The sequence below is a fragment of the Cryptosporangium aurantiacum genome, from assembly GCF_900143005.1.
Taxonomy (GTDB): domain Bacteria; phylum Actinomycetota; class Actinomycetes; order Mycobacteriales; family Cryptosporangiaceae; genus Cryptosporangium; species Cryptosporangium aurantiacum.
In genome coordinates, this window is record NZ_FRCS01000009.1 from 1 (window position 1) to 227266 (window position 227266).

The 227266-nt window shown below is 72.5% G+C and carries 211 protein-coding genes and 1 riboswitch (1 of these 212 cut by a window edge); of the genes, 111 read left to right on the forward strand and 100 right to left on the reverse strand.

The window, feature by feature from the left end:
• The coding region (locus BUB75_RS26905; RefSeq protein ID WP_178379989.1) for a DUF222 domain-containing protein at positions 1 to 1078 on the reverse strand (1078 nt) is incomplete at its 3' end.
• A 296-nt stretch (positions 1079 to 1374) separates the two neighbouring features.
• Positions 1375 to 1668, reverse strand: a complete 294-nt coding sequence (locus BUB75_RS26910) for a helix-turn-helix domain-containing protein (RefSeq protein WP_073260638.1) — start codon at positions 1666 to 1668, stop codon at positions 1375 to 1377.
• Positions 1669 to 1734: 66 nt separating this feature from the next.
• Between BUB75_RS26910 and map the strand changes: the two genes are divergently transcribed.
• Entirely contained in the window at positions 1735 to 2505 is a 771-nt protein-coding gene (gene map, locus BUB75_RS26915; protein ID WP_073260639.1) for a type I methionyl aminopeptidase, read from the forward strand.
• Positions 2502 to 2678, forward strand: coding sequence for a hypothetical protein (locus BUB75_RS46485; RefSeq protein WP_178379990.1), 177 nt, complete (start codon positions 2502 to 2504; stop codon positions 2676 to 2678). Before map ends, BUB75_RS46485 begins: the two co-directional genes overlap by 4 nt.
• A gap of 1 nt (position 2679) precedes the next feature.
• On the opposite strand, the gene BUB75_RS26920 is transcribed toward BUB75_RS46485, so the two are convergent.
• The 6 genes from BUB75_RS26920 to BUB75_RS26945 all read right to left on the reverse strand — a co-directional run bounded on the left by BUB75_RS26920 (position 2680) and on the right by BUB75_RS26945 (position 7841).
• Positions 2680 to 4188: a PepSY-associated TM helix domain-containing protein gene (locus BUB75_RS26920; protein WP_143175426.1), complete on the reverse strand. Its 1509-nt coding sequence runs from the start codon at positions 4186 to 4188 to the stop codon at positions 2680 to 2682.
• Positions 4189 to 4290: 102 nt separating this feature from the next.
• The gene (locus tag BUB75_RS26925) at positions 4291 to 4872 is read right to left on the reverse strand and encodes a hypothetical protein (RefSeq protein WP_143175427.1); all 582 of its coding nucleotides are present in this window, start codon (positions 4870 to 4872) and stop codon (positions 4291 to 4293) included.
• Positions 4869 to 5408 (reverse strand): copper resistance CopC family protein, encoded by a 540-nt coding sequence (locus BUB75_RS26930; protein WP_178379991.1) that lies wholly within the window; start codon positions 5406 to 5408, stop codon positions 4869 to 4871. The genes BUB75_RS26925 and BUB75_RS26930 overlap by 4 nt, the downstream gene beginning before the upstream one ends.
• Positions 5409 to 5410: 2 nt before the next feature.
• Positions 5411 to 6613: a Dyp-type peroxidase gene (locus BUB75_RS26935; protein ID WP_073260641.1), complete on the reverse strand. Its 1203-nt coding sequence runs from the start codon at positions 6611 to 6613 to the stop codon at positions 5411 to 5413.
• Positions 6610 to 7164 (reverse strand): copper chaperone PCu(A)C, encoded by a 555-nt coding sequence (locus tag BUB75_RS26940; protein ID WP_073260642.1) that lies wholly within the window; start codon positions 7162 to 7164, stop codon positions 6610 to 6612. The genes BUB75_RS26935 and BUB75_RS26940 overlap by 4 nt, the downstream gene beginning before the upstream one ends.
• Positions 7165 to 7277: 113 nt before the next feature.
• A complete protein-coding gene (locus tag BUB75_RS26945) occupies positions 7278 to 7841 on the reverse strand; it encodes a hypothetical protein (RefSeq protein ID WP_143175428.1) in 564 nt (187 codons plus the stop codon).
• A 72-nt stretch (positions 7842 to 7913) separates the two neighbouring features.
• Here BUB75_RS26945 and BUB75_RS26950 point away from each other — a divergent pair, with 72 nt between their 5' ends.
• Positions 7914 to 8399, forward strand: a complete 486-nt coding sequence (locus BUB75_RS26950) for a TetR/AcrR family transcriptional regulator (protein ID WP_084741791.1) — start codon at positions 7914 to 7916, stop codon at positions 8397 to 8399.
• Complete coding sequence (locus BUB75_RS48200; RefSeq protein ID WP_281248374.1) at positions 8396 to 8530, forward strand: hypothetical protein; 135 nt, start codon at positions 8396 to 8398, stop codon at positions 8528 to 8530. The genes BUB75_RS26950 and BUB75_RS48200 overlap by 4 nt, the downstream gene beginning before the upstream one ends.
• A 26-nt stretch (positions 8531 to 8556) precedes the next feature.
• Here BUB75_RS48200 and BUB75_RS26955 read toward each other — a convergent pair whose 3' ends face one another.
• The 3 genes from BUB75_RS26955 to BUB75_RS26965 form a co-directional block, all read right to left on the reverse strand.
• Complete coding sequence (locus tag BUB75_RS26955; protein WP_073260644.1) at positions 8557 to 9216, reverse strand: methionine ABC transporter permease; 660 nt, start codon at positions 9214 to 9216, stop codon at positions 8557 to 8559.
• Position 9217: 1 nt separating this feature from the next.
• Complete coding sequence (locus BUB75_RS26960) at positions 9218 to 10261, reverse strand: methionine ABC transporter ATP-binding protein (RefSeq protein ID WP_073260645.1); 1044 nt, start codon at positions 10259 to 10261, stop codon at positions 9218 to 9220.
• A gap of 62 nt (positions 10262 to 10323) precedes the next feature.
• Entirely contained in the window at positions 10324 to 11307 is a 984-nt protein-coding gene (locus BUB75_RS26965; protein WP_073260646.1) for a MetQ/NlpA family ABC transporter substrate-binding protein, read from the reverse strand.
• A gap of 411 nt (positions 11308 to 11718) precedes the next feature.
• Here BUB75_RS26965 and BUB75_RS26970 point away from each other — a divergent pair, with 411 nt between their 5' ends.
• Positions 11719 to 12534, forward strand: a complete 816-nt coding sequence (locus tag BUB75_RS26970; protein WP_073260647.1) for an MBL fold metallo-hydrolase — start codon at positions 11719 to 11721, stop codon at positions 12532 to 12534.
• A gap of 47 nt (positions 12535 to 12581) precedes the next feature.
• Here BUB75_RS26970 and BUB75_RS26975 read toward each other — a convergent pair whose 3' ends face one another.
• Positions 12582 to 13028, reverse strand: coding sequence for a MarR family winged helix-turn-helix transcriptional regulator (locus BUB75_RS26975; protein ID WP_178379992.1), 447 nt, complete (start codon positions 13026 to 13028; stop codon positions 12582 to 12584).
• Positions 13029 to 13079: 51 nt separating this feature from the next.
• Between BUB75_RS26975 and BUB75_RS26980 the strand changes: the two genes are divergently transcribed.
• A complete protein-coding gene (locus tag BUB75_RS26980) occupies positions 13080 to 13478 on the forward strand; it encodes a PPOX class F420-dependent oxidoreductase (RefSeq protein ID WP_073260649.1) in 399 nt (132 codons plus the stop codon).
• A gap of 3 nt (positions 13479 to 13481) precedes the next feature.
• On the opposite strand, the gene BUB75_RS26985 is transcribed toward BUB75_RS26980, so the two are convergent.
• Positions 13482 to 13910: a MerR family transcriptional regulator gene (locus BUB75_RS26985; RefSeq protein ID WP_073260650.1), complete on the reverse strand. Its 429-nt coding sequence runs from the start codon at positions 13908 to 13910 to the stop codon at positions 13482 to 13484.
• Positions 13911 to 13968: 58 nt separating this feature from the next.
• Here BUB75_RS26985 and BUB75_RS26990 point away from each other — a divergent pair, with 58 nt between their 5' ends.
• The gene (locus BUB75_RS26990) at positions 13969 to 14907 is read left to right on the forward strand and encodes an alpha/beta hydrolase (RefSeq protein WP_073260651.1); all 939 of its coding nucleotides are present in this window, start codon (positions 13969 to 13971) and stop codon (positions 14905 to 14907) included.
• 79 nt (positions 14908 to 14986) lie between these two features.
• Here BUB75_RS26990 and BUB75_RS26995 read toward each other — a convergent pair whose 3' ends face one another.
• The 5 genes from BUB75_RS26995 to BUB75_RS27015 all read right to left on the reverse strand — a co-directional run bounded on the left by BUB75_RS26995 (position 14987) and on the right by BUB75_RS27015 (position 19455).
• The gene (locus tag BUB75_RS26995; protein ID WP_073260652.1) at positions 14987 to 15853 is read right to left on the reverse strand and encodes an acyl-CoA thioesterase; all 867 of its coding nucleotides are present in this window, start codon (positions 15851 to 15853) and stop codon (positions 14987 to 14989) included.
• A 12-nt stretch (positions 15854 to 15865) separates the two neighbouring features.
• Positions 15866 to 16657 carry an SDR family oxidoreductase gene (locus BUB75_RS27000; protein ID WP_073260653.1) on the reverse strand — a complete coding sequence of 264 codons (792 nt, stop codon included), beginning with the start codon at positions 16655 to 16657 and terminating at the stop codon, positions 15866 to 15868.
• Positions 16657 to 17529, reverse strand: a complete 873-nt coding sequence (locus BUB75_RS27005) for an enoyl-CoA hydratase (RefSeq protein ID WP_073260654.1) — start codon at positions 17527 to 17529, stop codon at positions 16657 to 16659. Before BUB75_RS27005 ends, BUB75_RS27000 begins: the two co-directional genes overlap by 1 nt.
• The gene (locus tag BUB75_RS27010; RefSeq protein ID WP_073260946.1) at positions 17526 to 18722 is read right to left on the reverse strand and encodes an amidohydrolase family protein; all 1197 of its coding nucleotides are present in this window, start codon (positions 18720 to 18722) and stop codon (positions 17526 to 17528) included. The genes BUB75_RS27005 and BUB75_RS27010 overlap by 4 nt, the downstream gene beginning before the upstream one ends.
• Before the next feature lie 124 nt (positions 18723 to 18846).
• The gene (locus BUB75_RS27015; protein WP_143175429.1) at positions 18847 to 19455 is read right to left on the reverse strand and encodes a TetR/AcrR family transcriptional regulator; all 609 of its coding nucleotides are present in this window, start codon (positions 19453 to 19455) and stop codon (positions 18847 to 18849) included.
• 188 nt (positions 19456 to 19643) lie between these two features.
• On the opposite strand from BUB75_RS27015, the gene BUB75_RS27020 reads away from it, so the two are divergent.
• Positions 19644 to 21254, forward strand: coding sequence for a methyl-accepting chemotaxis protein (locus tag BUB75_RS27020; RefSeq protein WP_073260656.1), 1611 nt, complete (start codon positions 19644 to 19646; stop codon positions 21252 to 21254).
• Between the two features lie 4 nt (positions 21255 to 21258).
• On the opposite strand, the gene BUB75_RS27025 is transcribed toward BUB75_RS27020, so the two are convergent.
• A complete protein-coding gene (locus BUB75_RS27025; RefSeq protein ID WP_073260657.1) occupies positions 21259 to 22746 on the reverse strand; it encodes a PucR family transcriptional regulator in 1488 nt (495 codons plus the stop codon).
• 148 nt (positions 22747 to 22894) lie between these two features.
• On the opposite strand from BUB75_RS27025, the gene BUB75_RS27030 reads away from it, so the two are divergent.
• From BUB75_RS27030 to BUB75_RS27045, 4 genes are read left to right on the forward strand one after another with little or no spacing between them, the layout of a single operon-like run.
• The gene (locus BUB75_RS27030; RefSeq protein WP_073260658.1) at positions 22895 to 23656 is read left to right on the forward strand and encodes an SDR family NAD(P)-dependent oxidoreductase; all 762 of its coding nucleotides are present in this window, start codon (positions 22895 to 22897) and stop codon (positions 23654 to 23656) included.
• 28 nt (positions 23657 to 23684) lie between these two features.
• A complete protein-coding gene (locus tag BUB75_RS27035) occupies positions 23685 to 25172 on the forward strand; it encodes an aldehyde dehydrogenase family protein (protein WP_073260948.1) in 1488 nt (495 codons plus the stop codon).
• 48 nt (positions 25173 to 25220) lie between these two features.
• Positions 25221 to 26786, forward strand: a complete 1566-nt coding sequence (locus BUB75_RS27040; RefSeq protein ID WP_073260659.1) for an AMP-binding protein — start codon at positions 25221 to 25223, stop codon at positions 26784 to 26786.
• 42 nt (positions 26787 to 26828) lie between these two features.
• On the forward strand, positions 26829 to 28970 hold the full coding sequence (locus BUB75_RS27045) for an acyl-CoA dehydrogenase family protein (RefSeq protein ID WP_073260660.1): 2142 nt from the start codon (positions 26829 to 26831) through the stop codon (positions 28968 to 28970).
• 9 nt (positions 28971 to 28979) lie between these two features.
• On the opposite strand, the gene BUB75_RS27050 is transcribed toward BUB75_RS27045, so the two are convergent.
• Genes BUB75_RS27050 through BUB75_RS27060 form a run of 3 tightly spaced genes read right to left on the reverse strand, consistent with a single transcriptional unit; the run spans position 28980 to position 32199 of the window.
• Positions 28980 to 29762 (reverse strand): ABC transporter permease, encoded by a 783-nt coding sequence (locus BUB75_RS27050; protein WP_143175448.1) that lies wholly within the window; start codon positions 29760 to 29762, stop codon positions 28980 to 28982.
• Positions 29762 to 31252 carry an ABC transporter permease subunit gene (locus tag BUB75_RS27055; protein WP_073260661.1) on the reverse strand — a complete coding sequence of 497 codons (1491 nt, stop codon included), beginning with the start codon at positions 31250 to 31252 and terminating at the stop codon, positions 29762 to 29764. The genes BUB75_RS27050 and BUB75_RS27055 overlap by 1 nt, the downstream gene beginning before the upstream one ends.
• Positions 31249 to 32199: an ABC transporter ATP-binding protein gene (locus BUB75_RS27060; protein ID WP_073260662.1), complete on the reverse strand. Its 951-nt coding sequence runs from the start codon at positions 32197 to 32199 to the stop codon at positions 31249 to 31251. Before BUB75_RS27060 ends, BUB75_RS27055 begins: the two co-directional genes overlap by 4 nt.
• Before the next feature lie 142 nt (positions 32200 to 32341).
• On the opposite strand from BUB75_RS27060, the gene BUB75_RS27065 reads away from it, so the two are divergent.
• Together BUB75_RS27065 and BUB75_RS27070 are read left to right on the forward strand one after the other, a co-directional pair.
• Positions 32342 to 33463, forward strand: a complete 1122-nt coding sequence (locus tag BUB75_RS27065; protein WP_073260952.1) for a sensor histidine kinase — start codon at positions 32342 to 32344, stop codon at positions 33461 to 33463.
• Positions 33460 to 34125 carry a response regulator gene (locus tag BUB75_RS27070; RefSeq protein ID WP_084741792.1) on the forward strand — a complete coding sequence of 222 codons (666 nt, stop codon included), beginning with the start codon at positions 33460 to 33462 and terminating at the stop codon, positions 34123 to 34125. The genes BUB75_RS27065 and BUB75_RS27070 overlap by 4 nt, the downstream gene beginning before the upstream one ends.
• Here the strand turns inward: BUB75_RS27070 and BUB75_RS27075 are convergent.
• Positions 34106 to 35008, reverse strand: a complete 903-nt coding sequence (locus BUB75_RS27075) for an exonuclease/endonuclease/phosphatase family protein (protein WP_143175430.1) — start codon at positions 35006 to 35008, stop codon at positions 34106 to 34108. The genes BUB75_RS27070 and BUB75_RS27075 overlap by 20 nt on opposite strands.
• A 179-nt stretch (positions 35009 to 35187) precedes the next feature.
• On the opposite strand from BUB75_RS27075, the gene BUB75_RS27080 reads away from it, so the two are divergent.
• Positions 35188 to 35676, forward strand: a complete 489-nt coding sequence (locus BUB75_RS27080) for a VOC family protein (protein ID WP_073260665.1) — start codon at positions 35188 to 35190, stop codon at positions 35674 to 35676.
• Positions 35677 to 35689: 13 nt separating this feature from the next.
• Here the strand turns inward: BUB75_RS27080 and BUB75_RS27085 are convergent, their stop codons facing one another.
• Genes BUB75_RS27085 through BUB75_RS27095 form a run of 3 tightly spaced genes read right to left on the reverse strand, consistent with a single transcriptional unit; the run spans position 35690 to position 39218 of the window.
• Positions 35690 to 36856: a glycoside hydrolase family 1 protein gene (locus BUB75_RS27085; protein WP_073260666.1), complete on the reverse strand. Its 1167-nt coding sequence runs from the start codon at positions 36854 to 36856 to the stop codon at positions 35690 to 35692.
• Positions 36853 to 38274: a glycoside hydrolase family 43 protein gene (locus BUB75_RS27090; protein ID WP_073260667.1), complete on the reverse strand. Its 1422-nt coding sequence runs from the start codon at positions 38272 to 38274 to the stop codon at positions 36853 to 36855. Before BUB75_RS27090 ends, BUB75_RS27085 begins: the two co-directional genes overlap by 4 nt.
• Positions 38271 to 39218: an alpha/beta hydrolase gene (locus BUB75_RS27095; protein WP_073260668.1), complete on the reverse strand. Its 948-nt coding sequence runs from the start codon at positions 39216 to 39218 to the stop codon at positions 38271 to 38273. Before BUB75_RS27095 ends, BUB75_RS27090 begins: the two co-directional genes overlap by 4 nt.
• Before the next feature lie 287 nt (positions 39219 to 39505).
• Between BUB75_RS27095 and BUB75_RS27100 the strand changes: the two genes are divergently transcribed.
• From BUB75_RS27100 to BUB75_RS27175, 16 genes are all read left to right on the forward strand, one after another.
• Positions 39506 to 41056 (forward strand): ABC transporter substrate-binding protein, encoded by a 1551-nt coding sequence (locus BUB75_RS27100; protein WP_073260669.1) that lies wholly within the window; start codon positions 39506 to 39508, stop codon positions 41054 to 41056.
• Between the two features lie 156 nt (positions 41057 to 41212).
• Positions 41213 to 42154: an ABC transporter permease gene (locus BUB75_RS27105; RefSeq protein WP_073260670.1), complete on the forward strand. Its 942-nt coding sequence runs from the start codon at positions 41213 to 41215 to the stop codon at positions 42152 to 42154.
• Positions 42151 to 44220: a dipeptide/oligopeptide/nickel ABC transporter permease/ATP-binding protein gene (locus tag BUB75_RS27110; RefSeq protein ID WP_073260671.1), complete on the forward strand. Its 2070-nt coding sequence runs from the start codon at positions 42151 to 42153 to the stop codon at positions 44218 to 44220. Before BUB75_RS27105 ends, BUB75_RS27110 begins: the two co-directional genes overlap by 4 nt.
• A complete protein-coding gene (locus tag BUB75_RS27115) occupies positions 44217 to 45212 on the forward strand; it encodes an ABC transporter ATP-binding protein (RefSeq protein ID WP_073260672.1) in 996 nt (331 codons plus the stop codon). The genes BUB75_RS27110 and BUB75_RS27115 overlap by 4 nt, the downstream gene beginning before the upstream one ends.
• Positions 45209 to 45916, forward strand: coding sequence for a glycoside hydrolase family 3 protein (locus BUB75_RS27120; RefSeq protein WP_073260673.1), 708 nt, complete (start codon positions 45209 to 45211; stop codon positions 45914 to 45916). Before BUB75_RS27115 ends, BUB75_RS27120 begins: the two co-directional genes overlap by 4 nt.
• Positions 45913 to 48534, forward strand: a complete 2622-nt coding sequence (locus BUB75_RS27125; RefSeq protein WP_073260674.1) for a family 78 glycoside hydrolase catalytic domain — start codon at positions 45913 to 45915, stop codon at positions 48532 to 48534. Before BUB75_RS27120 ends, BUB75_RS27125 begins: the two co-directional genes overlap by 4 nt.
• Complete coding sequence (locus BUB75_RS27130; RefSeq protein ID WP_073260675.1) at positions 48531 to 51158, forward strand: glycoside hydrolase family 78 protein; 2628 nt, start codon at positions 48531 to 48533, stop codon at positions 51156 to 51158. Before BUB75_RS27125 ends, BUB75_RS27130 begins: the two co-directional genes overlap by 4 nt.
• Before the next feature lie 432 nt (positions 51159 to 51590).
• A complete protein-coding gene (locus BUB75_RS27135; protein WP_073260676.1) occupies positions 51591 to 52232 on the forward strand; it encodes a TMEM175 family protein in 642 nt (213 codons plus the stop codon).
• Positions 52225 to 52503 (forward strand): 2TM domain-containing protein, encoded by a 279-nt coding sequence (locus BUB75_RS27140; protein WP_073260677.1) that lies wholly within the window; start codon positions 52225 to 52227, stop codon positions 52501 to 52503. The genes BUB75_RS27135 and BUB75_RS27140 overlap by 8 nt, the downstream gene beginning before the upstream one ends.
• Before the next feature lie 3 nt (positions 52504 to 52506).
• Positions 52507 to 53088: a class I SAM-dependent methyltransferase gene (locus tag BUB75_RS27145; RefSeq protein WP_073260678.1), complete on the forward strand. Its 582-nt coding sequence runs from the start codon at positions 52507 to 52509 to the stop codon at positions 53086 to 53088.
• A gap of 2 nt (positions 53089 to 53090) precedes the next feature.
• Positions 53091 to 55559 (forward strand): 2Fe-2S iron-sulfur cluster-binding protein, encoded by a 2469-nt coding sequence (locus tag BUB75_RS27150; protein WP_073260679.1) that lies wholly within the window; start codon positions 53091 to 53093, stop codon positions 55557 to 55559.
• Entirely contained in the window at positions 55556 to 56236 is a 681-nt protein-coding gene (locus BUB75_RS27155; protein ID WP_073260680.1) for an alpha/beta fold hydrolase, read from the forward strand. Before BUB75_RS27150 ends, BUB75_RS27155 begins: the two co-directional genes overlap by 4 nt.
• Before the next feature lie 72 nt (positions 56237 to 56308).
• On the forward strand, positions 56309 to 59383 hold the full coding sequence (locus BUB75_RS27160; protein ID WP_073260681.1) for an ATP-binding protein: 3075 nt from the start codon (positions 56309 to 56311) through the stop codon (positions 59381 to 59383).
• Positions 59380 to 60540 carry an aminotransferase-like domain-containing protein gene (locus tag BUB75_RS27165; RefSeq protein WP_073260682.1) on the forward strand — a complete coding sequence of 387 codons (1161 nt, stop codon included), beginning with the start codon at positions 59380 to 59382 and terminating at the stop codon, positions 60538 to 60540. The genes BUB75_RS27160 and BUB75_RS27165 overlap by 4 nt, the downstream gene beginning before the upstream one ends.
• Positions 60537 to 61871 (forward strand): MFS transporter, encoded by a 1335-nt coding sequence (locus BUB75_RS27170; RefSeq protein ID WP_073260683.1) that lies wholly within the window; start codon positions 60537 to 60539, stop codon positions 61869 to 61871. Before BUB75_RS27165 ends, BUB75_RS27170 begins: the two co-directional genes overlap by 4 nt.
• Positions 61872 to 62180: 309 nt before the next feature.
• Positions 62181 to 62651: a hypothetical protein gene (locus BUB75_RS27175; RefSeq protein ID WP_073260684.1), complete on the forward strand. Its 471-nt coding sequence runs from the start codon at positions 62181 to 62183 to the stop codon at positions 62649 to 62651.
• A gap of 303 nt (positions 62652 to 62954) precedes the next feature.
• Here BUB75_RS27175 and BUB75_RS27180 read toward each other — a convergent pair whose 3' ends face one another.
• Together BUB75_RS27180 and tuf are read right to left on the reverse strand one after the other, a co-directional pair.
• Complete coding sequence (locus BUB75_RS27180; protein WP_073260685.1) at positions 62955 to 63158, reverse strand: cold-shock protein; 204 nt, start codon at positions 63156 to 63158, stop codon at positions 62955 to 62957.
• 220 nt (positions 63159 to 63378) lie between these two features.
• A complete protein-coding gene (gene tuf, locus BUB75_RS27185; RefSeq protein WP_073260686.1) occupies positions 63379 to 64569 on the reverse strand; it encodes an elongation factor Tu in 1191 nt (396 codons plus the stop codon).
• 333 nt (positions 64570 to 64902) lie between these two features.
• On the opposite strand from tuf, the gene BUB75_RS27190 reads away from it, so the two are divergent.
• Positions 64903 to 65853, forward strand: coding sequence for a GlxA family transcriptional regulator (locus BUB75_RS27190; RefSeq protein WP_073260687.1), 951 nt, complete (start codon positions 64903 to 64905; stop codon positions 65851 to 65853).
• Positions 65854 to 65925: 72 nt separating this feature from the next.
• Positions 65926 to 66921 carry a type I glyceraldehyde-3-phosphate dehydrogenase gene (gap, locus tag BUB75_RS27195; protein ID WP_073260688.1) on the forward strand — a complete coding sequence of 332 codons (996 nt, stop codon included), beginning with the start codon at positions 65926 to 65928 and terminating at the stop codon, positions 66919 to 66921.
• A gap of 3 nt (positions 66922 to 66924) precedes the next feature.
• Here gap and BUB75_RS27200 read toward each other — a convergent pair whose 3' ends face one another.
• Positions 66925 to 67512 carry a TetR/AcrR family transcriptional regulator gene (locus tag BUB75_RS27200; protein ID WP_073260689.1) on the reverse strand — a complete coding sequence of 196 codons (588 nt, stop codon included), beginning with the start codon at positions 67510 to 67512 and terminating at the stop codon, positions 66925 to 66927.
• Positions 67513 to 67579: 67 nt separating this feature from the next.
• On the opposite strand from BUB75_RS27200, the gene BUB75_RS27205 reads away from it, so the two are divergent.
• Together BUB75_RS27205 and BUB75_RS27210 are read left to right on the forward strand one after the other, a co-directional pair.
• Positions 67580 to 68449 (forward strand): bile acid:sodium symporter family protein, encoded by an 870-nt coding sequence (locus BUB75_RS27205; RefSeq protein ID WP_218617786.1) that lies wholly within the window; start codon positions 67580 to 67582, stop codon positions 68447 to 68449.
• Positions 68446 to 70689, forward strand: a complete 2244-nt coding sequence (locus BUB75_RS27210) for an arylsulfatase (RefSeq protein ID WP_073260690.1) — start codon at positions 68446 to 68448, stop codon at positions 70687 to 70689. Before BUB75_RS27205 ends, BUB75_RS27210 begins: the two co-directional genes overlap by 4 nt.
• Here BUB75_RS27210 and BUB75_RS27215 read toward each other — a convergent pair.
• From BUB75_RS27215 to BUB75_RS27235, 5 genes are read right to left on the reverse strand one after another with little or no spacing between them, the layout of a single operon-like run.
• Positions 70686 to 71840, reverse strand: a complete 1155-nt coding sequence (locus BUB75_RS27215) for a M20 metallopeptidase family protein (RefSeq protein WP_073260956.1) — start codon at positions 71838 to 71840, stop codon at positions 70686 to 70688. The two genes, BUB75_RS27210 and BUB75_RS27215, sit on opposite strands and share 4 nt — an antisense overlap.
• 32 nt (positions 71841 to 71872) lie before the next feature.
• A complete protein-coding gene (locus BUB75_RS27220; RefSeq protein ID WP_218617787.1) occupies positions 71873 to 72973 on the reverse strand; it encodes an amidohydrolase family protein in 1101 nt (366 codons plus the stop codon).
• Entirely contained in the window at positions 72970 to 74361 is a 1392-nt protein-coding gene (locus tag BUB75_RS27225; protein WP_073260692.1) for a type I glutamate--ammonia ligase, read from the reverse strand. The genes BUB75_RS27220 and BUB75_RS27225 overlap by 4 nt, the downstream gene beginning before the upstream one ends.
• Positions 74358 to 75827: an APC family permease gene (locus BUB75_RS27230; protein WP_073260958.1), complete on the reverse strand. Its 1470-nt coding sequence runs from the start codon at positions 75825 to 75827 to the stop codon at positions 74358 to 74360. The genes BUB75_RS27225 and BUB75_RS27230 overlap by 4 nt, the downstream gene beginning before the upstream one ends.
• Positions 75828 to 75837: 10 nt before the next feature.
• Positions 75838 to 77103: an MFS transporter gene (locus BUB75_RS27235; protein ID WP_073260693.1), complete on the reverse strand. Its 1266-nt coding sequence runs from the start codon at positions 77101 to 77103 to the stop codon at positions 75838 to 75840.
• Positions 77104 to 77193: 90 nt separating this feature from the next.
• On the opposite strand from BUB75_RS27235, the gene BUB75_RS27240 reads away from it, so the two are divergent.
• Positions 77194 to 77709: an Lrp/AsnC family transcriptional regulator gene (locus BUB75_RS27240; protein ID WP_218617788.1), complete on the forward strand. Its 516-nt coding sequence runs from the start codon at positions 77194 to 77196 to the stop codon at positions 77707 to 77709.
• Between the two features lie 89 nt (positions 77710 to 77798).
• Positions 77799 to 78743: an arsenite methyltransferase gene (gene arsM / locus BUB75_RS27245; protein WP_084741794.1), complete on the forward strand. Its 945-nt coding sequence runs from the start codon at positions 77799 to 77801 to the stop codon at positions 78741 to 78743.
• Positions 78744 to 78761: 18 nt separating this feature from the next.
• Here arsM and BUB75_RS27250 read toward each other — a convergent pair whose 3' ends face one another.
• Genes BUB75_RS27250 through BUB75_RS27260 form a run of 3 tightly spaced genes read right to left on the reverse strand, consistent with a single transcriptional unit; the run spans position 78762 to position 80357 of the window.
• Entirely contained in the window at positions 78762 to 79235 is a 474-nt protein-coding gene (locus tag BUB75_RS27250) for a YdeI/OmpD-associated family protein (RefSeq protein ID WP_084741795.1), read from the reverse strand.
• Between the two features lie 39 nt (positions 79236 to 79274).
• A complete protein-coding gene (locus BUB75_RS27255) occupies positions 79275 to 79676 on the reverse strand; it encodes an arsenate reductase ArsC (protein WP_073260694.1) in 402 nt (133 codons plus the stop codon).
• A 24-nt stretch (positions 79677 to 79700) separates the two neighbouring features.
• Positions 79701 to 80357 (reverse strand): arsenate reductase/protein-tyrosine-phosphatase family protein, encoded by a 657-nt coding sequence (locus BUB75_RS27260; protein ID WP_073260964.1) that lies wholly within the window; start codon positions 80355 to 80357, stop codon positions 79701 to 79703.
• 95 nt (positions 80358 to 80452) lie between these two features.
• On the opposite strand from BUB75_RS27260, the gene BUB75_RS27265 reads away from it, so the two are divergent.
• Complete coding sequence (locus BUB75_RS27265) at positions 80453 to 81190, forward strand: aquaporin (RefSeq protein ID WP_073260695.1); 738 nt, start codon at positions 80453 to 80455, stop codon at positions 81188 to 81190.
• Positions 81191 to 81255: 65 nt separating this feature from the next.
• Positions 81256 to 81624 (forward strand): ArsR/SmtB family transcription factor, encoded by a 369-nt coding sequence (locus tag BUB75_RS27270; protein WP_084741796.1) that lies wholly within the window; start codon positions 81256 to 81258, stop codon positions 81622 to 81624.
• A gap of 34 nt (positions 81625 to 81658) precedes the next feature.
• Here the strand turns inward: BUB75_RS27270 and BUB75_RS27275 are convergent, their stop codons facing one another.
• Both BUB75_RS27275 and BUB75_RS27280 read right to left on the reverse strand, forming a co-directional pair.
• Positions 81659 to 82405: a VOC family protein gene (locus BUB75_RS27275; RefSeq protein WP_073260696.1), complete on the reverse strand. Its 747-nt coding sequence runs from the start codon at positions 82403 to 82405 to the stop codon at positions 81659 to 81661.
• A gap of 83 nt (positions 82406 to 82488) precedes the next feature.
• On the reverse strand, positions 82489 to 83304 hold the full coding sequence (locus BUB75_RS27280; RefSeq protein WP_073260697.1) for an SAM-dependent methyltransferase: 816 nt from the start codon (positions 83302 to 83304) through the stop codon (positions 82489 to 82491).
• A gap of 174 nt (positions 83305 to 83478) precedes the next feature.
• On the opposite strand from BUB75_RS27280, the gene BUB75_RS27285 reads away from it, so the two are divergent.
• Genes BUB75_RS27285 through BUB75_RS27295 form a run of 3 tightly spaced genes read left to right on the forward strand, consistent with a single transcriptional unit; the run spans position 83479 to position 84965 of the window.
• Complete coding sequence (locus tag BUB75_RS27285; protein ID WP_073260698.1) at positions 83479 to 83790, forward strand: hypothetical protein; 312 nt, start codon at positions 83479 to 83481, stop codon at positions 83788 to 83790.
• Positions 83790 to 84371: a carboxymuconolactone decarboxylase family protein gene (locus BUB75_RS27290; RefSeq protein WP_073260699.1), complete on the forward strand. Its 582-nt coding sequence runs from the start codon at positions 83790 to 83792 to the stop codon at positions 84369 to 84371. Before BUB75_RS27285 ends, BUB75_RS27290 begins: the two co-directional genes overlap by 1 nt.
• Positions 84372 to 84380: 9 nt before the next feature.
• A complete protein-coding gene (locus tag BUB75_RS27295) occupies positions 84381 to 84965 on the forward strand; it encodes a DinB family protein (RefSeq protein ID WP_073260700.1) in 585 nt (194 codons plus the stop codon).
• A 10-nt stretch (positions 84966 to 84975) separates the two neighbouring features.
• Here the strand turns inward: BUB75_RS27295 and BUB75_RS27300 are convergent, their stop codons facing one another.
• Together BUB75_RS27300 and BUB75_RS27305 are read right to left on the reverse strand one after the other, a co-directional pair.
• Positions 84976 to 85731, reverse strand: coding sequence for an SDR family NAD(P)-dependent oxidoreductase (locus BUB75_RS27300; RefSeq protein ID WP_073260701.1), 756 nt, complete (start codon positions 85729 to 85731; stop codon positions 84976 to 84978).
• A gap of 69 nt (positions 85732 to 85800) precedes the next feature.
• Positions 85801 to 86784, reverse strand: a complete 984-nt coding sequence (locus tag BUB75_RS27305) for a hypothetical protein (RefSeq protein ID WP_073260702.1) — start codon at positions 86782 to 86784, stop codon at positions 85801 to 85803.
• 113 nt (positions 86785 to 86897) lie between these two features.
• On the opposite strand from BUB75_RS27305, the gene BUB75_RS27310 reads away from it, so the two are divergent.
• Together BUB75_RS27310 and BUB75_RS27315 are read left to right on the forward strand one after the other, a co-directional pair.
• Complete coding sequence (locus tag BUB75_RS27310) at positions 86898 to 87680, forward strand: hypothetical protein (protein ID WP_073260703.1); 783 nt, start codon at positions 86898 to 86900, stop codon at positions 87678 to 87680.
• 261 nt (positions 87681 to 87941) lie between these two features.
• Complete coding sequence (locus tag BUB75_RS27315) at positions 87942 to 88394, forward strand: hypothetical protein (RefSeq protein WP_143175431.1); 453 nt, start codon at positions 87942 to 87944, stop codon at positions 88392 to 88394.
• A gap of 6 nt (positions 88395 to 88400) precedes the next feature.
• On the opposite strand, the gene BUB75_RS27320 is transcribed toward BUB75_RS27315, so the two are convergent.
• From BUB75_RS27320 to BUB75_RS27330, 3 genes are all read right to left on the reverse strand, one after another.
• The gene (locus BUB75_RS27320; RefSeq protein ID WP_073260705.1) at positions 88401 to 89363 is read right to left on the reverse strand and encodes a PDR/VanB family oxidoreductase; all 963 of its coding nucleotides are present in this window, start codon (positions 89361 to 89363) and stop codon (positions 88401 to 88403) included.
• An 80-nt stretch (positions 89364 to 89443) separates the two neighbouring features.
• On the reverse strand, positions 89444 to 89626 hold the full coding sequence (locus BUB75_RS27325) for a hypothetical protein (protein ID WP_218617789.1): 183 nt from the start codon (positions 89624 to 89626) through the stop codon (positions 89444 to 89446).
• A gap of 92 nt (positions 89627 to 89718) precedes the next feature.
• Positions 89719 to 90786 carry an aromatic ring-hydroxylating oxygenase subunit alpha gene (locus BUB75_RS27330; RefSeq protein ID WP_073260707.1) on the reverse strand — a complete coding sequence of 356 codons (1068 nt, stop codon included), beginning with the start codon at positions 90784 to 90786 and terminating at the stop codon, positions 89719 to 89721.
• Positions 90787 to 90926: 140 nt separating this feature from the next.
• On the opposite strand from BUB75_RS27330, the gene fxlM reads away from it, so the two are divergent.
• Both fxlM and BUB75_RS27340 read left to right on the forward strand, forming a co-directional pair.
• Positions 90927 to 92150 (forward strand): methyltransferase, FxLD system, encoded by a 1224-nt coding sequence (gene fxlM / locus BUB75_RS27335; RefSeq protein WP_073260708.1) that lies wholly within the window; start codon positions 90927 to 90929, stop codon positions 92148 to 92150.
• A 104-nt stretch (positions 92151 to 92254) separates the two neighbouring features.
• The gene (locus BUB75_RS27340) at positions 92255 to 92743 is read left to right on the forward strand and encodes a ricin-type beta-trefoil lectin domain protein (RefSeq protein WP_073260709.1); all 489 of its coding nucleotides are present in this window, start codon (positions 92255 to 92257) and stop codon (positions 92741 to 92743) included.
• Between the two features lie 58 nt (positions 92744 to 92801).
• On the opposite strand, the gene BUB75_RS27345 is transcribed toward BUB75_RS27340, so the two are convergent.
• Genes BUB75_RS27345 through BUB75_RS27360 form a run of 4 tightly spaced genes read right to left on the reverse strand, consistent with a single transcriptional unit; the run spans position 92802 to position 96547 of the window.
• Positions 92802 to 93263 (reverse strand): MaoC family dehydratase, encoded by a 462-nt coding sequence (locus BUB75_RS27345; RefSeq protein ID WP_073260710.1) that lies wholly within the window; start codon positions 93261 to 93263, stop codon positions 92802 to 92804.
• Entirely contained in the window at positions 93260 to 94780 is a 1521-nt protein-coding gene (locus BUB75_RS27350) for an acyl-CoA synthetase (protein WP_073260711.1), read from the reverse strand. Before BUB75_RS27350 ends, BUB75_RS27345 begins: the two co-directional genes overlap by 4 nt.
• Complete coding sequence (locus BUB75_RS27355) at positions 94773 to 95642, reverse strand: amidohydrolase family protein (protein ID WP_073260712.1); 870 nt, start codon at positions 95640 to 95642, stop codon at positions 94773 to 94775. Before BUB75_RS27355 ends, BUB75_RS27350 begins: the two co-directional genes overlap by 8 nt.
• Positions 95639 to 96547 (reverse strand): SDR family oxidoreductase, encoded by a 909-nt coding sequence (locus tag BUB75_RS27360; protein ID WP_073260713.1) that lies wholly within the window; start codon positions 96545 to 96547, stop codon positions 95639 to 95641. Before BUB75_RS27360 ends, BUB75_RS27355 begins: the two co-directional genes overlap by 4 nt.
• 94 nt (positions 96548 to 96641) lie before the next feature.
• Between BUB75_RS27360 and BUB75_RS27365 the strand changes: the two genes are divergently transcribed.
• Genes BUB75_RS27365 through BUB75_RS27380 form a run of 4 tightly spaced genes read left to right on the forward strand, consistent with a single transcriptional unit; the run spans position 96642 to position 100059 of the window.
• On the forward strand, positions 96642 to 97082 hold the full coding sequence (locus BUB75_RS27365; protein ID WP_073260714.1) for a MarR family winged helix-turn-helix transcriptional regulator: 441 nt from the start codon (positions 96642 to 96644) through the stop codon (positions 97080 to 97082).
• Position 97083: 1 nt separating this feature from the next.
• The gene (locus BUB75_RS27370) at positions 97084 to 97842 is read left to right on the forward strand and encodes an IclR family transcriptional regulator (RefSeq protein WP_073260715.1); all 759 of its coding nucleotides are present in this window, start codon (positions 97084 to 97086) and stop codon (positions 97840 to 97842) included.
• A gap of 39 nt (positions 97843 to 97881) precedes the next feature.
• Entirely contained in the window at positions 97882 to 98859 is a 978-nt protein-coding gene (locus tag BUB75_RS27375; RefSeq protein WP_073260716.1) for a PDR/VanB family oxidoreductase, read from the forward strand.
• A gap of 9 nt (positions 98860 to 98868) precedes the next feature.
• Positions 98869 to 100059 (forward strand): cytochrome P450, encoded by a 1191-nt coding sequence (locus BUB75_RS27380; protein ID WP_073260717.1) that lies wholly within the window; start codon positions 98869 to 98871, stop codon positions 100057 to 100059.
• On the opposite strand, the gene BUB75_RS27385 is transcribed toward BUB75_RS27380, so the two are convergent.
• Genes BUB75_RS27385 through BUB75_RS27405 form a run of 5 tightly spaced genes read right to left on the reverse strand, consistent with a single transcriptional unit; the run spans position 100049 to position 104265 of the window.
• Positions 100049 to 100702: a phosphonatase-like hydrolase gene (locus BUB75_RS27385; RefSeq protein ID WP_073260718.1), complete on the reverse strand. Its 654-nt coding sequence runs from the start codon at positions 100700 to 100702 to the stop codon at positions 100049 to 100051. The genes BUB75_RS27380 and BUB75_RS27385 overlap by 11 nt on opposite strands.
• Positions 100699 to 101532, reverse strand: coding sequence for a phosphonate ABC transporter, permease protein PhnE (phnE, locus tag BUB75_RS27390; RefSeq protein ID WP_073260719.1), 834 nt, complete (start codon positions 101530 to 101532; stop codon positions 100699 to 100701). Before phnE ends, BUB75_RS27385 begins: the two co-directional genes overlap by 4 nt.
• The gene (locus tag BUB75_RS27395) at positions 101529 to 102230 is read right to left on the reverse strand and encodes a phosphonate ABC transporter ATP-binding protein (protein WP_073260720.1); all 702 of its coding nucleotides are present in this window, start codon (positions 102228 to 102230) and stop codon (positions 101529 to 101531) included. The genes phnE and BUB75_RS27395 overlap by 4 nt, the downstream gene beginning before the upstream one ends.
• The gene (locus BUB75_RS27400) at positions 102230 to 103138 is read right to left on the reverse strand and encodes a phosphate/phosphite/phosphonate ABC transporter substrate-binding protein (protein ID WP_073260721.1); all 909 of its coding nucleotides are present in this window, start codon (positions 103136 to 103138) and stop codon (positions 102230 to 102232) included. The genes BUB75_RS27395 and BUB75_RS27400 overlap by 1 nt, the downstream gene beginning before the upstream one ends.
• 23 nt (positions 103139 to 103161) lie before the next feature.
• A complete protein-coding gene (locus tag BUB75_RS27405) occupies positions 103162 to 104265 on the reverse strand; it encodes a TIGR03364 family FAD-dependent oxidoreductase (RefSeq protein ID WP_073260722.1) in 1104 nt (367 codons plus the stop codon).
• Positions 104266 to 104400: 135 nt separating this feature from the next.
• On the opposite strand from BUB75_RS27405, the gene BUB75_RS27410 reads away from it, so the two are divergent.
• Positions 104401 to 105141 (forward strand): GntR family transcriptional regulator, encoded by a 741-nt coding sequence (locus BUB75_RS27410; protein ID WP_073260723.1) that lies wholly within the window; start codon positions 104401 to 104403, stop codon positions 105139 to 105141.
• Positions 105142 to 105145: 4 nt separating this feature from the next.
• Here BUB75_RS27410 and BUB75_RS27415 read toward each other — a convergent pair whose 3' ends face one another.
• Positions 105146 to 106288 carry a zinc-binding dehydrogenase gene (locus tag BUB75_RS27415; RefSeq protein ID WP_073260724.1) on the reverse strand — a complete coding sequence of 381 codons (1143 nt, stop codon included), beginning with the start codon at positions 106286 to 106288 and terminating at the stop codon, positions 105146 to 105148.
• 162 nt (positions 106289 to 106450) lie between these two features.
• Between BUB75_RS27415 and BUB75_RS27420 the strand changes: the two genes are divergently transcribed.
• The 8 genes from BUB75_RS27420 to BUB75_RS27455 all read left to right on the forward strand — a co-directional run bounded on the left by BUB75_RS27420 (position 106451) and on the right by BUB75_RS27455 (position 113596).
• On the forward strand, positions 106451 to 107563 hold the full coding sequence (locus tag BUB75_RS27420; protein WP_073260725.1) for an NDMA-dependent alcohol dehydrogenase: 1113 nt from the start codon (positions 106451 to 106453) through the stop codon (positions 107561 to 107563).
• Positions 107564 to 107623: 60 nt separating this feature from the next.
• The gene (locus tag BUB75_RS27425; protein WP_178379993.1) at positions 107624 to 108064 is read left to right on the forward strand and encodes a universal stress protein; all 441 of its coding nucleotides are present in this window, start codon (positions 107624 to 107626) and stop codon (positions 108062 to 108064) included.
• A gap of 182 nt (positions 108065 to 108246) precedes the next feature.
• Positions 108247 to 108531: a hypothetical protein gene (locus BUB75_RS27430; protein WP_073260727.1), complete on the forward strand. Its 285-nt coding sequence runs from the start codon at positions 108247 to 108249 to the stop codon at positions 108529 to 108531.
• An 81-nt stretch (positions 108532 to 108612) separates the two neighbouring features.
• On the forward strand, positions 108613 to 108840 hold the full coding sequence (locus BUB75_RS27435) for a hypothetical protein (RefSeq protein ID WP_073260728.1): 228 nt from the start codon (positions 108613 to 108615) through the stop codon (positions 108838 to 108840).
• A complete protein-coding gene (locus tag BUB75_RS27440) occupies positions 108837 to 110354 on the forward strand; it encodes a multicopper oxidase family protein (RefSeq protein ID WP_073260729.1) in 1518 nt (505 codons plus the stop codon). Before BUB75_RS27435 ends, BUB75_RS27440 begins: the two co-directional genes overlap by 4 nt.
• 13 nt (positions 110355 to 110367) lie before the next feature.
• Positions 110368 to 111585 (forward strand): sensor histidine kinase, encoded by a 1218-nt coding sequence (locus tag BUB75_RS27445; RefSeq protein ID WP_073260730.1) that lies wholly within the window; start codon positions 110368 to 110370, stop codon positions 111583 to 111585.
• Entirely contained in the window at positions 111582 to 112244 is a 663-nt protein-coding gene (locus BUB75_RS27450; RefSeq protein WP_073260731.1) for a response regulator transcription factor, read from the forward strand. The genes BUB75_RS27445 and BUB75_RS27450 overlap by 4 nt, the downstream gene beginning before the upstream one ends.
• Before the next feature lie 65 nt (positions 112245 to 112309).
• Positions 112310 to 113596, forward strand: coding sequence for a protein kinase domain-containing protein (locus tag BUB75_RS27455; RefSeq protein ID WP_073260967.1), 1287 nt, complete (start codon positions 112310 to 112312; stop codon positions 113594 to 113596).
• Between the two features lie 10 nt (positions 113597 to 113606).
• Here BUB75_RS27455 and BUB75_RS27460 read toward each other — a convergent pair whose 3' ends face one another.
• Positions 113607 to 117152 carry a serine/threonine-protein kinase gene (locus BUB75_RS27460; protein WP_073260732.1) on the reverse strand — a complete coding sequence of 1182 codons (3546 nt, stop codon included), beginning with the start codon at positions 117150 to 117152 and terminating at the stop codon, positions 113607 to 113609.
• Between the two features lie 139 nt (positions 117153 to 117291).
• On the opposite strand from BUB75_RS27460, the gene BUB75_RS27465 reads away from it, so the two are divergent.
• The gene (locus BUB75_RS27465; RefSeq protein ID WP_073260733.1) at positions 117292 to 119016 is read left to right on the forward strand and encodes a cholesterol oxidase substrate-binding domain-containing protein; all 1725 of its coding nucleotides are present in this window, start codon (positions 117292 to 117294) and stop codon (positions 119014 to 119016) included.
• 33 nt (positions 119017 to 119049) lie between these two features.
• Here BUB75_RS27465 and BUB75_RS27470 read toward each other — a convergent pair whose 3' ends face one another.
• Complete coding sequence (locus BUB75_RS27470) at positions 119050 to 119580, reverse strand: hypothetical protein (RefSeq protein WP_073260734.1); 531 nt, start codon at positions 119578 to 119580, stop codon at positions 119050 to 119052.
• Positions 119581 to 119784: 204 nt separating this feature from the next.
• Between BUB75_RS27470 and BUB75_RS27475 the strand changes: the two genes are divergently transcribed.
• The 6 genes from BUB75_RS27475 (at position 119785) to BUB75_RS27500 (ending at position 125942) form a co-directional block, all read left to right on the forward strand.
• Positions 119785 to 121131, forward strand: a complete 1347-nt coding sequence (locus BUB75_RS27475; RefSeq protein ID WP_143175432.1) for a helix-turn-helix domain-containing protein — start codon at positions 119785 to 119787, stop codon at positions 121129 to 121131.
• 116 nt (positions 121132 to 121247) lie between these two features.
• Positions 121248 to 123572 carry a xanthine dehydrogenase family protein molybdopterin-binding subunit gene (locus tag BUB75_RS27480; protein ID WP_073260736.1) on the forward strand — a complete coding sequence of 775 codons (2325 nt, stop codon included), beginning with the start codon at positions 121248 to 121250 and terminating at the stop codon, positions 123570 to 123572.
• Positions 123569 to 124444: an FAD binding domain-containing protein gene (locus tag BUB75_RS27485; RefSeq protein WP_073260737.1), complete on the forward strand. Its 876-nt coding sequence runs from the start codon at positions 123569 to 123571 to the stop codon at positions 124442 to 124444. The genes BUB75_RS27480 and BUB75_RS27485 overlap by 4 nt, the downstream gene beginning before the upstream one ends.
• Complete coding sequence (locus tag BUB75_RS27490; RefSeq protein WP_073260738.1) at positions 124437 to 124910, forward strand: (2Fe-2S)-binding protein; 474 nt, start codon at positions 124437 to 124439, stop codon at positions 124908 to 124910. Before BUB75_RS27485 ends, BUB75_RS27490 begins: the two co-directional genes overlap by 8 nt.
• Positions 124907 to 125350: an SRPBCC family protein gene (locus BUB75_RS27495; protein ID WP_084741799.1), complete on the forward strand. Its 444-nt coding sequence runs from the start codon at positions 124907 to 124909 to the stop codon at positions 125348 to 125350. The genes BUB75_RS27490 and BUB75_RS27495 overlap by 4 nt, the downstream gene beginning before the upstream one ends.
• Before the next feature lies 1 nt (position 125351).
• Entirely contained in the window at positions 125352 to 125942 is a 591-nt protein-coding gene (locus tag BUB75_RS27500; RefSeq protein ID WP_073260739.1) for a TetR/AcrR family transcriptional regulator, read from the forward strand.
• Here the strand turns inward: BUB75_RS27500 and BUB75_RS27505 are convergent.
• Complete coding sequence (locus BUB75_RS27505) at positions 125902 to 126720, reverse strand: class I SAM-dependent methyltransferase (RefSeq protein ID WP_073260740.1); 819 nt, start codon at positions 126718 to 126720, stop codon at positions 125902 to 125904. The two genes, BUB75_RS27500 and BUB75_RS27505, sit on opposite strands and share 41 nt — an antisense overlap.
• Before the next feature lie 82 nt (positions 126721 to 126802).
• Here BUB75_RS27505 and BUB75_RS27510 point away from each other — a divergent pair, with 82 nt between their 5' ends.
• Together BUB75_RS27510 and BUB75_RS27515 are read left to right on the forward strand one after the other, a co-directional pair.
• Positions 126803 to 127186, forward strand: coding sequence for a helix-turn-helix domain-containing protein (locus BUB75_RS27510; protein WP_073260741.1), 384 nt, complete (start codon positions 126803 to 126805; stop codon positions 127184 to 127186).
• A 25-nt stretch (positions 127187 to 127211) separates the two neighbouring features.
• The gene (locus BUB75_RS27515) at positions 127212 to 128150 is read left to right on the forward strand and encodes an NADP-dependent oxidoreductase (protein ID WP_073260742.1); all 939 of its coding nucleotides are present in this window, start codon (positions 127212 to 127214) and stop codon (positions 128148 to 128150) included.
• Between the two features lie 91 nt (positions 128151 to 128241).
• Here BUB75_RS27515 and BUB75_RS27520 read toward each other — a convergent pair whose 3' ends face one another.
• Positions 128242 to 129210, reverse strand: a complete 969-nt coding sequence (locus tag BUB75_RS27520; RefSeq protein WP_073260743.1) for an alpha/beta hydrolase — start codon at positions 129208 to 129210, stop codon at positions 128242 to 128244.
• Between the two features lie 165 nt (positions 129211 to 129375).
• Here BUB75_RS27520 and BUB75_RS27525 point away from each other — a divergent pair, with 165 nt between their 5' ends.
• Both BUB75_RS27525 and BUB75_RS27530 read left to right on the forward strand, forming a co-directional pair.
• Positions 129376 to 132240, forward strand: coding sequence for a helix-turn-helix transcriptional regulator (locus BUB75_RS27525; protein WP_073260744.1), 2865 nt, complete (start codon positions 129376 to 129378; stop codon positions 132238 to 132240).
• 19 nt (positions 132241 to 132259) lie between these two features.
• The gene (locus BUB75_RS27530; protein WP_073260745.1) at positions 132260 to 135259 is read left to right on the forward strand and encodes a helix-turn-helix transcriptional regulator; all 3000 of its coding nucleotides are present in this window, start codon (positions 132260 to 132262) and stop codon (positions 135257 to 135259) included.
• A 22-nt stretch (positions 135260 to 135281) separates the two neighbouring features.
• On the opposite strand, the gene BUB75_RS27535 is transcribed toward BUB75_RS27530, so the two are convergent.
• The gene (locus BUB75_RS27535) at positions 135282 to 135821 is read right to left on the reverse strand and encodes a hypothetical protein (RefSeq protein WP_073260746.1); all 540 of its coding nucleotides are present in this window, start codon (positions 135819 to 135821) and stop codon (positions 135282 to 135284) included.
• A gap of 116 nt (positions 135822 to 135937) precedes the next feature.
• Between BUB75_RS27535 and gabT the strand changes: the two genes are divergently transcribed.
• Genes gabT through BUB75_RS27555 form a run of 4 tightly spaced genes read left to right on the forward strand, consistent with a single transcriptional unit; the run spans position 135938 to position 141004 of the window.
• On the forward strand, positions 135938 to 137263 hold the full coding sequence (gabT, locus tag BUB75_RS27540; RefSeq protein ID WP_073260747.1) for a 4-aminobutyrate--2-oxoglutarate transaminase: 1326 nt from the start codon (positions 135938 to 135940) through the stop codon (positions 137261 to 137263).
• 12 nt (positions 137264 to 137275) lie between these two features.
• On the forward strand, positions 137276 to 138436 hold the full coding sequence (locus BUB75_RS27545; RefSeq protein ID WP_073260748.1) for an acyl-CoA dehydrogenase family protein: 1161 nt from the start codon (positions 137276 to 137278) through the stop codon (positions 138434 to 138436).
• A 13-nt stretch (positions 138437 to 138449) separates the two neighbouring features.
• A complete protein-coding gene (locus tag BUB75_RS27550) occupies positions 138450 to 139886 on the forward strand; it encodes an aldehyde dehydrogenase family protein (protein WP_073260749.1) in 1437 nt (478 codons plus the stop codon).
• Positions 139883 to 141004 (forward strand): CaiB/BaiF CoA transferase family protein, encoded by a 1122-nt coding sequence (locus BUB75_RS27555; protein ID WP_073260750.1) that lies wholly within the window; start codon positions 139883 to 139885, stop codon positions 141002 to 141004. The genes BUB75_RS27550 and BUB75_RS27555 overlap by 4 nt, the downstream gene beginning before the upstream one ends.
• Positions 141005 to 141052: 48 nt before the next feature.
• Here the strand turns inward: BUB75_RS27555 and BUB75_RS27560 are convergent, their stop codons facing one another.
• Positions 141053 to 142186: an acyl-CoA dehydrogenase family protein gene (locus tag BUB75_RS27560; protein ID WP_073260751.1), complete on the reverse strand. Its 1134-nt coding sequence runs from the start codon at positions 142184 to 142186 to the stop codon at positions 141053 to 141055.
• 83 nt (positions 142187 to 142269) lie between these two features.
• On the opposite strand from BUB75_RS27560, the gene BUB75_RS27565 reads away from it, so the two are divergent.
• Positions 142270 to 143745, forward strand: coding sequence for an aldehyde dehydrogenase family protein (locus tag BUB75_RS27565; RefSeq protein WP_073260752.1), 1476 nt, complete (start codon positions 142270 to 142272; stop codon positions 143743 to 143745).
• Between the two features lie 4 nt (positions 143746 to 143749).
• Here the strand turns inward: BUB75_RS27565 and BUB75_RS27570 are convergent, their stop codons facing one another.
• Positions 143750 to 144445, reverse strand: coding sequence for a GntR family transcriptional regulator (locus tag BUB75_RS27570; protein WP_073260753.1), 696 nt, complete (start codon positions 144443 to 144445; stop codon positions 143750 to 143752).
• 58 nt (positions 144446 to 144503) lie between these two features.
• Here BUB75_RS27570 and BUB75_RS27575 point away from each other — a divergent pair, with 58 nt between their 5' ends.
• Both BUB75_RS27575 and lepB read left to right on the forward strand, forming a co-directional pair.
• A complete protein-coding gene (locus tag BUB75_RS27575) occupies positions 144504 to 145439 on the forward strand; it encodes an oxygenase MpaB family protein (RefSeq protein ID WP_218617792.1) in 936 nt (311 codons plus the stop codon).
• Positions 145436 to 146161, forward strand: coding sequence for a signal peptidase I (gene lepB / locus BUB75_RS27580; RefSeq protein ID WP_073260754.1), 726 nt, complete (start codon positions 145436 to 145438; stop codon positions 146159 to 146161). Before BUB75_RS27575 ends, lepB begins: the two co-directional genes overlap by 4 nt.
• On the opposite strand, the gene BUB75_RS27585 is transcribed toward lepB, so the two are convergent.
• From BUB75_RS27585 to BUB75_RS27605, 5 genes are all read right to left on the reverse strand, one after another.
• The gene (locus tag BUB75_RS27585; RefSeq protein ID WP_073260755.1) at positions 146097 to 147515 is read right to left on the reverse strand and encodes a DUF6114 domain-containing protein; all 1419 of its coding nucleotides are present in this window, start codon (positions 147513 to 147515) and stop codon (positions 146097 to 146099) included. The genes lepB and BUB75_RS27585 overlap by 65 nt on opposite strands.
• A 65-nt stretch (positions 147516 to 147580) precedes the next feature.
• Positions 147581 to 148201: a DUF6230 family protein gene (locus BUB75_RS27590; RefSeq protein ID WP_073260756.1), complete on the reverse strand. Its 621-nt coding sequence runs from the start codon at positions 148199 to 148201 to the stop codon at positions 147581 to 147583.
• 24 nt (positions 148202 to 148225) lie between these two features.
• Positions 148226 to 150052: an AMP-dependent synthetase/ligase gene (locus BUB75_RS27595; RefSeq protein WP_073260757.1), complete on the reverse strand. Its 1827-nt coding sequence runs from the start codon at positions 150050 to 150052 to the stop codon at positions 148226 to 148228.
• Between the two features lie 181 nt (positions 150053 to 150233).
• Positions 150234 to 151421, reverse strand: coding sequence for a TetR family transcriptional regulator (locus tag BUB75_RS27600; RefSeq protein WP_084741800.1), 1188 nt, complete (start codon positions 151419 to 151421; stop codon positions 150234 to 150236).
• 150 nt (positions 151422 to 151571) lie between these two features.
• On the reverse strand, positions 151572 to 152399 hold the full coding sequence (locus tag BUB75_RS27605) for an oxygenase MpaB family protein (RefSeq protein WP_073260759.1): 828 nt from the start codon (positions 152397 to 152399) through the stop codon (positions 151572 to 151574).
• 77 nt (positions 152400 to 152476) lie between these two features.
• On the opposite strand from BUB75_RS27605, the gene BUB75_RS27610 reads away from it, so the two are divergent.
• Positions 152477 to 153103, forward strand: a complete 627-nt coding sequence (locus tag BUB75_RS27610) for a TetR/AcrR family transcriptional regulator (protein ID WP_073260760.1) — start codon at positions 152477 to 152479, stop codon at positions 153101 to 153103.
• Between the two features lie 9 nt (positions 153104 to 153112).
• Here BUB75_RS27610 and BUB75_RS27615 read toward each other — a convergent pair whose 3' ends face one another.
• Positions 153113 to 154021: an aldo/keto reductase gene (locus tag BUB75_RS27615; RefSeq protein ID WP_084741830.1), complete on the reverse strand. Its 909-nt coding sequence runs from the start codon at positions 154019 to 154021 to the stop codon at positions 153113 to 153115.
• A gap of 105 nt (positions 154022 to 154126) precedes the next feature.
• Positions 154127 to 154708, reverse strand: coding sequence for a TetR/AcrR family transcriptional regulator (locus BUB75_RS27620; RefSeq protein ID WP_073260761.1), 582 nt, complete (start codon positions 154706 to 154708; stop codon positions 154127 to 154129).
• Between the two features lie 126 nt (positions 154709 to 154834).
• On the opposite strand from BUB75_RS27620, the gene mddA reads away from it, so the two are divergent.
• Together mddA and BUB75_RS27630 are read left to right on the forward strand one after the other, a co-directional pair.
• The gene (gene mddA / locus BUB75_RS27625) at positions 154835 to 155605 is read left to right on the forward strand and encodes a methanethiol S-methyltransferase (RefSeq protein ID WP_073260762.1); all 771 of its coding nucleotides are present in this window, start codon (positions 154835 to 154837) and stop codon (positions 155603 to 155605) included.
• Entirely contained in the window at positions 155602 to 157743 is a 2142-nt protein-coding gene (locus BUB75_RS27630; RefSeq protein WP_073260763.1) for an alpha/beta hydrolase, read from the forward strand. The genes mddA and BUB75_RS27630 overlap by 4 nt, the downstream gene beginning before the upstream one ends.
• Positions 157744 to 157747: 4 nt before the next feature.
• Here BUB75_RS27630 and BUB75_RS27635 read toward each other — a convergent pair whose 3' ends face one another.
• Positions 157748 to 158305 (reverse strand): carboxymuconolactone decarboxylase family protein, encoded by a 558-nt coding sequence (locus BUB75_RS27635; protein ID WP_073260973.1) that lies wholly within the window; start codon positions 158303 to 158305, stop codon positions 157748 to 157750.
• Positions 158306 to 158430: 125 nt separating this feature from the next.
• Here BUB75_RS27635 and BUB75_RS46490 point away from each other — a divergent pair, with 125 nt between their 5' ends.
• The 4 genes from BUB75_RS46490 (at position 158431) to BUB75_RS27655 (ending at position 164850) form a co-directional block, all read left to right on the forward strand.
• Positions 158431 to 161127, forward strand: a complete 2697-nt coding sequence (locus tag BUB75_RS46490; protein ID WP_073260764.1) for an ATP-binding protein — start codon at positions 158431 to 158433, stop codon at positions 161125 to 161127.
• 158 nt (positions 161128 to 161285) lie between these two features.
• Positions 161286 to 162779: a flavin-containing monooxygenase gene (locus BUB75_RS27645; RefSeq protein ID WP_073260765.1), complete on the forward strand. Its 1494-nt coding sequence runs from the start codon at positions 161286 to 161288 to the stop codon at positions 162777 to 162779.
• Positions 162776 to 163627, forward strand: a complete 852-nt coding sequence (locus tag BUB75_RS27650) for an SDR family NAD(P)-dependent oxidoreductase (protein WP_073260766.1) — start codon at positions 162776 to 162778, stop codon at positions 163625 to 163627. Before BUB75_RS27645 ends, BUB75_RS27650 begins: the two co-directional genes overlap by 4 nt.
• On the forward strand, positions 163594 to 164850 hold the full coding sequence (locus tag BUB75_RS27655; RefSeq protein ID WP_218617794.1) for a PucR family transcriptional regulator: 1257 nt from the start codon (positions 163594 to 163596) through the stop codon (positions 164848 to 164850). Before BUB75_RS27650 ends, BUB75_RS27655 begins: the two co-directional genes overlap by 34 nt.
• A 4-nt stretch (positions 164851 to 164854) precedes the next feature.
• Here the strand turns inward: BUB75_RS27655 and BUB75_RS27660 are convergent, their stop codons facing one another.
• The 6 genes from BUB75_RS27660 to BUB75_RS27685 all read right to left on the reverse strand — a co-directional run bounded on the left by BUB75_RS27660 (position 164855) and on the right by BUB75_RS27685 (position 170533).
• Positions 164855 to 165424, reverse strand: coding sequence for a DUF3455 domain-containing protein (locus BUB75_RS27660; RefSeq protein WP_073260767.1), 570 nt, complete (start codon positions 165422 to 165424; stop codon positions 164855 to 164857).
• Positions 165425 to 165537: 113 nt separating this feature from the next.
• A complete protein-coding gene (locus BUB75_RS27665; protein WP_073260768.1) occupies positions 165538 to 166644 on the reverse strand; it encodes a hypothetical protein in 1107 nt (368 codons plus the stop codon).
• A gap of 2 nt (positions 166645 to 166646) precedes the next feature.
• Positions 166647 to 167177 (reverse strand): SigE family RNA polymerase sigma factor, encoded by a 531-nt coding sequence (locus BUB75_RS27670; protein ID WP_218617796.1) that lies wholly within the window; start codon positions 167175 to 167177, stop codon positions 166647 to 166649.
• Positions 167178 to 167262: 85 nt separating this feature from the next.
• Positions 167263 to 168555, reverse strand: a complete 1293-nt coding sequence (locus tag BUB75_RS27675) for a cation:proton antiporter (protein ID WP_073260769.1) — start codon at positions 168553 to 168555, stop codon at positions 167263 to 167265.
• A gap of 25 nt (positions 168556 to 168580) precedes the next feature.
• On the reverse strand, positions 168581 to 169591 hold the full coding sequence (locus tag BUB75_RS27680; RefSeq protein WP_218617797.1) for an LLM class flavin-dependent oxidoreductase: 1011 nt from the start codon (positions 169589 to 169591) through the stop codon (positions 168581 to 168583).
• 42 nt (positions 169592 to 169633) lie between these two features.
• Positions 169634 to 170533 carry an acyl-CoA thioesterase gene (locus BUB75_RS27685; protein ID WP_073260771.1) on the reverse strand — a complete coding sequence of 300 codons (900 nt, stop codon included), beginning with the start codon at positions 170531 to 170533 and terminating at the stop codon, positions 169634 to 169636.
• A 127-nt stretch (positions 170534 to 170660) separates the two neighbouring features.
• Between BUB75_RS27685 and BUB75_RS27690 the strand changes: the two genes are divergently transcribed.
• Positions 170661 to 171722: a DUF2293 domain-containing protein gene (locus tag BUB75_RS27690; RefSeq protein ID WP_073260979.1), complete on the forward strand. Its 1062-nt coding sequence runs from the start codon at positions 170661 to 170663 to the stop codon at positions 171720 to 171722.
• Between the two features lie 31 nt (positions 171723 to 171753).
• On the opposite strand, the gene BUB75_RS27695 is transcribed toward BUB75_RS27690, so the two are convergent.
• Complete coding sequence (locus BUB75_RS27695; RefSeq protein ID WP_073260981.1) at positions 171754 to 173973, reverse strand: NADP-dependent isocitrate dehydrogenase; 2220 nt, start codon at positions 173971 to 173973, stop codon at positions 171754 to 171756.
• A gap of 176 nt (positions 173974 to 174149) precedes the next feature.
• Between BUB75_RS27695 and pip the strand changes: the two genes are divergently transcribed.
• Together pip and BUB75_RS27705 are read left to right on the forward strand one after the other, a co-directional pair.
• Positions 174150 to 175103, forward strand: a complete 954-nt coding sequence (pip, locus tag BUB75_RS27700) for a prolyl aminopeptidase (RefSeq protein WP_073260772.1) — start codon at positions 174150 to 174152, stop codon at positions 175101 to 175103.
• A 279-nt stretch (positions 175104 to 175382) separates the two neighbouring features.
• The gene (locus tag BUB75_RS27705; protein WP_073260773.1) at positions 175383 to 175922 is read left to right on the forward strand and encodes a GNAT family N-acetyltransferase; all 540 of its coding nucleotides are present in this window, start codon (positions 175383 to 175385) and stop codon (positions 175920 to 175922) included.
• A gap of 330 nt (positions 175923 to 176252) precedes the next feature.
• Here the strand turns inward: BUB75_RS27705 and BUB75_RS27710 are convergent, their stop codons facing one another.
• From BUB75_RS27710 to BUB75_RS27735, 6 genes are all read right to left on the reverse strand, one after another.
• Complete coding sequence (locus tag BUB75_RS27710; RefSeq protein WP_073260774.1) at positions 176253 to 176858, reverse strand: HD domain-containing protein; 606 nt, start codon at positions 176856 to 176858, stop codon at positions 176253 to 176255.
• Positions 176859 to 176891: 33 nt separating this feature from the next.
• Complete coding sequence (locus BUB75_RS27715; RefSeq protein WP_342761158.1) at positions 176892 to 177416, reverse strand: AAA family ATPase; 525 nt, start codon at positions 177414 to 177416, stop codon at positions 176892 to 176894.
• Between the two features lie 201 nt (positions 177417 to 177617).
• Positions 177618 to 178436: an SAM-dependent methyltransferase gene (locus BUB75_RS27720; RefSeq protein WP_073260776.1), complete on the reverse strand. Its 819-nt coding sequence runs from the start codon at positions 178434 to 178436 to the stop codon at positions 177618 to 177620.
• A 60-nt stretch (positions 178437 to 178496) separates the two neighbouring features.
• Positions 178497 to 178628: riboswitch (SAM riboswitch) on the reverse strand.
• A 27-nt stretch (positions 178629 to 178655) separates the two neighbouring features.
• Positions 178656 to 179876 carry a GAF domain-containing protein gene (locus tag BUB75_RS27725; protein WP_073260777.1) on the reverse strand — a complete coding sequence of 407 codons (1221 nt, stop codon included), beginning with the start codon at positions 179874 to 179876 and terminating at the stop codon, positions 178656 to 178658.
• A 258-nt stretch (positions 179877 to 180134) separates the two neighbouring features.
• Complete coding sequence (locus tag BUB75_RS27730) at positions 180135 to 180956, reverse strand: class I SAM-dependent methyltransferase (RefSeq protein WP_073260778.1); 822 nt, start codon at positions 180954 to 180956, stop codon at positions 180135 to 180137.
• Between the two features lie 118 nt (positions 180957 to 181074).
• Positions 181075 to 184173, reverse strand: a complete 3099-nt coding sequence (locus tag BUB75_RS27735) for a winged helix-turn-helix domain-containing protein (RefSeq protein WP_073260779.1) — start codon at positions 184171 to 184173, stop codon at positions 181075 to 181077.
• A 119-nt stretch (positions 184174 to 184292) separates the two neighbouring features.
• On the opposite strand from BUB75_RS27735, the gene BUB75_RS27740 reads away from it, so the two are divergent.
• The gene (locus tag BUB75_RS27740; RefSeq protein ID WP_084741807.1) at positions 184293 to 185243 is read left to right on the forward strand and encodes a lipocalin-like domain-containing protein; all 951 of its coding nucleotides are present in this window, start codon (positions 184293 to 184295) and stop codon (positions 185241 to 185243) included.
• Positions 185244 to 185264: 21 nt separating this feature from the next.
• Here BUB75_RS27740 and BUB75_RS27745 read toward each other — a convergent pair whose 3' ends face one another.
• Positions 185265 to 186302, reverse strand: a complete 1038-nt coding sequence (locus tag BUB75_RS27745) for a zinc-binding dehydrogenase (protein WP_073260781.1) — start codon at positions 186300 to 186302, stop codon at positions 185265 to 185267.
• 132 nt (positions 186303 to 186434) lie between these two features.
• Here BUB75_RS27745 and BUB75_RS27750 point away from each other — a divergent pair, with 132 nt between their 5' ends.
• Positions 186435 to 186716, forward strand: coding sequence for a GlsB/YeaQ/YmgE family stress response membrane protein (locus BUB75_RS27750; RefSeq protein ID WP_073260782.1), 282 nt, complete (start codon positions 186435 to 186437; stop codon positions 186714 to 186716).
• 10 nt (positions 186717 to 186726) lie between these two features.
• Positions 186727 to 187680: a quinone oxidoreductase family protein gene (locus tag BUB75_RS27755; RefSeq protein ID WP_073260783.1), complete on the forward strand. Its 954-nt coding sequence runs from the start codon at positions 186727 to 186729 to the stop codon at positions 187678 to 187680.
• Here BUB75_RS27755 and BUB75_RS27760 read toward each other — a convergent pair.
• Positions 187670 to 190054: a HelD family protein gene (locus tag BUB75_RS27760; protein WP_245806317.1), complete on the reverse strand. Its 2385-nt coding sequence runs from the start codon at positions 190052 to 190054 to the stop codon at positions 187670 to 187672. The genes BUB75_RS27755 and BUB75_RS27760 overlap by 11 nt on opposite strands.
• Positions 190055 to 190268: 214 nt before the next feature.
• Here BUB75_RS27760 and BUB75_RS27765 point away from each other — a divergent pair, with 214 nt between their 5' ends.
• The 4 genes from BUB75_RS27765 (at position 190269) to BUB75_RS27780 (ending at position 193705) form a co-directional block, all read left to right on the forward strand.
• The gene (locus tag BUB75_RS27765; protein WP_073260784.1) at positions 190269 to 190859 is read left to right on the forward strand and encodes a cysteine hydrolase family protein; all 591 of its coding nucleotides are present in this window, start codon (positions 190269 to 190271) and stop codon (positions 190857 to 190859) included.
• A 7-nt stretch (positions 190860 to 190866) separates the two neighbouring features.
• Positions 190867 to 191781 (forward strand): GlxA family transcriptional regulator, encoded by a 915-nt coding sequence (locus BUB75_RS27770; protein WP_073260785.1) that lies wholly within the window; start codon positions 190867 to 190869, stop codon positions 191779 to 191781.
• 43 nt (positions 191782 to 191824) lie between these two features.
• Positions 191825 to 192436: a hypothetical protein gene (locus tag BUB75_RS27775; RefSeq protein ID WP_073260786.1), complete on the forward strand. Its 612-nt coding sequence runs from the start codon at positions 191825 to 191827 to the stop codon at positions 192434 to 192436.
• 108 nt (positions 192437 to 192544) lie between these two features.
• Positions 192545 to 193705, forward strand: coding sequence for a response regulator (locus tag BUB75_RS27780; protein ID WP_073260787.1), 1161 nt, complete (start codon positions 192545 to 192547; stop codon positions 193703 to 193705).
• Here the strand turns inward: BUB75_RS27780 and BUB75_RS27785 are convergent.
• The 3 genes from BUB75_RS27785 to BUB75_RS27795 all read right to left on the reverse strand — a co-directional run bounded on the left by BUB75_RS27785 (position 193684) and on the right by BUB75_RS27795 (position 197378).
• On the reverse strand, positions 193684 to 194157 hold the full coding sequence (locus tag BUB75_RS27785; RefSeq protein WP_143175436.1) for a hypothetical protein: 474 nt from the start codon (positions 194155 to 194157) through the stop codon (positions 193684 to 193686). The two genes, BUB75_RS27780 and BUB75_RS27785, sit on opposite strands and share 22 nt — an antisense overlap.
• A gap of 115 nt (positions 194158 to 194272) precedes the next feature.
• The gene (locus tag BUB75_RS27790) at positions 194273 to 195235 is read right to left on the reverse strand and encodes a pentapeptide repeat-containing protein (RefSeq protein ID WP_073260789.1); all 963 of its coding nucleotides are present in this window, start codon (positions 195233 to 195235) and stop codon (positions 194273 to 194275) included.
• A gap of 4 nt (positions 195236 to 195239) precedes the next feature.
• Positions 195240 to 197378, reverse strand: a complete 2139-nt coding sequence (locus BUB75_RS27795) for an AfsR/SARP family transcriptional regulator (RefSeq protein WP_073260790.1) — start codon at positions 197376 to 197378, stop codon at positions 195240 to 195242.
• 147 nt (positions 197379 to 197525) lie between these two features.
• On the opposite strand from BUB75_RS27795, the gene BUB75_RS27800 reads away from it, so the two are divergent.
• Positions 197526 to 197915, forward strand: a complete 390-nt coding sequence (locus tag BUB75_RS27800; RefSeq protein WP_073260791.1) for an ankyrin repeat domain-containing protein — start codon at positions 197526 to 197528, stop codon at positions 197913 to 197915.
• Positions 197916 to 198051: 136 nt separating this feature from the next.
• Positions 198052 to 199038 carry a malate dehydrogenase gene (locus BUB75_RS27805; RefSeq protein ID WP_073260792.1) on the forward strand — a complete coding sequence of 329 codons (987 nt, stop codon included), beginning with the start codon at positions 198052 to 198054 and terminating at the stop codon, positions 199036 to 199038.
• Between the two features lie 55 nt (positions 199039 to 199093).
• On the opposite strand, the gene BUB75_RS27810 is transcribed toward BUB75_RS27805, so the two are convergent.
• Positions 199094 to 200212 (reverse strand): HD domain-containing phosphohydrolase, encoded by a 1119-nt coding sequence (locus BUB75_RS27810; protein WP_073260793.1) that lies wholly within the window; start codon positions 200210 to 200212, stop codon positions 199094 to 199096.
• 129 nt (positions 200213 to 200341) lie between these two features.
• Between BUB75_RS27810 and BUB75_RS27815 the strand changes: the two genes are divergently transcribed.
• Positions 200342 to 202075, forward strand: a complete 1734-nt coding sequence (locus BUB75_RS27815) for a PAS domain-containing sensor histidine kinase (RefSeq protein ID WP_073260794.1) — start codon at positions 200342 to 200344, stop codon at positions 202073 to 202075.
• 4 nt (positions 202076 to 202079) lie between these two features.
• Positions 202080 to 203276: an HDOD domain-containing protein gene (locus BUB75_RS27820; RefSeq protein WP_073260795.1), complete on the forward strand. Its 1197-nt coding sequence runs from the start codon at positions 202080 to 202082 to the stop codon at positions 203274 to 203276.
• Positions 203277 to 203314: 38 nt separating this feature from the next.
• On the opposite strand, the gene BUB75_RS27825 is transcribed toward BUB75_RS27820, so the two are convergent.
• The 4 genes from BUB75_RS27825 to BUB75_RS27840 all read right to left on the reverse strand — a co-directional run bounded on the left by BUB75_RS27825 (position 203315) and on the right by BUB75_RS27840 (position 206666).
• Positions 203315 to 203965: a LysE family translocator gene (locus BUB75_RS27825; RefSeq protein ID WP_073260796.1), complete on the reverse strand. Its 651-nt coding sequence runs from the start codon at positions 203963 to 203965 to the stop codon at positions 203315 to 203317.
• Positions 203966 to 204112: 147 nt separating this feature from the next.
• Entirely contained in the window at positions 204113 to 205348 is a 1236-nt protein-coding gene (locus BUB75_RS27830; RefSeq protein WP_073260797.1) for a GNAT family N-acetyltransferase, read from the reverse strand.
• A 47-nt stretch (positions 205349 to 205395) separates the two neighbouring features.
• The gene (locus tag BUB75_RS27835) at positions 205396 to 206154 is read right to left on the reverse strand and encodes an alpha/beta fold hydrolase (protein ID WP_178379994.1); all 759 of its coding nucleotides are present in this window, start codon (positions 206152 to 206154) and stop codon (positions 205396 to 205398) included.
• A gap of 134 nt (positions 206155 to 206288) precedes the next feature.
• The gene (locus BUB75_RS27840) at positions 206289 to 206666 is read right to left on the reverse strand and encodes a hypothetical protein (protein WP_143175437.1); all 378 of its coding nucleotides are present in this window, start codon (positions 206664 to 206666) and stop codon (positions 206289 to 206291) included.
• A 284-nt stretch (positions 206667 to 206950) separates the two neighbouring features.
• On the opposite strand from BUB75_RS27840, the gene BUB75_RS27845 reads away from it, so the two are divergent.
• Positions 206951 to 207565, forward strand: a complete 615-nt coding sequence (locus BUB75_RS27845; protein ID WP_073260800.1) for a TetR/AcrR family transcriptional regulator — start codon at positions 206951 to 206953, stop codon at positions 207563 to 207565.
• A gap of 4 nt (positions 207566 to 207569) precedes the next feature.
• Here BUB75_RS27845 and BUB75_RS27850 read toward each other — a convergent pair whose 3' ends face one another.
• Positions 207570 to 208376: an SRPBCC family protein gene (locus BUB75_RS27850; protein WP_073260801.1), complete on the reverse strand. Its 807-nt coding sequence runs from the start codon at positions 208374 to 208376 to the stop codon at positions 207570 to 207572.
• Between the two features lie 130 nt (positions 208377 to 208506).
• Between BUB75_RS27850 and BUB75_RS27855 the strand changes: the two genes are divergently transcribed.
• Entirely contained in the window at positions 208507 to 209100 is a 594-nt protein-coding gene (locus tag BUB75_RS27855; protein ID WP_073260802.1) for a pyridoxamine 5'-phosphate oxidase family protein, read from the forward strand.
• 116 nt (positions 209101 to 209216) lie between these two features.
• Here BUB75_RS27855 and BUB75_RS27860 read toward each other — a convergent pair whose 3' ends face one another.
• Positions 209217 to 210404: an MFS transporter gene (locus BUB75_RS27860; RefSeq protein ID WP_073260803.1), complete on the reverse strand. Its 1188-nt coding sequence runs from the start codon at positions 210402 to 210404 to the stop codon at positions 209217 to 209219.
• A gap of 234 nt (positions 210405 to 210638) precedes the next feature.
• Between BUB75_RS27860 and rsgA the strand changes: the two genes are divergently transcribed.
• The 3 genes from rsgA to BUB75_RS27875 all read left to right on the forward strand — a co-directional run bounded on the left by rsgA (position 210639) and on the right by BUB75_RS27875 (position 214582).
• Positions 210639 to 211676: a ribosome small subunit-dependent GTPase A gene (gene rsgA, locus BUB75_RS27865; RefSeq protein ID WP_073260804.1), complete on the forward strand. Its 1038-nt coding sequence runs from the start codon at positions 210639 to 210641 to the stop codon at positions 211674 to 211676.
• Positions 211677 to 211972: 296 nt separating this feature from the next.
• Positions 211973 to 213988: an ABC transporter ATP-binding protein gene (locus BUB75_RS27870; RefSeq protein ID WP_084741812.1), complete on the forward strand. Its 2016-nt coding sequence runs from the start codon at positions 211973 to 211975 to the stop codon at positions 213986 to 213988.
• A 108-nt stretch (positions 213989 to 214096) separates the two neighbouring features.
• Positions 214097 to 214582, forward strand: a complete 486-nt coding sequence (locus BUB75_RS27875; RefSeq protein ID WP_073260805.1) for a hypothetical protein — start codon at positions 214097 to 214099, stop codon at positions 214580 to 214582.
• A gap of 174 nt (positions 214583 to 214756) precedes the next feature.
• On the opposite strand, the gene BUB75_RS27880 is transcribed toward BUB75_RS27875, so the two are convergent.
• Positions 214757 to 215707: a GlxA family transcriptional regulator gene (locus BUB75_RS27880; RefSeq protein ID WP_073260806.1), complete on the reverse strand. Its 951-nt coding sequence runs from the start codon at positions 215705 to 215707 to the stop codon at positions 214757 to 214759.
• Positions 215708 to 215835: 128 nt separating this feature from the next.
• On the opposite strand from BUB75_RS27880, the gene BUB75_RS27885 reads away from it, so the two are divergent.
• Genes BUB75_RS27885 through BUB75_RS27895 form a run of 3 tightly spaced genes read left to right on the forward strand, consistent with a single transcriptional unit; the run spans position 215836 to position 216999 of the window.
• A complete protein-coding gene (locus tag BUB75_RS27885) occupies positions 215836 to 216390 on the forward strand; it encodes a dihydrofolate reductase family protein (protein ID WP_073260807.1) in 555 nt (184 codons plus the stop codon).
• 43 nt (positions 216391 to 216433) lie between these two features.
• Positions 216434 to 216712, forward strand: coding sequence for a hypothetical protein (locus BUB75_RS27890; protein ID WP_073260985.1), 279 nt, complete (start codon positions 216434 to 216436; stop codon positions 216710 to 216712).
• Complete coding sequence (locus BUB75_RS27895; RefSeq protein ID WP_073260808.1) at positions 216709 to 216999, forward strand: ribbon-helix-helix domain-containing protein; 291 nt, start codon at positions 216709 to 216711, stop codon at positions 216997 to 216999. Before BUB75_RS27890 ends, BUB75_RS27895 begins: the two co-directional genes overlap by 4 nt.
• Before the next feature lie 16 nt (positions 217000 to 217015).
• On the opposite strand, the gene BUB75_RS27900 is transcribed toward BUB75_RS27895, so the two are convergent.
• Positions 217016 to 217525, reverse strand: coding sequence for an FBP domain-containing protein (locus BUB75_RS27900; protein WP_073260809.1), 510 nt, complete (start codon positions 217523 to 217525; stop codon positions 217016 to 217018).
• 62 nt (positions 217526 to 217587) lie between these two features.
• Between BUB75_RS27900 and BUB75_RS27905 the strand changes: the two genes are divergently transcribed.
• The 4 genes from BUB75_RS27905 (at position 217588) to BUB75_RS27920 (ending at position 221301) form a co-directional block, all read left to right on the forward strand.
• Positions 217588 to 218163: a TetR-like C-terminal domain-containing protein gene (locus BUB75_RS27905; RefSeq protein WP_073260987.1), complete on the forward strand. Its 576-nt coding sequence runs from the start codon at positions 217588 to 217590 to the stop codon at positions 218161 to 218163.
• A 35-nt stretch (positions 218164 to 218198) separates the two neighbouring features.
• Complete coding sequence (locus BUB75_RS27910) at positions 218199 to 219305, forward strand: FAD-dependent oxidoreductase (RefSeq protein WP_073260810.1); 1107 nt, start codon at positions 218199 to 218201, stop codon at positions 219303 to 219305.
• A gap of 9 nt (positions 219306 to 219314) precedes the next feature.
• Positions 219315 to 220436, forward strand: coding sequence for an epoxide hydrolase family protein (locus BUB75_RS27915; RefSeq protein ID WP_073260811.1), 1122 nt, complete (start codon positions 219315 to 219317; stop codon positions 220434 to 220436).
• 82 nt (positions 220437 to 220518) lie between these two features.
• The gene (locus tag BUB75_RS27920) at positions 220519 to 221301 is read left to right on the forward strand and encodes a thioesterase family protein (protein WP_073260812.1); all 783 of its coding nucleotides are present in this window, start codon (positions 220519 to 220521) and stop codon (positions 221299 to 221301) included.
• On the opposite strand, the gene BUB75_RS27925 is transcribed toward BUB75_RS27920, so the two are convergent.
• Entirely contained in the window at positions 221298 to 221885 is a 588-nt protein-coding gene (locus tag BUB75_RS27925) for a helix-turn-helix domain-containing protein (protein WP_073260813.1), read from the reverse strand. The two genes, BUB75_RS27920 and BUB75_RS27925, sit on opposite strands and share 4 nt — an antisense overlap.
• Positions 221886 to 221952: 67 nt before the next feature.
• Between BUB75_RS27925 and BUB75_RS27930 the strand changes: the two genes are divergently transcribed.
• Positions 221953 to 223620 (forward strand): FAD-dependent oxidoreductase, encoded by a 1668-nt coding sequence (locus BUB75_RS27930; protein ID WP_073260814.1) that lies wholly within the window; start codon positions 221953 to 221955, stop codon positions 223618 to 223620.
• A 6-nt stretch (positions 223621 to 223626) separates the two neighbouring features.
• Here the strand turns inward: BUB75_RS27930 and BUB75_RS27935 are convergent, their stop codons facing one another.
• The 3 genes from BUB75_RS27935 to BUB75_RS27945 all read right to left on the reverse strand — a co-directional run.
• On the reverse strand, positions 223627 to 224442 hold the full coding sequence (locus BUB75_RS27935; protein WP_073260815.1) for an alpha/beta hydrolase family protein: 816 nt from the start codon (positions 224440 to 224442) through the stop codon (positions 223627 to 223629).
• A 105-nt stretch (positions 224443 to 224547) separates the two neighbouring features.
• Positions 224548 to 226911, reverse strand: a complete 2364-nt coding sequence (locus BUB75_RS27940) for an ABC transporter permease (RefSeq protein ID WP_073260816.1) — start codon at positions 226909 to 226911, stop codon at positions 224548 to 224550.
• Positions 226908 to 227266 carry the 3' portion of an ABC transporter ATP-binding protein gene (locus tag BUB75_RS27945; RefSeq protein ID WP_073260817.1) on the reverse strand. The gene runs 337 nt beyond the window's last position, so the window shows 359 of its 696 coding nt (coding positions 338-696); its start codon lies off the right edge, out of view; the stop codon is at positions 226908 to 226910. Before BUB75_RS27945 ends, BUB75_RS27940 begins: the two co-directional genes overlap by 4 nt.

The following is a 227266-nucleotide window of genomic DNA, read 5'->3' on the forward strand; positions in this document are numbered from 1 at the left end:
CGGCGTCCGACCGCGATCGGCACATCGTCGGGTCCGAGGACGATGCGGTTGATCGCGGCGTCGCAGGCGATGCGGTCGATGGCTTCGAGGGGGAGGGTGTCGCCGAAGTCGGTGCGGCCTCCGTCGCCGGGTCCGGGGACCCACCGGCTGCCGGGAACCCAGATCCGGGGACCACGGCCGGAGCCGCTTCCCGGGCCCCGCCGGAGCTGCCGGGGCCGCTGTTGGGGCTGTTACCCCGGCCGCCGCCGGAGCCACGGCCGGGACCGCTGCCGGAGCGCGTGTCGGGACCGCCGGGGCCGCTGTCGGGGTAGTAGCGAGTGGGGGCCGCGGGTTCGGGTTGGGGCTGGGGGTCGGCGAGCCAGTCGGCAAGTACGTCCCAGTCCCACTCGCCGGTCCACTCCGGATCCGCCGCGGTGTCGGGGAACGGGTCGTCGGCCAGAACGGTGCGGCCGCCCGGGGTGCGGCGCAGATCGCTGGCGTGGACCAGCACCGTCAAGTGCGGCTGTTCGCCGGCTTTGGTGGGCAGGTCACCGCTGTCGAGGATTCGCCGGACCAGATCGGCGAGCATGTCGTGGCGGCGTTCGGCCGCCGACCGCATGTCCTCGGGATCGGGTGCGGGCATCGAGGTGAAGCAGGTCTGCAGCATCGCCCCGCACTCCGGCGACAACGACCCCTTCAGGTCCCAGATGTCGTCGATGGTCTGACCCAGGTACACCGCGCGTTCCGGATCTGGCGGGCGCTGTTTCTCCGGGACCAGGTTCTCGAGGATCCGCTTCGCGACCTGCCGTAGCTCGGAGGAGCTGAGCCGGTGGGCGTTCTCGAAAAGCATCTCCTCGGCTACCGGCACCAGCGCCGGGTCGACGGCGTCGACTTTCCGCGCCAGCCACGCTGCGACCTTCACGTGCCCGAACGACACCACACCCGCCGACAACGCTTCCGCGAAGCGCGGCAGATCCCGTAGACGACGTGAGGTATCCACCAGCGCGCTGGCCTCACCCGACGTCATCCTCAGGCGGCCCTGCAGCCAGGCCTTCGTCGAGGGCGCGCCGTTGTAGGCGACCGCACCACACCGGTGCACCGACCCCACCGCCGCGGCGAGCCCGGCGTTGCTACGCGGACGGCTTCTTCCCAGTCCTCCACCCGGCCGAGCTGTGCAGCGTCCGGGAGCCCGGCCAGGTCTTCCCCGGCTAGCTCCCGCAGCGCTGCGACGCACTCGGCCATCGAACTCATGTGCGAATTCTATCGACCCCCACCGACACAAAACCGCTTCCCACAGGCGCCTCGGCGCGCTTCGCGGTGGGCCCATGAGGCGCACGGGGCGGGACATCCGCGCGGCGATGAGGCGAGCCTGATCGATCGGGCGGGGCGGCTCGCTTACGAAACCAATCGCTCGCCGGCTCTGTGATCCGAGCCGGCCACGTCGGCCGACCGGTTGACCTCTGTCCACAGTGCATCAAGCGACAGCCCCAACACATCGGCGATCGCGGCGATGGTCGAGAACGCCGGCGTGGCAACGCGACCGGACTCGATCTTCCGGAGCGTCTCCGGTGAGACGCCCGCGTCCAACGCGGTGGTGAGCATCGAGCGCTGCCCCCGGGCATGTCGCAGGAGGGCGCCGAGACGCTGTCCGCGCTCGACCTCTGCGGGAGTGAGCGGCAACCTGACCATGGCACCGATTCTAGTACCGGCATAGTATTACCGGGATAGTTATTGGATGCGCGAAGAAGGCACCGGATGATCGAGATCTTGAACCCGACCGACCTGCCCCGAGCCCGGGAGGCAGGTGCCCTGGTCGGGGGCATATTGCAAACCCTCGAGGGCCGCAGCGCGGTCGGCACGAACCTCCTGGACATCGACCGGTGGGCCCAGGAGATGATCGTCGACGCCGGGGCGCTGTCCTGCTACGTCGACTACGAGCCGTCCTTCGGACGCGGGCCGTTCGGTCACTACATCTGCACGTCGGTCAACGACGCCGTGCTCCACGGGCTGCCCCACGACTACACGCTTGCCGACGGCGACCTGCTGACGCTCGACCTCGCCGTCTCGCTGGGCGGAGTCGTCGCGGACTCCGCGATCAGCTTCCTCGTGGGCGACTCGAAGCCGCCGGAGAGCGTCGCGATGATCCGCGCGACCGAGCGCGCGTTGCGTGCGGGAATCGCCGCAGCCGGCCCCGGGGCTCGCATCGGGGACCTCTCCCACGCCATCGGCTCGGTCCTCAGCGAGGCGGGGTACCAGATCAACACCGAGTTCGGCGGACATGGCGTCGGCTCGACGATGCACCAGGAGCCGCACATTTCGAACACCGGGCGGCCCGGCCGTGGCTACAAGCTACGACCCGGGCTGCTGCTGGCCCTGGAGCCATGGGTCATGGCGGACACCGCCAAACTCATCACCGACGCCGATGGCTGGACGCTCCGGAGCGCGACGGGCTGCCGGACCGCACACAGCGAACACACGATCTTCATCACCGACGACGGAGCCGAGGTTCTCACCCTGCCGAAGTGAGCCGGGTACTGACCTACCTCCCTGCGACGGGGCTGACCGCGATCGACGAGCTCGACACCGGCGAGCGCGGCGAGCCGGAACCCGCGGGCCTCACGCTCGCCGCGTGGATCCGCGCCATCCCGAAGACTGACGGGGCGGGTCCGGAACGGACCCGCCCCACGGACACGCGGTAGGTCAGTCGGTCAGCCGCGGTGGCGGCGTGCGGAGCGCCCAGCGGAACGCGCCGACGAGCAGGTCGACGACGAGGAACACGCCGAGCGTGATTCCGAGCAGCGGCATCGCCCAGCCGACGAACAGCGTCACCGGGATACCGACGACCAGGAACCAGCGCGGCAGCGTCCGCCAGCCGCCGCGCGGCGGCGCCGAGCCGAGAACGGCCTTACGGTCGCTGCGCGTGGGGCGCCGCTGCCACCACATGCGGTAGCCCCAGACGATGACGCAGAGCTGGCCGAGCGCGAGTGCGGCCAGCAGGATCTGGTTGACGAGTCCGAACAACTCGCCCATGTGCGCGCGGATGCCGATCTTCGTGAGCTTGGCGAGGAACGGCCAGTCCCCGTACTCCACCCGCTGCAGGACGTCGCCGGACGCGGGATCGACCGCGACCTGATCGAACCCGACCGGCCACAGGCCGTCGTCCTGCGCGACCGTGTACGCGGTGCTCGCGTCGGGCGGGATCGCGATGTCGAGCCGACCGTCCATCGGTCCGGCGGCCTCGAGGACCTGCTCGAGGGACGCGCCGGACGGCAGGTCCGATTCCCGCGGTTCGGCCGGCGCGGGGCTGCTGTGGTGGCCGCCGGTAGGGAGGGCGGCGTCCAGCGCGGGGGCGTGGCCCTGCATGGCGTCGAGCAGTGAACCGAACCGTGCACCGGCGTACTGCGACCAGGTGAGCCCGGTCGCGGAGAGGATCAGTAGTCCGACGATGGTCCAGACGCCGACCGACGCGTGCCAGCCGCGCGTCCGGCGGACGCCCTTCGCCTTCAGGTCGGGCAGCACCGCACGGCGACGCGCCGCGCGCTCACCGCGGTAGGCATGCTTGCGGCCGAGCCAGAGGACCAGGCCGCCAAGCGCGACGACCCAGAGCCAGGACGCGGCCAGCTCGGAGTAGAGCCGTCCGGTGTCGCCGAGATTCAGCGTGCGGTGGAAGCTGTCCAGCCAGGTCTGCAGGGGAGTGGCGCCGTACCAGGTGGTCAGCGTGCCGCGCACCTCGCCGGAGTACGGATCGACGTAGACGGTGCTGACCTTGTCCTCGGCCGCGAGCTCCGGGGTGGAGAACGAGATCTGGGTCGTCGCCTCCGGATCGTCGAACACCGAGACGGTGCTGAGGGTGCCGTCGGGATGGGCCTGGCGGGCCGCGGAGACCTGGTCGGCGAGCGGGACCTTTGTGTCGCGCACCGCGTCGACGCGGAGCTCCTGGCCGTAGACGACCTGGTTGAGCTGCGGCGCGAGCGTGTAGGCCAGGCCGGTCAGCGCGGCGACGAACAGGAACGGCGCGATGAGGATCCCGGCGTAGAAGTGCAGACGTCGCAACAGCGCCCAGCGCGCCGAGCGCGCAGGCGCCACTGCCCCCGCAGTCGCGGCCGGTTCGGCTGGTGAGGTCTGCGGTGGATCGGCGACGGCGGTGGTGGCGGTCGGTTCGGGAGTGTTCGGTTCGGTCTCGCGGGGTGGATCAGCGTTCACGGTCACGGGAAGCTCCAGACGTCATCGCGGCGGTACGCGAGAACGCGTCCGCCGTGCATGAGATGGGGTCAGTGGCGTGCCAGATGCGCCATCAGGCGCACCCAAACGTCAGAGCGACCGGACCGGTGGACCGCGGCGGACGACGGAACGCCGCCACGGCGGATCAGGGACTGCGACCGGACGTTCGGCGAGGCGCCACGGGGTCAGCCGCGGCGCCGGGGCCGGAACGGCGAGCCGGAGTAGAGCGAACAGCGCACCGAGCGACGGGACCCGGCGCGCGAGCCACCCCGCGACCCGCCAAATCGCGACCTCACCGGCGTAGAGCCAGCAGGCCGTCAGTGCTCCGGCGACGAGGTGGGCGCCGAGCATCGCGGCCGGGGAGTGCGGCGGGGCCATCACGTGCCCGCCCGCCGACGAGACGCTGAACACGACGTGCAGGACCGCCTGCGCCACCCCGAGCGCACCGACGATGACGACGAATCCGCGTCGGCGATTACCGAGCAGGGTGCCGAGGCCGAGCATCAGCCCGGCTCCGGCGACCATCCCGGCCGGCGCCGGGGTACCGCCGTGCGCCCAGCTGTGCAGCGTCACCGACAGACACAGGCTGACCAGCGCGAACATGGCAGCGCGCACCTCGCGGAGGAGCGATGGCTCCTCCGCGAGGCGTCGCTGTCCGGACGGCTGGATCACGCGGAACGACGCCTCCACACCAGCGCCACGCCGCCGACGATCACGACGAGCAGGCCCGCGGCCGCGGCCGCGAGCAACAGACCGTTCCCGCCCTCGTCCTCCTGAGCCGCCGAGACGGCAGCCGGAGACGGGGTGTCGACCGCGGACGGGGTGTCGGCCGCCGACGGCGTGGTCGGAGCAACAGGGCTCGGGCTCGGCGACGGCAGGTCCGCGGTGAACGTGTAGACGCCCTGCAGCGGGTGCCCGTCCGCGGACACGATCCGCCAGGCCACCGTGTACCTACCCGAGATCAGCGGCTTCACCGGCTGGGTGAGGGTCCGGTCGACGGCGCGGAGCGAGCCGGACTGGTAGCGCGCCCCGTCCGGACCGGTCACCACGACCGTGCTCAACGATCCCCGGACCACCTCGGCGAACGTCAGCGTGAGCTCGGTCGGCGCGGTGGTGACCGTGCTGTCGGCGGCCGGGCTGCTACTCGTCAGCCCGGAGTGCGCCCGCGCCGGTTGCGGCGTCAGCGCCAGCACGAACGCAACGACCAACGTCAGGACAGCACCTGCTCCCCGACCCAGCCGCCCTCGGCGCAGCCGGGCGGGATCGCAAAAACGGCGGATCCGATCGGTGTCGTCCACTGGTTCATCAGGTCCTGTTCGGCGAGTCGCTTCTGGATCGGGACGTACTGCTGCGCGATGTCGGCCTGGAACGCGGCGAAGATCAGCCCGCTGTCGGGGACGCCCGCCGCGTCCGGTTCGCCGTCGTAACTGTAAGGACGACGGAGAATGCGGAGCCGTTCATCGCTCACGTGTGCCCGGGTCACGTGCGCGAAGTTCGGCATCACCGGCAGGCCGACGGAGTCCACCGCGGTGAAGTCCGGCTCGTCGTGCTCGCGCTCGCCGGTCAGCGGCGCGCCCGTATCGAGCTTGCGGCCGACGGCAAGTTCCTTGTCGGTGCGCGACAGCTTGTCCCAGGTCTCGATCTCCATCCGGATCCGGCGGAGCACGAGCGTGGTGCTGTCCTTCAGCCAGACCGGGCCGTCACGGACCCACACCGCCGGATCGTACGACGGGCTACCGACGACCGGGTTGACCGTGCCGTCGAGCTGGCCCATCAGGTTACGGTGGGTGGCGCCGTCGGACTCGACGCCGCGCCCACGCCGGAACCCGCGCTGCACCCAGCGGACGGCCGCGAACGGCCTGGCGTCCTTGATGAGCATGCGTTGGGCGTGGGCGACCGTCGTCGCGTCGTCCGCACAGATCTGCAGGAGCAGATCACCGCCGGACCAGCGCGCCTGCAGGCGGTCGATGGCGAACGCGGGCAGGTCGACGGCGGACGCGGGCCGCCGCGCGGCCAGCCCGGCGGCCTCGTAGAGGCCGGGGCCGAAACCGAACGTGACGGTCAGCCGGGCCGGGAGCAGCGCGAGCTCGGCCTCGGTGTCGCCGAGCGCGGGCCGCCCCTGGGTGAGCCGGGCCGCGTCGTCGGTGAGCAGCCGCAGCATCCGGCCGAGGGCTGCCCGGTCGGTGCCGGGCTTGAGCGTGAACCCCACGAACGACGCGAACGCCTGCGGACGGGTGTCGACGCCCGACTGACGTCGGCCGTGGAACGGCTCGATCGCGTGCCCATAGTCCACGTCTTTCATTCGGACGACGGGCGCCGGCTCGTCGGAGGAGGCGGCCACCGCGGTCGCGGCGCCGACGAGCGCACCGCCGACGGCCGCGGCACCGCCGGTGAGCAGACCGCGCCTGTTCACGAGTGTGCGCCGGGGTCGTAGCTCTCCTCGGCGCCGGTGAACGGCTTGCCGACCGCGGTGAACGGCACGGTGCTGCCGTCGGACAGTGCGAGCGTGATCGTGACCTCGTCGCCAGGCTTCACCGGGGTTTTCACGCTCATGAACATCAGGTGGTCGCCGCCGGGCGAGAGCTCGTGCTTCCCGCCGGCGGGCAGCGTGAACCCGCCCTCCTTCGGCTGCATGAGCATCTTGCCGTCCTTCATCACCATCTCGTGCAGTTCCATCACGGAGACGGGCGAGGACGCGCCGACCACGGTCAGCGGCTTGTCGGTGGTGTTGACCAGCGTGCCGAACGCCGCGGTCATGCCCTTGTCGGCGGCCTTGACCCAGGGGTCGGTGACGGTGATCGCGGACGCGGCGGACGACGTGCTGGCGGTCGGGGTGCTGGGGGTAGGGGCGGTCGGGGTCGTGGTGGGCGTCGACGCATCGGTCGAGCCACCGCACCCGGCGAGCACGCCGGCGGAGAGGACGGTGGCGGCCAGCAGGGCGAGGCCGCGGGAACGAGAAGACATGGGAATACCTCACGGGGGTATCGAAACGGCAAGGGGGCAGACCCGGAGCCGTGAGGCGGCACGACACGCGCGCACCAGTAACCGTCGGCGGTCGCCGACGGGAGGGGGACGAGTCAGGCCGTCACGGCGACCGTGGACGGCGGCCCCCGCCGCTCCACGCTGCGCCGGAACACCGGAGCCGGCAGCGGCGCACGGAGCGCGGCGAGCCGGGGCCGGAAACGACGCGGCGCCGGGGCGAGCAGACGCAGCGCCACCAGCGCGAACAGCACACTCAGTGCGGGCATCCGTCGAGCGAGCCACCGCACGAGGCCCCACACCGCAACCTCACCGGCGTAGAGCCAGAGCGCGGTCAGCCCACCGGCCACCACGTGGGCGGCGAGCATCGTGCCGGGCGTCGGCATCGTCGTCATGACGTGCGCGCCGCCGGACGGGACGAGCGTGAACAGCCCGTGCAGCCCCGCCTGGGTGACGGCCAGACCCGCGGCGATCACCGGCAGGCCGCGCTGGCGACCGGTCAGCGGCAGCGCCACCGACAGGACCAGGCCGGCGCCGGCCATCAGCACCAGGATCGGTGGCTGGTCGCCGTGCGCCCAGGTGTGCAGCGTCACCGACAGGCTCAGACAGACCAGGACGAACACGAGGGCGCGCGCTTCGCGCAGCAGGCCCTGGCTCGTCATGCCGGAGATCATGCCAGACGCCGGGACGGCTCGGTGTCGGGGAGCGGACGGCGCGGCCGGTACGGTGACGGCGTGACGCGGCGCGGCGAGGACCACGGTGGCGCCGTGCCGCGCGGGCGCCTGGACAAGCGTCCGGCGATCCTCGACGCGGCGTTCGACGTGTTCTCCCAGGAGGGGTACGCGGCGGCCGGCGTCGAGGTGATCGCGGCGAAGGCCGGTGTCGCCAAGCACACCGTGTACAACCACTTCGGCGACAAGCTGGGGCTGCTGCGCGCGGTGATCGCGGTCGAGGCCGAGCGAACCGCCGCCCGGAACCTGGCCGCGCTGGACCCCCTGCGGAAGCCGGACGAGGACGTGCGGACCGTGCTCGAGCAGGCCGGGTTCCGCCTGCTGGAGTGCTTCAACGACGACCGATCGGCGGCCCTGCGTCGGCTGGCGTACGCCGAGGTCAGCCAGGCGCCCGAGCTGCTGGACCTGATCCAGGGCCGGTCGGTCGAGGCGGTGACGGAGCTTCTAATTGCACCGGCAGTGCAATCCGATGCACCGGGAGAGCCATGACGACGATCGAACACCGGGTCGCCAGGCTGGAGGACGGCCGGTGGCTGATCGCCCGGCCGCTCATCACGCCCGCCGCCGGGCTGGTGGCTCTCGGTGGGTTACCAGGCCGGGGGCGGCCCACGAGCCGCTGACTCGTGGGCTGCCCGGTCCGGCCGCGTCAGCGCCGCAGGGCGCGGCGGGCGAGCCAGTTCCCGAGGAACTGACCGGCCTGCACGATGACGACGATCGTCGCGACCGTGATGTAGACGACCGGCCAGTTGTAACGCTGCGAGCCGTACGTGATCGCGAAGTCGCCGAGGCCACCGCCGCCGAACAGCCCGGCCTGCGCGGACATGTCGACGATCGCCACGAAGATGAACGTGTAACCGAGGATCAACGGGCCCAGCGCCTCGGGGATCAGCACGGTGACCAGGATCCCGATCGGGCGGGCACCGGCGGCGCGGGCCGCCTCGACCACACCCGGGTCGACCGTGAGCAGGTTCTGCTCGACGATCCGGCTGATCGCGAACGCCGCCGACAGCGACAGCGCGAACGTCACCGCGTTCGTGCCGATCGTGGTCCCGATCGTGTGCAGCATCAGCGGCTGGATCGCGGTGATGAAGATGACGAACGGCACCGGCCGGACGACGTTCACCGCGATGTTGATCCCCACGAACACCGCCCGGTTGGACAGCAGGTTGCCCGGCCGTGTCGCGTACAGCACCAGGCCCAGGACCAGCCCGAGCAGACCGCCGACGACCAGCGAGATCGAGACGATGTAGAACGTCTGCTGGATGGCCTCCCGGTACACCGGGAGATTGCTGACGAACTCGTCCATGTCAGGCCTCTTCCTCGACCAGATCGACGCCGTCCGCGCGCAACGCCGCGAGGGCGGCGTCCACCGCGTCCTCGTCCCCGGTGAGCTCGAACGTCAGGCTGCCCACCGGACGCTCCTGGAGTTCGCTGATGCCGCCGAACACGATGTCCGCGGCCACCTGGTGGTCGAGGAACGTGCGGGCCAGCCGGGTCTGGAAGCCCTCCTGATCACGCACCCGGACCGTGATCAACCGTCCGGGGTGCCGGGCACGGAGGCGGGCCAGCGTCTCCGGCGACGGCCGGTCGCGCAGCGCGGTGCGCACGAACTGGGCGGCGGCCTCGGTCTTCGCTTGCGCGAAAACGTCGTAGGCGCTGCCGGTCTCGACGACCCGTCCGGAGTCGAGCACCGCGACCCGGTCGGCGACCGACCGGATGACGTCCAGCTCGTGGGTGATGATCACGATCGTGACGCCGAGATCGCGGTTGACCCGGCGCAACAGCGCCAGCACCTCACCGGTGGTCTCCGGGTCGAGCGCGCTGGTCGCCTCGTCCGCGAGCAGCAGCGACGGCTCGGTGGCCAGCGCGCGGGCGATGCCGACCCGCTGCTTCTGCCCGCCGGAGAGCTGTTCGGGGTGGTCGTGGGCGCGGTCGAGCAGCCCGACGAAGTCCAGCAGCCGCGCCACCCGCTTGTCGCGCTCGGGTTGTTTCACGCCCGCGACCTTCAGCGGGTACGCGACGTTGCCGGCCACCGTCCGCGACCGGAACAGGTTGAACTGCTGGAAGATCATCCCGATGTCGCGGCGCACCTCGCGGCGGCCCCGCTCGGACAGCGCGGTCAGCTCGCGCTCGCCGACGTGGACCTTCCCGGTCGTCGGCGTCTCCAGGCCGTTGATCAACCGCACCAGCGTGCTCTTGCCCGCCCCCGAATGGCCGATGACGCCGAACACCTCACCGCGGCGTATCTCCAGGTTGACGTCCTCGAGCGCCACCTGGGGCGCGGCCTTGCGGCCACGTCCGTTGAACGACTTGCCGACGTGCTCGAAGCGCACGTGTACCTCGGCGGGCATCGGTGTTTCCTCACTCCGAACGGCCCGGCGGATCGCCGGGCCGTTCGGTCTGGACGGGTGGATTACTTCTTCGCGTCGCGGGCCTGCTGCTCCACGGTCGCGAGGTCCTTCTGGAGCTGCTCCGGCGAGGTTGTGCGGAACACCGCGGTGCCGCTGTTCGCCTCCTGGACGCCCTTCTCGACCTCCGGGTCGTGGTAGAGCGCGGCGAGCTTCAGGTACGTCTCGTTCTTCGCGTCGGCCTTACGAGCGGTGAAGATGTTGACGTACGGCGCGGCGCTGGGGCTGCCCGGGTCGTCCTTGAAGATCGCCTGGGTCGGCTTGAGCCCGGCCGGCGTCGCGTAGTTGTTGTTCACGATCGCGGCGACCACCGAGCCGCTCTGCAGCGCACCGGCGGTCTGCGAGGCGTCGAGCGTGGTGACGTCGACCTTCTTGGTCTCGATGTCCTCGACGGTGGAGAACGCGCCGCCGCCGTTCTTCAGCGTCAGCAGCCCGGCGGCCTGGAGCACGAGCAGGCCACGCGCCTCGTTGATCGCGTCGTTCGGGATCGCGACCTTCGCGTTCGCCGGCAGCGACGCCGGGTCCTTGAACTTCAGCGAGTAGAGCGGCAGCGGGTAGACCGCGGTCGCGCCGATCGGCTGGAGGTCGTCACCCGCGGTGACGTTGTAGTTCGCCAGGTACTGGATGTGCTGGAACTGGTTGAGGTCCAGCTGCTTCTCCTTGAGCGCCGGGTTCGGCTGGCTGTAGTCGTTGAAGTTGACGAACTTCAGCGTGACGTCGAGCTCTTCGTCGGCGAGCTTCGAGAACGTCTTCCAGTACGGCTGCGACGCGTCGACGACACCGATGCTGATCGTCTGCTTGTCGCCGGAGCCGCTGTCGTCGTCCCCGCCGCGCGCCACCGCGAAGCCGATCAGCAGCGCGGCGACGACGACCACCGCGGCGGCGGCGATCCACACCGTGCGGCGCCGGCCGGCACCGCCGCGGGACGGCAGTCGCGGCTCGTCGGGCAGCTCTTCGGATTTGGAGTCGGGTGACTCGTTCTCGGACATGATGTCTCCAGGGATGGGGGTAGCCCGCGGGGCGGGCAGGGGAAAGCCCGCCCCACGGTGGAAGGGCTAGGCGAAAGGGCGGTGTGTCAGCGACACCGGGAGCCGGCGCCCCGGACGTGCCGGCTCATCCGGACGTGCCGGCCATCCGAAGTGGCCGGGCCGTCCGGTGCCGGGGCGTTCCGAGGGCCGAGCCCACGCCGCGCACGCCGGAGGTCCGTTGCGGACATCCCGGCGCAGATGTTCTGTGCGCGATCGCAGGCCTCCCTCTACGCGTGCTCCGTCGGAACGGCGTCCGACCCAGTGCGCGAAAGCCTAGCAGCCCGGTAGGCAAACTGAGGAAGCGGTTATCGAAGCGTGTCCGGACGCTCGCAGTTCGGCTCTCGGACACCTCCGCGCCGTACCGTCGGGCGGGTGCGACTGACGATCCTGGGCTGCCGGGCAGGGGTGCCCGCCGACGGTGAGCCGAGTTCGGGCTACCTGGTCGAGACCGCGGCGACCCGGCTGCTGCTGGACTGCGGACCGGGCATCGCCACCGCGCTCAGCGGCATCCTGCCCGCCGTCGACCTGGATGCGGTGATCCTCAGCCACCTGCACAGCGACCACTGCTACGACTTGCTGCCGATCGGGAAGTCGCTGCTCAACCGGCTGGCGCACTTCCCTGGCCTCGGCTTCGAGACGGCCGGGGAGTTCCGGCCGGTGCCGCTCTACGTCCCGGCCGGGAGCGGTGACCTGCTGCGCCGGTGGGCCGGGCTGTTCCCGGTCGCCTCGACGCCGATCCTGGACCGCGCGTTCGAGGTGGCCTTCGACGTCCGGGAGTACTCGCCGGGTGACGTCGTCACGGTGGGGGACTGCACGATCACGCTGGTCGAGCTGCGGCACGCGGCCCCGAACTGCGGCATCCGCGTGCTCGGCCCGGACAGCGCCCTGGCCTACACCGGTGACACCGGGATGACCCCGGCGCTGATCGACCTGGCGCGCGGCGTCGACCTGCTGGTGGCGGAGGCGACGCTGGCGGAACCCGATCCCGGACCGCACGGCCATCTCTGCGGCCGCGAGGCCGGCCGCGTGGCGGCCGAAGCGGCCGTCGGTGCGCTGCTGCTGACCCATCTGCCCACGCGCGACAAGGCCTGGTTGGACGCCAATCGCGCGGCCGCCGCCGGTGAGTTCGACGGTCCGATCCGGATCGCACGCCCCGCCGAGCGCATCGAGATCCGCGCAGGCCGCTAGCCGGGTTCGCCGGGCCGTCAGGGTCGCCGGGCTCTCGGGCCGGCGGGTCAGCAGGGGCGGGCGGGGCCCCAGGCGCCGGGGTGGGCCGCGGCGTCGGCGATCGTGACCGCGGCCTCGCGGAAGCCGGCGCGCGCTGCCGGTGACAGCGGCTCCAGCAGACCGGCGATTTCGCCGGTGACCTCGCTGTGGAACGCGCGTGCCGAGCGTCGTCCGTCCTCGGTGAGCACTACCTGCACCGCGCGGCGATCACCGGGAACCACCGAGCGTTCGACCAGGCCGCGCTGTTCCGCCCGGTCGACCAGCCCGGTCAGGTTCGCCTTACCGACCCCGAAGAGGCGGGCGAGCTCGGCCATGCCGCGCGGCTGCTGGGCCAGGACGCAGAGCAGCCGCCCCTGCACCGCCGTCAGGTCGTGACGCTCCGCGACCCGCGCGAACGTGCCCTGCACCAGCCCGGAGAGCTGGATCAACGCGAGCGCGTCGGTGTTCTCGGCCACGGCGCTCATCGTACAGGTGCCAGACAGTTCATCCCATGTACTATCCAGGGCATGAACTTCACGGACGAAGAGGTCACGTACATCCGCTCGCAGCGGCTCGCCCGCATCGCCACGGTCTCCTCCGGTGGGCAGCCCGACGTCGTGCCGGTCGGCTACGAGTTCGACGGCGAGCGTTTTGTCATCGGCGGCTACGACCCGACGAACACCCGCCGCGCGCGCAACGTGCGCGACGGCAACGAGCTGGTCGCGCTGGTCATCGACGACCTCGCGTCCACGAACCCGTGGACACCGCGGTACCTCCGGGTCTACGGCACCGCCGAGCTCGTCGACCGCGGTGGGCACGACGTTCTCGTGGTCACCCCGGAGACGTCGTGGAGCCTGAACCTGGCCGGTGAGTGGTCGGCGGGCAGCGGTGGCCGCATCGCACCACGCAAGGCCCAGCACCGGTAGGTTTCAGGGGGCGTCGGCCTCCAGGCGGGACTTGAACTCGGGACAGGCGACCAGCGGGGTGTGGGTGCAGGTCGCGGCGTGGCGGAGGCTGTCGCGCATCCGTGTGAGGCGAGCGATGTCCTCCTCCAGCGCGTGCGCCTTCGCCGCCATCTGCTTCCGCAGCTCGTCGTCGCCGGGCGTCGCGACGAGGAACCGGGCGATCTGGGCCAGCGTGAACCCCGCCGCGCGTGCGCACCCGATGAGCGTGATCCGGTCCAGGACCGCGGGGTCGTAGGTGCGGCGCAGCCCGTTGCGGCCGCTCGATTCGATCAGCCCGCGCCGCTCGTAGAAGCGCAGCGCCGACGCGGTCAGACCGGTCCGCGACGCGACGTCGGCGATGTCCAGTTCGTCGGTGCGCACGCTCCGACCCCCTTTCGGCTTGACTTGAACCATAGTTCAAGTCAGAGGCTCGAGCGCGTCGCATCCGCTTCGCCTTCGGGAGAGCCTCGCCATGCCGCTGCACCCTCAAGTCCGGGAACACCTGGATCGCCTGGCCGCCGTCAACTTCGCCGGACTCCACACCGTCACGCCCGAGCTGGCACGTGCCGGGGCGCGCCGGCTGACCGCGGCGTCCGCCGGTGAGCGCCAGGACGTCGCCGCGGTGACCGACCGCACGGTGGGGGACGGCGTTCCGGTGCGGATCTACCGCCCGCTGGGCGTGCCTGCGGACGACCGCGCGCTGCCCGTCGTCGTGTTCTTCCACGGCGGCGGGTACGTGCTCGGCGACCTCGACTCCCACGACGGTCTGGCGCGTGCACTGGCCAACGGCTCGGGGAGCGTCGTCGTGTCGGTCGACTACCCGCTCGCGCCCGAGCACAAGTTCCCGGTGCAGGTCGACACCGGGTTCGCCGCGACGACGTGGGTCGCCGAGCACGCCGCGGAACTCGGGGTGGATCCGGCGCGGCTCGCGGTGGCGGGCGACAGCGCGGGCGGCAACCTCGCCGCGGTCGTCACGCTGAAGGCCCGCGCCGCCGGGGCCCCGCGGATCCGGTTCCAGCTGCTGATCTACCCCGACCTGGACTTCCGGCGGACGAACTACTCGATCACCACGTTCGCCGGGCAGTACGGCAACGTGGCCCGGGAGGCGCAGGAGTGGTTCATGGAGCACTACCTCGCCGACGCACGGGACCGGCTCGACCCGCTGGTGTCACCGCTGCTGGAGCCGGATCTCTCCGGGCTGCCGCCCGCGTTCGTCCTCACTGCCGAGTACGACGCGCTGCGGGACGAGGGTGAGCAGTACGGCGAGCGCCTCGCGGCGGCCGGCGTACCGGTGACCGTGAAACGGTACGACGGGATGATCCACGAGTTCCTCCGCCACCCGTTCGACGACGCCGCGGTGGCCCTCGTGGACGCGACCGCCGCTCTCCGCGCGGGCCTGAAACCTCTCTGACCGCGGCTCGCCAAATGAAACGCGGATCAGTCCTGCTATAGCACGACTGATCCGCGTTTCATCCCGTCGTCGATCTTGGTCACAGTGCACCGGGACCGGTCGTGCGGCGGATCATTGCATCCTGGGAACAGCTGGCCACCAGGCGGCCGCCCGCGGTGTGGACCTCGCCGGTTCCGTAGGCGCGACCGCCGCCGGCGAACGTGCTGCGGAACGTGAGCAGCAGCCACTCGTCGGCGGCGAACTCGTCGTGGAACGTCAGCGCATGGGTCACCGGGCCGGTGGAGAGCGTGTGGTGGGCCTGCGCCAGCCCGAGGCCGGGGTGCGGGCGCAGCGCGGTTCCGATCAGGAAACCGACGCTCGCCCAGGCCAGCAGCGGGTGGGCGGCGCCGGGCCGCGAGGTGTGGAACCGGGACCACACCCGCAGCTCCGGCGGGCCCACCGCGTCCGGGTCGCCGAGGTCGACGTCCTCGGTGAATCGGTACTCCCAGCCGTCCAGCATCGGCGGCTGCGGGTACGCCTCGTCGGGCTTCGGGACGTCCGGTAGGGCGGACGCGTGCCGGATCAGGTCGTCGTCCGGAGCGTCCAACAGCAGTTGAGCGCGGGCCAGCCGACGCTGACCCTGGCCGACGCTGACGGTCAACCCGGCGAACGTCCGCCCCTCGTGCAGCGTGTCGACGGTCAGCGTCACCGGTGCGTCCGGACGTCCGGTCCGGGCGAACGTGGTGTGGATCGACCGGACGCTCTTGCCGGGGTGCGCGGCGGCGGCGACGGCCAGTGCCTGCCCGATGAGCTGGCCGCCGAACACCGCCGGGCCGCCGGTCGTCACGCAGTCGCCCTGCCAGACCCCGGCGTCCAGCGACCGCAGCCGGAGGGCGTCGAGGACGTCGTCTACGGAGGCCCCAGAAGCGCCAGAAGCCCCAGAAGTCCCAGAAGCCCCAGAAACCACAGCCGGCTCCTTTCAGAAGTTCGTGCCGCCGTCGATGTTGATCAGCGCGCCGGTCAGGTAACCGGCTCGTGGGGAGAGGAGGAACGCGATCAGCTCACCGGCCTCCTCGGGGCGGCCCGGACGCCGCAGGGCGACGTCGAGGTGCCACTCCTCGACCATCACCCGCTCCAGAACCCCCTCCGGCGGGACGCCGCGCTCGGCCGCGAGGTGGGCCCGCAGTCCGGACAACGCGCCGGTCTCGATCGCGCCCGGACAGACGCAGTTCGCCCGGACGCCCCGGGGCCCGTACGCCTTCGCGATGCCTTTGGTGAACGTGGCGACGCCACTCTTGAGCGAGGCGTAGGGCAGCCGGGCGATTTCCGGGGCGCGGATGCTGTAGGCGGCGGTGGTGACGATCGTGCCGCCCTTGCGTTCGACGTAGGGCAGCGCGGCCTGGACGCTGCGGACGGTGCCGAGCAGGACGTCCTGGAACGCGGCGGTCCAGCGCTCGTCGTCCACCTCGATCGGGTCGTGTCCGATCAGGCCGGTCGTGACCGCGATCCCGTCGAGGCCGCCGAGCCGCTCGGCGGCCTCGGTGACCGCCGCGGCGGCCGACCCGGGGTGGCTGACGTCCGCGGCCACCGCGAACGCCTCGGCCGCACCCGCCTCGGACAGAGTCGAGGCGGCTTCGGTGCCGCGACCGGCGTCGCGGCCCACGACGGCGAGACGCGCGCCGTCGTGGGCCAGCTCCCGTGCCGCCGCGAACCCCATGCCGGCGGTGCCACCGACGACGACGTAGGCCCGGTCGCGGACGAGGAGGTCCATTATTTGGTCCTCGCGGCGCGCCAGTCGACGATGCCGTCCTCGGGCCGCGCGAGCGGGAACTTGTCGTCGTGGATCTGCGCCCAGTGCGCGTGGTTGAGCTCGTGCAGCGTGAAGCAGGAGTTCAGCGCGTTGGTGAAGCCCATCTGGTCGACGGTCTGGTTGACCGACTCCTTGATCAGGAGCGACGTGACGGTGGGCAGCCGGGCGATCGTGCGCGCGAACTCCAGCGTCTTCTCCGGCAGCTCGGCCTCCGGGTAGAGCTTGCTGATCATGCCCAGGCGGTGCGCCTCGTCCGCGGTCAGCGAATCGCCGGTGAGCAGCAGCTCCTTGGCCTTGCGCGGCCCGAACTCCCACGGGTGGCCGAAGTACTCGACGCCGCACATGCCCAGCCGCTGCCCGACGACGTCCGAGAACACGGTGTCGTCCGCGGAGACGATCAGGTCGCAGGCCCACATCAGCATCAGGCCCGCGGAGAACACCTTGCCGTGGACCTGCGCGATCGTGATCTTCCGCAGGTCGCGCCAGCGCTTGGTGTTCTGGAAGAAGTAGTGCCACTCCTGCAGGTACAGCCGCTCGACGCTGCTGCGGCTGCCGCCGTTGACCTGCCAGGTCGGGTGCTGGCCGGGGCCGGGCGTGACCTCCGCGATGCTCTGCTTCGAGCCGACGTCGTGGCCGGCGGAGAACATCGGCCCGGCGCCGCCGAGGATCACGACCCGGACGTCGTCGTCGGCCTCGGCGGCGAGGAACGCCTCGTTGAGCTCGACGAGCAGGCCGCGGTTCTGTGCGTTGCGCTGGTCGGGGCGGTTGAGCAGGATCCGGACGATCGCGCCGTCGTCGAGCGTCTCGACCGTGAGGTACTCGTAGTCGCTCACGCGGCAAGCACCGACTCGGTCGGGTCGACGCCCATCAGGCGGGCCAGGTTGCCACCCATGATCTTCGCCTTGTCCTCTTCTTTCAGGGGCTCGATCTCGTCGACGAACGTGACCGGGTCGAACATGCCCTCGGGGTGCGGGTAGTCGGAGCCGAAGACGACGCGGTCGACGCCGACGGTCTCGACCAGGCCGACGACGTCCTCCTCGTAGAACGGGTTGAAGACCACCGACCGCAGCAGCGCCTCGATCGGGTCCTCGTCGAAGATGTCCGGCCGCCGGTCGTAGACGCTGCGCAGGCCGTCGATCATCGGCTTGACCCAGACGCTGCCGTTCTCGATCGGCATGAACCGGATGTCCGGGAAGCGCGTCGCGAGGCCGTGAGTGACGATCGAGGTGACGAGGTCCTTGATCGTCCGGTGCTCGGCGGAGACCACCGCGGAGAACGCCGACGGACGGCCCTTGGCGAACGGGACGTACTCGCCGACGTGCCCCTCCCACTCGTTGAGGTAGCGGGTGAAACCGTCGTCGGAGGCGTGCAGGCCGACGACGATGCCGGCGTCCTGGACGATCTTCCAGAACCGGTCGTACTCCGGCAGCGCCAGCGAGCGGCGCCGTCCGCCGTAGTCGGGCACGGGCGCGGGCCGGATGAGGACGGCGCGAGCGCCGCGTTCGAGCACCCACTCCAGCTCGGCGATCGCCTTGTCCACGATGGGCAGCGTGATCACCGGCGTCGGGAAGATCCGGTTCTCGAAGTTGAACGTCCAGTGCTCGTGCATCCACTGGTTGAGCGCGTGGATGACGGCGTGGGTGGCGTCCGGGTCGTCGGCCAGGCGCTCCTCCAGGAGGCTGGCCAGCGTCGGCCACATCATCGACCGGTCGATCTTGAGCTCGTCCAGGAGCTCCAGCCGCTCGGCCGGGTTGAAGAACGCCGGGATCGCCTCGATGTAGCGCGGCGGTGGCGCGATCTCCTTGTCTCCGGGCTGGGCCTTCGTCTTCGACGACGGGTTCTTGAGCCGGAACTCGAGCTCCTGGGCGCCGGGCGGAGCGACCTTGTTGAACGTCGGGTTCGGGATGTACTCGCTGATCACGTTCCGTAAGGCGATCTTCGTGCGGCCGTTGATCTGCACGTACTTCACCAGGCCCGCGTACTCCTCGGGCAGGTACTTCGTGAACGCGTCGGTGGTCTCGTACATGTGGTTGTCGGCGTCGAAGACCGGATAGTCGAGCTTCCTGGACACGTCGTCCCTCCTCAGCGATGAGGGGCCGACTGTATCCAGCTTGTGAACTTCATTCAATAGAGTGAACGAGATTCAGACTCTAGGCCTGGAGGGCCTTCCGGGCCACGTCGAGGAACGTGTCGAGCGGGATGTCGACGTGGGTCTGCGCGAGTACCAGGCCGCCGACGTACTGCGCGAGGTCGCGGGGCTCGCCGGCGCGCACCGTCCCGTCGCGCTGCCCCTCGTCGATCGCGCTCGCGTAGGCCTCGAGGATCATCCGGAAGTTCCCGCGACCGGTCGGCGAGCGCTCGGGCGCGAGCGAGCTGATCGTGAACCGCGCGTGGTCGGGGAACTCGTGCAACGTGCGGACCGCGGTGGACGCCATCGCCAGCAGCTTGTCCATTCCGGAGCCGGGGGCATCGGCGCAGGCCGCGAGCCGTTCGACCAGCGCGGCGGCGTGCCGGTCGAGCACGGCGGCGTAAACGGCGTCCTTGCTCGGGAAGAAGTTGTAGATGCCGCCGACCGAGTAGCCGCTGCCGGCGGCGATCTTCTCCAGGCTCGTGCCCTCGTAGCCGTGTTCGGCGAAGAGCTCCGCGGCGACGCCGAGGATCTCGCGTCGTCGGCTCTCCATCCGCTGCACGCGACGGCGTTCGCGGGGGCTGAGCTCGGTCGGCTCGGCGGGGACTTCGGGAAGTGGATCTGTCGGCACGCTGCACAGTGTGGCATGTGACTCAGAGGCCTGAACCCGACTCGTTTTGGCGAATGGGCTTCAGGTTAGCGGCGGGGTCTTCGGGTGGGCCGGCCGCGCGGTAACTGGTTGAATAGAGGCGTCAACTACTGTTTTGCGGGTATATGTCGCTTATCTGATGTTGTCGGGTGGGTAGGGGCGGATCAACGATGACACTGGATGACACGGCGCGCTCGAACCGCGGCGGTGGGCTGGCGAACCTCCCGGTCGCGATGAAGTTCCTGGCGGCGGTCGGGATCATGGCCGTCTGCCTGATCGCGATGGTGGGGTTCGCCGCCAGCGGGCTGCAGCGGGTCGAGTCGAAGTCCAACCAGATGCGGACCGCGGCCGCGCTGGGTTCCCAGCTCCAGCAGCTGAAGGCGCTCGCGATCAGCGAACGGTTGAACACGCTCAACTACTTCATGTCCAGTGCGACGTTCCGCCAGAAACAGCTGGCCACCCTGCAGACGATCGACGCGACGATGACGACGCTGGGCGAGTCGTACTTCCCCGCGGCCAAGAGCGTCAACAACGCGGCGGCCACCCGGCTGGAGACCGCGTTGGCCGAGTACGACACCCTGCGCGACGACGAGATGCTTCCGGCGGCCAACGCGAACAACTTGAAGGCGTTCTGGGTCGGATGGAACAAGGCGACGGCGCTGAGCACGGAGATCGACGCCGACATCACCACGCTGGGCGAGACACACACGTCCATGTTCACGTCGGCCGTGGACGAGGTGCGCACGACGAAGTCCAGCGTTCTGACGCTGCTGATCGTGGCCGGGGTCGCCGCGCTGCTCCTCGGCGTCGGCGTCGCCTGGTGGATGGCGCGGGCCGTCGTCGGCCGTCTCCGACGGGTCACCACCGTCCTCCAGGCGATCGCTGCCGGCGACCTCACCCGCACCGCCGAGGTGACCGGCCGGGACGAGGTCGGGGTCGCGGCGCGGGCCGTCGACGAGGCGACCGCGTCGATCCGCGAGACGGTGTCCGCCCTGTCGGAGTCGGCCCGCACGCTGGCCGACTCCTCCCGGGACCTGTCAGCCTCGGCCGAGTCGATCGCCGGCACTGCGGACGACACGTCGAGCCAGGCCAGCCTGCTGGCCAGCGCGTCCGAAGACGTGTCACGGAACGTGCAGACCGCCGCGGCGGGCACCGAGGAGATGGGCTCGGCGATCCGGGAGATCTCGCAGTCGGCCAACGACGCCGCCGGCGTCGCCTCGCAGGCGGTGACCGCCGCCTCCACGACGAACGCGACCGTGGCCAAGCTCGGCGAGTCGTCGGCGGAGATCGGCAACGTCGTCAAGGTCATCACGTCGATCGCCGAGCAGACGAACCTGCTGGCGCTCAACGCGACGATCGAGGCGGCCCGCGCCGGGGAAGCGGGCAAGGGCTTCGCGGTCGTCGCCAACGAGGTGAAGGACCTCGCGCAGGAGACCGCGAAGGCGACCGAGGACATCTCCAAGCGGGTGGAAGCCATTCAGGCCGACACCAGCAGCGCGGTCGTCGCGATCGAGCAGATCTCGGAGATCATCGCGAAGATCAACGACTACCAGATGACGATCGCCAGCGCGGTCGAGGAGCAGACCGCGACCACGAACGAGATGAGCCGGTCGATCGCCGAGGCGTCGGCGGGTTCGGCGAGCATCGCGGGCAGCATCGCCGGGGTCGCCGCGGCGGCGCAGACCACGAGCGCCACGGTCACCGAGACCCGGCGCTCGGCCGAACAGCTCGCGAGCATGTCCACGCAGCTGCAGAGCCTGGTGAGCCGCTTCCGGTCGTGATCGGTCAGCGCTGCCGGGAGAGCAGCGCGAGCAGGAGCGCGGCGCGGTCCTGGGCGGAGTCCAGGTCCAGGCCGGTGAGTTCGGCGACCCGCGCGATCCGGTGCCGCAGCGTGTGCCGGTGCACGCCGAGCGCCCGGGACGCGGTCTCCCACGACCCGTTGTGGTTGAGGAAGACGTCCAGGGACCGGATCAGCTCCGGGTGGTCCTGCAGCGGCGCCAGCAGGTCGTCGGCCAGGTGCGTCACCGCGCCGTGGACCGCGTCGTCGGCGAACAGGGCGGGCAGCCGTAGCTCGCCGAACCGGGCGACCCGGCGGCGCGCGGTGCGCGCGGTCGCCGCCGCGTACCCGGCCGCGCGGACGGCCGCGGGCAGGCCGGCGGCGGTGGTGCCGCCGCTGATGCCGAGCGTGAGGTCGGCGGCGCTGACGGCGTCGACGACGGTCTCCTGGTCGGCGGCCCGCACCACGACGACGACGCCGTCCGGCCGGCCAGTGAGCAGGTACGGGCAGCCGGGCTCGGCGTCCAGCAGCTGCGCGACGTGCTGGGCCAGGGCGAGGTGCGACCGGCTTCCCTGCACCAGGATCGCCACCACTCGGTCGGTCGGCGCGAACCCGAGGTGACGCAGTGGCCGGGACGCCGCCTCCGCGGTCAGGCCCCCGTCGAGCAGCGTGCCGAGCACCGCCGCCCGCAGCGCCCGGTGCGCCTCGACGACCTCCCGCGGCCGTTCGAGCTCCAACGCCAGCAGCGACGCCGCGTGGGTGAGCAGCAGCTGGTCGACGTGGTCGAGTTCCTGGCGGGTGGCGGCCGCGAGCCAGCCCCGCCGCGTCCCGCCCGCACCGAGCGACTGGATCACCAGGTGGCCGTCCTCGTCGGAGGCGCTCAACCCCAGCGGGCCCGGCGTGCGGGCGCGGGTGCCCAGCTCGGCGCGGACGCGGGTGAGTAGTGCGGTGCCGTCGCCGGGTGCGGCGGCGAGCACGGTCTGGTGGACGTCGGCCACGACGACCCCGGCGTCCAGCGCCTTGGCCAGGCCGCGGACGATGCCGGTGATCCCGCCGTTCAGCGCCGACCGGGTGATCCGGTGCTGCGCGGACAGCACACGCTGCACGGACGCGGTGCGCTCCCGGGCCAGCGCGTCGGCCACCGCCCGGATGATCGCGAGGAACGGCGTCGGGAGCGGCACCTCCAGCAGCACCAGCCCGCGAGCCTCGCACTGCCCGGCCAGCGCGGCCGGCATCCGGGCGTGGCCCAGCCCGGTCCCGAACCCGATCCCGGTGACCCCGGTGTCGGCCAGCCGGTCGACGTAGTCCCGCTGCGCCTGGGTGGCGCGGGGGAGCCGGAGGCCGGTGGTGAGAACCAGCTCGCCGCCCGCCAGCCAGGGCGTCGGATCGACCAGCTCCACCGCGTGGGCCCAGCGGACGACCGCACCGGGATCGCCGGTGACCAGACGCAGATCGAGCTGCGGAAGGCCCAGTAGGTCGGTGACCGTCACCGGCATGCCACACCCCTGGACGGATCGTCGTTCGGGCGGGGGCGGATCACGCCGTTTCGGTGCGATCGCCCCCCGACCTCGGCGAACGTAGCACGGGCGCACTTCCGAGCCAGAAGCGGCTTTTTGCGGAAAGACTTACTGTAACGTCGGGACCATGACCTTCGGCCTTGAACTCAAGGGCAGGCGCGCGCTGGTCACCGGCGCCGGTCAGGGCGTCGGCCGGGGCATCGTCCACGGGCTGGCCGCGGCCGGGGCGGACGTGATCGTCAACGACCTGCGGATCGAGCGCGCACAGGAGGTCGCCGACGAGATCGGCGGCACCGCGGCCGCGTTCGACGTCACCGACTACGACGCGGTGACCGACGCGATCGCCGCGCTCGACGACGTCGACATCCTGGTGAACAACGCCGGCAACGCCGGCGCGGAAGGATTCGCGGGCCTCGGGCGGTTCGTCGACACCCGGCCGTCGGACTGGGAACCGTTCTTCCGGGTCAACCTGTACGGCGTCCTGCACTGCACGCACGCGGTGCTGCCCGGGATGATCGACCGGGGCTGGGGCCGGGTGATAACGATCAGCTCCGATTCCGGACGCACGGGCGAGGCGAACATGGCCGCCTACGCCGCGTCCAAGGCCGGCGCGGCTGGGCTGACGCGGGCGCTGGCCGTCGAGACCGGCCGGTACGGGATCACGGTCAACACGATCGCGCTCGGCACGATGCGGACCGAAGCCACCGAGGGACTGTGGGCCGATCCGGACAACCCGCACGCCAAGCAACTCCTGCGGCGCTACGCCGTCCGCCGTCCCGGCCTGCCCGAGGACGCCGCAGCGCTGACCGTGTTCCTGGCCAGCGGGCACGCGTCCTGGATCACCGGCCAGACCTATCCCGTCAACGGCGGGATCTCGTTCGCTCAATGAGTCCACCCCGTCAGGAGGGATGTTCGGTATGACAACCGTGCAGAGCGACAGCGGCGTCCTCGCCGGTGACCCGCGGATGCTGATCGACGGTGAGCTCCAGCTCACCGGCAGCGGTGCGATGTTCGACGTGATCCACCCCGCGAGCGAACAGGTCGCCGGTCAGGTCACCGACGGCACGGTCGACGACATGGCGCGCGCCGTCGGCGCCGCACGGCGGGCGTTCGACACCACCGAGTGGTCCCGTGACGTCGAGTTCCGCTACCACTGCCTGACGCAGCTGCACGCCGCGCTCGAGCGCAACAAGGAGCAGTTACGCCGGATCACGGTCACCGAGGTCGGCTGCCCGGTCAGCCTCACCGGCGCCCACATCGAGAGCCCGATCGAGGAAGTCGCCCACTGGGCCGAGCTCGGCCGGAAATTCGAGTACCTGGAGGACACCGGTCTGCACGACGCGATCGGCGGCCAGACCCGGCGGCTGATCCACTGGGACGCGGTGGGCGTCGTCGGCGCGATCACCCCGTGGAACGTGCCGTTCTACCTGAACATCGCCGAGACCACCCCGGCGCTGATGGCCGGCAACACGGTCGTCCTCAAACCCGCACAGCTGACCCCGTGGGCGGGTAGTGAGCTGGGCCGGATCGTCGCCGAGGAGACCGACATCCCGGCCGGTGTCCTCAACGTCGTCACCTCGAACGCCAACGAGGTCGGCGCGGCGCTCTCGGCCGACCCGCGGGTCGACATGATCACGTTCACCGGCTCCACCGCCACCGGCCGCGCGATCCTCGCCGCCGGCGCCGCGACCGTGAAACGCACGCTGCTCGAACTCGGCGGCAAGTCCGCGCACGTGGTGCTCGACGACGCGGACCTGACCGCGGCACTGCCGATGGCCGCGACGCTGGCCTGCGTCATGTCCGGGCAGAGCTGCGTGCTGCCGAGCCGGATCCTGCTGCCGCGGTCCCGGTACGAGGAGGGCCTGGCGATCCTGCAGGCCACGATGGAGGGTTTCCCGGTCGGCGACCCGTGGGACCCGTCGAAGCTCCAGGGCCCGCAGATCAGCGCCGGGCAGCGGGACAAGGTGCTCGGGCTGATCGCGTCCGGGATCGACTCCGGCGCGCGTCTGGTGACCGGCGGTGGTGTCCCGCCGGAGTTCCCCACCGGTTACTACGTACAGCCGACGCTGCTCGCGGACGTCGACCCCGACTCGCAGGTCGCCCAGGAGGAGATCTTCGGGCCGGTGCTGTGCGTCATACCGTACGACACCGAGGACGAGGCGATCGCGATCGCGAACAACTCGATCTACGGTCTGTCCGGCCAGGTCAGCAGCGCCGACGAGGACCGGGCGCTGAAGGTGGCGCTGCGCCTGCGCACCGGTAGCGCCAACATCAACGGCGGCCAGCACTTCGGGCTGACCAGCCCGTTCGGCGGTTCGAAGCAGAGCGGGCTGGGGCGGCGCAACGGCGTCCACGGGTTCCAGGAGTACCTGGAGCTCAAGACGCTGGGCCTGCCGGCGAACTGAGACGCACTGAGATTGCGCCGGGGTGAGCAGCGGGCCAGGGTGGGACCCGTGGCTCACCCCGCGCTCTCGTACGAACCGCTGACCCCTACCGCGTACCTCGACCGCGCCGCCGCGGCGCACGGCGACCGGATCGGCGTCGTCGACGGCCCGCACCGGTGGACCTACGCCCAACTGCACGAACGCTGCACGCGGCTGGCCGGTGCGGTGGCGCCGCTCGCGTGCGGCCGCCCGGTCGCGGTGCTGGCGCCGAACACGCACGTGCTGCTGGAGGCCAACTTCGGCGTGCCGTGGGCCGGTGCGCCGCTGGTCGCGATCAACACCCGGCTGTCGGCGACCGAGGTGCGGTACCTCCTCGAGCACTCGCGGGCGGCGGTGCTGATCCACGACCCGTCGTTCGACGCGCTGGTCGACACGGTGTTCGCGGGCCTGGACACACCGCCGCACCGGATCCGCGCCGGAGCGGAGTACGAGGCGCTGCTCACCGGCGCCCACCCGCACCACCGCACTCCGGAGGACGAGCGCGCGCTCCTCTCGATCAACTACACGTCCGGCACCACCGGCCGCCCCAAAGGCGTTATGTACTCCCACCGCGGCGCCTACCTGCAGTCGGTGGCGATGGCCGGGCACACGCTGCTGACGCCGAGCGCGGTGCACCTGTGGACGCTGCCGATGTTCCACTGCAACGGCTGGTGCTTTCCCTGGGCCGTGACCGCGGCCGCGGCCACGCACGTCTGCCTGCCGAAGCTGGATCCCGCCGAGGTCTGGCGGCTGATCCGCGAGGAGGGCGTGACGCACCTGAACGGCGCGCCGACCGTCCTGACGATGATCGCGTACGCGAGGGAGGCCGCGCCGCTGCCCGCGGGGCACCGGGTGCGGGTGGCCACCGGCGGGGCACCACCGTCGCCGGCGATCCTGCGCCGGATGAGCGAGCTGGGCTTCGAGGTCACCCACCTCTACGGACTCACCGAGACCTACGGCCCGGCGATGATCTGCGACTGGCGTCCGGAGTGGGACACGCTGGACGCGGACGCGCAGGCCCGGATGAAGGCCCGGCAGGGCGTGGGCAACATGATCTCCTGCACCGCCCGGGTGATCGGCGACGACGGCGCCGACGTGCCTGCGGACGGGCGGACGACCGGGCAGATCGCGCTGCGGGGCAACAACGTGATGCTCGGGTACCTCGACGATCCGGAGGCCACGGCCGCCGCGGCGCCGGACGGGTGGTTCCGCACCGGGGACATCGGGGTCGTGCACCCGGACGGGTACGTCGAGCTGCGCGACCGCTCGAAGGACGTGATCATCTCCGGCGGGGAGAACATCGCGTCGGTCGAGGTCGAGCAGGTGATCATGGACCATCCGGCGGTGCTGGAGGTCGCGGTGATCGCGGTGCCGGACGAGCGGTGGGGCGAGGTTCCGGCCGCGTACGTCACGGTGCGGGACGGCGCGTCGGTGACCGCCGACGAGCTGATCGAGCACGTCCGCGGGCGGCTGGCCCGGTTCAAGGCACCCAAGCACGTGACGTTCGGCGACCTGCCCAAGACGTCCACCGGGAAGGTGCAGAAGTACGTCCTGCGCGAGCAGGCCTGGACCGGTCACGACCGGCGGATCCAGTGAGGCGTATAGACCGGTGAACAGAACGCGTTCTACTGTTCGTCCGTGGCCATCGCACTTTCTGACGATCACCGTCAACTAGCCGACGTCGTCCGGTCGTTCGCCGAGGCGCAGAACCTGCGCCTGGCCACCCGGCAGGCGCTCACCGACACGGCGAGCGCGCCGGTCGCGTGGAAGCAGATCGCCGACCTCGGCTGGACCGGACTGGCCATTCCGGACGCATACGGCGGTTCGGACGCCGGCCTGCCGGAGCTGGCCGTGGTCGCCGAGCAGCTCGGCGCGGTGCCCGCGCCGGGGCCGTTCCTGCCCGCGGTGGCCGCTGGTGCGGTGCTGGACGCGCTGGCTCCCGACGACGTGAAGGACGCGGTGCTGCGGCCGCTCGCCGACGGGTCGGGGATCGTCGTCCTGGGCCTGGCCGGTGCGCTGGACTTCTCGGGTGGCGCGCTGTCCGGGGTGGTCGGTCCGGTGCCTGGCGCGGTGTGGGCCGACCACGTCCTGGTGCGGGTCGGCGACGACGACCTGGCGTTGCTGCCGACCGCGGACGTGACGGTCACGCCGGCTCCGGGGCTCGATCCGTCGCTGGGGGCGGCGCGGATCGAGGTGTCCGGGGCCCGTGGGCCGGTGTTCCCCGGGGCGGCGCGGGTCGCGGTGCGCATCGGGCGGGCGCTGGCCGCCGCCGAAGCCGCCGGGGGTGCCCACGCGACGCTCGCGATGGCGCTGGAGTACGCGAAGGTTCGCGAGCAGTTCGGGCGCACGATCGGCAGCTTCCAGGCCGTGAAGCACCACCTGGCCGACATGCTCGTCGCCGCCGAGACCGCGACCGCCGCGGCCTGGGACGCCGCCCGCGCGGCCGCCGGCGATCCGGCGCAGGCCGACCTGGCGTCGGCGGTGGCGGCCGCGATCGCGCTGAGCGCCTACCAGTTCACCGCGCAGAAGAACATCCAGATTCTCGGCGGCATCGGCTTCACCTGGGAGCACGACGCGCACCTCTACCTGCGGCGCGCGGTCACGCTCGCGGCACTGTGGGGCCCGGTCGCCGCGGCCGAGGACGACGTCGCGGCGGCGGCGCTGGCCGGCGTGCGACGCGAGTACGCGGTGGACCTGCCGCCGGAGGCCGAGACGTACCGCTCGGAGGCGCGGACGTTCGTCGCCTCGTACCGGGAAGCGCCGTCGGAGGCCCGCCGCGGGCTGCTCGTCGACTCCGGCTACCTGGTGCCGCACTGGCCGAAGCCGTGGGGCCGGGCCGCGGGTCCGGTCGAGCAGCTGGTGATCGAGCAGGAGTTCGCCGGCGTCCGCGTGCCGCGGCTCGGCATCGGCGGCTGGGTGACGCTGACGATCAGCCAGCACGCGACGCCGGAGCAGGTCGAGCGCTGGATCCCGGCGAGCCTGCGCGGCGACCTCGTGTGGTGCCAGCTGTTCAGCGAGCCCGGCGCCGGGTCGGACGCCGCGGCCGTGCAGACGCGCGGGCTGCGCGTCGACGGCGGGTGGCGGGTCACCGGCCAGAAAGTGTGGACGAGCGGCGCCCAGTACTGCAACCGGGGCCTGGCGACCGTGCGCACCGACCCGGACGTGCCGAAGCACCAGGGGATCACCGCGATGGTGATCGACCTGACCGCGCCCGGCGTGGAAGTGCGCCCGCTGCGGGAGATCACCGGCGAGGCGATGTTCAACGAGGTGTTCTTCGACAACGTCTTCGTCCCCGACGAGGACGTGGTGGGCGCGGTCGACGCGGGCTGGACGGTCGCCCGCGCGACGCTGGGCAACGAGCGGGTGTCGATCGGCGGCGATTCCGGCCTGAGCGCCGGTGCGGCCGCGCTCGTGACCGCGATCGAGAAGTACGGCGTCACCGACGCCGGGCTGGTGCGCGAGGCCGGTCGGCTCGCGGCCGTCGAGCAGACCACCCGGCTGCTCAACCTGCGGATGGTCGTGCGTGCGGTCGCGGGCAGCAGCGAACCGAGCATCGAGGGCGCGCTGACGAAGCTGGTCGGCGCCGAGCTCGCGCAGTCGATCGGCGAACTGGCGCTGCGGCTCGCCGGGCCGGCGGCCGTCGACGGTTCCGACCCCGCGCTCGCGATCGGATACCTCTACTCCCGCGCGATGACGATCGCGGGCGGGACGTCCGAGATCAGCCGCAACGTGATCGCCGAGCGCATCCTCGGACTGCCGCGCGATCCCCTGAACCGCTAGCGGCGGAGTTCAGCGGGCGTCCCGCAGCTGAAAGACGATCGCGCCCGCGACGACCGCGGCACCGGCGTACGCCGCCAGCACGCCGAGCCCGGCCCACGGTCCGATGTGCTCGGCGGCGAGGTTCCGGGTCGACTGGATGACCAGCCCCGCGTCCATCGGCGCGTACCGGTGGATGCGGTGCTGCCAGTACGGGTCGCTGACGAACAGCGCGACGACCGGCGCCCCGTAGAGCAGGGCGAGCGACGCCGTGAGCGCGCCCGCGGTGTCGCGCAGAAGGAGGCCCAGCCCGGCGCCGAGCAGCGTCACCAGACCGAGGTAGAGCACGGTGCCGAGGGCCGCTCGCCGGGTGGCGTCGTCGGCGAGCGACAGCGGCGGGAACCCGTGCGCGGTGGTGAACCCGTTGCCGGGCAGCACGGCCCGCCCGGCGGCCAGCGAACCCGCGACCGCCAGGACACCGGCGGCCGACCCGAGCACCGCGAGGACGCCGAGCTTGCCGAGCACGACCGGGAACCGTCGCGGCACGGTCAGCAGCGTCGGCCGGATCGTGCGCGTGCTGTACTCCGCGGTCGTCGCCAGGACCCCGAGGACCAGCACCCCGAGCTGCCCCAGGCGCACGCCCGCCAGCGACAGCTCCGGGGTGTCGAGCGTGCAGGGCCGGTCGCAGTGCGCGTAGTCCAGCGACGCGGTGATCGCGAGGCCGAGGCCCACCGTGCCCGCGACGGCGAGCAGCAGTAGCCATCCCGTGCTCGGCAGCGTCCGCAGCTTCGTCCACTCGGCGTGCGCCGCGCGCATCACGCGTCCCGCGTCCGCAGCCGCCACCAGGCCAGCCCGAGCGTCAGCGCGGTCCAGGCCGCGACGACGCCGATCCCGGCCCACGGGCCGATCAGGGCCCACGGCTCAGCGAGCGTGATCGTCGGTGGTTTGGCGCGCTGGGTCGCCAGCCCGCCGGCCAGCGTGGTGTACATCAGCCACTTCGGGGAGCTGCCGGGCAGGATCATCCCGACGATCAGCGGCAGCAGCACCAGCGTGATCGTGACCGTGATCGCCGCGGCGGTGTGCCGCAGCAGCATCCCGATCCCGAGCCCGACGAGCGCGACCCCGGCCATGAACGCCGCGGTCAGCACGATCGCCCGCAGCACGGCGGGGTCACTCAGCGACGGTTCGGGGAAGGCGGGCGGCGTGAACCCGTGCGACCGCAGGACCGGTATCGCGAGGAGGAACGACCCGAGCACCCCGATCAGCCCGGCGAGGAACGACGTGACGCCGAGGACCAGCGCCTTCGCGGCCAGGACCCGGCCGCGGCGCGGCGTCGCGGCCAGCGTCACCCGGATCATGGCCCGGCGGTACTCCGCGGTCGCGAACAGCACGCCGATCGCGACGAGCGCCATCACACCGGCGACGACGCCGATCAGCGCGGCCTCGACCATGTCGTCGTCGGGCGGATCCGGGCCGACCTTGCCGGTGCCGGTCACCGCGAACGCGCCGCCTCGCTCGGAGAACTGTCCGCTGGGAGGACCGTCCTTCGCCGCGATCGCCGGCTGGCCGATCTGGTCCCCGCGCCAGGCCGCCCCGTTGTCGAGCCGCACGTTGTCGAACGTGGCCGACGCGACGGTCGTGGTCATGCCCACCGACGAGCTGCCGCCGCCCCGCTCGGTGAAGACCGCAGGCGGCGACGACACGTAGAAGCCGACCTCGACGGTGGACGGCAGGCTCTTCGGCGACGCCGTCCCGACCCTCTCCCACCGGACGCCGTCGGCCGACTCGTACCCGGTCAGCGTGTCCCCGGAGCGAACCAGCCGCAGCCAGCGCGGACCGCTGCTTCCGCTGCCCCGGCGGTCACCGTCGAAGTCCCACTGGAGCCGGACGCCGCGCGACGGGGTCAGCGCCAGCGCGGCGTACGAGGAGCCCGGGCGCGTCCCGTCCTTGACCATCAGGCCCGCGGCCGGCGACGCGAACGGGCTCGGATCGTTCAGCCGGGTCAGCCCGCCCGCGGTCCGGTCGTCCGATGGGAGCCGCAGCGACGCGACCCGGACGGTCAGCGTGGTGTCCCCGGTGACCGGCTGGTGGACGAAGTAGAACGAGTCGGACACCGGGTCGCCGAGCGGTCCGGAGAAGATGTCGGTGGACCGGTTGATGTCGGTCTGGTTGCCGGACGCGGCCAGGTAACTCAGGCCGACGGTGAGCGCGATCGCGCCGACGAGCGTGACCATCCACCGCGTCACCGAGCGGAATTTTGTCCACTCGGCCAGCAGCAGGCCGCCGAACGACTCGCGGGCGTTCACCGGACGCTCTTCTCGGTGCCGGGCGCGTACTCGATCGCCGCGCGGGTCAGGTCCATGTACGCCGCCTCCAGCGACGCGCGGTGCCGCCGCAGTTCGCTGAACGGGATCGCGGCGTCGGACAGCAGCGCCGAGACGCGGTCGCCCGGCAGGCCCTCGACGACGATCGTCTCGGCACCGGCGACCGTGACGGTCGCGCCCGCGTTGGCGAGCACGCGCGTGGCGTCGGCCCGCCGTGCGGTCGTGACCTCGACCCGGCCTTTCGACGCCGTCGCCAGGAGCTCGGCCACGCTGGTGTCGGCCACCACCCGGCCGCGGCCGATCGCGACGAGGTGGTCGGCGATCTCCTCCAGCTCACTCATCAGGTGGCTGGAGACCAGGATCGCGCGACCTTCCGCGGCCAGCGATCGCAGCAGGCCCCGGATCCAGACGATGCCGTCGGGGTCGAGCCCGTTGACCGGCTCGTCGAACAGAAGGATCGGCGGGTCGCCGAGCAGCGCCGCAGCGATCCCCAGCCGCTGCTGCATGCCGAGCGAGTAGCCACCCGCCCGGCGGCGGGCCGCCGGAGCCAGCCCCACCTGGTCGAGCACTTCGGACACTCGCCGCTTGCCGAGCCCGTTGGTGTGCGCCAGCCACAGCAGATGGTCGCGGCCTCGCCGGCCCGGGTGCAGGGCAGCTGCGTCCAGCAGCGCGCCGACGTGTGTGAGCGGCGTCCGTAACGAGCGGTACGGGCGGCCGTTGATCAGGGCCTCGCCCGCGTCGGGCGCGTCGAGCCCGAGGATCAGCCGCATCGTCGTCGACTTGCCGGCACCGTTCGGTCCGACGAAGCCGGTCACCTCGCCGGGCCGGACGGTGAACGTGAGGCCGTCCACCGCGACCGTCGACCGGTACCGCTTCCGCAGCGCGCGCACCTCGATGGTCGGTTCCGTGCCGGGGATCGTGGGTTCCATGCCGGGAGGTTAGGAGCTGCACGGCGCCGGGCGCGTCCCGGCGCAGTGGGGTCTTTCCCGCGCGCGGTTCTCCCTCGTGTGGGGGGCGCGCATCCCCGCCGGGACGGACGACACCGCCCTCCGGGCCGGACACAATGCGGAGGTGAGGCGAGGAGGCCCGGCGGCCCTGGCGGTGGCGCTCGGCGCGGTGGCGGCGACCGAGGCCGTGTGGCGTGCCTTCGATCGGCCGCCGCTGGCGCTCGCCGCGCTCGTCGCGCTGGCCGGGGTGGCGCCGGTCGCGCTGGTGCGGCTCTGGCCCGCCGCGGCCGCCCTGTTGTCGGCCGCGGCGACGCTGTCCGGCCTGCTGGTCTCGTATCCCGTCACGGTCGCCGGGGCCTGCGCGCCGGCCGTGCTCTACGCCGCGGCCGGGTACCGGCGTCCACTCCGGATCGCCGCGCCGCTCGTGCTGCCGTTCGTCGTGTACGCCGCGGTGCCGGTGGCGCTCGACCGGCCCGGCGGACGGCCCGTCGCGCTCGTCCTCCTCGCGATTGCCGCGCTGGCGACCGCGGCGGGAGCGGCGCGGCGGCAGCGCGACGAGCACCGTCGTCACCGCGCCGCGGAAGAGTCGGCCGCCGCCTCGCTGCTGGAGTTCGCCGCCCGCGGTGAGCGCGCCCGCATCGTCCGCGAGCTCCACGACGTGGTCGCGCACCACATCACGATGATCGCGCTGCAGGCGGAGGCCGCCCGCCTCGCCACTCCGGGTCTGCCGCCCGACGGCGCGCGCCGGCTCACCGCGATCGGCGACACCGCACGGACCGCGCTGACCGAGATGCGGCGGCTGCTCGGCGTGCTGCGCGAAGACGTCGACGCGGACTCCGGGTTGGAGCCGCAACCCGGCCTCCACCAGCTCAACACGCTGCTCGACGAGGCACGGGACGCGGGCCTCGGCGGCGGTGTGCGGCTGATCGTCAGCGGCGCGGTGCAGTCGCTCGACCCCGGCGTCGAGCTCGCGGCCTACCGGATCGTCCAGGAGGCGCTGACCAACGCCCGCAGGCACGCCGTCGGCGCCGCGGTCGACGTCGAACTGCGTTATCACGGCGAGGAACTCGTCGTGCGCGTCTACGACAACGGACCCGGGCCGGCGCCGCAGCCCGGCCACGGGCACGGCCTGACCGGCATGCGGGAACGCGCCGCGGTGGTCGGTGGCCAGGTCACGGCCGGTGCCGCGCCGGGCTGTGGCTTCCTCGTCGAGGCGGTGCTGCCGACGAAGGGAGACACCGGGTGACGGCGATCCGCCTTGTTGTGGTCGACGACCAGGAGGTCGTGCGGACGGCGTTCGAGGTCCTGCTCTCCACCCAGCCCGACTTCGCCGTGGTCGGCTCGGCCGCCGACGGGGAGCAGGCCGTGCGGGTCTGCGGCGAACTGCAGCCCGACGTCGTGCTGATGGACATCCGGATGCCGGGCACGGACGGCATCGAGGCGACTCGTCGGGTTCTCGCCGGCCGTCGGCCGCCGCGCGTCCTGATCCTGACGACGTTCGACCTCGACGAGCACGTCTATGACGCTCTGGACGCCGGCGCCAGCGGATTCCTCCTCAAGGAAGCGACCGCGGAGCGGGTGTTCGACGCGGTCCGGGTCGTCGCCGCCGGGGAGGCGCTGCTCGCCCCGACCGTGACGCGGCGGCTGATCGCGGAGTTCGCCCGCGGACGCAAGCGGCGCCGGGAGCTGGATCCGGCGGTCCGCACGCTGACCGCCCGCGAGACCGAGGTACTCCGGCTCATCGCCGAGGGACTGTCGAACCCGGAGATCGCCGCCCGCCTCGTGGTCGGCGAGGAGACCGTCAAGTCGCACGTCAGCCGGGTGCTCGCCAAGCTCGGCCTGCGCGACCGCACCCAGGCCGTGGTCGTGGCGTACGAGTCGGGCCTGGTCATTCCCGGCGCGCGCTGAGCACCCAGCGGAACGTCGTCCGCAGCGGATAGTGGTCGGAGAGCGGCTGACCGTCGTCCCGGACGAACGCGGGATGTTCGTTCGCGTAGTCGACCGCGGCCACGGTCAGCCGCGCGCTCGACCGGTAGAGGACCTTGTCGACGACCTCGCACGCGTCGGTGACGGCCGCCGGGTCGCAGGTCAGGGCCGGTGCGCCGAGCGCGGGCGGCGATCCGCCCCGCTCCAGCTCGACCCAGGCGTCGGTGAGGCCGGCGGTGGCCACCAGCTCGCGGATCGTGTCGCCGGTCCGGGTGTAGCGGGTGTTGGTGTCACCGGCGACGATCACCGCGTTGCCTGCCGAACGCGCGACGATGAACGCGCCGAGCTGGGCGAGGTTCGCGCGGCGGGCGGCCAGGTCGGCGTCGGTGCTCCCGGCGTTCGCGTGCACGTTGTACAGGTCGAGCAGGACGCCGTCGGCCAGCTGGACCCGGAGCAGCGTGAACCCCTTCGGCGTCAGGCAGTCGAAGCCGTTGCACCGCGTCCACTTGACCCGGGTGAGCCCGCTGATCGGATACCGGGAGAGCGTGTTGAGGCCGCTGCCGAACGGCACGCCACCGCTGGTGGGGGTCCGGTGCGGATGGTTGTCGGCCCGGTAGAGCGCCGCGTGGTAGTTGAAGTCCTCTTGCACGTTGACGACGCCGAAAGGCCGGATCCGGGTGCCGATCAGCGGCGTGTTGGTCGCCGGTTCGCTGCTCGACAGTGGCTCGGGTAACCCGGCCACGTTGTAGGTGAGCAGCGAGAACGTGCCGCCGTCCGCGGCGCGGGCCGCTGGGTCGGTGGCGAACGTGGTGAGGAGCAGCGCGACCAGCGTTCCGAGGATCAGGCGGTGCCGGGTCACCCTCATGCGGTTCCTCCTCGACGAATGCCCGCGAGCCGTGTCGAGTGTGGCGTATCGGGCGAGCCGCCGGGGCCGAATCAGCGGGCGGCGGGGTCGGACGGAGCCCGTGCCGATTTAGGTCAGAAAGTGGCCGGAACGAGGCCTAGCCTCGGTAGTACCTTACCGACCACAGAGGAGCCACCGGAATGTCTGTCAAGGCGATCCCCGAGGGGTACACGACCGTCACGCCGTGGATCATTTCCCGCGACACGGCTGGGGTCATCGACTACCTGCGAGAGGCGTTCGGCGCCGAGGAACTCGGCCGGGTGGTCGACGATCGAGGGCTGATCGGGCACGCGGAGGTACGCATCGGCGACGCGGTCGTGATGCTCTTCGACAGCCCCGAGCATTGGCCGGCGACGCCCGCGTTCCTCCGGCTGTACGTCGAGGACGCCCACGCCGTGCACCGCCGGGCCGTCGAGGCGGGAGGCGTCTCGATCTCGAAGGTCACCCATCTGGCGTTCGGTGACCTGGTCGGGCGGGTGCGCGATCCGTTCGGCAACGTGTGGTGGATCCAGACGCGCATCGAGGACGTGACGCCCGAGGAGCTGGAGCGGCGGTGGACCGACCCGGAGTTCACCGCGGCCATGGAGTACATGCAGCGCCCCGAGACCGAGATCTTCCCCCGCAGCTGAGCGTTCGGGCGGCTCAGACGGCGTTGCGGCGGGCGACCTCGCCGAGCCACGACAGGCTCGGCTTCGGCGTCCGGATGAACGTCGTTCGATCGACGGCGATCAAGCCGAACGTGGGCGCGTAACCCGAGAACCACTCGAAATTGTCCAGCAGGCTCCAGTGGAAGTAGCCGCGCACGTCGGCGCCGTCCGCGATCGCCTCACCGAGGCCGCGTAGCGCGCCCTCGGTGTACGCGATCCGCTGCGCGTCGTCGGCGGTCGCGATCCCGTTCTCGGTGATGTAGATCGGCGTGCCGGGTAGGACCTCGCGCACCCGGCGGACCGACGCGCCGAGCGCCTGCGGCCGGTACTCCATGTGGGCCTGGGTCACCAGGTCGGCGGGCGGGGCGACGGGTCCGTCCGGCCCGATGCGGGCGCAGCTGTAGACCTGCATGCCGACGAAGTCACCGTCGGCGGCGGCGTGGAGGAACTGGTCCTCGAACGCGGCGCGGTGCTCGGCCAGGCGCTCCTCGCCGCCGTCCTCGGCGATCCACTCCTGCCCGACCAGCGCGAGGCCGATCGAGGTGAGCCCGGCGCCGCGCAGGACCTCGAGGCTGCGGTGGTGCGCGGCGAGGAACGCATCGGTCAACGCCTGGTCGGGCTTCGGCAGTCCCTTGACCTCCTCGCCGCGCGCGGCCATCGCGCCGAGGACGGGCAGCGCGGCGGCGAGGTTCGGCTCGTTGAGCGTGATCACGTGCGCGGCATCGCCCAGGATCGGTGCGGCAAGCTCGGCGAAGCGCGCGAACCGGTCCCCGGCTTTCGGGTCCAGCCACGAGCCGTCGTTGTGGAACCACCGCGGCGTCGAGAAGTGGCACAGCGTCACGACCGGGGCGAGCCCGCGGTCGCGGCAGCCGTCGATCATCCGCCGGTAGTGGTCGAGCGCGGCGCGGGAGAGCTCACCCTCCTCCGGTTCGATCCGGCTCCACTCGAGGCTGAACCGGTAGGCGTTCAGCCCGGCGCCGGCCAGCAGGTCGAGATCGGAGGGCCAGCGGTGGTAGTGGTCGACGGCGTCGCCGCTCTTCTCGGCGAACGGTGAGTGCTCCTCGTGCTCCCACTGCCAGTAGTGGTTGTTGACGTTGCCGCCCTCGACCTGGTGCGAGGCGGTGGCCGCGCCCCAGAGGAACGCGTCGGGGAACGTGGTCATGTAGGGCCTCCGCGGTAGTGGAAGTCAGCGAACGAGACCGTGCCGTCGGTGGCGTAGAGGCCGACGACACGGCCGGTGAAGGATTTGGCGACCTCGAACGACCAGTAGCGACCGTCCAGCTCGGCGAGTACCACGTCGCCGGCGATCAGCCGGATGCGGTCGCCGCCCACGGCCCCGGCGGAGAAGTCCGCCGGTGGTGGGGTCATCTCCAGGCGGAGTTCGACGTCGCCTTCGGGCACCGTCGTCTTCCAGGTCTGGACGAGGCCGGCGAGGCGCGCCCGGGCGGTCACGGTGGCTCCGGACGCCTCGAGCGCGAACCAGTTGTCCTCGGCGAACCGGCACGCTAGCCCACCGACACCCCCCGAGGCGTCCACGCGGGTGGATACGGTCGCGCGCAGGTGCCGCTGACGACGCCCCACGAACCACGGGCGCGGGTCGTCGAGCGTCGTCCCGTCGGCGGTGATCACCAACCGGCCGCCGGTCACCGAGCCCACCGACGTCGGCAGCCGGCGGACGGCCAGCCACCCCGGGTCCTCGAGGTCCAGCGAACCGAACGACTCGGCGGGTTGCGGGTCGAGCACCGGCAAGCGCGGCCGCGGCCAGCCGTCCACCCAGTCGACGGCGCTCACGAACGTCTCCCGGCCCAGTGGTGAGAACGCCTGCGCCAGGCCGACCGGCCGTACCCCGAGGTGCACGAGCAGAGACGAGCCGCGCGGACCCTCGACCAGGTCGGCGTGGCCGATGTTCTGGATCGGCGATCCGCTGCCGGACGCGGTGAGCACCGGGTTGTCCGGGCAGCTCTCCCACGGCCCTTCCGGCGACGGGCCGCGGGCGACGGAGACCGCGTGGCCGCGGTCGGTGCCGCCCTCGGCCACGAGCAGGTACCAGTGCGCGCCGCGCCGGTAGAGGTGCGGGCCCTCGGGGGAGTAGAGCCCGCTGCCTGCCCACAGCGCCCGCGGCTCCTCCAGCGCGGCGCCGGTGGCCAGGTCGACGGCCACCTGCCGGATCGCGTCCGGGTGCCGGGCGAACGTGACGTACGCCGTGCCGTCGTCACCCCAGGCGAGGTCCGGGTCGATGCCGTCCACGGCCGGGATCGGCGTCCCGTCGCTCCACGGCCCGGCGGGATCGGACGCGGTGAACACGACGCAGCCGCGCCCGCCGAGGAACACCGTGACGATCACGTAGAACACGCCGTCGCGGTACCGGATCGTCGGCGCCCAGACGCCGCCGGGCGTCGGCACGTGGTCGAGTGCCACCTGCTCGGGGCGGGTCGCGACGTTGCCGATCTGCTCCCAGGTGACCAGGTCGGAGCTGCGGTGGATCGGCAGTGCGGGCAGGTACTCGAACGTCGAGGTGACCAGGTAGTACACGCCGTCGACGAGCACGACGCTCGGATCCGGGTGGAACCCGGGGATCATGCGGCCACGACGCCGGCCATCAGGTTCAGCGCGTTCTCGACCGGCTCCAGGTCGGGGCGGCTGTTGAGGAACCCGTGCAGCATGCCGACCGCGGTGACCTGCCGGACGTCGACGCCCGCCTGCGCGCACCGGGCGGCGAAGTCCTCACCGGACGGCCGCAGGTCGTCGTACTCGGCGTTGATCACCAGCGTCGGGCACAGTCCTTCGAGGTCCGCGTGCGCGCCGAACGCGTACCCGTCGGCCGTGCTGAGCGGACCGCCGAGGTAGTTCTCGTTGAACCAGCGGTGCTGGGCCGGGGGGAAGTGCAGGACGGTGGGGACGTCGGCCAGTTTGGCGGCCAGCGACGCCGACGCCGGGGGCAGGACGGTGTGCGCCACGGCGTAGATCGCGAGCAGCGCCGCCGGAGGGTGGTCGTCGGCGTCGCGAAGCTTCAGCGCCGCGCCGATCGCCAGGTTGCCGCCGGCGCTGGCGCCCCCGATCGAGAGGCGCCCGGGGTCGATGCCGAGTTCCGAGGCCTGTGAGCGGACCCAGCGGAACGCGGCGACGACGTCGTCGTGCGGCACCGGATAGTGGACGCCGCCGTGACAGAGCCGGTAGTCGACGCTCACGACGACCGCACCGGCGCGGGCGCAGATCTGCCGGGCGGTCCAGTCGGCCTCGGGCATGTCCAGGTCACCGCCGACAAACGCGCCGCCGTGCATCCAGACCAGCGCGGGCCGGTCCGCGCCGGGCTCGGACGGTTCGTAGATGCGGACCGGAACCGGGCCGTGCGGGCCGGGAGCCGTCGCGTCGCGGGTGAGCACCTGCGGTGGCTCCGGTGCGCCGGTGATCAGCATGAACTCGTCCAGCAGCGCGCGCTGCGCCGGATCGGCCATCGCGGCCTCCATCGAGGAGATGCCGTCGAGCAGGGGGAGCTTCGCCGCGATCTGCGGGTGAATCGGCATGGAGTACCTCCTGTGGCGCCGGTCACCGGCGTGCGGCGATGGTCACGGCTGGGCGATCCCCGTTCCAGTGGGCGTGCCATTGAGCGGCAGAACAACTCGGAACACGCCCGTCACACCGGCGACATCGGGGGGTCACTAATGAGGCCCGGACCACAATTTGTATTTCATTGAGCGGCAACCTCCGGGACACCCCTGTGAGCGGCATCGCATCGTTGGCGCCCAAGCTGGCCGACGTTCTCGGCGGCCTTCATACCCCCTCCGTTTCAGGCGAAGGAGCCCGGAGCGATATGAAACGATTCAAGGCTCAGTTCGGGGTGGCCGCGGCCACCGTGCTCGCCCTCGGTTCGCTCGCCGCCTGCAACGGTGGCGGCGGCGGGAGCAGCAGCCAGAGCGCCACCGACACCGTGACCGTCGCGCTCAACGCCGACGCCGCGCCGACCGGCTACGACCCACTGCTCTACGCCCAGGGCCAGTTCACGTTCTTCAGCGCGATGTACGACGCGCTGTTCGTCACCGACAAGGACGGCAAGGCCCAGCCCGAACTCGTCACCGAGTTCTCCAACAGCAAAGACAACCTCACGACGACGCTGACGCTCCGCGACGACGTCACGTTCACCGACGGCAAGAAGCTCGATTCGACCGTCGTCAAGGCCAACCTCGACCGCCGGAGCGACAAGGACCTCGTCGCGTACGGCTCGGTCGCACCCGGCGGTGCCAGCGAGATCACCGATGTCGCCGCGCCCGACCCGAAGACCGTCGTCGTCACCTGGAAGGCGCCGCAGGCGACCCCGGAGACCAACCTGGCCGACACGGCCGGAACCATCGTCGGGCCGGACGGCATCGCGAAGCCCGACTCGCTGCAGACGACGCCGGACGGCTCCGGTCCGTTCACGCTCAACTCCGGCAAGACGACCAAGGCGAGCACGTACACGCTCGACAAGAAGTCCGACGCCCGGGACGGCGACAAGTGGTCGTTCGACCACATCGTCTTCAAGGTGATCCTCGACGCGCAGTCGCTGGCGAACGCGGTGATCTCCGGCCAGGCGGACGTGGCCACGATCCTCGACCCGAGCGTGGTCGAGCTGGTCACCAGCAAGGCCTCGACGGTCAAGGTCGGCGGCACGATCGTCGGGTTCCCGGTCTTCGACAAGCTCGGCAAGGCCCACCCGGCGTTCGCGAAGCCGGAGACCCGGCTCGCGCTGCTGCGGGCGATCGACGACGCCACGATCGTGAAGACGCTGCACCAGGGCTCCAAGGGCACCAAGCAGCTCTTCCCGTCGGACGGCGCCGGGTTCGACGCCGCCCTCAACCAGACGTACTCCTACGACCAGGCTGCCGCGAAGCAGCTGCTCGCGAAGGCCGGTTACCCGCAGGGGTTCGAGTTCCAGATCACGATCGGCGGCCAGCCGACCGAGGACATGCTCGCGGTCCAGAAGCAGTGGTCGGAGATCGGCGTGACGATGAAGATCAAGAGCGCCACGTCGACCGACCAGATCTTCGCCGCGACGAACACCGAGCCGCTCGGCTTCGGCCCGTTCAGCGTCGGGAGCAACCCGGCCGGGTTCGTCGCGGGCGTCGTCTACGGCGGGTTCATGAACATGCAGAAGGCGAAGGACCCCGCGATCGACGCGTCGCTCGGCAAGGCGCTCGGCTCCACCGGCGCCGACCAGGACGCCGCGGTGAAGGAGCTCAACGCCGCGCTCACCAACGGTGGGTGGTACATCCCGATCTACGAGGATTACACCTACACCGGCTACAACAAGAGCAAGGTCGCGGCTCCGGCCTACGCGGGCACCAACAACTTCCTGGTGCTCTCCAGCCTCCAGCCCGTGGCCTGACGCCGCACTCCCGATCGGCCGGTGGCCGCGGCACACCCGCGGCCACCGGCGCGCCTTCGGACGCCGCCCTACTTCGGACCCCGCTTACTTCGGACCCCGCTTACTTCGGACCCCGCTTACTTCGGACCCCGCTTACTTCGGATGAGGAGCCCCGCGATGCTCGCCTACGTCGCACGCCGGCTGGCCCTGGCGGTCGGCACCGTGTTCGCCGCGGTCCTGATCACGTTCCTGCTGGTCCACATCGGTGACGGCAGCCCTGGCGCGGTCAAGGCCGGCCCGGGCGCCACCGCCGCCGAGATCGCCGCGCAGAACCAGGCGCTGGGTTGGGACCGCCCGCTCTGGATCCAGTTCGCCGACACGCTCGGCCAGCTGATCCGCCTCGACTTCGGCACGTCGCTGATCGACGGCCGGGACTTACGAGCCGACCTCACCGCCCGGCTCCCGATCACCAGCTCGATCGCGCTGCTCGCCACGCTGCTCTCCGGCGTCGTCGGCATCGTGCTCGGGGTGACCGCCGCGGTTCGCGGCGGGCGGCTGGGCCGGTTCATCAACTCCGGTGCGGGCATCGCGCTCTCGCTGCCGGTGTTCTGGGTCGGGATCCTGCTGGTCTACCTGCTGTCGCTGCAGCTGGGCTGGCTCCCGGCGACCGGCTACGTCGCGTTCGCCGACGACCCGGCCGGGTGGCTGCGGAGCCTGCTGATCCCGATCGTGACGTTGACCGTCGGCGGCGCCGCGATCATCGCCCGCACCGCGGGCGTCGGCATGCGGGAGGCGCTCGGCCAGGAGCACATCCGCACGCTGCGCGCGATGGGCACGCCGGAGTGGCGGATCCGCTACGTGCACGCGCTGCGGTACACGAGCGTCCCGGTCGTCTCGGTGCTCGGAATCCAGTTCATCGCGTTGTTCGGCGGCTCGGTGATCGTCGAGAACCTGTTCGCGCTGCCCGGACTCGGGCAGGCCAGCCAGGCCGCCGCGTCGTCGCACGACATCCCGGCGCTGATCAGCGTCGTCGTGGTGGCGACCGGGGTCGTCGTCCTCGTCAACCTGCTGCTCGACCTGGTGGTCGCGGCGCTGGACCCGAAGGTGCGTACCGCATGAGCGTCCTGCCCCTCGACGCGGCCGCCGCCGCTTCCGCCGACGCCACCGCCGCCGGCTCGGGCCGGCGAAGCCGCCTGCGCCGTCCGGGTGCGATCTTCGGCGCCACCTGGCTGGTGTTCGTGCTCGTCGCGTCGCTCACCGCCCCGCTCTGGCGCCCCTACGCGGTGGACGAGCAGGACCTGGCCGACCGTCTCGCGCTGCCGTCGGCGGCGCACTGGCTGGGCACCGATCCGCTCGGACGCGACATCCTCAGCCGGATCTTCACCGCCGGCGCGCTGCCGCTGCTGTCCTCCGCGCTCATGCTCGTCGTCGCGTTCGGCATCGGCCTGCCGCTGGCGCTGGTCGCCGCCGAGCGCGGCCGGCTGACCGAGCGCGTGATCAGCCGCCTCACCGAGGTGCTGATGGCGCTGCCGCTGATCATCCTGCTGCTCGCGGTGATCGGCGTGATCGGCAACCGGCTCTACATCGTGATGGCGATCCTCGGCGTGCTGATCTCGGCGGCGGTCTACCGCGTGCTGCTCGGCGTCGCCCAGTCGGTGCGGCAGCGGCTCTACGTGGACGCCGCCCGGGTCAACGGCCTGGGCTCGCTGCGGGTGAACCTGCTGCACGTGCTGCCGTCGATGGCGACGGTCGTCGCGGTGCAGGCCGCGCAGCTGTTCGGGATCGGCCTGCTGATCAACGCGGGCCTGGCGTTCCTCGGCTTCGGACCGGCCGAGCCGGAGCCCAGCTGGGGCTTCATGATCCAGGACGCGTCCAAGCACCTGTTCGACCACCCGTGGCTGATGGTGCCGACCGGGACGGTGCTCGCGCTGACGGTGGTGGCCGCGAACGAGCTCGCGGACGCACTCGCGGCCCCGGCCCGCCCGGAGCCCACGCGGCGGCGCCGCCGGGCCCGCGCAGGCCGGATCGCCTCACCCAACGGCCCGACGGCGGGCGCGGCCCTCGCGCCGACGGCCTCCGCGGGCGCGGCCTCGGTGGGTGCGGCGACGGAGGCCGCCAGCGGGAGAGCGGGCGCGGGCGCGGATCCGGGGGTGGTTCTGGAGGTGCGGAACCTCTCCGTCGGTGTGGACGACGGGCCGACGCTGGTCAGCGGCGTGTCGTTCGCGCTGCGACCGGGCACCGTCCTCGGCCTCGTCGGCGAGTCCGGCTGCGGTAAGACGATGACCGCCCGCTCGCTGCTCGGGTTGCTGCCGGACGGCGTCGCGGTGACCGGCGGCTCGATCCGCTGGCAGGGCCGCGAGCTCACCGATTTCCGTGCCGTCCGGGGCCGCGAGATCGCGCTGATCTCGCAGGAGCCGATGGTGGCGCTGGACCCGATGTTCTCGGTCGCTTACCAGCTCACCCAGCCGATCCGCCGGTTCCGCAGCGTCGGCCGCGCCGAGGCCCGCCGGATCGCGCGCTCGCTGCTCGGCCAGGTCGGCATCGTCGACGCCGACCGGGTGCTGAAGAGCTACCCGCACCAGCTCTCCGGCGGCATGGCGCAGCGCGTCTGCATCGCGCTGGCGCTGACCGGCGAACCGAAGCTCCTGATCGCCGACGAACCCACCACCGCCCTCGACGTCACCGTGCAGGCGGAGATCCTCTCGCTGCTCCGCGCGCTGGTCCGCGACACCGGCCTCTCGGTCGTCCTGGTCAGCCACGACCTCGGTGTGGTCGCCGACCTCTGCGACGACGTCGCGGTGATGTACGCGGGCGCCGTCGTCGAGTCCGGCACCGCCGCATCCGTGCTCGACGCACCGGCGCACCCGTACACGATGGCGCTGCTCGGGGCGAACCCGCACGTGCCCGAAGGGGAACCGGTCCCGCTGCGGCTGGCGTCGATCCCCGGAACCGTGCCACCGCCCGGGCAGTGGCCGACCGGCTGCCGCTTCGCGTCCCGCTGCCGGTTCGCGGCGGCCGCCTGCGGCGAGCCGTTCCCGGCGCGCTCCGCGCACGAGACCGGCTCCGTGTTGTGCGTCCGGTTCGACGAACTCACCCGCACCCACGCCACCTGGGACGCCGAGGAGGTCGGCGCACAAACCGCGCTCGACGTCGAGACCACCCCCACCGCAGGAGCGGCCCGATGACCACGCTCACCACCGCCCCGGCGCTGGAGATCAGCGACCTCGTCGTCCGGTACGGCTCGGGACGGAAAGCCCGCAACGCACCGCCCGCCGTCGACGGCGTCAGCTTCGCGATCGCGCCCGGCGAGACGCTCGGCCTGGTCGGCGAGTCCGGGTCCGGCAAGTCGACGATCGGCAAGGCCGTGCTGGGGCTGCACCCACCGGCGGCCGGGACCGTGCGGTTACACGGCGAGGACATCACCGCGATGTCGCTCAAGCGCCGCAGCCGGTTCGCTGCGGACCTGCGGGTCGTGTTCCAGGATCCGTACTCCTCGCTGAACCCGGCGCGAACGATCGGCCAGACGCTGGTCGAGCCGCTGCGGCTGCTCGGCGTCCGCGGCCCGGAGGCGTTCGCCCGCGCCCGGGCCGCGGTGGAGTCCGTCGGACTGCCCGGCGACGCCGTCAACCGGTACCCGTCGCAGTTCTCCGGCGGCCAGCGGCAGCGGGTCGCGATCGCCCGCGCGCTGGTCTGCGACCCCAAGGTGCTGGTCCTCGACGAGCCGGTGTCGGCGCTCGACCTGTCCACCCAGGCGCAGGTGCTCAACTTGCTCGCGGATCTGCGTGACGAGCACGGGCTGGCGTTCCTGTTCGTCGCCCACGACCTCGGCGTCGTGCGATTCCTCGCCCAGCGCGTCGTCGTCCTCTACCGCGGGCAGGTGATGGAGACCGGGGCGGTCGAGTCCGTCACCCAGGCCCCGCAGCACCCGTACACGGTCGCCCTGACCGCTGCGGCCCCGGTGCCGCGGCCGGCCGAGCAGGCCGCCCGCCGTACCGCTCGCGAGGCCCACGGGTTCGGCACCGCCGGTGCGGCGCAGCCCTCGCCGACCGGGTGCCCGTTCGTGCCGCGCTGCCCGCTGGCGACCGCGGTGTGCAGCGTGGAGCGTCCGCCGTTGCGGTTGGTGGGGGACAGCCACACGGCGTGTCACCACGCCGGGCGCGTGGAGACCCTGCGATGAACCTGGAGACGTCGATCCGGTTGCTGTCCGGCGAGGGCGTGTGGACGACCCAGCCGGTTCCCGAGATCGGGCTGCGGGCGATGACGCTCTCCGACGGGCCGGTCGGCGTGCGCGGCGGCACCGACACCGAACTTGACCCGGCCGCGGTGCTGCCCACCGGCTCCGCGATGGCGGCGTCCTGGGACGAGGACCTGCTGCACCGGATCGGCGGTGTGCTCGCGGGCGAGGCCGTGCGCAAGGGCGTCGACGTCGTGCTCGGACCGACGATCAACCTGCACCGCTCGCCGCGCGGCGGCAGGCACTTCGAGTGTTTCAGCGAGGACCCGCTGCTGTCCGGTCGCCTGGCCACCGCGTACGTGCGGGGCGTGCAGGAGAACGGCGTGGGCGCGTGCCCGAAGCACTACATCGCGAACGACGCGGAGACCGACCGGACCACGGTGGACAACCAGGTCGACGAGCGCACGCTGCGCGAGCTGTACCTGGCGCCGTTCGAGGCGGTGGTCGCCGACGCCAGGCCGTGGATGATCATGGCCGCGTACAACGGCGTCAACGGCGCACCGATGACCGAGAACGACCTGCTCGCCGAGCCGCTGAAGGGCGAGTGGGGCTTCGACGGCCCGCTCACGCTCGCCACCGGCCCGTCCGCCGGCGCCGTCCACGTCTCGGCCACCGTGCCGATCACCCCGGAAGGAACCCTCGCGTGACGCCGCCCACGGGTCTGCGGACCGAGCATCTGGACAGCGCGCTCGGAATCGTCACCACCGCACCGCGGCTGTCCTGGCGGCTTCCCGACGGCGCCCGCGAGCAGCGCGCCTACCGGATCACGACCGACAACGGCGGCGACACCGGCTGGCAGGAGAGCGGGCAGAACCTGCTCGTGCCCTATACCGGCCCGGTGCTCGGATCGTCCCAGCGCGTCGTCTGGCGCGTGCAGGTGCGTACCGACCTGGGCGAGAGCCCGGTCTCGGAACCGGCCTGGTTCGAGACCGGTCTGCTGGCCGCCGAGGACTGGCGCGCGTCCTGGGTGGAACCCGGCACGATGCCGGTGGGGGAGAAGGGCTACCGCCCCGCGGCGCTGCTGCGATTCGAGTTCGACGTCCAGCGGCCGGTCGTCACGGCCCGGCTGTACGCGACCGCGCAGGGCCTCTACGAGGCGTTCCTCAACGCCGAGCGGGTCGGGGACGCCGAGCTGACCCCCGGTTACACCCAGTACGACGTCCGGCTGCAGGTGCAGACCCACGACGTCACCGGATCGGTGCGCACGGGCCGCAACACGCTCGGCGTGCTGCTCGCCGACGGGTGGTTCCGCGGGCAGGTCGGCATCACTCGCGCGGACGAGCAGTGGGGGAACCGGCTGGCGCTGCTGGCCCAGCTGCACCTCGTCCACGCCGACGGCGGCGTCACGGTCGTCGGCACCGGGCCAGGCTGGCGCAGCGGGCTCGGGCACGTCGTCGCCGCCGACCTGATCGAGGGTGAGCACTGGGACCTCTCCCGGCTGCCCCGCGGCTGGTCGAGTGCCGGCTTCGACGACACCGGGTGGGACGCCGCGGTCGTCGTGGACCACGGGTATTCCGGGCTGGTCGACTCGCCGGCGCCGCCGGTGCGGCGGGTCGAGGAGATCCGGCCCCGTGCGGTGGTGCGGCTCGCGGACGGTGCCCACCTGGTCGACCTCGGGCAGAACATCAACGGCTGGGTGCGCCTGACGAACCTGGGTCCGGCGGGCACCCGGCTCACGCTGACGCACGGCGAATGGCTCGGCCCGGACGGCGACCTCACGGTGGAGAACCTGCGTCCGGCGGTGCCGTTCCTGCCGCACCCGCTCCCGGCGGGCCAGGTCGACGTGGTGGTCTCCGCCGGTGTCCCCGGCGACGTCTTCGAGCCGCGCCGGACCACCCACGGCTTCCGGTACGTGCGGATCGACGGTCACCCCGGCCCGCTGAGCCCCGACGACGTGCGTGGCGTCGTCGTCCACACCGACCTGCGTCGCACCGGGTGGTTCACCAGCAGCGACGACCGGCTCAACCGCTTCCACGACGCAGCGGTGTGGAGCTTCCGGGACAACGCCTGCGACATCCCCACCGACTGCCCGCACCGGGAGCGCCACGGCTGGACCGGCGACTGGCAGCTGTTCGTGCCCACCGCCGCGTTCCTCTACGACGTCGCGGGTTTCTCCACGAAGTGGCTGCGGGACGTCGCGGCCGACCAGTGGCCGGACGGCACGATCGCGAACGTCAGCCCGAGCCCGCGGCACGAGGGCCGTCAGGGCCCGATCGCGATGCTCAACGGTTCCGCCGGGTGGGGCGACGCGGCGGTCATCGTTCCCTGGGAGTTGTACCGCGCGTACGGCGACGTGCGGATCCTGGAGGAACTCTGGCCGACGATGGTCCGCTGGCTGGAGCGCGCCGAGCGGATGGCCCGCGAGCAGCGCCACCCGTCGCGGGCCGACCGCCCGGCCCGCCCCCACGAGCGGTACCTCTGGGACACCGGCTTCCACTGGGGCGAGTGGCTGGTGCCCGGCGAGGACGTCGGTGACTTCCCGGCGTTCGTCGCCGCGGACAAGGGCGAGGTCGCGACCGCGTACTTCGCCCACAGCGCCGAGCTGATGGCGCGGATCGCCGCGCTGCTGGGCCACGACCCCACGAGGTACACGACGCTCGCCGCGGCCGTACGCGACGCCTGGTGCACCGAGTACCTCGACGCCGACGGCCGGCTGGTGCCCGACACCCAGGCCGACCACGTGCGGGCGCTCGCGTTCGGACTGGTCCCGGCGCATCGTCGGCCGGCGGTGGCCACGCGGCTGGTCGAGCTGATCCGGAAGGCCGACACCCACCTCGGGACCGGCTTTCTGGCCACGCCGTACCTGCTTCCGGTGCTGGCCGACGCCGGGCACCTCGACGTCGCCTACGAGCTCCTGTTCACCGACACCGAGCCCTCGTGGCTGGTGATGATCGATCGCGGCGCGACCACCGTCTGGGAGCAGTGGCACGGCGTCGACGCGGACGGCGTCCCCCACGAGTCGCTCAACCACTACTCCAAGGGCGCGGTGATCTCGTTCCTGCACCACTACGTCGCCGGTTTGGAGCCGGTGGAACCGGCGTACCGGCGGTTCCGCGTGCGTCCGCGCCCCGGTGGCGGGCTGACCTCGGCCGAGGCCGCGCACGAGTCGCCGTACGGCCGGATCTCGTCGGACTGGCGCATCGACGGTGACGTGTTCGCACTGCGGGTGACGGTGCCCGCCGGTACGACCGCCGAGGTCGTCCTGCCGGACGGCACCCGGCACGACGCCGGCCCGGGTTCCCACGAGTGGAAGGTCGCACGATGAGCGACGTGTCGGTAGCGCCGGTGACGATCGAGCACCACCGCGAGCCGCTCGGCATCGGTGAGGCGGCCCCGCGGCTGTCCTGGGTGGTCCGGACCGAGCTGCCCTCGTGGCGGCAAGCGGCCCACGAGCTGGAGATCGCACCCGAAGAGGGGCCGGTTTGGGCGTCCGGGCGGGTCGTCTCGTCGGAGTCCGTGCTCGTGGCCTGGGGCGCGTCCCCGCTGACCAGCCGCGAGCGCCGGACCGTCCGGGTGCGGGTGTGGGGCGTCGGTGCCGCCGAGCCGTCCGCCTGGAGCGACGAGACGGTCGTGGAGGCCGGGCTGCTCTCCGCGTCGGACTGGTCCGCGCGGCTGGTGCAGCCGGTCCTGCCTCCCGACCGCGAGGAGCCGGTGCTGCTGCTCCGGCGCGAGTTCACGCTGGACCGCCCGGTGGTGCGGGCCCGGTTGTACGTGACCGCCCACGGCGTCTACGACGCCCAGATCAACGGCACGGCAATTTCGGACGACGTCCTCGCGCCGGGCTGGACGAGTTACCGTCATCGGCTGCGTTACCAGACGTACGACGTCACCGGGCTGGTCGTCTCGGGCGTCAACGTGGTCGGTGCGCAGCTGGCCGACGGCTGGTACCGGGGACGGCTCGGCTTCACCGGTGGCCGCGCGTACTACGGCGACCGCACCGGCCTGTTCGCGCAGCTGGAGGTCGTGCACCCGGACGGTGGCCGGACGGTCGTGACCACCGACGAGTCCTGGCGGTCGGCACCGGCGCCGACGACCCGTGCCGGTCTCTACGGCGGCGAGACGTTCGACGCCCGCCGCGAGGTGCCCGGCTGGTCGTCGCCGGGCGCTTCGGACTCCGGGTGGACACCGGTCGACCTCGGCACGCTCGAGACGAGCACGCTGGTCGCGCCGACCGGCCCGCCGGTGCGCCGTACCGAGGTCGTCCCCGCGCGCGAGGTCTTCCGCTCCCCGTCCGGCAGAGTGCTCGTCGACTTCGGACAGAACCTGGTCGGCCGGCTCCGGCTCAACCTGCCGTCCGCGCCGGCCGGCACCGAGATCACCGTGCGGCACGCCGAGGTGCTCGAGGACGGCGAACTGGGCACCCGGCCGCTGCGCACCGCGGCGCAGACCGACGTCGTCGTCCTGGACGGGAACGGCCCGCGCACGTGGGAGCCGCGGTTCACGTTCCACGGCTTCCGGTACGCCGAGGTGACCGGCTGGCCCGGGGACCTGACGGTGGCGGCCCTCGCGGCGGTCGTCCTGCACACCGACCTGCGCCCGACCGGCACGTTCACCTGCTCCGACGACGACGTCACGCGGCTGCACGAGAACGTCCGGTGGGGGATGCGCGGCAACTTCCTCGACGTTCCCACCGACTGCCCGCAGCGCGACGAGCGGCTCGGTTGGACCGGCGACCTGCAGGTGTTCGCGCCGACCGCGTCGTTCCTCTACGACACCGCGGGCATGCTGCGCTCCTGGCTGGCCGACCTCGCCGCCGAGCAACTGCGCGACCACGGCGGCATCGTGCCGAACTTCGTCCCGTTCCTGGACCTCATCCCGTTGCCCGCGCAGGCCGAGGTCGGCTGGGGCGACGCCGCGGTCGTCGTCCCGTGGACGCTCTACCAGCGGTTCGGTGATGCGGGCGTGCTGGCCGACCAGTGGCCGTCGATGGTCGCGTGGATCGACGCGTTCGAGGGCCGCGCCGGTGCGAACCTCGACTTCCCCGACGGCGGTTGCTCGTTCGGCGACTGGCTCGACCCGATCGCACCGCCGGACCGCCCCGGCGCGGCGCGAGCACCCTGGCAGTGCGTGGCCACTGCCTATCTGTCAAGGTCAGCGCGTCTCGTCGCCTTCGCGGCCGCGGTGCTGGGGTACGACGGAAGCCGGTTCGCCGACCTCGCCGAACGCGCCGCCGAGCGATTCCGCGCCGAGTACGTGACGCCGACCGGCCGGGTGGCCTACCCGTCGCAGACCGCGTACGCGCTGGCGCTGGAATTCGGGCTGCTCCCTCCGGCGCAGCGCGAGTACGCGGGCCAACTGCTGGCGTCCCAGGTGGCCGCCGACGGCTGGCACATCGGCACCGGTTTCCTCGGCACGCCGCTGATCACCGACGCGCTGACCAACGCGGGCGCGGTCGCGTCGGCGTACGAGCTGCTGCTGCAGCGGGAAAATCCGTCGTGGCTGTACCCGGTGACGATGGGCGCGACGACGATCTGGGAACGCTGGGATTCAATGCTTCCCGACGGCTCGATCAACCCGGGCACGATGACGTCGTTCAACCATTACGCGTACGGTGCGGTGGCAGACTGGCTGCACCGGTCGGTGGCCGGCCTCGCCCCGGCGGCCCCCGGCTACCAGCGGTTGCGTATCGCACCACGCCCCGGCCCGGGCATCACGTCCGCCGCCGCCACCCACGAGACGCCGTACGGTCCGGCTACCGTCTCCTGGACGCTCGACGGCACCACGTTCACGCTGGAACTCACCGTCCCGCCGAACACCACCGCCGAGGTGGTCCTGCCCGACGGCAGCGCGCCGTTCGACGTCGGCTCCGGGCGGCACACGTTCACGCGAACCGTGGTTGCGCCCGAGCCGGTGGAGAAACCCCAGCCGTTCTGGCAGCCGGAGGACTGAAGCTAGTGTGAAGCCGCAGTCGGCTTGACTGCCGTCCGTGGACACGACAACCACTGCGGCGCCCACTCGTCGGACCGACCTCCGGCACCGCTGGCCGACCGCGCTCGGCCCGACCGCCGTCGCCGTGCAGGTGGCGCTCGGACCCGACACCGAGACGATCGCGGTCGCCGTGCTCTGCTACCTCGGCGCGGCGGCGCGGAAGCAGCCGACGCGCGCTCATGCTCGGTCAAGCCGAGGAGAGTGCATTCCGTCGCATCGATGTCGCCCTCGGGAGGAACGCCGACAGCTTCGTCAAAGGGGAGCGCGCTCGGACGGCGAGGTGGTGTGCGAACTGCGGAACTCGGTGCGGGCCTGGAAAGCGTGCAGCGACTGAAAGGGTTCTGAAATCCGCGTTCCAGTGGAATTCCAGCCGCATGCGATCTGATCCGAGCCGTGCAGGAACATGGTGACTCCCCGCAGCCGGGCCGAACCCCCGAGCGCATCGCGTTCTTCACGGACGCGGTCTTCGCGATCGCGATGACGCTGCTGGTCATCGAGATCCCCCGGCCGGAAGGCACCGAATTCGACCACATGGACGGGGCCGCGAACCTCGCCCGCTTCCTGGGCGCGCAAGCCGGTTCGTTCTACTCCTGCCTGCTCGCGTTCCTGCTCCTCTGGCTCGTGTGGCGACGAAGCCACGAACTGCTCGACAGCGTCGACCGCGTCTCGCCGGGCGTCGTCGCCTGGCATTTCCCGCTGTTGCTGCTGGCGGCGTTCCTGCCCTATCCCACCACGATCGTCGGGCACTTCCCCGGCAATCCGGTGGCGGCGGCGTTCTACGGGATCGCGGTCGGGGCGCTGCTGGTCTGCCGCGCGGTGCTGGAGCAACTGGCGTACGACGCCGGCGCGCTGCGTCCGCACGTGGACCGCGCCCGGATCCGCCGCAACGTCGTGATCATTCGGATCGCGACTGCGTACTGGCTGCTGACGCTCCTGCTCGTGTGGTGGGCGCCCTGGATCCAGGTCGCCTGGTTCGGAACCTTCGCGGTCTGGTTCGCCGCGCATCTTCTCCTTCGGAGGTCGAGTGATGACTGATCCGCTCCGGGCGCGGGCCGTCCAGCAAGTGCGCAGGAAGCGCGGTCTGCAGGTGCACGCGCTGTGGTTCGTGCTGGTGACCCTGATCTTGATCGTGGTGTGGCTGATCTGGCTCCGGACGATCTTCTTCTGGCCGCTGACCGGACTGCTGCCGTGGGCCGTCGGGCTGGCGTTCCACGCCTGGGCCGTCTACAACCCGTCCGAGCTCGACGACGCACGCGTCGAGCGCGAGATGAGCCGGCTGCACCACCGTCGGCCGACGCCGGACTGACGCGTGTCGTTCCTCCTGGAGTTCGTGCGCGCTCCCCTGCTGGTCGGTGCCGTCGCGCCGAGCAGCTCGGCGCTGGCCAGGGTCGCGACCACGGTGGTGCCGCGCACCGGTGCGCCGGTCGTCGTCGAGCTCGGCCCCGGCAACGGCTCGTTCACCGGCGCGATCCAGCAGCGGCTGGCGGGGCGCGGCCGGCACATCGCGGTCGAGCTCAACCAGCGGTTCGCCGAGCGGCTGCGAGGCCTCCACCCGGGCGTCGACGTGGCCAACGTCGACGCGGCCGACCTCGGCACGGTGCTGACCGACCGAGGGCTCGACACCGCCGACGTCATCGTGAGTGGACTGCCGTGGGCCGCGTTCAGCACCGGCAGGCAGCTGGCCGTGCTGTCCGGGGTGGTGGCGGCGCTTCCGCCGCACGGGGTGTTCACGACCTTCGCGTACGTGCACGCCCGCTGGGCAGGCCCGGCGCGGCGGCTGCTCGATTCGCTGCACGTCCACTTCGACGAGGTGGTCGTCGGCCGGACGGTGTGGGCCAACCTTCCGCCGGCGCTGGTCTACCACTGCCGTCGCCCGAACGAGCGAGGTTGACCATGGAGCAGTTCGACGCCGTCGTCATCGGGTCGGGCATCGGCGGGCTGGCGGCGGCCCGCGCGCTCGCACAGTTCGGCCACGCCCGGGTGCTCGTCCTCGAACAGCACTACACGCTCGGCGGCATGACCCACGAGTTCTCCCGCGACGGACGCTACGAGTTCCCGACCGGGATGCACTACCTGGGCGCGGGCTCCGCACCGTTCCTCGACTTCCTGACCGACGGAAAGGCCCAGTTCGCGCCGCTGCCGGACGAATTCGAGGTGCTGCACCTCGCCGGAGGCGAAGAGTTCCCGATCCCGGCGTCCGGAGACCGCTTCCGGGCGCGGCTCAAGGAACAGTTTCCCGACGAGGCTGACGCCGTCGACCGGTTCTTCGCCACGGTCGGCCCGGCGCGCACCGGGCTGGCGGCGCGCAACGTCCTCTCCTCGTTCCCCGCGGTCGTCCGCCGGCTCGGCTTCCCGATCGTCGAACGGCTCTACCCCGCGACGTACCGGACGCTGCACGACCAGCTCGCCCGCCACTTCCGCGACCCGCGGCTGCGTGCGGTGCTGGCGGCGCGCTGGCAGCTCTACGGCACACCGCCCGAGGCTGCCGCGTTCGGCTACCACGCGAGCATTCCACTGACGTACTACTCCGACGGCGGCACCCATCCCGTCGGCGGCCCGAAAGCGATCAGCGGTCTGATCCTGGAGAGCCTGGAACGCCGCGGTGTGCTGCTCCGCCCGCGCCAGCAGGTTCACCGGATCCTGGTCGAGCGTGGCCGGGCCGCCGGCGTCGAGGTCGAGGACCGGGCCACCGGTCAGCGCTACGAGGTGCGCGCCCCGACCGTCGTCTCCGGAGTGGGCGTCCGCAACACGTACGCCCTGCTCGGGCGGGAGCTTCCCGAGCTGCCCGCGGAGATGTCGACGCTCATGCTGTTCGCCGGTCTGACGAAGTCACCGGCCGCGTTCGGCATCCGCGGCGAGAACCACTGGTTCGTCGAGGACGACTCGCTCTACGTCTCGTTCGCTTCGCTCAACGACCCCGCAGCGCGGTTCCACACCGTCGAGGTCCTGCAACTCGTCGATCCGAGCCATTTCGACGCCTGGCGCGGCGCCGATCGCCCGGAGGAGTACCGCGCGTTCAAGGACGCGACGATCGACCGGATCGTCCGGCGCCTGGACGAGCACTGGCGCGGCTTCGCGGACAACGTCGCGTTCACCGAGCTCGCCACGCCGCTCACGTTCGAGACGTACCAGCGGAGCGCGCGCGGCGCCTTCTACGGCCTGTCCGCGACTCCGCAACGTCTCCGTTCCGACGTCGCCGGGTGCCGCACGCCGGTCAAGGGTGTGGTCGTGGCCGGTCAGGACGCCTGGAACGCCGGTGTGCTCGCCGCCGCGGCGGGCGGTTTCATGGCCGCCAACGCGGTGCTCAAGCCCCGCCAGGTGCAGGCCATGTGGCAGGCGATCCGCGCCCCGCAACCAGCGTCCACACCGTGGAGCGGCTACCTACGGGTCAGCCGGATCGAGTCGCTGACGCCCACCGTCCGGCGGATCCGCCTCGCACCCCTCGACGGCGACACGCTGCCGTTCTCGTTCACCGCAGGACAGTACGTCACGGTCGGGCTGCCGGTCGCGGTCGAGCCGATCGAGCGCTCCTACTCGATCTGCAGCGACCCCGCCGAGCGGAGTTTCGTCGAGATCGCGGTCAAACACGAACCCCAGGGGCTCGGCTCGACGTTCCTGCACGAGGAGGTGGAGACCGGGCAGGCGCTGCGGGTGACCGGCCCGCTCGGCGAGTTCACCTACGAGCCGGGGCCGGGCACGCTGCTGCTCATCGCCGGCGGCATCGGGATCACGCCGCTGCTGAGCGTCGTGCGTGCCGCCGCGGGCTCCGGGCCGATCGTGCTGCTGGCCAGCTTCCGCGCCGGGGAGCGGCACCTCTTCGAGGACGACCTCGCGGCCCTGCGGGCCCGCGTCCCGGACGTTCAGGTCGTGCTCTACGGCGGCGGCCACGGCCGGATCGACCGACGGGCACTGCAACCGCATGTTCGCGACGCCTCCCGCGTCCACCTCTGCGGGCCGCCGTCGATGATGCAGGACGTCTTGGGCCTGCTGACGACGCTCGGCGTGCCACGCGACGCGATCCGCACCGAGGCGTTCGTGTCCGGGCACAGCACCCAGACGCGGCGGGAGCGGGCACACGCGATCGAGCTCGCCGCGACCGTCGCGGAGTTCACGATCACCGACGGCGACGGCGCGTTCCCGTGCCGGCCGGGGGAGACGATCCTCGGCGTCGCGAACGCCGCGCACGTCCCGTTCTCGCAGTCCTGCGGCGAGGGCGCCTGCGGTACGTGCCGGGTGCGGGTGCTCTCCGGTCACTGCGAGACCGACACCCGCGGCATGTTCTCCACCGACGAGCTGGACGCCGGCTGGCGTCTGGCCTGCCAGACCCTACCCACCGAAGACGTCCGGATTGGAAGGTCATGATCAGCAACGTTGTTCTCGTCCACGGAGCCTGGGTCGACGGGTCCGGCTGGCGAGCCGTCCACGATCTGCTCATTGCCGACGGCTTCGCGGTGAGCGTCGCCCAGAACCCGACCGTCACCCTGGCCGACGACGCGGCCGCCGTCCGGCGGGTGCTCGACCAGCAGACCGGCCCGACGATTCTCGTCGGGCACTCCTACGGCGGGGCGGTGATCACCGAGGCCGGCACGCACGAGAACGTCGTCGGGCTGGTCTACGTGGCCGCGTTCGCGCCGGACAAGGGGGAGAGCGTGAACAGCCTGATCCCGGAGCCGCAGCCGGGCACGCCGGTGCCGCCGATCTTGCCGCCGGCTGACGGTTTCCTGCTCCTCGACCGGGAGAAGTTCCCCGAGGCGTTCGCCGCCGACCTGCCCGCCGACGAGGCCCGTTTCCTGGCCGCGTCGCAGACGCCCTGGGGGCTGGGCGCGATCGGCGGTGTGATCACCGAAGCGGCGTGGCGGACCAAGCCGAGCCGGTACCTGCTCACCACCGCCGACCGGATGATCCCGCCGGCCGGCCAGCGAGCGATGGCCGACCGCATTGGGGCGCGGGTGACCGAGGTGGCCGCCAGCCACGCCGTCTACGTCTCGCAGCCGGCCAGCGTCGCGGCGCTGATCAGGGAGGCAACCGCGACGGCATGACCGCGCGTAGGATGTCGCTGATCCGCCCACGCTGTATGAAGTGGGCAGAAGCGACTATCCGGGGTCGAAAGCGTGTCGCTGCACCTCCAGGTTCTCGGCCCGCTACGGGTCTGGCGCGACGGCCTCGAACAGGATCTCGGGCCGCGGCAGCAGGCATACCTGCTGGCCCTGCTCCTGGCTCGCGTGGGCAAGCCGATCAGCACGAGCGAGCTGATCGACCTGATCTGGGACGAGGCCGCTCCCAGCAGCGCGCTCAACGTCATCCAGAAGTACGTCGGTGTCCTGCGGCGGTTGCTGGAACCGTCGCTCCCCGCCAGGGCGACCGGCTCCTACCTGCACCGTCGCGGGAACTCGTACCTGTTCACCGCCGCTCCCGGCACGCTGGACCTCGTCGCCTTCCGCGAACTCGTCGACGCGGCGAGGGCCCAGCGTGACCGCGAAGCGGCGCTCGATCACTACGTCGAGGCGCTGGGCCTCTGGCGTGGCCCGGCCGGCAGCGGAATCGCGGAGGGAATGAGTACGACCACGGTCTTCGCGCCACTGGACGACGAGTTCTACCGCGTGTGCACCACCGCAGCCGAGCTCGCCGTGTCGCTCGGGCGACCACAGCGGGTACTTCCCGCGCTGCGGCTGGCGTCCTCGATGGCGCCCTTCCACGAGCCCGTGCACGCCGGTCTCGTCAGCGTCCTCGGAGCCGCCGGACGCCAGGCGGAGGCGCTGGCGGCGTTCCGCACGGTCCGCGATCGCCTGGCCGACGAGCTCGGCATCGACCCGAGTCCGGCGCTGGAGGAGGCGCATCAGCGAGTGCTGACGCGACCGCCGCTCCCGGTGCCCGCGGACGACGGGGAGAGCTCCGGGCTGGTCGGCCGGGCCGCCGAGTTGGCGGTGCTCCGGAGCGCCGTGCAGAGCGCGCTCACCGGCCGCACGGCGATCACCGTCCTCGACGGTGAGCCGGGCGTCGGCAAGACGCGCCTGCTGGAAGAGGCCGCCGCCTTCGCCGCCCGGCATGGTGCGCTCGTCGCCTGGGGCTCCTGCCTGGAAGGCGACGGAACGCCCTCCATGTGGCCCTGGGAACAGGCGCTCGGCACGATCGTCGACAGGTCCCCCGCGCCCGAGGTGTGGCTCAGCGGCGAGCTCGCGAGCATTCTGCGGCCACGGGATTCCGTCGGCGCGGCGGTTCCCGACGGCAACGCCCAGTTCCGCTTGTTCGAACAGGTCGTCAACCTGATCGGGCACGCCTCGGCACAACAACCGACGCTGTTGATCTTCGACGACCTCCAGTGGGCCGACGTCTCCTCGCTGCAGTTGTTCAAGCACGTGGCCGGTCGATTGCCCGCGGGCACGACGATCGTCGGGGCTCTGCGCGACCGCGCGCCCATGCCCAGTTCCGAGCTCTCGCAGGTGCTGGCCGCGGCCAGCAGGCGGCCCGGTCACCGCAGGCTGCGGATCGGCCCGCTCAGCGCGGCCGACGTGGCCGAACTCGTGCGCTCCGAATCCGGCTCCGATCCGGGCGACGACGTCACGCGTGCCATCCACGCCCGCACCGCGGGCAACCCGTTCTTCGTGCTCGAGCTGTCCCGGTTGCTCAGCGAGGCCGGCACGCTCGGAGTTCCGTCCACCGTGCGCGACGTCGTCCGCGACCGAATGGCCGGCCTCGACGATCGGGTGGGCGATCTGCTGCGCATCGCCGCGCTCATCGGCCGCAACGTCGACGTCCGGCTGCTCGCGCGCGCGGCAGGCGTCGACGTCGCCGGCTGCCTGGCGCGTCTGGAGCCGTTACAGGCCCTCGGCCTGCTGGAACCCGGCCAGGACGAACCCTCGTCGCTACGCTTCGCGCACGACCTCGTCCGCGAGTCGGTCTCCGAGACCACCACGACCCAGCAGGTCACCCGGCTACACCTCCGCGTCGCGGACGCGCTCGAACAGACCCATGCCGACGACGACGAGGCCGCGGAGCAGCTGGCTTATCACCTGTGGGCCGCCGGACCGCTCGCCGATCCCGCCCGCACCGCAGGGGCACTGATCCGCGCCGGGCGGTGCGCGGCGAACAAGCTCGCGTTCGAGTCCGCCAACCGGCACCTACGTTCCGCGGTGCGCGCCACGCGGGCGGCGGGTCTGATGGAGCTTGAGCTCTCGGCCCTGACGCTGCTGGCGATCGTCGTCCGCAGGTATTCGGTGTACGACGCTTCGATGTTCGACATGCTGGAACGCGCCGAGTACCTGGCCGGCACGCTCGGCCGGAGCGCCGAGGCGGCCGACTTCGCGTTCATCCGCATGATGGGCGCCTACACCTCGATCGATGAAGGCCGCGGAGCGCTGGCCCAGCGGATGCGCGAGGACGGTCTGATGTCCTCCGACCCGGCCGTCCGCCGTTACGGCCGGCACGCGTGGGGCCTGCACCAGTGGGACATCGGCAACATCGGCGAGGCGTACCGGTGCTTCGTCGAGGAGGACGACGATGACGCGCCGGACGAGGAGACGCCGCTGCGCCGGGGCGGCAGCATTCCGGGCGAGGGGCCGGGCTGGCGGGCCGTGATGACCGCGCTGCACGGTGACGTCGAGACCGCGCTGGCGTTCGTCGACACCTGGGACACACCGGACGATCCGTACGCGGCGTCGGTATGGGTCTACTACACCGCCATGATCGCGTCGATGGCCGGTGACGCTCCTCTGGCCCGGCGTGCCGGTGAACGCTGGGCCTCGGCCGGCCTCGACCGCCTCACGTCCCAGCTCGAGCACTACATCCGGCAGGACTGGTGCTGGGCGCGCGCCGTCACCGGTGACGACTCGGCCGCCGCGGCGGCCGAGGCCGAGAAACTCGTGACCGCCGAGCTTCTCGACCCGCCGCAGTGGGGCATCGCCTACCAGTACGCGCTAGTCGCCGAGGCGTGGCTGGCCGCTGGAGAGCCGGACCGGGCCGAAGCCGCGCTGGACCGGGCCGATCAGGCGATCCGGGACTACGGCCAGCGCTACGCCGAAGGGTTGCTCCTGCTGGTGCGCGCCCGCGTGTCGTTGTCCCGCGGTGAACCCCTCGCCGTGGTCAGGGCCGCCGCGGAACGTGCCTGTGCACTGTCGACCGCCCGCGAGGCGCACCTCTTCGCGCGGCGGGCCCGCCGATTCCTCAGCGAACTGGGAGCCGACGCATGACCCTGAGTGCCCTGGCCCGCGGCCTCAACCCGCCGAAGGGCTTCGTCGACGCCAGCATGGTCAACCCGGCGCCCGACGCGATCAGCTTGCTGGGCGGTGTTCCCGCGACCGAGCTGCTGCCGACCGACGCGGTCCGGCGGGCGTCGGCGCAGCTGTGGGACGACCGCGACGCCGGACGCGCGGCGCTGCGGTACTCGCCGGCGCACGGGTTCCCCACGCTGCGGGAGTGGATCGCGGCGAGGGAAGGCGTCGAGGAGAACCGGGTCGTGGTGACGAACGGCGGCATGCACGGGCTGACGCTGGCCGTGCTGACGATCGTCGAACGGGGCGCCACGGTCGCGGTCGACGACCCGGTGTTCCCGGGGTTCCTCTGGGCGCTGGAGGTGTCGACGTCGCAGACCCTGCCGGTGCCGGTGGTCGACGACGGCTTCGACGTCGAGTATCTCGCCGAGCGGCTCGCAACCGGCGAGCGGATCGCGGCGGCCTACACCGTGCCCGACTTCCACAACCCGTCCCAGGTCACGCTGTCGGCGGCGAAGCGGCAGGCGCTGGTCGATCTGGCCGAGCGGTACGACTTCTACGTGATCGCCGACGACCCGAACCGCGCGCTGCGCTTCGCCGGCCAGGACCAGGGCGTGACGGCCTTCCACTCCTCGGACCGGGCGATCCACGTCAACACGTTCTCCAAGACGCTCGGCCCTGGCTGGCGAGTGGGCTGGCTGGTGCTGCCCGAGCACCTCGTCGAACCGGTGATCCGGCTGCGCAACCGCCTCGACGTGCACACCTCTTCGGTGAACCAGGCCCTCGTCGAGCGGCTCTTCACCGGCTACGACGAGATCGTGCGCCGCGCCGCCGACGTATATCGGGAGCGCGCCGCCGTCCTGGTCGATGCGCTCCGGTCCCAGCTGCCCGGCGTCTTCGACGTCCGGGAGCCCGAAGGCGGCATGTTCCTCTGGCCCCGCCTGACCGACGACAGCATCGACCCCACCGCGCTGTTCCGCCGTGTCGTCGCCGGCGGCGTGATCTACCAGCCGGGCGAGTACTTCGCGGCGTCGCCGCAGCGGTCCACGGCCCGCCACCTGCGCTTCGCCTACGCCGACCGCACCCCGGACGAACTGCGGGAAGCGGTGCGGCGGCTGGCCCGGGCCTTCGCATGAAGCTACCTCTTCGCGGGATTGCGCCGTTCGCCGCCGGCTCGATCGGCATGGGCATCTGGGTCACCGTTCCCGGCATCTTCCTGCTGTACTTCCTGACCGACGTCCTGGCCGTGCCGCCGCTCGTCGCCGGACTCGCCGTGTTGCTGCCGAACATCGTCGACGTCGTGCTGCACCCGTGGGTGGGCCGGCTCTCCGACGCCGACCTCGCTCGCCGCGGCCACCGCCGAGGGCTGATGTTCGTCGGCTGCCTGGTGGTGCTCGCCTTCGTGGCGATCTTCGTTGTGCCCTCAGGCCTGCGGGGGACACCGGCCGCGGTCTGGGTCGGGACCGCGCTCGTCGTCGGCAACCTCCTGTACGCCGCCTACCAGGTGCCGTACCTGGCCACGCCCGCCGAACTCGGCATCGGCTACCACGAGCGCACCCGTCTGATGGGTTACCGCAGCGTCGTCATCACGGCCGGGGTGCTGGTCAGCGGCGTGGTCGCGCCGTTGATCGCCGGCGACGACCCCGGCGTCAACGACTACGCGCGGATGGCGCTGGTGCTCGGTCTGGTCATGCTCGTGGCGATGCTGGCCGGGATCGACGGCATCGTGCGGCTCCACCGGGCTGCGCCGGCTCCCCCACCCGAGCCGGGGCACGGCACCGGGTTGCTGGTGGCGCTGCGCGACCGGCACTTCCGTGCGCTCACCGCGTCGTATCTCATGATGGCGATCACGATGAACCTGGTGCTGGCCGCCCTGCCGTACTTCGCCGAATACGAGCTGGGGCAGCCGAAGTTCACCTCTGTACTGGTTGCGGCGTTCATGACACCCGCCGTGCTGGTCACGCCGCTGTGGGTGCTGGTGGCCCGCCGCGCCGGCAAGCAGCGCGGCCTGCTCGCGGCGCAGGGACTGTTCGTCGCCGGGGCGCTGCTGCCCCTGGTCGGTGGATTGCCGGTCGTGCTGGGCGCGATGGTGATGCTGGGCGTCGCGTTCGCAGGCATGCAGCTGATGCCGCTGTCGATGGTGCCCGACGTCGTCGCCGCCTCCGGGCCCGGCGGTACCGCGAACGCGGGCAGCTACACCGGAGTGTGGACCGCCGCGGAGGCCACCGGCGGTGCGCTGGGCCCGTACCTGTTCTCCGCCTGCCTCGCGGTGGGCGGCTTCGTGGCCACCTCCGCCGGCGAACACGTCACGCAGTCGCCAACCGCGCTCGCCGCGGTGCGTTACGGATTCACGGTGGTGCCCGCCGTGCTCATGACGGTCGGCGTCGTGCTACAGCGCCGCTACACCCTTGACCGCAGCGCCGCCTCGGGCAGCGACCTCGAGGAAGTGGGAGTTGGTCGGCCTTAGCGCCACGCGCCGCGACCATGCCCGACGATCACCGCCACCACCGCACGGGTGATTCGCCCGACGCGGCGAGGCTCTCACCCCGCTGCTGACGCGGGGGCGATCTTCTGGATGGTGCCGCCGGGCGCAGTGCCCGAAATGGTGCTGGCACACGGGCTGGGGAGGCTCGGGAGCGAGGAGGCAGACCTCCGCGACGCAATCACCACGCAGCTGGACACTCCCTACCGTGACGCCTGGCCGAGGCGTTCGAGCAGGGCTAGAGCGAGTAAGAGATCGGTGCCATCCAGTCCGAATGGGACTAAAGTAGACGCTATGACGTACGCCGTGACCCTGATCGTCCATATCGTGGCGGGGGTGGCCGGTGTCCTGTTCGGTCCGGTGGTGCTGTACGCGGCCGCAGCGGGGCGTGTCAGCGGCCTCGCCGGCGCTTACCACGTGTCGGTCCTGCTCGTCTGCGTCTCCGCGGTGGTGTTGTCGGTTCTGGACTTCACCAACCTGTGGTGGTTCCTGCTGGTCGCTGCGGGGAGCTACTCCTTCGCGCTGCGGGCGGTCACCGTGGCGCGGAGGCGTCACGCGGGCTGGCTGCCCCGCTACATCCGCAGTCAGGGCGGGGCCTACATCGCGCTGTGGACCGCCATCGTCGTGGTTAGCGTCAACGAAGTACCCGTGGTGTGGCTCATCCCAACAGCGGTCGGTGTGCCGGTGATCGAGTGGCTCTCCCACCGCGCCCACACCGCGAACGCGACGATCGCTACCGCGGTCGATGACGAGGTCGTGCCGTGAACGCGGGCGCGATCAGCCTTCGACGCGGGTAGCACCGGGATCAGGTTGCATGGCGCCAGCGATCGACGCGGGATCCCAGGACGGCTCACCAGGCTGGAGGGCGTCAGCGCGTGCGACGGCAAGACCGGGCCGGACTACGACGGCCAGCTCGACGATCTGGCCCGCGTGTGCGCGTCCGATGACGTCGACGCGCTGAGCGCGAACACCAGCGAACGACGGCGGGTCTGGGCCCGGCAGAACCTGGCCCAGACCCGCAGCGTTTGCGTTCAGACGCGACCGCCTATGCGGCGGCCGTTTCTGGAGCTACAGCGGGCGGATGTTGGCCGCCTGCGGGCCCTTCTGACCCTGGGTCACGTCGAATTCGACCGCCTGGCCGTCGCTCAGCTCCTTGTAACCCTGCGTCTGGATCGCCGAGTAGTGGGCGAAGACGTCCGCGCCGCCCCCGTCGGGTGCGATGAACCCGAACCCCTTCTCTGCGTTGAACCACTTCACGGTGCCAGTAGCCATACTGTGTCCTCTGAAAGCGCGGCCCCATTGCGAACCACTCACGCTAAGGCTGCCAGGTTCAGATCCCTCGTCAAGGCTCGAACGAAACAATTCGCTCACGCCACCACTTTCGTGTCCGTCCTCCGGGCACCAGCCGACCTCGGCGACGGCCCGACAGCAGGGCACCGGACGGGCGATTCGGGGCCCGGCCGGGAGTTCCCGGCCGGGCCGCGACGGTGTTTCAGTCCAGCAGTGCGGTGATCGTGCCGGCGGCGACCGTGCGGTTGCCCTCACGGACGGCGAAGCCCAGGCCGACCTCGAGCGCGACCGGCTTGCTCAGAACCACCACGACCGCGTCGAGGGTGTCACCCGGCATCACGATCTCCACCCCGTCCAGTTCCAGCCCACCCGACACGTCGGTCGTGTGGAAGTAGAACTGGGGCCGGTAGTTGGCCTCGAACGGCGTGTGCCGGCCGCCCTCGGCGTAGGTCAGCGCGTACATCGTTGCCCGGAACCGCTGGTGGGGCGTGACGCTGCCGGGCACCGCCACCACCTGGCCGCGCTGCACCTGCTCGCGCTTGACCCCGCGGAGCAGGACCGCGGCGTTGTCGCCGGCCTGTGCCGAGTCGAGGGACTTGCCGAACATCTCCAGGCCCGTGGCGACGCTCGCCACCGTGGGCCCGAGGCCGACAACCTCGACCGGGTCGCCGACGCGCAGCGTGCCACGCTCGACCTTGCCGGTGACGACGGTGCCCCGGCCGCTGATCGACAAGACGTTCTCGATCGGCATCAGGAACGGCTCGCCGAGCTCGCGTGGCGGCACCGGCACGTAGTCGTCGACCGCGTCGAGCAGGTCGGTGATGGACTGCACCCAGCGCGGGTCGCCCTCCAGCGCCCGCAGCGCGCTGACCGGAACGACCGGTACCTCGTCGCCGGGGAATCCGTACTCCGACAGCAACTCGCGGACCTCCAGCTCGACCAGGTCGAGCAGCTCGGAGTCCTCGACGGTGTCGCTCTTGTTGAGCGCCACCACCAGGTACGGCACGCCGACCCGCCGGGCGAGCAGCACGTGCTCGCGGGTCTGCGGCATCGACCCGTCCTGCGCCGACACGACGAGAATCGCGCCGTCCACCTGCGCCGCCCCCGTGATCATGTTCTTCACGTAGTCGGCGTGACCGGGCATGTCCACGTGCGCGTAGTGGCGCGTCGGCGTCTCGTACTCGACGTGCGCGATGGTGATGGTGATCCCGCGCGCGGCCTCCTCCGGCGCCTTGTCGATGCCCTCGAACGCGACGTACCGGTTGGCGGCCGGGTCGCGGTCGGCGAGCACCTTCGTGATGGCGGCGGTCAGGGTCGTCTTGCCGTGGTCGACGTGTCCCATCGTCCCGACGTTGACGTGCGGCTTGTCGCGGATGAACTGGCTCTTGGCCATAGCGTCCTCACTGGTGGTAAGGCTTTGTTCGGAGGTCGACCGCGGCCTCGGCCGCGTCAGAACCCGCGCAGGTGGCAGCGACCCTTCCCCGGGGTTCTGCTGCCGGTGGGGAAGGGTCAGCTTCGGGTATCGACGCCGTTGAGCGAGAACGCGCGCACGGGAGCCACCGACGAGGGCAGCTGCAGACCGAACGCGAACATGAGGATCACGGTAGCCGGGAACACCAGACGCCCCGAATCAATTTCCGGTGAGGCCGCCCACTCGCGGCCAGAGCGCGGACCCAAACCGCGCGGCGCGGCGCGGGTCGGGAGCGGCGCTGCGTAGGCTGATCGGGTGTCGCCCTCCCGCTTGCGTCGTGTGGCGGTGCTCGTGCTGGAGGGTGCGAAACCGCTCGACGTCGGCATCCCCGCCCAGGTATTCACGACGCGCGCGAGCATGCCGTACGAGGTGCGGGTCTGTGGCGCTGCCCCCGGCATGGTGACCGGCGGTGACGGGCTGTCCTACCACGTCGCCGACGGCCTGGACGCGCTGGCATGGGCCGAGATCGTCTTTGTGCCCGGGTACCGGTTCCCGGACCGGGACGATCCGCCGCCGGCCGTCGTCGACGCGCTGCGGGAGGCCCACGACCGGGGCGCGCGGCTCGCCGCGATCTCCACCGGCGCGTTCGCGCTCGCCGCGACCGGCCTGCTCGACGGCAAGCGGGCGACGACGCACTGGCACTACACGCGGGCGCTGGCGGCGCGGTACCCGCTCGTGCGGGTCGACGAGAACGTGCTGTTCGTCGACGAGGGGAGCGTCCTGACGTCGGCGGGTGCGGCGTCCGGCATCGACCTGTGCCTGCACATCGTCCGGGGTGACCTCGGCGTGGCGGCGTCGAACCACGCGGCCAGGCGGCTGGTCGCCGCGCCGTACCGGAGCGGTGGCCAGGCCCAGTACGTGCCGCGCAGCGTGCCGGAGCCGCTCGGCGAACGGTTCGCCGCCACCCGCGAGTGGGCGCTGCACCGGCTCGGCGAACCGCTGACGCTCGACGCGCTCGCGCGCCACGCGGCGGTGTCGCCCCGTACGTTCTCCCGGCGATTTGCCGAAGATACCGGGTACACGCCGATGCAATGGGTGATGCGCGCCCGCGTCGATCTGGCCCGTGAGCTGCTCGAACGCTCGGAGCGCAGCGTCGAGCAGATCGCCGCGGACGTCGGGCTCGGCACCGCCACGAACCTTCGGCTGCATTTCCAGCGGATCCTCGGCACGACGCCGAGCGAGTACCGGCGGACGTTCTCCGAGTAGCTGGCGAGATCCTTTCGAACCGTGGCGCTCGCGCCACTGCCCCGGCGAAAACGGCCGAGCGAGACTCGGAGCATGACTCGCATCGCCATCAACGGTTTCGGACGGATCGGCCGCAACGTGCTGCGCGCACTGCTCGAGCGGAACAGCAAGCTGGAGGTCGTCGCCGTCAACGACCTCACCGAGCCCGCCGCGCTGGCGCGGCTGCTCGCGTTCGACACGACCGCCGGCCGGCTCGGCCGCCCGGTGACCACCGACGGGGACACGCTCGTCGTCGACGGCCGCCGGATCCGGGTGCTCGCCGAGCGGGAGCCCGCCGAGCTGCCGTGGGCCGAACTCGGCGTCGAGATCGTGCTGGAGGCCACCGGCCGCTTCACCTCGGCGGCGGCCGCCCGCGCCCACCTCGACGCGGGCGCGGCGAAGGTCCTGGTCGGCGCACCGTCGGACGGCGCGGACGTCACGCTCGCCTACGGCGTGAACACCGACGCGTACGACCCGGCCGCGCACACGATCGTCTCCAACGCGTCCTGCACGACCAACGCGCTCGCGCCGCTGGCCGCGGTACTCGATGAGCTGGCCGGCATCGAGCACGGCTTCATGACCACCGTGCACGCCTACACGCAGGAGCAGAACCTGCAGGACGGCCCGCACCGCGACGCCCGCCGGGCCCGCGCGGCCGCGGTCAACATCGTGCCGACGACGACCGGCGCGGCGAAGGCGATCGGTCTGGTGCTGCCGCAGCTGCACGGCAAGCTGTCCGGCGACTCGATCCGGGTGCCGGTGCCGGTGGGCTCGATCGTCGAGCTGAACACGACCGTCGCCCGGGACGTCACCCGCGACGAGGTCCTGGCCGCGTACCGCGCGGCGGCCGACGGGCCGCTGGCCGGTGTGCTCGAGTACTCCGAGGACGCGCTGGTGTCGTCGGACATCGTCGGGAACCCGGCCTCGTCGATCTTCGACTCGGCCCTGACCCGTGTGGACGGCCGGCACGTGAAGGTCGTCGCCTGGTACGACAACGAGTGGGGCTTCTCCAACCGCGTCATCGACACGCTGGAGCTGCTGAGCCGCTGACGCTCACGCCTCCAGCACCGCGAGCGTCGTCGTTCTCAGCTCGGCGAACGCGGTGGCGGACGCCTCGGCGGGAAAGCGCGGGTCGTCCAGACGCTGCTCGACGTCGGCCAGCACCATCACGACGTGCAGGTTGACGATCCGGAGGCGTTCGTCGGTCAGCCCGGGCAGCCGCCGGGCGAACAGCCCGAACACCTCCCGCATCCCGGAGTAGTACTCACCGGCGAACGGCCAGTCGCGGTAGCGGCCGGCCAGCACGAACCGGCTGATGAAGCGCGCGTACCAGCTGACGCCGCGGTGCGCGACCAGGTGCTCGGCGAGCGGTGTGAGATAGGCGTCGACCAGGGCCGGGAGCTCACGCTCCCGGCCTTTGGCGTGCACGTCGTCGAGCAGCGCTCGGCGGCGCGCGTCGAGCGGGGCCATGCGGTACTCGTACAGCGCCGTCACCAGCCCCGCCTTGTCGCCGAAGTGGTACTGCACGGCGGAGTTGTTGCGCTGCCCGGCCGCCGCGCCGATCTCGCGCAGCGACACCTCGAAGCCCCGCTCGGCGAACATCCGCTCGGCGGCGACGAGGATCTCGTCCTTCGTTCCCATTGCCTTTCCCTACCAGTTAAGACAACCTGTCTTAACCTACACACGGCCTAGCGGGAAGAGGTCGGCCGTGGCCGGAGCGGCACTGATCATCCTCGCGGTCCTGATGCTCGGGTTAGGCCTGAGCCTGACGGTCGGCGACTTCCGTCGTGTCGGTCGATACCGGGCCAGCATCGCGGCGGCGCTGGTCTGCCAGCTCGTGCTGCTGCCGCTGGTCTGCTTCGGGATCGTCACCGCGCTGCAGCTGCCGCCGGTGTCCGCGATGGGCATGATGCTGATCGCCGCCGTGCCCGGCGGGCCGACGGCAGGCATCTACTCGCACCTGTTCGGCGGCGACGTGGCGTTCAACCTGACGCTGACCGCGATCAACTCGGTGCTCTCGGTCGTGACGCTGCCGATCGTCGTCGGGCTCTCGCTGCGGCACTTCCTCGGCAGTCGCGACGGCATCGGCCTGCAGTTCGGCGAGGTGCTGAAGGTCGTCCTGATCGTGCTGATCCCGATCGTGATCGGCATGGTCATCCGGGCCAGGGCCCCCGGGGTCGCGGCCCGCAGCGAGCGCGCCTACCGGATCATCGCCGGAAGCGTGCTGGCCGGCTTTGTCGTGTTCGGCGTGGTGAGCTACGCGGGGACGCTGGTGGACGCGGTCACGACCGTGGTGCCTGCCGCCCTCCTGTTCGGCGTCGCGAGCCTCGGCACCGGCTACCTGGCCGGTGTGCTGACACGCGCCGGTCACCGGGTCTCGATCGCGGCCTGCATGGAGATCGGCTTCCACAACGGCGCGATGGCCATCTCGATCGCGATCGGCGTGCTCGGCAGCCTGTCGATGGCCGTCCCGCCTGCCCTCTACGGCCTGGTGATCCTGGTGCTCGCCGGGGTCGTGGGCTTCTTCGTCAGCCGCGGCGGACGGCGTCCCGCCGCCAGAGAAAGGCGCGCCCGATGACCTCCGAACCGATTTTCCGCCGGGCGGAAAGGCCGCCGGACGGCGCGCCGAACATCGTCGCGATCGTCCTCGACGACACCGGCTTCGCCCAGCTCGGGTGCTTCGGCTCGGACCTCGCGACGCCGAACATCGACCGGCTCGCCGCCGCCGGGCTGCGGTACAACAGCTTCCACGTCACCGCGATGTGTTCGCCGACGCGCGCGTCGTTCCTCACCGGACGCAACCACCACGCGATCGGCATGGGGTTCGTGGCCGACCTGCCGCTGGACCACCACGGATACACCGCGCGCATCCCGCGGTCGGCGGCGACGCTGCCCCGCGTGCTGCGTGACCACGGTTATTCGACGCTCGCGGTCGGCAAGTGGCACCTGGTGCCGCGGTTCGAACGCTCCGCGGCCGGGCCGTTCACGCACTGGCCGCTGGGCCAGGGCTTCGAGCGGTACTACGGCTTCCTCAACGGCGACGCCAACCACTACGCGCCGACGCTGGTGCGCGACAACCACTACGTCGACCCGCCCGCGACGCCCGAGGAGGGGTACCACCTCACCGAGGACCTCACCGACCAGGCCATTCGTTACCTGCAGGACCAGCAGTACGCCGCGCCGGGCAAGCCGTTCTTCCTCTACTTCGCGCTCGGCGCCGCGCACTCACCGCACCACGTCGCACGGGAGTGGGTAGAGCCCTACCGCGGCCGGTTCGACCGGGGCTGGGACGCCTGGCGGGACGACGTGTTCGCGCGACAGCTCCAATCCGGCCTGATACCGGCGGACACCGAGCTGACCCCGCGTCCGGACTGGGTGCCCGCCTGGGACAGCCTGGACGACGACGCGCGCCGCATGTACGCGCGGCAGCAGGAGGTCTTCGCCGGGTTCCTCACCCACGCCGACGCCCAGATCGGCCGGTTGCTCGACCACCTGGACGAGACCGGCCAGGCCGACAACACGATCGTCCTGCTGTTCTCCGACAACGGTGCGAGCGGTGAGGGCAGCGTCGACGGCAGCGTCAACGAGCACCGGTTCACCGCGGGGATCCCGGAGTCGCTCGCCGACAACCTCGAGCACTACGACGACTGGGGCGGGCCGGAGACCTACAACCACTACTCGTGGGGCTGGGCGTGGGCGGGAAACACCCCGTTCCGGCTCTGGAAGCGATACACGTGGCTGGGCGGGACCCGGGTGCCGCTGGTGGTCCGCTGGCCCGCGGAAACCGCCGCGACCGGCGGTGTGCGCACGTCGTTCGCGCACGTCGTCGATCTGTTCCCGACGTTGTTGGACGCGGTGGGGATCGACGCGCCGGACGTCGTCGACGGGATCGAACAGCAACCGATCGACGGCGCGAGCCTCCGCGCGGGTTTCACCGATCCGGACGCCCCGGCGCCACGCGACACCCAGTACTTCGAGATGCTCGGGTCCCGCTCGATCATCCACGGCACGTGGAAGGCGACCACCGACCACGTCGCCCGCGGCATCGTCGACGAAGAGAAGCTGATGACCGGCAGCCGCACGTTCGCCGAGGACCGCTGGTCGCTGTTCGACCTCGCACACGACTACGCCGAGGCGCGTGACCTGGCCGCCCAGCACCCCGGCACGATCGCCGAACTCGAACGGCTCTGGGACGCCGAAGCCGAACGGAACCACGTACTGCCGCTGTACGACAGCCTCACCGACCGGATCGCGCACCTGATCTTCCCGGTCTGGCCGGCCGGGCCCGAGCGTACGTACCGGCCGGGGGCCTCGCCGATCTGCGACGAGTCGCTGCCGCTGCTGATGGGCGGCTTCCGGATCTCCGCCGACGCCGAGGCCGGTGACGACGCCGACGGTGCCCTGCTCGCGCTCGGCGACCGGCACGGCGGCTTCGCGCTCTACGTCGCCGACGAGCACCTCACGTTCACGTACTCGCGAGCGGGTGAAATGCTCGAAGTCCGCGCCGACCGGCCGGTCCCGTCCGGCGCGCACACGTTCGCGGTGACCTACGCCCCGGGCGCGAACGGCGGCCAGTTCGTGCTGTTCCACGACGACACGATGGTGGGGAGCACCGGCTTCGCCGGTGGACTGCCGCCCGCGGTGCAGCACGGTGGGGCGGGTTTACGTCTCGGTTTCGACGCCGGCCTGCCGGTATCCGGACGCTACCGAGTGCCGCACCGCTGGAACGGCGAGCTGTTCGCGGTGCGCATCCAGACGCCGCCCGCCGTGCGGCTCGACCCCGTCGCCGAACTCCGCACCGCACTTCATGCTGACTAACCGGCCAGGCTCGCCCCGGCCAGGTAGCCCGCCAGCAGCGCCGACGCGACCTGCCCGACCACCTCGTCGCCGGGCAGGTAGCGGGCGTCGTGCAGCATCGGCCCGCCGGGGCCCTCCCCGGTGCCGACGAAGTGCATGAGGATCGGCACCTGGGCGCCGTAGGTGGCGAAGTCGTCCGAGCCGCAGGACGCGAAGCTCGCGGTCGGCACCCCGAACGACGTCAGCCACTCGCGGGACGCCGCGGCCAGCGTGGCGTCGTTGACCAGCGCCGGTTCGCCCCGCCGGACCCGGTACTCGCCGGTGCACCCGGCGGCCTCGGCGATTCCGGCGACGGTACGCGCGAGCCGCTCGTGCACCCGCACCCGGTCCTGCTCGCGCATCGCCCGCACGGTGCCCGACGCGCGGGCGGTGTCCGGCAGGATGTTCGGCGCGTTCGAACCCTCGATCTGCGGCACCGTGACCACCACCGGGTGCAGCGGGCTCGTCGCGGAGCGCGCGGCCTCGGGCAGCGCGAGCACCGCCCGGCACAGCGGGGGCACCGGATCCGCGGCCAGGTGCGGGTACGCGCCGTGACCTCCGCGGCCGGTCATCACGATGTCCACTTCGTCCACCGACGCGTTGACCGGCCCGGCGTCCGCCGTGACGCACCCGGCGGCCACCAGCGGCTGTACGTGCGCGGCGATCAGCGCCCGGACGTGGTGGTCGAGCAACCGTCCCGAGTCCACCACGTCGGCGGCGCCGGTGGGGCCGACCTCCTCCCGCGGCTGCAGCAGCGCGACCAGCCCGACCGGCAGCTCCACCCGACGGGCCGCGCGCACCACCGCAACCAGTGCGGCCAGGTGCACGTCGTGCCCGCAGGCGTGCATCGCTCCGTTCGGCGACGCGAACGGCGCCCCGGTGAGCTCGGCGAGCGGCAGCGCGTCGAGTTCCGCGCGCAGCCCGACGGCCGGGCCCGGCGGGCCCAGCCGCAGCAACCGGCCGGTGCCCGCGATCGGCTCCGCGTGGAGACCGATCGCGTCGACGACGCGCTTCGCGGTCGGCTCCTCCTCGCCGGAGACGTAGGGGGACGCGTGCAACTCGTGCCGCAGCGCGACCGCGTGCGGCAGCTCGGCGTCCAGCGCGGTCCGCCACGCCGCCGCGAGTGCGTTCAACGGGTCTGACGCCTCCACCGTGTCCGGGGCCTTCACCGGGCGTAGACGCGTTCGGCGTTGCCGTGCGCCACCAGGTGGCCGATCCGTTCGGCGTCCGCGGCTGCCCACTCGCCGCTCTCGACCCGGTCGCGGAGCAGCGCGGCCAGCGCCACCCGGAACGCGTGCGCGCCCAGCACGTACAGCTCCGGTGCGCCGTACGCGTCCGACGAGTACAGCAGCCGGGTGAACGGCGTGACCTCGGCGACCTCGGCCAGCACCTCGACGCTGCGGCGGGGCCCGACGTAGTGCAGCACCGACCCGACGTCCACCTGGACGTTCGGATACACGCACGCCAGATAGGACGCCTGCCGGTGCCACGGCCAGCAGTGCAGCAGCATCACCGGGACGCGGTGCCGGCGGATCCAGTCGGTCAGCAGCGTCGGGTCGACGTCGGTCATCCGGATGTCGCTGTCACCGAAGCCGACGTGGAACTGAATGGGCAGCCCGAGCCCGAGCGCCGCCTCCAGCGTCAGCCGTTGCAGCACCGGATCGGCCAGGCGCGTACCACCGGTCCCCAGCCACCGGGCGGCGGCCGTGGTCACCTCGGCGTCGGTCGGGGGCGCCGGATCGAGCCGGAACCCGGTGCGGTAGGCGGCGACCGACTTGACCCCGGCGGCCCCGGTCTCGGCCACCGTGGCGGCGAGGCGCGACGCGAACGCCTCGCCGAACTCGTCCGGTTCGACGCCGTCGGCGGCCAGCGCTTCGGCGACCGACTCCAGCCGGACGATGTGGTCGGCGGGGCTGCCGGTCAGCGCGGTGATCTGCTCGGGCGTCGTCAGGCCGGACGGGTTGTGGCCGGTGTCCACGAGGAACCGCGCGGTCCCGGTGGCGGCCAGGAAGCGCCGGTTGACCTCAGCGGTGCCCAACTCGGCGCGGCGGGCCAGGTAGTCCTCGGGCGACGCGTGCGGCGGGAGGTCCAGCAGCGGTGCGCAGTGGCGCCGGATCGCCAGCCCGATCGGCGTGTCGAAGTTGGTCTCGCCCGCCGGTGGGGCGCCGCCCTCGCTGATCAGCGCCTCGACGCCCGCGCGGTCCTGTTCCGCGGTGACGACCCCGTGACAGTGGTGGTCGACCAGAGGAAACTCCGTGGTGCTCAATACACCCACCGATACGCTTCGGCGACGACCTCGGGTGGCCGCTTCTCCATCCGGGCGATCTCACCGCGCCGCACACCGGCGATCGCGTCGACGAGGTACTCACCCCACGCCTTCGCCGGCAACGGGCTCGCGGTGAACTCCGCCAGCGCGTCGTCCAGCGTCGTCGGGAGCCGGCGAATGCCGCGGGCCGCGAGCTCGTCGGCGGAGAACCGGGACGGGTCGCCGGTGATCTCCTCCGGGAGCCGCACCCCGCGATCCAGGCCGTCCAGGCCCGCGGCGAGCAGGCCGGACAGCGCCAGGTACGGGTTGGCCGCCAGGTCGATGGCCTTGACCTCCAGGTTGGCCGCGCTCTGCCGGGCGCCGGCCGTACCGGTCACCACCCGCAGCGCGGCTTCGCGCGTCTCGTGGCCCCAGCAGGCATACACACCGGCCCAGTGCGACGGCTGCATCCGCAGGTAGCTGGCCGGGCTGGGCGTGTTCACCGCGGCTAGCGCCGGAAGCGCGTCGAGGATGCCCGCGGTGATCGCCTCGGCCTCGGGCGTCAACCCGTACCGGCCGGTGCCGGTCCCGTGCAGGTTGACGTCGTCCCGCCAGGCCGACAGGTGCACGTGACCGCCGTTGCCCACGCCACCGGCCAGCACCGTGGGAGCGAACGAGATCCGCAGCCCGTGCCGCTGCGCCAGTGTCCGCAGCACGTGCCGGACCAGCACCGAGCGGTCCGCGGCGGCGACCGGGTCGGTCGCGCCGACCGAGATCTCGAACTGGCCGGGCGCGTACTCCGGGTGGATCTGGTCGACGCTGATGTGCAGTTGTTCGAGCGTCGCCAGCACGTCGCCGCAGAACTCGCTCAGCTCGGCCAGCCGGGTCAGCCCGTACGCCGGGCCCCGGCAGGCCGGCGCGAAGTCCGGCCAGGGGACGTCGTCCCGGCCGAGGACGAACTCGATCTCGACCGCGGCCCGGAACGTGAGGCCGCGCGCCACGGCGTCGGCGACCGTGCGCCGCAGCAGCGACCGGGAGCAGTTGACGTGCGGGACGCCGTCCTGGGTCAGGCGGTCGACCGGCGCCCACGCCCAGCCGGGCTGCGACGCCGGCACGGCAAGCTGGTCCAGGTCGGGGTAGAGGCGCAGGTCGCCGTCGGGGCCGCCCTGCTTGTCGGTGCCCACGATCATGTCGTCGGCGAGGAACAGGTCGAACACCGGTGACATGCCGACGCCCCACTGCACCGCGGCGTCCAGCTTGGTGACCGGCACGGCTTTCACCCGGGCGATGCCCGCGGTGTCGACGTAGGTCAGCGCGACGCCGTGCACGCCCTGCCCGGCGAGGCCGGCGGCCAGCTGTTGCGCGCGCGCCACCTCGCCGGGGCGGCCGCCGGGTGCCGGATCCGTCATGCGCGCTCCTTCGCCGCGGTCAGGCCCTCGTCGGCGGTCAGCGCCTCACCGGCGCGGCGGGCCAGACGTGGTGCGGCCAGCACGAACACGAGCCCGGCGAGCAACCAGAGCGCGGCGACGACCGGTGCGATCAGGCTGCGGCCCTCGGGTAGCGGTATGACGTTGCGGTAGAGCGTGTACCCCAGCACGATCAACCCCCCGACCGGTACGACGACTTCCCAGGTGCGGACGCGGGGGTCTCGGTCGATGAACAGCAGACGGATGACGCCGACCGAAGCCAGGACATAGACCACCAGCAGCACCAAGGTACCGATCACTCCGGCCGCGACGAAGACCGAGAGCGACGTGTCGTCGGTGCCGGTGCGGTAGACCAGCCACAGCAGCACCTCGATCACCGCCGCCGCGACCGCGACGCCGATCGCCGCGCCGACCGGGGTGCGCTTGGTGGGGGAGACCCTGGCCAGCGGCGCCGGGGCGATCCCGTCCCTGGCCATCGCGTAGAGCAGCCGCGACGCGCCGACCGAACAGGCGAGCGCGCAGCCGAACGCGCTGATCGCCGCGCCCAGGCTGATCAGGTCGCCCAGCCAGGCGCCGACGTACTGCGTGCCGAGGTCACCGAAGAGCGAGCCGGAGTTCGCGAACGCGTCCAAGCCCGCCGCGTCGGTGCCGAACCCCATCACCTCGACCCAGGTGACGAAGACGAAGTAGAGCCCGCCGAAGATCGCGGTGCCGAGGATCGCGCGGGGGATGTCGCGGCGGGGGTGGCGCGTCTCCTCGCCGAGCGTCGCCGCGGCTTCGAAGCCCGCGAACGACAAGAACCCGAAGACGACGCCGAGGAACAGGGCGCTGGTCGCGGTCCCGTCCGGCACCGTGAACGGCGAGAACGTGACGCTCTGGCCGCCGGGCGCGTCGTCGCCGAGGAGCTTGACCAGGATGACGACCGCGACGATCAGGATCAGCGCGACGGTCGCGGCCTCGACCACCAGCAGGACGCGGGTGCCGAGCCGGATCGGGGACACCGTGAGCCAGAGAACGCCGAGCAGCACCAGCGCGGCCAGCGGGAGCACGATCCAGTCCGGCGGTGCGTCCCAGAGCCCGGTGCCGTCCAGGAACGCGACCAGGAACCGTGCGGACGCGGTGGACGTCACGACCGCGTAGAACAGGTACGTGCCGAGCAGCCCCCAGCCGGCCACGACGCCGGGGCGTGCCCCGAGCGTCGCGCCGACAAAGCCGTAGACCGATCCGGAGTGGTGAAACTTCTGGGTCAGGCGCACGAACGTGTACGCGACGAGCAGGACTCCGACGGTGGCCAGCGCGAACGTGAGCGGAACCGCGCGCCCGACGTTGCCCACCATGCCCTGTGGATTGATGTTCGCCGCCATCGACGGCGCCATGAGGGCGACGGAGATCCCGACGGCCTCCCAGATGCTCAGTTCACGGCCGAGCCGCGGCCCATCACCAGCCACGCGGTACTCCTCATTCGCCGGATGCCGCGTGGGTCCCACGCGGGCCTCGGATTGAGGTATCCCACTCCGCCACCGATGTGGACAAGGGGGTGCGGGGAACTCGCTTCCCCGGCAGACGGAGACTTAACGGAACCAGAACTCCGGCGACACAGGCCGAGCCCGCCAGCGCCAGCAGCGGGTAGCCACCCGCTCCGACCAGGACGCCGGAGAGCGCACCCCCGACCGCGGCAGCCAGCCCCATCCCGACCTCGCCGGTCGCCTCCAGCCGCGGCCGGTCGTCCGGCGCGGCCCGGCCGACCAGCGCCGCGCTGCCGGCGACGACCGCGGCGCTCCACCCGAGGCCGAGCAGCGCGACCGCGAGCGTGAGCGCGACCGGCGAGTCGGCACCCCAGGCGGCGATCGACGTCGCGGCCAGGAGCACGACACAGGCGGCGAGCGCGCCACCGCCGATCCCGGCCCGGTCGATCAGCCGGGCGCTCAGCGGCGCCGGGGCGAACATCGCGGCGATGTGGACGCTGACCACGACGCCGACCAGCCCGAGGCCGGCGCCGGCGTGATGGAGCTGTACGGGCGCCATCGTCATCGTCGCGACCATCACCAGGTTCGCGACGCTCAGCACGGCGACCGCGACGACCGGCTGTCCGCGCAGGCGGCTCCTCCGGGCGCGGCTGTTCCTGGCGAGCGCCATCGTGGCCTCGCGGTCCGGACGACGACGACCAGCGGCGACCGCCCACCCGACAGCGGCTCCGACGAAGACCACCGCCGCCGTTAGGAAGGTCGCGGAGAAGGCCGGGGCTCCGGCGAGCCCGGCGGTCGGTGCCAGGAGATTCGGCCCGATCACCGCGCCCACGGAGACCGCCGCGAGCACCGACGAGACCGCCCGCGCCGCGCTGCCGGTGCGGGCGAGGTCCACGGCGGCGTACCGGGCCAGCGCGACCGCGGCGGCACCGGCACCGGTCAGCAGGCTGCCGATCAGCACCAGCGGAAGGCTCGCCAGCACGGCCGCGCCACTCAGTACGGCGCAGCCGACGGCCGCCGCCGCGGCGCCGAGCCCGAGCCCGGCCCCGCGTCCGCGGCGCCGTGACCAGGCGGCGATCAGCGGGGCCGATCCCGCGGCGCCGAGAACCTGAAGCGTCTGCGGCAGCCCGGCGGCGGCGACGCCGACGGTGAGCTCCCCGGCCAGCAGCGTCGCCGCCACGCCGGCCAGCGTCTGCGCCAGGCCTCCGAGTGCGGTGGCGAGCCACAGCGCGGGCAGTGACCACTCGTTTCGTGACATGCCGAGGACGCTAGGAAAGTCGCGGCCGGGGGAGCAGGGCCGATGACTATCGGACTCGCGCCGGGACCTCGCGTTCGCAAGGCTGTTCCGGTGAATTCCTTACGTTCGGAATATGCCCTGGACGACGTCGACTGGCGCATCCTGACCGAGCTCCAGCGGGACGGCAGGCTCTCGTTCAACGAGCTGGGCCGCCGGATCCATCTCTCGGCTCCGTCCGTCGCCGACCGGGTCCGCAAGCTCGAGCAGGCCGGAGTGATCACCGGGTATCGCGCGGTAGTCGACCCGCAGCGTGCCGGCCACGGCATCACCGCGTTCGTCCAGCTGCGGTGTGCGCTCGGCAGCTGCCTGCTCCGCACCGGCCGGGCGGCCGACTACCCCGAGGTCGTCGAGATCCACAAGCTGTCCGGAGCGCACTGCACGATCCTCAAGCTGCGCGCGACGACGCTGGCGCACCTGGAGGGTGTGATCGAGCAACTCGGCAGGCACGGCGAGATGCACACCCACGTCGTGCTGTCGACACAGTTCGACGAACCGACGGTGAGCCGACCGGGAACCGTCGACCGCCCGGTCACTCCGGCGACGGGCTGGACCAGCCCGGCCGACTGACGCCGCCTCGAAGATATTGACGTTCATCGATACGTGAGGCATCGTGTACCCATCGATGTTCATCAATATCTGACGACGGAGGAAACCTCATGGGTGAAAACGCGGTGCGCGAGCAGGTGCGGCAGCGGTACGCCGCGGCTGCGCTGGCGGTGACGGCCCCCGGGGACGAAGGAGTCTCGTGTTGCGGGCCGACCGCGGCGACGGAGATCGACGAGTCGTTCGGCGCCGGTCTCTACGGTGACGACGTCGAGGGCCTGCCCGCCGAAGCGGTCGCGGCGTCGCTCGGCTGCGGCAACCCGCTCGCGGTCGCCGATCTCGCACCCGGTGAGCGGGTGCTGGACCTGGGCTCCGGCGGAGGCATCGACGTGCTGCTCTCCGCCCGGCGAACCGGACCGACCGGCAAGGCGTTCGGCCTGGACATGACCGACGAGATGCTCGCGCTGGCCCGCGCGAACGCGGCGAAGGCCGGCGCGACGAACGTCGAGTTCCTGAAGGGGCAGATCGAGGCGATCCCGCTCCCTGCCGACTCCATCGACGTCGTGATCTCCAACTGCGTGATCAACCTGTCGACCGACAAGGCCGCCGTGCTCGCGGAGATGTTCCGGGTGCTCGCGCCGGGCGGACGGATCGGGATCAGCGACGTCGTCGCCGAGGACCACCTGAGCCCGGCCGACCGCGCCGAACGCGGCAGTTACGTCGGGTGCATCGCCGGAGCGCTGTCCCGCGCCGAATACCTCGAGGGCCTGGCTGCGGCCGGCTTCACGGACGCCTCGGTGACGTTCACCCACGAGGCCGCGTCCGGCCTGCACGGCGCGATCATCCGCGCCACGAAGCCGATGGGGGGTGCGCCGACGGTCAGCGAGGCGACGGTCAGCGAGGCGACGGCCAGCGAGGCGCTCTCCGGCGTGGCCTCGGCGGGCGAGGAGGCGGCCGGCTGTTGCGGTCCGGCCGCCCAGGAGACCTGCTGTGCTCCGTCGGCGAAGAGCGAGTGCTGCGGCGACTCGCACGCGTCGGGCACCTGCGGCTGCCGGTGATCCGGTCGTCCGACGCGGTCACCCGGTGGGCGGGCGCTCCTTGTGGCCGGCTTCCAGCAGCCTGATCATCTCCGCGATGCGCTGCGGTCGCTGTTCGGGACGGCGCTTGGTGGCGTCGATCCACCGCAGGTAGGCGCGCCGGTAGAACTGCGCGAGCGAATCGAAGAACGCCGCCGCCGCCGGGCTGGCGTCCAGCGCTGCGGCGACGTCGTCGGCGAGGTCGCCGCGCTGCGGTCCCTCGGGTTCGATCTCGACGGTCACGGCATCACCGACGCCCAGCCCACAGCCGCGTAGCCAGGCCGGTCCGAGCGTGAAGCCGAACGCGTCATCGCCGCGCTGCACGACCCCGCGGACAGGCATGCCGTTGACGGTGCCCCGAACGTGATGGCGGGGTTTGACGCCCCACACGCCGTCAGGATCGAACGGCACCGGGATGAGCACGTGCCCGCGCGGCGCAGCAGCCGCGGCGGTGGCGAACCGTCGACTCGTCATGACCCCATAGTGTCGGCCCACCGGCGCGGTACGAGGGATTCACGCCGTCAACTCGGCGAGCAGCTTCTCGACCCGTCCGCGAATCTCGTCGCGGACCTGGCGGACGACCTCGATGCCCTGCCCGGCCGGGTCGGTGAGTTCCCAGTCCTCGTACCGCTTGCCGGGGAAGATCGGGCAGGTGTCGCCGCAGCCCATCGTGATCACGGCGTCGGAGGCCTGCACTGCTTCGGTGGTGAGGATCTTCGGCTTCTGGTCGGTGATGTCGATGCCGACCTCGCGCATCGCCTCGACCGCGACCGGGTTGATCGACTCGGCCGGGGCCGATCCGGCGGAGCGCACCTCGACGGCGTCACCGGCGAGGTGGGTGACCCATCCGGCGGCCATCTGGGAACGGCCCGCGTTGTGGACGCAGACGAACAAGACGCTGGGCTTGCTGGACATCAGTGAGTTCCTCGGGTTGGTGGGTCAGGCGTGGGTCACGACGTGCGCGAGACGGTCGACGCGTGCGGTGAGCTGCTGGTAGGCGGCTTCGAAGGCGTCGTCGGTGTCGGCGGGCGCGGGGTCGGGGACCGACCAGTGCAGGTGACGCTCGGCGTCGGTGAGTTCCTCGTGGGCGTTGTCGCAGACGGCGACGAGCAAGTCGCCGGGGCGGACGACGTCGGCGAGCCGAGCCGTGGTGGTCGCGTCGAGGTGGAGTCCGTGGCGGCGGGCGGTCCGGAGAGCGCGGGAGTGGACGCGGGGCGCCGGGTGGGTTCCGGCGGAGGCGGCCGGGACGGGGCTGACCTGTGCCCACGCGGCGGCCGCCAGCTGGGATCGGGCGGAGTTGCGGGTGCAGACGAAGACCACTCGCGGCGCGTTCTCGGTGGGCAGCCCCGCCGCTAACGGGGTGGTCAGCCGTGCCGCAGCCGGATCGTCGAGGACGAGTTGGAGGTAGCTGCGCCGGCGGTCACCCTCCGACCGGCCGCGTCGGATCAACCCGGCGTCCTCCAGGACACGGAGGTGGTGAGCGAGGAGGTTGGTCGGGACGCCGAGCTGGGCGCCCAGCTCTCCCGGGGAGGCGTCGCTCAGCGCGAGCCGGTCGGCGATCGCCAGGCGGACGGGCTCGCCGAGGGCGGCGTGCATGGCCGCGCGTCGCCGGACGTCGTCGGGAACCGCAGCCACCTGTTCACCTCAACCGATATTGACTCAACGAATCTTGAGTCAAGTATGGTGGCCCCATGTCAGGAGTCAAGGGGGACGGGTCCCCGCCGCTGGTCCGGCCGCTGCTCGCCGAAGGGCTGGGTAGCGCGCTGCTCGCTGCGCTGGTGGTGGGCTCCGGCATCGCCGCACAGCAGCTCTCCGACGACGTCGGCCTGCAGTTGCTGGAGAACGCGGCAGCGACCGCGGCCGGGCTGTTCGCGATCATCCTGATGTTCGGGCCGGTCAGCGGCGCGCACTTCAACCCGGTCGTGTCGCTGGCCGACGCGGTCTTCGGCGGGCTGCCGTGGCGGACCGCCGCGGCCTACGTTCCGGTGCAGGCGCTCGGGTGTATCGCCGGGGCGGTGCTCGCGAACGCGATGTTCGCCGCACCCGCGGTGAGCATCAGCACGACCGAGCGGGCCACCGGCCCACACCTGCTCGCCGAGGTGGTCGCGACCGCCGGGCTGGTGCTGGTGATCTTCTCGCTGGCGCGGTCCGGCCGGGCGGCCACCGCTCCGGCCGCGGTGGCCGCCTACATCGGTGCCGCCTACTGGTTCACCTCATCCACCAGCTTCGCCAACCCTGCGATCACGATCGGCCGGATGTTCTCCGACACGTTCGCCGGGATCGCGCCGTCGTCCGCACCCGCGTTCGTCCTCGCGCAGCTGATCGGTGGCGCTCTCGGCGTGGTGCTGATCCGGGTGCTCTACCCGGCTCTCCGCTCCGAGCAGGCCGCCCGCGCGGTCCTGCCCGCCGACGCGTCCACCCCGCGCTGAGCCCCGCAGCCCTCGCGTCCGCTCGGATCGACGATTGTCAATCGGAGCGTGGCATACTCAGAGCCATGGCCACGACCCCCGCCTCGCTGCCCCTCGCGTTCGGCGCCTGCTGCTCACCGCTGACCGGCGGCGAGCTGAGCGAGGAAGACGCGGCGGCCCTCGCACGGGTGTTCAAGGCGCTCGGCGACCCCACGCGGGTGCGGCTGGTCTCGCTGATCGCCGCGTCGCCCGACGGCGAAGCGTGCATCTGCGACCTCATCGCGCCGGTCGGGCTGGCCCAGCCGACCGTCTCCCACCACATGAAGCTGCTCGCCGACGCCGGGCTGGTGACCCGCACCCAACGCGGCAAGTGGGCCTACTTCCGCATCGTCCCCGAGGCGCTGTCCGCGGCGGCCCGCGCCCTCACGCCGGTCGAGGCCGCCGCGCAGGCCTGAGGTCCGGACCGGGGCGAGCGCGGGGGGCGGTCTCTCAGGCCCGGCCGAGGACGCAGAACTCGTGACCCTCCGGGTCGGTCAGGCACGTCCACGGGACGTCGCCCTGGCCGAGGTCGAGGTCGGTGGCGCCGAGCGCCCGCAGCCGGGCCACCTCCGCCGCGGTGTCGTCACCCGGGTACGGCAGCAGGTCGAGATGGACACGGTCCGGTACGGACTTTCCGCCCGGCGTGCGGAGGAACTCGAGATACGGGCCGGCGCCCCCGGCGGACCGCAGCGCCGCGAAGTCGTCGTTCTCGTCCTGCAGGGTCCAGTCCATCGCCTCGCCCCAGAAGCGGGCCATCACCCGGGGGTCCTCGCAGTCGACGACGACCGCGGCGATCGGCCCGGTGTCCCGGTAGATCTCCCGAGGCTCCAGCACGCAGAACTCGTTTCCCTCCGGGTCGGCGAGGACCACCCACGGCAGGTCGCCCTGGCCCACGTCGACGGGTGTCGCACCGAGTTTCCGGAGGCGCTCGACCAACTCCGCCTGGTGGTCCGCCGAGGCGGTGGCGAGATCGAGGTGCGTACGGTTCTTGGTGGTCGACTTCGGGTCCGGGACCGGAACGACGTCGATACCGAGGACGACCGGGTCCGGCCAGACCAGGCCGCCGGGAGGTCCGACGTAGGTGGTCACCCCGGACTCTCCGGGGTAGGCGCTCCAGCCGAGGGCCTCCGCCCAGAACCGGCCGACCGCCGAGTGGTCACGAGCCTTGATGTTCACGTGAGCGGGTCGCAGCGCCATGCCGGCGATCCTAGGCGCGACTGCCGCCCCGACCGCCCGGCGAGAGCTGGTTCACGCTGCCCGGCGAGCGCTGAGCCCGACGCTCAGGGCTTGCGGCCGACGGCGGCGTACTGCGCGATGTCGCGAGCGGCCGGGCGCGGCTGCGGCTCCTCCTCGGCCCGCCACTCGGCGAGCGGCACCAGGCCGGGCTCGAGCAGTTCCAGGCCGTCGAAGAACCGTTCGATCCGGGCGCGGTCGCGGGCGTGGAAGTCGCTGGAGGGCCCCTCGGCCTTGTCGAGCGCCGCCCGGGTCGCCGGATCCATGAAGTCGTTGGTGCCGTGGCTCATCACCAGGTAGCTCCCCGACGGCAGCGCGTCGAGCAGGCGCGCGACCTTCGCATACGGGTCGGCGGACTCGTCGACGAAGTGCAGCACCGCGACGAGCATCAGCGCGACCGGCTGCGAGAGGTCCAGGACGTCGGCCAGGTTCTCGTCGGCGAGGATGCGCTCGGGGTCGCGGAGGTCGGCGTCCAGATAGGTGGTGCGGCCCTCGGGCGTGCTGGTCAGCAGCGCCCGGGCGTGCACCAGCACCATCGGATCGTTGTCCACGTAGACGACGCGGGTCTCGGGCGCGAGGGCCTGCGCGACCTCGTGGGTGTTGTTGGCGCTCGGCAAGCCGGTGCCGATGTCGAGGAACTGGCGGACGCCGGCGTCCTTGGTCAGGTGGGTCACTGCCCGCCGCAGGAACGCGCGGTTCTCCAGGACCGCCAGGCGGGCCGTCGGGAACGCGGCGGCGATCGCGTCTCCGGACGCGCGGTCGGCGGCGAAGTTGTCCTTGCCGCCCAGCCAGTAGTCGTACCGGCGGGCCGGGTGCGCCGTCGACGTGTCGATCGGGAGCGAGGCCGCGAACTCACTGGTCACTGCTTCTCCCGTACACGATCGTGACGGCTGTTGCCGCGCTTGACGTCATCGTACGGTCCTGGAATCCACTTGTGACACTCGGTGTCCCATTCAGGGCGGGGTCGCTGTCACATTCTCCGGGTCCTCGGTTGTCGGATGCCTGACCGCGCACGACGAGAAGCGGAGGATGTCGTCATGAAGCGAGCACTGCACCGAGCGCTGGTGGATCGCGTTCTGCACGGCGAGGGCCGGGCGTCCGCGCAACTGCGGGCCGGTGCCTTCGACAACGACGGGCTTCCCGCGCCGCTGGACACGCTGATCGGCACGGTCGCCGCGGGGCCCGGACACGTCACCGACGCGGACTTCGCCGCGGCACTCGCGTCGGGCGTGACCGAGGATCAGCTGTTCGAACTGGTGATCTGCGCCGCGGTCGGCCGGTCCTCGCGGTTGTACGACGCGGGGATGGCAGCCCTGGCCGAAGCGACCGCCGGGGGAGGCACCGACTGATGCGCCCCGACGTCCTGAACCGCGGCTACCGTCCGGCGACGAAGCTGATGTTCCGGCTCATCCGGCTGTTCTCCGGCCACCCGATGCCGGACGCGGCCAAGATCGTCTTCTACCGGCCCGACTTCTACGGTGCTCCGGCCAAGAAGTTCACCCACGAGGCGATGCGCGGGCCGTCGGCCTGGTCGGTCGCCGACCGTGAGCTCATGGCGGCGTTCGTGTCCACGGTCAACGGGTCGGCGTTCTGCGTGGCCGCGCACACCGCGACCGCGGCGCGGGCCTACCGGGACGAGGCGCTGGTCGCCGCGGTGCTGTCCGACCTCGAGTCGGCGCCGGTCGCCGAACCGTTGCGGGCCACGTTGCGGATGCTGGGCACGTTGACCGCGGAGGGAACGGTCACCGCCGAGCAGATGCGCACGGTGCTCGCTGCCGGCGTCTCGCCGCAGCAGGTCGAGGACGCGTTGGCGGTCTGCGCCGCGTTCGACACGACCAGCAGGCTCGCCGACGCGTTCGGCTTCGAGTTGCTCAGCGACGAGGGCTTCGAGGCAGGAGCGAAGTACTTGCTCAAGCGCGGGTACCGATAGGAGCACGAGGTGACTGCACCCGATCCCAAGGCTGACTTCCGGCACTACCTGGACGAGGCGCGGAACGTTCTGCTGTGGAAGCTGGACGGGCTGTCGGAGTACGACGTCCGCCGGCCGCTGGTGCCGACCGGCACCAACCTGCTCGGGCTGGTCAAACACGCGGCGACCGTGGAGGCCGGCTACTTCGGTGCGACGTTCGGCAGGCCGTTCCCGGAGCCGATGCCCTGGGCGGAGGACGGTGCGGAGCTCAACGCCGACATGTGGGCCACCGCCGAGGAGTCGAGAGACCAGATCACCGAGCTCTACCGGCGCGTCTGCGGGCACGCGGACGCCACGATCGAGGCGCTCGACCTGGACGCGATCGGATACGTGCCGTGGTGGGGCCCCGAACGCCGCGCGGTGACGCTGCATCGCGTCCTCGTGCACGTGATCGCGGAGACCCACCGGCACGCCGGTCACGCGGACATCGTCCGCGAACTGCTCGACGGGAACGTCGGGCGGCGCTGGGTGGGCGACAACCTCCCCGACAGCGACCGCGGCTGGTGGAGCGCGTACCGCGATCGCCTCGAGGACGTCGCCCGCCGGTTCGGCTGATCCCGCCGGTTCAGAACACCGAGTACCCGCCGTCGACGACGACCTCGTTGCCGGTGTGGAACGTCAGCGCCGGATCCGCGAGGAACGCCGCGACCTCGTGGAACTCCTCCGGAATGCCCCACCGCCGCACCGGCGTCCGTGCCGTCGTCGCGGCCATGAACCGGTCGTCGGCCTGGAGGGTCTCGGTCATCGGGGTCCGGGTCCAGCCGGGCAGCAGGATGTTGCACCGGACCCGGTAGCGGGCCAGTTCGACGGCGAGCGTCCGGCCGAGACCGAGCAGGCCGGTCTTGCTGGCGGAGTAGGCCGCGAGCCCGGTACCGCCGTAGCGGCTCACCGTCGAGGAGACGACGACGATCGAGCCGCCGCTGTCCTGCGCGACGAACCGCCGCGCCGCCTCCCGGGTACTCAGGAACGCCCCGTCGAGGTTGGTGCGCAACACGCGGTGCCACCGGTCCAGCGTCATCTCGGTGATCGGTGCGCCGTCGGTGACGCCCGCGTTGGCGACCAGGCAGCCGAGCGGCCCGAGCTCGGTGACGGTCTGCTCCATCGCCGCGGCGACCGCGTCCTCGTCGGTGACGTCGCAGCCGACCGCGAGCGCGCGGACGCCGTAGCCGGTGATCTCCGCGACCGTTTCCGCGCTGCGCTTCTCGTCGCGGGCCCAGATCGCCACGTCGGCGCCTGCCTTGGCCATACCGACGGCCATCGCCCGCCCGATGCCGCTGTTCCCTCCGGTGACGACGGCGGTCAACCCGGTCAGGTCGGTCACGGCAGCCTCCGGGCAGCTCTGCGAACGGTCGTTAACTTCCCCGTTCCCGGATCATGCCAGAAGCCGCGGTCAGCGGGGGAGGGCCGGCGCGGTGCGACGCCGGTAACACTCGGCGCGGGCGCGGACGAAGTGCTCCCCGGGCTCGCCGCCGAAGTACATCCACGGGGACGTGGTGACCTGATCACCGAGAACGTCGAACATCTCGGCGGCGGCGTCGAACTCGTCGGCAAGCCAGAACGGCATCGCGAGCCGGTTGTGATCGGACTGCCAGCCGAGCCGGCCCCGATAGGCCGGGTGGCGCACTGACCGGTCGGCCGCGGCGTGCAGCTCGGCGCGGGTGTCCGGCCGGAGCAGGTGTTCCTGGCTCTTGCCCCCTTCCCGCCCGAGGTAGAGCCAGCGCTCGATGTGCGCGTCGGCCACCAGGACGGCCAGCCCGGTCTCCGGCGGCGCGCTCGCGGCCGTGTCGACGGCGAACCCGTGCATCAACTCGTCGGAGCCGCCCCACTTCCGGCAGAGCTGCATGAACAGCCCGGCGTGCGCGCCGAGGTGCCAGCGGGACCGGGCGACGGCCTCGCGGAACCGGCGCTGCGCCTCCTCGACGCCGAGCCCCATGCCGACGCCGCACACGATCAGCTCCGACCAGGCGGTCGGGTCGTGCGGGTTCCGGGCGGCCGCCTCGGTCAGGTAGTCGTGGGCGAACCGCAGCCGGCGCAGGAAGATCTGAAACTGGGCTCGCGAGGTCTTGCTGGCCCACTTCGCGCCGCGTGCCATCCAGGCCCAGTCGATGGCGTGCGCACCGCGGACCAGCATCGGCAGGTGCGAGCGGGGTTCGGCCTCGGCCCATTCGCCCGCCCAGGCCTGGACGCCCTTCGACCGGCTGATCAGCCCGACGTAGAAGTCCAGCGCGCCGGGGTCCTCGACGCCGCGCAGGAACTCGTGCACCGCGCGCCAGTCGCGGCGTTCCACGTCGGCCAGTAACCGGGCGGCGCCCGGGTCGCCCATCGTCCGATCGACGGTGGGAACGGGCACGGACTGCCGCCGGAACGGCGCCATCGTGGCATCCTCCTATCTCGACGCGGCGCCAGGCGCCGATGGCCCCGCACCATACCGGGCTTGTCACGGTTTCGGTTGCGGTTGCCCTGCGCCGGCGGCTAGCTTCCAACCTCGTGTCCGATCCCCGCACGGTCCTGGGCGGGTTCGCCGCTCTCAAGGTCGACGGCGTCCCGCACGACGTGTTGATCCTCCCGTCCGGGCTGCTCTTGATGCCCAACCAGAAGCAGCCCGGCTCCGACGTCAAGCGGCTGAACGGCCTGGTGGCCGAGGTCGGTATCGAGGAGCTGATCCGGCGGAACCGGTTCGTCCGGTTCGAGGACGTGAGCCACTCCCAGGTCCACCGGCGTACACCGCTCAAGGTCGACCTGGATCTGCTCGGCGGCGGCAGCATGACGCTTGCCGCGGGCTGGACCACACCGCTGCTCACGAAGAACAGCGACCGGGACCTGTGCGACCTGCTGGCCGAGATTCCCGCCACGCGGCCGATGCCCGCGGACGGCTACGAGAACGCCGCGCGGGCCTGGGCCGAGGACGCGATGGTGCTGGACGGCGTCGCCAACGTCACCGCGAACGACATCCCCTACGACCTGCTCGTGTTCGACGTCGGGCTGGTGCTGATCGGCGAGCCGGGCCCGTTCGAGAAGGGGCAGGAGCGGCTCACCAAGCTGCTGACGAATCTGCCGCCGCACGAGATCGTCGGCCGGAACTGGTTCATCCGGTACGAGGAAGTCGTCGACGCGCGGATCGTCAAGACGCTGCCGCTGCGCGCCGAACTGGAGCTGTACGACGGTCTTCACCTGAAGATCGGCGAGCGGATGGTGAGCCAGACCCTCACCGACCAGGGCCGCGACGTCCTGGTCGACGCGTTCCGCTCGGTGGGCGCCGACGCGCCGTGAGTTGATCGCTCTCCCCGGCGCAAGCCGAACCCTGCTGCGGTGCTGCCTGTTGGCCGCCTCCTGGCCGTGGGGAACTCGCTTGAATGACGTTTTGAACGTTATTCAACTTCCTGTCTTTAGTGACGGAATTGGGGAGCGAATTTCTCGGTGAAAGCCGAGGGTCGAGGGTTGAACATTGTCGTTCCACCCCGGAGAATTCATATTCTTGACCGACCATGAATGATCATGCCCGGTCGGGCTCGCCACCATCGACTAGGGAAGATGACATTGGGGAGTCTCGGAGCAACAGCTGACCTGGAATTACCCGCCGCTCCAGTACTGCAGCCACTGGAATGGCCGACCGCGCCGTTGCCGACCCCACCCCCGACCCGGCGGCCGCCACTCGCCGGTGCGGTGGCCGGCGTGCTCTGCGGTGCGCTCGCCGTCGGTGGCCTCTGGCTCGGCTCGGTCTGGCTCGACACGCCGGCGCAGGCCCCGACCGGCGACGCCGCCGTGGCCTGCGCGATCCTCGAAGGCCTCCCGGCGGCCTCCGCCACGTCCACCGGGGCACGCCTCTACGCCGCGAGCGAGCTGTCCGCGACGGCGGCCGGGGACGACGAGCGGTGGACCCGGCTGGCCGAGTCCACCCGGCGGGCCTATCTGTCGAGCGAGGACCGGAACAACGCCGCGGTCGACGAGCACGTCGAAGCCGCTGTCGGCGAGTGCAGGCGCTGAGCCGGGTCAGAGATCCAGCACGAGTTTCGGGCAGGCGGCGCGGGACACGCAGATGAACATCGTGTCGTTCGCGGCGCGTTCCTCCGCCGTGAGCAGGCTGTCGCGGTGGTCGACCGCGCCGTCGAGCACCGGCGTCTCGCAGGTGCCGCACGTGCCCTCGCGGCAGGAGAACAGCACGAACACCCCGGCCGCGTCGGCGACGTCCAGGATCGACTGATCCGGTGGCACGGTGAGCGTCTTGCCGCTCTGCGCCAGCTCCACCTCGAACGACTCGTGCCGCACCGGCTCGCCCTGCTCCTTCGGGGCGAACCGCTCGACGTGCAGCGTCCCGGACGGCCACGACGCACACCGCTCCTCGACGGCCCGCAGCAGCGGTTCGGGCCCGCAGCAGTAGACGAGCGTGTCCGCGCGCGGCGGCCCGAGGATCGCGTCCAGATCGAGCAGGCCGTGTTCGTCCTGCGGACGGAAGACGACCCGCGGCCCGTGGGCCGCGGTCAGCTCCGCGCGGAAGGCCATCGACGCGGAGGTGCGCCCGCCGTAGTGCAGTTCCCACTCCGCTCCGGACGCCGTCGCGGCCGCCATCATCGGCAGGAGCGGCGTGATCCCGATGCCGCCCGCGATGAACACGTACCGCGCGGCGGGCTCCAGCGCGAAGTGGTTGCGCGGCCCGCGGACGTCGACGACGTCACCTTCGGCGAGCTTGTCGTGGACGTACTGGGAGCCGCCGCGCCCCTCGGTCTCGCGGAGCACGGCGACGCGCCAGGTCGAACGGTCGGCGGGGTCGCCGCAGAGCGAGTACTGCCGCACCAGGTCGGGGCCGAGGGCCACGTCGACGTGCGCGCCGGGTGACCAGACCGGGAGCGCGGCGCCGCTCGGGTCCTGCAGGTCGAGCGCCACCACACCGTCGGCGACGGCGGAACGGCGGACGATCCGGAGGCGAAGGTCGACCTCGTCGTGGGTGCTGTGCACGTGTGCCTCTCCTCGCTGATGCGGCAGTTCACGTCAGGATGCCATTCATCGATGGCGCAGTCGTGGTCTCCCGACGAACATCACACCGGGACGACGTCCCGGCGCCGGGAGGGTGGAGCCGGCGGGACCACCAGCGCACCACCGGCGGGGTGATCGGGGTGGGCGAGCAGCCATTCCCAGAGCGTCACCGGGTCCTCGGCGTCGCTCTCCGCACCGCAGTGGCAGCGGCCGTGCAGCCGGTCCGACCCGGGCACCCAATCCACGTGCAACACCCGCTTCCCAGCGCCCGGGCGAGCGCCCGCGCCCGGGCGAGCGCCCGCGCCCGGGCCCGGGCTCGGCCCCGCGTCCGGGGGCGTCATCGGGTCGCGGGCGTCGGAAGACCGGCTGCCGACCCCGCCGCGGCGAGTTTCGCCATCATCCGCCGCGCCGCCAGACCGCCGGTGTCGATGTTGATCGACAGCTCCTGGTACCCGTCGGCCTCGTCGGCGATGACCCGCTCCAGAACGTCGAGCGCCGTGACGTCCTGCAGCACGACCGTGCGGTTGTTCTCGGCGAGGAAGTCCGACACGCCCTGGTCGTCCAGCGCGAAGTCCCGCGCCACCGCCCAGAAGTCGTGCGTCGAGTGCTCGGTCTCCGGCGTGATCGCGTAGACGACCTCGACGTGGAACGCGTCCGGGTCGGTGCCGTCGGCGTTCGGCAGCACGCCGACCGGAGCGATCCGCGAGTGCAGCGTGTAGAGGCAGGGCGGCAGGTACTCGATGTCCTGCCACCGCGTGATCCGCCCGGTGATCCCGGTGGACTTCGCGTAGAACGGCGGGCACGCGGCGTCGGCCATGTGCCGCGACACCGAGATGATCCCGGCGTCCTCGTCGACCTCGGTCGTGATCGGCGTCTCCGCGACCTCGGGCGTCCCGATGTACCCGCCGTGCAGATACGTCTCGTGGGAGAGGTCGAGCAGGTTGTCGATGAGCAGGCTCGCCCTGGCCGCGAGCGGCTCCATGCCGGACACGGTGGTCCAGCCCTCCTGGGCGAGCCACGGCGCCCGGGGGATCCGCGCCGAGGGAGCGAGCGCGGGGTCCCCGATGAACACCCAGACGAACGAGTCCTGCTCCACGACCGGGTACGACCGCAGCCGCGCGGTCCGCGGCACCCGGGTCTGGCCCGGCACGGCCACGCACACCCCGTCCGCGCCGTACGTGAAGCCGTGATACCCGCAGACGACCGTGTCGCCGACCAGGTGGCTCGGCTTCTCCGAGAGGGGGAAGCGGCGGTGTACGCACCGATCCGACATCGCGGTCACCGCACCGGCTTCGGTCCGCCAGAACAGGATCGACTCGCCACAGATCGTCCGCGAGAACAGGTCCCGCCCGATCTCCCGGCCATAGGCGGCCACGTACCACTGATTACGCACGATCGACGTCATCGTCAGCCCTTTCGTGCCGTCGGTGCCGGTCAGTGTGGGGCGGCACCCGCGGGCTTGCCGACCACCACTTCCGGAATGCGGAAGGTTTCCGGAATCCGAGAGGGCTGCGGCGGACGCACATTTCGGTCCACACTGACCCCATGGCGCCCGCCGACGAGCCCGGCTCGGACACGCGACGGCGCGCGCTCGTCGCCGCGATCGACGAGTGGCGGGCCGAGGTGGGCGCTCCGATCGACGCGCGCGTGCGCGCGGCGATGCTCACGGTGCCGCGCGAGGCGTTCGTGCCGGGCCTCCCGCTGGCCGACGTCTACGACGAGCAGGCCGCGCTCGTCACCAAGCGGGACACCCGCGGCGTGCCGGTCAGCTCGGTGTCGGCGCCGTCGATCGTCGCGATGATGCTCACCCAGCTCGACGTCCGGCCGGGGCAGCGCGTCCTGGAGATCGGCAGCGGCGGTTACAACGCCGCGCTGCTCCGGGAGATCGTCGGCCCGACCGGCCGGGTCACCACCGTCGACGTCGACGCGGACGTGGTCGCGCGGGCCCGCCGTTGCCTGGCCGCGGTCGGCCGCACCGACGTCGCGGTCGTGCACGCCGACGGCGAGTTCGGCGTCCCGGACTCCGCGCCGTACGACCGGATCGTGGTGACCGTCGAGGCCGCGGACATACCGCCCGCCTGGGTCGAACAGCTCGTCGAGGGCGGGCGCCTGGTGGTCCCGCTGCGGATGTGCGGGCTGACCCGCTCGGTCGTTTTTCACCGCGTCGGTCGGACGCTCGTCAGCAGCGGATACGAGCTGTGCGGCTTTGTCCGGATGCGCGGCGCCGGGGAGCGGCGGGAGCGTCGGGTACCGCTGCGCGAGGACGAGGTCTACCTGGTGCTGGACGACGGCCAGGACGCCGACGCGCGCGCCCTCCGCAGCGCGCTCGGCCAGGCCCGGATCGAGGTGCCGACCGGGGTGGTCATCGGCCCGAAGGAGCCCTACGTCGAGCACCTCGACCTCTGGCTGGCGACGACGCTGTCCGGCTTCTGCCTGCTCGTGCCGACCGAGGGCGCGGTGGAGCGCGGGCTGGTCAACCCGGCCTGGGGCGGCGGTGGCGCGGCGGCGCTCACGCGCGGCGGGACGTTCGCCTACCGGTCGTGGAGGCGGCGCGGCGACCAGGCGGAACTCGGCGTGACCGCTCACGGCCCGGAAGCGATGGCGCTCGCCGCGGAGTTCGCGGACGCCCACCGGGCGTGGGCGCAGGACCGGCAGCTCGCGTCACCGGCCCGGATCACCGTGTATCCCGCCGGCACGCCGGACGCCGACCTCCCGGCCGGGTACGTGCTCGACCGGCCGCACACGCGCACGGTCGTCAGCTGGCCCTGACCCGCGCCTTCATCCACCGTTCCGCGGACGGCCGCCCGGGCTTCACAGGACTCCCGCTAATTTCTGGGTCCATTCCAGACACCAAGAAACGGGGTACGTGTGCCGTGAGGAAAACGCTCGGGGCGATTTTCGCCCTCCTCCTACTGACCACAGGGATCGTCGCGTTCACACCGCAGGCCGCATCGGCCGCGGCGGCGCGCAATCCCTCGCTGATCATCAACGGCTACGTCGAAGACGGCTGCCTGAGCGCCAACTACTCCAACTCCTACATCGCCGACTGCGGCAGCGGCTCCCGCTTCCACCTGTGGCGTCGGGTCGCCCTGCCGCTCGGCGGGTTCCGGCTGCAGAACAACGGGAGCGGGCTCTGTCTCGCGATGAACGAGGGGCTGGACGTCTTCGTGACGAACTGCTCGTCCGCCACCCTCAACCCCTACCAGGACTGGCAGGCCGCCGCGAACAGCGGGACCTGGACCAACATCCGCCACCGCGCAAGCGGCGCGTGCATGAGCGCCAACGGCATGGCCAAGGACACCTATGGCGTCCGGGGCGGTTGCAACTTCGACGCAGACGGACGGAAGTGGCTGTTCTCGTAAAGTTGTCCGGCTACCGACGTATCAGCCAGCGCTGATACGTCGGTAACTGGCCACAGAATCAGCGGGGGCCGTACGTGCGGAAGATCGGCTCCGCGATGCACACCGGCTTGGGGGCGCCCTCGGCCTCGATCACGGCCGCGATCGTGAGCTGGTAACCCCCGGCGACCTCCTCGACGTCCTTCAGCGTCGCGGTGAGGCGGATCTTCGAGCCCACCGGCACCGGCGCCGGGAACCGCACCTTGTTCAGGCCGTAGTTCACGCCCATCGTCGCGTCGGTCACGGTCAGGACCTGCGACCACATCGGGATCAGCAGCGACAGCGTCAGGTAGCCGTGGCCGATCGGGCCGCCGAACGGGCTCTCCGCCGCGGCCCGCTCCGGGTCCACGTGGATCCACTGGTGGTCGTCGGTGGCGTCGGCGAACAGGTTCACCCGCTGCTGGGTGACCTCGAACCAGTCGCTGACCCCGAGCTGGGTGCCCTTCAGGCCGGGCAGCTCGGCGACCGTCGTCGTAGTCGTCATACGGAAACATCCTTCCGGAGGTCGGGCTTACGGATCTTGCCGGTGGCGGTCTTGGGCAGCGCGTCCACGAACCGGATTCGGCGGGGCACCTTGAACCCGGCGAGCCGGGCCCGGAGCGCGGCCCGCACCGTGTCCTCGTCGGCCGCCGAGCCCGGGGCGACGACGACGAACGCGACGCCCACCTCGCCCCACCGCTCGTCGGGCACACCGATCACGGCTGCCTCCTCGACGTCCGGCAGGTCACGGAGCGCGGACTCGACCTCGGCCGGGTACACGTTCTCGCCGCCGGAAATGTACATGTCCTTGTACCGGTCGCGGATGTAGAGGAAGCCGTCGGAGTCCACGCTGCCCGCGTCGCCGGAGTGGTACCAGCCGTCGACGAGGACCTCGGCGGTGCGGTCCGGCTCGTTCCAGTAGCCGGCCATGATGTTCGGGCCCTGGAGCACGACCTCGCCGATCTCACCCGGCGCGGCCTCGGTTCCGTCCGGCCGCACCACGCGGACGTCGGTGAAGAACTGCGGACGCCCGGCGGAGCCGACCTTCGCCACCGCGTCGCCCGCGTCGAGGACGGTGCCGGCCGGTGCCGACTCGGTCATGCCGTACGCCTGCTGCACGGTGATGCCCCGGTCGAGCCAGGTGCGCAGCGTCTCGGCCGGAAGCGGCGCACCGGCGGCGGCCACGGTCCGCAGCGTCGAGAGATCGCGTGCGCGGAAGCCCGGTTCGCGGCTCAGCGCGTCGAGCATCGTCGGGACGCCGAAGAAGCTGTTGATCCGCTGCTCCTCGATCAGCGCGAGCAGGCCCGCCGCGTCGAACGACCGAACGATCACCGCGCACCCGCCACGCAGCAGCGTCGGGTTCACGGTGCCGTTGAGCCCGCCGATGTGGAACAGCGGCGCCACCGCGAGCGTCCGCTCGTCCTGGGCGAAGTCGAAGCCGAGGATCTGGCTCATGCACGCCCACGTCATGTTGCCGTGGGTGAGCACCGCGCCCTTCGGGCGTCCGGTGGTGCCGGACGTGTACATGATCAGGCACGGGTCCTCGAGCGTGACCCGCGCGTCGCGGGGCTCGGGGTCGGTGAGTAACTCCTCGTACGGCAGCGAGCCCTCGCCTCCGGCGAGCGGTGGTTCCGCGGTTACCCACGTACGGACCGAGGTCGTGGACCGGAGCTCGTCGGCGACGGTCCCGTGATCCCGGCCGTGGACGACGACCGACGCGCCGGAATGTCCGATGACGTACGCCGCCTCGGACGCCGTGAACCGGGCGTTGACCGGCACCCACACCGCCCCGAGCTGCCCGCAGGCGTACAGCGTCTCCAGCGCGGCGGGGTGGTTGAGTCCCAGCCACGCGACCCGGTCGCCCGGGCGGACGCCGAGGCCGGCGAGCGCACCGGCGACCCGCCGCACCCGGTCGGAGAACTCCCGGTGCGACGTCGTGACGCCCTCGAACCAGAGCGCGTCCCGGTCGGGGGAGATGCGGCGGCGGCGCTCCGGCCAGGAGCCGAGCCCGGCGTTACGCACGGCCCAGGCCCAGAGCGCGAACCGCGTTCTCCTTCATGATCAGCGGCCGGACGTCGTCGGCGATCTCGAGTTTTTCGAAGTCGCGGATCCACCGCTCGGGCCGCAGCAGCGGATAGTCGGAACCGAACAGGACCTGGCGCTTGAGCTGGCGGTTCGCGGCGTGCACCAGCTGCGGCGGGAAGTACTTCGGCGACCAGCCGGACAGGTCGATGTAGACGTTCGCCTTGTGGGTGGCGATCGAGATCGCCGCGTCCTGCCAGGGCACCGACGGGTGGGCCATGATGATCGTCAGCCCGGGGAAGTCCGCGGCGACGTCGTCGATCAGCATCGGGTCGGAGTAGCGCAGCTTGATGCCGCGGCCGCCGGGCAGGCCCGCGCCGATCCCGGTCTGGCCGGTGTGGAAGAGGGCCGGGACCTGCAGGGCCTCCAGCTCCTCGTACAGCGGGTACGCGCGCGGGTCGTTGGGCGCGAAACCCTGGAAGCTCGGGTGGAACTTGAAGCCGCGGACGCCGTGCTCTTCGACGAGGCGGCGGGCGGCCCTGACGCCGGCCTTCCCGCGCGCCGGGTCGATCGAGCCGAACGGGATGAGGACGTCGGGGTGCTGCGCGGCCAGGCCGGCGATCTCCTCGTTGGACAGCGCGGGCTGGCCGGTCGCGGCTTCGGCGTCGACGGTGAAGATCACCGCGGCCATGCGGAGCTTGCGGTAGTCGTCGGCGATCTCGGGGACCGTCGGGTCGTACGGGTCGCCCTTGAAGTACTTGGCCGCGGCGGTGCTCAGCTCGTCGTCCAGCGCGAGGTGCCCGTGCTGGTCGGCGTGCACGTGCACGTGGACGTCGATCGCGACGAGGTCGTCGATGTTCATCGGGGCGGCTCCGGCAGCTGCTGGCCCACGGTCTGCGCCGACGGAGCGAACGTGTCGGCCCAGACGTCGGCGATCGCGTCGGCCGACCAGCCGGTCCCGTCGGCGAACTCGACGACGATCTCGGACGGGTGGCTCCAGAGCGCGAGCCGGTCACCGCCGATGCCGACCGCCTGACCGGTGATGCCCGCGGCGGCGTCGGAGGCGAGGAACGCGACCAGCCCGGCGGCGTCCTCCGGCGTGCCGAAGCCCAGCTCCTGGCGGGCGAACGCGGGCAGCGGCTCACCGGCCCGCAGCGCGTCGATGTACGGCTTGAGGAACGGCACGGTCTCGGTCATCGCGGTCGCGGCGACCGGCACCACGGCGTTGACCGTGATCTGCGCCCTGGCCAGCTCCATCGCCCAGGTGCGGACCATGCCGACGATGCCGGCCTTGGCCGCGGCGTAGTTCGTCTGCCCGAAGTTGCCGACCTGGCCGGTGGGGGAGCCGATGCAGATGATCCGGCCACCCTCGCCCTGCTCGCGAAGTTTGATCGAGGCGGCACGGGTGGCGGTGAACGTTCCGCGCAGGTGGGTGGTGATCACCGCGTCGAACTGCTCGTCGGTCATCTTCCACAGCGTGGTGTCGCGCAGAATGCCGGCGTTGTTGACCAGGATGTCCAGGCGGCCGTACTCGGCGACGGCCCGGTCCACGAGCGCCTGGGCGGCCTCGCTGGTGCCGACCGGCACGACCTCGGCCACGGCCCGACCGCCGGCCTCGGTGATCGTGTCGACGGCGGCCTTCGCCACCGCCTCGTCCACGTCGTTGACGACCACCGCCGCGCCGTGCGTGGCCAGCCGCTGGGCGTAGGCCAGACCCAGACCACGCCCGCTGCCGGTGACGATCGCTACCTTGCCTGTCAGGTCCATGTCGCTGCCTCTTCGCACCTGATGGGGGATGTGTACTCCGGGGACGACGGTAAGGTTAACCGTTGAGAGTGTCAATTAATGAGGAGATCATCTAATGCCGTTCGTCGACAACATCGGCTTTCTGATGTCCCGGGCGAGCGGTCAGCTGGTGCGCGCCACGAACGCCGCGCTGGCCGACGAGGGGCTCCGGGTGCGGCAGTACTCGGTGCTGGCCCTGGTCTGCGAGTCCGCGCAGGGCGAATCGCAGCGTGACCTCGCCGAAGTGCTGGGGCTCGACCCGAGCCAGGTCGTCGCGCTCGTCGACGACCTGGACCGGGCCGGGCTGGTCGAACGTCGTCCGTCACCGGCCGACCGGCGGACGAAGCTCGTCGTGCCGACCGACCGGGGCCGGGCCGTCCGCGAGCGGGCCGCCGAGCGCGCCGACGCCCGGCTCACCGACGCGCTCGGCGCGCTGACCGCGGCCGAGCAGGAGACGCTGCGCGCGCTGCTGGCCCGGGTGGTGGACCTGGACGTCACCCCTCGGGTATCTCCCTAACGTGGCGCGTTCCCCGTCCGGTGACTCGATGGTCGACCGGGTGGTCCGGGTGCTGGAGGCGTTCGACCCGGACACCCCGGTCCTGACCGTCTCCGCTCTCGCGGCGCGCGCCGGGCTACCGCTGTCCACCACGTCCCGGCTGGTCGACCAGCTCGTCGGCCACGGCCTGCTGGGACGCGACAGCGCGCGCCGGGTGCGGATCGGCGTACGGATGTGGGAGCTGGCGTCCCGCGCGTCGCCAACGCTCGGCCTGCGCAGTGCCGCGATGCCGTTCCTGGAGGACCTGCACGCGGTCGTCGGGCACCACGTCCAGCTCGGCGTGCTGGAGCAGCGCGAGGTCCTGTTCGTCGAGCGGCTGTCGGCGCCGGGCGCGGTCATCAACCTCACCCAGATCGCCGGGAGGCTGCCGCTGCACGCGTCGTCGGGCGGGCTGATCCTGCTCGCGCACGCCCCATCCGATCTGCAGGAGGCGGTGCTCGCCGGCCCGCTCCGCGGGTACACCGACCGGACGATCACCGACGCCAGGACGCTGCGCCGCACGCTGGCGCAGGTGCGCACGCAGGGGTTCGTGCACTGTCCCGGCCACATCCACCCGGACGCGGCCGGGGTCGCGGTGCCGGTGCGCGACCGGTCCGACGCGGTCGTGGCCGCGCTGGCGGTCGTAGTGCCGAACGACGACCGGGCGCTGGGCACGGTGCCGCTGCTGCGGGCGATGGCCCGGGGCATCCAGGCGTCCATCGGACCCATTGAATGGAACTGACGTTGTGACCGGGGTTACCCGGCGCTGATCCTCGGCGGCATGCCCGCTGCTGCGCATGCTCTTCTTCCGTCCTCCACCGGACTGTCGGCCCTGCGCGTCGCCGCCAAGACTCCGCTGGCCGACGGGGTCTGCGGATTGACGCTCGTCGCCCCGGACGGTGGCCGGCTCCCGGATTGGACGCCCGGCGCCCACCTCGACGTTCTCTTGCCCGGTGACGTCACAAGGCAGTACTCGCTGTGTGGAGATCGCTGGAACCCGACGTCGTACCGGGTCGCGGTCTTACGCGAGCTCGCCGGGCGGGGTGGCTCCGCGTACGTCCACGACACGCTGTCGATCGGCGACCTGGTGGGCGTCGGCGGGCCGCGGAACAACTTCCCGCTGGTCCCGGCCGCGCACTACGTGTTCGTGGCCGGCGGGATCGGGATCACGCCGATCCTGCCGATGATCCAGCACGCCGAGCTGCTCGGGACGCCGTGGACGCTGCTCTACGGCGGCCGCACCCGCTCGTCGATGGCGTTCCTGCCGGAGCTGGCCGCGTACGGCGACCGGGTGCGGATCCGGCCGCAGGACGAGTACGGGCTGCTGGACCTCGCGTCGACGCTGGAGTCGATGCCCGCGGGCGCGAAGGTGTACTGCTGCGGGCCCGGCCCGCTGCTGGACGCGATCGAAGCGTCGTGTTCGACGCTGGCGCCGGGCACGCTGCGGACCGAGCGGTTCGTGCCGAAGGAGCAGGGCCCGCCGGTGCGCAGCACGCCGTTCGCGGTCGAGCTGGAGCGCAGCGGCGTGACGGTGACCGTCGCCCCCGGCACCAGCGTGCTGGAGGCGATGGCCGCCGCCGGGGTGCCCGTGCTCTCGTCCTGCCGCCAGGGCACCTGCGGGACCTGCGAGACGGCGGTGCTCGACGGCGTGCCCGACCACCGCGACTCGCTGCTCACCGACGCCGAACGCGCGGCCGGTCGCAGCATGTTCGTCTGCGTGTCCCGCTCCTGCGGCGACCGCCTCGTCCTCGACGCCTGAGGGGTTTTCATGACGCTCGCACTGACCTCCATGGACGCCGATCCGTTCGGCCCGGAGATCCTCGAAGACCCGCTGCCGTTCCAGGCCGCGCTGCGCGACGCCGGCCCGGTCGTCCACCTGTCCACGTACGACGTCTACGGGCTCGGCCGCTACGCCGAAGTGCACGCCGCCCTCACCGACTGGCAGAACTTCCAGTCCGCGGCCGGCGTCGGGCTCTCGAACTTCCGCGTCGAGAAGCCGTGGCGTCCGCCGAGCCTGCTGCTGGAAGCGGATCCGCCGCACCACGACGCGCCCCGCCACGTCCTCGAACCGATCCTCACACCGCGCGCGCTCCGCGCGCTCCGGCCGCGCTGGCTGGCCTCCGCCGAACAGCTGGTCGACGAGGTGCTCGGCGCGGGTGACATCGACCTGGTCACCGCGGTCGCGCAGGCGTTCCCGCTCCGCGTCTTCCCGGACGCCGTCGGCCTGCCGGACGCCGGGCGGGAGAACCTGCTGCCCTACGGTGACCACGCGTTCAACGCGTTCGGACCGTCCAACGAGCTGGTCGCCAAGGGCCTGCCGCGGATCGGCGAACTGTCCGCCTGGGTCAACGCCCAGTGCGCCCGCGAGGTGCTGGCCCCGGACGGGTTCGGCGCCCAGATCTGGGCCGCCGCCGACCGCGGCGACATCACCCCTGAACAAGCGCCGCTGATCGTCCGCTCGCTGCTCACCGCCGGGGTCGACACGACCGTGCACGGGCTGGGCGCCGCGCTCTACGCGTTCGCGACCCACCCCGACCAGTGGGACCGGTTCCGCGCCGCCCCGACCCTGGCGCGGGTCGCGTTCGACGAGGCCGTGCGGCTCGAATCGCCGGTGCAGACGTTCTTCCGCACCGCGACCAGGGACATGCGGATCGGCGACACGGTCGTCCCGGAGGGCCACAAGATCCTGATGTTCCTCGGCGCGGCCAACCGCGACCCGCGGCGCTGGGCCGACCCCGACCGGTTCGACCTCGGACGGGACCCGTCCGCGCACGTCGGCTTCGGGATGGGCATCCACCAGTGCGTCGGCCAGCACGTGGCGCGGCTGGAGGCCGAGGCCGTGCTGACCGCGCTCGCCGCCCGGGTGTCCCGGATCGAGCTGACCGGCCCACCCGTGCGCCACCACAACAACACGCTGCGCGCGTTCGCCGCGCTGCCGGCCCGCCTGATCACCGGCTGAGCAGATCCGGGAGGTCCGCGACGCTGCCGACGACGTGCGTCGGGTGCTCGGCGTCCAGCTCCTCGCGGGTCTGCGCACCGGAGAGCACACCGACGACGAGGCCCGCACCGGCGGCGTGCCCGGCGCGGATGTCGAGCACGGTGTCACCGGCGGCGAGCACCTGTGCCGGATCGTCCACACCGGTGCGGCGCATCGCCTCCCGGATCAGGTGCGGCTCCGGACGACCGGCCGCCACCTCGGACGCGCAGACCACGGCGTCCAGCTGATCACCGACCCGCCAGCCGAGCGCGGCGAGCAGCGGGTCGGTGACCTGGCGGTCGAAGCCGGTGGTCAGCGCGGCCCGGACACCCGTGGCGCGCAGTGCCGCCAGCGCCTCCGGAACACCCGGGATCGGACGCGGCGGCGCCGCGGCATAGGCCTCCCGCAGCCGTTCCACGAACCGCGCGTGCAGCGTCTCGGTGGCCGCCCGGTCACCGGTGAGCGCCGCCAGCGCCTCGCGCTTGTCCGCGCCCATCCAGCGGCGGATGTCAGCGTCGGCGGCCGGGGTTCCGTGCTCCGCGACGACCTCGGCGAGGACCCGGTAGACCGCACCACCCTCGTCGACGGTGGTCCCGGCGATGTCGAGCGCGACGAGTCGGATCACGGTGTGCTCCCCAGATGGCGACGGACGTACGCGGACAGCTGGTCGACGGCCACGATGAGGACGAGCACCACCAGGATGTGGGTCAGCATCTGGTCGAACTGGAACAGCTGGATGGATTGGTTGATCAGGAAGCCGATGCCGCCGGCGCCGACCAGTCCGAGGACCAGCGACGAGCGGACGTTGACGTCGAACCGGTAGAGCAGCAGGCCGACGAGCTGCGGCGTGACAGTCGGCAGCAACGCGTGTGCCGCCACCTGGATGCGCCCCGCACCGGCCGATCGGAGCGCCTGGGAGGGACCGGGGTCGGCGTCCTCGAGCGACTCGGCCCACAGCTTGCCCATCACGCCGACGTTGTGGCACACGAGCGCGAGGACGCCGGGGAACGGGCCGAGGCCGACCGCGGTCACGAAGATCAGCGCGAACACGACGTCGGGCACCGCGCGCAGGAACGACAGCAGCGCGCGAGCCGCCTGGTAGGCCCAGGCCGTCGGTGCGGTGTTGCGGGCGGCCAGCAGCGCGAACACGAGCGTCGCCGGAATCGACAACGTCGTGCCGAGCAGCCCGATCCAGAGCGTCACCAGGGCAGCGGAGGCGCTGTCGCGCAGCACGTCGGCCGAGAAGTCCGGCGGGATCGCCTCGGCGAGGAAGTCCGCCATCCCACGCCAGCCCTCGACCAGCGCGGCTGCCGAGATCTCGGTGGTGTCCCACGCGACGACGTGCGCGGCCACGACGACCGCGGCGATCGCCCAGCCGACGATCAGCGCCCGGGGACGCCGCGGTTTCGGCGGCACCGCGAGGCGGCGCGCGGTCAGGGGTCCGGTTCCGGTCATGGGGCGGGTTCCAAGGCCGAGACGTACAGCGACTCGACCGGCTGCGACGGGTCGCCGTCCAGCACGACCCGGCCGTCCCGCAGGCCGACGATCCGGTCGGCGTGCCTGCGGGCGAGGTCGGGCTGGTGCAGGACCGCGAGCACGGCCAGCTGCTCGTCGTGCGCCAGCTCGGCGAGCAGCGCGAGAACCTGCTCGGCGGCGGCCGGGTCCAGCGCCGACACCGGCTCGTCGGCGAGCAGCACCGGGGCGCGCTGGCAGAGCGCCCGGGCAACCGCGACCCGCTGCTGCTGGCCGCCGGACAGGCTGCCCGCGCGGTCGTGCGCCCGGTCGGCGAGCCCGACGCGGTCCAGGCAGGCCATCGCCTCCTCGCGGACGACCCGCGGGAACACCAGCGACCGGTGCAGCGGCAGCCGTCCCAACGCGCCGGCGCAGACGTTCTCCAGCGCGCTGCGCCGCCGCACCAGGTGGATCTGCTGGAACACCAGAGCGATGTCCAGCGGGCCGCGCCGCCGTCCGTCGACGGTCACCGTGCCCCCGGCGGCCGGGGTGAGCCCGGCCGCCGCCCGCAACAGCGTGGACTTGCCCGAGCCGTTCGCGCCGAGCACCGCGAGCAGCTCACCGGCGGACACCGTCACGTCGACCCCGTGCAGTACGGCCCGGGAGCCGTACTGCACGCGGACGCCGCGGAGGGCGAGCATCAGACGTCCTTCTCAGTGAGCTTCAGTGCGGTGGCGAGGTCGAAGAGCGGCTGGTACGTGGCCTTGTCCACCGCGACGAGCTTGCCGGGCGGGTCGACGTCCAGCAGCGCGGCGAGCTTCGCGACGGCGTCCGGGTCGAGGTCGAGCAGCGCGTCCTCGACGGCCTTCTTGAACTCCGGGTCGAGGTCACCGCGGACCGTGATCGGGTCGTTCGGGATCGGCTCCGACGTCCAGATCTTGCGGAACTTCGAGGCGTCGAACGTGCCGGAGCTCGTCGCGCTGGCCTCCTGCTGCGAGTTGATCTCCGCGGCGTCGACCGAGCCGTTCACCAGCGCCAGCAGCGCCTCCGGGTGCCCACCGGCGTACTTCAGCTTGACGTCCTTCTGTGCGATGCCGGCGTCGATCAGCGCCTTGCGCGGCAGCGCGTCGCCCGAGGTCGAGCCGACCGACGACAGCGCGAGCGTCTTGTCCTTCAGCTGCTCGATGCCGGTGAGCGGCGAGTCCTTCGCCACCCAGATCGCGGCGGTGTAGCTGGACAGCTTCCCGGTCGCGTCGCCGAACGACGCGACGGCCTCGGCGTTCGCCCGCTGGCTGGCGAACACGTAACCGAGCGGGCCGAAGATCGCGAGGTCGAGTTTGCCGTTCTCCATGGCCAGTACTTCGGCCGAGTAGTCCTCGGTGATCCGCACGGTCACCGGGCAGTCGAGCTTCTTCTCCAGCGCGTCACCGAGGATCTCGGCGGCCGGGGTGAGCTTGGCCGGGTCCTCGAACGGCTCGACGCCGAAGCGGATCTCACCGCCGGGGCAGGTGGGCGACGCGGACGCCGAGTCGGCGTCACCGCCGCAGGCAGCGAGCGTCAGAGCCAGGCAGGCGGTGGCCGCCAGCGCGAGGGAACGACGGACGAACACGGGGGGTCTCCTTGGGGAGGGGCTCAGAGCGAGTCGAGGACGGTGGGGGCGAGCCCGAAGGCGGTGGTCATGCCGATCCCGGACGTCACCGAGACCGCGGTGACGCCGGAACCGACCGGCGCGCGGAGGAACTCGCCGTCCGCGCTGGCGTACGTGCCCTGCCAGCGGCGGACGACGGTGAGGTCGGAGCGGCCCAGCAGCGCCCGGGTCTCGGCCAGCAACAGCTCGTCGAGCTGCTCGGACGACCAGGGCTCGGGCGTGCGGGCGTAGGCGTGGGTGTCCCCGACGACGAGGTCGCCGTCCGGGAGCTGGGTGAGCATGTGGTTGACGACCGCGTCCAGCAGGTCCGGCCGTTCGGCGCGCCACCGCTCGCGGAGCGCGCGGGCGCCGTCGGTGCCGGCCAGCGCCGGGTAGCGGAGCATCGAGCTTCCGGTGAGCACGGCCGGGTCGATCCGCAGACCGGGCACGCGCAGCTGGAGCATCTGCAGCCGGCACCGCTGCAGAGCGGCGTCCTCGGCGACCGCGGGCAGCAGCCGGTCGAGGTCGTGGCCGACACAGACCACGATTCGCCGGGCGCGCAGTTCGCCGCGACCGGTGCGGACCAGGCCCGGTTCGACGCCGAGCACCGGCGTGCCCCAGCGGATCCGGACCCCGGGCTGCGCGCTCAGCCAGGCCGCGATCGCGCCTGCGGCGCGGCGCTGTTCGATCCGCAGGTCCCGGGGGAGCAGTGCACCGCCGTGCAGGTTCTCCACCTCCACGGGGACGCGGTGCGCGACCTGCTCGGGGGTCAGCAGCCGGACCTCGTCGTGGCCGCGGAGCGCGGCGAGTTCGTCCAGCGCGGCCATCTCCTCGGCGGCCCGTGCCACGACGACCGTGCCGCACTCGGCGACCCCGAACCCGGCCGCGAGGCCCAGCCGGAGCCAGGTGCCGCGGGCCCGATCGGCGTAGGCGAGCGCCTCGCCGGTCTGCGCGGTGATGCACGCGTGGCCGAAGTTGCGCACCGAGGCCCCGACCGCGCGCTCGTCGCGGTCCACGACGGTCACGGTGAGGCCGCGGTTGACTGCGTCGACGGCGTGGGCGAGCCCGACGATGCCGGCGCCGACGACGACGAGATCCGAGGTGGTCACGGTGGGGACGGTGTCAGCCGCTCGCGGGGCCGGTCAATACTTGTATTGACAAGTCATCGGGTGTTCACCTGCGCGGTGGAAACGCGCCACGTCGCGTCGGGTGGCGCTTGTATAGTTCGTCGGGTGGCGGCCCCTATGCACCGAACCGTGGCCGCGGAGCTGCGTCGGCGGATCCACAGCGGACACCTCCCGATCGGCGCGTCGTTGCCCTCCGAGGCCGAGCTCTGCCGCGAGTTCGCCGCTTCCCGCGGCCCGGTCCGGCAGGCGCTGGCCGCGCTGCGCGAGGAAGGGCTGATCGGGGGCGGGCAGGGTAAGCGCCCGGTGGTCCTGGACGCCGTCCCCGCGCAGCCGTTCGAGTCGTTCCTGTCGTTCACCCGGCGGGCGGAGATCACCGGCCACGTCCCGGGCCAGCGGCTGCAGGAGATCGCGCTGCGCCGGGTCGACCCGGTGGTGGCGGGCGCGCTGCAGATCGAACCGGACGCCCTCGCGGTGCAGTTGCTGCGGCTGCGGCTGCTGGACGGGCGGCCGGCGATGCTGGAGCGGATGACGTACGTCGAGCAGGTCGGCCGTCCGCTGCTCTCCGCCGATCTGAACGCCGGCTCGATCTACGCGTTCCTGTCCGCGCGCGGCGTCGACCTGCACGCCGCCCGGCACACGTTCGACGCGGTCGCGGCCGACGCCACCGACTCGGCGCTGCTGGACGTGCCGGTGGGGGCGCCGCTGCTGCGCGAACGGCGCCTGACCACGGACTCGGGCGGGGTGCCGATCGAGTGGTCGGACGACCGGTATCGCCCGGATATCGCGACCGTAACGGTGACGAACCACCGCAACGCTCGCGCCGAGGGAACCGGCTCCGCCCGAGCCGAGATCGCGTAGGGGTTCAGTCGCGCGGTGCCACCGCTTGGCGGGGTGCCGGGCCGCGGTGGGCCGCCGCGAACGCGGCGTCCAGGTCGTCGAGGCGGTACCTGCCGCCGACCAGCTTCGCGAACGGCGCGTCCCGGTGGGTGGCGGCGAGGAACCCGACCGCGGTCCGGAGGTCGGCCGCCCGGTAGTTGTGGACGCCGATCACCCGGTGGAGGCCGCGCACCAGCCGTTCCGGGTCGAACGGCACGGCCGGGCCGGGGGAGACCGATCCGGCCAGGACCGCGGTGCCGCCGATCGCGAGGGCGGCCAGCGCGGACTGCACCGCCGACGGTGCGCCGGAGAGTTCCAGCACGAGGTCGGCGTCCCGGAGGTCGGCGCCGTCCGCGGCGACCTCGTGCGCGCCGAACTCCACCGCCCGCGCGCGCCGGCCGGGGTCGGGGTCGACGGCCACCACGTGCGCGTTCGCCCGGGCCAGCATCGCGACCGCGGTGAGGCCCAGCATCCCCGCGCCACTCACCACCGCCCGCCCCCCATCGGCGCCAACCCCGTCGGCGGGCGCCCGGTCGGCGTCCGGCTCGTGCGTTGTTGTTCGGGCCGCCACGCGGCCGTTCCCGGCTGACCAGGGAAGCATCCAGCCGGCGGCGGCCAGGGTCGCGGCGACGGTCGCGGTCGCGCAGGAGGCGGGCGCTGCCACCTCGTCCGGCACCTCGGCCGGAACGGCGACGATCGTCGTGCCCGGCAGCAGCACGCAGTGGGTGGCGAAGCCCCCGGTCAGCGGCCGCGCCGCGGTGAGCGGTTCGTGCCCGTACTTCCGCAGCGCGACGCACTTCTGCGGCAGGCCACGGCGACAGCGCGGGCACTCGCCGCACGAGGCGGTCACCGACCATACGACCCGCAGGCCCTCGGTCACCGTTGTGCCGTCGGCGCACCGCGGCTCGCCCGGCCCGACCGCCACCACCCGCCCGACCTGCTCGTGCCCGAGCACGCCGGGCGCGGGCCCCGGACGACGCCCGCTCGCGGTGTGGAGGTCGCTGCCGCAGACGGTCGCGAGGTCCACCTCGACCAGGACCTCGCCGCGCCCCAGGTCGGGAACGGGCGTGCGGACGATCGTGAACGGGAGCCCGGGGCCGTCCCAGCGGGCGTAGCGTGCCAGTGCCATGCCCCGACGCTGTCATGTCACCGTGGCACTTGTATTGATAAGTTGGGCGCTGTTCGCCCGGCCGTCGACTCCCGGTCATGTTCGTCCCCGCATGGGTTCCGGTGCGGCCCTTTGAGGCCCACCATGGAGTGATCCAGCTCAACGTCGGAGCGAGGAGAACCCATGAAGACGCTGGCAGCCGTCGTCCATCAGCCCGGCAAACCCATCGAGATCGAGGAACTGGAACTGGACAAGCCCCGCGACGGTGAGGTGCTGATCCGGTACCTCTACGCGGGCCTGTGCCACTCCGACATCCACATCGCTCACGGCGACCTGGAAGCCCGGTTACCGATGGTGCTGGGCCACGAGGGGGCCGGCGTCATCGAAGAGGTCGGGCCGGGTGTCACCAGGGTCAAGCCCGGCGACCACGTGGTCTGCTCGTTCATCCCGAACTGCGGCGTGTGCCGCTACTGCGCGACCGGTCGGCAGTCCATCTGCGACATGGGCGCCACGATCCTCGAGGGCGCGCTGCCGGGCGAGCGATTCCCGGTCAGCGGACCCGCCGGTCAGTACGGGACGATGTGCATCCTGGGGACGTTCAGCCAGTGGGGTGTCATCCACCAGAACTCGGTGGTCAAGGTCGACGAGAGCCTGCCGCTGGACAAGGCCGTCCTGGTGGGCTGCGGCGTCCCGACCGGGTGGGGATCGGTCGTGAACACCGCCGAGGTGACGGCCGGTGACACGGTCGTCGTCCTCGGCGTCGGCGGGATCGGGATCAACGCGGTGCAGGCCGCGGCCTACGCCGGAGCCCAGTACGTCGTGGCGATCGACCCGCTGGCCAACAAGCGGGAGAAGGCGCTCGAACTCGGCGCGACCCACGCGTTCGCCAGCGGCGCCGAGGCGCTGGAACCGGTGGCCGATCTGACCCATGGGCAGATGGCCGACGCCGCGATCCTGTCGCCAGGCCTGCTCACCACGGAGAACGTCGTGGACGGCTTCACGCTCGTCGGCAAGGCGGGCATCGTGGTGCTGACCGGCCTGAACAAGCTGGACGAGATCAACGTCCAGCTGCCGGGCACGGTCATGACGCTGTTCCGGAAGCAGCTGCGCGGCAGCCTGTTCGGCGACTGCAACCCGACCGCCGACATCCCCCGGCTGCTCGGCCTCTACCAGAGCGGCGCCCTGAAACTGGACGAGATCATCACCCGGACCTACCGCCTGGAGGAGGTCAACCGCGGATACGAGGACCTGCTCGACGGCGCGAACGTCCGCGGCGTCGTGGTGCACGAGCACTGACTCCGTAGTACCCCGGGCTACCGCCGACGGTGGCCCGGGGTGCTACGGCATAGTGGTGCCGTGGCGCAGCGTTCCGTGCGGGATGGGCGGGGACTCATTCTCGCGGGGGTGGACGGCAGCCCCACGTCGGTGCGGGCCGGTGCGTACGCCGCCGGTCTGGCTCGGCGGCAGAACGCCGACTTCCTCGTCGTCTACGTCGCGACGCGCCCCGCGCTGGCCTCGATGTCCCCGGAGGCGGTGGCGCTCGCCGAGGAGGCCGTCGAGCAGTCGGTCGCCGAGCTGAAGGAGAGCGTCGAGTCGTCGGCGGCCTGGGCCGGCGTGCCGGTGCGGTTCCTGGCGGTCCGCGGGGACCCGTACACCGAGATCTGCCGGATCGCCGGTGAGGAGCGCGCCGACGCGGTCGTGGTCGGCGCGTCGACGCACGCCGGTCATCGCTGGGTGGGTTCGCTCGCCGTCCGCCTGGTGAAAGCCGGCCGCTGGCCGGTCACCGTGGTGCCCTGACACCCCCGCTCGCCGGGGGCCGCGCCGCGCGGCCGGGTGTCCCTCTCTCACACCCGGCCGGGGCCCGTTGGCTGCTCCCCGGGGAGGAGCAGGACGGGAGCGCGTGGCCCGCGGCGGTGGAGGCAACCGACGCCGCAACCGATGGGGCGGTCGAGCCTTCGCATCCCCCCGAGGTACAGGACATGACACAACTCTCGAGCGTTACGCACGCCACCACGGTGGCGCCCCAGGCGGTGACCGCACCGCTGGCGTCGGTCGCCGACCGGCCGTTCGCCTACGTGCTGCGCGGCCTGGTCGGCGTGCAGCTGGCGCGACCCGCTCCGGCGGCGCCGCCGGAGCCGAAAGGCATGCCGGTCGTCGCTCCGGTCGTCATCGGCCCGCGCGGACCGGCGACGATCGGCGCGTTCACGCTCGGCCGCCTCGTTCTGACCGGCAGCCCGACGTTCCCGGAGATCCCTCCGGTGTAGCTGGCTACACCGGAGGGAGTACGAATACCGGCACCATCGGGAGGACGCTCCGGGGACCGCCGGATTTCTACCGTCAGCGGCATGAACGAGAAGCTGCGACTGCGCCGGAATCCGACCCTCTGGACCGGGGTCGTCGTGACGCTGCTCGGCGTCGCGTTCAACCTCGGCTGGCTGTTCGTGCCGCCGTTCGTCTGGTGGCGCGCACCCGAGTTGATCCCGATGCCCGAGGCCCTCATCGGCTGGTGGATCGTCCTGCTGGGGCTCAGCACGATCGGCTACGCGGTCGCCAGGCACGGACGCCGGCGATGACCGTGCGGCGCCGTACGGTGCTCCGGTGGGCGGGCGCCGTGACCGGGTTGCTCGTCGTGCCACCGGCCGGGTTCGCCGGGTACGTGTGGGTCGACGCGGGCCGGAGCAACACCGGCACGCTGACGTTCCGCAACCCGCTGCGGATCCCGCCGGAGCTCACCCCGCAGATCGACGCCGACGGCCGCCGCCGCTTCCGGCTCACGCTGCAGGAGGGGCAGACCGAGCTGCTGCCGGGCAAGCAGACGCCGACCTGGGGCGCCAACGGGACGATCCTCGGCCCGACGCTGCGGGCCCGCCGCGGTGATCAGGTCGCGGTCGACGTCACGAACCGGCTCCCGGAGACCACGTCGCTGCACTGGCACGGCATGCACCTGCCCGCGGCGGCCGACGGCGGACCGCACCAGCCGATCGCGCCCGGCGCCACGTGGCGGCCGGCGTGGACAGTCGAGCAGCGCGCGGCCACCCTCTGGTACCACCCGCACCTCCACCGCACCACCGCAAAACACGTCTACCGCGGCGTCGCAGGGCTGTTCCTGATCGACGACCCGGAGTCCGAGGCGCTCCCGCACCGCTACGGCGTCGACGACATCCCGCTGATCCTGCAGGACCGCAACTTCACCGACGACGGACGCTTCGACGAGGCGAACCTCGGGTTCGGCGGCGTGGCCACCACCGGCCTGCTGGGTGACGACATCCTGGTCAACGGAACCTACGATCCGCACGTCGCCGTGCGGACCCGCCAGGTGCGGTTCCGGCTGGTCAACGGCTCCAACGCGCGGGTCTACGACCTCGCGTTCTCCGACCGCCGGTCGTACGCGCTGGTCGCCACCGACGCCGGGCTGCTCGAGACGCCCCAGCGGCTGGAGCGGTTGCGGCTCTCGCCGGGCGAGCGGGCCGAGATCGTCGTGCCGTTCCGCCGGGGGGAGCGGGTCGTGCTGCGCTCGTCGAGGCCGGCGATCGGGGGCAACGTCTTCACGCGTCGGCTGGCCGGCGGGGCCGACACGTTCGACCTGCTGGAGATCCGGGCCGCCGACACGCTCGACGCGTCACCACCGCTGCCGGGGCGGTTGACCCGGGTGCGGCGGCCGGCGGTCACGGTCCGGGAGCCGTTTCGGCTGGAACTCGGCGAGTTCCACCTCAACGGCGAGGTGATGGACCACGCGCGGATGGACCGCGTCGTGCAGGCCGGTGCGGTCGAGCGCTGGGAGATCCGCAACCCGGGCCAGAACGTGCACAACATCCACGTCCACGGCGCCTCGTTCTACGTCCTGTCCCGCGACGGCGGGGAACCAGCGCCGGCCGACCGCGGTGAGAAGGACACCGTGTACGTGCCGCCGGACGGTTCGGTGACGCTCGCCGTCCGGTACGGCTCCCACTCCGATCCGCGGCTGCCGTACATGTACCACTGTCATCTCCTCGCGCACGAGGACGCGGGGATGATGGGCCAGTACCTCGTCGTGTCGGCCGCCGACGCGACACGGGTGCCCGCCCGGCACGAGAGCCACGGGGACTGACCGGAGGGGGACGATGCGCGCCGTCGACGTACTGCTGGCCGTCGCCAGCGCCGCGGCCGTCACGGTCGCGGTGGCGGTCAGCCCGGAGTCGCCCCCGCCGGGCGCGCTGCTGGCCGCCGCGACCCTCGGTCTGACGCTCGGGGCGGCGCTGCTGGTCCGGCGCCGGTGGCCGGTCGCCGTGCTGATCGGCTCGCTGGTCGCGGTCCTCACGTATGACTCCACCGGCTACCCGGGGATCGCGCCGCTGTGGCCGCTGCTGGTGCCGCTCTACACGGTGGCGCGGGCAGGACGGTTGCTCACCGGCGCCGTGGTGGGCGCGACCGCGATGCTGATCGGTGCCGGCTGGGTGCTGCACGCGGGGGTACCGGTGCTGGAGCTGCTCGACGGAATGGTCCGGGAGATCGCGGTCTACGCGCTCGCGCTGGTCGCCGGAGCGGCGGTCCGCACCCGGGACCGGTTCGCCGCGGAGTTCACCGCGCGGCTCGCCGCCGAGCGTCGTCAGCAGGAGCGGGAGGCCGAGCAGCGGGTGCTCACCGAGCGGCTCCGGATCGCCCGCGAGCTGCACGACGTCACCGCGCACACGGTCGCGGTCGTCGGGATCCAGATCGCGCTCGCGAAGGAGCTCATCGACCGCGACCCGGCCGCGGCCCGCGACCTGCTCGAAGGCACCCGCAAGATCAACGTGGACGCGATCGGCGAGCTGCAGGCCACGGTCACGCTGCTGCGGGAGGCCGACGCCGAGGAGCCACGCCGTTCGCCGCCGGACGAGAGCCAGATCGACGAACTCGTCCGCCGCGCCGCCGACAGCGGCCTGCGGGTGGAGCTGATCCGTTCCGGTGTCACCGATCCGCTGCCGCCCGCCGTGGGGCTGACCGCGTACCGCATCGTCCAGGAGGCCCTCACCAATGTGCTCCGCCATGCCGACGCCGCGTCGGCGCACGTCGTCCTCGACCGGGCCGCGGACGGTCTGACGGTGACGGTCACCGACGACGGCCGCGGCTGTGACGCGGACTCGTGGGGCCACGGCCTCACCGGCATGCGGGAGCGCGCGCTGAGCCTCGGCGGTGCCCTCTCCGCGGGGCGGCCGGAGGCCGGTGGGTTCCGCGTGCAGGCCTGGCTGCCGACCGAGGCCGCGGTAGCCGAGGTGGCCCAGTCCGAGCCAGCACTGTCCGAGTCAGCCCTGTCCGAGTCAGCACTGTCCGAGTCAGCCCTGTCCGAGGTGGCCGAGTGACGATCCGGGTGTTGCTCGCCGACGACCAGCAGCTGGTCCGCGTCGGCCTGCGTAGCCTGCTCGAACTCGACGGGGACATCCAGGTGGTCGCGGAGGCCGCCGACGGGCCGGAGGCGCTGCGCGAGGCCGAGCGCGTCACGCCCGACGTCGCGCTGCTCGACATCCGGATGCCGCACCTCGACGGGCTCGAGGTCACCCGGCGGCTCGCCGCGACGCAGCCCGGCATCCGGGTCGTGATCCTGACGACGTTCGAGACCGACGCGTACATCTTCGAGGCGTTGCGGTCGGGCGCCAGCGGGTTCCTCGCGAAGACCGTCAGCCACGACGAGCTGTGCCGGGCGGTGCGGGTGGTGGCCGGGGGAGAGGCGCTGCTCAGCCCGAGCGTCACCCAGCGCGTCATCGCGGAGTTCACCCGGCGCGTGGAGCCGCCCCGGGCCGCACCGGAGCGGCTGTCCGTGCTCACCGATCGGGAGCGGGAGGTGCTCGCGCTGATCGCCGCCGGGCTCAACAACGGCGAGATCGGCGAGACGCTGGCGATGAGCCCGCTGACCGCGAAGACCCACGTCACGCGCATCATCACGAAGCTCGGCGTCCGCGACCGGGCGCAGCTGGTGATGCTCGCCTACGAGACCGGCCTGGTCCGCCCCAGCGGCGGTTAGTGCAGTGGCCCGGGTGGCCTATGCTGTGCGCCGATGCGACCCTCGGTGCCCGGATCGACGATGTCGTGACCGCGACCATCGTTCTCCGTGTCGTCACGGGCCGGTTGCAGCCGGACGAGTACGTCTTCGACCAGCGAACCACCTGTGTGATCGGTCGCGCCGACGGCTGCCGGCCACAGCTGCCCGACGACGAACACCACCGCCGGGTCTCTCGTCACCACTGCCTGCTCGACCTCAACCCGCCGGCCGCGCGCGTCCGCGACTTCGGCAGCTTGAACGGCACCTACCTGAACGGCGTGCGGATCGGCAGGCGTCCGCCGGGGCGCAGCGCCGAAGACGCCGCCGGTGAGGTCTACCCCGAGCACGACTTGGCCGACGGTGACGAACTTCGGGTGGGTGACACGACCTTCCGGGTCAGCATCGAGCAGCCGGTCTCCGCTCGAGAACCCGAAGCGCCCGCCGACGCCCATCCGCGGGCGGTCGCCGAACGTATTCTCGCGGCCGCCGACGCCCGGCGTCCCGGGCTCGCCTCGATCGCGGGCTACACCTTGCTCCGCGAACTCGGCCGCGGTGGCAACGGGGCGGTCTACCTCGCCAGCCGGTCGGGCGGCACGCCGGTCGCTCTGAAGATCATGCTGCCGCGAGTCGCCGGGAACGAGAAGGCTCGGGAGCAGTTTCTCCGGGAAACCGAGGTCACCCGGCAGTTACGCCACCCGCACGTCGCCGCGCTGTACGAGGCAGGCGCCGCCGAGGGCGGCTTCTACTTCACGGTGGAGTACTGCGACGGCGGCAGCATGGACGCTCTCCTGGAGCGCGCCGGCGGGACGTTACCGGTCCGTCAGGCCGTCGAGATCGCGGTCCAGGCGCTGGAGGGACTCGAGTACGCCCACGCGCAGGGCATCGTGCATCGTGATCTGAGCCCGCACAACATTCTGCTCACCGGCACGGGCGATCAGCTGATGGCCAAGATCGCGGATTTCGGGCTGGCGAAGGCGTTCGACCAAGCCGGCCTCTCGGGGCTGACCCGGACCGGCGCCGTGGCAGGAAAGCCGGTCTACCTGCCGCGGCAACAGATGATCAACTTCCGCGAAGCCCGGCCCGAGGTCGACGTGTGGAGCCTCGCGGCCTGCCTCTACCAGGCGCTCACCGGGGAGTTTCCCCGCGACTTCTCCTCGGGCCGTGACCCGTGGCTGATCGTCCTGCAGGATCCCGCGGTGCCGATCCGCGACCGCGATCCGGGGGTGCCTGCGGCGCTCGCGGAGGTTATCGACCGGGCGCTGGAGGAGAATCCCCAACCCGGCATCGCGACCGCGGCCGACCTGCGGCACGCGCTGCGCTCCGCTCTCCGTTAGCAGCTGACGCTCACCGTCCGGTGCGGAATCGGCCGAGTAGGCCGCGCCCTTCCTTCGGCGTCCCGGGGACTCGCAGGTCCCAGTCCAGCTCCCACAGCCGTACCGTTCGGTCTTTGCCGCCGGACAGGACGTACCGATCGTCGCGGCTCAGGCTCAGCGTCCGCACCGTGTCGGTGTGCCCGTCGAGCGTGCGCAGGCGTCGGCCGGTGCGCAGGTCCCACAGCTGGACACGCAGCTCGTCCGGGTGCGTGACGACCGGGCCGCCCAGCTCGGGCACACCGCGGGAGACCGCGAACCGGCCATCGTTCGTCACGTGGATCGTCGAGATCACGCTCTGCGCGTCGATCACGTGCCGGCGGCGACCGGTGGCGGTGTCCCAGATCCGGATCGTCTTGTCAGCGTTGGCGGACACGACCTGCCGCGCGTCCGGCGTGAACGTGACGGCCATCGGGGTCGACCCGCGTTCCCGGAACGTTCGCAGGTGGCGCCCCGTCGTGACATCCCACAGTGTGACGCCGGCATCGTTGTCCCTGGTCGTGGACAGCGCGAGCCGGCCGTCGGCCGAGACCGACAGGCCGTAGACACCACCCCCTTCGGTCGACAGCCCATGGGGCGGACAGGCCTCGATCGTCGCGGTGCACCGGCCGGTCGCCACCTCCCAGGTGCGGATGGTGCCGTCGAGGGACGCGGACACGGCGACCTCACCGTCGGCGCGCAGCTCCATCCGGCGGGTATTGGCGGTATGCCCGTCGAGGGTGCGGACCCGTCGGCCGGAGTCCACGTCCCAGACCTCGACGGACCGCCCGCCGCGCGCCAACACCACGGTCCGGTCGTCGTGGCTGAGCGCCACCGAGCCCGGAAAAAGGTCGTCGGTGGGGCCGACGTCGAGCGTGCGCACACACCGGCCGCTCTCCAGGTCCCAGACACGCATGGTCTGGTCCCGGCTGACCGAGACCGCCAGCCGGTGGCCGAGGCTCGACGCGTTGATCGCACCCTCGTGCCCCTCGAAGACCCGCACCGGCCAGGCACCGCGGAGTCCGATGCGTTCGGTCACCTGCCCCAGCCGTCGCCAGGCCGCGAGAACGTCGGGCGCCCGCTCGTATCCGGGGGTGTCGCGCGCTTCGGTCAGTACGGTCAGCGCGTGCGGGTAGTGCCCGGCCGTGATCGCCTGCTCGCCGTCGTCCAGCATCGTGGTGATGCGCTCGGCCACCCCGGCCAGCTCGGCGTGGGACCGCGGCCGGCACAGTTCGAACGAACCGGGCACCCCGACCGGCAGCCGCCAGAACCGCACCTCGTCGTCCGCCCCGGTCAGGGCATGCCGGCCGTCGGCGCTCAGCGCCACGAGCCAGACACCGTGGGAAGTATCGTCCTGCCGCAGCGTGTACAGGCAGCGGCCGGTACCGAGTTCCCACAGCCGCACGGTCTTGTCGTCGCTGCCGGACAGCCCGTAGCGGCCGTCACCGCTCATCGCCACCGAATTCACGTCGCTCGTGTGGCCGTGGAGGACCCGGACGCAGCGGCCGGTCTCCGAATCCCACAGCCCGAGCGTCTGGTCGGAACCACCGGTCAGCGCGAGCCGGCCGTCCGCGCTCAGCGCCACCGCACCCACCACGGTGTCCGCGCGGGGCAGCCGCGTGGCGGAGCCGGTGGCGGTGTTCCAGATGGAGGGCGTGTCGATCACGTCGCTTCCGGACATCGCGAACCGGCCGTCCGCGCTGAGGGCGGCGTGGGTCGTGGAGACGCCGCCCGCGATCAGACGGCAGCTGTGCGCGGTGCCGAGCCGGCGAGGCCGGCCGCCCCACGGGAGCTCCCACAACAGCACGTCGTTCTCGCCGGACTCCCTGCCGTTGCGGCCGTGACCCCACCCGGCCGACAGCAGGACGCGGCCGTCGGCGCTCACCGCGAGCGACTCCACACCCAGCGGGTGAGCGGCGATCGTGCCCTCCCGCCGGACCTGCGCGGTGTCCCAGAGGTGCACCCACCCGGGACCGCCGAACTCGTGCGGGCGACCGCCGTCGAAGACCGCGACTCGGCCGTCCGCGGACAAAGCCGCCGCCCGGACCCGATGGGTGCGGTCGTAGCCGTCCAGCGGCTGTGCCCCAGGCTCGGACGTCCGCCACAGCAACACCTGGGATTGGCCCTTCCCGTGCGGGGACCGGCGTCCGCGCCGGGTTCCGCGCTCGCTCCACCCGGCGGCCAGGGCGATCGTGGCGTCAGCGCTGAGGCTCAGCGCGCTCGGTTCGCCACCGACCTCGAGGGAGCCCAGCAGCCGCGCGGGAACGACCGTGGCCGCGTTCGCCGACCGCAGCGTCCGCGCGACCTCGCTGTCGTTCGGCGAGAGCCGGGCCGCCGCGTCGAGCGGCGGCATCGCCGCGTTCCGATCGCCCCGCTCCACGTGGACGGCCGCGAGGAGACGCAGCACGCGGGTCGAGTCGCCGGCGCTCAGGCGGACCCGCTCCAGGGCGTCCAGCAGATCCTGGTCGGTCCCGCGGCTGGTACGCCAGCGCAGCAGGCCCAGGTTGTAGACCGCCTCCGGGTGCTGGGGGTCGGCCAGGTGAGCCTCGGCGAACGCGGCCTCCGCCTCCTCCGGCCGGCCGAGGTCGAGGAGGGACAGCGCGCGGTTGTTGAGCTGATCGGCGCGGAGCTCGGCGGGTAACGACGCCGCGCGCGGATAACGCCCGCCGGTCGCGGCGGCCCAGATCTCGATCAGCTCGGCCGCCACCGCGCGCATCGACGCCGGCCGTTCGGACGGGTCGTCCGCCAGGCAGCGCGCCAGCAGGTCGGCCAGCGCGCGGGGGATCGGCACCGGATGGTCGTCGTGACCGTCCCGCGCGTCGGCCAGCGCGAGCCCGGCCGCGGGACCGGCCATCCAGGACACGCCGCCGACGCACATCTCCAGCACGCTGACCGCGAAGCTCCACACGTCGGTGCGACGCCCCACCGGTAAGCCTGCCGCTTGCTCCGGCGACGCGTACGCCGGGGTCATACCCGCACCTTCGACGAGCACGCTCGCTCCGCTGCCGCCCTGCTCGACCGAGGCCGCCGGCACGGTTCGCATCCGCGCCAGCCCGAAGTCGCTCACCTTCGCGGTGCCGCTGCGGTCCAGCAGGACGTTGGCGGGCTTGACGTCCTGATGCACCAGGCCCCGGGCATGAGCGTGGTCGAGTCCCCAGGCGATCTGCACCGCGAAGTCCAGCACCCGCGACAGCCGATCCGCCGGGCCGCCCCGGTAGAGCCGCCCGTCGTCGATCCAGTCGCGCAGGCTGCCGCCGTCGAGGTACTCGGCGAACACGCGCGGCTCCCCGTCCAGCGTGCGGACGTAGTGGCAGCCGCAGACGTGCGGGTGCAGGCCCAGCGACACCCAGGTCTCGGCTTCGCGGACGAACCGCTCACGGTCGGCCTCGCCACGGAAGAATTCCGGATGCGGGCTCTTGACCGCCAGATCGGTCTCCCAGCCGAGGTGGCGCACGTGGTAGACGACGCCCATCCCGCCGCGGCCGAGCACACCGAGCACGTCGTAGAGATCGATGATCCGGTCACCGGGCCGCCACTCCATCGCTCACCCTCCCGGGTGGCCATTCTCCTGACGAGCGCGGTCACACGGAACCCATGGACGCCGAGGCGTCGCAGGAGTAGCTTGTGCGTCCCCAAGCAATTGCTTGGTCGGGCACTTCTCAACGACGAGAGGAGTGGTTATGGGTTCCGCACGCCCGTTCGACCGGCCCCTACACCGCCGCACCGTCCTCCGAGGCGCGGCCGCGCTGGCCGCCGCCGGCTTCGCCGGGGAAGCGTTCACGCTCCCCGCCGCGGCCGCCACGATCCCGGCTCCGCCGAGCTTCCCCGCCGGGATCGAGCTCTACCAGCAGGCCTACGTCAACTGGTCCGGCGAGATCGACCTCGCCGACGTCTGGACCTGCGCACCCGCCACCCCGGCGGACGTCGTCACGGTCGCCAACTGGGCCCGGGCCAACGGCTACCGGGTCCGTCCGAAAGGGATGAGCCACGGCTGGGCGCCCACGCTGCTGCCCGCCGGGGCCGACGTCACCAAGGTCGTCCTCGTCGACCTGACCAAACACCTCCGCGGGATCAGCGTCGGCAGCGGACGCGTCACGGTCCAGGCGGGCGCGACCATCGACCAGCTGACGGTCGCGCTGGAGAACGCCGGCTACGGCCTCGCGGCGCTGACCGCACCCGGCAACCTGACGGTCGGTGGTGTCCTCGCGATCGGCGCCCACGGCTCCGCGGTCCCGGCGAACGGCGAGACACGGATCCCCGGCACCAGCTACGGGACGCTGAGCAACCTCGTCCTCTCGCTGACCGTCGTCGCTTGGGACGCCACCGCGGGCGCGTACGTCCTGAAGACCTACACCCGCACCCAGCCGCAGATCGCCGCGTTCCTCGTCCACCTCGGCCGGGCGTTCGTGGTCAGCGCCGTGCTGCAGGTCGGCGCCAACACGCGGTTGCGCTGCCAGAGCTTCTACGACATTCCGACCGCGACGCTGTTCGCCGCGCCGGGGACGAGCGGCCGGACGATCGAGAGCTACCTGGCCCGGAGCGGACGCATCGAAGCGATCTGGTTCCCGTTCACCGATCGGCCGTGGCTCAAGGTCTGGACGATCGCGCCCTCCAAGCCGGTGCTCTCCCGCTCGGTCAGCGCGCCCTACGCGTACACGTTCGCGAACTTCCTGTCCGAGGAGCAGAGCGACTTCCTGTCCCGGATCGTCGCCGGTGATACCAGCGGAACACCCGCGTTCGAGAACTTCCAGATCTCGGTCGTCGGCTCCGGCCTGATCGTCACCGGCACCTGGGACATCTGGGGCTGGTCGAAGAACCTCCTGCTTTACGTCCAGCCGACGACGCTGCGGATCGTCGAGGCCGGCTACGCCGTCCTGACGTCGCGGGCGAACGTCCAGCGGGTGATCCACGAGTTCTACGTCCGCTACCAGGCGCGCATCAGCGCCTATCAGGCGCAGGGCAAGTTCCCGATGAACGGGCCGGTGGAGATCCGGGTGACCGGCGTCGACACACCGGCCGACGTCAGCGGCGGCGGGGTCAGCCCGCAACTCTCGGCCGCGCGTCCGCGCCCGGACCGCCCGGACTGGAACGCGGTGGTCTGGCTGGACATGGGCACGATCCCGGGCACGCCCGACGCCGACAGCTTCTACGCCGAGATGGAATCCTGGATCGTCGCGAACTACAGCGGCGACTACGCGACCGTGCGGCCGGAGTGGTCGAAGGCCTGGGCGGTCACCCCGGCGGGCGCCTGGACCGACACCGCCGCGCTCACCGGCCGCATCCCCGCCGCGCTGCGGGCCGGCCAGCCGGCCGGTGACAACTGGGACACGGCGCGGGCGACGCTCAACGCCGCCGATCCGCACCGAATATTCAGCAACACGTTCCTCGACACGCTGCTGCCGTAGGCAGAGGCATCCCGCGTCCACCCCGGCGCCCGCTCATCCTTCGAGCGGGCGTGCCGGTTGGTGGACGGGTTGCAAGCCGAGATCGCGGCGCGCCGCCGCGTAGAACTCCATCCGAGCGTCGAACTGACGGTTCACCGACTCGTCCCACGCGACCGGGTCGCGTGTCGCGTCGCGGGCGGAGCGTTCCAGCGTGGCCACCGTACCGAACCACGCCGACGCGGCCTCGAGCACTTCGGCCGACCCGAGGAGCAGCAGCGTTTCCCAGGCCAGGTCGCGGGCCTCGACCGACTCGGCCAGCAGCAGTTCGCCGGCCTCGGGCGCCAGCGGATGAGGATGCGGGCGCGGATCTTCGCCGATCTGCGCGGCGACCCGCAGCATCGTGTTGACGTTGGACTTCATCGCGCGGCTGTAGTCGCGGTAGGCGGCCAGCCGGCGTTCGAGGGAGCGGCTGTCCTGGTCGCGCCGGAAACGCGCCCGGTCGCCGATCGTCGCGACGGCGAGCGACCCGGCCGCTCCGACGAGGACTCCCAGTAGCGCAGGCAGCTGCTCCAGCAGTGTGGCCACGTCAGCACGGTAGACCGCACGACGCAGGCCCGGAGAGCGGTCGGCGCGGCTGCCGCCCCCTCCAGCGGCAGCCGCGCCGGTCGGTCGAGCGCACGCGGCACCCGCGACCGACTACTCCGGCCACTGTCGTACCGGGCGGAACGTCCGCGTCGGGTCGGCGACGGTCTATTGCTCTCCGCGACGGTTTATTCGACGCTGTGCTACGTGCCACGCTCGGAACGCGCTGTTGATCCAACCGCGGGGCCGATCCAGGCGTTCGCGGCCGAACTGCGCAAGCTTCGCGAAGAAGCAGGAAAGCCGACGTTCGCTGCGATGGCCCGCCGGAGCGGACGCTCGCGCACCGCGCTGTCCGAGGCCTCCGGCGGCGACCAGCTTCCCCGGTGGGAGACCGTCGAGGGTTACGTCCGGGCCTGCGACGGCGACCCGCAGACGTGGCGCTTCCGGTGGGAACGCGTCCAGGAGCAGCTGGCCGAAGCCCGCGCGGCGACCGGCCCGGCCCTGCAGGCCCCTGCCGACGAGGATGTAGCGGCCGAGGCTACCGACGCCCCGGTCGCTCGCCGCCGCCGCTGGTTCCTCGCCGGCGTCGGCGTCAGCGCCGTCCTCCTGGCGGTCGCGCTCACGCTCGGGGTCGCGCTCCGATCCCCGGACTCCGGCCCGCCCACGCTGGGTGGCGAGCCGGGCGGATCGCGCCTCGTCGGCTTCGCGCACCTCACCCCGGACGAGCTGTTCGTCGCCGGCCCCGGCGGCGTCCGGATCTGGAACACGACCGAGCGGCGGACGACGACGCACGCGCTCGGGGGCGGAGACGTGCGCGCGACGACCGCGGCCTTCGACGCACTGAACCGCCACGTCGTCTCGGTCGGGGGAGCGGACGGACTGGTCCGTATCTTCGACACCGAGACCGGCCGGCCGAGCTACAGCGTCGGCAATCGGAGCAACGGCCGGGTCACCGCGATCGCGTTCGACCCGTACGAGCGGTACGTCCTCGCGGTCGCCGACTCGGCCGGGTACGTGACGCTGTGGAACACCACGACCGGCGCCCTCCTCCGGCGGATCACACTGACGAGCCCGCCGGCGACGCTGATGACGTTCGACTCCCTGACCCGCAACCGGCTGGCGACGAGTAGCGAGGACGGCCCGGTGACGATCTGGGAGACCGACACCGGCGCCCAGGTTCGCACGCTGCACGGCCGAACCGACCACACGGTGTCGCTCCTCTTCGACCCGCTGACGCCGAACACGCTGGTCACCGGGCACCGGGGCGGCACCGTCCGGGTGTGGGACTCCAGTAACGGAAAGCTGGTGCGGGAGTTCGGCGGTCCGGCGGAGCTCACCGCGCTGGCGTTCCATCCGCTGATCCGCAACAGCATCGCGTGCGCGGACAGCGGTGGTGACGTCTCGATCCGCGACGTCACCACCGGCCGGAAGGTGCACACCCTGTCCGGCGACGCGCCGGTGACGTCGGTGGCGTACGCGCTCGACGGCCGCACGCTCGCGGTCGCGTACGCGGACGGAGACGTTCGGCTCTGGCCGATCGAGGACTGGCAGTGACCCGGTTTCTCCGACAACTGTCCGCAAACTCTTGACGGCGTTACTCGGGAGGCATTAGACAGTCGCACAGCACCGAGCGCTGAGCACTCGCACAGCGAACGGAGGAGCGAAGCCTGATGCCACCCATTGCCGCCGCCCGTTACGCGGGCACTCGCGTCCCGCGGGTCGAAGACCTGCGCCTACTCACCGGCCACGGCACCTTTGTGGACGACGTCGTGCGACCGGGCATGCTGCACGCGCACTTCGTCCGCAGCCCGATGGCCCGGGCCCGAATCCTGCAGATCGACGCGTCCGAGGCGCTGGCGCTCGACGGGGTCCACGCGGTGTTCACCGCCGCGGACCTGAACGCCGACGTCGTCGACCACTGGTACTCGATCATCGGGCGGCACGTCCCGGACACCCCGCGACCCCCGCTGGCCGACGGCGAGGTGCGCTTCGTCGGGGACCCGGTCGCGCTCGTCGTGGCCGTCGACCGGTACGTCGCCGAGGACGCCGCCGAGCATGTCTTCGTCGATTACGACCCGCTGGAGCCGCTCGTCGACTACGAGGCCGCCGCGGGCTCCGACGACCGCGTGCACGCCGACTACCCCGGCAACATCGCGGGTGAGCTGGGCGGACGTCCCGCCGAGGAATTGGCCGGGATCTTCGCGGGCGCCCCACACGTCGTCGATCAGACGCTGTACCAGCAGGCCTACGCGGCCGTCCCGATGGAGACCCGCGGGCTGGTCGTCGAGTACTCGGCGCCGACCGGCGAGATGACGATCTGGGCGTCCACGCAGTCACCGCACGAGGTTCGGCTGTTCTGCTCCCGGACGCTCGGAATGCCGGAACACAAGGTCCGGGTCGTCATGCGGGACACCGGCGGCGGATTCGGGCAGAAGACCGTCCCGCAGCGCGAGGACATGTGCCTGATGATCGCGGCCCGCAAGGTCCCGGTCGCGATCAAGTGGATCGAGGACCGGCAGGAGAACCTCGCGTCGGCCGGCCAGGGACGCCACGAGCACGGCACCGCCCGGATGGCGTTCGACGACGAGGGCCGGATCCTGGCGGCGTCGATCGACCACGTGCAGGACGCGGGCGCGTACCCGGTGCCCTGGCCGGTGCAGACCGCCGCGGTCGTCGGAATTCTGTACCCCGGGCCGTACCGGGTGCCGGCGGCCACGTTCACCTGCCGGTCGGTGTTCTCCAACACGACGGCCCGCGCGCCGTACCGGGGGCCGTGGCAGTACGAGTCGCTCGCCCGCGAGGTGCTGCTGGACACCGCGGCCCGCCGGATGAACATCGACCCGGTCGAGTTACGCCGCCGGAACCTGCTGCGGCGGGACGAGATGCCGATGGCGAACCCCAACGGGATGCCGTACAGCGACGTCACACCGCTGGAGACGTTCGAGCACGCGCTCGAGATCCTCGACTACGACGCGTTCCGCCGGGAGCAGGCGGCCGCTCGTGCGGAGGGCCGCTACCTGGGTGTGGGGACCTGCAGTTACATCGAGCCGACCACCAGCGGCCACGGGTTCCTCGGCACCGAGGGTGCGACGATCCGGATCGAGCCGTCCGGCGCCGTCAACGTGTACGTCTCGGGCGGCTCGAGCGGCAACAGCCTGGAGACGACGGCGGTCCAGCTCGCCGCGGACGCGCTCGGCGTCGACATCGAGGACGTCAACACGATCCAGGGCGACACCGCGGTGACGCCGTTCGGCGGCGGCACCGGCGGTAGCCGGTCGGGCTCGATGATCGCGGGTGCGGTCGCGCAGACCGCCGCGGTGCTGCGGGAACGGATCCTGGCGATCGCCGCGCACAAGCTGGAGGCCGCGGTCGAGGACCTGGAACTCGCCCATGGGGTCGCCGGGGTGAAGGGCGCACCCGGGGCCGGGATCTCGCTCGCCGAGATCGCCGACATCGCGTACTTCAACACCGCGCAGCTCCCGCCCGGTGTGCAGGCCGGGCTGGAGGCCAGCGGCCGGTACCAGGCGCAGTCCATGATGATCTGGGCGAACGCGACCCACGTCTGCACCTGCGAGGTGGACCCGGTGACCGGCGCGGTCACGATCCTGCGGTACATCGTCAGCGAGGACTGCGGCCCGATGATCAACCCGAACGTCGTCGAGGGGCAGATCGCGGGCGGCACCGTGCAGGGCATCGGCGGTGCGCTCTACGAACACGCGGCCTACGACGCCGACGGCAACCCGCTGACCACGACGTTCATGGACTACCTGCTGCCGACCAGCACGGAAGTGCCGATCATCGAGTACGGCCACGTCGAGACGCCCGGCCCCGGCGAGGGCGGCTACAAGGGCGTCGGCGAGGGCGGTGCGATCGGTGCTCCACCCGCGGTGGTGAACGCGGTAGCCGACGCGCTGACACCGTTCGGGGCGGAGATCACCCGGTTGCCGCTCTCCCCGGCGTCCATAGTGGCGTTAATCGACGGGACCGGCGCATGAAGCCCGCCGCGTTCGAGTACCACGCACCGGACAGCCTCGAGGAGGCCCTCGGCCTCCTCGCCGAACTGGGCGACGAGGCGAAGCCGATCGCGGGGGGGCAGAGCCTGACCCCGATGCTCGCGCTGCGGCTGGCGTACGTCGACCACCTGATCGACCTGAGGCGGGTCGAGGAGTTGCGCGGCACCGACCGCCGGGACCACGGGCTCTGGCTCGGCGCCACGACGACCCAGAGCACCGTCCTGCGGTCGGCCGACGTCGCCGCGGTGGCACCGCTGCTGGCCCGCGCGACGCCGCTGATCGGGCACTTCCAGATCCGCAACCGCGGCACGCTCGGCGGCTCGATCGCCCACGGTGACGCCGCCGCCGAGTACCCGGCCGTCGCGGTCGCGCTGAGGGCACGGCTCGAGGTCGCGAAGCGGGGCGGGAGCCGCACGGTCGCCGCGGACGAGTTCTTCACCGGGTTCCTCAGCACGGCGCTGGAACCGGACGAACTGCTGACCGGGGTCCACGTCCCGTCGTGGGGAGCCCGCAGCGGCTTCGCGATCGAGGAGTTCGCGCGGCGGCACGGCGACTTCGCGATCGCCGGCGCGGCGGTCGCCGTCGCGCTCGACGAAGACGCCCGGATCAGCCGCTGCGGGATCGGGCTGTTCGGGGTCGGCGCGACACCGGTCCGCGCGGCCGAGATCGAGGCCGAGTTGGTGGGCGCCGCCGTCAAGGAAGTGAACACCGCAGAGGTGGGCCGGGCAGCACTGTCCGGGCTGGAATCCGTCCCGTCCGACCTGCACGGATCCGCCGCGTACCGCGTTCGCGTCGGCGCGGCCCTGGTCGACCGTGCCCTGCAGAACGCCCTCCGGGAGGCGAGCCATGCCTGACGTCGCGATCGAGCTGACGATCAACGGCAGCGTGCGGCGGGACACCGTGCCGCCGCGGCTCACGCTCGCCGACTACCTGCGGGTCAACTGCAGTCTGACCGGCACCCACCTGGGCTGCGAACACGGCGTCTGCGGTGCCTGCACGGTGCTGCTCGACGGCGAAGCGGTCCGGGCCTGCCTGGTGTTCGCGGTCCAGGCCGACGGTGCGGCGGTCACCACGATCGAAGGCATCGCCGGGGCCGACGGTCAGTTGTCCCCGGTGCAGGCCGCGTTCCGCGACCACCACGGCCTGCAGTGCGGGTTCTGCACGCCGGGATTCGTGATCTCGGTGACCGCGCTGCTGCGCGACAACCCCGATCCCACTGACGACGAGATCCGCGAGGGACTGTCGGGGAACCTGTGCCGCTGCACCGGCTATCAGGGCATCTTCGCCGCGGTGCGGGCGGCGGCGGAGGGGGCGTCGTGAAGCTGGAGAACACGCTGACGATCCCGGTCTCGCCGCCGGAGGCGTGGGCGGTGCTGCTCGACCTGGAGCGGATCGCGCCGTGCGTCCCGGGCGCGACGCTCACCGGCCGGGACGGCGACCGCTACCGCGGTCGTCTCAAGGTCAAGCTCGGGCCGATCGCGCTGCTCTACGACGGCGTCGTCACGTTCGTCTCGCAGGACGAGGACGCGAAGGTCGCGGTGCTGGAGGCCACCGGCCGCGAGACCCGCGGCAACGGCACCGCGAAAGCCGCGGTCACGGTCCGGCTCGCGGGCACCGACCAGAGCACCGACGTGCACGTGGAGACCGACCTCGCGATCACCGGCAAGCCGGCCCAGTTCGGCCGCGGCGCGCTCGCGGAGGTCGCCGGAACGCTGATCGGCCAGTTCGCGGCGAACCTCGAGATCGAACTCAAGAAGTGAGATGCGGCGGATCGCCGGACCCGGGGCGAAGAATCGCGACGTGCTGCTGGACGCCGCGGAGCGGCTGATGCTGGAGGAGGGCCACGCGGCGGTCACGTCCCGCCGGGTGGCCCGCGCGGCCGGTCTGAAGCCGCAGCTCGTGCACTACTACTTCCGGACGATGGACGACCTGTTCCTCGCGGTGTTCCGGCGGCGTGCCGAGGCGGGGCTGCGGCGGCAAGCCGAGGCCCTCGCGTCGCCGGAGCCGCTGCGGGCGCTGTGGGAGTTCAGCACCGACACCGCCGGAACGGCGCTGACCATGGAGTTCATGGGGCTGGCCAGCCACCACGAGACGATCCGCGCGGAGATCGGACGCTACGCCGAGCAGTTCCGGACCGCCCAGGTCGAAGCGCTGACCGGCGTGCTCGAACGGGCGGGCGTACCGGCCGAGGTTCTGCCGCCCGCCGCGCTGGCCCTGCTGCTGTCGAGCATCGCGCGCACCACCGTGATGGAGCGCGCGATCGGCATGTCGACCGGCCACGACGAGATCCTCGCGCTGGTCGCGAAGCACCTCACCGCACTGGAGCATCGACCATCCAGCACGCCGCGGTGAACCGGACCTCGGCGCCGTCGACGAACGGCTCGAACGCCGCCCGCACCGTCCGGATCACCGCGTCGCGCGTCCGGTCGTCCGCCTCGGGCAGCGCCAGGCCCACCGCGCCGAGCCCGGTGAAGTAGTCCACCAGCCGGTTCTCCGGGAACGCGCACGGTACGTCGATCGGCCGGAGGGCGACGTCGGCCCAGCCGCTGCGCGCCAGCACGTCCCGCACGTACGACGGGTCGCCGAACGCGAACTGCCCCGGCTCGCCCGGACGCCGGACCGGCAGGTTCGGCAGCAGCGGCGCGGCGGCCTCCTCGGCCGTCGTCATGAACGGGTTCTCCTCGGCCGGCCGCCAGACGATCAGACGCAGCACGGCGTCGTCGGTGGCCGCGCGCCGCAGGTTCGTGAACGCCCGCACCGGGTCGGCGAAGAACATGACGCCGAAGCGGGAGACGACCGTGTCGAACGTGCGCGGCGGGAACGGGTGGTCCTGCGCGTCGGCGCGGAGGAACTCGGCCGCCGCAGCGTCCGGGCGGGTGCGCGCCGCCGCGATCATCGGCTCGGCGACGTCGACCCCGACGCAGCGCCCGGCGTGCCGGGCCAGCGCGACCGTGGTGCTCCCGGCGCCGCAGCCGACGTCGAGGACGGTGGCGCCCGCCCGGTCGCGGACGACGTCGACGAGCAGCTCCTCCAGGGGCCGGTACATGTCGTCGAGCACCGGGCGCAGGGACACCCAGGCGCTGCCCTTCGTGCCGTTCCACTGCGTTGCCTGCTCGTCGGTCGTTTCCATGGGTCCTCCCGTGCGTAGACGCGGTCCGGAGAGCACACTGTTCTACTTCAAGGCGGCTTGAAGTCAACCCCGGAGGCGCGGAATGGACATCGGTGAGGTCGCTTCGCGCTCCGGAGTACCCGCCTCGACGCTGCGGTACTACGAGGAGCGCGGCCTGATCGCCTCGACCGGACGGCGGGGCCTCCGACGCCAGTTCGACGCGGGTGTCCTGCAGCGCCTCGCGCTGATCGCGCTCGGGCGCTCCGCGGGCTTCTCGCTCGACGACATGCTGCACCTCTTCGGTCCGGACGCCGAGCCGCGGATCGACCGCGGCATGCTTGCCGAGAAGGCCGACGAGTTGGACGCCACGATCGAGCGGCTCGGCGTGCTCCGGGACTCGCTGCGGCACGCCGCCCGGTGTCCCGCGCCGCGGCACCTGGAGTGCCCGTCGTTCCAGCGGTTGCTCCGGTCGTGTTCCGGCGAGTAGGCACCGGCACAGAGAGGGAGGAAACATGCCGAAGGCAGTGCGGTTCAGCGAGTACGGCGACATCGACGTGCTGCGGGTTGTCGACGTGGAGCGGCCGGTGCCCGGCGCCGGCCAGGTGCTCGTCGAGGTCCGGGCCACGTCGGTCAACCCCGGCGAGGCCAAGATCCGCGCGGGGCTGCTGCACGACCGGTGGCCGGCGACGTTCCCGTCCGGGCAGGGCAGCGATCTGGCGGGCGTCGTCGCCGAGGTCGGGCCGGGCGTCACCGGGTTCGCCCCCGGTGACGAGGTGCTGGGGTTCACCGATCAGCGGGCGGCTCAGGCGGAGTTCGTGCTGGTCGGGGTCGGTGAGCTCACCGCGAAGCCGGCCGGCCTGTCGTGGGAGGTGGCGGGCTCGCTCTACGTCGTCGGTGCCACCGCGTGGGCGATGGTGCGCGCGGTTGCGGTGGCGCCGGGTGACACCGTGGTCGTCGCCGGCGGGGCCGGTGGCGTCGGTTCGCTCGCGGTGCAGCTGGCGAAGCGCGCCGGGGCCACGGTCGTCGGGCTGGCGAGCGAGCGTCACCACGACTGGCTCCGCGCGCACGGCGTCGTCCCGGTGACGTACGGCGAGGGGGTCGCCGAGCGGATCGCGGCGGTGGGCAAACCCGACGCGCTGCTCGACACGGTGGGCGGCGGGTACGTGGAGCGGGGCCTGCGTGAGCTGGGCCTGAGCCCGGAGCGCATCGACACGGTGGTCGACTTCGCCGCGGTGGAGAAGTACGGCGTGAAGGGCGACGGAAACGCGGTCGGCGGCCGGATCGAGGTCATCGCCGAACTGGCCGCGCTCGCCGCCGCCGGTGAGCTCGACGTGCCGATCGCCGCGACCTACCCGCTCGACCGTGTCCGCGACGCCTACCGCGCGCTGGCCGACGGTCATACGCGTGGCAAGATCGTGCTGGTGAACGACCCTGTCCGCGGGAATGGTTGAGCGATCAACTAGTGTTCCGGGGGACATGGAGACTGGCCGAGCGGATCTGGTGGGGCTCCGGGACGCGCGCCACCGCGACCTGGGCAGCGACCTAAGCCAGATGTTCTTCGAGGAACGCGGCACCCTGCCGGATCGCGGCCCGCGACACCGGCGAGTGCCGCAGCGCCGCGAGCGACACGAAGTCGTGCACGGTGCCCAAATACCGCACGGCGGCAGCGTCCACCCCGGCCTCCCGCAACCGGACCGCGTACGCCTCCGCCTCGTCCCGCGTGACGTCCGCTTCGGCGGTGACCACCAGCGCCGGCGGCAGACCCGCCAGGTCGTCCACCGACGCGCGCCCGGGCGCGGCCGTCGGCTCGGCCAGCTGCCGCGGATCGTCGCAGTACTGCTGCCAGTAGCGCCGCAGCGCGGTGCGGGTCAGCAGGTAGCCGGAGCCGAACTCGGCCTGCGAGGCGGAGTCGCACCGGGGATCGAGCAGCGGGTAGAACAGCAGCTGGGCCCGGATCGGCGGCCCGCTGCGGCGCTTGGCCACCATCGTGACGGCCGCGGCCATCGTCGCGCCCGCGCAGTCACCGGCGACCGCGAGCCGGGACACGTCGACGCCGAGGCCGGAACCGGCCTCGGCCAGCCAGACGACGAGGCTGTAGACCTCCTCGATCGCCACCGGGTAGCGCGCCTCCGGCGTCCGCGTGTACTCCGGCACCACGACGGCCGCGCCGGTGAACAGCACGAGGTCGGTGACGAGGCGGGCGTGGGTGTGCGCGTCGCCGAGCATCCACTTGCCGCCGTGCAGGTACACGACGACACCGGGTGTCTCCGCTACCTCGACGGGCCGGAACAGCCAGAAACCGACCAAACCGGATGGTCCCACCGGTGCGACCAGGAACTGCGCGTCGACCCGCGGGTCGTCGGGCGCGCGGCCCTGCGCCTCCTCCAGCGCGCGGCGGCCGTCGACCGGACCGATCTCGTCCAGGTAGGGCGGGTGCGCCGAGGCCCGGATCAGGTCCCGCACGGCAGGATCGAGGACCACCGAGGGCCGACGTCGTGCCTCGTCGGTCACCCGAGCCTCCTCGTCGTTCCCACGCTCACGCGTCGAGACTACGACGCTTTCCCGCCGCCGGTCGTAGCCGACCGGGCCCGCTCCGTGATCAGGTACATTTCTGCAGGTGAGCAGGCTTGTGCGAAGGTTACCCGACGGTGAACGACCGATGACCGCCGTGGTGGTATGGGCCTGATCGGGAGGGCGCGGGAACTCGCACACGTCTCGGCTGTGCTCGAGCGCAGCCGGACCGCGGCGGCGACACTCGTCGTGGTCGGCGAGGCCGGGATCGGCAAGACCGCGCTGCTGCTGGCCACGCGCGACCGGGCCCGCGCGGACGGGCGCACGGTACTGACGGTGTCCTGTGCGGACACCGATCGTGACGACGCGTACGGTGCGCTGCGCCGGTTGCTAGCGCCGACCGAGCTGTCCGGTTTGTTCGACGGTGCCGCTCCGGTGGATCCGCTGGCCCTGCGGCACGCGATCCTCGCCCTGCTGGGGCGGCTCGCGTCGCGGAACCCGGTCCTCCTTCTGGTGGACGACGTCCAGAACGCCGATCGGGACTCGCTGCGCCTGCTGGCGCTCGTTCTGCGGAGCCTGCGCCGTGAGCGGGTCGCGGTCGTCCTGGCCGCCCGGGACGTGGTACCACCGCTGATCGCCGCCGAGACCCTGCCGTTCGGTGAGCCCGGGCCGGTCTGCGAGCTGGGGCCGCTCTCCGCGGTGGCCGCCGCCGCGCTGCTCGACCGGCAGCCCACCGCACCCCACGGCTGGGCGCGCGGCGAGATCCTCCGGCAGAGCGACGGGAACCCGCTGGCCGTCGTCGAGCTGAGCCGCGCGGTCGGCGCCACCGGCGACCGGACCCTGGAGGCCACCGGGCCGCTGCCGGACGGGCGCCTCCACCGGGCGTTCGCCGCCCAGCTGCGCGCCGTGCCCGAGCCGACCCGGCGACTGCTGCTCTACGCCGCGGCGGCCTGGGGCCGGGACAGCGTCTGGACGATACTGGCCGCGGCCGGAACCCCCGACGACCTGCGAGATTGGGAACCCGCCGAGGACGCGGGCCTGGTCACGATCGCCGGGGACCAGGTGCGGTTCCGGCATCCGCTGCTGCGCACGACGTGTTACGCCGAAGCGTCCGAGGGGGAGCGCGCGCAGGTCCACCGTGACCTGGCCGCGCAGGCCGACGACGCCTACCAGCGCGTCTGGCATCTGGCGGCGGCCACCCCGGGCCCGGACGAGTCCGTCGCCGCGCTGCTGGAGGACGCCGCCGCGTCGGCCGCCGGCCGCGGAGGCTTCTTCGAGGCCACCGAGGCCCTGCAGCGTGCCGCCGAGCGCAGCCCCGCCGACGAGGACGCCGCCCGCCGCTACGCGAAGGCGGTCTACACCGCGTACCGGGCCGGCGACCCGTCCTGGGCGGTGCAGCTGTCCGAGCGCGTCGACGCCCTGACCCGCACGGCCGACACCCGGGGGGCCGACGTCCGGGGGGCCGACGTCCGGGGCGTCGCGGCCTGTGGGGCCGCGCTCGCGCTCACCCACGCCGCGCAGTGGAACGAGGCGTTCGCGCTCGCCACCCGGGTCGTCCACGATCGGCCCGGGGACGGGCAGGTCGGGCTCACCGCGGTGACGATCGCCGCCACCGCGGCGCTGTTCTCCGGTGTCCCCGCGCAGCGCGCGGCGCTCCCGCGGCTGCTGTCCGCGGTGGACCCGGGGCACGGCGGCCCGCTCGGCGAGACGATGATCCCGCTCCCGGCGATCGGGGTCGCGGCGGCGTTCGTGCGCGCGGTCGCGGACCCGGCCGGTTACGCCGATCGCAACCGGGGCCGGTCCGCGGCGTCGCTGGCCGCGCCGACGAGCGGCCTGGCCGAGGTGGCGCGGCTCCTGTTCGTCGGCTCGATCGCCTGGCTGGGCGACGACACGGCGCTGACCATCGCGACGCTCCGGGCCGTTCTCGCCGGTCAGCGGCAGATCGGCTCGTTCGGCTCGGTCGCCGTGCGGTCGCTGCTGCTGATCCAAGCCCTGATCGACGCCGGACAGTGGGCGGAGGCCACCGCCGTCCTCGACGAGGCCGAGTCGTTCGCCGCGGTCGGCGACATGACGCTGGTGCTGGCCGCCGCGCCGCCGTTCCGGGCGACGATCGCCGCGCTCCGCGGCCAGGTCGCCGACGCGAGCGCGTTCCTGGGCACCGCCCCCACCGCCCCCACCGGCCGAACCGACCGTGCTGGTCAGACCGGCCCTGCTCGCCGGACTGACCCTGGCGGCCGGGCCGATCCTGAAGGCCGGGCCGATGCTGCTCCTCGGGCCGGCGCGGTCGGCGTCGAGGCGGCGGACAACGCGTTGGTGATCGCGTTGCGGCGCCGCGCGGCGGGCCTCACCGCGATGGCGGCGCGGGACCACGACGCGGCCTACCGGCACCTGCGGGCGCTGTTCGCCGCCGACGGCCGGCCACTTCACGACACGCTGTCGCCGCGGTCGCTGCCGCAGCTCGCGTGGTGCGCGGTGCGCACCGGGCGGCGCGCCGACCTCGACGGCGTCCTGGCCGCGTGCGAGCGCGTGGCCGGGCCGCGCCCCACCGCCCGGCTCGCGGCCCTGCTGCACCACGCCCGTGCGCTGCTCAGCGACGAGGCGGAGGCCGAGGAGCACTTCCGCGCCGCGCTCGGCGACCCGATGCACGCACAGCACTGGCCGCTGGAGTACGCCGAGGCGCAACTCGGGTACGCCGAGTGGCTGCGCAAGCGACGGCGTCCCGCGGAGGCCACGCCGCTGCTCGGCGAGGCCGCGGACGCGTTCGAGCACCTGGGCGCCGAGGGGCACGCCGAGCAGGCGCGACGTCACCTGCGAGCGGGCAGCTCCTCGACCGCGGCGTCGCGGTTCGACCGGCTGACCGCACAGCAGCAGCAGATCGTCCGCCTCGCGGCCGACGGCCTGACCAACCAGCAGATCGGGGAGCGGCTCTCGATCTCGGCCCGGACGGTAGGGTCCCACTTGTACCGTATTTACCCGGTTCTCGAGGTGGCGAGCCGGCACCAGCTTCCCGACGTGTTACCCACGTCCTGATTCCGGGGAGTCCCGTTCCGTGCCACCCTCGTCCTCGTCCGACCCGTCCGCCGACTTGATCGGTCGAGATCGGGAACTCGACCGCATTCGCCGATGCCTGGACGTGGGGCGGCGCGGACCGTCTGCCCTGCTCCTGACCGGTGCGCCCGGCTCCGGCCGCAGCCGTCTGCTGCGGGTCGCGGTCCAGTACGCGCTCCGGTCCGGGCCGCGGCGGGTGCTGTCGCTGTCCGGGCGCGACGGCCTGGCCCGGCTGATCCGGTCGCTCGCCCCTGAGCTCGCCGCACAGCCCGGCGGCGGCTCTGGTGGCCAGGCCGAGGGCGCTCGCCGGGACGCGCGTGGCGCCGCGGAGGCAGGTCTGGACGGTGACCCGGCCGTGCTGGTCGCGGCGCTGGTTCGCGCCGCACGGCGGACGCCGCTGCTGCTGACCGCCGACGACGCCGACCAGTACGGTGCCGAGGCGTTCGCGTTGCTCGACCAGATCGTCCGGACCGCGCCCGCCGCACCGATCACCACGCTCTCGACCGCCGGGGTCGACGGGCTCCCGGACTGGGCCGACGTCGTCCCGTCGCTGCTGCTGGCGCCGTTGAGCCCGGCCGAGGCGGCACGGGTACTCGACGCGCAGCCGGTCCGGCCGGCCGGGAACGTCAGGGCCGAGATCCTCCGGAGCGCCGCGGGTTCCCCGGCCGCGCTCGTCGACCTGGCCGCGGCCGCCGCAGCCGGACTGATGGCCGGTCCTCCGGCTGCGGCTGCGGGCCTCGGGGCCGGGTTCGTCGTCGGTCCTCCGGCCGCGCGGCCGCGGGCCGAACTGGCGCAAATCGACGCGTTGCCGGATCTCACCCAGCGGCTCCTCCTGCTGGCCGCCGCCGCCGCGGGCACCACCGAGCCGCGCACGCTGCTCGCCGCTGCGGGCGTCACCGAGATGTCCGCCTGGGCACCGGCGCTCCGATCCGGACTGGTCACCGTGCGGGCCAGCGGCGTCACGTTCGTCGACCCGCTGCTCGGACCGGCCGTCTACCGCGCGGCCTCCGCGTCCGCCCGCCGCCGGGCGCACCGCGACCTGGCCGCGGTCGTCCCCGACGACCTGGACCGGACCCGCCACCTCGCGGCCGCGGCCGGGCGGCCGGACGAGACGCTCGCCGCCGAGATCGAGGCCGCCGCCGACGCCGGTATCCGTCGCGGCGCGCTCTACGACGCGGCGTCCGCGCTGCACCGCGCGGCCGGCCGCTCACCCGGCCCGGCCGACGCCGCCCGCCGGTACGTGCGGGCGATCCTCACCGCGCGCGACTCCGGCGCACGCGAGTGGGTCGGCGAGCTGCACGCCGAGCTGGCCCGGATCACCACCGACCCGGCGTTCCTCGGCCCGGCCGCCCGTGCGGCGGCGGTGTCGCTGGCCCGGTCCGGGCGGCAGCGCGAGGCGTTCGACCTGCTCGCCGCCGTGTTCCGCGACAACCCGCCGCCGGCCGCGGCGGACCTCTTCGCACTGGTCGACGCGGCGGCGATCATCACCGGCCTGAGCGGCCTGCCGGAGCACACCGAGGGCCTGCGCCACATGCTCGCCACCGCCGAAGCCGCAGCGGCGCAGGACGCAACAGCCGCGCAGGCTCCCGAGCCCGTTCGGGCCGCGCGGGAGGCCGCGGCAGGGGAGGACGCCTCACCCGCGCCGGGCGCGCGCGCTGCATCAGCCGCGCCGGCCCCTGAGGCCGTTCAGGCCGCGCGGGACGCCGCGGCCGCAGGTGACGCCCCGCGCGCCGCGGCAGCGCGGCGAGGCGGGCGGGCGGCGCGGGCGGCGCGGGCGGCGACGTCGTCAGCGGAGCTGACCCGCACGTTCATCCGGGCCGTGATCGACCCCGCGGCCCGCGCGGGGCGCGGGCTCTGGGAAGCGCCGCTGCCGGCCGACCTCCTCGAGTCCGGCGAGTCGATCGCCGACATCCACCGGCTGATGATGATGGGCACCACGGCCTGGTACGAGGACGAGTCCGCGACCGCCGCCGCGACGATCGGACAGGCCTGCGACCGGCGGCGGCAGTCGGGTGCCGACGGCGCCGGGCTGGAAGGGCTGCCGGTGCTGGTCGGCGCGCTGACCGACCTGGGCCGGTGGCCGGAGGCAGAGCGGGTGCTGGCCGAGTCGGAGTACCTGGCCACCGTGCACGACCTGCCGGTGACCCGGTCCGTCGTCGCCGCGCTGCACGCCGCACTCCACGCCCTGCGCGGCGAGGGCGCCGATGCCCACCGCGTGCTGGAGAGCGGTTGGCCCCGGTTCAGCCTGCCGGAGAACCTCGCCGTCCACACCCGGCTGGCCCGCGCCCGCGGGCTCGCCGCGATGAGCACCGGCGACTACGGGGCCGCCTACCGGCACCTGCGGTCGCTGTTCGACCCGCACGGCGAGCCGCTGCACCCGTTCCACTCGCTGCGCGCGATCGCCGAGCTGGCCACCGCCGCCGCACGGGCCGACCGGCGCGCCGACGCCCTGGTCGTGCTGGAGCAGGCCCGGCAGGCCTGCGGCCCGGAGCCGACCACCCGGATGCGGCTGCTGCTGCACCACGCGACCGCGCTGGTCGACGAGGACGCCGACCCCGAGCGCTCGTTCCGGCTCGCCACCGTGGACCCGGCCGGGGAGCAGTGGCCGTACGAGCGCGCGATGGCCCGGATGCACTACGGCGAGTGGCTACGCAGGCGGCGACGGCCCCTGGACGCGCGGGCGGTGCTCTCCGCGGCCCGCGACACGTTCGACGCGCTGGGCGCGGTCCCGGCCACCGAACAGGCCCAGCTGGAGCTCCGCGCCGCCGGGGAGGGCCTCGACCGCAGCGCGCGCCCCGAGGCGTCCGTGCTCACCGCGCTCACACCGCAGCAGCGGGAGATCGTCCGGCTCGCCGCGCAAGGGCTGAAGAACAAGGAGATCGCCGAGCGGCTGTTCCTGTCCCCGCGGACGGTCGGTGCGCACCTCTACAGCGTCTTCCCGAAGCTCGGGATCACCCGCCGCCACGAGCTCCGCACGGTGCTGGCCGACGAGACCTCCTAACGAGGCGCGCACGGCTGGCGACTCAGCCGGTCAGGACGGGGTAGTGCCGCTCGTACGAGCGGCACAGCGCACGTGTGAGCCCGGCGACGATCAGCAGCAGCCCGGCCATGAGCGCCGCCGGGAGCAGCATCAACCCCAGCACCACCGGGCTCTTCCCGTCGGCTGCGCCGACGAACACGATGACCAGCCCGATCGCGGCGAGCGCACCCAGAACGACAAAACACCCGGCTCGGACGCCGTGGTAGACGCGGTACGCGCGCGCCACCGCTCGCACGGTCACGGTTCCGCCGAGGTCCAGGCTGCGCGCCACCACCCGGTTCGCCCAGACGATCAGCGCGACGCCGACCTGCACGTATCCGCTGCCCACCGCGAACGGCAGACCGGCCCACTCGCCGGCGAGAACCAGGCTGATGCCTCCGCCGGTGAAGAACGTGGACAGCACGAGAAAGAAGATCAGCAGCACAGCGGTCGCGCACCCGGAACCGCGCAGCGCGTCCGGGTTGTGCGCGGCCACGCGGGGCCCGTCCGGGCCCTGCACGACGCGGATCGGCTCGGGTTCCACCGTCCCTGTCTAGCCCAGCCGTCAACACCCGCCTGCCGAAATGGCGAATCCAGCACCCCGACGCTCGACGGATCGTCGATAGGGCGGCGGCATCGACCGACCTAACGTCACCAGGTATGAGCTCACCCACCACCGGCGGACCGGGGCTGGACCAGGCCCGGCGCCTGGTCACCGAGATCCCGGGCCCGCGCAGCCGCGAACTGGCCGCCCGGCGGGCCGCCGCGGTCCCCGCCGGGGTCGTCAGCGGCCAGCCGGTGTTCGCGGCCGCCGCGGGCGGAGGCGTGCTGGTCGACGTCGACGGCAACAGCTTCATCGACTTCGGCAGCGGCATCGCGGTCACCACGGTCGGCAACAGCGCGCCGCGCGTCGTCGACCGGGCAGTCGACCAGCTGCACCGGTTCACCCACACGTGTTTCCTGATCAACCCGTACGAGGAGTACGTCGCGGTCTGCGAGGCGCTCAACCGCCTGACGCCCGGCGACCACCCGAAGCGCACGGCGCTGTTCAACTCCGGCGCCGAAGCCGTGGAGAACGCGGTCAAGTACGCGCGCGCCGCCACCGGACGCCCCGCCGTCGTCGTCTTCGACCACGCCTACCACGGCCGGACGCTGCTCACGATGGCGATGACCGCGAAGAACACGCCGTACAAGAAGGACTTCGGCCCGTTCGCACCGGAGGTGTACCGCGCGCCGATGGCCTACCCGTACCGGTCGGCCGGGGGTGAGCTCGCCGCGTTGCGGGACCTCATCGACGTCCAGATCGGAGCCGAGAACGTCGCGTGTGTCGTCGTGGAGCCGATCCAGGGCGAGGGCGGGTTCGTCGTGCCCGCGCCCGGCTTCCTGCCCGGCGTCGCGGACCTCTGCCGCGAGCGTGGCGTCCTGCTCGTGGCCGACGAGGTGCAGACCGGCTTCGCCCGGACCGGCGACCTGTTCGCCTGCGAGCACGAGGGCATCGTCCCGGACCTGATCACGACCGCGAAGGGCCTGGCGGGCGGTTTGCCGCTGGCCGCGGTGACCGGCCGCGCCGAGATCATGGACGCCGTCCACGCGGGCGGGATCGGCGGCACGTACAGCGGCAACCCGGCCGCGTGCGCCGCCGCGCTCGGGGTGATCGAGACGATCGAGGCCCAGAACCTCGTCGAGCGCGCCCGAACCATCGGCGCGCGGTTCCGGAGCCGGCTCACCGCCCTGCACCACCCGGTGATCGGCGAGGTGCGCGGACGCGGCGGCATGATCGCCGTCGAGCTGGTCGAACCCGGCACGACGACGCCGAACCCGGCGGCGGTGGCCGCGGTGATCCGCTACTGCCAGGAGCGCGGGCTGCTCGTGCTGAGCGCCGGGACCTACGGCAACGTCCTGCGGTTCCTCCCGCCGCTGGTGATCCCCGACCACCTGCTCGACGAAGGCCTCGACCTGCTGTCCGACGCCTTCGCGGCCCTCTGAGAGAGACGCACCATGCAACCCCTGGAACTGTTCGCCGTCGATGGTCTGCTCAGCGACGAGGAGCACGAGATCGCCGCGACCGTCCGGCGCTTCGTGGACGACGCGCTGAAGCCGAACGTCGCCGATTGGTTCGAGAACGCGACGCTGCCCCGCGAGCTGGCGAAGGAGTTCGGCGCGCTCGGCGTCCTCGGCATGCACCTGGACGGGTACGGCTGCGCCGGGACCAACGCGGTCTGCTACGGCCTGGCCTGCCTGGAACTCGAGGCCGGGGACAGCGGCTTCCGGTCGTTCGTGTCGGTGCAGGGCTCGCTCGCGATGTTCTCGATCCACCGGTACGGCTCCGAGGAACAGAAGCAGGAGTGGCTGCCGCGCCTGGCGTCCGGCGAGGCGATCGGCTGCTTCGGCCTGACCGAGCCGGACTTCGGCAGCAACCCCGGCGGCATGCGGACGTACGCCCGCCGCGACGGGAACGACTGGGTGCTCCACGGCACGAAGATGTGGATCACCAACGGTTCGCTCGCCGACGTCGCGACGATCTGGGCGCGTACCGACGACGGCGTCCGCGGGTTCCTGGTGCCCACCGGCACGCCGGGGTTCACGGCCACGACGATCAGCCGCAAGCTCTCGTTGCGGGCCTCGGTCACCGCGGAACTCGTCCTCGACGGCGTCCGGGTGCCCGCGTCGGCGCAGCTCCCGGGCGCGCGCGGGCTGAGCGCGCCGCTGTCCTGCCTGAACGAGGCCCGCTTCGGGATCGTGTTCGGCGCGCTCGGCGCGGCCCGGGACTGCCTGGAGACCGCGCTGGACTACGCCACCACCCGGGTGCAGTTCGACCGGCCGATCGGCGGCTTCCAGCTGACCCAGCAGAAGCTCGCCGACCTGACGCTCGAACTCGGCAAGGGCTACCTGCTCGCGCTGCACCTGGGCCGGCTGAAGGACGCCGGTGCGCTCCGGCCGGAGCAGGTGAGCGTCGGCAAGCTCAACAACGTCCGGGAGGCGATCGCGATCGCCCGGGAGTGCCGCACGATCCTCGGCGGCAGCGGGATCACGCTCGACTACCCGGTGCTGCGGCACGCGAACAACCTCGAGTCGGTGCTGACCTACGAGGGCACGAGCGAGATGCACACGCTGGTCATCGGCCAGGCCTTGACGGGCCTCCCGGCCTTCCGCGGCTGACCGAGGGAGAACGATGGAACTGCAGAACCTGGTCGACGGACGCTGGGCGGACGGAAAGGGGGAGGAGTTCACCTCCACGAACCCGTCGCGGCCCAGTGACGTCGTCGCGGTGGGTGCGCTGGCCGGGCCGGCCGAGGTCGACGAGGCGGTGGCCGCCGCCCGGCGCGCCCAGCCCGACTGGGCCCGCACCCCGCACCACGAGCGGGCCGCGATCCTTAGCAGGGCGGCCGCGCTGATCGACGCGTCGGCGGACGCGTGGGGCCACGAGCTGGCCGCCGAGGAGGGCAAGACCCGCGCGGAAGGCGTGGGCGAGGCCCAGCGCGCCGCCCAGATCCTGCGCTACTACGCGGCCGAGGCCGACCACGAGACCGGTCAGCTCTACGCGTCCCCGCGCCGGGGCGAGCAGATCCTCGTCACCCGCCGCGCGCTCGGCGTCGTCGGGATCATCACCCCGTTCAACTTCCCGATCGCGATCCCGGCCTGGAAGATCGCGCCGGCGCTCTCCTACGGCAACGCGGTCGTGTGGAAGCCCGCCAGCATCGTCCCGCTGCTCGCGATGCGGTTCGCGCAGGCGCTGCACGACGCCGGTGTGCCGCCGGGCGTCGTCAACATGGTCGTGGCGGACGGGCCTACCGGCGGTCACCTGGTCGACCACCCGGGTATCCACGCGGTGAGTTTCACCGGATCCACCGCGGTCGGGCAGGCGATCGCGGCGTCCTGCGCGGCCCGCGGCGTGCCGGTGCAGGCCGAGATGGGTGGGAAGAACCCGGCGATCGTCCTGGACGACGCGGACCTCGACCTCGCCGTCGACCAGGTGCTGCTCGGCGCGTACCGGGCGACCGGGCAGAAGTGCACCGCGACGTCCCGGCTGATCCTCCAGGACGGCATCGCCGAGCCGTTCCTCGCCGCGTTCGCCCGACGGGCGTCTGAGCTGGTGGTGGGTGACGCGGTGGCGCCGGGTGTCCAGATGGGACCGCTGGTGAGCGCGGCCGCGCGGGACGAGGTGCAGCGGGGGATCGACACCGCGGTGCGGCAGGGGGCGAGGGTGCTGGCGGGAGGTTCCCCCTACGGTGGTGCGTTGGCGGACGGTTGGTTCGTGCCGCCGACCGTGCTCGACCTGCCCTCGACCACGCTGGACGTCTGGCGCGACGAGCTGTTCGGCCCGGTCGTGGGTGTGGTCCGCGCGCGGACGGCCGCGGAGGCGTTCGCTCTCGCGAACGACAGCGCGTTCGGCCTGTCGGCCTCGGTGTTCACCACCGACCTCGGCCGCGCCCTCGAATCCGTGGACGCTCTGGACGTCGGGCAGTTGCACGTGAACTCCGAGAGCGCGGGCGCCGACCCGCACGTGCCGTTCGGCGGCGCCAAGCGCAGCGGCTACGGGCCGAAGGAGCAGGGCCGCGCGGCGCGCGACTTCTACACCCACACCACGACCGTCTACCTGCGCGGATGACCGGCGCGCTGGACGGGCTGACGATCGTCGACTTCAGCCGGGTGCTGGCCGGGCCGTACGCGACGATGCTGCTCGGCGACCTCGGCGCGGACGTGATCAAGGTCGAGGCGCCGACCGGTGACGACACCCGGGCCTGGGGCCCGCCGTTCGACGCGTCCGGCACCGCGACGTACTTCGCCGGGGTGAACCGCAACAAGACCGCGGTGAGCCTCGACCTGCGCGCGCCGGACGGGCTGTCCGCGGCCCGCGGCCTGGTCGCCCGCGCCGACGTCGTCGTGGAGAACTTCCGGGCGGGGGCGATGGCCCGCCTGGGGCTCGGCCCGGAGACGCTGCGCCGGGACCGGCCGGACCTGGTGTACTGCGCGATCACCGGCTTCGGGAGCGGTTCTGCCCTACCCGGTTACGACCTGCTGGTGCAGGCCGTCGGCGGGCTGATGAGCATCACCGGGCCCGGGCCGGGGCAGCCGACGAAGGTCGGGGTCGCGCTGGTCGACGTGGTGACCGGGCTGCACGCCTCAGTCGGCATCCTCGCTGCGCTGCGGCACCGGGACCGGACCGGCGAGGGCCAGGTCGTCGAGGTGAACCTGCTCTCCAGCCTGCTGTCCGCGCTCACCAACCAGGCCGCCGGGTACCTGGGCGCGGGCGCGGTGCCGGGCCCGATGGGCAACCGGCACCCGAGCATCGCGCCGTACGAGGTGTTCGCGACCGCGGACCGGCCGCTGGCGCTCGCGGTCGGCAACGACCGCCAGTTCGCGGCGCTCGCGACCGTACTCGGCGTTCCCGGCCTGGCGACCGACGAGCGCTTCCGGACGAACACGGACCGGGTCGCGCACCGGGCCGCGCTGTTCGACACGATCACCGCGGCGCTGGCCGGGCGCGGCGCGGAGGCGTGGTTCGAGGCGCTGACCGCGGCCGGCGTCCCGGCCGGGCCGATCAACGACGTCGCCGACGCGTTCGCGTTGGCGACCCGGCTCGGCCTGGAGCCGGCGGTGGCGGTGCCGGGCGCGGTGGCGCCCGGCGTGGCGAACCCGATCCGCCTGTCCGCCACCCCGGCGACGTACCGGCTGCCCCCGCCGCCGAGCCCGGTCCGCGCCCAGAGACGCGAAAGCGGGCTGTAAGCCGACGTTAGACCCCTGTTTCGCGTCAATCGTTGCGGCCGCCGTGCGCTACAGGCCGTAGGTTTTGCCGATGATGTCGCGTTGGATCTCGCTGGTGCCGCCGTAGACGGTGCTGATGACGCTCGCCCGCAGGATGTGCTCCATGTCGTACTCGGTGGCGTAGCCGTAGCCGCCCATCATCTGCATGCCTTCCAGCGCCATCGCCTTCGCGAACTCGGTGGCCTTGAGCTTCGCCATCGACGCCTCGCGCGGGAAGATCTTGCCGGGATTCGCGTCGACCAGCTCCGCCACCTGGTACACGAGCAGCCGGACGCAGGTCAGCTCGGTGGCCAGGTCGGCGAGGCGGTGCCGCAGCGCCTGGAACGACCCGATCGGCCGCCCGAACTGCGTCCGCTGCGTGACGTAGGCGAGCGTGTCGTCGAACGCGCGTTGCGCGGTGCCGAGCATCAGCGCGGCGAGCACCAGCCGCTCGAAGTTCAGCCCGGCCATCAGCTGCCGCCAGCCGTTGCCGACCTCACCGACCACCGCGGAGTCCGGCAGCACGCAGTCGGTGAAGTACAGGTCGTTGACCTCGCGGCCGCCCATCGTCTCGATGCCGTGGATCGCCAGGCCGGGCGTGCCGGTCGGGACGTTGAACATCGTCAGGCCCTCGTGGCCGGAGCCGGACGTCCGCGCCACCAGCAGGATGTGGTCGGCGATGTGGGCGTTCGAGCACCACGTCTTCTGGCCGTTGATCACCCAGCCGTCGTCGCGCTTCTCGGCGCGGCAGGTCAGCGCCGCCACGTCGGACCCGGCGCCGGGCTCGGACATCGAGATCGACTCCACCGCGCCGTTCGCGATGCCGCCGAGGATCGTCTTCTTCTGCTCTTCGCTGCCGAAGCGCTCGTACGCGCCGGCCACGATGATCGACGTCGCGAAGCCGCCGATCGGCGCGAGCGACTTCGACGTCTCCTCCAGGAACAGGCAGAGGTCGACGGCGCCGCCCCCGGCGCCGCCGTACTCCTCCGGCAGGCCGGCGCCGAGGTAACCGAGCGCGGCCAGCTTGCCGTACAGCTCCGGGCTGTGCCGGCCACCGTCGGCCACGAGCGCGTCACGCTGCTCGCGGGTTCCGGCCTCGCGGCGGCAGAAGTCGGCGACCGCGGCGGCGAACGCGCGCTGCTCGTCGGTGAGGTCAGGCGTCACGGGTGTCCTCCCGGAGGGGCTTCGATTCGTTGACGGGAATGTAAAATACCAAATATATTCGCGCGGTCGGAGGGAGTCTTTCCATGACCGCGCAAACCGTGCTGATCGGACGCAACCCCGCAACGGGCGAGGTTCTCGGCGAATACCCGATCGCGGGTGAGAACGAGGTCGGCGCCGCCGTCGACCGGGCCCGGACGGCCGCCACCTGGTGGGCCGGCCGGCCGCCGGCCGAGCGGCGAGCGCTCCTGCTCGCCTGGAAACGCGAGCTCGCCAGGGGCGCGGACGAGCTGGCCGCGCTGATCCGGTCGGAGACCGGGAAGCCCCTCACCGATGCCGGTCTGGAAGTGATGCTGGCGGTCGAGCACCTGGACTGGGCCGCCCGCAACGCCCACCGGGTGCTGCGCGGCCGCACCGTGCGCAGCGGGCTGCTCGCGGCCAACCAGCGTGGTGTGCTGAGCTACCGCCCGCTCGGCGTCGTCGGTGTCATCGGCCCGTGGAACTACCCCGTCTACACGCCGCTCGGTTCGGTGTCGTACGCGCTGGCGGCGGGCAACGCGGTCGTCTTCAAGCCGAGCGAGTACACGCCGGGCGTCGGCCGGTGGCTGGCCGACAAGTTCCTCGCAGCGGTCGGGGAGCCGGTCCTGCAGGTGGTCACCGGCGACGGCACCACCGGCGCCGCGCTGGCCCGGTCCGGCGTCGACAAGATCGCGTTCACCGGCTCGACGGCGACCGCCAAGCGGGTGATGGCCGCCTGCGCCGAGACGCTGACGCCGATCGTCGTCGAGGCGGGCGGCAAGGACGCGATGATCGTCGCCGCCGACGCGGACGTGGACGCCGCCGCGGCGGCCGCCGTGTTCGGCGGGATGGGCAACTCCGGGCAGACCTGCGCCGGCGTCGAGCGGGTGTACGTCGAGCGCTCGGTCTACGCGGCGTTCGTCGACGCGGTGCAGGCGCGGGCCATGGAGCTGCGGCCCGGCGCGAGCGAGGACTCCGACTACGGGCCGCTGACGATGCCGAAGCAGGCCGACGTGATCGCCGGGCACGTGGCCGACGCGCTGGCCCGGGGCGGGAAGCCGATCGTGGGCGGGGCGGACGCGGTCCGGCCGCCGTTCGTCGACCCGGTCGTGCTGACCGAGGTCCCCGAGGACAGCAGTGCGGTCACCGAGGAGACGTTCGGCCCGGTCCTGATCGTCAACCCGGTCGACGATCTGGACGACGCCGTCCGCCGCGCCAACAGCACGACGCTGGGCCTGGCCGGATCGGTGTTCACCCGGGACACCAAGCGTGGCGCGGCGATCGCGGCCCGGCTGCGGGTCGGCGCGGCGTCGGTCAACTCGGTGCTCGGGTTCGCGGCGATCCCGGCGTTGCCGTTCGGCGGGGTCGGCGACTCCGGGTTCGGCCGCATCCACGGAGCCGACGGGCTGCGCGAGTTCAGCCGGGCCAACTCGCTCACCGTGCAGCGGTTCCGGGCGCCGGTCGACCTGATGCGGTTCGACCGGTCACCGAAGGCCGTGGCCACCGCGTGGCGGATGTTCCGCCTCCGGCATGCCCGGGGGTGAGCGGTTACGACCAGGCGCCGCGGGCGTCGAGATGGGCGAGGAGCCGCTCGGCGCCATCGGTGAAGTGCCGCGCCATCACCGCGGTCGCCTGCTCGCCGTCCCGCGCCTCCAGCGCGGTCAGCAGCTCCTCGTGCGCGCTGAGCATCGACGCGCGCCACCCGGCGTCGGTCGAGTAGAAGCGGACCGGCGTGTAGCGGAGCGCGGTGTGCAGGAACCAGGAGAGCTTGCGGGCCGCGGCGATCCGGTTGAGCGCGCGGTGGAAGTCGAACTCCCGCTCCTCGATCTCGGCGGGCGTCGCCGTGCGGACGGCGTCGCGGAGGCCCTGCTGCTTCTCCTTCAGGTCGGCCAGCTCGTCCGCGGTGATCTGCGCGGCCGCGCGGACGGCCAGCTCGCCGGCGATGTGCGCCTGCAGCGCGAACACGTCGACGATGTCCTGCCGGGAGAGCGGCGCGACCTTGTAGCCGCGCCGCGGCTCCAGCTCGACCATGTCCTCGCCGCGCAGCGTCAGCAGCGCTTCCCGAACCGGTGTGATGCTCACACCGAGCGTCGCGGCGACGTCCTCCAGGCGGATGAACGTGCCGGGAGGCAGCTCGCCGGACATGATCTGGTCGCGCAGGTACGCCACGACCTCGTCCGACAGTTGTGGACGGCGCAACCGGGCCGTCCGTCCGATGGGGACGCCGTTCGTGCGGTGGGCCATGCGGTTCCTCTCACGCGGACGCCCCGAGGGTGTGAAGATATCAAATATAGAGAGGGCGGTGAGCACCGTGGTTACCGTGTCCCGACGTCCACGCACCCACTGGTTACGTCAGATCCTGGCGCTCGACCCGGAGCGTGACCACACCGAGATCTACCGGATCTCGGCCGGCTACGAGTTTCCCTGGGACTACCAGCGCGCGCTGGAGCTCGCGCTGTTCCGCACCTACTGCGTCCCGACGATCTCGTCGCTGCTCGAGGCGACCGGCGAGTTCCGGAACCGGCCCCAGAAACGGTACGACGACACCGCGCTGCTGATGGCGGAGCTCGCCGAGCACGGCTACGACTCGCCGCGCGGCAAGGAGGCGCTCCGCGTCATCAACCGGGCGCACGGGCAGTACGCGATCAGCAACGACGACATGCGGTACGTGCTCTCGACGTTCGTCTACGAGCCGGTGGACTGGATCGACCGGTACGGCTGGCGGCCGCTGTCCGAGCACGAGAAGCTGGCCGCGTTCCACTTCTACCGGGCGGTCGGCGCCCGGATGGGGATCCGCGAGGTCCCGGACACGTTCGAGGGCTTCCGGACGTTCAAGCGTGAGTACGAGGCCGAGACGTTCCGTTACTCGGAGACGAACCGGCTGGTCGGGACGTACACGCTCGACCTGTTACGGAGCTGGTACCCGAAGCCGCTGTCCAAGCCGGTCGGCGTCGCGGTGCGGGCGCTGCTCGACGAGCCGATGCTGACCGCGTTCGGTTTCCGGCCCGCTCCGTCCTGGGTCGTCACCACCGCAGGGCGGGCGCTGCGCGGCCGGTCGGCGGTCGTCCGGCTGCTGCCGCCGCGGCGCAAGAGCATGCTCGGCCAGACCGGCAAGAACCTCACCTACCCCGGCTACCCGCAGGGCTACCGGCCGTCCGACCTCGGCGCCGGCCCCCCGCCCGCCGACATCGACCCGGCGTACCTCGCCCGGCCGCGCTCGACGTCCGCGCAGGAGTGAGGAACGTCGGACGGATCCTGGTCGCCGCCGGGCTGCTGCTCGTGCTCGGCGGCGCCGGGTTCCTCACCGAGCGTTACCGCGTGTACCAGGTGACCGGGCCGTCGATGGTGCCCGGTCTGCGCCCCGGCGACCGGATCGTCGTGGACACCGATCCGCCGCCGATCCGGGTCAACGACGTCGTCGTCCTCGGCCCGGACGCGTGGAGTTCGGTCGCGGGGGATTCGGTCGCGGGGGGTTCGGTCGCGGGTCCGGACGGCGCGCAGGGCGCCGACCGGATCAAGCGGGTGATCGCGTTCGGCGGCTCGACCGTCGTCTGCTGTGAGGAATCCGGCGCGTTGTCGGTCGACGACGCCGTCTTCGGCGGGCCGGAGACGCTGGACCCGTCGGCGGAGACGCCGTTCCGGGTCGTGGTCCCGCCCGGCCGCCTGTTCGTGGTCGGCGACAACCGGCCGCTGTCGGTGGACTCGCGGACGTTCGCCACCGGGCCCGGCGGCGGGACCGTCGCGGAGGACGACGTCCTCGGCCGGGTCGTCGCCGTGGCCTACCCGGCCGGACGCGCCGGGGTCGTGGGCTGGGAGGCCGGACCGTTCCGCACCGCGGTGGCCGCGGTCGTCATGGGCGCCACCGCGATTCTCGCGGGCGCGGTCGTGCGGGCCGTCACTGGCCTTCGGGCGCGACGGTCACGTCCAGCTCGGTCGAGCGAACGGTCCCGGCCCGGATGAGTACCTGACCGGCCGTGACGTCGCGGCCGGAGAACAGCGGCAGCGTGAGGTTCAGCTTCAGCCAGGTCGGGATGATCGCCGCGGTGATCGAGATCGGGAGCAGCGGGATGTCCAGGTACGGCACGGTGACCGTGCCGGACAGCCCGGTGGCGTAGATCTCGACGTCGGAGATGTCCAGGTTGACGCCGAGGTTGAGGACCGGACCCGGGTCCGCGGTGCGGATCCGGTAGGCGGCGGCGACCAGGCGGTCGGCGTGGAACACCAGCACCTTGATCGGGCCGGTCGCGGTGGGCAGCGTGGTCGCGCCGCGGAACGTGAAGCCGGTGGCCTCGAGCGTGTCCGCGCTGACCTGGGAGACGTTCGGAGCGACCGGGTAGCCCGGGCCGGTCCCGTCACCGGCGGCCGGTGGAGCGGTGCCGGACGCCGACGGCGTGGGGGTCGGCGTCGGCGTGGCGCCCGGGGTGGTGCCCGGTGACGGGGTCGTACCGCCGGGGGTGCCCGCCGACGGCGCGGGTGTCGGCGTCGTGGAGGGCTCCGGGCACGGGTCGGCGGGGCGCGGCAGCCAGGGGAGGATCAGGTCGATCAGGTCGGGCGAGTCGTCCGGGCACTCCGCGGTGGGGTCGCGCGGGGCCGCGGCGGCGGCCGGTGCCGCCGCCCCGGCCTGCACGGCACCGGCCAGGACCAGCGCCACGACCAGCACCAGCGCGGTCAACCCCGGCCCGTGGCCCCGCCCCGGTGGCGGCTCCGCGGCGGGCGAGACCGGCGCGGCCCGCCCCACGGCCGGTGCGCGGTCGTCCCCGGGCTCGCCGGTGCCCCGCTCACCCGTGCCCAGCGGGATTTCGGCGGTCGGCGCCTCGGCGTCCGGATCGGCTGCGCGGCGGTCGTCGTCCCCCGGGTCGTTGTCCAGCAGGTCGACCGGGTCGAGCACGTCGGTCGCGTCCTCGTCGGGGTCCGGCGCCGCCGGCCGGCGGCCGGCGTGACGGCCGGCCGCGACGGCCGAGTGTGGACGCCAGCCGAACGCCATGCTGGAGCCGACCAGCCCCAGCAGCATCCCGAACCCCAGCCCGCCGAGGTTCGTGGTGACGAACGAGGCCAGCGACACGATCACGCTGACCACCGCGACGAACGTCCGCTGCTGCGGCGCGAACCAGAAGAACAGGCCCGCCGCGATCAGGATCAGCCCGAACGCGACGCCGGACACCGCGGCGGTGCCGACGTGCATCATCACCGGCAGCGGTGCGAGCGGCACCGACAGCATGATCGTGCCGCCCGCGATCACCGCGCACCCGGCCCAGAACGGCCGGGTGCGCCGCCACCGCCGGAACCAGTGGCGGGCATCCGGGAACGGCAGCACCTCGTCGAGGCGGCCGCGAGCGGCCCCCGAACGAGGGGCCCCCGAACGAGGGGCCCCCGAGCGACTCAGTAGCACTCGTGCCGCCCGACCTTGACGCTGACGTCCATGCCGGACAGCTCGACGGTGCCGCCGCTGGCCGACCACGCGGTGCTGCGGACGTCGGTCGCGGTCAGCGACTCCGCCTGGACGGCGAACCGTCCCGGCGGGCCGCTGACGCCGTTGACCTTGTCCAGCGTGGACGCGTCCCGGCCCGCCTCCACGCCGGAGACCGTGCCGCGGCCGCCGAACAGCGAGTCCGAGTCGGCGACCACGTTGGTGCCGCTGACCGGGCCGTTCTGACCGGACAGCACCTTGAGCGACACCGGGCCGAGCACCGGGATGTCCACCACCGCGGAGGTGCAGACGTCGGTCATCTCGGCCTTCTCCACACCCGCCAGCATCACCGGGTGGCTCTTGCCGTCGACGCTGCGGACCGTGTCGAGGTACCCGGCGACGTTCGTGCCCTCCACCCGGGCCGCGGTCACCTTGAAGTTCTGTCCGGACACGCCGAACGACGCGGCGAGCGCGCCTTGCGCGACGGCGAGCGCCAGCACGCCGACGACGCCCAGGGACGGCACCAGCAGTACGGCCGTGCGTCCCCAGCGTGTCCGACCCTCTTCGAGGGCGTCCGGGTTCCGAGTGGTCACTTCTCCTCCTTGAGAACTAACGTGCTAGCGGTACAGGTCGTCGATCTCGCCCGCGTGCCGTTCCGAGATCGTGCGGCGCTTGAGCTTGAGCGTCGGCGTCAGTTCGCCGGACTCGGGGCTGAGCGCCGCGGGCAGGACGTGGAACTTCTTCACCTGCTCCGGCCGGGCCAGACGCGCGTTCGCGGCGTCGACCGCGGCCTGGAGCTCGGCCAGCACCACGGGGTGCTCGGCCAGGGCCTTCGGATCCGAAGCGTCGATGTTGTGCGCCGCCGCCCAGAGCGGTGCGGCCTCCTCGTCGAGGCTGATCAGCGCGGTGACGTACGGCCGCCGGTCGCCGATCGCGACCGCGTAGCCGATCAGCGGGTGGGTGCGGAGCAGGTTCTCGATCTGTGCCGGGGCGACGTTCTTGCCGCTGGCGGTGATCAGCAGTTCCTTCTTGCGGTCGGTGATCGTGAGGAACCCGTCCTCGTCGAGCGTGCCGATGTCGCCGGTGGCGAGCCAGCCGTCGGCGTCGGTGACCGGCTGGATCGACCCGTCCGCCTGCAGGTAGCCCTGGCAGACCAGCGGGCCGCGGACGAGGATCTCGCCGTCCTCGGCGAGCTTCAGCTCCATACCGACGTTCGGCACGCCGACGGTGCCCAGCTTGAATCGGCTCGGCGTGTTGATCGTGGCGGTGCCGGTGGTCTCGGTCATGCCCCAGACCTCGTAGACGTCCACGCCGATGCCGGCCAGGAACGTCAGCACCTCCACCGGGATCGGGGCCGCGCCGCTCCCGGCGTAGGTCACGTTGTCCAGGCCGAGCTTGGCGCGGATCGGCTTGAGGATCAGCGCGTCCAGCGAGGCCAGCTGCTCCGCGGTCTCCGGCGGGATCGGCTGCCCGGCCTCCCGCAGGCGGTAGCAGTCCAGCGCGAGTGCGCTCGCGCCGTTCACCGCGTCCTGGACGGCCGGCTCGGCCGCGGCGAGGAATCCCTGCAGCGCGGCGACCATCTTCTCCCAGACGCGGGGGACGCCGAAGAACGTGGACGGCCGGACGGCCAGCAGCGCCGCGACCGCCTGCGCCGTGTCGCTGACGATGTGCACGTGGCCGGCCCGGTACACCGGCACGTAGATGCCGAGAACCCGCTCGGCGATGTGCGCCAGCGGCAGGTAGCCGATCGTCGGTGCGTGCGCGGGCGTGTCCACCTGGAGCTCGATGGCGACGGCCTGGTGCAGGACGTTGCGGTGGCTCAGGACGACGCCCTTCGGATCGCCGGTGGTTCCGGACGTGTAGAGCAGCGTTACCGGGTGGTCCGGCGTGATGTGCTGCCAGCCCTCCTCGAACGCGGACGGGTCGTGGGCGAACCGGTCGGCGCCTGCCGCCTCGACCGTCGCGAGGTCGGTGAGGCGGGGATCGTCGAACGTGACGCCGGTCGGGTCCATCAGCACGATCGCGCGGACCTCCGGCAGGTCGCCGAGGACCGGCGACCACCGGGCCAGCTGCTCGGCGTTCTCGATGACGAGCACCGTGGCCTTGCTGTGGTCGGCGAGGTACTGCAACTGCGGGGTACTGAGCGTCGCGTAGGCGCTGCCGGGAACCGCTCCGACGTGGACCGCGGCGAGGTCGACCAGCCAGTGTTCGATCCGGCTGGATGCCGAGATCAGCAGCCGGTCACCGGAACGCAAGCCGAGGTCGGCCAGTCCGAGGCTGACCGCGGCGACACGTCGCCGGAGGTCGCCCCAGGTCAGGGTCGAGTCCTCGTCGCCCAGCATCGTGAGAGCGGGGCGGTCGGCGAATTCGGTCGCGTTGGAGCGGAGGAGGAGCGGAATCGTCAGTTCGGCGGTGGCCGCCGCACACTCGTCGGCGAGGGACATCCGGGTCTCCCTTCACCGGCCACGTAGGCCGGCGCTGGCCAGGGTGGGTTTGGGGCTGGCAGCACTGTAAACCACCGTTAACTTCCTGCGGGCAGGAACGTCCGGACCCAGCGCCGATACCGGGATGAAGGCACAGCGAACCGCAGACAGCGGTTAACTTCCGCGGTGAGGCAGAGCGCCGTCAGGCGCGGCGCATCGCTTCCAGGGCGAGCGACGCCACGAACGGACGGAACGCGTCCGGCGGCGCGGGGTCGGTCGCGCCACCCAGGTCGGTGACGACGTTGAGCGCCGCGTGCACCAGGATGCGCGCCTCGTTCGCGGTCAGCTCCGGCCGCACGCCGGTCAGCAGCCGCACCCACTCGTCGACCTGCAGACGCTGGATCCTGCGCAGCTCGTGCCGGTCGCGGTCGGGCAGGTTGTTGTTCTCGGCGAGGTAGACCGCGACCAGGTCCCGCTGGGTGAACGTCAGCTCGACGAAACCCTCGACCAGCCCGCGGAGCGCTTCCTCCTCGGTCGCCGCCACGTCCAGCGACACCGTGGTGCTCGCCGACACCTGGTCGGCTGCCCGGTGGTAGGCCGCCGCGAGCAGGTCCGCCTTGCTCGGGAAGTACCGGTAGAGGCTGGACGCGTGCAGGCCCGCGGCCCGGCCGATGTCCTCCATGCCGACCGCGTGGTACCCGTGCTGGTGGAACAGTCCGATCGCGGTGGCGAGCACGGCCTCCCGCCGGGAGGCGCTGCTCTGGGTGCTCTCCGCGGGGACGCCGGGGGAGTCGCCCTGCACCCGCACCATCGGCGTCCCGGCGGTCAGCAGCGCCCAGCCGGCGCGATGCAGCACGTCGATCGCGCGGGTCCGGGAGATCGGCGCCCGGTGCGTGGCCACGCTCGCGAGCGCGCTGAACGCCGCCCGGGTGAGCAGGCGGGCGTGCGGGCCGGACAACCCGGGGCGCAGCGCGGTCAGCGGCTCGGCCACCCGGCCGATCAGCGCGCCCAGCCCGTCCCGGAACTCCGCGCGGTGCTCGGCGTTCAGGTACCGGTTCTCCCACTGGTACAGCCCGCCGACCCGGCGCTGCTCGACGCTGAGCGTCGCCAGCGTGTCCAGCACCGTGTCCAGCTGCTCCCGCGGGTCGTCGGCGCCGGCCAGGGCCCGGTCGACCGCGCCGCCGATCGTGTTGGACAACTCGCGGGTCGCGTGGACGAGCATCGCGTACTTGTTCGGGAAGTGCCGGTAGATCGCCGGGCCGGTGATCCCCACCGCGCCGGCGATCTCGTCCACCCCGACGCCGTGGTAGCCGCGCGCGCAGAACAGCTCGGCCGCCGCCAGTGCGATCTGGGCCTTCCGGTTCTTCGGACGCTTGGTTGGCGTCGGCAGGGCCGCGTCCGTGTCGTCCTCCGGTGGTCGCGCTGGTCGGTACGGTCAATACTGCCGGACGCACCGCTGCATCGGTGTCCGGCCGCACTGAACGTACCCGGCGCCCGTCGGTGTCGGCGACCGACCGTGCCCACATCCGATGTCGTGCCATCAGACCAGCGGCACGCCGCGCCGGATCCGGCGCTTGACGTCCCAGAGCAGGAAGTTGAAGGGGAAGATGCGCAGGGCCTCGGGCTGCCTGCGCGACAGCGCACCGACCGTGCGCAGCAGCCGGTCGAAGCGCCGCTGGCGGCGCTCGTCCCACGGCAGCTTCATCTCGTCCCGGAACACCGGCGGCAGGAACCCGGTGGTCACGAACGTGTTGAGCGGCCCGAACACCGAGCTGACCAGGCGCGGCCGGTACGTCAGCCGGACGACGTGCAGGAGGTGCTCGCGCACCGTGTCGTCGATGTGGACCTCGGCCATCTCGGCGTCCCAGTACTCCTGGAACGCGGCCCGGTCGGCCGGCCACATCGACTCCCGGACCTGCAGCGTGGTGCCGAGCGCGTGCGAGCAGCGGTAGATCTCCGCGGCTTCCTCCGGGGTGAGGACGCCGCCGAGCGCGGCGTAGACGTCCTCGAACCCGCGGTAGAGGCAGGCGGCGACCCATAACTGCAGCTTCGGGTCCATCGCGCTGTACTTGACCGGGCTCTCGGGCGTCGAGTGCACCTGCCGGTGGGCGACGTTCACCGCCTCCCGGTAGGCCTTCTTGGTCTCGTCGTCGCCGAGCATGGCGACGGCCAGGTACGAGAGCGTCGTCCGGGCGCGCTTGACCGGGTGGTCGAAGAGCCGGCCGCTCTCCACCCGGCTCTCCACGACGCCGTACCCGACGCCGGGGCGGGCGAGCTGCATGATCACGTTCGCGCCGGCCGCCAGTAATCCGGCGCCGTGCACGATCCGGCGCAGGTCGATTTCCGTCGTCTGCTCGGTGGACGTCATCGTTCCTCCTCGATCCCGGGGGACCATCTGACAACGTATGTTCTCAGATATGGTGACAGGGATGTCAAGATGGCGCCATGGGAAGCGGGCGGACGTACGGCGGGGTCGCAGGCACGGAACGGGCGGCCGAGCGTCGTGCGCAGCTGCTCGAGGCCGGTCTCGACCTGCTCGGCGCGCCGGACGGGCCGGGGGAGGTCACGGTCCGCGGGGTGTGCCGGGCCGCCGGGCTGACCGCCCGGTACTTCTACGAGAGCTTCGCCGACCGGGACGCGCTGATGGTCGCGGTATACGACCACGTGGTCGCCGAGCTGGGCGCGGAAATGCTCGCCGCGGTCGAGGCCTCGCCGCACGCCGCGGCTCCGCGTACCCGGGCCGGTCTCGCGGTCCTGGTGCGCAGCATCGCCGAGGACCCCCGCCGGGGCCGGCTGCTGTTCTCCCGCTCGGTGGGCGCCAGCCCGGTGGTGGCGGCGCGGCGGGCCGAGTCGACACGCTGGTTCGTGGACCTGATGGCGGCGCAGGTGCGGGAGTTCTACCGGATCGAACGCACGCCGCGGGTGGACGTCGCCGCCGAGCTGCTGGTCGGCGGCGTCGCGCAGATCCTCACGTCCTGGCTGGACGGTGTGCTTTTGCTGACCGCCGACGAGCTCGTCGACCACTGCGCGGAGCTGTTCCTCGCCGTCGCCGGCGAGCGCACCGGCGCGTGATCTCTGGGGTCAGTAGCGGCTGCCTGCCGGGGCGGGGAGGGCGTCGAGCGTCGCCAGATCCTCCGCGCTCAGCCGGAGCGCGGCAGCGGCCGCGTTCTCCTCCAGCCGGGCGATCCGCCGGGTGCCGGGGATCGGCACCACGTGCTCGCCCTGCGCCAGCACCCAGGCGAGCGCGACCTGCGCGGCGGTCGCCTCGTAACGGGCGGCGATCGCCTCCACCGCGTCCACGATCGCCAGGTTGGCCCGGAAGTTCTCCGGCTGGAACCGCGGGTTGCCGGACCGGAAGTCGTCCGCGCCGAAGGTCGCCTCGCGGAACGCCCCGGTGAGGAACCCGCGGCCGAGCGGCGCGAACGGCACGAACCCGACGCCGTTCCGGGCGCACCACGGCAGGGTGGTGTCCAGGTGGTCGCGGGTCCAGAGCGAGAGCTCGGACTGCACCGCGCCGATCGGGTGCACGGCCGCGGCCCGGTCGAGCTGCTCGACGCTGAACTCCGAGACGCCGATCGCGCGGATCTTCCCGGCGCGCACCCCCTCGGCCAGCGCGCCGATGCTGTCCTCGACCGGGATCTGCGGGTCGGGCCGGTGCAGGTAGTAGAGGTCGATGTGGTCGACCGCGAGGCGCCGCAGCGAGCCGTCGATCGCCTGCCGCAGGTGGTCCGGCGACCCGTCCGGCGAGGGCATCCGGGTCGGGTCGGGTGTTCCGTCGGCCCGGAGGCGCTCGATCAGCCCGCCCTTGGTGGCCAGCGTGATCTCGTCCCGCCGCCCGGTCAGCGCCTTGCCGACCAGCTCCTCGTTGGTGAACGGGCCGTAGACATCGGACGTGTCCAGCAGCGTCACCCCGAGCGTGGCCGCGCGCCCGATCACCGCGCCGGGGTCGTCGGAGCGGGAATCCGTGCCGTAGGCCCAGGTCATGCCCATGCAGCCCAGCCCGATCGCGCCGACGGCCGGTCCGTCCGCCCACAGCCGTCGCGTCTCGATCCGCTCGCTCACAGCTACCTCCAGAGAAAGACGCCCAGGCCAACGTTAGCCCTCCTCCAGCGACCTGATCAGGTCGGTGACGCTGCGTAGCCACCCGCGGACGCCGTCGCTCCACTTCGGGTCTCCGAGCAGCGCGAGCGACTCGCCACCGAGAAACGCCATCGCGACGAGACCCGCCACCTGATCGGCGGTGAACGGACCGAGTGACCCGAAACGCCGCTCGGCTTCGCGGGCGACCTCGCCGAGCACGTCGTACCAGCCTTGGAGCACCGTGAGGACCTGCGCGGCGAGCGTCTCGTCGGACCAGCCGGCGGCGATCATCTCCTGCAGGACGCGGACGTAGCCGGACGCGAGGTCGTCGTCGAGGTAGTCGCAGGCCTGCTCGTAGCGCTTCCAGAGCGGTGCCTCGGTGCCGTACATCCGGCGCTGGCGCTCCAGCAGCGTCTGGTTCTCGCGTTCGAGCAGCGCCAGGACCAGCGCTTTCCGGGTACCGAAGTGGTAGTGGATCTGGCTGAGCGGAACGCCGGCCGCCTCCGCCACGCGTCGGGTGGAGAAGCCGCTGTACCCGTCGGCGAGCAGGCAGCCGCGGGCGGCGGTGAGGATCCGATCAGGGGTGGTAGGGGTCACGACGCTCCGTGATTGAGGGGCTCGGGTGTCGGGTGGATGACAGTGCTTGTTCGGTCGATCGACCGAACCCTACCATCGGGTGTCGTTCGGTCGATCGACCGAACGACACCCATTCCGGAGGTCCCGATGGTCCGTCGCGTACTCGTCGCCGGTTACGGCGCTGCCGCCTATGTGTTCTTCCTGGTCACGTTCCTCTACACGATCGGCTTCCTGGCCGGGGTCGGTGTTCCGAAGGACGTCGACGACGGGCCTTCCGGCCCGGCCTGGCTCGCGCTCCTGGTCGACACCGGGTTGCTGACGCTCTTCGCCGTGCAGCACAGCGTGATGGCGCGCCCCTGGTTCAAGCGCTGGTGGACGCGCTGGGTCGCGCCGCCGATCGAGCGCAGCACGTACGTCCTGGCCGCGACCCTGGCCGTGGCCGCGCTGCTCTGGCTGTGGCGCCCGCTGCCCGAGACGATCTGGTCGGTGCCCGACGGCTGGCTGCGCTGGCTGTTCTGGGCCGGTCACCTCGCGGGCTGGGGGCTGCTGCTGCTCTCCACGTTCCAGATCGGGCACTTCGACCTGTTCGGACTCCGTCAGGTGCTGGCCCGGCTGCAGCGCCGCCAGTACACCGAACCGGGTTTCGCGCAGCCGTTCCTCTACCGGCTGGTGCGGCACCCGCTGATGCTCGGCTTCCTGATCGCGTTCTGGATCACGCCGGACATGAGCGTCGGCCGGCTGTACTTCGCGGTGGTGGCCAGCGCGTACATCGTCGTCGCGGTGCGGTTCGAGGAGCACGACCTGGTCGGGCAGCTCGGCGACGACTACCGCCGGTACCAGCGTGACGTCCCGCGCTTCGTGCCGCGGGTCTCGTCCGCGGCTGACCGGCGGCGCCCGGCCAGAGTGGAATCGCGGTGAAGGCACGCACCGCCGACGCCGAAGGGTACGTCGAGGTCGGCGGCGTCAAGATCCACTACGAGGTCGCCGGCTCCGGCGGACCGACGATCCTGCTGCTGCCGACCTGGACGATCATCCACAAGCAGTTCTGGAAGCTGCAGGTCGCCTACCTCGCCAGGCACCACCGCGTGGTGACCTACGACGGGCCGGGCAACGGCGCCTCCGACCGGCCCGCGGAACCGGCCGCGTACGACCAGGCGGCACAGGTGGCCTACGCGCTGGCGGTACTCGACGCCACGCACACCGACCGGGCCGTGGTCGTCTCGCTGTCCCGGGCCGCCAACTGGGCGCTGGAACTGGCCGCCGTGCACCCGGCGCGCGTGCTCGGCGCCGTGTTCATCGGTCCGGCCGTCGCGCTCGGCGGACGCCACCCCGCCCGCGACGCCGCCCTCCGCCGGTTCGACGCACCACCGCCCGACCTCGCACCCTCGGCGGTGCCGCACCTGGGCCGCGACCCCGGCGAGCACTGGGCGAAGTACAACCGGACCTACTGGCAGGAGCACTACGACGACTTCCTCTGGTTCTTCTTCGGCCAATGCCTGCCCGAGGGCCGCTCCACCAAACCGATCGAGGACGCGGTGTGCTGGGGACGCGAGACGACGGCGGCCGTGCTCAGCGTCGAAGCGAATGCGATCCGTCCCGGTCGCACCACCATCGAGGGGTGGTGCGCCCAGGTATCCGTCCCGACGCTGGTCGTCCACGGCGAGGAGGACCGGGTGATCCCCGCGCGGGTCGGGGAACGCCTGGCCGACCTGCTCGGCGCCGAGTACGTCCCGATCGTGGGCGGTGGTCACCTGCCGCTCGTCCGCGACCCGGTGCGGATCAACCTGCTGCTACACGACTTCGCCGACCGAGTGGGGCCTCGCGTCCGCACCACCCGCCGCTGGACGACCGGCCGGACCCGGCCCCGCCGCGTGCTGTACCTGTCGTCGCCGATCGGGCTCGGCCACGCCCGCCGTGACCTCGCGATCGCCACCGCGCTCCGGGAACAGCGCCCGGACGTCGAGATCGACTGGCTCGCGCAGCATCCGGTGACCCGGGTGCTGGCCCAGGCCGGGGAGCGCGTCCACCCGGCGAGCGGGTGGCTGGTGAACGAGTCCGCGCACGTGGAGAGCGAGGCCGCCGAGCACGACCTGCACTGCTTCGAGGCGCTGCGCCGGATGGACGAGATCCTGGTCGCGAACTTCCAGGTGTTCTTCGACGTCGTCACCGAGGGCCAGTACGACCTGGTGGTGGGCGACGAGGCCTGGGAGGTCGACCACTTCCTGCACGAGAACCCGGAGCTCAAACGGTTCGCGTACGCGTGGTTCACGGACTTCGTCGGGTACCTGCCGATGCCGGACGGTGGTGCGCGGGAGGCGCTGGTGGCCGCCGACTACAACGCCGAGATGATCGAGCACATCGCGCGGTATCCGCGGGTCCGGGACCGGGCCATCTTCGTCGGCGACCCGGAGGACGTGGTGCCCGACCGGTTCGGCCCGGGGCTGCCGCGGATCGCGGACTGGACGCGGGAGCACTACGCGTTCTCCGGTTACGTCAGCACCGGCGCGGCGCCGACGGACCGTGAGGAACTGCGGGCCGCGCTCGGCTACCGGCCCGACGAGCGGGTCTGCGTGGTGACGGTCGGCGGGTCCGGGGTGGGGCACCACCTGCTCCGGCGGGTCGCGGACGCGTTCCCGGCCGCCGCGCGGAGCGTCCCGGGGCTGCGGATGATCGTCGTCACCGGGCCGCGGATCGCCGCCGGTGCGGTGCCGGAGCGGCCCGGGCTGGAGATCCGGGAGTACGTGCCCGACCTGCCGCTCCACCTGGCCGCGTGCGACCTGGCCGTGGTGCAGGGCGGGCTGACGACGTGCATGGAGCTCACCGCCGCCGGGCGGCCGTTCGTCTACGTGCCGTTGCGCCACCACTTCGAGCAGAACGTCCACGTGCCGCACCGGCTCGACCGGTACGGGGCCGGCCGCCGGCTGCACTACGAGGACCTCACCCCGGAGACGCTCGCGGCGGTGATCGCGCAGGAGATCGGACGCGACGTGCGCTACCGCCCGGTCGCCACCGACGGCGCCCAGCGGGCCGCCACCCTCCTCGCGGACCTGGTCTGAACCGTCACTCGGCGGCGAACACCCGGAGCTGGAGGGCGAGCGTCGCGTAGTAGCCGACGAGCGTCGTCAGCTCGAACAGCGCGCGCTCGCCGAGCACGCCGACCGCCGCCGCGTAACCCGCGTCGTCCAGCGTGCGGTCGCGCAGCAGCGCCCGGGCCGTCCGCAGCGTGATCCGCTCCTGGTCGCTCAGCGTCGCCGGTTCGCTGCCGGCGCGCACGGCCGCGAGCTCGGACTCGTCGAGTCCGGCGCGTCGCCCGACGGCCTCGTGGGCGGCGCGCTCGAACGCGCTGTCCTCGTGCGCGGCGACCGCGAGGATCGCCAGCTCGCGGGCCCGGTCGCCGAGCACCGACGCGTACCGCACCGCCTCGCCGACGGCCTGGAGCGCGCCCCCGACCGGCGGGCTGAGCAGCATCGCGTTGAACGGCCCGCGCAGCGCACCGGCGTCGTCGGTCAGCGGGAACGCCTGCGGCCCGGACGCCCGCCGCCCGCCGGTGACCGCGCCGTAGACGGCCCGCTGAGCGTCGTCCAAATCATCGGGCGAGAAGCGGGGGAGGCGGGTCACGGTCCGCACGCTACCCGGCGCGCAGCCGGCCGGCGGCCGAGGCCGGATTCGGGTCCAGCGCCGAGCCGGCGATCGACAACGAGTTCTTCCGCTTCTACCGACTGTTACTTCACCTACGATGAGGCGTGCTGCGCTGCCGGGTGCTCGGGCCGCTGGAGATCGAACGGCCCGGCACGACGCCTGCCCGGTTACCGCGGCGGCAGCGGGCGCTGCTGACCCGTCTCCTGCTCGCGCGCGGCCGGGTGGTCACGTTCGACGCGCTCGCCGACTGCGTCTGGGGTGACGAGGACGGGCCCGCCGACGTCCGCGGCGCGCTCTACACGCTCGCGTCCCGGGTCCGGGCTGTGCTCGGCAACGGCCTGGTCACCCACTCGACCGGGTACTCTCTGGCGCTGCCGTCCGACGCCGTCGACGCGTGGGCGTTCGAGGACGGGCTGCACGCGGCCCGCGCCGCCGACGGCCGGGTCGCGCTCGAGCGGTACGAGCGGCTGCTCGCCGACTGGCGCGGGCGGGCGTTCGACGAGTTCGCGGACGGGTTCGCCGCCGCGGAGTCGGTGCGGCTGGAGGAGCTGCGGCGGTGCGCGGTCGCGGAACGGATCGACCTGCTGATCGATCTCGGGGACACGGCGTCGGCGGTCGCGATCGCGGAGGCACGCGCGACCGCGCATCCGCTCCGGGAGGCGGCCGAGGCCCGGTGGATGGAGACGCCGGCCGCTGCGCCGGCACCGGCCCGGGTTCCGGCCCCGCCCGGGTCGTTCGTCGGGCGATCGGCGGAGCTGGCCGCGCTCGCCGACGCGGTGGAGCAGGGCCGGCTCGTCACGGTCGTCGGTCCGGGTGGTATCGGCAAGACCCGGCTCGCGGTCGAGTTCGCCCGTGCCCGCCTGGATGCCGCGGCCACGCACTGGGTGGACCTCGCGGCAGCACCCGACCCGGCCGCGACCCCGTTCGTGTTCTGCGACGCGCTGCGGCTGACGATCCCGGCGGCCCGCGACGTCCGGACGACGCTGGTCACGGCGCTCGCACGGGCGCCGGCGACCGTGCTCGTGGACAACTGCGAGCACGTCGTCGACGCGGTGGCCGACCTGGTCGCCGAACTGACCCGCGCGTGCCCGGAGCTGACCGTGCTGGCCACCAGCCGGGAGCCGCTGGCCATCGACGGCGAGCAGGTCGTCGGGCTCGGGCCGCTGCCCACCGACGGCGCGGTCGAGCTGCTGCGGCGCCGGCTGCGGGAGAGCGGCGACCCCGACCCGGCGCCGGACGCGGTGCTGACCGCGCTGTCCGCGCGGCTGGACGGCATGCCGCTCGCGCTGGAGCTCGCGGCGGCGCGGGCCGCCACGCTGGGCCTCGCGGCGCTCGAACGTTCGATGGCGGCCCCGGCCACGCGCGGGCGGCCCGATCGCCACCGCGACCTGGTGACGGTGTTCGACTGGTCGTACCGGCTGCTCGGCGAGCAGGAGCAGCGGCTACTGCGGCGGCTCGCGGTGTTCCCGGACTGGTTCTCGTTCGCCGACGTCACCGGCGTCTGCGCGGACGACGTTCTGCCTGCTGCGGACATCGACGGGCGGCTCGGTGCGCTGGTCGCCAAGTCGTTCGTCGTCCGCCGCTCGGAGGTGCGCGCGGGCGAACGCGCGTACCGGCTGCTGGTGCCGGTCCGGGAGTTCGCCGACCGGCTCCTGGCCGCGACCCACGAGGACGAGCGGCTCCGGCAGAGGCACGCCGAGACGGTCGTGGCCGCGGCCGAGGACGCGGCGGCGCTGCTCGGCACACCGGCCGAGCCGGGCGGCTGGCGCGAGCTGGCGGTCGCGGCGCCGCGGCTGCGGGCGGTGTACGCCTGGTGCCGGGACAACGTCCGCACCGACCTCGCGGTGCGGCTCTCCGCGGCGCTGCACCGGTACGCGTGTGTCCGGGACGACCACGAGATGCTCGGCTGGGCCGAGACCGCCCGGCTGCTGCCCGGCGCCGCAGCGCATCCGCTCCGCGGGCTGCTCTGCGCGTCGGCCGCGACCCGGTTGATGGCGCGCGGCGAGTGGGACGCCGCCCGGCGGCTCGCCGCCTCCGGGGTCGCCGAGTCCGGCAGCGACGCGCCGATCCCGCTGATCGTGCTCGGCGACGTGGAGGGGGCGTTCGACGACGGCGGCGAGTCCACGTACCGGCGCGCGTGGACGGTCGCCCGCGAGCAGGGGGATGCCTGGGGCGAACTGGAGGCGGCCGGGAACATCGCGATCAACCGCGCACACCGGGGTGACCTCGCCGAACGCGACGTGTGGATCGAACGGTGCCGCGCCGTGCTGGACCGGTCCTCGTCGCCGCTGCTGCAGGCGATCATGCTGTACGTGTTCGGCGTCTGCCACGGCAGCGTCGACCCGGCCTCCGCCGAGACGTACCTGGTGCGCTGCCACCAGCTGGCGACGCGGCTGGGCGCCGCCTACGTCGCCGGGGCCGCGATGACCCGGATCACCCGGTTCCGCTCCCGGCTCGCGGACCTCGGGCGCAGCCTGGAGATCTTCGAGACCGCGATCGACCAGTGGCGGGCCACCGGCAACCGCGGCGAGCTGTGGGTGACGCTCTACCGGCTGGTGCCGTTCCTGGTCGACGCCGGCGAGCCGGAGACCGCGCTGGCGGTCTACACCGCCGCGATCGGCTCGGCCGAGCTGCCCGAGCGTCACCTGCGTGAACACCCGCACGTCCGGCCCGTGGAGCAGGCGCGGGCCGCGCTCGGTCCGGCCGCGGTCGCGGGGCGCCTGGAGTGGACCGGCGCGGATGCCGAGCGCGTCGCCCGCGCCGCGCTCGCCGCGATCGGTCGCGCGGCGCGGACGTCGTGATCCTCGGCAGGCCGGCGTTCCACGGCCCGGTGGCCGCAAGGGTGGTGCAGATCGCCCCGTCGCGGCGGTGAGACGAGGCGCCCTGCCCTTGGTACCGAGCGGTTCCACAGACGATGATGTGTCCGGCACTCGTCTGTGGCGACCGAGGGAGTCCGAGTATGTCTGTTTCACCCGAGCACGTCGACGTGGTGATCGTCGGCGCCGGGATCTCCGGGATCGGCGCGGCCTACTACCTGCAGAACCGGGTCCCGGGAAAGACGTACACGATCCTCGAGGCGCGCGGCGCGACCGGCGGCACCTGGGACCTGTTCCGCTACCCGGGGATCCGCTCGGACTCCGACCTGCACACGTTCGGGTACGAGTTCAAGCCGTGGCGGGACGAGCAGTCGATCGCCGGCGCCGACAAGATCCTCGCCTACCTGCGGGAGACCGCCGCGGAGAACAACATCGACCGCCACGTCCGGTTCCACCACCGGGTGCTGGGCGCGTCCTGGTCCAGCGCCGACGCCCGCTGGCTGGTCGACGTCGAACGCACGGACACCGGTGAGCGGACGCAGCTCTCGGCGAACTGGATCTTCAGTGCGACCGGCTACTACCGCTACGACGAGGGCTTCACACCGCACTTCGAGGGCCGCGAGAACTTCCGCGGCGAGATCGTCCACCCGCAGCACTGGCCGGAGGACCTCGACTACGCGGGCAAGCGGATCGTGGTGATCGGCAGCGGTGCGACCGCGGTGACGCTCGTGCCCGCGCTGGCCGCCACCGCCGCCCACGTGACGATGCTGCAGCGCACGCCGACGTACATCATGCCGGTCCCGTCGAAGGACCCGATCGCCAACCGGCTCCGCAAGCTCCTCCCGCCCGACCGCGCGTACGCGCTGACCCGCCGCAAGAACATCGCGCAGCAGGCCGCGGTCTGGAAGTTCAGCCAGCGGTTCCCGAACGCCGCCCGGAAGATCATCCGCTCGGTCAACGCCAAACAGCTGCCCGCCGGCTACCCGGTCGACGAGCACTTCAACCCGCCGTACGGCCCGTGGGACCAGCGGCTGTGCGCGGTGCCCGACGGGGACCTGTTCCGCGCGCTGCGTCGCGGCACCGCGTCGATCGTCACCGACCGGATCGAGACGTTCACCGAGACCGGGATCCGGCTCGCGTCCGGCCGGGAGCTGGAGGCCGACGTCATCGTCACCGCCACCGGCTTGAACCTGCTGCCGTTCGGCGGGGTGAACACCACGGTCGACGGCGTTCCGGTGAACCTGCCGGACACCGTCGCGTTCCGCGGCATGATGCTCTCCGGCGTCCCGAACCTCGCGTTCGCGATCGGCTACACGAACTCCTCGTGGACGCTGAAGGTCGGTCTGCTCTGCGAGTACTTCTGCCGGCTGCTCGGCCACATGGACACGCACGGTTACGACACCTGCGTCCCGGTGGTGCCCGACCCGGACATGCCGACGCGTCCGCTGCTGGACTTCGACGCCGGGTACGTCAAACGGTCGCTGGACCAGCTGCCCCGGCAGGGCCTGACGGCGCCCTGGCTGATGTCGATGAACTACCAGGCCGACGTCAAGCTGCTGCGCAACGGCCCGGTCACCGACCCGGCGCTGCGGTTCACGTCCGTCGACCGGGCCGACGCGACGGCGACGGTCCGATGAGCGACGTCACGGGCAAGGTCGCGGTCGTCACCGGCGCCGGGTCCGGGATCGGCCGGGCGCTGGCGCTCGAGCTGGCCCGCCGGGGCGCGCGCCTGGCGATCAGCGACATCGACGCCGCCGGGCTCGCCGCGACGGCCGACGAGGTGACCGCGCTCGGCGCCCCGGTGCACGCCGACCGCCTCGACGTCAGCGACCGGGACGCGTTCCGCGCATACGCCGCCGCGGTAGCCGGCCACTACGGCGTCGTCCACCAGCTCTACAACAACGCCGGGATCGCCGACTCCGCACCGTCGATCCTGGAGACCGGCTACGGCGCGTTCGAGCGGGTGCTCGGCGTCAACCTGTGGGGCGTTCTGCACGGCACGAAGGAGTTCCTGCCGCACCTGATCGCATCCGGTGACGGGCACGTCGTTACGATCTCCAGCCTCAACGGGTACATGGCGCAGGCCGGGCTCGCCCCCTACTGCACGTCGAAGTTCGCGGTGCGGGGCTTCACCGAGACGCTGCGCTCGGAGATGCTCCGCGACGGGCACCCGGTGCGCGTCACGGTCGTCCACCCTGGCGGCGTCGCGACGAACATCGCGGTCGCCGCGCTGACCGCCGCGAAGGCGCGCGGTGAGACCGTCACCGCCGAGCAGGAGACCCGGACCCGCACCTACAGCGAGAAGCTGCTGCGGATGGACCCGCGGCGGGCGGCCACGATCATCCTCGACGGGGTGCGAGCGGGCCGTCCCCGGATCCTGGTCGGTAACGACGCGAAAGCGATCGACGCGCTGGTCCGGCTGGTGCCGCGGCAGTATCCGAAGCTGGTGACGTGGTGGAGCAAACGGATGTTCCCGGAGCCGTGAGCTGGCCGACGCCGTCGCCGCGGGTCCGCGAGCTGATCCGGCGCGGCGCGGAGCTCGCGCTACACCCGCCGGACGCGTGGGTCGAAGAGCTGTACGCGGCGGCGCTGGGCGGCGAGCGGATGCGGGCGATCGCCGAGGACCCGGTGCTCAGCGAAGGCGCGCGGCGTACGAACGTCGCGAACGTACTGCACTGGGCCACCGCGAACCTGCAGCGGCCGGGGGAGCGGGTACCGGCCAACGTCACCCCGGAGATCCTGGAGATCGCGCGGGACCTGGTGCGGCGCGGCCTCGACGAGCGGTCGCTGGACTCGTATCGCACCGCGCAGAACGTCGCCTGGCGGCACTGGATGGACATCTGCTTCGGGCTGACCGACGACGCCGCCGAGCTGCGGGAATTGCTCGACGTCTCGTCCCGGTCGATCGCGACGTTCCTCGACGACACGGTCACCGCGCTCACCGTGCGGATGCAGGCCGAGCGGTCCGAGCTGACCCGCGGGACCCACGCCGAGCGCCGGGCGGCGGTGACGCTGCTGCTGGAGGGCGCGCCGATCCGCCGCGGGCGGGCCGAGGAGCAGCTCGGGTATCGGCTCGGCGGCCCGCACGTGGCGGCGATCGTCTGGAGCAGCACCGGCACGCCGATCAGCGAGCTGGAGGACACCGCGGAGGCCGTCCGGAAGGCCGGTGGGGCGGAGCGCAGGCTGACGGTGCTGGCCGGCACCGGCACGGTCTGGATCTGGCTGCCGACCGCCGACGCCCCGACCACCGAAGCGCTGCAGGCGTGCCTTCCCGGGAGCAGCCCGGACGTCCGGGTCGCGGTCGGGCGGCCGGGCCGGGACCTGGAGGGGTTCCGGCGCAGCCACCTGGACGCGCTGACCACCCAGCGGATGCTCGCGCGGCTCACCTCGCCGCGCCGGATCGCCCGGTTCGAGGACGTCCAGCTCGTGGCCGCGCTGACCGCCGACCCGACCCAGGCCGACGAGTTCGTGGCCGACACGCTCGGCGCCCTGGCCACGGCCGAGCCGGAGCTGCGGGACACGCTCCTGACCTACCTGCGGGAACAGTGCAACAGCTCGCGTACCGCCGAGCGGCTGTTCACCCACCGCAACACCGTGCTGCGGCGGCTGGCCAGGGCCGACGATCTGCTTCCGCGGCCGCTGGCTCAGAATACGACCGCGGTCGCGGCCGCGCTGGAGGTGCTCCACTGGCGCGGCCGCCCCGGGTGAGACGTCAGGACTTCGGCACCCAGAACACGTAGTCGGCGCCGTAGCGGACGGCGCGCTTCTCGCCGGGTGTGCAGGCACCGGTCGGCGCGAGACCGCCGCTGGTGTTCACGCGGCTGATGTGGGTCACCGCGTACAGCTCAGTGCCCGGACCGCCGCTCTCCCGGGTCGCGGTCAGCAACAGCCAGGGGATCGTGCCGTCCTTCGGCACCCGCTTCGCGACCGCGCCGAGCAGCGTCGACCCGTCGCGCTTCGACGTCCAGCGGGGACCGCCGTAGTGGTGGATCCGGCCGTGCCGGCCGTACCGGGCCAGCGTGGCCTCCGGTGTGGACGCGGGGTTCCAGGTGCCGGCCGGGTCACAGGTGTAGATCTGGACGCCGCGCACGACCCGGTACGCCGAGAGCACCCGGTAGTCGCCGTCCGGCGCCGGTGTCCCGGGCGGCAGCGTGAAGCGGTGCCCGGCGGGCCGGTGGTCGGTGGCCTGCGCGGTCGCCGGTGCGATCAGCGCGGCGAGTGCACCGACCCCGGCGAGCGCGAGTGCGGCCCGGATCCGGCGTTTCCCCCCGATGGCCCACATCTGAACCTCCGTTGTGTCGTCGCCTGTGGAGGAACCCATTCACGCACGGATCCTTATCTCCGTGCGTACTGCTTTAGGTGCTCTTAGTTATGGACGGTCCGGGCCTGATTCGCCTACCGGGGTGCGAACGGGGGCCACTCCGCCTGGTTCTCCAGGTCGGCGGACTGCTGGACGGTGGCGGCCAGCTCCAGGCACTGCGCCTTGAGCTGTGCGGCGGTGAACTCGGCGTTCTGCCGGTAACTGCAGGAGGCCGTCACCTTGAGATCTCCGGTCGCCATGACCACGGACGTGAGCTCGGTCATGCTGCGCTCGTCCACGACCCGGGCCGGCCGGTCTTCGATCGTCGTGGTCGCCGTGCCGATGCCGTTGCCGATCGGGTTGGCGTTGATGCTGACGTAGGACGGGCCGGGGCCGCCGTAGGCCACGGTGGCCGACGGAGCGCGGATGCCGGTCGGGCTGGTCGTCGTCTGGAACTCCCGCAACGTGAAGTGCTCGGGCGCCTCGAATGTGTACGGGAGCCGGGTGGCGGTCGACAGGTCGATCGAGAGCGACGACGCGATCCGCACGGCGAGGTTCCTCGGGTCCGGCAGCTTCGGCACGACGACGTACGCCTCCGCGTTCGGCGCCCAGTCCCAGCGCAGTTCGAAGCCGAAATCGCCGATCGCGGTCCACGTCGACGGGCGGCCTCCGATCGCCGGGCCGTCGGTGCCGGAGTGACTCGCGCTCTTCAGGTGGTTGGTGAGCGTCCGTCCGCGCGGGCCCACCAGTACCTGGAGGTGCGACTGCTTCCTCGTCTTCGGATCGCGACCGACTGCGTAGTACCCGAGGTAGGTGGGCGAGAGCGTGGTGCCGCGGTCGTCCAGCGAGTCCGGCACTCCGGTGACCCGGATGTCGCTGTGTGCCGGATCGAACTGGGCCGGCGCGGTGGGGGGCAGCGTGCCGACGTCCGGCGGGCCTGTCGAGCCGGACGGGCTGGGCACGCCGGACGGCCGGGCGGCCGGGGTCACCCGCTGGGCTTCGTCGTGATCGCCGGTCGCCAGAGCGGCGGTGGCCACGACCACGACCAGCACGAGCGCGGCGGCCGTCGCGATCGTCCAACGCGTCCGCCGGTGCCGGTAGGCCTCGACGCGCTCGATCACGCGGTCGGGGTCGACCGGCGATGCGGGCGGCGCCTCGTCCACGATTCGGGTCAGCAGCGCCCGGGCCCTGGTTTCGTCCATGATCAACTCCTCGTCCGGGTCGTGGCGGCGCCGTTCGGCTCTGCCTCGGGCAGCGCGCGGCGAAGGGCGGCGAGGCCCCTAGCGGTCTGGCTCTTGACGGTTCCGTCCGAGCAGCCCAGCGTCTGGGCGGTCTCCTCGACGGAGAGGTCGGAGTAGTAGCGCAGGGCGATCACCGCGCGCTGTCGTGGCGGCAGCCCGGCGAGTGCCCGGCGGACGGCGACGACGGCGGCACCGTCGGGGTCGGCGAACGCCTCCTCCGGCAGCTGGTCGACCAGCACCACCCGGCGCGCCCAGTTGGTGCGGCGTTCACTGAGGAACGTGCGGACCAGGGTGGTGCGCGCATACGCGTTCAGATCGCTGGCGGCGCGCGCCCGATCCCACTTCAGGTACAGCTTGAACAGCGCGTCCTGAACCAGGTCGTCGGCGCGATGCCGATCGTGGCACAGCAGGTAGGCCAAGCGCTGCAACGCGGATAACCGCGTCTGGACGTAGTCACGAAAAGAGTTCACCGCCTCGTCGGGCCGGTCGCTCAACGCCAGTCGCCTCCGTCTGCCGATTCGGTCCTCACTCACTAGAGGGCGGGGCGGCGGCGAGGGTTGACACGTCCGGGGAAGTTTTTCAGTCGGCGGAGGCCGCGACCGGCGCGTGGCGGTCGCGAGCCCGGTCGAGGCGTTGCATCACCGGCGTCGCTGCCACGCCGTGCACGACGACCGACAGCAGGACGACAAAACCGACCGTGGCCCAGAGCAGCTCGAGGTCCGGGAACTTGGCGTGCGTCGCGGCGTACGCCAGGTAGTACAGCGACCCGATCCCGCGGATGCCGAAGAACGCGATCACCCACCGCTCCCGCGGCCCGGCCGACGAGCCGCGCAGCGCCACCCAGGCCGCGGCCGGCCGCAGCACGAACACCAGCAAAACGCCGACCAGCGCGGCCTGCCAGGTCAACGGCGCGAGCAGCCCGTCGATCACCGCGCCGCCGAACAGCAACAGCAGCAGGACCGTGAGCAGCCGCTCGATCTGTTCGGCGAAGTCGTGCAGCACCTGGTGGCTGCCGTGCGACCGCTCCGCGGCACGCACCGAGACCGCGCAGACGAACACCGCGAGGAACCCGTAGCCGTGCATCAGTTCGGCCACGCCGTAGGCGAGGAACGTGATCGCCAGCGCCAGGAAACCCTCCGCGTGATCAGCCAGGCGCAGCGTCTCCGACCGGGCCCGGAAGAACAGCTTGCCGAGCAGCCACCCGGTGCCCAGCCCGACCGCCACTCCGAGCGCGACCCGCCACAGCACGTCGATCGCGACCCAGCGCCAGAGCCACTCGGCGAGCGCGGCCCAGCCCGACGGCGAGTCGGCGGCGACGCCGGCCCCGGCCAGCGCCAGCGCTCCGTAGACGAACGGGAACGCGAGCCCGTCGTTGAGTCCGGCCTCCGACGTCAGCCCGAACCGGACCTCGTCCTCGGAGTCCTCCTCGTCGGTGGGTTCGCCGACCTGGACGTCGGCGGCCAGCACCGGGTCGGTCGGGGCCAGCGCCGCACCGAGCAGCAACGCCGACGCGGGCACCAGCCCGGCCCACCACCAGCCGAGCAGCGCGGTGAACGCGATCGTCAACGGCATCGCGACCAGCAGCAGACGCCAGGTGACCGACCAGCGCCGCCACCCGACGGGCCGGTCGAGCTTCAGCCCGGCGCCGATCAGCGCGACGATCACGCCGATCTCGGTGAGGCGGGTGGTGGTCTCGGCGTGCTCGATCGGATCCGGCGACCCGAGGTCGAGCGGCAGCGCGAACACGAGCATGCCGAGCCCGAGGAACGCTATCGGCAGCGACAGCGGCCGTCGCTCCAGCAGGCGGGGCAGTACGCCGGCCAGCAACGCGCCGGCGCCGACGACGGCATAGGCCAGGTCAACGGGGTCCATGGGGCTACCCATGCCCCGGGCGCCGTCACTCGAAGCGGGACGTTCGCCACCCCAGCGCCGGCGCGACGTGGTTCCGGACGTCGGAGAGGATCTGCAGGTAGTCCTCGTGGTCGAATTCGTACGGCAGTTCGATCCGGAATTCGGTGACGTCGTCGAGCGTCGGGTCGGCGGTCAGTTGCTCGAGGATTTGCTCGGACGGCCCGACCAGGTCACGGGCGAACAGGATGCGCTGGGGGCCGTTGGGGCCGAGCGTCCGTTCGTATCGGCTCTCGGCGTAGGCCCGGTAGCGTTTGCGCGCCGTGGCGTCCGCGCTGTCGAACGGGACCACGACGCGGCCGAGCGCGACCCGCCCGGCGCGGGAACCGCGCCGGTAGGTGCGGATCAGCGCGCGCTGCGCGGTGACGAAGTCGTCGGTGCCCTCGCCGGTGATGACGTTGCCGGTGAGTAAGTGCAGGCCGGCGCCGCCGGCCCAGGCCGCCGACCGCCCGCTGCCCCCGCCGTACCAGAGGCGGTCGACCAGGCCGCGGCTGAACGGCTGGACCCGCGGCCGCTGCACGTTGCCGGGTGAGTGGATGACCGTGTCCTCGTCGCCGAGGAACGTGCCGCGCAGGTTGTCGGCGAGCCGGCTGATCCGGTTGTACGACAGGTCGTAGGTGCGCCAGTCGCCGTCGAACGCGAGCGGCCCGAGCAGGTCGACGTGCGGCGGCTGCCCGGCGCTGAACCCCACCTGGAGGCGGCCGCGGGAGAGGACGTCGGACGTGGCGAGGTCCTCGGCGAGCCGGAACGGGTTCTCGTAGCCGATCGGGATCACCGCGGAGCCGAGCTGGATCCGCTGGGTGCGCTGGCCCGCGGCGGCCAGGAAGACCGCGGCCGAACCGACGCCGTGTTCGAGGTGGCGCTGGCGGATCCAGGCGCCGTCGTAGCCGAGTTCCTCGCCGTACTCGAACTGCCGGAGCGTGTCCTCCAGGCCGCGATACGGGTCGTCGTCGGGGTAGTTGCCGGGGGTGAGGAAGGCCAGGGTCCGGATCGACGGCACGGCAGCTCCCGCAGTGTGTTCTGTTCCTATCGGAATAGTAGGCTAATCCCGCGGGCTCAGGGGTTTGACCAGCCCCTCCTGGACGATCGTGGCGATCAGGCGACCGGTGGCGTCGAACATCCGGCCGCGGCACAGGCCACGGCCCTGGCCGGCCCAGTCCGACTCCATGTCGTAGAGCAGCCACTCGTCCGCCCGGACCGGCCCGTGGAACCAGATCGCGTGGTCGAGGCTGGCCACCAGCAGGTTCCGGTCGCCGATCACGGCCCGGTGCGGGTAGACGGCGGTCGAGAGCAGGAACATGTCGGAGAAGTAGGCCAGCCCGCACGCGTGCGCGAGCGGGTTGTCGGGCAGCGGCTCGCGGATCCGCATCAGGACCTGCTGCCGCGACGGCGGCGCCTCGCCGCGCAGGACGTAGTCGCGGGCGGGCCGCTCGACGAACCGGACCTCGACCGGCTTCGGCGCGATCCGCCGCGTGAACCATTCGCCGAGCCCGGCGTCGGCGCGGGCGAGCGTCTCCTCGACCGACTCGACCGCGTCGAAGTCCGGTACCGGGGAGGTGGCTTCCTGGTGCTCGAGCACCGGCCCGGACGCCGCGGCCGGCGCGAACGAGACCGTCAGCGCGAACACGTCGTGCGGCCCCTGCTTGCCCAGCACCTGCCGGACGGTCTGCGCGCGGCCGTCGCGCAGCGCGTCGACGTCGTACTCGATCGGTGCGTCCGGGTCGCCGGGGTGCAGGAAGTGGCCGTGCAGCGAGTGCGGCACCCGGCCGTCCGGTGCGGTGCGGCCGGCGGCGGCCAGCGCCTGAGCGACCAGCTGACCACCGTAGACCCGCGGCCCCGAGGACCGGTCGGCCCCGGCGGCGACGTATCGTCCTGGGCCGGCGTCGGTGAGTTCCACGATCTCGGCCAGGCTGACCGGGGCCACCCGGGTTTCGCTGTGCATCCGTCGACGTTCGCACATGGTCGGCGCCGGTGGGGCCGCTGTGAACGGCGTCACGAACGCGCGGCCCGGCGCCGCGTGCGCCTCGGCCTGGCGGGCGCGGCGGCGCCCGGCCCGGCAGAATGGCCGCGTGTCGAAACTGGAACGGCGGGTCGTCGCGGTCGCGGAGAGTGCACTGGCCACCCGGAAGGTGGTGTCCGCGGTCGACGTCCTGACCGGCCTGCGCTGGGTGCGCGTCGGCCAGGTCGACACCTGGCGGCAAGGCCGTTTGGACGCTCTGGAGGCCGCCACCGCGGTCGACGCCCGAAAGCTGGTCGACGCGGTGAGTCTTCTGCGGTCGTGGGCGGAGCAGAAAGGCCTGGTCGCCGGCGAGGCCTCGTACGTGGCGGCCAGCCGCGACCGGCGCGCGCTCCGGTTCACCCGCACCGGCGACGACGCGGTGGAGCAAGCGTTCCGAATCGAGTGGAGCGCCGCGGACCTGAGCGCCGCCCGGCGTCAGCGGCTCGCCGCGCGGCAGCAGGCGGTGCCGGACCTGGTCGTGCACGTCGCGACTGGCGTGTGGGTCTGCGACGCCTGCGACGGGACCGCGCCGTACCAGGTCCCGGAGGGCGACGAGCGGCTCTGCCCGGGCTGCGCCGACCTGGATCACCTCGTGTTTCTGCCGGCGGGCAACGCCGCGCTGTCCCGCCGGGCGAAGAAGGAGAGCACGCTGTCCGCGATCGTCGTCCGCTACAACCGGAGGCGGAAGCGCTACGAGCGGCAGGGAATCCTGGTCGAGGAGGGCGCGCTCGCGCGCGCCGAGGAATCCTGCCTGGCCGACGAGGACGCGCGGGAACGCAGGCGGCAGCGCGACGAGGTCCGGCGGGACGCCGCCGACGTGGCGTACCAGGCGGCGCTGGCCGGGCGGATCACCGCGCTGTTCCCCGGTTGCTCCCCCGAGCGGGCGGACGCGATCGCGCGGCGCGCGGGGGAGCGCAGCAGCGGACGGGTCGGACGCTCGGCCGCGGCCAAGGCGCTCGACGAGCAGGCGGTGACGCTGGCCGTGGTCGCGTCGGTGCGGCACGAGGACACCGAGTACGACGCGCTGCTGATGGCCGGCGTGCCGCGCCGCGAGGCCCGTGACCGCATCCGCACCCGCCTCGACGCCGTCCTCACCACCTGGCGCACCAATCGACGCGAAACCGGCCTCTAACGTCGCGTTAGAGGCCGGTTTCGCGTTCGGCTCAGCTCAGGGACGCGAGCGCGTTGTTCCAGGTGGTGGACGGACGCATGATGGCGGCGGCCTTCGTGGCATCCGGCTGGTAGTAGCCGCCGATGTCGGCGGGCTTACCCTGCACCGCGAGCAGCTCGTCGACGATCGTCTGCTCGTTCGCGGACAGCGTCTCGGCCAGCGGGCCGAACGCCTTCGCGAGCTCGGCGTCCTCGGTCTGCTTCGCCAGCTCCTGCGCCCAGTACAGCGACAGGTAGAAGTGCGAACCGCGGTTGTCGATGCCACCGACCCGGCGGGTCGGGGACTTGTCCTCGTTGAGGAACGTCGCGGTCGCCCGGTCGAGTGTGTCGGCGAGGATCTGCGCCCGCTGGTTGCCGGTGCTCTGCGCGAGGTGCTCGAAGCTCGCGGCGAGCGCGAAGAACTCACCCAGGCTGTCCCAGCGCAGGTAGTTCTCCTTGACCAGCTGCTGGACGTGCTTCGGCGCCGAGCCGCCCGCGCCGGTCTCGAACAGGCCACCACCGGCCATCAGCGGGACGACCGAGAGCATCTTCGCGCTGGTGCCCAGTTCGAGGATCGGGAACAGGTCGGTCAGGTAGTCGCGCAGCACGTTGCCGGTGACCGAGATCGTGTTCTCGCCGCGCCGGATCCGCTCCACCGAGAGCTTCGTCGCCTCGACCGGGGACAGGATCTTGATGTCCAGGCCCTCGGTGTCGTGCTCAGGCAGGTACTGCTCGACCTTGGCGATCAGGTTCGCGTCGTGGGCGCGGGTGGCGTCGAGCCAGAACACGGCCGGGTCGCCGGTCGCGCGGGCGCGGGTGACGGCGAGCTTGACCCAGTCGCGGATCGGCGCGTCCTTGGTCTGGCAGGCGCGGAAGATGTCGCCTGCCGACACGGCCTGCTCCAGAACGACCGTGCCGTCTTCGGCGACGAGACGGACGGTGCCGGTCGTGGGGACCTCGAACGTCTTGTCGTGGCTGCCGTACTCCTCGGCCTTCTGCGCCATCAGGCCGACGTTCGGCACCGAGCCCATCGTCGCCGGGTCGAACGCGCCGTTCGCGCGGCAGTCGTCGAGCACGGCCTGGTAGACCCCGGCGTAGCTGGAGTCCGGCAGCACCGCGAGCGCGTCGTGCTCGTTCCCGTCCGGGCCCCACATGTGGCCCGACGTGCGGATCATCGCCGGCATCGAGGCGTCGACGATGATGTCGGACGGGACGTGCAGGTTCGTGATGCCCTTGTCCGAGTCGACCATCGCCAGCGCGGGTCCGGCGGCCAGCTCGGCGTCGAACGAGGCCTTGATCGTGTCACCGTCGGGCAGCGCCTCGAGGCCCTTGAAGATCCCACCGAGGCCGTCGTTGGGGGAGAGGCCAGCGGCCGCGAGAGCCGCGCCGTGGGTGGCGAACGTCTCCGGGAAGAACGCGCGGACGACGTGGCCGAAGATGATCGGGTCGGAGACCTTCATCATCGTGGCCTTGAGGTGGACCGAGAACAGGATGTTCTCGGCCTTGGCGCGGGCGACCTGGGCGGTGAGGAACTCCCGCAGCGCCGCGACCCGCAGCACCGACGCGTCGACGACCTCACCGGCCTTCACCGGCACCGATTCGCGCAGCACGGACGTGGTCCCGTCGTCGCCGACGAGCTCGATGCGCAGTGCGCCGTCGGCCTCGATCACCGTCGACTTCTCGGTCGAGCGGAAGTCGTCGACGCCCATCGTCGCGACGTTGGTCTTCGAGTCGGCGGACCAGGCGCCCATCCGGTGCGGGTGGGTCTTCGCGTAGTTCTTCACCGACGCGGGGGCGCGGCGGTCGGAGTTGCCCTCGCGCAGCACCGGGTTGACCGCGGAGCCCTTGACCTTGTCGTAGCGGGCGCGGATGTCGCGCTCCTCGTCGGTCTTGGGCTCGTCCGGGTAGTCCGGCAGCGCGTAACCGAGGCCCTGCAGCTCCGCCACCGCGGCCTTGAGCTGCGGGATCGACGCCGAGATGTTCGGCAGCTTGATGATGTTCGCTTCGGGACGCTTGGCCAGCTCGCCGAGCTCGCTCAGGGCGTCGGAGATCCGCTGCTCCTCGGTGAGGAACTCCGGGAAGACCGCGAGGAGGCGCCCGGCGAGGGAGATGTCACGCAGCTCGACGCCGACGCCGGCCTGTGACGCGTAGGCCTGGATCACCGGCAGGAACGAGTAGGTCGCCAGCGCAGGCGCCTCGTCCGTATGGGTGTAGATGATGGTTGAGTTCGTCACCAGGGCTCCGCTCCAGATCCGCACCGCGTTGTCGTTGAATCAGTACCGTAAGCGCCCCTAAGCGGACACTTTCCGTACGCCCCCCGGTATACCCGTGAACTGCGGCGCAACGAACAGTACACGCGTACTGTATCGGGTGTCCGCTACTTCCGCCCCAGCGGCCTAACGTGAACGGCATGCGCGTTCTGTATCCGCCCCTCGATCCGCACCGCTCCGGCTTGCTCGACGTCGGCGACGGCCACTCGATCTACTGGGAGGAGTGCGGGACGCCCGCCGGCAAACCCGTCGTCTTCCTGCACGGCGGTCCGGGTGGCGGCAGCTCGCCGATGCATCGCAGGCTGTTCGACCCCAGCCGCTACCGCATCGTCCTGCTCGACCAGCGCGGATGTGGCCGCTCGACACCGCACGCCGGCGATCCGGTCGCGGACCTGAGCGCGAACACGACCTGGCACTTGGTCGCCGACCTGGAATTACTCCGTGAGCATCTGGGTATCGACCGCTGGCAGGTGTTCGGCGGGTCGTGGGGGTCGACGCTGGCGCTGGCCTACGCGGAGACCCACCCCGACCGGGTCACCGAGCTGGTGCTGCGGGGCATCTTCACGCTGCGGCGGAGCGAGATCGCGTGGTTCTACGAGGGCCCGGCCGGGGCACTGGCCCCCGACCGCTGGGAAGAGTTCGCCGCCGCGGTGCCGGGAACACGACCCGGCGGGTTCGTCGACGCCTACGCGCGGCTGCTGTTCGACCCCGACCCCGCGGTGCACGAGTCCGCCGCGGTGGCGTGGGCGCGCTGGGAGGCCGGGAACATCTCGCTGCTGCCCCGGCCGGAGCTGCTGGCCTCCTACGGCCGGGCGCCGTTCGCGACCGCGTTCGCCCGGATCGAAAACCACTACTTCCGCCACGGCGGCTGGCTCGCCGAGGGACAGCTGATCGCCGAGGCGGGCAAGCTGGCCGGTATCCCGACCGTCATCGTGCAGGGACGCTACGACCTCTGTACGCCCGCCACGACGGCGTGGGACCTGCACCGTGCGTTACCTGACGCGCAGTTCGTGCTGGTGGACGACGCCGGGCACGCGTTCGACGAACCGGGCATCCTCGACGCGCTGATCACCGCCACCGACAGCTTTCGGTGATGCCGCCAGTCCGGCGAGCCGGGCACCGTGTCAGGGAGCCCCAGCGGTTCGTCGACTCCAGACAGCGACGGTCTCGACCGCAACCGCGTCGGTCTCGACGTCGGCCCACATCAGGTCGTACACCGGTTGCAAGAACGGAACGGCGCGACGCCGAGGGCCGGGCACCGGCGGATGCTAACACCGTGTCGATCGCCGGACGCGTGCACGCATGGCGCGCGGCGCGATCGAAGGCGTCGAATCTCGGGTGCGTCCGCTGCGGGACGTAGGTAGCACTAGGACATGGCAGAGCTGAGCGTGCCCACGGTGGGTCTGCGTGTTTCGTTCCTCGCCGGGATGGCGGAGTTCCGCGGCGAGGGTCGCGGCGCGGAGACGGACCAGACCGAGATGGGCTACGAGATCCGCCGGTTCGGACCGGACTGGTCGGAGGCCGCGGGGTTCGCCCGGTACGTCGACTGGCTCCTGGCCCAGGCGCGGGAGGATTCGCCGCGGCGCCCAGGATACGTGCCGGCCACGACGCTGTGGTGGGTCGAGGACGAGGAGTACCTCGGACGGATCGCGATCCGGCACCGCTTGACGCCTACTCTGCGAGAGGTCGGGGGCCACATCGGCTACGACGTACGTCCCTCCGCGCGCCGCCGTGGTCACGCGACGGCGATGTTGCGTGCGGCTCTGCCGGTGGCGCGCGCTCTGGGGATCGAGTCCGCGCTGCTGACGTGCGACGTGGACAACGTCGCGTCGCGGAAAGTCATCGAGGGCAATGGCGGGGTGTTCGACGATCAGCGGGGCGCGAAGTTGCGGTACTGGGTCTCTACCGGTTGAGCCGGCGGGCTGCTTCCTCCCATTCGGAAGGCGCCGCAAGCGCGGGACGGTCAACGGGGTGTCCTTCGCACTCGGAACCTCGGCCGCCAAACGCCGGCCGAGTCTCAAGGTCGAAGCTTTGTCTAACGGCCAGGTGAAATCGTCGTCGGCCATGCCCGTGACGGTAGGCCAGGGCGCGCGTTACGCCACCGCCGGACCGCCTGGCTCCTGCTCTGTCTCGGCGGTGCGTTAGTCCTACTCACTTCGTCCAGTCTCTTGGACGCAGCCGAGCGACGACGCTATCGCTGCTCGCCCTGGCTGCGGCCGTACTGCCTGCCGTGGCGGGTTATGTCAGCGGTCGGCGTGGCCGCCGATCACCGGTGCGAGGTCGGGGTCACCGAACTTGGTGCGGAGCGCGGTGAAACGTTCGGCCTTGTCCGGCCCGAAACGGCGGAGCCCGGTCAGGCAATCCTCTGGAGTGAGGAAGACCGGTGGTGTGGTCTTGCTGTGGAACTTGTCCGCGTACATGACGAGTTCCTCTTCCTCGGTGGCGGGCAGATAGTCCGCGACCGGGATCGGAAGGCGTTGCACGATCACGTCCCCGCGGGTGAGTCCCGTCCCGGTGTGGTGGGAGCAGAACCGGCAGATCCGCTCCGGCCAACCCAGTTCCTGCAGCAACTGGTGACCGGCCACGCCGTGCCGGACGTAGTTGGCGTGGTCGATCACGCCGGCCGGGTCGTACAGGCGATAGACGCCGACATCGTGCAGGAGGCTCCCGGCCCGGACCAACTGGCGGTCCAGACGGCGACCGCCGCGGTCGAGGAGCTGTTCGGCGATCCGGCACACGATCTGGCAGTGTCGGTAGACCAGCTCGAAAGCTTCCGCGGTCGGCGCCAGCCGGCGATGCAAGGAACGGATCTGTTCGTCGTCCGGGATCCAGGTATCGCCAGGAATCATCGGTCTACCTCGGTCGAGTGGGCGGGGTAGCGGTCAGCGATTGTTTGGTTGAACTGAGCGGGCGGCGGCGAGGACCTCACCCATGACCGTCTCGGGTGCGCGTGTGCCGTCGATGATCGTCGCGCCGAACCGCCGGTACATGGACTCGGTGGTGGCGTTGTCGTCCAGCGCTGCGGCCAGTTCCTCCGGCTGCCGCCCGAATGCGTTCGTGGTGCGGTTCGCCAACCGCGCCGTGACGGTCCTGTCGTCGACTACCAGGCAAATCATGAGGTCGAACAGGTCCCGGACCTCGTCCTCGTTCTCAACTGATCCGCAGAGAAACACGGTCTGACCAGCGGCTCGCGCGGCGAGAGCCTCGACGTGTGCGCGGTCGATTTTCCACCCGAAGCGATGCAACCATCCGCTGGGCGCCGGGTAGGGCGGATTGACCACGATTCGGCCGGTGGTTCGGTCCACCCAGTGGTTGTAACCCTCCCAGTCAGCATCGACCGCGTCGTGCCCGTGGCGTTTGAGCAACTCGCAGACAGTGGACTTGCCTGCGCCGGAATTCCCGGTCACCCAGATCAAGGACACCGGCGAAGCATCACACAGCGATCGGGAACTGGGCGACCGACTTGTCGGGGCCCGCGCGGGAACGCGCTCGGGTGCCGCGGGGCCGGCTGTGGCCTCCACGAGACCGGTACTGACGAAATCGGGCTGGGCCGAGCAGGAACGAGGTCCACGGCGACCGGGCCATCCCCGCCGAGGTACGACGGGGCCTCAGGGCTTACGGGCGAGCCCGGCGTACACGCCGCTCTCGTTGTCAGCGGTGGTCGGCGTGTCGTCCGGTCGCCAGTGCTGCACCAACTGAACGCCGGGATCCACCAGCTCCAGACCCTCGAAGAACTTGGCCGTCTGCGCCTTGGTGCGGGCCTGCATGAAGATGCCGCGCGCGTTGTACTGCGCGACGACCCGGGCCGCTCCGGGGTCGGTGTCGGTGGTGACCGCGCTCAGCGCCAGGTAACTGCCGGACGGAAGGGGCTCGAGGAGCCGGGCGACCAGGTCGTAGGCCACCTCGTCGGGGACGAACTGGATCACCGCGATCACCGACAGGGCTATCGGACGGGTCAGGTCGAGCGTGGCGGCTACCTCGGCGGATTCCATGATCGCCGCCGGGTTCCGCATGTCGGCGTCGAGGTAGGCGGTGGCGCCCTCGTCCGTGCTAGTCAGCAGCGCCCTGGCGTGGGCCAGCACGATCGGGTCGTTGTCGACGTACACGACCCGCGACTCGGGCGCGACGGCCTGCGCGATCTCGTGGAGGTTCGGGGAGGTCGGAATTCCGGTGCCGACGTCGAGGAACTGCCGGATGCCGGCCTCCTCCACCAGGTACCGGGTCACCCGGTGCATGAACTTCCGGTTCTCGCGCATCGCGACACGCAGCGACGGCCACTCGGCGAGCATGCCCTCGGCAGCGGCCCGGTCGGCCGGGAAGTTGTCCTTACCGCCGAGAACGAAGTCGTAGATGCGCGCGGTGTGCGGGCGATCGGTGTGTAAGTCCACCGTCGAAGCCCGCGCTATCGCGTCCGGATTCGGGCGCATCCACTCGGGGGTACTACTGGTCACCGCGACCCTCCGGTCCATCCCGACACGCATACGTGCAATCGACGCTCACTCTACGGGAGTCCACCAAGGACACCGCAGACGCGCAGGCATCACCATGCCGGAGCACCCCGCCCGCGAACGGAGGGTTGCCGGCCGGCAAGCCGGGGCTCTGCGTTGGCACTCGTGACCTCTGCGCAGGACCGCAACGGCTCCCGGTCAGCTGGTCGGGTGGGGGGAGGGCCGCATGACGAGCACGGCGCCGCGGGTCACGCCGTTCACGACGACGGGACCGGTGTCGACGAGGATCGGTTGCGGCGGTGTGCCGGGCGGGGTGATCGCGAGGTCGAGGCCCCGGAGGTGCTCGCCTCGGAGCGCGCGGGCGCTGGGGTACTCCTGCGGCGCCAGGGGCCGTCCGTCGCGGTGGGTCAGGCAGTGCTGGGTGAGTTCGACGAACGGTGAGGCTTGGGCGGTGACGCTCGCGAGCGTGGTCCGCAGGGTGGTGTTGAGGTAGAGCGGGCGCCCGTCCTGGTCGCAGACGAAGACACCCCAGGGCAGTCCTTCGAGGACTCCGTTGAGGAAGCCTTCCCGTCCGGCGACCGCGACCTCGGCGGGAACCAGCCGCGATGCGTCGTGGATCCGCAGGCTGAGGAAAGGCTGGTCCGCGTCCGGGACGAGGGAGAGCCGTGCCTCGACCGGCACCGAGCGGCCCTCCCGCGTGGTGACCCGGGTCTGTAGGTGTTCACCGCCGGCCGTCCGGGGGCCCGGGGGGCGCAGCAGGGCCTGGAGCGCGTGCCGGATCTGGCGGGGAGCGCCGGAGGGAAAGAGGACTGCTTCCAGCGGGCGGCCGAGTACCTGTGGGGCGGTCCACCCGAGAAGCTGGGCCGCGGTGGCGCTCCACACCTGGATGGTTCCGCTGGGCCCGACGGCGATGTACGCCTCGGAGCCGGTAGCCGTGTCGGTTTCGGCCGGGTGCAGTGCTGGGGCTTGGCCCGGATCGGGGATCAGCAGGCCGCGCACGGCGGCGGCTGCGCCGCGTAGTGCGGCGACTTCGTGCGCACGCCACGGTCTGGGGCGGGTGTCCATGACGCAGATCGCGCCGACGACCTGATCCGTGACGTTCAGCAGCGGCACGCCGACGAACGCGCCGACGGTCGCTTGCGCCACCGCACCGAGGTAGCGGCAGCGGGAGTCGGCGCGCCCATCCTCGATGAGCACAGGCGTGCCTGCGGCGACGACTCGCTGGCTCAGGGACCGCTCGATGGCGACCCGGCGGGAGTCGGCCAGCGGACCGCCGAGGCCGTGCAGACCGACCAGGCGACTCCACTCCATGCTGACCAGCGTCACTTTGCCGATCGGCGCGTCGATGGCCGCCGCGATGCTCTCCGCGACGGCGTCCATCGCCGGTGGCAGGGTCGCCGGTGCCTGCGCCTGAGCCATCGGGTGGTGCTCCTTCCGGCTCCACTCGCCCGCGCAGTGCCGGCTACATGGGGAGGATCAGGGACATTCGGTCGGACCATAGCCCGTGCGGTCCGGTGTTCGATGCCCCTTCCGGCTAATCCCCCATATATGGCCTAATGGTATATCCGGCCCGAGTAACCAGCTGAGTGTTCCGTCAGGCGTTCCACCGGCAGGAGGGTCGCGCCCAGATCGCGTAGCCGGGCCGGCCGGCTGAGAACCGGGCGGCTGGGAAGCAGTTCAGAAGCGGTAGTGCAGCACGAAGCTCGCCATCCTGGACAGGGTGGTGCTGTGCGCGATGAGCCGTTGGAACAGGCGCCAGCGCGGCGGGAACTCGGCGACTTCCGGTTCGTTGCTGAGCACGATCTCCCGGACCAGGCGGAGTTTGGGATTCCAGCTTTCCGGCTTCCGGGGGTCGTCCATGCCGGGAAATCTCATCAGCCCGGCGACCGACTTCGTGCCGCGCGCGTGCCGGGCCACCCAGACGGCGAAGCGGGTGTAGGCGTTGAAGACGAGCTCCCCGCTGGGGAAGTGGCTGAGGAGCCGGTTCCACAGCGACACCATCTCGTCCTCGCTGAGGAACCCCATCAGACCGTCGGCCACGATCACGGCCGGCCGTCCGGTCGGTACGGCGTCCAACCAGCCCGGGTCACGCACGTCCGCGCCGATGACGTGACGATTCGGGTCTGCGGGGATCAGGCGTTCCCGGACGGCGGCGACCGCGGGGAAGTCGACGTCGTACCAGTCGGCCCTGGCCGGCACGGTCAGCCGCGCGTGCCGGGTGTCGAGCCCGACGCCGAGGTCTAGCACGACCGCGTCCGGGTGGCGAGCCAGGAAGTCGCCGACCACCTGGTCCAGCTTCTTGGCCCGGAGGGCGACGCTGAGCCGGAAATTCGTGTCGATGTGGAGCTTGTCGTAGTCGTAGTCGAGGGTGCGCACGATCTGGTCGGACGTGGCGTCGCCGAGGATGGGACGCGACGAGCGGTTGTCGAGAGCCCTGCCGCACAGGGTCAGCCACAGGCTGTCCTCGAGCGGCGTGAAGGCCGGCAGCGTGATGGTCATTGGTTCGACCCCTCTTGATCGTCGTGGGACCTCCTTGCTGCTCGTCAGCGTGGCGGCGCGACCCGTGCGGGAGCGTCCACCGGAATGTGGAGCGCGGGGTGGAACCTGCGCCCGACGGTCAGTCCAGCAACCCGAGCGCGCGGGCGCGGGCCGCCGCCTGAGTGCGGCTGCGGACACCGAGCTTGCGGTACAGGTGGATCAGGTGAGTCTTGACCGTGCTCTGTTCCACGAACAGCTGCGCCGCGAGGTCGGCGGTGGAGTGACCCGCCGCGAGCAGGCGCAGCACGTCCAGCTCCCGTTCGGTCAACGGCTCGATGAGCCCGGTCCCGTGTGGACCGGGCGAGCCGCCGGCGAACGCGGCGAGCAGGGTGCCGAGGAAGGCCGGCGACACGCGTGCCTGCGAGTCCCGCGCGGCCGCCCGCAGAAGCGCGGCCAGGGGCTCGCCTTCGTCGAGGAAGGGCCGGATGACGTGCTCGCTCTCGGCCTGCGCAACCGCCTCCGCAAGCGACCCGAGCGTCCGCCGACGATCGCCCTGGGCGTCGGCGAGCAGCGCCCGGAGGATGGACACGCGGAGCCGCAGCCAGCCCAGCCCTCGCTCGTCTGCCAGCTGCCCCGCGACCTCCAGGTGCCGCTGTGCCCGCTGCAGCAGGGCGTCCTCGCCGGTGACCCGGCCCTGGGCGATCAGGACCCGCGCCGGGACGACGGCCGCGGCCTCGACGGCGGGAACACCGAACCGGAGCAGGTCCGCCACTGTCGCCGGTTGCACCGGAGCGGTCCAGGCGACGCCGGCGGCCCAGGCGACAGCGGCGGCTCCGTCGCCCCGGGCCAGGCGCACCCGCGCCTCTGCTGCCTCCAGCAGCTGCGCCACCATCGCGAACGGCACCTGCGCGAGTTGCGGCCGGAGCTCGGCCAGCACGCCCTCCGCCGCGGCCACGTCGCCCTGGGCCAGGCGCAGCCGTAACAGGGGAAGGCTGCCGAGAAGCACCAGTGGCGGCGCGTTCCCGAACTCGCTCAGCGCGGCCAGCCCTTCGGTCGCCAACGGCACGGCGGCGGTCAGATCGTTCTCGTCGATCACCAGCTCGGCCAGAACCGTCCGTAGCCGGCCGACGGTCGCGGGTACGGCGTGCTCGCTGGCCCAGGTCAGGGCCGCCCATCCGGTGGTCAGTGCCTGCCGCCGGGCGCCGCGGAGCCGCTGGACGTTCGCCTGCTGGGTGGAAGCCGTCAGGCTGCCCTGAACCAGGCCGGCCGCCCGGTCGGCCGCGGCGATGTCCGCGAACGCGCGCTCGGCGCGGTCGAGCCGGCCCATCGCGAGCGCGGCCTGCCCCAGGCTGATGCCGGCGATGCTGCGGTAGGCCGCGTCGTCCGGCGGGAGGTCGGCGAGCGCCCGTTCCGCCCAGGCGACGGCCTGGTCAGGCGCAGTCGTCGGCACGACGGTGGCCAGGTAGGCGCGCGTGGCAGCGACCGCGCCGCGTGCGTCGCCGGCTGCGGGAAGAGCGCGTGCCGCCGCGTCGATCCACGCGGCCGCCGATTCCAGTTCGACGCGGTGGATCAGGAGCCAGGCCTGGGCCAGGCAGAGCAGCGGGTGGCTGCGCAGGACCGGCGCCGGGAGCGCCGCCAGCCAACCCGCGAGCGTCCGGTGGATGCTCGTGGTCGCGAACAGCCTGGGCGTCAGCGCCTCGATCCAGGTCGCCGCGTCCTCGGCGGCGCCGCCGGCCAGCGCGTGGCCGATCGCTTCGGGCAGCAGCCCTTCTCGGCCGAACCAGGCGCCGGCCCGCCGGTGGAGGGCGGCGGCTGCCTCGGGGCCGGCTTCCCGGGCCAGACGGGTCCGCAACGCGTCGGCGAACAGGTGGTGATAGCGGTACCACCCCCGTTCGTCGTCGAGCGGGACCAGGAACAGGTTCGTTCGCTCCAGCTCCTCCAGCACGCCCTGGCTGCCCCCAACGCTGTCCCCGGCGTCGGGGGCCAGCAGGGTGTCGGGGGCCAGCAGGGCGTCGGGGGCCAGCAGGGCGTCGCACAGCGGGCCGCACAGCCGGTCGAGCACGCTGGTGGCCAGCAGGAAGCGCCGGATCGGCGGCGGCCGGCGCTCCAGCACCTCGGCCAGCAGGTAGTCGGCCACCAGCCGGTGCCCGCCGGTGAACGCGGCAACGAACGCCGCCGGGTCTCCTCGGTCGCGCAGGGCCAGCCCGGCCAGTTGCAGCCCGGCTGCCCAGCCCTCCGTGCGCTCGACCAGCACCGCGACCTGGGCCTCGGGCAGGCGCAGCCCGAGGCCCGCCCCCAGGAACTCGGTCGCCTCCTCGATGCTGAAGCCCAGATCAGCCGCCCGCACCTCGACCAGGTGACGGCGGGCGCGCAGGCGCGGCAGGGGCAGCGGCGGGTCCTCGCGGGTGGCGATCACCAGATGCAGCGTCGGCGGCAGGTGATCGAGCAGATACTCGACCGCGTCGTGCACGGCCGGGTCGCGCACGACGTGGTAGTCGTCGAGGACGAGGACGCTGGGCGCAGGCAGTGCGGCCAGGTCGTTGACCAACGCGCTGATCAGGACGTCGGACGGCGGTGGCCGCGGGGCGTCGAGCCAGGCCAACGCGCGCCGCCCACAGCCGGGCGCGATCGTCCGGCAGGCGGCGACGAGGTAGCGGAGCACCTGGTCGAACGCCTGGTCGCGGTCGTCGAGGGAGAGCCAGGCGACCGGGCGGTCCAGCTGGGCGATCCAGGCGGCCAACAGGCTGGTCTTGCCGGTACCGGCCGGTGCCGACAGCAGCGAGCAGCGCGCCGCGTCGAGCCCGTCGTTGAGGTGATCGATCAGCCGGGGCCGGGTCACCAGATCGGGGCGGGGCCGAGGAACGAACAGCTTGGTGCTCAGCAGCAGAACGCCGCCGGCGCCCTGGTCCGGCCGATCCGGCGCGGCTTGAGTGACGCGCGCGGCCAGCGTGGCGGCCGCCTCGGCCAGGCGCTCGGGCGTGAGCTGATCCGCCTTGCCCAGGTAGACCTTGTGCTGGCGCCCGGCGGCGGTTCGGTAGGCGACCCAGTAGGCGCTGCCGCGCTGCCTGCGCTCTTTGCGCGCGGTGTAGGCACCGGCCGCTGAGCGGAACGAGAACGACCGGGCGGCGTCGTCGGCCAGCCAGGTGAACCAGGCGGGCGAGCCCACGGCCAGGCCGGCCGCCCCGGAGATCGTGGTTCCCCGTAGCAGCCCGTCCGCCACCAAGGGGATCTGCCGCATCCCCGCCCGTTCCGATCCGGCGCCGAATACCCAACGTACCCAACAGCCCGGGCGGCGGTCGAGGGCTCGTACCGGCGTGACGGCGAGCCGCATTCCGTCCACTGTGGCAGGGTGGCCGTATGGAAGCCCAGCCTGTGATTCCCGTCGCTGTGGAGTGGCCGAAGTCCGAGGGAGTTCTCGACGACGCGGGACTTCAGCTGTGGTGGGTGACGGCGTTACTCGAGTCCGACGAACGCCACCTGAGCGCCTTCGCGATGGTCACCGCGGTCGGATCGGACCTCCTGATGGTCACCACCGTGCTCAGCGACCGGGCGTCGGGCACCGAGCTCGGCGCGCGCCGGGAGTTCGTTCCGCTCGCCGAGGCGACGCTCGGCGCGGGGGAGGTCGAGGTGGCCGCCGCCGGTGTTCACTTCAGCGGCTCGCAGATGGCGGGCTATCGGTTGAGCGCCGACCTCGGCGACGGCATCGGGTTCGATCTGACGCTGGAACCGACCCGTCCGGTGCTGTTCAGCTGCGCCACCGGGGAGTTCCCGTGGCGCGAGCAGACGACGACGAAGCAGTACGCCTCCGGTGGACTGGCTGCCCGGGGCGAGGCCCGGTTCGGTGGTACGACGATGAGCGTCGCGGGCTCCGCCTGGTACGACCGGCAGTGGTGGGCCACGGCGAACCTCGGGTCGCCGCGCTTCTGCTGGTTCGGTCTCTGGCTGGACAACGGCGACACGCTCAGCGTCTGGGACCGCACGGTCGACGACGAGTCGAACGGCCTGGCCTGGGCCACGCTCGTCCGCCCGGACGGCACCCACGTCACGACCCCGCTCGCCCCGTTCGCGCTGACCGCTCAGCCCCCGTACGAGACGTACCTCGGCAACCAGGTGCCGCTCGGCTGGGACCTGGAGCTGCCGGGCGTCGGGATGTCGCTGGCGATCCGCCAGGTGACCGTGCAGGACGATCCCGGCCGGGACTTCTTCACCGGCGCGCTCGAGGTCGAGGGGTCGATGATCGGTGCGGTGCCGCTGGCCGGGCGCGGCGTCAGCGATCTCATCGGTCTGCGGGGCGCCTACGACCGCTGAGCCCGGCGGAGGACGTACCGCTCAGCGTTGCGGATCCGCGATGACCTTCACCTGGTCACCGGGTTCGTGCAGGGCCCGGAACGCGCCGGGGATCTCGTCGAGGCCGATCCGGTCGGTGACGAACGCCGAGCCGTCGATCGTGCCGGTGGCCAGCAGATCCAGGGTGCGCGCGAACTCGGCCTGCCGGTAGGCGTAGACGAACGACAGCGTGACCTCCTTGAGGATCGCGTTGACCGGGCTGATCTGGTCGGGCGTCATGCATACGCCGACCACCACCACGCGGGTGTGCCGGGGAACGCCGCTGATGACCGCGTCGAGGACGCCGGGCACGCCGACGCACTCGAACGCGACGACATTGCCCGCGCGTCCGAGATCGGGCGGCAGCAGCGGGGAGGGCGGTTGCTGGACGACGCCGAACTGCTCCCACTGCCCGTACGGGGAGTCGACCGCCGGGTCGAGCACCAGATCTGCTCCGAGCCGTTCGGCCGTGCGGCGGCGGCCGGGGGCGAAGTCGGCGGCGATCACCGGCCCGTGCCCGCCGGCCTTGAGCGCGGCGATCACCGACAGGCCGATCGGCCCGCACCCGATCACCAGCGCGACGTCGCCCTTGGCGGGCGCGGCGGTGGCGACCGCGTGCACGCCCACCGCCACCGGCTCGGTGAGCGCGGCGTACTCGCTGGGCAGGTCGTCGGGGACCGGCAGCAGGAGCGCGTGCTGGAGCACGATCAGCTCGGCGAACGCGCCGCCCATCACCGGGGAGAGGCCCAGTCCCTCGGGCTGGTCCGGCCCGTCGGCGTAGGGCACCGAGACGACCCGGGTGCCGGGCTTCAGGTTCGCCGGGGTGCCGGGGCCGAGGTCGACGATCCGCGCGCAGAACTCGTGGCCGAGCACGATCGGCGTCACCGCGTCGCCGAGGCCCTCGAAGGCCTGCACCAGGTGCAGGTCGGAGCCGCAGATGCCGGCGGCCTCGGGGGCGGCGAGCACCTGGCCGGCCCCGGGGGTCGGGTCGGGCACGTCGGTGACGAGTACTCCTGAACCGGTGGCGCGGGCGGCCTTCATCGGACGCCTCCCTCCGTCGATTAGAACCTTATTCTAGATTAGAACCGGATCCAACCGTCCGCCGCGGGTGAGGCGGCCGACGGTGAAGGCGACGAGGCTGATCGGCGTCGGCGTCTGAAGGGGAGGTCCGTCATGCTGGGTGCTCTGCTACTCGGGTTCGTCGCGGGCGTCATCGCGCGGATGCTCATGCCCGGCGACGCGTTCCGCACGATGAGCGGCCCGGTGTCCTGGGCGATCTCGATCGGCCTCGGCCTGGCCGGTGCGCTCGTCGGATACGTCATCTTCACGCTCGGGCTGGGAATCGGCGACGACGACATCTTCGACTGGGGCGGGATCCTCAGCGCGATCATCGGCACGCTGATCGTGCTCCCGATCGCCGGGTGGCTGCTGCGGCGCCGGAGCGTCCACCGGTAGAACGGACCGCATGAGAGCCGCGCAGATCGTCGCCTGTGGTCGCCCGCCGGTCGTCAGCGACGTCGCCGAACCTCCGGCGGACGGAACCAGCGTGCTGGTCGAGGTCCTCGCCGCGCCGATCACGCCGCTGGACCTGCTGTGCGCGTCCGGCACGTCGTACTTCGGCACGCCTCCGACGCCGTACGTCCCCGGCGTGCAGGGCGTGGGCCGCTACGGCGGACGGACCGTCTGGTTCCCCACGTCGGCCGGGATGGCGCCCGGCGACGGCAGCATGGCGCAGATGGTCGCGATCCCGGCGTCGGACTTGGTGGAGCTGCCGCCCGGGGCGGACCCGGTGGCGATCGCGGCCGCCGGCCTCTCGGCGGTCGCCGCGTACGCGGCGCTGACCTGGACCGGCGCGCTGACCGCCGGGGAACGGGTCGTGGTCCTCGGCGCCGGCGGGGTCGTCGGCCAGGCTGCCGTGCAACTGGCCCGCCTGGCCGGCGCCGCGCAGGTCGTCGCCGGTGCCCGGTCGACCGCCGCGCAACGGCGGGCCCGCGCGGCCGGCGCCGACGTCGTCGTGCCGCTGGACACCGACGACGTTGACGCGCTGGCCGACCGGTTCGCGCGGGCCTGCCCGGACGGCGCGGACCTCGTGCTCGACGCCCTGTTCGGGGCACCCGCGGCCGCCGCGCTGCGCGCGCTGCGCCCGGGCGGCCGGCTGGTCAACCTCGGGAGCTCGGCCGGGGCTACCGCCCCGTTCGACTCCGCGACGCTCCGCAGCCGGTCGCTGCGGGTGCTCGGCTACACCAACAACGCGCTGACGCCTGCCGACCGGGCCGACGCGGTGCGCACGATCGCCGAGGCGGTGGACGCCGGTCGCCTGGACATCGCGCGGGAGGTCGTGCCGCTCGAGGACGTCGCTGCGGCCTGGGAGCGGCAGGCCACCGGCGCCGCCGAGGGCCGCGTCGTGCTCACGACCTGAACCCGCGGGCCAGCACGTCCGGCAGCGGCCCCGGGTGCAGCACGCCGAGGCGCTGGGTCGCCCTGGTCAGCGCCACGTACAGGTCGCTGCCGCCGCGCGGCGACGCGTCGATCATCCCGGCCGGATCGACCACCAGGACGACGTCGAACTCCAGACCCTTGGCCTGACCGACGCCGAGCACCACGACCCGGGCCGTCAGGTCCGGATCCGGGCCGGCCGACGCCTCCGGCAGCGCCGCCGCGACCTCGGCCGCGACGGCGTCCGGCGTGATCACCGCCAGCCGCCGCTCGCCCAGCTCCGCCAGCTCGGCCCGGACGTGTGCCGCGACGTCGGTCAGTGCCGCCGACGCGTGCCACGGCGGCACCCCGGAGTCCCGCACCGACGACGGCGGCTCGGCGTCCGCGTCCAGCGTCGCCAGCAGTGGCCCGGTGATCGCCATGATCTCGGCCGGCGTCCGGTAGTTCACCGACAGCCTGGTCAGCCGCCACCGATCACCGACGAACGGCTCGAGCGCCTCGCCCCAGGCGTTCAACCCGCCCGGGCTGGACGTCTGCGCGACGTCGCCGACCAGCGTCATCGAGCGCGTCGGGCAGCGGCGCATCAGCAGCCGCCAGGCCATCGGCGAGAGCTCCTGGGCCTCGTCGACGATCACGTGGCCGAACGTCCAGGTCCGGTCCACGGCGGCGCGCTCGGCCACCGTGCGATGGTCGGCGACCCGGCTCCGCTCGGCGAGCCGCCGCGCGTCGATCAGGTCACCGGCGGTGAGAATCTCCTTGTCCTCGGTCCGCGAGCCGGCGGCCACGTCCAGCACACCCTGCGCGTACGCGATCTCCGCGTCCCGCGCCTGCGCCGCGCGGGCCTTCGCCGCGTGGTCGTCCTCGCCGAGCAGCTGGGCGGCCTCGTCCAGCAGCGGCACGTCGGCCACCGTCCAGCCGGTGGGCGCCCCGATCCCGGCCGGGCGGCACAGCAGCGCCTGCTCGTCGGCGGTCAGCAGCCCGTCGGCGGCCGACGCCAGCCGGGCCGGGTCTCCGAACAACTGGGCGAGCAGCCGCTGCGCGGTCAGCTGCGGCCACAGCGCCTCGCACGCCGCGGCCACGCCCGGGTCGGTCGCGGCGATCGCGCGCAGGTCCAGCGCGGTCTCGGTGTACGGGTCGACGTCGCTCTCCGGTGACTCCTCGAACCCGAGCCGCGCGAGGTCGCCGCGGGCCGCCGCGTCCAGGTCCACGTCGCCGAGCAGCTGGGCGGTCTCCGCCTCGAGCCGGTCGGCGAGCCCCTGGGCCTGCGCGGCCAGCTGCCGCGCGACCTCGTCAACGACCAGCCGGACGAAAATCGGGCGGGCCTTGTTGTGTGGCCGCCCGGTGGCGCGGGCCCGGTCGGCGGCCGCCGTCCAGAAGCCCGGCTCGAGCGTGACGACGTCGTCGCCGATCCGGACGTCGAACGCCGCACCGGGCGGGGCCTGCCGGTCACGGACCGCGGCCGCGATCACGTCGGCCAGCACCGGCTGTCCCTTGAGCGCGGCGGCGGCCGGCGGCTCGGACCGGTCCGCGACGACGCCGGGGAACAGCTCGCCGACCGTCGAGAGCAGCACGCTGGTCTCGCCGAGGCCGGGCAGCACCTGACCGATGTACCGGAGGAACGTCGCGTTCGGGCCGACGACCAGCACACCGCGGCTCGCGATCCGCGCCGAGTGGTACAGCAGGTACGCCGCGCGGTGCAGCGCGACCGCGGTCTTGCCGGTGCCCGGCCCGCCCTGGACGACCAGCACACCGTTCTGGTCGCTGCGGATGATCGTGTCCTGCTCGGCCTGGAGCGTCGCGACGATGTCGTGCATGCGGCCGGTGCGGCCGGTGTTCACCGCGGCCAGCAACGCGGCGTTGCCCGCGAGATGCTCGCGTCCGGCGTCGGGTGCGCCGTCGAGCACCTCGTCGTCGAGCGAGACCACCCGCCTGCCCTTGGTGACGATGTGCCTGCGGCGGTGGACGCCTTCCGGCGCGGCGCTGGTGGCGACGTAGAACGCGCGGGCGGCCGGGGCGCGCCAGTCCATCAGCAGCGGGTCGGCGTCCGCCTCCTCGGCCGGCAGGCCCACCCGGCCGATGTAGTGCCGGTCGCCGGAACGCAGGTCCAGGCGGCCGAAACAGAGGCCGTTCTCGGCGGCTTCCAGCCGTGCGAGCCGTGCGGTGTACTCGGTGAACGCGGTGTCGCGTTCGGTGCGGGCCTGCGGGGAGCCTCCGGGGCTGGCGGCCACTTCGGCCAGCCGTTCGCGGGTCGTGGCGCGGAGGGCGTCCAACCGGGCGTAGAGCAGCGTCAGCCGGTCTTGTTCGCGGTCGCGGTCGCTCGGGGCGTCGTGCGGGGTCACGTGGTCTGCGAGAGACAAGATCCACCCTTGCGTCTGGCGGTGTGTCTGGTGTGTCTTGCGTGGCGTCGGGCCGGGACAAGCGTGCGCGTCACCAACGCCGAAGACCAGTCTTGTTGTTCCCGGCGGCGTGCCATCTCTTTCCGGCGCTCTCCGGGGCGGTGACCGGATCGTTCCGGTGCCGGGCGCGATCGGCACTATCCGGCCACCCTCTCCTGCGCCGACGATGGCTCCCATGACCAACGCGCTGATCGTCATCGACGTCCAGGAATCGTTCCGTCAGGACCCGCTGTGGGCCGCGGTGTCCGACCCGGAGGTGGCCGCGAAGGTCGCCCGGCTCGTCGACGCCGCCCGCGGGCGCGGCGAGCTCGTCGTCTGGGTGCTGCACGCCGAGCCGGGCAGCAACACCCCGTTCGACCCCGACAGCGGGTACGTGCGGTTCCAGGAGCCGCTGGTGCCCGCGCCCGGCGAACCGCAGCTGACCAAGACGTCCCGGAACGCGTTCACCACGACCAACCTGCAGCAGCTACTCACCACGCGGGGGATCCGGCACCTGACGATCACCGGCATCCAGACCGAGCAGTGCTGCGAGACCACCGCGCGGCTCGCCGCCGACCTCGGGTACGACGTCACGTTCGTCACCGACGCGACCGCGACGTTCCCGATCCCGCACCGGTCGGCCCCCGAGGACCGGGACGTCGCCGCGGTGCTCGCCGACCCCCGCACGCTCGGCACCGACGCGATCCTCGCCCGCACCGAGTACGCGCTGGCCGGCCGATTCGCCACGATCCGGACCACCGACGAACTGGTCGGCGTGGCAGACTGACCGGATCGTGCGCACGGTCGTCTTCCTTCTGGTTCCGGGCCTGCACCTGCTCGACCTCGCGGGCCCGGCCCAGGTGTTCTCCACGCTCGACGAACTCGGACATCCGGTCACGCTGCGTTACGTCGCCGACCATGACGAGGTGCTCAGCGCCCAGGGTGTGCCGCTGCGGGCCGCCCGCGACTGGCCGGAGCTGGGCCGCGACGACCTGGTACTGGTCCCCGGCTGGCGTGGCGAGCCGCCGTCCCTCGGCCCCGCGACGCTCGGCCGCCTGCGGGCCCACCACACCGCGGGCGGCACCGTGGCCAGCGTCTGCGCCGGAGCGGACGCCCTCGGACGCGCCGGGCTGCTCGACGGGCGGCGCTTCACCACCCACCACGGCATCCAGCGCGAACTCGGCGCCCGGTACCCGCGCGCCACGGTGGTGCCCGACGTGCTGTACGTCGTCGACGACCGGGTCGTGACGTCGGCGGGCATCGCCAGCGGCATCGACCTCGCGCTGTCGCTGGTCGCGACCTGGCACGGCCCCGCGGTCGCCGCCCGAGTCGCTCGGGAAATGGTCGTCTACGCCCGGCGCAACGGAGAAGAATCGCAGGTCAGTGCCGTGCTGCGGCACCGCGCGCACCTGCACGACGTCGTCCACCGCGTGCAGGACCTGATCGACGCCCGGTTCGCCGACCCGTTGCCGCTGCGCGAACTCGCCGACGCCGGCGGCGTGAGCGAACGCACGCTGACCCGCCTCTTCGACCGGGCCACCGGGATGACGCCGCTGCGCTACCAGCAGCTGCTCCGGATCGAGCGGGCCGAGCACCTGATCGGGCAGGGCAGCACCGTCGAGGCCGCCGCCAGGACCGTCGGATTCGGCGACGCCCGGATGCTGCGGCGCCTCCGCGGGCGGTCGTCGCCCGTACGCGAACCGGCATAGGCTGTGTGGTGCCGTTGGGTGACCTGTTGGGGGAGAGGCGCGGATGACCACCGTGTTCCGAACGGACCGCGGAACCCGTGAAGGCTACGCACAACTCGTCCGGTTCAACTCCGACCTGTTCACCGACGCCTGGGGTGACATCGCGCCCTCCGAGTTCGCCGCGGTCGCCTGGCGGATCGCCACCCCGCCGTTCGCCCGCAGCGCCGCGTACGTGCGCTGGCACCGGCGTGTGCTCTCGGCCGAGGCCGTGCGCAACAGCTGGGACGGGACGCTCGTCGCGCGGGTCCAGCTCGTCGCACCCTCGCCGGTGAACCTCGGCGCGCTGCCGCCGGTTCCGTCGGGCACGCCGCCGACCAGCCCGTTCGGCGACGACCAGGTGCGCGAACCCGCGGACGGCGCGTGGCGGGGCTGGGCGAATACGTTCGGGCAGTTCGTCGCCCCGACCGACCACGACCTGGCCCGCGGCCCGTTCCTCAGGGCTTCGGTGCTGGTCGAGGCGCCGCTGCCGCTGGCCGGGCTGCCGGACGCGCCGGAAGGCCCGGTCGAGGGGTTCGAGGAGGACGCCGACCGTGCGGTAGGCGTCCTGGTGCGGGCGATGGACCGCCTGCTGGCGCCGGTCGTGGCCGGCCTGGAGTCCTCGGAGCTGCCGCAGTGATGTTCGCGGACTCGTAATAACAAGCCCAGACGCCCCTGTCTCTCCGCCCCCGAGGAATCGCTACAGTGGCGCATACCTGACATTCCGCTCATATCCCTGGGGGCTGCGGTGGGGCAGCGGATCCTGTTGGTGGACGACGAGCCCGGTGTGCTCGACGGCCTCCGCCGCCAGCTGGCGAGCCGTTACACGGTCGAAGCCGTGCTGTCCGGTGCCGAGGGGCTGAAGAAGCTCGACCACAGCCGCGGCAGTTCGAACCCGTTCGCGGTGGTCGTCTCGGACATGATGATGCCGGAGATGGACGGCGCCGAATTCCTCGGCCGGGCCGCCGTGATCGCGCCGGACGCCGTCCTGATGGTGCTGTCGGGCAAGGCCGACCTGCGCTCGACGATCTCCGCGGTCAACACCGGCCGGCTGTTCCGGTTCATCCCCAAACCCTGCAGCCCGCGCGACCTGCAGGCGGCGATCGACGCCGCGCTGGTGCACTACCGGCGGTCGAAGTCCGAGGGCGACCTGCTGGAGAAGACGCTCGCCGGGTCGGTGAAGGTACTCGCCCAGGCCCTCGCGATGGCCAGCCCGGAGACCGGGGCCCGGATCACCACGATCACCGAGCTGGTCGGCGGCGCGGCCCGCCGGATGGGCCAGAGCAACAGCTGGGAGCTGCGGATGGCGGCGCGGCTCAGCCAGCTCGGACTGGTGTCGATCCCGCCGGACGTGCTGCAGCGGGTCGAGGGCGGTATCGAGGGCAGCGCGGGGGAGAAGGCGATGTACCGGGCGCACCCGTCAGTGGCCCGTGACCTGCTGGCCGGCGTCCCGAAGCTGGAGCGGGTGGCCGCCTGGGTCGGCGGTCAGACCGTGGACGCGACCGCGCCGCCGCCGCGATCGGACCCGGACCCGGATTCGCGGGTCGAGCTGCAGCGCCAGATCTTCCAGGTCGCGGCCGAGTTCCTGGCCGCCAAGGACATCGGGGAGTGGCCACCGGAGTGCGCGGCCCGGCTGGCCGCGGGCGGCCGGTACCGGCGCGACGTGGTGCAGGCCGTGCTGGAGACCGCGCTGGAGCGGGACGCGGCGCCGGACGCGCAGTCGGTGACGATCAACCAGCTCGCGGTCGGGATGCGGTTCGTCCGGGACGTGAAGGCGACGACCGGGGCGATCCTGGTGCGGAAGGGCGACCGGGTCACCGACGCGGTGCGGGTGCGGCTACAGAACTTCAAGACGTACGTGGGTGTGGTGGAGCCGCTGCGCGTCACTCAGCCCAAGGACACGCTGTGATCGCGGCCGGTCAGAGCTGCCGCGGCGTAGGGATCGATGCTGGTGCCGGGGTGCAGTCCGAGCAGGGTGAGGAAACGGCGGCGGGCCGCGGGCAGGTAGCGCACCGACACGTCGAACGCGGCAGCGACGCTGTTCTGCTCGGCGAACAGGCGCAGCACGCTGTCGCGGGTCTCGGCGATCAGGTCGGCCACGGTCCAGGAGGGGTGCTCGGTGTAGACGCGGGCGATGATCGCGATCGCCAGCGGCAGCCGTCCGCAGAGTTCGACCAGTTCCTCGACCGCGGAGGGCTCGTCGATCGCGCGTTCGGCCGCCACGACGAACATGTCCCGGGCATCGTCGGCGGGGAGTTGATCCGGGCGCAACGACGCGGTCCCACCGGGTAGATCGCCGCGTCGGCGGCGGCTGGTGATCAGGGTCAGGCACGCAGGGTTGCCGGGGAGCAGCGGTGTCACCTGGTCGGTGCCGGCAGCGTTGTCGAGCGTCGGTGGATGGTCTATCGGCCGCCCGGGCCATGAGGACGGTCGGGTGGTTCGGTGGGCGTGCCGCGCGCCGGTCCGCGATCGCGGGTCAGTGCCAGTGGGAGGGGCGGTCCAGGTGTGCGGGGATGCGCGTGGTGCGGTCGCCGCGGGCGGCGGCCAGCTGCGCCGGGACCAGGTACAGCGCGCCGGTGAGGTTCGCGCCGGACAGGTCGGCGTCCCGCAGGTCGGCGCCGAGGAGGTCGGCCTGCCGGAGGTCCGCGCCGCGGAGGGCCGCGCCGATGAGGTAGGCCCCGCGGAGGTCGGCGCCGCGCAGGGCGGCCCCGGCCAGCCGGGCACCGATCAGGTCCGCGCCGGCGAGCTCCGCGCCGGCCGGTCCGGCGGCGCCTGTCGCGGCGGCGCGGCGGCTCGGGGCGGGGCTGCGGTTGGCGGCGGTGTTGCGGTTGGCCGCGGGGCTCGGGGCGGAGCCGCGGCCGGACCGGCGGTTGCGCGGGAGGCGGTTGCCGGGGACGGCGGTGGCGCGGGTGCGGCGGCTGGCCTCGCGGAGGAGCGGAACGGCCGCGGCCCGGAGCGCGTCGACGTCGAGGGCTAGCAGCTCCTCCGGCGTGCCGTCGGCGAGCGTCCGGACGCGTTCGGCGGCCGCGGCCAGCTCGGGGTGCAGCGGGGCGGCGGCCGGGAGCGCGAGTGCCTCCTCCAGGTACCACCGCAGCTCGTGGAGCTGCCGCAGGACCGCGAAGACCGCGAACATCGGCCCGGCGGTCTCCGGTGCGTCCCGCCAGGAGCGACCGCCGAACGTGTGCTGGGAGACGCGTTGCCCGGCGCCGAGGCAGTCGAAGACCGTGCAGCCGGTGAACCCGGACGGCCGGAGCCGCCCGTGGATGCCGCAGCGGTGGTCGGGGGTCAGGTTCGCGCACGGTGTGCCCGCGGTTTTGTCGACGGCGAAGTCCGCGGACCGGGCGAACGGCAGCGCGACGCAGCACAGCGCGAAGCAGTTCGCGCAGTCCGGGCGGAGGTCCGCCGGGATGACCCGGAGGGCCGGTGCGGGTGCGCTCATTCGGTCAGCATCCGTTCCGATGCGTCGAGTCGGGTTCCGGCGCGCCAGTATGGCCGACGTCGGCGGGGCCCAGCAGCGCGCGGTAGGCCGCCGCCGGGCGCTGCCCGGTCAGCCACCAGAACCGCAGCCGCGCCGCGACCAGCCGGCGCGCCGCCCCGGTCTGGCCCGCGGTCACCGCGCGGGCGGTCGCCGCGTCCAGGTCAGCATGCCACGCCTGGAACCGGGCGATCGCGGTCCGCTGCTCCCCGGTCCGCAGCAGCGGTTCGGTGTGTTCCGCGACCGTCAGCAGGTACGTCGTGTGCGCGGCGGCGACGTGCTCTCGCTCACCGGCCTCGTCCAGGCGGTCGGCGGCGTACGCGCGGACGGTCGCCGGCAGCCGGTACCGGCGCCCGTCCGGCCCGTCCGCCGGCACCAGCAGCGAGCGGTCGACCAGGTCACCGACCAGGTCCGGCAGCTCACCCGGCGGCAGGCCGGTGCCGCAGACGACGTCGACCGCCTCCAGGGACGTGGCCCCGGCGAAGACCGCCAGCCGCCGCAGCAGCGTCCGCTGGGAGCGGCTCATCAGTTCCCAGCTGCCGTCCAGCACCGCTCGCAGCGTCCGGTGCGGCGGGACCCGGCGCCGGCTGCCGCGGCTGAGCAGCGCGAACCGGTCGTCGAGCCGGGACGCGACCGCACCCAGGCGCAGCGACCGCAGCCATGCCGCGGCCAGCTCGATCGCCAGCGGTAACCCGTCCAGCGTCCGGCAGATCCGCACCACGTCGCCGACCGTGGTGCCGGTCAGCGCGAACCCCGGCTGCGCGGCCGACGCCCGCGCCGTGAACAGCTGCACCGACGGGTAACCGCGGGCGTCGTCGAGCCCCGCGGCCGACAGCGGCTGCGGTAACGGGGGGATCGGGCACAGCGCCTCCCCGGCCACCCCCAGCGGCTCCCGGCCGGTCACCAGCGCCCGCACACCCGGCGCGGCGTCCAGCAGGCGCGTCACCAGCGCGGCCAGCGCCTCGACGACGTGCTCGCCGTTGTCGAAGACCAGCAGCGCCCGGCGTCCGCCCAGCAGCTCCACCAGCCGCGTCACCGGATCCTCGGCGGTGGGCGCCTCGAGGGCCTCTGTCGGGCGAGCCAGCGTCGCCAGCACCGCCTCAGCGACCGTGCCCACGGTGGCACCCGAACCGTGCCCGGCCGGCTCCACCAGCCAGACGCCGTCCGGCGCGTCCGGGACCACCGCCGCGGCCTCCAGCGCCAGCCGGGTCTTCCCGGCGCCACCCGGGCCGGTGAGCGTGATCAACCGGCCACCGGCCAGCAGCTCCGCGACCCGGCGCAGCTCAGCACTTCGGCCGACGAAGCCGGTCAGCGCCGCGGGCAGGTTGCCGCGGCGGGCCGAAACCCGCGGCCGGGCGTCCTCGCGCAGCGCGGCCAGGTGCGCGTCCTGCACCTCCGGCCCCGGATCCACCCCGAGCCGGTCGACGAGGAACCGCCGCACCGCCGCGTACCGCTCCAGCGCGTCCGCCCGCCGCCCGGCCGTGGTCAGCGCCCGGATCAGCCGCGCCGCCAGCCCCTCCCGCAGCGGGTACTCCGCGCAGGCCGCGGTCAGCTCGGTCACCAGCGTCTCCGGGTCCACGCCCCGCGCCAGATCGGCGTCCACCCGGGCCTCGATTGCGGAGAGCCGCAGCGACCCGGCGCGCGCGGCCACGGCGGCGACGAACGGGGCGCCCCCGGCGTCGGCCAGCACCGGGCCGCGCCAGAGCCCCAGCGCGTCCCGCAGCAGCTTCGCGCCGCGGTCGGCGTCCCCGGAAAGGACCGCGGCCGAACCGGACGTCGTCAATCGTTCGAACTCGTGCAGGTCCACGCACGCGGGGGAGAGGTCCAGCCGGTAGCCTGCACCAGGCGAACCGACCGCCTTCCGGCCCGGCGGGCCCGCGCGGTCCAGATCGCGGCGCAGCCGCGACACCGCCGACCGCAGCGCGCTGACCGGCGCCGACGGCGGCCGCGTGCCCCACAGGTCGTCGACGAGCCGGTCGGTGGTCACCACACGCCCCGGATCCAGCGCCAACCGGCCCAGCAGAGCGCGCCGCCGGGCGCCGGTCACCGGCACCGGCAAGCCCTCGGCGTCCCGCAGCTCCAGAGGGCCCAGCAGCCCGAGGCGCATCGTCCTCCCGTCGTCGAAAGGCGGATCGGGTCCATTCTGCCGACCCGCACCCTGGATCAGTAATAACAAGCCCATACGCAAACACACACCCAACCACCACAAGGGCAGGCTGACGACGGGTGGGGGAGCCCGCCTAAGGTGGCTTCCGTGGCGGAGGAATTGGACGCGGAGACGCTGGCGTTCGCGCATCGGATGTTCGACCTGGCGCGCGGTGGGCATGCCGAGGAGCTGGCGGCCGAGGTCGATGCGGGTCTGCCGGTGAACCTGACCAACAGCAAGGGCGACACGTTGCTGTTGCTGGCGGCGTACTACGACCATCCGGAGACCGTCGCGGCGCTGCTGGCCCGGGGTGCGGACGCGAATCGGGTCAACGACCGTGGTCAGACGCCGCTGGCGGCTGCGGTGTTCCGGCGGTCGGAGCCGAGCGTGAAGGCGTTGCTGGCGGCCGGTGCGGACCCGCACGCGGGTGGACCGTCCGCCCTGGACACGGCACGGTTCTTCGGTATCCCGGAGATGCTGGGATTGCTGGAGAACTGACCACGTAGTAACAAGCCCATACGTCATAACGCACAACCCAAAGACGCAAACGTCACACCCACGGGACCGGTCCCTCCCTCGGGAGTGGGGCAGGGGTAGCGTCGTCAGGCGGTAAGCAACGACGGTGGGAGGCGAGATGGTGCAGGGACCAGTGACGGTCACGGTCACCGGTGCGGCGGGACAGATCGGCTACGCGCTGTTGTTCCGGATTGCGTCCGGGCATCTGCTGGGGCCGGATGTTCCGGTCAAGCTGCGGCTGCTGGAGATCACCCCCGCTCTGAAGGCGGCCGAGGGCACCGCGATGGAGCTGGCGGACTGCGCCTTCCCGCTGCTGCAGAGCGTGGACATCTCCGACGATCCGCGGGTGGCGTTCGACGGCGCGAACGTGGCGCTGCTGGTGGGTGCCCGGCCGCGGACGAAGGGCATGGAGCGCGGGGATCTGCTGGAGGCCAACGGCGGGATCTTCAAGCCGCAGGGTGAGGCGATCAACGCGGTCGCGGCGGATGACATCAAGGTGTTGGTGGTCGGTAACCCGGCGAACACGAACGCGTTGATCGCGCAGGCGCACGCGCCGGACGTGCCGGCGGAGCGGTTCACGGCGATGACGCGTCTGGACCACAACCGGGCGATCTCGCAGCTGGCGTCGAAGCTGGACGTGCCGGTGTCGGCGATCAAGAAGCTGACGATCTGGGGTAATCACTCGGCGACGCAGTACCCGGACCTGTATCACGCGGAGGTCAACGGGAAGATCGCGGCGGAGCAGGTGGACGCGTCCTGGTTGAAGGACGAGTTCATTCCGACGGTGGCCAAGCGGGGTGCGGCGATCATCGAGGCGCGGGGGGCGTCGTCGGCGGCGTCGGCGGCGAACGCGGCGATCGACCACGTGTACACGTGGGTGAACGGGACGCCGGAGGGTGACTGGACGTCGGCGGCGATTCCGTCGGACGGTTCGTACGGTGTGCCGGAGGGTCTGATCTCGTCGTTCCCGGTGACGGCGAAGGGTGGGAAGTTCGAGATCGTGCAGGGTCTGGAGATCGATGCGTTCTCGCGGGAGCGGATCGACGCGTCGGTGCAGGAGTTGGCCGAGGAGCGGGACGCGGTGCGTCAGCTCGGTTTGATCTGAGTTTCGTTCGTCCGGAAGGGCGGCGGTCCCCTGGTGGGGGTCGCCGCCCTTTGGGTTATTGGGGGTCGGTGACGCGGATGGGTTCGTTGACGCCGACGCTGGTGGCGAAGTTGGTGAGGCGGATTTTGACGGCTTCGGTGACGGTGTCGCCTTTGCGGACGAGGACGGTGCCGGTGGTGGCGAGGACGTCGTGTTGGAAGACCTGGCCGAGGCGGAGGTCGCGGACGGTGAGTTCGCGGATTTCGCCTTGGGTGGTGGCGACGGTGGTGGCGGCGTGGAGTACGGCTTGGATGACGTCGGGTCGGTGGCGGCAGGTGCCGGTGAGTCGGCGGGCGGTGGCGGTGGGTTCTTCGGCGTTCTGGCGGGCGGCGACGAATTTGGTGGCGACGGCGAGGACGTCGATGCATTGGGCTTCTTCGTCGTCGGCGGCGGGGTGGTCGCCGTCGGAGTTTTGGAGGGAGATCCAGCGGGCGACGCGTTCCATGCGGGGGATGCGGATGAGTAGGTCGTGGGCGACTTGGGGGTGGGTGGCGTACATGGTGGTTTCGTCGGGGGTGGGGTTGGCGCCGGTTTCGACGCGTTCGACGACGTCGGGTGGGATGGCGACGAGTCCGATTTGGCTGAGTTTGGCGGCGGCGCGGAGTTCCCAGACGTGGCCGAGGCGGAGGGTGCGGGCGGCGGTGTCGGTGATGCGGCTGGTGCGGGTGGTGCGGCTGTAGGCGTCGGGGTTGCCGAGGGAGAGGAGTTGGGCGAGGACGTCGACGGAGCCGGCGAGGGTTTTCTGGAGGAGTTCGCGTTCGGCGTGGACGAGTTGGTATTGGCGGAGGGCGTCGTCGATGGAGCTGCGGAGTCCGTGGGGGCTGCAGGGTTTGGCGATGAAGCGGAAGAGGCTGCTCTCGTTGACGGCGGCGATGGTGGAGGGGAGGTCGGCTTGGCCGGAGAGGATCATGAGGACGGCGTCGGGGGTGATTTCGTGGGCTTTGGCGAGGAATTGGGCGCCGTTCATTTGCGGCATCATCATGTCGGAGACGATGACTGCGAAGGGGTCGGTGCTGTGGCGGTTGTGTTCGAGGATGGCGATGCCATCGGCGCCGGAGAGTGCGGTTTCGATCGTGTAGTGGCTGGCGAGGTTGCGGCGGACGCCGTCGAGGACGCGTGGTTCGTCGTCGACCATGAGGATTCGTGCCATGGTTCGTCTACCAGCCTTGTCCGGTTAATTCCCTTTACGCCACTTTAGCCGTATCTTAGGCGAAAGCGTTCGCCGCTGGGACACCCGCCGGACGCCGGGCACGGGAGGCTGGCGATGGGCGAGCTGGGGCAACCCGCCGACGCGGCGCCGATGGTGCCCTCGGCGGAGGCCATGCGGCGTCTGGGCGCCAACGCGCTGCGCTCTCCGCTGGGGCTGGCGCTCGCCGACGCCGAGGGCCGGATCGAGTGGATGAACCCCGCGTTCAGCCAGGCGACCGGAGTCAGCCCGGCCGACGCGGTCGGGCGGCATCCGCTCGACCTGCTGCTACCCCGCGCGTCGTTCCCCCCGGACGAGGTGGAGCGGCTGCGCCGCGAGGTGGCCTCCGGGGGCCGCCTGGACCTGGAGTACGACACCGAGACCAGGGACGGACGCCCCTACAGCGTCAGCCTGCGGATGGGCCCGGGTACCGGGTCCGACACCGGCGAGTACTTCGTGATCCTCACCGAGGACATCACCGAGCGGCGGCGCAGCGCCGAGGAGGCGCAGCGGATCGCCGAGCGCGCGGAGGCGGTCGCCCACGAGCTGCACACCGAGCGGGAGCTGCTGGCCAGCGTGCTGTCCACGATCCCGCACGTGGTGTTCTGGAAGGACACCGAGCACCGCTACCTGGGCTGCAACGAGCCCTACGCGCGGCTGCGCGGCCTGGGAAGCGAGAAGGACCTGGTCGGCAAGCGGGAAGGGGAGCTGGACCAGGACGAGCTGGGGCTGCTGATCGCACAGATCGAGGGGCACGTGCTCGACAGCGGTACCCCGGTGGTCGACCAGACGGTGACCGTGACGAGCCCGGACGGGCCGGCGCAGGTGCTGCTGCTCAGTGTCCTGCCCCGGCACGCGGAGGCGAGCACCCCCGGCGGGGTGATCGGGGTCGGGGCCGACGTCACCCGGATCACCGCGCTGGAACGCCAGCTGGCGCAGGCCACCCGGCTGGAGTCGATCGGCCAGCTGGCCGCGGGCCTGGCGCACGAGATCAACACGCCGGTGCAGTACGTCTCGGACAACGTGCTGTTCCTGGCCGACTCGTTCACCGACGTGCTGGAGGCGCTGCGGTCGATCGCGAACGTGGCGCGCGGCGCCGAGCAGGATCCCCGCGGGGACGCGCCGGCGCCGTCGGTGGACGATCTGCGGGCCCGGCTGTCACTGCTGGTGGACGGGCTGGACCTGGACTTCCTCGGCACCGAGATCCCCAGCGCGCTCGAGCAGACCCTGGAAGGGGTGGGCCGGGTCGCGGAGATCGTCCGGGCGATGAAGGAGTTCTCCCACCCGGGGCAGGGCCGCACCGACACCGATCTCAACCGGGCGGTGGAGTCGACCGTGCAGGTGTCGCGCAACGAGTGGAAATACGTGGCCCACATGGAGATGGAGCTGGATCCGGCGGTGGGTCTGGTGCCCTGTTACGAGGGAGAGCTCAAACAGGTGGTGCTGAACCTGATCGTCAACGCCGCGCACGCGATCGCCGAGCAGCAGGCGCGCCGCGGGGAGCAGGAGCAGGGGCGGATCGGGATCAGTACCCGGCGGGTCGGTGATTCGGTCCAGATCGCGGTGAGCGATACCGGCACCGGGATGGACGAGGCGACGCGGATGCGGATCTTCGACCCGTTCTTCACCACGAAGGAAGTCGGGAAGGGCACCGGGCAAGGGCTGGCGATGGCGCACAGCTGTGTGGTGGGCAAGCACGGCGGGTCGATCGAGGTCGACTCGGTGGTCGGCGAGGGGACGACGTTCCGGCTGATCCTGCCGGGGACGGTGGATCAGCCGGATCCGGGGCCGGATCCGATGGCGGGGTGGTGAGCGCGTGCTGCGGGTGATGTTCATCGACGACGAGCCGAACATCCTGTCGGGGCTGCGGCGGATGCTGCGCACCCAGCGCGGTGAGTGGGACATGCAGTTCGCCAACTCGGGCGCGGAGGGGCTGGCGCTGATGGCCGAGCAGCCGGTCGACGTCCTGGTGTGCGACATGCGGATGCCGGGGATGGACGGGGTCCAGGTGATGGCCGCGGTGCGGGAGCGGCACCCGTCCACGGCGCGGATCATCCTGACCGGGCAGACCGATCGGGAGTCGGTGATCGCCGCGCTCGGGCTGACCCAGCGGTTCCTGCTCAAGCCGTGCCGCCCGGAGGATCTGGTGGCGGCGATCGAGCAGGTGGTGGCGGTGCGGCAGGCCGTCACCGAGGGGCAGATCCAGGCGTTTCTGGGGTCGGTGCATTCCTTGCCGCGGCCACCCGCGGTGTACACGCAGATCGTGGAGATGGCCGCGCGGCCGGACTGCGACGTGGCGGATCTGGTCCAGATCATCGAGCACGACATCGCGACGGCCACCGAGGTGCTCAAGCTGGTGAACTCCGGGGTGTTCTGTTCGCCGCACCCGGTGGACACGCTCGCGGGTGCGGTGGTGCTGCTGGGGTTCGACGCGATTCAGGCGCTGGCGCTGGCCAGTTCGGCGTTGCGGTCGGACGTGCCGACGCCGGAGAGCTTCGATCTGGACGCGTTGGCGCACTACAGCATGGTGGTGGCGGCGATGTGCCGGAAGATCGCGGCGGGTGAGGGTGCGGACCGCAACGGCGTCAGCGCCGCATTCCTGTCCGGTTTGTTGCACAGTGTCGGGTTGTTGGTGCAGGTGGGGGCGAACCCGCGGGGCTGGGACGTGGTCCGTGCGGGGTGCCGGGATCCGTGGGCGCAGGCCGAGGCGGAGGTGCAGGTGTTCGGCTGCACCTCGACGCAGGCCAGCGCGTACCTGCTGGGCTTGTGGGGGTTCGCCGAGCCGATCGTCCACACGGTGCTGGAGCAGCCGGTGCGGCCGGGCGATCCGGTGGCCACCCCGGCGGCGCACACGCTGGCGTACGCGCGGATGCGGGCGGGCTACCCGGCGACCGAGGTGGTGCCCGGGACGTACCTGACGGAAGTGCGGCTGGCGCGCTGGGACGAGTGGTGCGCGGACCTCAAGGAGGACCTGGCGACCGTGGTCTGGCCCCCCGTTCCGGTTCCCCGATAATGTGCATTATGTAAAGTAGGGGTTCGGGAGGGTCTCCCTCAGGCGGCCACGGCGACGGCTTTCGAGCGTTCGGTGGCGAGCTTGACCGCGAGCCCCGCGAGCACGGTGCCCATCAGGTACCGCTGGATCTTCAGCCAGGTCGGGCGGGCGCCGAGGAACGTGGCGATCGCGCCGGCGGAGACGACGATCAGCGCGTTGACGGTGAGTGCGACGGCGATCTGGACGCTGCCCAGCGTGAGGCTCTGCAGCGCGACGTGGCCGAGTGCCGGGTCGACGAACTGCGGCAGCAGCGAGATGTAGAGGATCGCGATCTTGGGGTTGAGCAGGTTGGTGACCAGTCCCATCGTGAACAGCCGGCGGGCGGGGTCGGGTGGCAGCGGCGCGGGGTCGAACACGTTGGCGCCGCCGGGGCGCAGGGTCTGCCAGGCGAGGTAGAGCAGGTAGGCGGCGCCGGCGAGTTTGATCGCGGTGTAGAGCGCGGGGACGACGGTGAAGATCGCGACGAGCCCGGCGGTGGCCGCGGTGAGGTAGACGAGGAATCCGGCCGCGACGCCGGTGAGTGAGACCAGTCCGGCGCGGCGGCCCTGGGTGAGGGTGCGGGAGACCAGGTAGATCATGTTCGGGCCGGGGGTCAGGACGAGCCCGAGGGCGACGGCGGCGATGCCGAGTAGCGCGCCGGTGGTGATCACGGGGCCTCCTGGTGCGGTGGTGCGGTTCTCCCCCGTCAGCCAACCGGAGCGGGCGCGGCGATCGCCAGTCCATTTCGCCCGGTAGTGGACTCGATGAACCCGACGGGGTCAGCGCGGCCACCCCCCGCGGCCACCCCCCGCGGCCACTCAGTACACGGGGAAGACTTCGCCGCCCGGGTAGAACGGCTCCCGTTCCCCGCGGAACGCCGCCGCGGCTCGCGCCACCGCACCGGGCCGCAGTTCCTCGACCCGTCCGGCCGCGGCCAGCGCGGCGAGGCTCGTGCCGCCGAGGTACACCGCGCCGAGCTCGGCCGCGGACAGCCGCAGGTCGGCGGGTGCGCCGGTCGGTTCGCAGGAGACGCCGCCGGGGTCGGCGGCGAGGTGGTGGCGGCCGCTGTTCCATGGGCAGAACCGGTCGGTGACCTCGAGGACGACGTCGACCGGGGCGGAGTAGGCGCGGGCCCGCAGTGCGCGGCCGAGGTCGACGAGCCGCACGTGGAGCTGGTCGTGGACGGTGGCCGCGGCGGCGCCGTGGTCGAGCAGCAGGTGCAGCAGCGGTTCGTCGGGCGCGGCGTCGCACTCGACGGCCGGGTGCAGGTCGAGGTCGAGCAGGTAACGCCAGAGGGCCGCGTGGGAGGCCGGGGTGGTGGCGGCCAGCTCGACGAGGTGGACTTTCTGGTGTCCCAGCCGGTAGATCGCGTACCCGTCGGGTGCGCCGTGGACGACGACGCGGAGTGCGGTGGCGCCGTCGCGCTGGTGTTCAGGGTCGTCGAAGCGGGTGTGCCAGAACCGGTCCGGGCGGTCGAGCCACCCGACTGTGGTGGTGCGGACGGCCTCGTAGACCGGGGTGATCAGCGGCCGGGCGTCGGCGACCGGCACCCGCCGGACCGCGCCGAGGGCTCCCCCGGCCGGTGCTCCCCCGGCGGCCGGGGTGAACGCGGCGTTGCGGCTGTCGACGGTCAGCCGCAGCCGGGTGCCGGCGATGCCGTACCCGAAGCGCCCGTAGATCGCGGCCTCGGACGCGGTGAGCACGGCGATCGGCTCGGCACCGCTCTCGTGCAGTTCGGTGAGCTGCCGCCGGGTCAGCGCGGTGAGCAGCCCGCGGCGGCGGTGGGTGGGGCTCACGCCGACCCAGTTGACGGCGGCGATCGGGGTGGGGCGGCCGCCGGGAAGGGTCAGGAGCCGCCGGTGGTAGCCGGTGGCGCCGACCGGCTGGTCCCCGTCGAACGCCCCGAGCATCCGGTCGAGGTCGGGGCCGATCAGGGCGCGGAGGTCCTCGACGTCCTGGTCGGAGTAGTCCTGGCCCCAGGTGTCGGCGACCATGCGCAGCCACGCGGTGAGCTCGTCCGGGTGGATCGTCCGTATCGGGTAAGGGTCCGTCACCTCACCAGTTGTACAGTCCGGTAACGGCGGGCGGTGCTGCTCGTCGCTCACGGGGTGAGCGGAGCGAGCTTCGTCGGGTGTTCGCCGCCGAGGAAGTCCAGCAGCAGCTGGTTGACCAGCGCGGGTTTCTCCATCGGCAGCCCATGGGAGGTGCCGGGCACGACCGCCAGCTGGGCCTCCGGCAGCGCCCGGGCCACTGCGGCGCTGTGCTCGACCGTGACGAAGTCGTCGTCGCCCTGCATGACCAGCGTCGGCGCGGTGATCCCGGGCAGCGCGCTCAGGCCGGGCCCGGGGTCTTCGCGCCACATCCGCAGGATCTTGGCCAGGACGACGTCGAAGTGTTCCGGACCGTCCGGGGAGAGCCGGTCGTAACCCGGGCGGGCGAACTCCCCGAAGTCTCCGTCGTCCAGCATCGACGCGAGTTCCGGGCGCGCGCCGGACGGGTCGAGGTACTGGCCGATGAGGACCAGCTTCTCCACCAGGTCCGGCCGGTCCAGCGCGACGTAGGCGCCGACCAGCGCGCCGTCGCTCCACCCGACCACGTGCGCGGAGGCCAGGCCGAGGGTCTCGGCGAACCCGATCGTGTCGGCGGCCATCAGCCGGTAGGTGTACCGGCCGTCGACGTCGCCGGTGCGGCCGTGGCCGCGTCGCTCGGGCACGATTACCTGGTACTGCTCGGACAGCGCGGCGATCTGCGGTGCCCAGCTGTCGGCGGTGGCCAGGCCGCCGTGCAGCAGGAGGACCGGATCCCCGGTGCCGTGCGTCTCGTAGTAGGTGCGGAGGCCGGCGACGGTCGCGTAGCTCATGCACTCCAGCATGCCCTGCCGCCCACAGAGCGCGGCGCAGAGAGCACCGGCCCCACCGGACGCTGGGGGGCATCCGATGGGGCCGGCGGGCAAGGTCGGCAGGGGTTTACGCCGACCTGGGGTTTCTCAGGCGGTCAGTCGCAGCGCTCGGCGCGCAGGACCCAGACGCCGCGGTAGTGCCAGCCGCCGCTCTCCCAGGAGCGGTGGAACGGCGAACCCCACTGGCTGCGCCAGGAGCCCCGGTAGCCGGTGCGGACGAAGTCGCAGTCGTAGTCCTCCCAGAAGCCCCGGTACTCCCCGACGCGACCGGCCCAGTTGCACTGCCGGTAGCTGCGGAAGACGCCGACGACCTGGTCGTCGTCGCCGTTCCAGCCCCAGCCGTTCGCGCTGACCGTGCCGGCGTGACCTGCCGGGGTGGCCGCCTGGGCGGTGCCGGCCATGCCTGCCACGCCCCCGGCGACGGCGAGGCCCGCCAGCGCCAGGGCGGCTCCACGTGCAGTCTTAGATGCCATGTATGTCCCTCCTCAAGATGTTTCGGGCAGGGAGTACACAAGCACGGTAGATGTGAGTTTTGTGAGAAAAGGTTCCGTGGATTCGCGGCGCGGCGCGCGCCACGCCCGAGTAATGCCCGTACGGGGGAGGCCGGTTCCCGCACTTTCAGCCAATCAGTTACCGGATGTTCGTCTCCACAGTGGGCAAAACGCCGGGTCGTAACCGATGGTGTCGAACCGAACCGGAGTGACCGGACGTACCAGTGAGAAACGGGTGTGCTGGACCGGACGGAGGCGCTGACGACATGCCGAAAAGGGTGGATCATCAGCAACGGCGGCGGGAGATCGCCGACGCACTGCTCCGGGTCGTGGGCGTCCACGGTCTGCACGGGATGAGCCTGCGGGAGGTGGCCGCCGAGGCGGGCGTCTCGCTGCGCCTGGTCCAGTACTACTTCCCCAGCAAGGAGCAGCTGCTGCTGTTCACCGCCGGCTACCTGACCCGGCGACTGTCCGATCAGGTCACCCGCCGGGTGGCGGCGGCCGGGCCGGCGCCCTCACCGCGGTCGGTGATCGAGGCGACGCTGGCCGCGCTGCTGCCCACCGACCCGGACACCCGCCGGTTCCACCTCGCCCATGCCGCGTTCGCGGTGCTGGCGATGACCGACTCCACGATCGCCGCCCAGGCCGTGCTCGCCGGGCCCGACGCCCGCGAGGAACTGCTGGTCCAGCAGCTGCGGACCGTGCTGCGGCCCCCCGCCGACCCGCGCGCCGAGGCCGTCGGGCTGCTGGCGATGTCCAGCGGCCTGGCGACCAGCGTGCTCGGGGGTGTCCGCAGCGTCGACGAGGCGCTCGGCGTGCTGCGCCACCACCTCGACCGGGTGCTCCCGGCGCGCGCACCGGCCCGCGTCGGCGGCTGGTGACCCGTCAGGCCCGCAGGTCCGCCGCGAGCGCGTCGAGGCGGTCGCGGCAGGCCCGGTAGGCCTGCTCGGCACTTCTGGGGGACGCCGCCGAGCCGGCCACCGTGAGCACCGCGCGTGCCCCACCGGGACCGGGGCTCAGTTCCCAGCCGAGCGTGGCGCCCGGCTCGCCGGCCCAGCGGTAGCGCAGCGACGTCGGTGCCTGTTCCTGCCGGTCACCGGCCGGGTCCAGACCGTCCGGAGCGGACAGCCGCTCCCACACCGTGCCGACCGGCTTGGTCAGCTGGCGGACGAACCGCACCCGCCACCCGCCGCCGGGTGTGGTCTCGGTGACGCCTTCGCGCAGCCCGAACGCGTCCAGGTAGTGGTCGTGGGTCGCGGCGGTCCAGCCGGCCGACGGCTCGGCGGTGGGCCGTCCGTCCAGGCTCGCGTCCAGGACGTCGATACAGGCCACCCAGCCGGTCGCGAAACTCGCCGCGCCGGGGCCGTCGTCGAACGTGTGCACCAGCGTGAGCAGGCTACCCTCGCCGTCCGGGGCCAGTTCCCAGCGCAGCACGTCCTCCTCCCAGGTGAACGCGAACACCCGCTCTGGCTCGAACGCGACGACCTGCCCGTCCGAGGGCGGAGCCTCCTCCTCGCGGAACGTGAACGTCAGTTTCCCGCCCGGCTCGAATCCGCCGGACACGTCGGCCGGGAACCAGCGGCTCAGCTCCGCGGGGGTGATCAGTGCCCGCCAGACCCGGGCCGGTGGGTGGGCCAGCCGCCGTTCGATCCGCAGCACGTGCCGGCCGTCGACGTGCGTCAGTCGTTCCACCGGAGGGCTCCTTCTTCTCGGGTACCGGGCCTCGAACATAACACTCTGGCTATATGCCTCGCCAGTTATGTAAGACCGGCGGGTGGGAATCCGGTTCCACGGACCGAACACCCTGGCGCAGGATCGAGGCATGGGAAAGCTGTACGAACGGATCGACGAGCGGCTCCGGACCTTCATCGGGGCCCAGCCGGTGTTCTTCGTCGCCACCGCCCCGCTGTCCGGCGACGGCCACGTCAACCTCTCCCCGAAGGGCCGCTCCGGTTCCCTCGCGGTGCTTGACGAGCAGACCGTCGCCTACCTCGACTTCGGCGGCAGCCACGCCGAAACCATCGCCCACCTGCGGGAGAACGGCCGCATCACGCTGATGTGGTGCGCGTTCACCGGGCCGCCGACCGTGCTGCGGATCCACGGGCGCGGCGAGCCGGTGTACCGCGACGACCCCCGGTTCGGTGCGCTGGTGGCCACGATGGCCGACGCCGACGCGACCGGGGTGCGGGCGGTCATCGTCGTCACCGCCGACCGGATCAGCGACAGCTGCGGCTTCGCCGTCCCGTTCATGGACTACCGCGAGGACCGCTCCCTGCACGCCGACTACTTCGGACGCAAGGGCGAGGACGGCTTCGCCGCGTACTGCGCGAGCAAGGAGTACAACCGCGAGAGCATCGACGGGCTGCCCGCGGTGCCGCTGCCGCTCCCACCGCGCCCGGCCGCCGAACCGGCCTGACGCGCCGAACCGGCCTGGCCCCGCCCGGCCGAGGCCCGCGCCGGGGTGGCCCCGCCCGGCCGGGGCCGGCGCCGGGGTGGCCGCGTCAGGCCGGGGCCGGCGCGGGGGTGGCCGCGTCAGGCCGGGGCCGGTGGCACCGCCTCGGCAAGCGCGGCCGTGCGGCGGCGCCGTGCACCCGCGGCGGACAGATGCAGCGCGGACGCGAGCAGCCCGACGACCACGCACCCGGCCCACAGCGGCGCGTCGCCGTAGGCGCCGAGCACCAGGCCGCCCGCCACCGGCGCCACCGCGAACGCCAGCCCACCGGCCAGGCCGTAGAGACCCTGGTAGCGGCCCCGTGCGGTGGCCGGGGACAGGGCGGCCAGCAGCGTCGCGGTGGCCGGGACCATCGCGATCTCGGCGAGCGTCCACACCACGACCGTGCCCGCGTACCCGGCGGTGGAGTCGGCCAGCGCGGTCAGTCCGAACCCCGCCCCGGCCACCGCGGCGGTGACCGCCAGCAACCGGGACGGGTCGCGGCCGGTGAGCAGCCGCGGCGCGAACAGCTGCCCGGCGGCGATCAGCGCGGTGTTCACCGCGATCACCAGCCCGAACGCGCGCGCGGGCAACCCGTCGGCGGCCATCGACAGCGGCAGCGCGGTCAGGTGCTGCCCGAAGATCAGCGTGATCAGGAACCCGGTTCCGCACAGGCCGAGAAACACCGGGTCCGGGCCGGGCGCGCCGTCGCGGTCGGTGTCCTCGGGAGCGTCCGGCCGGGTCTCGGGCACGGTGGCCGCCACCAGCGCGGCCAGCGCCAGGCTGGAGGCCACGTCCACCGCGAACACCAGCCGCAGGTCGACGCCCGCGAGCAGCCCGCCGCCGAGCGCGGCCGCGCCGTTGGCGAGGTTCTGCGCCCAGTACAGCAGGCTGAACGCGCGCATCCGCGCGTCGGCGGGCACCACGTCGACGGCCACCGCGGCTAGCGCCGGCTCGTGCAGCCCGCGGGTGGTGCCGAACGCGAACGCCGCGGCGACGATCAGCGGCACCGGCCGGGCGGCGCCGAGCACGGCCAGCGCGGCGGCGTTGCCCAGCGCCGCGGCGATCAGCGTCGGACGTCGTCCCCACCGGTCGGCCAGCTGGCCGCCGAGCAGCGCACCGGCCATCGCGCCGAACCCGAACGCGCTCATCACCAGGCCGATCGCGGCCGGCCCGAGACCGCGTTCGGCCGACAGGTAGAACGCGAGCAGGAACAGCACGACCGACCCGGCCCGGTTGACGACCTGAACCGTCCAGACGCTCCAATACGTCCGGGGTAGCCCTCCCATGCCCGGCAGGGTCGCACGCGAATATTCGCGTGCGGGCCGAATATGTACCGGGTACTGTGCTGCTCCGCAGGGAAAACACGGACTCGGTACGGGATCGGAGGTGGGGTATGGCCGCCGCTGTGGTTGACGCTGCCCCGCGCAGCGTCCGGCCGTCCCTCGTCCTTCCGGTCGCCGGCTGAGCGTCCCCGCCTTCGCGGGCTCGCCGGGACCACCATCCCGTAAAGGGTTCCTGCGTTGTCTTCTTCACTTGAGCTTTTCGGTTGGGATTCCACCTGGGCGGACGCGTTCGCGCCGCACGCCGCCGGTGGGCTGACCCCGGGCCGGGTCGTGCGCGTCGACCGCGGCCAGTGCGACGTGATCACCGCGGCCGGCCCGGTCCGTGCGGAGTTCACCCGCACCGACGTGTGCACCGGCGACTGGGTGGCACTCTCGGGCCTCTACCTGCACGCGGTGCTGCCGCGGCGGACCGCGCTGGTGCGGGCCGCGGCGTCCGGGCTCTCGCACGGGCAGGTGCTGGCCGCCAACGTCGACGTGGTCGCGGTCATCGTGCCCTGCACCGTCGAGGTCGACCTGGGCCGCGCCGAACGTCTGCTGGCGCTGGCCTGGGAGAGCGGCGCCCGGCCCGTCGTGGTGCTGACCAAGACCGACGCCTGCCCGGACGTCGCCCGGGTGCGCGAACAGATCGACACCGTCGCCGTCGGCGCGGACGTCGTCGCGGTGAGCGCCGTGGCCGGTGACGGGCTCGACGCGCTGGCCGACGCGCTGACCGGCACCGTCGTGCTCGTCGGGCAGTCCGGGGTCGGCAAGTCCACGCTGGCCACCGCGCTGACCGGCACCGACCTGGCGGTCCAGGACGTCCGCGAGGTCGACGGCAAGGGCAGGCACACCACGGTCCGCCGCGAGATGATCCCGCTGCGCGGCGGGCGGGGCGTCCTGATCGACACCCCCGGGCTGCGCGGCGTCGGCCTGTACGACGCCGAGGACGGCCTGCACCGGGCGTTCGCCGACATCGACGCGCTCGCCGCGGACTGCCGGTTCGGCGACTGCGCGCACGGCAGCGAACCCGGCTGCGCGGTCCGGGCCGCGATCGACGCCGGGTTGCTGCCCGCGCGGCGGCTGGACAGCTACCGCAAGCTGATCCGGGAGAACGAGTGGGCCGCGGCCCGCACCGACGCCCGGCTGCGTTCGGAGCTGCGGTCCCGGGAGCGGGCGTTCCACAAGGCGTACCGCAACCAGTTCAACCGGCCCGGCCGGGATCGGCGAACCCGCTGACGTGATCTGGTTCGCGATCCGCCGCGCGGCGTGGGTCCGGAGTGCGGCGGCGTCCCGCGACGCCGCCGTGCCCCGGGTGGGCTCAAACGTGCCGCGGCCGGTCCGCGACGAGCGGGCCGGCCGGATTTTGTCGGTGGGCAGCGGTAGCGTGCCAACGCTTCCGTGAAGCAGGCGCGGTGGTGTCCTCGAGGAGGGGGCACCACCGCACCGACCCCAACGGGTTGACCTGAAGCTCACTTCAGCTTTTACCGTTCCGGGCAGGGAACACGTCGGCCGCGACTTCGAGGGTGAGCATCATGAGCATGGAAATGACCGCGTGGAACTCGCTGTACCACGCGATGCACGCCAGCGAGGAGCGAAGGCCGTTCTCCCTGGCGACGCTGCGGCGCATCGGCGGGTTCGCCCGCCCGCACCGCCGGCTGCTTGCCTTGTTCCTCGGATTGTCGGTCGTCGGGGCGCTGCTGGCGGTGGCCACCCCCGTGCTGGCCGGGCGCGTCGTCAACGCGATCGTCGGCGGGGAGCCGTTCGGCGTCGTGGGGCGGCTCGCGGGGCTGATCGCGGTGATCGCGGTCGCCGAGGCGGCCCTGAGTCTGGGCACCCGCTGGCTGTCGGCCAGCATCGGTGAAGGTCTGATCCTCCACCTGCGCACCGCCGTCTTCGACCACGTGCAGCGGATGCCGATCGCGTTCTTCACCCGCACCCGCACCGGCGCGCTGGTCAGCCGCCTGAACAACGACGTCATCGGCGCGCAGCGCGCGTTCAGCGACACGCTGTCCGGTGTGGTCGGCAACCTGGTGACGCTGGTCCTCACGCTGGTGGTCATGCTCGGCATCTCCTGGCAGATCACGCTGCTGGCGCTGGTGCTGCTGCCGGTGTTCGTCCTGCCCGCGCGGCGGATGGGCCGCCGCCTGGCGCGCCTGGAACGCGAGGCCGCCAACCACAACGCGGTGATGAGCACCCAGATGACCGAGCGGTTCTCCGCGCCCGGCGCCACCCTGGTCAAGCTCTACGGCCGCCCGCACCGGGAGTCCGCGGCGTTCGCCGACCGCGCCGGGCGGGTCCGCGACATCGGTGTGCGCACCGCGATGGTGCAGTCGGTGTTCATCACCGCGCTGACGCTGGTGTCCGCGCTCGCCCTCGCCCTGGTCTACGGGCTGGGCGGCTTCTACGCGCTGCGCGACCAGCTCGACCCCGGTGCGGTGGTCGCGATGGCGCTGCTGCTCACCCGCCTCTACGCGCCGCTGACCGCGCTGGCCAGCGCCCGGGTCGAGGTGATGAGCGCGCTGGTCAGCTTCGAGCGGGTCTTCGAGGTCCTCGACCTGCCGCCGCTGATCACCGAGAAGCCCGACGCCCGGCCGGTGCCCGAGGGCCCGGTGTCGGTGGAGTTCGACCACGTCCGGTTCAGCTACCCGTCGGCCGACAAGGTGTCGCTGGCGTCGCTGGAGGAGGTCGCGACGCTCGACACCCGCGGCGGCGCCGAGGTGCTGCACGACGTCTCGTTCCGCGTCGGCGCCGGGCAGATGGTGGCGCTGGTCGGCTCGTCCGGCGCCGGGAAGTCCACGATCGCGCAGCTGATCCCCCGGCTCTACGACGTCGACGCGGGCGCCGTACGGCTGGCCGGGCAGGACGTCCGCGACCTGACCACCGAGTCGGTGCGCGACACGCTCGGCCTGGTCACCCAGGACGGTCACCTCTTCCACGAGACGATCCGGGAGAACCTGCTGCTGGCGTGGCCGGAGGCGACCGAGGGTGACCTGTGGGACGCACTGGGGCGCGCCCGGCTCGACGAGCTCGTCGCGTCGCTGCCCGACGGGCTGGAGACCGTCGTCGGTGAACGCGGCTACCGGCTGTCCGGCGGGGAGCGGCAGCGCCTGACGATCGCCCGGCTGCTGCTGGCCCGGCCGCGGGTGGTGATCCTCGACGAGGCGACCGCGCACCTGGACTCCACGTCCGAGGCCGCGGTGCAGGCGGCACTGGCCGAGGCGCTCGACGGGCGCACCGCGGTCGTGATCGCGCACCGGCTGTCCACGGTGCGGGCCGCCGACCAGATCCTCGTGGTGGAGGCGGGGCGCATCGTCGAGCGCGGCACGCACCCCGAGCTGCTCGCACTCGGCGGACGCTACGCCGAGCTCCACGCCACCCAGTTCGCCACCCAAGACAGCCCGCGGCGGCCCTCGGAGAACGGTGCTGACGGCCGCGCCGACGGACTTGAGACCGGCGCAAAGGTCGCGGCGTCCGTCGGCGCGGACGCCAGCGCCGCCCTCCGAGGGCTCCAGGTCGGAGCAGACCGATCCCGCGGGATGTCTGACTAATCCGTGGGGGCGTGCGCGGCGACGGGATCCGGCGATGGCGGGAATCCGGCGATCCTCGTCGTTCTCGCCACTTCTCGCGCGTCCACTGCGGTCCTAGCGTCGGGCCGCGTGAACGCCACGATCTTTCTGAGCCTGCACGTCCTCGCCGCGATCCTCACGATCGGACCGGTCACGGTCGCGGCCAGCATGTTCCCCCGGTATCTGCGCGCCGCCGCCGAGGATCCGCACGCGGTGACGATCCTCGGCGCGCTGCACCGGATCTGCCGCGTCTACACGGTCATCGGGCTCACCGTGCCGGCGTTCGGGCTCGCGACCGCTGCCGCGCTCGGCGTCCTGACCGACGCGTGGCTGCTCACGTCGATCGTGCTCACCGCGATCGCGGCGGGCGTCCTCTGCCTCGTCGTGCTGCCTCAGCAGGCAGCCGCGCTCGGGGGTTACACGACTTCCGGTGCCGCAGGCTCACCCTCCACCGGAGGTGCAGCCGATACTCGCGCTGCTGCGCGGCTCGGGGCGGCCACCGGTGTGTTCAACCTGCTCTGGGCGGTCGTGGTCGTGCTGATGATCGTCCGCCCCGGCTCCACCACCGGCGTCTGACGCGAAACCGGGCCGTGCCCCTCCCCGCGCGAGGCCGGGTTACGGCGGCACGGCCCGGCGCCGGGTTCGGCCGACGCCCGGGCCGTGCCCCGCCCGACGCCGGGTTACGCGGCCGACGCGCCCCGGGCGTGCCCCGCCACGCCCGGGGCGCGTCGCTCGCCGGACGGGGCCGGGTTACGCGGCCGGCGTGGCGCGGAACTTTGACCGGTAGGCCGCGGGGCTGACGCCGACGAGACGCTTGAATCGGTCCCGGAACGTGCTCGGCGACGGGAAGCCGGTCTGCGCCGCGATCCGCTCGACCGGATGCCCGGTCGTCTCCAGCAGGTGCTGTGCCCGGCGCAGCCGCACCCGGGTCAGCCACTGCTGCGGCGTCGTCCCGGTCTGTTCGCGGAAGCGGCGGCTCAGCGTCCGGGGGCTGAGCGACGCCTGCCGGGCGATCCGGTCGAGGGTGAGCTCCTGCCCCAGGTTCTCCTCCAGCCAGGCCAGCAGCGGCTGCAGCGACAGGCCGTCGGGTGCCGGTGGTTCGTGGGCGATGAACTGGGCCTGCCCGCCGTCGCGTTCCAGCGGCGTCACCGAGAACCGGGCGGCGTCGGCCGCGACCGCCGACCCGTAGTCCCGGCGCACCAGGTGCAGGCACAGGTCGAGGCCGGCCGCGGCCCCGGCGGAGGTGAGGATCTGACCGTTGTCGACGAACAGCACGCCCGGGTCGACGTCGATCGCCGGGTAGCGGGCGGCCAGCTCGGCGGCGCCCACCCAGTGCGTCGTGGCTCGTAGCCCGTCGAGCAGGCCGGCGTCGGCCAGCGTGAACGCCCCCGCGCACACCGAGGCGATGCGGGTGCCGCGCGCGGCCGCGGCGCGCAGCGCGTCCCGGACGTCGCCGGGAATCGGGGCGCCCTCGTCGGCCACGCCCGGCACCACGATCGTGTCGGCGTCGGCGAGCGCGGCCAGGCCGTGCCGGACCCGGATCGTGAACGTCCCGGCGTCCACCTCGCCGGCCGGCCCGCAGACCAGGACGCGGTAGCCCGGGGACCCGTCGGGCAGGCGGGTCCACCCGAAGACGTCCACCGGGATCGCCAGGTCGAACGGGATGACGCACTGCAGGGCGAGGACCGCGACCGTGTGCACGGCCAGAACGTACCGCGTCGCCGGATTTGGGCCAGCCAGATCCCGGCCAGCCGGTCTTCGGCAGCCGAACGGGTCGGGCCTTCCCAACCGGGTTGCGCGGGCCGGTCAACCTCGCTACGCACAGAGCCATGCCGCGGAAGCTCGTACTGAAGATGTCGGTCTCGCTCGACGGATTCGTGGGGAGGAACGACGGTGACGTCGAGTGGATCTTTCCGAGCATCGACGAGGAACTGCAGGAGTGGATGGTCGACATGCTCGGCCAGGCGGGTGCGCACGTGATGGGGCGGGTCACCTACGGCGACATGGCCGCGCACTGGCCGACGTCCGACGAGCCCTACGCCGCGCCGATGAACGACATTCCGAAGGTGGTGTTCTCCCGGACGATGACCGAAGGGTCGTGGCCGGAGACCACCGTGGTGCGCGGTGACCTCGTCACCGAGGTGAACCGGCTCAAGGAGGAGGACGGCGACGAGCTGCTCGCGCACGGCGGCGCCGGGTTCGCCCGCGCGCTGATCCAGCGCGGGCTGGTCGACGAGTACCGGCTGGTGATCCATCCGGTGGCGCTCGGCTCCGGTCTGCCGCTGTTCACCAGCCCGACCGACCTGACGCTGGTCAGCTCCGAACCGTTCCCGGGCGGCGCGATGGCGGTCACCTACGCGCCCGCGGAGAAGACCGCAGGCTAGCCCCCGGTCACCCCGGGTGTTTACACTCGTCTACGTTCAGTCCGTGGACGAGACCTACCGGTTCGACGAGCGTTCGTACGACGCCCTCGACGCCGCCGGAATCGGCTGGCAGGCCGCACTGCAGGTGCTCCGCGCACCGCGGCGGGTCCGCCAGCACGTCGGCGCGGTGCTCCGGGTGGCCGCCGCGACCCGCGACGGCCGGTGGGTGGCCGTGGCGCTGGTCGAGGAGGACCCCGACCAGTACTTGGTCGTCTCGGCCCGCGAGTTGGACGGCGACGAGGCCAGCCTGGTTGCCGGCATGCTCGGAAGGAGCGACGTATGAGCCGCGACGACGCGATGAAAGCGCTGGCCGACACCGACTGGTCAGGGGCGACGGTCGAGTCGGTCGAGCGGCCCGCGACCGTGGTGCACTCCACCCGGTTGCCGGCCGCGCTCTCCGAGCAGCTGGAGGCCGAAGCCGCGCGGCGCAAGATCACGCCCTCGGCGCTGGTCCGGGAGTACGTCGAGGCGTGCCTGACGCAGCTGTCGGCCTCCGGCGACACGACGGTCACCGTCCGGCTGGCCGACCTGCACCGCGCGATCGACCAGCTCGCCCGCAACGTGGCCTGACCGCGCCGCCGCCCGGCTACGCGTCCAGGCTGTCCAGGAAGCTCTCCAGGTGCATCCGTACCCGCGCGACCTGGTCCTCGACGGTCAGCGATTCCTCGATCCGCCCGCCGACCGCGGGCTTCTTCCGGCCGCGCAGGTACAGCGAGCACGCCAGGTCGCTGCAGACGTAGGTGCCGACCGAGTTGCCCTGGCGTCCGGCCGCGCCGGTCTTGCGCGCGGTCATCAGCGCCACCCCGCTGCCCGGGTGCTGGGTCAGGCAGAACGAGCACAGGCTGCGCCGCAGGTAGCCGCGCTGCCCGGCGGCTGACCGCAGGACGATCCCGACCAGCGCGTCCCCCTGCCGGGCGTTTCCGCGCTCGGCGACCAGGTAGCTGCGGTCGGGCGCCGACAGGTCGCTCCAGCCGAGGAAATCCAAGTCGTCCCACGGGCGGGTGTCCAGGTCACGTGGCATCGGCAGCCGGGTGGCCTCGCCCTTGGAGCAGTTGACGAACGACCCGCGGATCTCCTTCTCGGTGAGTCTTCTCATGCGGCGGACGCTACTTCGCCTAGGATCTCTAGGCAAAGACTTAAACCTCCTAGGCGGTGGGCGTGGTACGGCAGGGCCTCACACCGGAGAAGGTCGTCGCCGCGGCCGCCGACCTCGCCGACGACATCGGCTTCGACCGGGTGACGGTCTCCGGGCTGGCCCGGCAGCTCGGGGTCCGGGACGCCAGCCTCTACTCGCACGTCCGCAACCTCGATGACCTGCGCAGCCGGATCACGCTGCTGGCAGCGACCGAGCTGGCCGCCCTGCTCGGCGACGCGGTGGCCGGCCGCGCCGGGCGGGACGCGCTGGGCGCGTTCGGAGCGGCGTACCGGGGGTACGCGCTGCGCCATCCCGGCCGGTACGCATCCACCAACCGGCGGCTGGACCCCGGGGACTTCGCCGGCTCCCCGGGCCCGCAGCGGATCCTCGAGATCACCTCGGCGATGTTCCGCTCCTACGGCCTGGCCGACCCGGACCTCACCGACGCGGTCCGGCTGGTCCGCAGCACGTTCCACGGGTTCACCGCGCTGGAGGCCGCGGGCGGGTTCGGCCACCCGCGGGACCTCGACACCTCCTGGGACCGCGCGATCGACGCGCTGGATCAGCTGCTGCGCTCCTGGCCGGTCAGCCGGGCCTGACCCGCCGCGCGGGGTGACTATGTGACTATTTGCCCATGTCCATCGCGATCATCGGTGCCGGGCTCGGTGGGCTCACGCTCGCGTGTGTCCTGCGGCGCCACGGCCGGCCCGCCACCGTCTACGAGCTGGACGCCTCCCCGACCGCTCGCGCCCAGGGCGGCATGCTCGACCTCCACACCGAGTCCGGGCAGGCCGCGCTGCGGGCGGCCGGCCTGTACGAGCAGTTCCGGGCCATCGTCCACCCGGGCGGCGAGGCGATGCGGATCCTCGACCGCGACGCGAACGTCCGGCGGGAGGAGACCGACGGCGGCACCGGGGACCGGCCCGAGGTGAACCGCCGCGAGCTGCGGAACCTGCTGCTGGACGCCCTGCCCGGGGATGCCGTGCGGTGGGGCGCGAAAGTCACCGGTGCCCGCCCGGCCGGCGGCGGGCGGCACGAGGTGACGTTCGCCGACGGTTCCACGATCGTCACCGACGTGCTGGTCGGCGCGGACGGGGCCTGGTCACGGATCCGGCCGCTGGTCTCCGGCGCCGTTCCCGCCTATACCGGGCTGTCGTACGTCGAATTCAGTTTGTTCGACGCGGACGCCCGCCACCCGGAGGCGGCCGCGGTCCTCGGCGGCGGGCTGATGTTCGCGCTCGGCGACGGGAAAGGGCTGCTCGGCCACCGCGACCCGGACGGCAGCCTGCACGTGTACGCGGCGTTCCGGGCCCGGGCGGACGCGGAGCCGCCGGACCTGCTGGACCTGTTCGCCGGCTGGCACCCCAGCTTGCGGGCGATGATCGCCGAGGCCGACGGCGCGTTCACCGTCCGCCCGATCCATGCGCTGCCGGTCGGGCACCGCTGGCACCGCATCCCCGGCGTGACGCTGCTCGGCGACGCCGCGCACGTGATGTCGCCGTTCGCCGGGGAGGGCGCGAACCTCGCGATGCTCGACGGCGCCGAGCTCGCCGCCGCGCTGATCGGTCACCCCGGCGACGTCGAGGCGGCGCTGACCGCCTACGAGGAGCTGCTGTTCCCGCGGGCGGAGGCGGCGGCCGCGGAGTCCGCGGCGAACCTGGCGGTGTGTTTCCGCGAGGACGCCCCGGACGGCCTGCTGGATCTGTTCGAGTCCTACGAGGAGCTGGGCGTCCGCACCTAGCGTGGGGCCATGGAGCCGTACCGGATCGAGATCCCGCAGCCCGTCCTCGACGACCTCGCCGACCGCCTCGCCCGCACCCGCTGGACCACCCCGCTGCCCGGCCCGGACTGGCAGCGCGGTGTGCCGGTCGACTACCTCCGTGACCTGGCGGCCTACTGGGCCGACGGCTACGACTGGCGCGCCCACGAAGCCGAACTGAACCGGCATCCGCAGTTCGTCACCGAGATCGACGGGCAGCGGCTGCACTTCCTGCACGTGCGCTCGCCGCACGAGAACGCGCTGCCGCTGCTGCTCAGCCACGGCTGGCCCGGTTCGGTCGTGGAGTTCCTCGACGTGATCGGCCCGCTCACCGAACCCTCCGACCCGGCCGACGCGTTCCACCTGATCATTCCGTCGCTGCCCGGGTTCGGGCCGTCCGGGCCGGTGCGCGAGCCCGGGTGGGGCGTCGAGCGGATCGCCGCGGCGTTCGCCGAGCTGATGCGGCTGCTGGGCTACGACCGGTACGGCGCGCAGGGCGGTGACTTCGGTGCGGTGATCACGCCCGCGCTCGGCCGGCTGGACGCCGCGCACGTCGTCGGGGTGCACGTCAACGCGGCGACCGGCGGGTTCATGGCGCCCGGCCTGGTGGAGCCCGACGACAGTTTCAGCGCGGTGGAGAAGGAGCGGCTGGAGCGGGTCCGGTACTACCGGCGCGAAGGCAACGGCTACTTCAAGCAGCAGGGCACCCGGCCGCAGACGCTCGCCTACGGCCTGTCCGATTCGCCGGTCGGGCAGCTGGCGTGGATCGTCGAGAAGTTCTACGAGTGGACGCACGGCGAGGGTGTGCCGGTCGACCGGGACCGGCTGCTGACCAACGTCATGCTGTACTGGCTGACCGACACCGCCGGGTCGTCGGCGAACCTCTACTACGAGATCCTCCACAGCCGGGGCCTCCGCCCGGGGTCCGGCCGGTCGCCGGTGCCGACCGGGGTCGCGGTGTTCGCCGAGGACATGGCGATCCGCCGGTACGCCGAGGCCGCGAACACGATCGTGCACTGGACCGACTTCCCCACCGGCGGGCACTTCGCCGCCCTCGAGACCCCGGACCTGCTGGTCGGTGACGTCCGGAAATTCTTCCGGGCGCTGCGCTAACCCGCCGCGCACGATCGCGGACGCGGCGCTCGCGGAGGAAAACGGCCGTGGTCACGGATTACTGACCGGTAGGGTCTGGTTCGTGGACGCGTTTTATCGGAGCCTCGGCGACGGCCGGTACGAGAGCAGCGTGGCGACGGCGGGGCCGTGGAGCCCGGAGTCGCAGCACGCCGGGCCACCCTCGGGGTTGCTCGGCGCGGTGCTGGAGCAGCACGCCCCGCGGGAGGGCTTCCGGATCGCCCGGGTGACGCTGGAGATCCCCCGCCCGGTGCCGGTCGCCGAGCTGGAGGTCCGGGCCACCGTGCGGCATTCGACCGCCCGCACCGAGCTGCTCGACGGTGAGATCACCGCCGGTGGCCGCACGGTGATGCTGGCCCGCGCGTGGCGGGTCGTGGCCAGCCCGCACGACACCCCGACGCTGCGGCACGGCCCGCCGCCGCCAGGGGTGCCGGACGATCAGACCGCGGTGCTGGAGGTCCCCGGTATCCACACCGGCGGGTACCTCTCGGCGATGGAGTGGCGGTTCGCCGACGGGGCCGCGTTCCTCGACGACGGTCCCGGCACGGCGTGGGTCCGGCAGCGGATCCCGCTGATCGCCGACGCCGAGGACACCCCGCTCACCCGGGCGCTGACGCTCGCCGACAGCAACTGGGCGGTCGGCTCGGAGCTCGACGTCGTCCGCCAATTGGTGATCAACACCGATGTGACGGTCGCGTTGCACCGCGACCCGGTCGGCGAATGGCTGTGCCTGCGGTCGGAGACCGCGGCCAGCCCGGACGGCTCGGGGCTGGCCGCGGGCCGCCTCGACGACCTCGCCGGTGACTGCGGCCGGGTCCTGCAGACCCTGCTGGTCGCCGGGCGTTAACCGCCCGCGGGGCGGGCCCGCACGTGCATGCGTTCGCCCTGCGGGCCGAACAACGCGAGGATCTCCACCGGTTGCGGGCCGGGGTTGGTGATCGCGTGCGGCGTCCGGCAGTCGAATTCGACGACTTCGCCGACGCCGAGCGTGAAGTCGTGTTCGCCGAGGACCAGCCGGAGCCGCCCGGACAGCACGTAGAGCCACTCGTAGCCCTCGTGGACCCGCTGCTCGGTGGGGTCGACGCTGGGCGGGGTCGGCGGGATGACCTGCTTGTAGGCGCGCACACCACCCAGGTGCTGCGAGAGCGGGATCGTCGTGCGGCCGTGCACGGTGTAGGGCCGCATGTGCACGCGCGGGTCGCCGGTGGTGGGGGCGCCGACCAGCTCGTCGAGCTGCACCTGGTGCGCGCGGGCCAGCGGCAGCAGCAGCTCCAGCGTCGGTTTGCGCTGCCCGGATTCCAGCCGGGACAGCGTGCTCACCGAGATGCCGGTGATCTCGGCCAGCTCGGTCAGCGTCGTCCCGCGCTCGGCGCGCAGCGCGCGCAGCCGCGACCCCACGGCGGTCAGGACCCGGTCGAAGTCGTCGCTCACCCCACTAGTTTGCCACTTCGGCAAGAAAGTTTGTCAGTTCTGCGAGTCCGGGTGCACGCTTCCGGCCATGACGACACACTCCGAGGCAGTAGACGTGATGGTGATTGGTGGCGGCGCGGCCGGTCTGAGCGGCGCGGTCGTCCTGGGCCGGGCCCGCCGGTCGGTGCTGCTGGTCGACGCCGGTGAGCAGCGCAACTTGCCCGCGGACGGCGTCCACAATTACTTGACCGCGGAGGGGATGCCTCCGCACGCCCTCGCCGCCGCGGGCCGGAAGGAAGCCGAAGGCTACGGTGTGCGGATCCTCGCCGGTCGGGTCACCGCCGCGGAGCCGCACGCCGGCGGGTTCCGGGTCACCCTCGAGGACGGCACGCGCGTGCAGGCGGCGCGGCTGCTGCTCGCGACCGGGATCACCGACGAGCTGCCGCCGATCCCGGGCCTGGCCGACCGCTGGGGCCGTGACCTGCTGCACTGCCCGTACTGCCACGGCTGGGAGGTCCGCGACCGTCCGCTGGGCATCGTGTCCACCGGCCCGTTCGCGGTGGAGCAGGCGCTGCTGTGGCGGCAGTGGAGCGACGACGTCACGCTGTTCCTGCACACCGGCCCGGAACCCACCGACGAGCAGTACGAACAGCTGGCCGCGCGGGGTGTCGCGGTCGTCGACGGGGAGATCACCGGTGTGGAGGTGACCGACGACCGGCTCACCGGTGTCGTGCTGGCCGGCGGCCGGGTGGTCGCGCGCGCGGCGCTGGTCACCGCGACCACGATGAACGCGACGCTGCGCGGCCTGGAGGGGCTGGGCCTGGAACTCGAGGACCTGCTGCGCGACGGTCACCGGATCGGGCGCTACCTGCCGGCCGACCCGACCGGGAAGACCGCCGCGGCCGGGGTGTGGGCCGCCGGGAACCTGACCGTGCCGATGGCGCAGGTGATCGCGTCCGCGGCGGCCGGGACGATGGCCGGCGCGATGATCAACATGGACCTGGTGGCCGAGGACACGCGGCGCGCGGTCGCGGCGCGGCCGTTGCGCGCCGAGGAAGAATCTACGGTCAGCGCACGGGTGCTCGGCGACCGCCGGCACGGGGTGGAGGAGACGATGGCCGACGATCTCGCGGCGACCTGGGACGCCCGCTACGCCGAGAGCGACCGGATCTGGAGCGGCGACCCGAACACCGCATTGGTCACGGAAGCCGGTGACCTGCCGCCGGGCCGCGCGCTGGACCTGGGCTGCGGTGAGGGCGGCGACGCGGTCTGGCTGGCCCGGCGCGGCTGGACGGTGACCGCGGTCGACATCTCCCGGGTGGCGCTGGAACGCGCCGCGCAGCACGCCGCGGACGCCGGGATCGCCGACCGGATCGACTTCCAGCGGCACAACCTCGCCGAGTCGTTCCCGGACGGCGAGTACGACCTGGTGTCCGCCCAGTTCCTGCACTCCTGGGGTGACATGCCGCGGGACGCGATCCTGGCGCGGGCCGCGGCGGCCGTCGCGCCGGGCGGGATCCTGCTGATCGAGGGCCACTCCGGCGCGCCGCACTGGGAGAACCCCGACGGCACCCACGGCAGCCACGAGCACCCCGGACACGAACTGCCCGGCCCGGACCAGGTGATCGCCTCCCTGCAGCTCCCGGACGCGGAGTGGGAGCTGCTGGTCGTCGACGAGCACGCGCGGGAACGGACGCTGCCGGACGGGCGGACGATCCACCACGTCGACAACACGGTCAAGTACCGCCGCCGGTGACCGTCCTCAGAGGGACGCGTCGAGGAAGGTGATCAGCGCGCGGGCCAGCGCGACCCGGTGGTCGGCCAGCGCGTGGTCGGTCGGCCACACGTGCGCGGTGAGCCGGGCGTCCGCGTAGGCCGCCACCAGCGGGTCGTGGTGGTCGCCGGGCGGGGACACGTCGTCGCGGGACCCGGCGACCAGCAGCACCGGCCGCCCGGCCAGCGCCGGTCCGAGCGTGGTCAGCCGCCACCCCTCGGGCGCGGCGACCATCTCCTCGACCAGGGCCTCGCTGCTGGTGCCGGCCAGCGGCCCGACCGCACCGGCCCAGCCGGTGACGTACGCGGCGCGGGCGTCGGGGCCGGAGCGGGCGTCGGCGGCGGCCACGCCGAAGTCGAATCCGGCCAGGGACGCGACCGCGCCGATGGCGGGGTCGGCGGCCGCGGTGTGCAGCGCGACGAAACCGCCCATGCTGTGCCCGGCCAGCGCGATCCGCTGCGGGTCGAGGCGGTGCGCGGCGTCCGCGGTGCGGATCGCCGCCACCGCCGCGGCGGCGTCGTCCCGGACGTTGCCCCAGGAGAACCCGCCCGGGCTCCCCCACGCGCCGCGGTAGTGGAACACCAGCGTCGCGTACCCGGCGCGGCGCAGCGCCTGCGCGAGGTCGAAGTTCCGCTCGTTACCGGGAAAGCCGTGCAGGACGACGACGACCGGGTGCGGCCCCGGCCCGGCCGGGACGTGCAGGACGCCGAGCAGGTCCAGGCCGGCGCTGGGCACCGCGAACGGCACCGTCACGGCGGGCGGCTGGGTGTCCGCGGGGGGATCAGTGATCAGCGGGTCGGTCACCGCCGGAGCCTAACCCGGCCGGTCAGCGGCTCCGCTGCCACAGTCCCCGCCCCGACCGCCGGCCGATCGGCCAGGGATCACCCTGGCCGATCGGGCGCAGCGGGGTTATTCGGTGCGTAGCGCCGTCGCGGTGCGGGTCTTGGCCGCCCACCCGGCGGGCAGCAGCGCACCGGCTCCGGCGAGCGCCAGCCCGCCCAGCGCGAAGATCGTCAGCTGCACCGGGTGGAACACGGTCATGATCACCGGCGGCAGTTCCACCCCGGCGCCGTGCCCCATCGCCGGAACCATGATGCCGTGCATCAGCACCCCCGCCGGGACACCGATCAGGCCGCCGGCCAGCCCGATCAACGCGACCGACGAGAGAACCGCGGTGAGGGTCTGCCGGGGTGTCATCCCGAGCGCCTTGTGGATCCCGATGTCGTGGACGCGGGCCCGGACGTCCAGCACGACCGCGTTGAGGACACCGAGCCCGGCGACGGTCACCAGCATCAGCGTCAGCAGACCGGCCAGCGCGTCGATGATGAGGATCAGCTCGTCGACGCCCTCGCTCTCGATGTGCACGCCGAGGCCCAGCGGTTCCAGGGCGGTGGTCAGCGTCTGCGCGTAAGCGGTCACGTCGGTGCCGTCGGCGACACCGACCTGCCATGTGCCCGGCTGCAGGTCAGCGGCGCCCTGGGTCATGACCAGCCCGTCGTTGTCGCCCGGGTCGAACACCTCACCGACGATTGTCAGCGTCACCGCGGCCCCTTCGTCGGGGGTGACCGTGATCGTGTCGCCGAGTTCCCGGTCGGTGTTGCGCAGCACCTCGGTGGGGACGACCGCCTCACCGGGCTTGGTGAACCAGCGCCCGGACACCAGCTCGTAGCCGGCCCAGCCGGGGTTCGCGGTGTACTGGGCGTACGTGGTGTTTCCCGAGATGCCGGGGACGGCCGCTTCGGTCTCCTTGACGCCGACGTACCGGCCGGTGCCTTCCTGGGCGTCGAGGACCGCGGTGACCTTCGCCGGGTCGACGGGGTCCGGTTTGGCCGGTGGTCCCTCCCGCTCCCCGCCCGGCGGCATGTTCTGCGGGCCGAAGCTGTCGACGATGATCTGCGCACCGGAGTGCTCGGCGGCGACCTGGATCCGGTTGAGCGACGTCGCGAGCCCTGCCGCCAGCGTCACCGCGGCCGCACCGAACGCGATCGCGACGACCATCGCACCCGCGCGCAGCGGAGCGCTGAACGGACGGGCCAGACCCAGGGTGACCGGCCGCGGCAGCGGGAGCCGCCCGGCCAGCCGCGCCGCGTACTGCCCGCGGCGTGCCGCCGGGGTACGGCCCACCGCGAGCGCGTCGACCGCCGAGAGCCGGCCGGCGCGTCCGGCGGCGGCCGACGCGGTGACCGTCACGATCAGCAGCACCCCGCCGAGCACGACGACGTCGACCCACGGCGCGATCGTCAACGCGACCGTGCCATAGAGGTCCTCGGTGCGGGTCAGCAGCGGGACCGCGATCAGGTTCCCCGCGACGGCGCCGATGCCCGCGCCGATCACCGCCGGGATCAGCGCCTGCGCCACGTAGGCGCGGACGACCTGCGCGGGCGTGAACCCGAGGGCCTTGAGGATCCCGATCCGGCGCAGCGTCGACCCGACCGCCCCGGCGATCACCGTCCCCACGATCAGGACCGACAGCAGCAGGCTCAACCCGCCGAACGCCAGCAGGAACGGCACGAACAGCGACGTCTGCACGTTCGCGGCCTTCTTCACGGTCAGCCACGTCTTGGCGCTGGTCACGGCGCCGTCCGGCAGCGCGGCGGCGACGGTTTTGCGGGCGGTGGTGAGCTGCGCGTCGGTGCCGGCGTCGCTGAACCGGTAGAGCATCTGGTAGCTCGTCACCGGCGGCTTCAGCGCGGCCAGGCCCGCCGGGGTCATCCACGCGTCGGCGGTGTCGCTCACCGACCGGGCCAGACCGACGACGGTGACTTCCCGGCGGTTCGGGCTCTCGCCCAGCCGCACGGTCTGTCCGACCGCGGTGCGGAAACCGCTGCCGCCGCGCACCACGACCTCGTCGGGGTTCTGCGCCCACCGGCCGTCGGTGAGCGTCACCCGGTCGACGCTGTCACCCGGCCCGGTGCGTCCGACGACCGTCCACATCGGGCCGCGGGCCCCTTCCGGGTCCGACATGCCCGGCGGGGGCGGCGGGAGCATCATGACCTGCGCGGTCGGGAACGGGCCCGCGGTCTCGGTGACGCCGTCGGCGTCGGCGGTCGCGGCCAGCTGCGCGGCCGTGGCCTTCTTCGGGTCGGTCAGGACGTTGAGGTGCGCGCCGTTCTGCGCGACGAACGCGTGGTCGAACGGCGCGTTCGACGCCACCAGCAGGCCGACGCCGAGCAGCCCCGCGGTGACCGCCGCGGCCGTCGCGAGCGTGATCACGACGGTCTGCACCCAGCGGCGGTGCACGCCGGAGCGGACGACCTTGCTCAGCGCGCTCATCGCAGCGGCGCCAAGGCGGTATCCGCGGCGATCCGGCCGTCGACGACCTCGATCGTGCGGGTCGCGCACTGCTCGGCCAGCGTCCGGTCGTGGGTGACCAGGACGATCGTCTGCCCGTCGGCGTGCAGGGCGGTGAGCAGCCGCCGGACCTCGGTGCCGGATGCGGTGTCCAGCGCGCCGGTGGGTTCGTCGGCCAGCAGCAGCGCGGGGCGGTTCATCAGCGCGCGGGCCACCGCGACCCGCTGCCGCTCACCGCCGGAGAGCCGCCCGGGGTAGGCGCGGGCGTGCCGGTCGATGCCGAGGCCGCGCAGCAGTTCGGTGGCGCGGGTGTGGGTTTCGCGCTTGGCGCCGCCGG

Bases quoted from the DNA above. Each gene is read 5' to 3' on its own strand.
- BUB75_RS27615 (WP_084741830.1), bottom strand. From the start codon at position 154,021: ATGGGCATGACCTGGGCCTACGGCACGGATTCCCGCTCCGACGACCCC.
- BUB75_RS27225 (WP_073260692.1), bottom strand. From the start codon at position 74,361: ATGACGGATCCGGCACCCGGCGGCCGCCCCGGCGAGGTGGCGCGCGCG.
- BUB75_RS27930 (WP_073260814.1), top strand. From the start codon at position 221,953: ATGACGACACACTCCGAGGCAGTAGACGTGATGGTGATTGGTGGCGGC.
- arsM (WP_084741794.1), top strand. From the start codon at position 77,799: ATGGGTGAAAACGCGGTGCGCGAGCAGGTGCGGCAGCGGTACGCCGCG.
- BUB75_RS27140 (WP_073260677.1), top strand. From the start codon at position 52,225: ATGACTGATCCGCTCCGGGCGCGGGCCGTCCAGCAAGTGCGCAGGAAG.
- BUB75_RS27020 (WP_073260656.1), top strand. From the start codon at position 19,644: ATGACACTGGATGACACGGCGCGCTCGAACCGCGGCGGTGGGCTGGCG.
- BUB75_RS27720 (WP_073260776.1), bottom strand. From the start codon at position 178,436: ATGCGCCCGAATCCGGACGCGATAGCGCGGGCTTCGACGGTGGACTTA.
- BUB75_RS27515 (WP_073260742.1), top strand. From the start codon at position 127,212: ATGCCGAAGGCAGTGCGGTTCAGCGAGTACGGCGACATCGACGTGCTG.
- BUB75_RS27255 (WP_073260694.1), bottom strand. From the start codon at position 79,676: ATGTCCAGCAAGCCCAGCGTCTTGTTCGTCTGCGTCCACAACGCGGGC.
- BUB75_RS27200 (WP_073260689.1), bottom strand. From the start codon at position 67,512: ATGGGAACGAAGGACGAGATCCTCGTCGCCGCCGAGCGGATGTTCGCC.
- BUB75_RS27645 (WP_073260765.1), top strand. From the start codon at position 161,286: ATGTCTGTTTCACCCGAGCACGTCGACGTGGTGATCGTCGGCGCCGGG.
- BUB75_RS27210 (WP_073260690.1), top strand. From the start codon at position 68,446: ATGACCTCCGAACCGATTTTCCGCCGGGCGGAAAGGCCGCCGGACGGC.
- BUB75_RS27815 (WP_073260794.1), top strand. From the start codon at position 200,342: ATGGGCGAGCTGGGGCAACCCGCCGACGCGGCGCCGATGGTGCCCTCG.
- BUB75_RS27595 (WP_073260757.1), bottom strand. From the start codon at position 150,052: ATGTCCCTCGCCGACGAGTGTGCGGCGGCCACCGCCGAACTGACGATT.
- BUB75_RS27035 (WP_073260948.1), top strand. From the start codon at position 23,685: ATGACAACCGTGCAGAGCGACAGCGGCGTCCTCGCCGGTGACCCGCGG.
- BUB75_RS27315 (WP_143175431.1), top strand. From the start codon at position 87,942: ATGACATTGGGGAGTCTCGGAGCAACAGCTGACCTGGAATTACCCGCC.
- BUB75_RS27445 (WP_073260730.1), top strand. From the start codon at position 110,368: ATGCGCGCCGTCGACGTACTGCTGGCCGTCGCCAGCGCCGCGGCCGTC.
- BUB75_RS27410 (WP_073260723.1), top strand. From the start codon at position 104,401: ATGCACCGAACCGTGGCCGCGGAGCTGCGTCGGCGGATCCACAGCGGA.
- BUB75_RS27910 (WP_073260810.1), top strand. From the start codon at position 218,199: ATGTCCATCGCGATCATCGGTGCCGGGCTCGGTGGGCTCACGCTCGCG.
- BUB75_RS27735 (WP_073260779.1), bottom strand. From the start codon at position 184,173: ATGCGGCAGATCCCCTTGGTGGCGGACGGGCTGCTACGGGGAACCACG.
- phnE (WP_073260719.1), bottom strand. From the start codon at position 101,532: ATGACCGGAACCGGACCCCTGACCGCGCGCCGCCTCGCGGTGCCGCCG.
- fxlM (WP_073260708.1), top strand. From the start codon at position 90,927: ATGGCGCCCGCCGACGAGCCCGGCTCGGACACGCGACGGCGCGCGCTC.
- BUB75_RS27860 (WP_073260803.1), bottom strand. From the start codon at position 210,404: ATGGGAGGGCTACCCCGGACGTATTGGAGCGTCTGGACGGTTCAGGTC.
- BUB75_RS27745 (WP_073260781.1), bottom strand. From the start codon at position 186,302: ATGAAGGCCGCCCGCGCCACCGGTTCAGGAGTACTCGTCACCGACGTG.
- BUB75_RS27900 (WP_073260809.1), bottom strand. From the start codon at position 217,525: ATGAGAAGACTCACCGAGAAGGAGATCCGCGGGTCGTTCGTCAACTGC.
- BUB75_RS27565 (WP_073260752.1), top strand. From the start codon at position 142,270: ATGACCGCGCAAACCGTGCTGATCGGACGCAACCCCGCAACGGGCGAG.
- BUB75_RS27915 (WP_073260811.1), top strand. From the start codon at position 219,315: ATGGAGCCGTACCGGATCGAGATCCCGCAGCCCGTCCTCGACGACCTC.
- BUB75_RS27270 (WP_084741796.1), top strand. From the start codon at position 81,256: ATGGCCACGACCCCCGCCTCGCTGCCCCTCGCGTTCGGCGCCTGCTGC.
- BUB75_RS27685 (WP_073260771.1), bottom strand. From the start codon at position 170,533: ATGCACAGCGAAACCCGGGTGGCCCCGGTCAGCCTGGCCGAGATCGTG.
- BUB75_RS27260 (WP_073260964.1), bottom strand. From the start codon at position 80,357: ATGCACGCCGCCCTCGGCGAGCCCGTCCGCCTGGCGATCGCCGACCGG.
- BUB75_RS27665 (WP_073260768.1), bottom strand. From the start codon at position 166,644: ATGGACGAAACCAGGGCCCGGGCGCTGCTGACCCGAATCGTGGACGAG.
- map (WP_073260639.1), top strand. From the start codon at position 1,735: ATGATCGAGATCTTGAACCCGACCGACCTGCCCCGAGCCCGGGAGGCA.
- BUB75_RS27060 (WP_073260662.1), bottom strand. From the start codon at position 32,199: ATGGAACCCACGATCCCCGGCACGGAACCGACCATCGAGGTGCGCGCG.
- BUB75_RS27550 (WP_073260749.1), top strand. From the start codon at position 138,450: ATGGAACTGCAGAACCTGGTCGACGGACGCTGGGCGGACGGAAAGGGG.
- BUB75_RS27740 (WP_084741807.1), top strand. From the start codon at position 184,293: ATGGAAGCCCAGCCTGTGATTCCCGTCGCTGTGGAGTGGCCGAAGTCC.
- BUB75_RS27605 (WP_073260759.1), bottom strand. From the start codon at position 152,399: ATGACGTCCACCGAGCAGACGACGGAAATCGACCTGCGCCGGATCGTG.
- BUB75_RS27050 (WP_143175448.1), bottom strand. From the start codon at position 29,762: ATGCGCGCGGCGCACGCCGAGTGGACGAAGCTGCGGACGCTGCCGAGC.
- BUB75_RS26945 (WP_143175428.1), bottom strand. From the start codon at position 7,841: ATGACGAGCCAGGGCCTGCTGCGCGAAGCGCGCGCCCTCGTGTTCGTC.
- BUB75_RS27100 (WP_073260669.1), top strand. From the start codon at position 39,506: ATGAAACGATTCAAGGCTCAGTTCGGGGTGGCCGCGGCCACCGTGCTC.
- BUB75_RS26960 (WP_073260645.1), bottom strand. From the start codon at position 10,261: ATGCCCGCCGAGGTACACGTGCGCTTCGAGCACGTCGGCAAGTCGTTC.
- BUB75_RS27870 (WP_084741812.1), top strand. From the start codon at position 211,973: ATGAGCATGGAAATGACCGCGTGGAACTCGCTGTACCACGCGATGCAC.
- BUB75_RS27705 (WP_073260773.1), top strand. From the start codon at position 175,383: ATGGCAGAGCTGAGCGTGCCCACGGTGGGTCTGCGTGTTTCGTTCCTC.
- gabT (WP_073260747.1), top strand. From the start codon at position 135,938: ATGAGCTCACCCACCACCGGCGGACCGGGGCTGGACCAGGCCCGGCGC.
- BUB75_RS27610 (WP_073260760.1), top strand. From the start codon at position 152,477: ATGGGAAGCGGGCGGACGTACGGCGGGGTCGCAGGCACGGAACGGGCG.
- BUB75_RS27150 (WP_073260679.1), top strand. From the start codon at position 53,091: ATGGAGCAGTTCGACGCCGTCGTCATCGGGTCGGGCATCGGCGGGCTG.
- BUB75_RS27650 (WP_073260766.1), top strand. From the start codon at position 162,776: ATGAGCGACGTCACGGGCAAGGTCGCGGTCGTCACCGGCGCCGGGTCC.
- BUB75_RS27710 (WP_073260774.1), bottom strand. From the start codon at position 176,858: ATGATTCCTGGCGATACCTGGATCCCGGACGACGAACAGATCCGTTCC.
- BUB75_RS27105 (WP_073260670.1), top strand. From the start codon at position 41,213: ATGCTCGCCTACGTCGCACGCCGGCTGGCCCTGGCGGTCGGCACCGTG.
- BUB75_RS27110 (WP_073260671.1), top strand. From the start codon at position 42,151: ATGAGCGTCCTGCCCCTCGACGCGGCCGCCGCCGCTTCCGCCGACGCC.
- BUB75_RS27555 (WP_073260750.1), top strand. From the start codon at position 139,883: ATGACCGGCGCGCTGGACGGGCTGACGATCGTCGACTTCAGCCGGGTG.
- BUB75_RS27285 (WP_073260698.1), top strand. From the start codon at position 83,479: ATGAAGCGAGCACTGCACCGAGCGCTGGTGGATCGCGTTCTGCACGGC.
- BUB75_RS27500 (WP_073260739.1), top strand. From the start codon at position 125,352: ATGCGGCGGATCGCCGGACCCGGGGCGAAGAATCGCGACGTGCTGCTG.
- BUB75_RS27805 (WP_073260792.1), top strand. From the start codon at position 198,052: ATGGTGCAGGGACCAGTGACGGTCACGGTCACCGGTGCGGCGGGACAG.
- BUB75_RS27180 (WP_073260685.1), bottom strand. From the start codon at position 63,158: ATGGCTACTGGCACCGTGAAGTGGTTCAACGCAGAGAAGGGGTTCGGG.
- BUB75_RS27000 (WP_073260653.1), bottom strand. From the start codon at position 16,657: ATGGACCTCCTCGTCCGCGACCGGGCCTACGTCGTCGTCGGTGGCACC.
- BUB75_RS27460 (WP_073260732.1), bottom strand. From the start codon at position 117,152: ATGGAGTGGCGGCCCGGTGACCGGATCATCGATCTCTACGACGTGCTC.
- BUB75_RS27675 (WP_073260769.1), bottom strand. From the start codon at position 168,555: ATGGACCCCGTTGACCTGGCCTATGCCGTCGTCGGCGCCGGCGCGTTG.
- BUB75_RS27765 (WP_073260784.1), top strand. From the start codon at position 190,269: ATGACCAACGCGCTGATCGTCATCGACGTCCAGGAATCGTTCCGTCAG.
- BUB75_RS27170 (WP_073260683.1), top strand. From the start codon at position 60,537: ATGAAGCTACCTCTTCGCGGGATTGCGCCGTTCGCCGCCGGCTCGATC.
- BUB75_RS27275 (WP_073260696.1), bottom strand. From the start codon at position 82,405: ATGGCGCTGCGACCCGCTCACGTGAACATCAAGGCTCGTGACCACTCG.
- BUB75_RS27235 (WP_073260693.1), bottom strand. From the start codon at position 77,103: ATGTCACGAAACGAGTGGTCACTGCCCGCGCTGTGGCTCGCCACCGCA.
- BUB75_RS26980 (WP_073260649.1), top strand. From the start codon at position 13,080: ATGAACTTCACGGACGAAGAGGTCACGTACATCCGCTCGCAGCGGCTC.
- BUB75_RS27750 (WP_073260782.1), top strand. From the start codon at position 186,435: ATGCTGGGTGCTCTGCTACTCGGGTTCGTCGCGGGCGTCATCGCGCGG.
- BUB75_RS27885 (WP_073260807.1), top strand. From the start codon at position 215,836: ATGCCGCGGAAGCTCGTACTGAAGATGTCGGTCTCGCTCGACGGATTC.
- BUB75_RS27095 (WP_073260668.1), bottom strand. From the start codon at position 39,218: ATGCCGATTCACCCGCAGATCGCGGCGAAGCTCCCCCTGCTCGACGGC.
- BUB75_RS27730 (WP_073260778.1), bottom strand. From the start codon at position 180,956: ATGACCATCACGCTGCCGGCCTTCACGCCGCTCGAGGACAGCCTGTGG.
- BUB75_RS27430 (WP_073260727.1), top strand. From the start codon at position 108,247: ATGACACAACTCTCGAGCGTTACGCACGCCACCACGGTGGCGCCCCAG.
- BUB75_RS27010 (WP_073260946.1), bottom strand. From the start codon at position 18,722: ATGTACGAGACCACCGACGCGTTCACGAAGTACCTGCCCGAGGAGTAC.
- BUB75_RS27290 (WP_073260699.1), top strand. From the start codon at position 83,790: ATGCGCCCCGACGTCCTGAACCGCGGCTACCGTCCGGCGACGAAGCTG.
- BUB75_RS27480 (WP_073260736.1), top strand. From the start codon at position 121,248: ATGCCACCCATTGCCGCCGCCCGTTACGCGGGCACTCGCGTCCCGCGG.
- BUB75_RS27435 (WP_073260728.1), top strand. From the start codon at position 108,613: ATGAACGAGAAGCTGCGACTGCGCCGGAATCCGACCCTCTGGACCGGG.
- BUB75_RS27505 (WP_073260740.1), bottom strand. From the start codon at position 126,720: ATGGAAACGACCGACGAGCAGGCAACGCAGTGGAACGGCACGAAGGGC.
- BUB75_RS27755 (WP_073260783.1), top strand. From the start codon at position 186,727: ATGAGAGCCGCGCAGATCGTCGCCTGTGGTCGCCCGCCGGTCGTCAGC.
- BUB75_RS27380 (WP_073260717.1), top strand. From the start codon at position 98,869: ATGACGCTCGCACTGACCTCCATGGACGCCGATCCGTTCGGCCCGGAG.
- BUB75_RS27345 (WP_073260710.1), bottom strand. From the start codon at position 93,263: ATGACGACTACGACGACGGTCGCCGAGCTGCCCGGCCTGAAGGGCACC.
- BUB75_RS27265 (WP_073260695.1), top strand. From the start codon at position 80,453: ATGTCAGGAGTCAAGGGGGACGGGTCCCCGCCGCTGGTCCGGCCGCTG.
- BUB75_RS27090 (WP_073260667.1), bottom strand. From the start codon at position 38,274: ATGATCCCCGGGTTCCACCCGGATCCGAGCGTCGTGCTCGTCGACGGC.
- BUB75_RS27545 (WP_073260748.1), top strand. From the start codon at position 137,276: ATGCAACCCCTGGAACTGTTCGCCGTCGATGGTCTGCTCAGCGACGAG.
- BUB75_RS27440 (WP_073260729.1), top strand. From the start codon at position 108,837: ATGACCGTGCGGCGCCGTACGGTGCTCCGGTGGGCGGGCGCCGTGACC.
- BUB75_RS27115 (WP_073260672.1), top strand. From the start codon at position 44,217: ATGACCACGCTCACCACCGCCCCGGCGCTGGAGATCAGCGACCTCGTC.
- BUB75_RS27075 (WP_143175430.1), bottom strand. From the start codon at position 35,008: ATGAGGGTGACCCGGCACCGCCTGATCCTCGGAACGCTGGTCGCGCTG.
- BUB75_RS27795 (WP_073260790.1), bottom strand. From the start codon at position 197,378: ATGCGCCTCGGGCTGCTGGGCCCTCTGGAGCTGCGGGACGCCGAGGGC.
- BUB75_RS27490 (WP_073260738.1), top strand. From the start codon at position 124,437: ATGCCTGACGTCGCGATCGAGCTGACGATCAACGGCAGCGTGCGGCGG.
- BUB75_RS26910 (WP_073260638.1), bottom strand. From the start codon at position 1,668: ATGGTCAGGTTGCCGCTCACTCCCGCAGAGGTCGAGCGCGGACAGCGT.
- BUB75_RS27415 (WP_073260724.1), bottom strand. From the start codon at position 106,288: ATGGCACTGGCACGCTACGCCCGCTGGGACGGCCCCGGGCTCCCGTTC.
- BUB75_RS27940 (WP_073260816.1), bottom strand. From the start codon at position 226,911: ATGAGCGCGCTGAGCAAGGTCGTCCGCTCCGGCGTGCACCGCCGCTGG.
- BUB75_RS26990 (WP_073260651.1), top strand. From the start codon at position 13,969: ATGCCGCTGCACCCTCAAGTCCGGGAACACCTGGATCGCCTGGCCGCC.
- BUB75_RS27465 (WP_073260733.1), top strand. From the start codon at position 117,292: ATGGGTTCCGCACGCCCGTTCGACCGGCCCCTACACCGCCGCACCGTC.
- BUB75_RS27305 (WP_073260702.1), bottom strand. From the start codon at position 86,784: ATGGCGCCGTTCCGGCGGCAGTCCGTGCCCGTTCCCACCGTCGATCGG.
- BUB75_RS27330 (WP_073260707.1), bottom strand. From the start codon at position 90,786: ATGACGTCGATCGTGCGTAATCAGTGGTACGTGGCCGCCTATGGCCGG.
- BUB75_RS26985 (WP_073260650.1), bottom strand. From the start codon at position 13,910: ATGGTTCAAGTCAAGCCGAAAGGGGGTCGGAGCGTGCGCACCGACGAA.
- BUB75_RS27485 (WP_073260737.1), top strand. From the start codon at position 123,569: ATGAAGCCCGCCGCGTTCGAGTACCACGCACCGGACAGCCTCGAGGAG.
- BUB75_RS27420 (WP_073260725.1), top strand. From the start codon at position 106,451: ATGAAGACGCTGGCAGCCGTCGTCCATCAGCCCGGCAAACCCATCGAG.
- BUB75_RS27510 (WP_073260741.1), top strand. From the start codon at position 126,803: ATGGACATCGGTGAGGTCGCTTCGCGCTCCGGAGTACCCGCCTCGACG.
- pip (WP_073260772.1), top strand. From the start codon at position 174,150: ATGCGCGTTCTGTATCCGCCCCTCGATCCGCACCGCTCCGGCTTGCTC.
- BUB75_RS27775 (WP_073260786.1), top strand. From the start codon at position 191,825: ATGACCACCGTGTTCCGAACGGACCGCGGAACCCGTGAAGGCTACGCA.
- gap (WP_073260688.1), top strand. From the start codon at position 65,926: ATGACTCGCATCGCCATCAACGGTTTCGGACGGATCGGCCGCAACGTG.
- BUB75_RS27660 (WP_073260767.1), bottom strand. From the start codon at position 165,424: ATGTGGGCCATCGGGGGGAAACGCCGGATCCGGGCCGCACTCGCGCTC.
- BUB75_RS26955 (WP_073260644.1), bottom strand. From the start codon at position 9,216: ATGGACGAGTTCGTCAGCAATCTCCCGGTGTACCGGGAGGCCATCCAG.
- BUB75_RS27155 (WP_073260680.1), top strand. From the start codon at position 55,556: ATGATCAGCAACGTTGTTCTCGTCCACGGAGCCTGGGTCGACGGGTCC.
- BUB75_RS27395 (WP_073260720.1), bottom strand. From the start codon at position 102,230: ATGCTCGCCCTCCGCGGCGTCCGCGTGCAGTACGGCTCCCGGGCCGTA.
- BUB75_RS26965 (WP_073260646.1), bottom strand. From the start codon at position 11,307: ATGTCCGAGAACGAGTCACCCGACTCCAAATCCGAAGAGCTGCCCGAC.
- BUB75_RS27365 (WP_073260714.1), top strand. From the start codon at position 96,642: ATGCCGTTCGTCGACAACATCGGCTTTCTGATGTCCCGGGCGAGCGGT.
- BUB75_RS27120 (WP_073260673.1), top strand. From the start codon at position 45,209: ATGAACCTGGAGACGTCGATCCGGTTGCTGTCCGGCGAGGGCGTGTGG.
- BUB75_RS27725 (WP_073260777.1), bottom strand. From the start codon at position 179,876: ATGGCTCAGGCGCAGGCACCGGCGACCCTGCCACCGGCGATGGACGCC.
- BUB75_RS27895 (WP_073260808.1), top strand. From the start codon at position 216,709: ATGAGCCGCGACGACGCGATGAAAGCGCTGGCCGACACCGACTGGTCA.
- BUB75_RS27375 (WP_073260716.1), top strand. From the start codon at position 97,882: ATGCCCGCTGCTGCGCATGCTCTTCTTCCGTCCTCCACCGGACTGTCG.
- BUB75_RS27840 (WP_143175437.1), bottom strand. From the start codon at position 206,666: ATGGCATCTAAGACTGCACGTGGAGCCGCCCTGGCGCTGGCGGGCCTC.
- BUB75_RS27570 (WP_073260753.1), bottom strand. From the start codon at position 144,445: ATGGCCCACCGCACGAACGGCGTCCCCATCGGACGGACGGCCCGGTTG.
- BUB75_RS27030 (WP_073260658.1), top strand. From the start codon at position 22,895: ATGACCTTCGGCCTTGAACTCAAGGGCAGGCGCGCGCTGGTCACCGGC.
- BUB75_RS27165 (WP_073260682.1), top strand. From the start codon at position 59,380: ATGACCCTGAGTGCCCTGGCCCGCGGCCTCAACCCGCCGAAGGGCTTC.
- BUB75_RS27790 (WP_073260789.1), bottom strand. From the start codon at position 195,235: ATGAGCGCACCCGCACCGGCCCTCCGGGTCATCCCGGCGGACCTCCGC.
- BUB75_RS27080 (WP_073260665.1), top strand. From the start codon at position 35,188: ATGTCTGTCAAGGCGATCCCCGAGGGGTACACGACCGTCACGCCGTGG.
- BUB75_RS27855 (WP_073260802.1), top strand. From the start codon at position 208,507: ATGGGAAAGCTGTACGAACGGATCGACGAGCGGCTCCGGACCTTCATC.
- BUB75_RS27360 (WP_073260713.1), bottom strand. From the start codon at position 96,547: ATGGACCTGACAGGCAAGGTAGCGATCGTCACCGGCAGCGGGCGTGGT.
- BUB75_RS27085 (WP_073260666.1), bottom strand. From the start codon at position 36,856: ATGACCACGTTCCCCGACGCGTTCCTCTGGGGCGCGGCCACCGCCTCG.
- BUB75_RS27845 (WP_073260800.1), top strand. From the start codon at position 206,951: ATGCCGAAAAGGGTGGATCATCAGCAACGGCGGCGGGAGATCGCCGAC.
- mddA (WP_073260762.1), top strand. From the start codon at position 154,835: ATGGTCCGTCGCGTACTCGTCGCCGGTTACGGCGCTGCCGCCTATGTG.
- BUB75_RS27525 (WP_073260744.1), top strand. From the start codon at position 129,376: ATGGGCCTGATCGGGAGGGCGCGGGAACTCGCACACGTCTCGGCTGTG.
- BUB75_RS27025 (WP_073260657.1), bottom strand. From the start codon at position 22,746: ATGCCGGTGACGGTCACCGACCTACTGGGCCTTCCGCAGCTCGATCTG.
- BUB75_RS27355 (WP_073260712.1), bottom strand. From the start codon at position 95,642: ATGAACATCGACGACCTCGTCGCGATCGACGTCCACGTGCACGTGCAC.
- BUB75_RS27835 (WP_178379994.1), bottom strand. From the start codon at position 206,154: ATGAGCTACGCGACCGTCGCCGGCCTCCGCACCTACTACGAGACGCAC.
- BUB75_RS27175 (WP_073260684.1), top strand. From the start codon at position 62,181: ATGACGTACGCCGTGACCCTGATCGTCCATATCGTGGCGGGGGTGGCC.
- tuf (WP_073260686.1), bottom strand. From the start codon at position 64,569: ATGGCCAAGAGCCAGTTCATCCGCGACAAGCCGCACGTCAACGTCGGG.
- BUB75_RS27810 (WP_073260793.1), bottom strand. From the start codon at position 200,212: ATGGTCGACGACGAACCACGCGTCCTCGACGGCGTCCGCCGCAACCTC.
- BUB75_RS26940 (WP_073260642.1), bottom strand. From the start codon at position 7,164: ATGTCTTCTCGTTCCCGCGGCCTCGCCCTGCTGGCCGCCACCGTCCTC.
- BUB75_RS27130 (WP_073260675.1), top strand. From the start codon at position 48,531: ATGAGCGACGTGTCGGTAGCGCCGGTGACGATCGAGCACCACCGCGAG.
- BUB75_RS27250 (WP_084741795.1), bottom strand. From the start codon at position 79,235: ATGACGAGTCGACGGTTCGCCACCGCCGCGGCTGCTGCGCCGCGCGGG.
- BUB75_RS48200 (WP_281248374.1), top strand. From the start codon at position 8,396: ATGACGACGATCGAACACCGGGTCGCCAGGCTGGAGGACGGCCGGTGG.